This is a genomic window from Bradyrhizobium sp. C9 (assembly GCF_002532045.1).
In the GTDB taxonomy this organism is placed as follows: Bacteria; Pseudomonadota; Alphaproteobacteria; order Rhizobiales; family Xanthobacteraceae; genus Bradyrhizobium.
Window position 1 is genome coordinate 57,672 of sequence record NZ_NWTG01000002.1, and the last position, 227,906, is coordinate 285,577.

Annotated in this window: 210 protein-coding genes and 1 tRNA gene (2 of these 211 cut by a window edge); 99 read left to right on the forward strand and 112 right to left on the reverse strand. The window is 65.1% G+C overall.

The genetic code is table 11. From position 1 onward, the window contains the following. Positions 1-515, reverse strand: partial view of an ABC transporter substrate-binding protein gene (locus CO675_RS05165; RefSeq protein ID WP_097670984.1) — the 5' portion only. Its footprint begins 529 nt before the window's first position; 515 of the gene's 1,044 nt are visible here — the first part of the coding sequence; it begins with the start codon at positions 513-515; its stop codon lies off the left edge, out of view. Between the two features lie 145 nt (positions 516-660). Here CO675_RS05165 and CO675_RS05170 point away from each other — a divergent pair, with 145 nt between their 5' ends. Continuing rightward, positions 661-1,467, forward strand: a complete 807-nt coding sequence (locus tag CO675_RS05170; protein ID WP_097670985.1) for a creatininase family protein — start codon at positions 661-663, stop codon at positions 1,465-1,467. Positions 1,468-1,616: 149 nt separating this feature from the next. Beyond that, the gene (locus CO675_RS05175) at positions 1,617-1,880 is read left to right on the forward strand and encodes a hypothetical protein (protein WP_097671396.1); all 264 of its coding nucleotides are present in this window, start codon (positions 1,617-1,619) and stop codon (positions 1,878-1,880) included. A gap of 118 nt (positions 1,881-1,998) precedes the next feature. Here CO675_RS05175 and CO675_RS05180 read toward each other — a convergent pair whose 3' ends face one another. After that, a complete protein-coding gene (locus CO675_RS05180; RefSeq protein WP_097670986.1) occupies positions 1,999-2,268 on the reverse strand; it encodes a metal-sensing transcriptional repressor in 270 nt (89 codons plus the stop codon). A 337-nt stretch (positions 2,269-2,605) separates the two neighbouring features. Here CO675_RS05180 and CO675_RS05185 point away from each other — a divergent pair, with 337 nt between their 5' ends. From CO675_RS05185 to CO675_RS05210, 6 genes are all read left to right on the forward strand, one after another. Continuing rightward, on the forward strand, positions 2,606-2,899 hold the full coding sequence (locus tag CO675_RS05185) for a hypothetical protein (RefSeq protein WP_097670987.1): 294 nt from the start codon (positions 2,606-2,608) through the stop codon (positions 2,897-2,899). 186 nt (positions 2,900-3,085) lie between these two features. Next, positions 3,086-3,379, forward strand: a complete 294-nt coding sequence (locus tag CO675_RS05190) for a hypothetical protein (RefSeq protein ID WP_097670988.1) — start codon at positions 3,086-3,088, stop codon at positions 3,377-3,379. A gap of 13 nt (positions 3,380-3,392) precedes the next feature. After that, positions 3,393-5,078, forward strand: a complete 1,686-nt coding sequence (locus CO675_RS05195) for an NRAMP family divalent metal transporter (RefSeq protein WP_245452642.1) — start codon at positions 3,393-3,395, stop codon at positions 5,076-5,078. Further along, complete coding sequence (locus CO675_RS05200) at positions 5,075-5,314, forward strand: hypothetical protein (protein WP_097670989.1); 240 nt, start codon at positions 5,075-5,077, stop codon at positions 5,312-5,314. Before CO675_RS05195 ends, CO675_RS05200 begins: the two co-directional genes overlap by 4 nt. 307 nt (positions 5,315-5,621) lie before the next feature. Beyond that, a complete protein-coding gene (locus CO675_RS05205) occupies positions 5,622-7,619 on the forward strand; it encodes a carbohydrate porin (protein WP_097670990.1) in 1,998 nt (665 codons plus the stop codon). A gap of 209 nt (positions 7,620-7,828) precedes the next feature. After that, positions 7,829-9,295: an FAD-dependent monooxygenase gene (locus tag CO675_RS05210; protein WP_097670991.1), complete on the forward strand. Its 1,467-nt coding sequence runs from the start codon at positions 7,829-7,831 to the stop codon at positions 9,293-9,295. 10 nt (positions 9,296-9,305) lie between these two features. On the opposite strand, the gene CO675_RS05215 is transcribed toward CO675_RS05210, so the two are convergent. The 3 genes from CO675_RS05215 to CO675_RS05225 all read right to left on the reverse strand — a co-directional run bounded on the left by CO675_RS05215 (position 9,306) and on the right by CO675_RS05225 (position 13,385). Continuing rightward, positions 9,306-10,931 carry an FMN-binding glutamate synthase family protein gene (locus tag CO675_RS05215; RefSeq protein ID WP_097670992.1) on the reverse strand — a complete coding sequence of 542 codons (1,626 nt, stop codon included), beginning with the start codon at positions 10,929-10,931 and terminating at the stop codon, positions 9,306-9,308. A gap of 583 nt (positions 10,932-11,514) precedes the next feature. Next, entirely contained in the window at positions 11,515-12,384 is an 870-nt protein-coding gene (locus tag CO675_RS05220; protein WP_097670993.1) for a patatin-like phospholipase family protein, read from the reverse strand. Between the two features lie 227 nt (positions 12,385-12,611). Beyond that, on the reverse strand, positions 12,612-13,385 hold the full coding sequence (locus CO675_RS05225; RefSeq protein WP_097670994.1) for a ferredoxin--NADP reductase: 774 nt from the start codon (positions 13,383-13,385) through the stop codon (positions 12,612-12,614). Positions 13,386-13,682: 297 nt separating this feature from the next. Here CO675_RS05225 and CO675_RS05230 point away from each other — a divergent pair, with 297 nt between their 5' ends. Then, positions 13,683-14,618: an ATP-grasp domain-containing protein gene (locus CO675_RS05230; protein WP_097670995.1), complete on the forward strand. Its 936-nt coding sequence runs from the start codon at positions 13,683-13,685 to the stop codon at positions 14,616-14,618. A 33-nt stretch (positions 14,619-14,651) separates the two neighbouring features. Here CO675_RS05230 and CO675_RS05235 read toward each other — a convergent pair whose 3' ends face one another. Both CO675_RS05235 and CO675_RS05240 read right to left on the reverse strand, forming a co-directional pair. Next, positions 14,652-14,852: a hypothetical protein gene (locus CO675_RS05235; protein WP_097670996.1), complete on the reverse strand. Its 201-nt coding sequence runs from the start codon at positions 14,850-14,852 to the stop codon at positions 14,652-14,654. Positions 14,853-14,877: 25 nt separating this feature from the next. Further along, positions 14,878-15,198: a response regulator gene (locus CO675_RS05240; RefSeq protein WP_097671398.1), complete on the reverse strand. Its 321-nt coding sequence runs from the start codon at positions 15,196-15,198 to the stop codon at positions 14,878-14,880. Between the two features lie 235 nt (positions 15,199-15,433). On the opposite strand from CO675_RS05240, the gene CO675_RS40385 reads away from it, so the two are divergent. From CO675_RS40385 to CO675_RS05250, 3 genes are all read left to right on the forward strand, one after another. Then, positions 15,434-15,703, forward strand: a complete 270-nt coding sequence (locus CO675_RS40385; RefSeq protein ID WP_158231187.1) for a hypothetical protein — start codon at positions 15,434-15,436, stop codon at positions 15,701-15,703. Between the two features lie 119 nt (positions 15,704-15,822). Continuing rightward, positions 15,823-15,969 (forward strand): hypothetical protein, encoded by a 147-nt coding sequence (locus tag CO675_RS40390; RefSeq protein ID WP_158231188.1) that lies wholly within the window; start codon positions 15,823-15,825, stop codon positions 15,967-15,969. Between the two features lie 71 nt (positions 15,970-16,040). Next, a complete protein-coding gene (locus CO675_RS05250; RefSeq protein WP_097670997.1) occupies positions 16,041-16,268 on the forward strand; it encodes a hypothetical protein in 228 nt (75 codons plus the stop codon). A 243-nt stretch (positions 16,269-16,511) separates the two neighbouring features. Here CO675_RS05250 and CO675_RS05255 read toward each other — a convergent pair whose 3' ends face one another. Continuing rightward, on the reverse strand, positions 16,512-17,468 hold the full coding sequence (locus tag CO675_RS05255; protein WP_097670998.1) for an amino acid ABC transporter substrate-binding protein: 957 nt from the start codon (positions 17,466-17,468) through the stop codon (positions 16,512-16,514). A 12-nt stretch (positions 17,469-17,480) separates the two neighbouring features. Beyond that, positions 17,481-18,770 (reverse strand): dicarboxylate/amino acid:cation symporter, encoded by a 1,290-nt coding sequence (locus CO675_RS05260; RefSeq protein WP_097670999.1) that lies wholly within the window; start codon positions 18,768-18,770, stop codon positions 17,481-17,483. 217 nt (positions 18,771-18,987) lie between these two features. Between CO675_RS05260 and CO675_RS05265 the strand changes: the two genes are divergently transcribed. Next, positions 18,988-19,989, forward strand: coding sequence for an NADP-dependent oxidoreductase (locus CO675_RS05265; protein ID WP_097671000.1), 1,002 nt, complete (start codon positions 18,988-18,990; stop codon positions 19,987-19,989). Between the two features lie 256 nt (positions 19,990-20,245). Here the strand turns inward: CO675_RS05265 and CO675_RS05270 are convergent, their stop codons facing one another. Both CO675_RS05270 and CO675_RS05275 read right to left on the reverse strand, forming a co-directional pair. Then, positions 20,246-23,416 (reverse strand): efflux RND transporter permease subunit, encoded by a 3,171-nt coding sequence (locus CO675_RS05270; RefSeq protein ID WP_097671001.1) that lies wholly within the window; start codon positions 23,414-23,416, stop codon positions 20,246-20,248. A gap of 10 nt (positions 23,417-23,426) precedes the next feature. Beyond that, positions 23,427-24,584, reverse strand: coding sequence for an efflux RND transporter periplasmic adaptor subunit (locus CO675_RS05275; protein ID WP_245452643.1), 1,158 nt, complete (start codon positions 24,582-24,584; stop codon positions 23,427-23,429). A gap of 249 nt (positions 24,585-24,833) precedes the next feature. Between CO675_RS05275 and CO675_RS05280 the strand changes: the two genes are divergently transcribed. From CO675_RS05280 to CO675_RS05300, 5 genes are all read left to right on the forward strand, one after another. Next, on the forward strand, positions 24,834-25,595 hold the full coding sequence (locus tag CO675_RS05280) for a cysteine rich repeat-containing protein (RefSeq protein ID WP_097671003.1): 762 nt from the start codon (positions 24,834-24,836) through the stop codon (positions 25,593-25,595). Between the two features lie 40 nt (positions 25,596-25,635). Beyond that, complete coding sequence (locus CO675_RS05285; protein WP_097671004.1) at positions 25,636-25,860, forward strand: cysteine rich repeat-containing protein; 225 nt, start codon at positions 25,636-25,638, stop codon at positions 25,858-25,860. A 109-nt stretch (positions 25,861-25,969) separates the two neighbouring features. Beyond that, positions 25,970-26,182 carry a hypothetical protein gene (locus CO675_RS05290; protein ID WP_097671005.1) on the forward strand — a complete coding sequence of 71 codons (213 nt, stop codon included), beginning with the start codon at positions 25,970-25,972 and terminating at the stop codon, positions 26,180-26,182. 115 nt (positions 26,183-26,297) lie between these two features. Further along, the gene (locus CO675_RS05295; RefSeq protein WP_097671006.1) at positions 26,298-27,428 is read left to right on the forward strand and encodes an FAD-dependent monooxygenase; all 1,131 of its coding nucleotides are present in this window, start codon (positions 26,298-26,300) and stop codon (positions 27,426-27,428) included. Then, positions 27,425-29,035, forward strand: coding sequence for a benzoate-CoA ligase family protein (locus CO675_RS05300; protein ID WP_097671007.1), 1,611 nt, complete (start codon positions 27,425-27,427; stop codon positions 29,033-29,035). The genes CO675_RS05295 and CO675_RS05300 overlap by 4 nt, the downstream gene beginning before the upstream one ends. A 187-nt stretch (positions 29,036-29,222) precedes the next feature. Here CO675_RS05300 and CO675_RS05305 read toward each other — a convergent pair whose 3' ends face one another. Genes CO675_RS05305 through maiA form a run of 3 tightly spaced genes read right to left on the reverse strand, consistent with a single transcriptional unit; the run spans position 29,223 to position 31,541 of the window. After that, positions 29,223-30,407, reverse strand: coding sequence for a 3-hydroxybenzoate 6-monooxygenase (locus CO675_RS05305; protein WP_097671008.1), 1,185 nt, complete (start codon positions 30,405-30,407; stop codon positions 29,223-29,225). Beyond that, positions 30,407-30,919, reverse strand: coding sequence for a MarR family winged helix-turn-helix transcriptional regulator (locus tag CO675_RS05310; protein WP_097671009.1), 513 nt, complete (start codon positions 30,917-30,919; stop codon positions 30,407-30,409). The genes CO675_RS05305 and CO675_RS05310 overlap by 1 nt, the downstream gene beginning before the upstream one ends. Further along, positions 30,909-31,541: a maleylacetoacetate isomerase gene (maiA, locus tag CO675_RS05315; protein ID WP_097671010.1), complete on the reverse strand. Its 633-nt coding sequence runs from the start codon at positions 31,539-31,541 to the stop codon at positions 30,909-30,911. The genes CO675_RS05310 and maiA overlap by 11 nt, the downstream gene beginning before the upstream one ends. Before the next feature lie 149 nt (positions 31,542-31,690). Between maiA and gtdA the strand changes: the two genes are divergently transcribed. Continuing rightward, a complete protein-coding gene (gene gtdA, locus CO675_RS05320; RefSeq protein WP_097671011.1) occupies positions 31,691-32,731 on the forward strand; it encodes a gentisate 1,2-dioxygenase in 1,041 nt (346 codons plus the stop codon). A gap of 173 nt (positions 32,732-32,904) precedes the next feature. Here gtdA and CO675_RS05325 read toward each other — a convergent pair whose 3' ends face one another. From CO675_RS05325 to CO675_RS05340, 4 genes are all read right to left on the reverse strand, one after another. Next, entirely contained in the window at positions 32,905-33,732 is an 828-nt protein-coding gene (locus CO675_RS05325) for an ABC transporter permease (RefSeq protein ID WP_198964494.1), read from the reverse strand. Beyond that, the gene (locus CO675_RS05330; RefSeq protein WP_097671014.1) at positions 33,725-34,498 is read right to left on the reverse strand and encodes an ABC transporter ATP-binding protein; all 774 of its coding nucleotides are present in this window, start codon (positions 34,496-34,498) and stop codon (positions 33,725-33,727) included. The genes CO675_RS05325 and CO675_RS05330 overlap by 8 nt, the downstream gene beginning before the upstream one ends. Positions 34,499-34,684: 186 nt before the next feature. Next, the gene (locus CO675_RS05335) at positions 34,685-35,689 is read right to left on the reverse strand and encodes an ABC transporter substrate-binding protein (RefSeq protein ID WP_097671015.1); all 1,005 of its coding nucleotides are present in this window, start codon (positions 35,687-35,689) and stop codon (positions 34,685-34,687) included. A gap of 12 nt (positions 35,690-35,701) precedes the next feature. Next, positions 35,702-37,063 (reverse strand): FAD-dependent oxidoreductase, encoded by a 1,362-nt coding sequence (locus CO675_RS05340; protein ID WP_097671399.1) that lies wholly within the window; start codon positions 37,061-37,063, stop codon positions 35,702-35,704. 118 nt (positions 37,064-37,181) lie between these two features. On the opposite strand from CO675_RS05340, the gene CO675_RS05345 reads away from it, so the two are divergent. Further along, positions 37,182-38,066, forward strand: coding sequence for a LysR family transcriptional regulator (locus tag CO675_RS05345; RefSeq protein ID WP_097671016.1), 885 nt, complete (start codon positions 37,182-37,184; stop codon positions 38,064-38,066). Between the two features lie 61 nt (positions 38,067-38,127). Beyond that, entirely contained in the window at positions 38,128-38,391 is a 264-nt protein-coding gene (locus CO675_RS05350) for a hypothetical protein (RefSeq protein ID WP_245452644.1), read from the forward strand. Between the two features lie 15 nt (positions 38,392-38,406). Here the strand turns inward: CO675_RS05350 and CO675_RS05355 are convergent, their stop codons facing one another. Then, positions 38,407-39,207, reverse strand: a complete 801-nt coding sequence (locus tag CO675_RS05355; protein WP_097671018.1) for an enoyl-CoA hydratase-related protein — start codon at positions 39,205-39,207, stop codon at positions 38,407-38,409. A gap of 178 nt (positions 39,208-39,385) precedes the next feature. Here CO675_RS05355 and CO675_RS05360 point away from each other — a divergent pair, with 178 nt between their 5' ends. Continuing rightward, positions 39,386-40,360: a ketopantoate reductase family protein gene (locus CO675_RS05360; protein WP_097671019.1), complete on the forward strand. Its 975-nt coding sequence runs from the start codon at positions 39,386-39,388 to the stop codon at positions 40,358-40,360. A gap of 36 nt (positions 40,361-40,396) precedes the next feature. Beyond that, positions 40,397-41,179: an SDR family oxidoreductase gene (locus CO675_RS05365; protein WP_097671020.1), complete on the forward strand. Its 783-nt coding sequence runs from the start codon at positions 40,397-40,399 to the stop codon at positions 41,177-41,179. On the opposite strand, the gene CO675_RS05370 is transcribed toward CO675_RS05365, so the two are convergent. Together CO675_RS05370 and CO675_RS05375 are read right to left on the reverse strand one after the other, a co-directional pair. Further along, positions 41,171-41,902, reverse strand: coding sequence for an aspartate/glutamate racemase family protein (locus CO675_RS05370; RefSeq protein ID WP_097671021.1), 732 nt, complete (start codon positions 41,900-41,902; stop codon positions 41,171-41,173). The two genes, CO675_RS05365 and CO675_RS05370, sit on opposite strands and share 9 nt — an antisense overlap. 73 nt (positions 41,903-41,975) lie before the next feature. Beyond that, positions 41,976-42,656: an alpha/beta hydrolase family protein gene (locus CO675_RS05375; RefSeq protein ID WP_097671022.1), complete on the reverse strand. Its 681-nt coding sequence runs from the start codon at positions 42,654-42,656 to the stop codon at positions 41,976-41,978. Between the two features lie 260 nt (positions 42,657-42,916). Here CO675_RS05375 and CO675_RS05380 point away from each other — a divergent pair, with 260 nt between their 5' ends. Continuing rightward, on the forward strand, positions 42,917-44,752 hold the full coding sequence (locus CO675_RS05380; RefSeq protein WP_097671023.1) for a c-type cytochrome: 1,836 nt from the start codon (positions 42,917-42,919) through the stop codon (positions 44,750-44,752). A gap of 15 nt (positions 44,753-44,767) precedes the next feature. On the opposite strand, the gene CO675_RS05385 is transcribed toward CO675_RS05380, so the two are convergent. The 3 genes from CO675_RS05385 to CO675_RS05395 all read right to left on the reverse strand — a co-directional run bounded on the left by CO675_RS05385 (position 44,768) and on the right by CO675_RS05395 (position 49,076). Next, the gene (locus CO675_RS05385) at positions 44,768-46,237 is read right to left on the reverse strand and encodes an FAD-binding oxidoreductase (protein WP_097671024.1); all 1,470 of its coding nucleotides are present in this window, start codon (positions 46,235-46,237) and stop codon (positions 44,768-44,770) included. A gap of 9 nt (positions 46,238-46,246) precedes the next feature. Then, positions 46,247-47,335 (reverse strand): FAD-dependent oxidoreductase, encoded by a 1,089-nt coding sequence (locus CO675_RS05390; protein WP_097671025.1) that lies wholly within the window; start codon positions 47,333-47,335, stop codon positions 46,247-46,249. Positions 47,336-47,531: 196 nt separating this feature from the next. Continuing rightward, complete coding sequence (locus CO675_RS05395; protein WP_097671026.1) at positions 47,532-49,076, reverse strand: aspartate ammonia-lyase; 1,545 nt, start codon at positions 49,074-49,076, stop codon at positions 47,532-47,534. A 341-nt stretch (positions 49,077-49,417) separates the two neighbouring features. Here CO675_RS05395 and CO675_RS05400 point away from each other — a divergent pair, with 341 nt between their 5' ends. After that, positions 49,418-50,110, forward strand: coding sequence for a hypothetical protein (locus CO675_RS05400; RefSeq protein WP_198964528.1), 693 nt, complete (start codon positions 49,418-49,420; stop codon positions 50,108-50,110). Positions 50,111-50,344: 234 nt separating this feature from the next. Here CO675_RS05400 and CO675_RS05405 read toward each other — a convergent pair whose 3' ends face one another. The 3 genes from CO675_RS05405 to CO675_RS05415 form a co-directional block, all read right to left on the reverse strand. Then, entirely contained in the window at positions 50,345-51,118 is a 774-nt protein-coding gene (locus CO675_RS05405; protein ID WP_097671028.1) for a tetratricopeptide repeat protein, read from the reverse strand. Between the two features lie 280 nt (positions 51,119-51,398). Further along, positions 51,399-51,475 (reverse strand) — tRNA-Arg (locus CO675_RS05410). Positions 51,476-51,570: 95 nt separating this feature from the next. Further along, complete coding sequence (locus CO675_RS05415; protein ID WP_097671029.1) at positions 51,571-53,076, reverse strand: flavin-containing monooxygenase; 1,506 nt, start codon at positions 53,074-53,076, stop codon at positions 51,571-51,573. Between the two features lie 84 nt (positions 53,077-53,160). On the opposite strand from CO675_RS05415, the gene CO675_RS05420 reads away from it, so the two are divergent. The 3 genes from CO675_RS05420 (at position 53,161) to CO675_RS05430 (ending at position 55,977) form a co-directional block, all read left to right on the forward strand. After that, positions 53,161-53,811 carry a TetR/AcrR family transcriptional regulator gene (locus tag CO675_RS05420; RefSeq protein ID WP_097671030.1) on the forward strand — a complete coding sequence of 217 codons (651 nt, stop codon included), beginning with the start codon at positions 53,161-53,163 and terminating at the stop codon, positions 53,809-53,811. A gap of 223 nt (positions 53,812-54,034) precedes the next feature. Continuing rightward, positions 54,035-55,105 (forward strand): helix-turn-helix transcriptional regulator, encoded by a 1,071-nt coding sequence (locus CO675_RS05425; RefSeq protein WP_143278885.1) that lies wholly within the window; start codon positions 54,035-54,037, stop codon positions 55,103-55,105. Between the two features lie 215 nt (positions 55,106-55,320). Then, entirely contained in the window at positions 55,321-55,977 is a 657-nt protein-coding gene (locus tag CO675_RS05430; protein WP_097671400.1) for a hypothetical protein, read from the forward strand. A gap of 109 nt (positions 55,978-56,086) precedes the next feature. Here CO675_RS05430 and CO675_RS05435 read toward each other — a convergent pair whose 3' ends face one another. The 3 genes from CO675_RS05435 to CO675_RS05445 are packed head-to-tail and all read right to left on the reverse strand — an operon-like array spanning position 56,087 to position 57,802. After that, complete coding sequence (locus CO675_RS05435) at positions 56,087-56,509, reverse strand: CAP domain-containing protein (protein ID WP_097671032.1); 423 nt, start codon at positions 56,507-56,509, stop codon at positions 56,087-56,089. Between the two features lie 22 nt (positions 56,510-56,531). Then, positions 56,532-56,738 carry a hypothetical protein gene (locus CO675_RS05440; protein ID WP_097671033.1) on the reverse strand — a complete coding sequence of 69 codons (207 nt, stop codon included), beginning with the start codon at positions 56,736-56,738 and terminating at the stop codon, positions 56,532-56,534. Between the two features lie 56 nt (positions 56,739-56,794). After that, positions 56,795-57,802 carry a 2-dehydropantoate 2-reductase gene (locus CO675_RS05445; RefSeq protein WP_097671034.1) on the reverse strand — a complete coding sequence of 336 codons (1,008 nt, stop codon included), beginning with the start codon at positions 57,800-57,802 and terminating at the stop codon, positions 56,795-56,797. A gap of 163 nt (positions 57,803-57,965) precedes the next feature. Here CO675_RS05445 and CO675_RS05450 point away from each other — a divergent pair, with 163 nt between their 5' ends. Both CO675_RS05450 and CO675_RS05455 read left to right on the forward strand, forming a co-directional pair. Next, positions 57,966-58,568, forward strand: a complete 603-nt coding sequence (locus CO675_RS05450) for a YidB family protein (protein ID WP_097671401.1) — start codon at positions 57,966-57,968, stop codon at positions 58,566-58,568. Positions 58,569-58,600: 32 nt separating this feature from the next. Next, complete coding sequence (locus CO675_RS05455) at positions 58,601-58,879, forward strand: GlsB/YeaQ/YmgE family stress response membrane protein (RefSeq protein ID WP_021080200.1); 279 nt, start codon at positions 58,601-58,603, stop codon at positions 58,877-58,879. An 86-nt stretch (positions 58,880-58,965) separates the two neighbouring features. On the opposite strand, the gene CO675_RS05460 is transcribed toward CO675_RS05455, so the two are convergent. Together CO675_RS05460 and CO675_RS05465 are read right to left on the reverse strand one after the other, a co-directional pair. Then, the gene (locus CO675_RS05460) at positions 58,966-59,748 is read right to left on the reverse strand and encodes an SDR family NAD(P)-dependent oxidoreductase (protein ID WP_028336226.1); all 783 of its coding nucleotides are present in this window, start codon (positions 59,746-59,748) and stop codon (positions 58,966-58,968) included. Between the two features lie 104 nt (positions 59,749-59,852). Beyond that, positions 59,853-60,614 carry an N-acyl homoserine lactonase family protein gene (locus CO675_RS05465; RefSeq protein WP_198964496.1) on the reverse strand — a complete coding sequence of 254 codons (762 nt, stop codon included), beginning with the start codon at positions 60,612-60,614 and terminating at the stop codon, positions 59,853-59,855. Positions 60,615-60,806: 192 nt separating this feature from the next. Here CO675_RS05465 and CO675_RS05470 point away from each other — a divergent pair, with 192 nt between their 5' ends. The 7 genes from CO675_RS05470 (at position 60,807) to CO675_RS05500 (ending at position 69,021) form a co-directional block, all read left to right on the forward strand. After that, positions 60,807-62,435 carry an AMP-binding protein gene (locus CO675_RS05470; protein WP_245452645.1) on the forward strand — a complete coding sequence of 543 codons (1,629 nt, stop codon included), beginning with the start codon at positions 60,807-60,809 and terminating at the stop codon, positions 62,433-62,435. Positions 62,436-62,450: 15 nt separating this feature from the next. Next, positions 62,451-63,668, forward strand: a complete 1,218-nt coding sequence (locus tag CO675_RS05475; RefSeq protein WP_097671035.1) for an ABC transporter substrate-binding protein — start codon at positions 62,451-62,453, stop codon at positions 63,666-63,668. Positions 63,669-63,726: 58 nt separating this feature from the next. Next, positions 63,727-64,860 (forward strand): NADH:flavin oxidoreductase/NADH oxidase, encoded by a 1,134-nt coding sequence (locus CO675_RS05480; RefSeq protein WP_097671036.1) that lies wholly within the window; start codon positions 63,727-63,729, stop codon positions 64,858-64,860. 2 nt (positions 64,861-64,862) lie between these two features. Beyond that, positions 64,863-65,714 carry an IclR family transcriptional regulator gene (locus tag CO675_RS05485; RefSeq protein ID WP_097671037.1) on the forward strand — a complete coding sequence of 284 codons (852 nt, stop codon included), beginning with the start codon at positions 64,863-64,865 and terminating at the stop codon, positions 65,712-65,714. A gap of 230 nt (positions 65,715-65,944) precedes the next feature. Continuing rightward, positions 65,945-67,012, forward strand: coding sequence for an acyl-CoA dehydrogenase family protein (locus CO675_RS05490; RefSeq protein WP_097671038.1), 1,068 nt, complete (start codon positions 65,945-65,947; stop codon positions 67,010-67,012). Between the two features lie 30 nt (positions 67,013-67,042). Then, on the forward strand, positions 67,043-68,203 hold the full coding sequence (locus CO675_RS05495; protein WP_097671039.1) for an acyl-CoA dehydrogenase family protein: 1,161 nt from the start codon (positions 67,043-67,045) through the stop codon (positions 68,201-68,203). Between the two features lie 17 nt (positions 68,204-68,220). Beyond that, positions 68,221-69,021 (forward strand): enoyl-CoA hydratase/isomerase family protein, encoded by an 801-nt coding sequence (locus tag CO675_RS05500; RefSeq protein WP_024582673.1) that lies wholly within the window; start codon positions 68,221-68,223, stop codon positions 69,019-69,021. A gap of 265 nt (positions 69,022-69,286) precedes the next feature. On the opposite strand, the gene CO675_RS05505 is transcribed toward CO675_RS05500, so the two are convergent. The 5 genes from CO675_RS05505 to CO675_RS41725 form a co-directional block, all read right to left on the reverse strand. Then, a complete protein-coding gene (locus tag CO675_RS05505) occupies positions 69,287-71,398 on the reverse strand; it encodes an acetate--CoA ligase family protein (RefSeq protein ID WP_097671040.1) in 2,112 nt (703 codons plus the stop codon). Positions 71,399-71,593: 195 nt separating this feature from the next. Further along, positions 71,594-72,349: a VOC family protein gene (locus tag CO675_RS05510; protein ID WP_097671403.1), complete on the reverse strand. Its 756-nt coding sequence runs from the start codon at positions 72,347-72,349 to the stop codon at positions 71,594-71,596. Positions 72,350-72,352: 3 nt separating this feature from the next. Next, positions 72,353-73,147 (reverse strand): enoyl-CoA hydratase, encoded by a 795-nt coding sequence (locus CO675_RS05515; RefSeq protein WP_095731620.1) that lies wholly within the window; start codon positions 73,145-73,147, stop codon positions 72,353-72,355. Positions 73,148-73,184: 37 nt separating this feature from the next. After that, on the reverse strand, positions 73,185-74,390 hold the full coding sequence (locus tag CO675_RS05520) for an ABC transporter substrate-binding protein (RefSeq protein WP_097671041.1): 1,206 nt from the start codon (positions 74,388-74,390) through the stop codon (positions 73,185-73,187). A 158-nt stretch (positions 74,391-74,548) separates the two neighbouring features. After that, positions 74,549-82,078, reverse strand: coding sequence for an Ig-like domain-containing protein (locus CO675_RS41725; protein ID WP_283808098.1), 7,530 nt, complete (start codon positions 82,076-82,078; stop codon positions 74,549-74,551). A gap of 477 nt (positions 82,079-82,555) precedes the next feature. On the opposite strand from CO675_RS41725, the gene CO675_RS05540 reads away from it, so the two are divergent. Then, positions 82,556-83,299: a thermonuclease family protein gene (locus CO675_RS05540; RefSeq protein ID WP_097671405.1), complete on the forward strand. Its 744-nt coding sequence runs from the start codon at positions 82,556-82,558 to the stop codon at positions 83,297-83,299. A gap of 54 nt (positions 83,300-83,353) precedes the next feature. Further along, a complete protein-coding gene (locus CO675_RS05545) occupies positions 83,354-84,847 on the forward strand; it encodes a M48 family metalloprotease (RefSeq protein ID WP_143278887.1) in 1,494 nt (497 codons plus the stop codon). A gap of 191 nt (positions 84,848-85,038) precedes the next feature. Here CO675_RS05545 and CO675_RS05550 read toward each other — a convergent pair whose 3' ends face one another. Then, a complete protein-coding gene (locus CO675_RS05550) occupies positions 85,039-85,440 on the reverse strand; it encodes a c-type cytochrome (RefSeq protein WP_097671042.1) in 402 nt (133 codons plus the stop codon). 219 nt (positions 85,441-85,659) lie between these two features. Here CO675_RS05550 and CO675_RS05555 point away from each other — a divergent pair, with 219 nt between their 5' ends. Further along, entirely contained in the window at positions 85,660-86,469 is an 810-nt protein-coding gene (locus tag CO675_RS05555) for a transporter (protein ID WP_097671043.1), read from the forward strand. A 49-nt stretch (positions 86,470-86,518) separates the two neighbouring features. Here the strand turns inward: CO675_RS05555 and CO675_RS05560 are convergent, their stop codons facing one another. After that, positions 86,519-87,811 carry an MFS transporter gene (locus CO675_RS05560; RefSeq protein WP_097671044.1) on the reverse strand — a complete coding sequence of 431 codons (1,293 nt, stop codon included), beginning with the start codon at positions 87,809-87,811 and terminating at the stop codon, positions 86,519-86,521. Between the two features lie 243 nt (positions 87,812-88,054). Here CO675_RS05560 and cyoA point away from each other — a divergent pair, with 243 nt between their 5' ends. The 7 genes from cyoA (at position 88,055) to CO675_RS05595 (ending at position 95,137) form a co-directional block, all read left to right on the forward strand. Then, a complete protein-coding gene (gene cyoA / locus CO675_RS05565; RefSeq protein WP_198964497.1) occupies positions 88,055-89,221 on the forward strand; it encodes a ubiquinol oxidase subunit II in 1,167 nt (388 codons plus the stop codon). Between the two features lie 10 nt (positions 89,222-89,231). After that, complete coding sequence (gene cyoB, locus CO675_RS05570) at positions 89,232-91,235, forward strand: cytochrome o ubiquinol oxidase subunit I (RefSeq protein ID WP_097671046.1); 2,004 nt, start codon at positions 89,232-89,234, stop codon at positions 91,233-91,235. Then, complete coding sequence (cyoC, locus tag CO675_RS05575) at positions 91,232-91,861, forward strand: cytochrome o ubiquinol oxidase subunit III (protein ID WP_097671047.1); 630 nt, start codon at positions 91,232-91,234, stop codon at positions 91,859-91,861. Before cyoB ends, cyoC begins: the two co-directional genes overlap by 4 nt. Then, on the forward strand, positions 91,858-92,250 hold the full coding sequence (gene cyoD / locus CO675_RS05580; RefSeq protein WP_097671048.1) for a cytochrome o ubiquinol oxidase subunit IV: 393 nt from the start codon (positions 91,858-91,860) through the stop codon (positions 92,248-92,250). The genes cyoC and cyoD overlap by 4 nt, the downstream gene beginning before the upstream one ends. 218 nt (positions 92,251-92,468) lie before the next feature. Beyond that, the gene (locus tag CO675_RS05585; protein WP_097671049.1) at positions 92,469-93,257 is read left to right on the forward strand and encodes an SURF1 family protein; all 789 of its coding nucleotides are present in this window, start codon (positions 92,469-92,471) and stop codon (positions 93,255-93,257) included. Continuing rightward, the gene (locus CO675_RS05590) at positions 93,229-94,611 is read left to right on the forward strand and encodes an ATP-binding protein (RefSeq protein ID WP_097671050.1); all 1,383 of its coding nucleotides are present in this window, start codon (positions 93,229-93,231) and stop codon (positions 94,609-94,611) included. The genes CO675_RS05585 and CO675_RS05590 overlap by 29 nt, the downstream gene beginning before the upstream one ends. Beyond that, the gene (locus CO675_RS05595) at positions 94,601-95,137 is read left to right on the forward strand and encodes a response regulator transcription factor (protein WP_097671051.1); all 537 of its coding nucleotides are present in this window, start codon (positions 94,601-94,603) and stop codon (positions 95,135-95,137) included. The genes CO675_RS05590 and CO675_RS05595 overlap by 11 nt, the downstream gene beginning before the upstream one ends. Positions 95,138-95,207: 70 nt before the next feature. On the opposite strand, the gene CO675_RS05600 is transcribed toward CO675_RS05595, so the two are convergent. The 6 genes from CO675_RS05600 to CO675_RS05625 form a co-directional block, all read right to left on the reverse strand. Then, positions 95,208-96,428, reverse strand: a complete 1,221-nt coding sequence (locus tag CO675_RS05600; protein WP_097671052.1) for an MFS transporter — start codon at positions 96,426-96,428, stop codon at positions 95,208-95,210. A 228-nt stretch (positions 96,429-96,656) separates the two neighbouring features. Continuing rightward, positions 96,657-97,451, reverse strand: a complete 795-nt coding sequence (locus CO675_RS05605; RefSeq protein ID WP_198964498.1) for a CarD family transcriptional regulator — start codon at positions 97,449-97,451, stop codon at positions 96,657-96,659. A gap of 429 nt (positions 97,452-97,880) precedes the next feature. Then, complete coding sequence (fdxA, locus tag CO675_RS05610) at positions 97,881-98,219, reverse strand: ferredoxin FdxA (RefSeq protein ID WP_092120017.1); 339 nt, start codon at positions 98,217-98,219, stop codon at positions 97,881-97,883. A 218-nt stretch (positions 98,220-98,437) separates the two neighbouring features. Beyond that, positions 98,438-98,722 (reverse strand): RNA-binding S4 domain-containing protein, encoded by a 285-nt coding sequence (locus tag CO675_RS05615; RefSeq protein WP_097671054.1) that lies wholly within the window; start codon positions 98,720-98,722, stop codon positions 98,438-98,440. Between the two features lie 32 nt (positions 98,723-98,754). After that, positions 98,755-102,288: a helicase-related protein gene (locus CO675_RS05620; RefSeq protein ID WP_097671055.1), complete on the reverse strand. Its 3,534-nt coding sequence runs from the start codon at positions 102,286-102,288 to the stop codon at positions 98,755-98,757. A 733-nt stretch (positions 102,289-103,021) separates the two neighbouring features. Further along, a complete protein-coding gene (locus CO675_RS05625; RefSeq protein WP_097671056.1) occupies positions 103,022-103,852 on the reverse strand; it encodes a DUF3108 domain-containing protein in 831 nt (276 codons plus the stop codon). 352 nt (positions 103,853-104,204) lie between these two features. Here CO675_RS05625 and rpmB point away from each other — a divergent pair, with 352 nt between their 5' ends. From rpmB to CO675_RS05640, 4 genes are all read left to right on the forward strand, one after another. Further along, positions 104,205-104,513, forward strand: a complete 309-nt coding sequence (rpmB, locus tag CO675_RS05630) for a 50S ribosomal protein L28 (protein WP_097671057.1) — start codon at positions 104,205-104,207, stop codon at positions 104,511-104,513. A gap of 405 nt (positions 104,514-104,918) precedes the next feature. Then, the gene (locus CO675_RS40395) at positions 104,919-105,071 is read left to right on the forward strand and encodes a hypothetical protein (protein WP_158231189.1); all 153 of its coding nucleotides are present in this window, start codon (positions 104,919-104,921) and stop codon (positions 105,069-105,071) included. A gap of 291 nt (positions 105,072-105,362) precedes the next feature. Further along, the gene (locus CO675_RS05635; RefSeq protein ID WP_097671058.1) at positions 105,363-105,590 is read left to right on the forward strand and encodes a hypothetical protein; all 228 of its coding nucleotides are present in this window, start codon (positions 105,363-105,365) and stop codon (positions 105,588-105,590) included. A gap of 364 nt (positions 105,591-105,954) precedes the next feature. Then, entirely contained in the window at positions 105,955-107,172 is a 1,218-nt protein-coding gene (locus tag CO675_RS05640) for an ABC transporter substrate-binding protein (protein WP_097671059.1), read from the forward strand. Between the two features lie 201 nt (positions 107,173-107,373). On the opposite strand, the gene CO675_RS05645 is transcribed toward CO675_RS05640, so the two are convergent. The 4 genes from CO675_RS05645 to CO675_RS05660 form a co-directional block, all read right to left on the reverse strand. Further along, positions 107,374-108,336 (reverse strand): alpha/beta hydrolase, encoded by a 963-nt coding sequence (locus CO675_RS05645; RefSeq protein ID WP_097671060.1) that lies wholly within the window; start codon positions 108,334-108,336, stop codon positions 107,374-107,376. Positions 108,337-108,371: 35 nt separating this feature from the next. Next, positions 108,372-110,147 (reverse strand): NAD(P)-binding domain-containing protein, encoded by a 1,776-nt coding sequence (locus CO675_RS05650; protein WP_097671061.1) that lies wholly within the window; start codon positions 110,145-110,147, stop codon positions 108,372-108,374. Positions 110,148-110,222: 75 nt separating this feature from the next. Continuing rightward, positions 110,223-113,693: an acyl-[ACP]--phospholipid O-acyltransferase gene (locus CO675_RS05655; RefSeq protein WP_097671062.1), complete on the reverse strand. Its 3,471-nt coding sequence runs from the start codon at positions 113,691-113,693 to the stop codon at positions 110,223-110,225. Between the two features lie 286 nt (positions 113,694-113,979). Then, on the reverse strand, positions 113,980-114,237 hold the full coding sequence (locus tag CO675_RS05660) for a hypothetical protein (protein ID WP_097671063.1): 258 nt from the start codon (positions 114,235-114,237) through the stop codon (positions 113,980-113,982). Between the two features lie 52 nt (positions 114,238-114,289). On the opposite strand from CO675_RS05660, the gene CO675_RS05665 reads away from it, so the two are divergent. Continuing rightward, the gene (locus CO675_RS05665; protein WP_198964529.1) at positions 114,290-114,910 is read left to right on the forward strand and encodes a TetR/AcrR family transcriptional regulator; all 621 of its coding nucleotides are present in this window, start codon (positions 114,290-114,292) and stop codon (positions 114,908-114,910) included. Positions 114,911-114,929: 19 nt separating this feature from the next. Here the strand turns inward: CO675_RS05665 and CO675_RS05670 are convergent, their stop codons facing one another. Beyond that, the gene (locus CO675_RS05670; RefSeq protein ID WP_097671064.1) at positions 114,930-115,928 is read right to left on the reverse strand and encodes a winged helix-turn-helix domain-containing protein; all 999 of its coding nucleotides are present in this window, start codon (positions 115,926-115,928) and stop codon (positions 114,930-114,932) included. Positions 115,929-116,079: 151 nt separating this feature from the next. On the opposite strand from CO675_RS05670, the gene CO675_RS05675 reads away from it, so the two are divergent. Next, complete coding sequence (locus CO675_RS05675; protein ID WP_097671065.1) at positions 116,080-117,258, forward strand: ABC transporter substrate-binding protein; 1,179 nt, start codon at positions 116,080-116,082, stop codon at positions 117,256-117,258. A gap of 37 nt (positions 117,259-117,295) precedes the next feature. On the opposite strand, the gene CO675_RS05680 is transcribed toward CO675_RS05675, so the two are convergent. After that, the gene (locus CO675_RS05680; protein ID WP_097671066.1) at positions 117,296-117,715 is read right to left on the reverse strand and encodes a hypothetical protein; all 420 of its coding nucleotides are present in this window, start codon (positions 117,713-117,715) and stop codon (positions 117,296-117,298) included. Positions 117,716-117,936: 221 nt separating this feature from the next. On the opposite strand from CO675_RS05680, the gene CO675_RS05685 reads away from it, so the two are divergent. Further along, positions 117,937-120,204: a T6SS phospholipase effector Tle1-like catalytic domain-containing protein gene (locus CO675_RS05685; RefSeq protein WP_097671067.1), complete on the forward strand. Its 2,268-nt coding sequence runs from the start codon at positions 117,937-117,939 to the stop codon at positions 120,202-120,204. A 90-nt stretch (positions 120,205-120,294) separates the two neighbouring features. Here the strand turns inward: CO675_RS05685 and CO675_RS05690 are convergent, their stop codons facing one another. Together CO675_RS05690 and CO675_RS05695 are read right to left on the reverse strand one after the other, a co-directional pair. Continuing rightward, positions 120,295-121,395 carry an LLM class flavin-dependent oxidoreductase gene (locus CO675_RS05690; RefSeq protein WP_097671068.1) on the reverse strand — a complete coding sequence of 367 codons (1,101 nt, stop codon included), beginning with the start codon at positions 121,393-121,395 and terminating at the stop codon, positions 120,295-120,297. Positions 121,396-121,501: 106 nt separating this feature from the next. Beyond that, positions 121,502-122,140, reverse strand: coding sequence for a TetR/AcrR family transcriptional regulator (locus CO675_RS05695; protein WP_097671069.1), 639 nt, complete (start codon positions 122,138-122,140; stop codon positions 121,502-121,504). A 55-nt stretch (positions 122,141-122,195) separates the two neighbouring features. Between CO675_RS05695 and CO675_RS05700 the strand changes: the two genes are divergently transcribed. Then, positions 122,196-123,707, forward strand: coding sequence for an FAD-dependent monooxygenase (locus CO675_RS05700; RefSeq protein WP_198964499.1), 1,512 nt, complete (start codon positions 122,196-122,198; stop codon positions 123,705-123,707). 21 nt (positions 123,708-123,728) lie between these two features. Here CO675_RS05700 and CO675_RS05705 read toward each other — a convergent pair whose 3' ends face one another. The 5 genes from CO675_RS05705 to cobS form a co-directional block, all read right to left on the reverse strand. Next, positions 123,729-124,841: an NADH:flavin oxidoreductase/NADH oxidase gene (locus CO675_RS05705; RefSeq protein ID WP_097671071.1), complete on the reverse strand. Its 1,113-nt coding sequence runs from the start codon at positions 124,839-124,841 to the stop codon at positions 123,729-123,731. 305 nt (positions 124,842-125,146) lie between these two features. After that, positions 125,147-126,253 (reverse strand): esterase-like activity of phytase family protein, encoded by a 1,107-nt coding sequence (locus CO675_RS05710; RefSeq protein ID WP_198964500.1) that lies wholly within the window; start codon positions 126,251-126,253, stop codon positions 125,147-125,149. 3 nt (positions 126,254-126,256) lie between these two features. Next, a complete protein-coding gene (gene cobT, locus CO675_RS05715) occupies positions 126,257-128,155 on the reverse strand; it encodes a cobaltochelatase subunit CobT (protein ID WP_097671073.1) in 1,899 nt (632 codons plus the stop codon). Then, positions 128,152-128,562, reverse strand: coding sequence for a GNAT family N-acetyltransferase (locus CO675_RS05720; RefSeq protein WP_095731654.1), 411 nt, complete (start codon positions 128,560-128,562; stop codon positions 128,152-128,154). Before CO675_RS05720 ends, cobT begins: the two co-directional genes overlap by 4 nt. 3 nt (positions 128,563-128,565) lie before the next feature. Continuing rightward, the gene (gene cobS, locus CO675_RS05725) at positions 128,566-129,564 is read right to left on the reverse strand and encodes a cobaltochelatase subunit CobS (RefSeq protein WP_050405952.1); all 999 of its coding nucleotides are present in this window, start codon (positions 129,562-129,564) and stop codon (positions 128,566-128,568) included. Positions 129,565-129,855: 291 nt separating this feature from the next. Here cobS and CO675_RS05730 point away from each other — a divergent pair, with 291 nt between their 5' ends. Beyond that, the gene (locus CO675_RS05730) at positions 129,856-130,518 is read left to right on the forward strand and encodes a DedA family protein (RefSeq protein WP_097671074.1); all 663 of its coding nucleotides are present in this window, start codon (positions 129,856-129,858) and stop codon (positions 130,516-130,518) included. Here CO675_RS05730 and CO675_RS05735 read toward each other — a convergent pair whose 3' ends face one another. Beyond that, on the reverse strand, positions 130,519-131,742 hold the full coding sequence (locus tag CO675_RS05735) for a citrate/2-methylcitrate synthase (protein WP_097671075.1): 1,224 nt from the start codon (positions 131,740-131,742) through the stop codon (positions 130,519-130,521). A gap of 76 nt (positions 131,743-131,818) precedes the next feature. Here CO675_RS05735 and CO675_RS05740 point away from each other — a divergent pair, with 76 nt between their 5' ends. Then, entirely contained in the window at positions 131,819-132,913 is a 1,095-nt protein-coding gene (locus CO675_RS05740) for a citrate synthase/methylcitrate synthase (protein ID WP_097671076.1), read from the forward strand. 65 nt (positions 132,914-132,978) lie between these two features. Here the strand turns inward: CO675_RS05740 and CO675_RS05745 are convergent, their stop codons facing one another. Continuing rightward, positions 132,979-133,614, reverse strand: a complete 636-nt coding sequence (locus tag CO675_RS05745; protein ID WP_092120102.1) for a J domain-containing protein — start codon at positions 133,612-133,614, stop codon at positions 132,979-132,981. 109 nt (positions 133,615-133,723) lie between these two features. On the opposite strand from CO675_RS05745, the gene CO675_RS05750 reads away from it, so the two are divergent. Both CO675_RS05750 and CO675_RS05755 read left to right on the forward strand, forming a co-directional pair. Continuing rightward, on the forward strand, positions 133,724-133,999 hold the full coding sequence (locus tag CO675_RS05750) for a BolA family protein (protein ID WP_097671077.1): 276 nt from the start codon (positions 133,724-133,726) through the stop codon (positions 133,997-133,999). A 125-nt stretch (positions 134,000-134,124) separates the two neighbouring features. Continuing rightward, positions 134,125-134,574, forward strand: coding sequence for a hypothetical protein (locus tag CO675_RS05755; RefSeq protein ID WP_097671078.1), 450 nt, complete (start codon positions 134,125-134,127; stop codon positions 134,572-134,574). Positions 134,575-134,781: 207 nt separating this feature from the next. On the opposite strand, the gene CO675_RS05760 is transcribed toward CO675_RS05755, so the two are convergent. Genes CO675_RS05760 through CO675_RS05770 form a run of 3 tightly spaced genes read right to left on the reverse strand, consistent with a single transcriptional unit; the run spans position 134,782 to position 137,880 of the window. Continuing rightward, complete coding sequence (locus tag CO675_RS05760) at positions 134,782-136,092, reverse strand: HlyC/CorC family transporter (protein ID WP_097671079.1); 1,311 nt, start codon at positions 136,090-136,092, stop codon at positions 134,782-134,784. 16 nt (positions 136,093-136,108) lie between these two features. Then, positions 136,109-137,251 (reverse strand): 3-dehydroquinate synthase, encoded by a 1,143-nt coding sequence (gene aroB / locus CO675_RS05765; protein WP_097671080.1) that lies wholly within the window; start codon positions 137,249-137,251, stop codon positions 136,109-136,111. Further along, a complete protein-coding gene (locus CO675_RS05770; RefSeq protein WP_097671081.1) occupies positions 137,248-137,880 on the reverse strand; it encodes a shikimate kinase in 633 nt (210 codons plus the stop codon). The genes aroB and CO675_RS05770 overlap by 4 nt, the downstream gene beginning before the upstream one ends. A 145-nt stretch (positions 137,881-138,025) precedes the next feature. Here CO675_RS05770 and CO675_RS05775 point away from each other — a divergent pair, with 145 nt between their 5' ends. The 5 genes from CO675_RS05775 to CO675_RS05795 all read left to right on the forward strand — a co-directional run bounded on the left by CO675_RS05775 (position 138,026) and on the right by CO675_RS05795 (position 142,718). Next, positions 138,026-138,172, forward strand: a complete 147-nt coding sequence (locus CO675_RS05775) for a hypothetical protein (RefSeq protein WP_050405944.1) — start codon at positions 138,026-138,028, stop codon at positions 138,170-138,172. A gap of 16 nt (positions 138,173-138,188) precedes the next feature. After that, positions 138,189-139,169, forward strand: a complete 981-nt coding sequence (gene xerD / locus CO675_RS05780; RefSeq protein WP_097671082.1) for a site-specific tyrosine recombinase XerD — start codon at positions 138,189-138,191, stop codon at positions 139,167-139,169. Positions 139,170-139,371: 202 nt separating this feature from the next. Next, positions 139,372-140,334, forward strand: a complete 963-nt coding sequence (locus tag CO675_RS05785; protein ID WP_097671083.1) for an acetyl-CoA carboxylase carboxyltransferase subunit alpha — start codon at positions 139,372-139,374, stop codon at positions 140,332-140,334. Positions 140,335-140,563: 229 nt separating this feature from the next. Further along, positions 140,564-142,033, forward strand: coding sequence for a L,D-transpeptidase family protein (locus CO675_RS05790; RefSeq protein WP_097671084.1), 1,470 nt, complete (start codon positions 140,564-140,566; stop codon positions 142,031-142,033). Positions 142,034-142,322: 289 nt separating this feature from the next. Beyond that, a complete protein-coding gene (locus CO675_RS05795) occupies positions 142,323-142,718 on the forward strand; it encodes a nuclear transport factor 2 family protein (protein ID WP_097671085.1) in 396 nt (131 codons plus the stop codon). Positions 142,719-142,753: 35 nt separating this feature from the next. On the opposite strand, the gene CO675_RS05800 is transcribed toward CO675_RS05795, so the two are convergent. The 10 genes from CO675_RS05800 to CO675_RS05840 all read right to left on the reverse strand — a co-directional run bounded on the left by CO675_RS05800 (position 142,754) and on the right by CO675_RS05840 (position 152,529). Beyond that, on the reverse strand, positions 142,754-142,984 hold the full coding sequence (locus tag CO675_RS05800; RefSeq protein ID WP_097671086.1) for a hypothetical protein: 231 nt from the start codon (positions 142,982-142,984) through the stop codon (positions 142,754-142,756). Between the two features lie 250 nt (positions 142,985-143,234). Next, positions 143,235-143,408: a hypothetical protein gene (locus CO675_RS40885; RefSeq protein ID WP_198964501.1), complete on the reverse strand. Its 174-nt coding sequence runs from the start codon at positions 143,406-143,408 to the stop codon at positions 143,235-143,237. 265 nt (positions 143,409-143,673) lie between these two features. Further along, a complete protein-coding gene (locus tag CO675_RS05805) occupies positions 143,674-144,375 on the reverse strand; it encodes a branched-chain amino acid ABC transporter ATP-binding protein (RefSeq protein ID WP_097671087.1) in 702 nt (233 codons plus the stop codon). Further along, a complete protein-coding gene (locus CO675_RS05810) occupies positions 144,368-145,102 on the reverse strand; it encodes an ABC transporter ATP-binding protein (RefSeq protein WP_097671088.1) in 735 nt (244 codons plus the stop codon). Before CO675_RS05810 ends, CO675_RS05805 begins: the two co-directional genes overlap by 8 nt. Continuing rightward, a complete protein-coding gene (locus CO675_RS05815; protein ID WP_245452647.1) occupies positions 145,089-146,189 on the reverse strand; it encodes a branched-chain amino acid ABC transporter permease in 1,101 nt (366 codons plus the stop codon). The genes CO675_RS05810 and CO675_RS05815 overlap by 14 nt, the downstream gene beginning before the upstream one ends. Before the next feature lie 7 nt (positions 146,190-146,196). Beyond that, positions 146,197-147,417 carry a substrate-binding protein gene (locus tag CO675_RS05820; protein WP_097671090.1) on the reverse strand — a complete coding sequence of 407 codons (1,221 nt, stop codon included), beginning with the start codon at positions 147,415-147,417 and terminating at the stop codon, positions 146,197-146,199. 5 nt (positions 147,418-147,422) lie between these two features. Continuing rightward, on the reverse strand, positions 147,423-148,280 hold the full coding sequence (locus tag CO675_RS05825) for a branched-chain amino acid ABC transporter permease (RefSeq protein ID WP_097671091.1): 858 nt from the start codon (positions 148,278-148,280) through the stop codon (positions 147,423-147,425). A gap of 42 nt (positions 148,281-148,322) precedes the next feature. Continuing rightward, positions 148,323-149,837, reverse strand: coding sequence for an amidase (locus CO675_RS05830; RefSeq protein ID WP_097671092.1), 1,515 nt, complete (start codon positions 149,835-149,837; stop codon positions 148,323-148,325). Positions 149,838-150,111: 274 nt separating this feature from the next. Then, positions 150,112-151,275 carry a substrate-binding domain-containing protein gene (locus CO675_RS05835; protein ID WP_097671093.1) on the reverse strand — a complete coding sequence of 388 codons (1,164 nt, stop codon included), beginning with the start codon at positions 151,273-151,275 and terminating at the stop codon, positions 150,112-150,114. 72 nt (positions 151,276-151,347) lie between these two features. Continuing rightward, positions 151,348-152,529, reverse strand: coding sequence for a substrate-binding domain-containing protein (locus CO675_RS05840; protein WP_097671094.1), 1,182 nt, complete (start codon positions 152,527-152,529; stop codon positions 151,348-151,350). Positions 152,530-152,707: 178 nt separating this feature from the next. Here CO675_RS05840 and CO675_RS05845 point away from each other — a divergent pair, with 178 nt between their 5' ends. From CO675_RS05845 to CO675_RS05855, 3 genes are all read left to right on the forward strand, one after another. After that, the gene (locus CO675_RS05845; protein WP_016847408.1) at positions 152,708-153,151 is read left to right on the forward strand and encodes a MarR family winged helix-turn-helix transcriptional regulator; all 444 of its coding nucleotides are present in this window, start codon (positions 152,708-152,710) and stop codon (positions 153,149-153,151) included. A gap of 167 nt (positions 153,152-153,318) precedes the next feature. After that, positions 153,319-153,759, forward strand: coding sequence for a VOC family protein (locus CO675_RS05850; protein ID WP_097671095.1), 441 nt, complete (start codon positions 153,319-153,321; stop codon positions 153,757-153,759). A gap of 301 nt (positions 153,760-154,060) precedes the next feature. Then, entirely contained in the window at positions 154,061-154,651 is a 591-nt protein-coding gene (locus CO675_RS05855; protein WP_097671096.1) for a hypothetical protein, read from the forward strand. A 61-nt stretch (positions 154,652-154,712) separates the two neighbouring features. Here the strand turns inward: CO675_RS05855 and CO675_RS05860 are convergent, their stop codons facing one another. Further along, positions 154,713-155,315, reverse strand: coding sequence for a hypothetical protein (locus CO675_RS05860; RefSeq protein WP_097671097.1), 603 nt, complete (start codon positions 155,313-155,315; stop codon positions 154,713-154,715). Between the two features lie 394 nt (positions 155,316-155,709). On the opposite strand from CO675_RS05860, the gene CO675_RS05865 reads away from it, so the two are divergent. Beyond that, positions 155,710-155,979 carry a cupin domain-containing protein gene (locus tag CO675_RS05865; protein WP_245452648.1) on the forward strand — a complete coding sequence of 90 codons (270 nt, stop codon included), beginning with the start codon at positions 155,710-155,712 and terminating at the stop codon, positions 155,977-155,979. Positions 155,980-156,052: 73 nt separating this feature from the next. Here the strand turns inward: CO675_RS05865 and secA are convergent, their stop codons facing one another. Further along, positions 156,053-158,917, reverse strand: a complete 2,865-nt coding sequence (gene secA, locus CO675_RS05870) for a preprotein translocase subunit SecA (protein ID WP_097671098.1) — start codon at positions 158,915-158,917, stop codon at positions 156,053-156,055. A gap of 380 nt (positions 158,918-159,297) precedes the next feature. Between secA and CO675_RS05875 the strand changes: the two genes are divergently transcribed. Continuing rightward, on the forward strand, positions 159,298-160,236 hold the full coding sequence (locus CO675_RS05875) for a peptidylprolyl isomerase (protein WP_097671099.1): 939 nt from the start codon (positions 159,298-159,300) through the stop codon (positions 160,234-160,236). A gap of 317 nt (positions 160,237-160,553) precedes the next feature. After that, positions 160,554-161,795 carry a bifunctional glutamate N-acetyltransferase/amino-acid acetyltransferase ArgJ gene (argJ, locus tag CO675_RS05880; protein WP_097671100.1) on the forward strand — a complete coding sequence of 414 codons (1,242 nt, stop codon included), beginning with the start codon at positions 160,554-160,556 and terminating at the stop codon, positions 161,793-161,795. 174 nt (positions 161,796-161,969) lie between these two features. Here argJ and CO675_RS05885 read toward each other — a convergent pair whose 3' ends face one another. Next, a complete protein-coding gene (locus CO675_RS05885) occupies positions 161,970-163,319 on the reverse strand; it encodes a TadE/TadG family type IV pilus assembly protein (RefSeq protein WP_097671101.1) in 1,350 nt (449 codons plus the stop codon). A 178-nt stretch (positions 163,320-163,497) separates the two neighbouring features. Here CO675_RS05885 and CO675_RS05890 point away from each other — a divergent pair, with 178 nt between their 5' ends. Then, entirely contained in the window at positions 163,498-163,908 is a 411-nt protein-coding gene (locus CO675_RS05890; RefSeq protein WP_076864004.1) for a (deoxy)nucleoside triphosphate pyrophosphohydrolase, read from the forward strand. A 501-nt stretch (positions 163,909-164,409) separates the two neighbouring features. Here the strand turns inward: CO675_RS05890 and CO675_RS05895 are convergent. After that, positions 164,410-165,252, reverse strand: a complete 843-nt coding sequence (locus CO675_RS05895) for a methyltransferase domain-containing protein (protein WP_097671102.1) — start codon at positions 165,250-165,252, stop codon at positions 164,410-164,412. A 78-nt stretch (positions 165,253-165,330) separates the two neighbouring features. On the opposite strand from CO675_RS05895, the gene CO675_RS05900 reads away from it, so the two are divergent. Genes CO675_RS05900 through CO675_RS05920 form a run of 5 tightly spaced genes read left to right on the forward strand, consistent with a single transcriptional unit; the run spans position 165,331 to position 168,213 of the window. Further along, complete coding sequence (locus tag CO675_RS05900) at positions 165,331-166,140, forward strand: ComF family protein (RefSeq protein WP_097671103.1); 810 nt, start codon at positions 165,331-165,333, stop codon at positions 166,138-166,140. A gap of 30 nt (positions 166,141-166,170) precedes the next feature. Beyond that, positions 166,171-166,443 (forward strand): glutaredoxin 3, encoded by a 273-nt coding sequence (grxC, locus tag CO675_RS05905; protein WP_097671104.1) that lies wholly within the window; start codon positions 166,171-166,173, stop codon positions 166,441-166,443. Next, entirely contained in the window at positions 166,443-167,321 is an 879-nt protein-coding gene (locus tag CO675_RS05910; RefSeq protein WP_092120177.1) for a carbon-nitrogen hydrolase family protein, read from the forward strand. The genes grxC and CO675_RS05910 overlap by 1 nt, the downstream gene beginning before the upstream one ends. After that, complete coding sequence (locus CO675_RS05915) at positions 167,318-167,788, forward strand: DUF1178 family protein (RefSeq protein WP_097671105.1); 471 nt, start codon at positions 167,318-167,320, stop codon at positions 167,786-167,788. The genes CO675_RS05910 and CO675_RS05915 overlap by 4 nt, the downstream gene beginning before the upstream one ends. Continuing rightward, positions 167,785-168,213, forward strand: a complete 429-nt coding sequence (locus CO675_RS05920; protein WP_097671106.1) for an EamA family transporter — start codon at positions 167,785-167,787, stop codon at positions 168,211-168,213. The genes CO675_RS05915 and CO675_RS05920 overlap by 4 nt, the downstream gene beginning before the upstream one ends. A 14-nt stretch (positions 168,214-168,227) precedes the next feature. On the opposite strand, the gene CO675_RS05925 is transcribed toward CO675_RS05920, so the two are convergent. From CO675_RS05925 to CO675_RS05935, 3 genes are all read right to left on the reverse strand, one after another. Next, complete coding sequence (locus CO675_RS05925) at positions 168,228-169,127, reverse strand: DMT family transporter (RefSeq protein WP_097671107.1); 900 nt, start codon at positions 169,125-169,127, stop codon at positions 168,228-168,230. 247 nt (positions 169,128-169,374) lie between these two features. Continuing rightward, entirely contained in the window at positions 169,375-170,133 is a 759-nt protein-coding gene (ubiG, locus tag CO675_RS05930) for a bifunctional 2-polyprenyl-6-hydroxyphenol methylase/3-demethylubiquinol 3-O-methyltransferase UbiG (protein WP_097671108.1), read from the reverse strand. 14 nt (positions 170,134-170,147) lie between these two features. After that, positions 170,148-170,615 (reverse strand): PH domain-containing protein, encoded by a 468-nt coding sequence (locus CO675_RS05935; RefSeq protein ID WP_097671109.1) that lies wholly within the window; start codon positions 170,613-170,615, stop codon positions 170,148-170,150. Between the two features lie 199 nt (positions 170,616-170,814). Here CO675_RS05935 and CO675_RS05940 point away from each other — a divergent pair, with 199 nt between their 5' ends. The 3 genes from CO675_RS05940 (at position 170,815) to prfA (ending at position 175,972) form a co-directional block, all read left to right on the forward strand. Continuing rightward, the gene (locus CO675_RS05940; RefSeq protein WP_097671110.1) at positions 170,815-172,071 is read left to right on the forward strand and encodes an aspartate kinase; all 1,257 of its coding nucleotides are present in this window, start codon (positions 170,815-170,817) and stop codon (positions 172,069-172,071) included. Positions 172,072-172,566: 495 nt separating this feature from the next. Further along, complete coding sequence (gene ptsP, locus CO675_RS05945; RefSeq protein WP_097671111.1) at positions 172,567-174,834, forward strand: phosphoenolpyruvate--protein phosphotransferase; 2,268 nt, start codon at positions 172,567-172,569, stop codon at positions 174,832-174,834. 58 nt (positions 174,835-174,892) lie between these two features. After that, positions 174,893-175,972 carry a peptide chain release factor 1 gene (gene prfA / locus CO675_RS05950; protein WP_097671112.1) on the forward strand — a complete coding sequence of 360 codons (1,080 nt, stop codon included), beginning with the start codon at positions 174,893-174,895 and terminating at the stop codon, positions 175,970-175,972. Positions 175,973-175,993: 21 nt separating this feature from the next. Here prfA and CO675_RS05955 read toward each other — a convergent pair whose 3' ends face one another. After that, positions 175,994-176,461 (reverse strand): MarR family winged helix-turn-helix transcriptional regulator, encoded by a 468-nt coding sequence (locus CO675_RS05955; protein ID WP_097671113.1) that lies wholly within the window; start codon positions 176,459-176,461, stop codon positions 175,994-175,996. A gap of 141 nt (positions 176,462-176,602) precedes the next feature. Beyond that, positions 176,603-177,091 carry a hypothetical protein gene (locus CO675_RS05960; protein ID WP_097671114.1) on the reverse strand — a complete coding sequence of 163 codons (489 nt, stop codon included), beginning with the start codon at positions 177,089-177,091 and terminating at the stop codon, positions 176,603-176,605. A gap of 244 nt (positions 177,092-177,335) precedes the next feature. Here CO675_RS05960 and CO675_RS05965 point away from each other — a divergent pair, with 244 nt between their 5' ends. From CO675_RS05965 to CO675_RS05980, 4 genes are all read left to right on the forward strand, one after another. Continuing rightward, positions 177,336-178,691, forward strand: a complete 1,356-nt coding sequence (locus tag CO675_RS05965; protein ID WP_097671115.1) for a substrate-binding protein — start codon at positions 177,336-177,338, stop codon at positions 178,689-178,691. Between the two features lie 112 nt (positions 178,692-178,803). Further along, on the forward strand, positions 178,804-179,679 hold the full coding sequence (locus tag CO675_RS05970; protein WP_097671116.1) for a branched-chain amino acid ABC transporter permease: 876 nt from the start codon (positions 178,804-178,806) through the stop codon (positions 179,677-179,679). 13 nt (positions 179,680-179,692) lie between these two features. Further along, entirely contained in the window at positions 179,693-181,546 is a 1,854-nt protein-coding gene (locus tag CO675_RS05975; protein ID WP_097671117.1) for a branched-chain amino acid ABC transporter ATP-binding protein/permease, read from the forward strand. Next, positions 181,543-182,241: an ABC transporter ATP-binding protein gene (locus CO675_RS05980; RefSeq protein WP_097671118.1), complete on the forward strand. Its 699-nt coding sequence runs from the start codon at positions 181,543-181,545 to the stop codon at positions 182,239-182,241. Before CO675_RS05975 ends, CO675_RS05980 begins: the two co-directional genes overlap by 4 nt. A gap of 9 nt (positions 182,242-182,250) precedes the next feature. Here the strand turns inward: CO675_RS05980 and CO675_RS05985 are convergent, their stop codons facing one another. After that, positions 182,251-182,676 (reverse strand): HIT family protein, encoded by a 426-nt coding sequence (locus CO675_RS05985; protein WP_097671408.1) that lies wholly within the window; start codon positions 182,674-182,676, stop codon positions 182,251-182,253. Between the two features lie 104 nt (positions 182,677-182,780). Here CO675_RS05985 and prmC point away from each other — a divergent pair, with 104 nt between their 5' ends. Then, a complete protein-coding gene (prmC, locus tag CO675_RS05990; protein ID WP_097671119.1) occupies positions 182,781-183,671 on the forward strand; it encodes a peptide chain release factor N(5)-glutamine methyltransferase in 891 nt (296 codons plus the stop codon). Positions 183,672-184,147: 476 nt separating this feature from the next. Next, entirely contained in the window at positions 184,148-184,936 is a 789-nt protein-coding gene (locus CO675_RS05995) for a DUF4167 domain-containing protein (RefSeq protein ID WP_097671120.1), read from the forward strand. A 188-nt stretch (positions 184,937-185,124) separates the two neighbouring features. Here the strand turns inward: CO675_RS05995 and CO675_RS06000 are convergent, their stop codons facing one another. Next, positions 185,125-185,874: a class I SAM-dependent methyltransferase gene (locus tag CO675_RS06000; RefSeq protein WP_097671121.1), complete on the reverse strand. Its 750-nt coding sequence runs from the start codon at positions 185,872-185,874 to the stop codon at positions 185,125-185,127. A gap of 208 nt (positions 185,875-186,082) precedes the next feature. On the opposite strand from CO675_RS06000, the gene gloB reads away from it, so the two are divergent. Then, complete coding sequence (gloB, locus tag CO675_RS06005; protein ID WP_097671122.1) at positions 186,083-186,850, forward strand: hydroxyacylglutathione hydrolase; 768 nt, start codon at positions 186,083-186,085, stop codon at positions 186,848-186,850. Continuing rightward, positions 186,850-187,284 (forward strand): cupin domain-containing protein, encoded by a 435-nt coding sequence (locus CO675_RS06010; protein WP_097671123.1) that lies wholly within the window; start codon positions 186,850-186,852, stop codon positions 187,282-187,284. The genes gloB and CO675_RS06010 overlap by 1 nt, the downstream gene beginning before the upstream one ends. Positions 187,285-187,372: 88 nt before the next feature. Here CO675_RS06010 and yddG read toward each other — a convergent pair whose 3' ends face one another. The 3 genes from yddG to CO675_RS06025 all read right to left on the reverse strand — a co-directional run bounded on the left by yddG (position 187,373) and on the right by CO675_RS06025 (position 190,455). Further along, entirely contained in the window at positions 187,373-188,245 is an 873-nt protein-coding gene (gene yddG / locus CO675_RS06015; protein WP_097671124.1) for an aromatic amino acid exporter YddG, read from the reverse strand. A gap of 137 nt (positions 188,246-188,382) precedes the next feature. Then, a complete protein-coding gene (gene phbB, locus CO675_RS06020) occupies positions 188,383-189,108 on the reverse strand; it encodes an acetoacetyl-CoA reductase (RefSeq protein ID WP_050425845.1) in 726 nt (241 codons plus the stop codon). A gap of 168 nt (positions 189,109-189,276) precedes the next feature. Further along, the gene (locus CO675_RS06025; RefSeq protein WP_097671125.1) at positions 189,277-190,455 is read right to left on the reverse strand and encodes an acetyl-CoA C-acetyltransferase; all 1,179 of its coding nucleotides are present in this window, start codon (positions 190,453-190,455) and stop codon (positions 189,277-189,279) included. A 312-nt stretch (positions 190,456-190,767) separates the two neighbouring features. On the opposite strand from CO675_RS06025, the gene phaR reads away from it, so the two are divergent. After that, the gene (gene phaR, locus CO675_RS06030; protein WP_097671126.1) at positions 190,768-191,358 is read left to right on the forward strand and encodes a polyhydroxyalkanoate synthesis repressor PhaR; all 591 of its coding nucleotides are present in this window, start codon (positions 190,768-190,770) and stop codon (positions 191,356-191,358) included. Positions 191,359-191,621: 263 nt separating this feature from the next. Here the strand turns inward: phaR and CO675_RS06035 are convergent, their stop codons facing one another. From CO675_RS06035 to CO675_RS06060, 6 genes are all read right to left on the reverse strand, one after another. Continuing rightward, positions 191,622-192,008: a RidA family protein gene (locus CO675_RS06035; protein ID WP_097671127.1), complete on the reverse strand. Its 387-nt coding sequence runs from the start codon at positions 192,006-192,008 to the stop codon at positions 191,622-191,624. A gap of 98 nt (positions 192,009-192,106) precedes the next feature. Next, positions 192,107-194,440, reverse strand: coding sequence for an acetamidase/formamidase family protein (locus tag CO675_RS06040; protein WP_097671128.1), 2,334 nt, complete (start codon positions 194,438-194,440; stop codon positions 192,107-192,109). Positions 194,441-194,522: 82 nt separating this feature from the next. Continuing rightward, positions 194,523-195,764, reverse strand: coding sequence for an acetamidase/formamidase family protein (locus tag CO675_RS06045; RefSeq protein WP_097671129.1), 1,242 nt, complete (start codon positions 195,762-195,764; stop codon positions 194,523-194,525). Positions 195,765-195,804: 40 nt separating this feature from the next. After that, a complete protein-coding gene (locus tag CO675_RS06050; RefSeq protein WP_097671130.1) occupies positions 195,805-197,415 on the reverse strand; it encodes an amino acid ABC transporter permease/ATP-binding protein in 1,611 nt (536 codons plus the stop codon). A 31-nt stretch (positions 197,416-197,446) separates the two neighbouring features. Further along, a complete protein-coding gene (locus tag CO675_RS06055; RefSeq protein WP_198964502.1) occupies positions 197,447-198,340 on the reverse strand; it encodes an ABC transporter substrate-binding protein in 894 nt (297 codons plus the stop codon). A gap of 205 nt (positions 198,341-198,545) precedes the next feature. Next, the gene (locus CO675_RS06060) at positions 198,546-200,237 is read right to left on the reverse strand and encodes a putative bifunctional diguanylate cyclase/phosphodiesterase (RefSeq protein WP_097671132.1); all 1,692 of its coding nucleotides are present in this window, start codon (positions 200,235-200,237) and stop codon (positions 198,546-198,548) included. 219 nt (positions 200,238-200,456) lie between these two features. On the opposite strand from CO675_RS06060, the gene CO675_RS06065 reads away from it, so the two are divergent. After that, on the forward strand, positions 200,457-200,753 hold the full coding sequence (locus tag CO675_RS06065; protein WP_097671133.1) for a hypothetical protein: 297 nt from the start codon (positions 200,457-200,459) through the stop codon (positions 200,751-200,753). A 16-nt stretch (positions 200,754-200,769) separates the two neighbouring features. Here the strand turns inward: CO675_RS06065 and CO675_RS06070 are convergent, their stop codons facing one another. From CO675_RS06070 to mtgA, 4 genes are all read right to left on the reverse strand, one after another. Next, on the reverse strand, positions 200,770-201,240 hold the full coding sequence (locus tag CO675_RS06070) for a YybH family protein (RefSeq protein WP_097671134.1): 471 nt from the start codon (positions 201,238-201,240) through the stop codon (positions 200,770-200,772). 19 nt (positions 201,241-201,259) lie between these two features. Beyond that, positions 201,260-201,892 (reverse strand): hypothetical protein, encoded by a 633-nt coding sequence (locus tag CO675_RS06075; RefSeq protein WP_097671135.1) that lies wholly within the window; start codon positions 201,890-201,892, stop codon positions 201,260-201,262. Positions 201,893-202,034: 142 nt separating this feature from the next. Beyond that, on the reverse strand, positions 202,035-202,220 hold the full coding sequence (gene rpmF / locus CO675_RS06080) for a 50S ribosomal protein L32 (protein ID WP_021077536.1): 186 nt from the start codon (positions 202,218-202,220) through the stop codon (positions 202,035-202,037). Positions 202,221-202,377: 157 nt separating this feature from the next. Beyond that, positions 202,378-203,121 (reverse strand): monofunctional biosynthetic peptidoglycan transglycosylase, encoded by a 744-nt coding sequence (gene mtgA, locus CO675_RS06085; RefSeq protein ID WP_198964503.1) that lies wholly within the window; start codon positions 203,119-203,121, stop codon positions 202,378-202,380. A 128-nt stretch (positions 203,122-203,249) separates the two neighbouring features. Here mtgA and CO675_RS06090 point away from each other — a divergent pair, with 128 nt between their 5' ends. Next, the gene (locus CO675_RS06090) at positions 203,250-204,170 is read left to right on the forward strand and encodes a polyprenyl synthetase family protein (RefSeq protein ID WP_097671137.1); all 921 of its coding nucleotides are present in this window, start codon (positions 203,250-203,252) and stop codon (positions 204,168-204,170) included. 16 nt (positions 204,171-204,186) lie between these two features. Beyond that, positions 204,187-204,867 (forward strand): DUF1345 domain-containing protein, encoded by a 681-nt coding sequence (locus tag CO675_RS06095; protein WP_097671138.1) that lies wholly within the window; start codon positions 204,187-204,189, stop codon positions 204,865-204,867. A gap of 10 nt (positions 204,868-204,877) precedes the next feature. Here CO675_RS06095 and CO675_RS06100 read toward each other — a convergent pair whose 3' ends face one another. After that, positions 204,878-206,767 carry a caspase family protein gene (locus CO675_RS06100; protein WP_097671139.1) on the reverse strand — a complete coding sequence of 630 codons (1,890 nt, stop codon included), beginning with the start codon at positions 206,765-206,767 and terminating at the stop codon, positions 204,878-204,880. A gap of 202 nt (positions 206,768-206,969) precedes the next feature. Between CO675_RS06100 and CO675_RS06105 the strand changes: the two genes are divergently transcribed. After that, positions 206,970-207,386 (forward strand): hypothetical protein, encoded by a 417-nt coding sequence (locus tag CO675_RS06105; protein ID WP_245452649.1) that lies wholly within the window; start codon positions 206,970-206,972, stop codon positions 207,384-207,386. A 6-nt stretch (positions 207,387-207,392) separates the two neighbouring features. Here CO675_RS06105 and CO675_RS06110 read toward each other — a convergent pair whose 3' ends face one another. After that, positions 207,393-207,827, reverse strand: coding sequence for a GFA family protein (locus CO675_RS06110; RefSeq protein WP_245452650.1), 435 nt, complete (start codon positions 207,825-207,827; stop codon positions 207,393-207,395). A 98-nt stretch (positions 207,828-207,925) separates the two neighbouring features. Here CO675_RS06110 and CO675_RS06115 point away from each other — a divergent pair, with 98 nt between their 5' ends. Together CO675_RS06115 and CO675_RS06120 are read left to right on the forward strand one after the other, a co-directional pair. Further along, on the forward strand, positions 207,926-208,300 hold the full coding sequence (locus CO675_RS06115) for a nuclear transport factor 2 family protein (protein WP_097671141.1): 375 nt from the start codon (positions 207,926-207,928) through the stop codon (positions 208,298-208,300). A gap of 108 nt (positions 208,301-208,408) precedes the next feature. Beyond that, positions 208,409-210,016 carry a Na+/H+ antiporter gene (locus CO675_RS06120; RefSeq protein ID WP_198964504.1) on the forward strand — a complete coding sequence of 536 codons (1,608 nt, stop codon included), beginning with the start codon at positions 208,409-208,411 and terminating at the stop codon, positions 210,014-210,016. Between the two features lie 53 nt (positions 210,017-210,069). On the opposite strand, the gene CO675_RS06125 is transcribed toward CO675_RS06120, so the two are convergent. From CO675_RS06125 to ispG, 7 genes are all read right to left on the reverse strand, one after another. Continuing rightward, positions 210,070-211,410, reverse strand: a complete 1,341-nt coding sequence (locus CO675_RS06125) for a Rieske 2Fe-2S domain-containing protein (protein WP_097671143.1) — start codon at positions 211,408-211,410, stop codon at positions 210,070-210,072. Positions 211,411-211,591: 181 nt separating this feature from the next. Beyond that, positions 211,592-212,191 (reverse strand): DsrE family protein, encoded by a 600-nt coding sequence (locus tag CO675_RS06130; RefSeq protein WP_097671144.1) that lies wholly within the window; start codon positions 212,189-212,191, stop codon positions 211,592-211,594. Positions 212,192-212,229: 38 nt separating this feature from the next. Beyond that, positions 212,230-212,853 carry a hypothetical protein gene (locus CO675_RS06135; protein ID WP_198964505.1) on the reverse strand — a complete coding sequence of 208 codons (624 nt, stop codon included), beginning with the start codon at positions 212,851-212,853 and terminating at the stop codon, positions 212,230-212,232. Next, complete coding sequence (locus CO675_RS06140; RefSeq protein ID WP_097671145.1) at positions 212,850-213,890, reverse strand: TAXI family TRAP transporter solute-binding subunit; 1,041 nt, start codon at positions 213,888-213,890, stop codon at positions 212,850-212,852. Before CO675_RS06140 ends, CO675_RS06135 begins: the two co-directional genes overlap by 4 nt. Positions 213,891-213,995: 105 nt before the next feature. Further along, positions 213,996-214,595 (reverse strand): hypothetical protein, encoded by a 600-nt coding sequence (locus CO675_RS06145; RefSeq protein ID WP_097671146.1) that lies wholly within the window; start codon positions 214,593-214,595, stop codon positions 213,996-213,998. 134 nt (positions 214,596-214,729) lie between these two features. Continuing rightward, a complete protein-coding gene (locus tag CO675_RS06150) occupies positions 214,730-215,623 on the reverse strand; it encodes a TauD/TfdA dioxygenase family protein (RefSeq protein WP_097671411.1) in 894 nt (297 codons plus the stop codon). 287 nt (positions 215,624-215,910) lie between these two features. Next, positions 215,911-217,200: a flavodoxin-dependent (E)-4-hydroxy-3-methylbut-2-enyl-diphosphate synthase gene (gene ispG / locus CO675_RS06155; protein ID WP_097671147.1), complete on the reverse strand. Its 1,290-nt coding sequence runs from the start codon at positions 217,198-217,200 to the stop codon at positions 215,911-215,913. A gap of 258 nt (positions 217,201-217,458) precedes the next feature. On the opposite strand from ispG, the gene CO675_RS06160 reads away from it, so the two are divergent. Next, positions 217,459-218,334 (forward strand): sulfurtransferase, encoded by an 876-nt coding sequence (locus CO675_RS06160; protein ID WP_097671148.1) that lies wholly within the window; start codon positions 217,459-217,461, stop codon positions 218,332-218,334. A 193-nt stretch (positions 218,335-218,527) separates the two neighbouring features. Here the strand turns inward: CO675_RS06160 and CO675_RS06165 are convergent, their stop codons facing one another. Together CO675_RS06165 and CO675_RS06170 are read right to left on the reverse strand one after the other, a co-directional pair. Next, complete coding sequence (locus tag CO675_RS06165) at positions 218,528-219,484, reverse strand: DMT family transporter (RefSeq protein WP_198964506.1); 957 nt, start codon at positions 219,482-219,484, stop codon at positions 218,528-218,530. 229 nt (positions 219,485-219,713) lie between these two features. Further along, entirely contained in the window at positions 219,714-220,202 is a 489-nt protein-coding gene (locus CO675_RS06170; protein ID WP_097671149.1) for a Fur family transcriptional regulator, read from the reverse strand. A 165-nt stretch (positions 220,203-220,367) separates the two neighbouring features. Here CO675_RS06170 and CO675_RS06175 point away from each other — a divergent pair, with 165 nt between their 5' ends. The 4 genes from CO675_RS06175 (at position 220,368) to CO675_RS06190 (ending at position 225,164) form a co-directional block, all read left to right on the forward strand. Beyond that, the gene (locus CO675_RS06175; protein ID WP_097671150.1) at positions 220,368-220,847 is read left to right on the forward strand and encodes a MarR family winged helix-turn-helix transcriptional regulator; all 480 of its coding nucleotides are present in this window, start codon (positions 220,368-220,370) and stop codon (positions 220,845-220,847) included. Then, complete coding sequence (locus tag CO675_RS06180) at positions 220,840-222,015, forward strand: HlyD family secretion protein (protein ID WP_097671151.1); 1,176 nt, start codon at positions 220,840-220,842, stop codon at positions 222,013-222,015. Before CO675_RS06175 ends, CO675_RS06180 begins: the two co-directional genes overlap by 8 nt. A gap of 6 nt (positions 222,016-222,021) precedes the next feature. Beyond that, complete coding sequence (locus tag CO675_RS06185) at positions 222,022-223,578, forward strand: MDR family MFS transporter (RefSeq protein ID WP_097671152.1); 1,557 nt, start codon at positions 222,022-222,024, stop codon at positions 223,576-223,578. 275 nt (positions 223,579-223,853) lie between these two features. Next, positions 223,854-225,164 (forward strand): ABC transporter substrate-binding protein, encoded by a 1,311-nt coding sequence (locus tag CO675_RS06190; protein WP_050404758.1) that lies wholly within the window; start codon positions 223,854-223,856, stop codon positions 225,162-225,164. A gap of 206 nt (positions 225,165-225,370) precedes the next feature. Here CO675_RS06190 and CO675_RS06195 read toward each other — a convergent pair whose 3' ends face one another. The 4 genes in view from CO675_RS06195 to CO675_RS06210 are tightly spaced (at most 21 nt apart) and all read right to left on the reverse strand, a layout consistent with a single transcriptional unit that may run on beyond the window. Continuing rightward, on the reverse strand, positions 225,371-226,540 hold the full coding sequence (locus CO675_RS06195; protein ID WP_097671153.1) for a Gfo/Idh/MocA family protein: 1,170 nt from the start codon (positions 226,538-226,540) through the stop codon (positions 225,371-225,373). 16 nt (positions 226,541-226,556) lie between these two features. Next, positions 226,557-227,408, reverse strand: a complete 852-nt coding sequence (locus tag CO675_RS06200; RefSeq protein ID WP_097671154.1) for a shikimate dehydrogenase — start codon at positions 227,406-227,408, stop codon at positions 226,557-226,559. A 21-nt stretch (positions 227,409-227,429) separates the two neighbouring features. Further along, positions 227,430-227,894 (reverse strand): SRPBCC domain-containing protein, encoded by a 465-nt coding sequence (locus CO675_RS06205; RefSeq protein WP_097671155.1) that lies wholly within the window; start codon positions 227,892-227,894, stop codon positions 227,430-227,432. A gap of 10 nt (positions 227,895-227,904) precedes the next feature. Next, positions 227,905-227,906 carry a 2-nt sliver of an ArsR/SmtB family transcription factor gene (locus tag CO675_RS06210; RefSeq protein ID WP_097671156.1) on the reverse strand. 322 nt of this gene lie beyond the right edge of the window, so a 2-nt sliver of its 324-nt coding sequence is all that appears in the window; its start codon lies off the right edge, out of view; the stop codon is cut by the window's right edge — 2 of its three bases fall inside, at positions 227,905-227,906.

Genomic DNA, 227,906 nt, shown 5'->3' on the forward strand with positions numbered 1-227,906 from the left:
GGCTTCACCTTGTTCTCGTCGAAACCGTATTCGGACTTCAGCCACTGAAAGTAGCTGGTGATGCCTTCCTTCGAGATCAAAAGCGTCAGCGGTTTCAGATCCTCGATCTTGCCGACCTTGACCTCGGGATGGGTCAGGAAGACCTGCGGGTCCTTCTGGAACATCGCAGCGACGGCGACCAGCGGCACGTTGTTGGTGACAGCGTCGAAGGTCTGCAGCGAGTTCGCGCTCATGAAGAAATCGAGCTTGCCCGCGATCAGGAGCATGCGGTTGTTCTCGTTGGGACCGCCGGGCACGATTGTGACGTCGAGGCCGTATTTCTTGTAGGTGCCGTCGGCGAGCGCCTGGAAGAACCCGCCATGCTCGCCCTCGGCGACCCAATTGGTGCCGAACGAGACCTTGTCCAAAGTCTTGTCCGAGCTCTGCGCCCGCGCCGGGAGCAGGCCTGCGGAAACGCCGAGGGTGACGGCCAGAACGGCCGTGGTTAACGCTCGCGGCAAAAAGGCCGGGATCATGGTTGGACTCCGTCGATCATTATGGCCCATGATGGAAGGCGGGAAGACGCGCACCGCGCCCGGAGACGCGAACGCCTCACCGATGTTAAACAAACTAGCCTGCAAATCCATCCCATGAAACGCTTGTATTGAAACGACCGGCTTGATGACTTCTCAGCTTCCGCCCCGTGACTGGACCGCCATCCACTGGCCCGACCTCGCCAGGGACGCGGCCGCGCGCTGGATCGCGGTGCTGCCATTGGCCGCGACCGAGCAGCACGGGCCGCATCTGCCGCTCGGAACCGACGTCATGATCGGCGAGGCGTATCTGGCGCGGGTGCGCGAGCTGCTGCCGGCCGCCATCCCGGCGACATTCCTGCCTCTGCAGCCGGTCGGCATCTCCACCGAGCACATCGATTTTCCGGGCACGCTGACCCTGCCGACCAAGGTGGCGCTGAATAGCTGGATGGCGCTCGGCGAGAGCGTGGCGCGCGCCGGCATCAGGAAGCTCGTGATGGTGACCAGCCATGGCGGCAATTCCGCCGCGATGCAGCTCGTGGCGCAGGACCTGCGCGCGCAGCACAAGATGCTGGTGGTGACCACCAGCTGGTCGCGTTTCGGCACCCCGGACGGGCTGTTCGATGCCGACGAATTGCGCCACGGCATCCATGGCGGCGCGGTCGAGACCTCGATCATGCTGGCGAAGTATCCGCAACATGTGCGCAGGGATGCGATCGCGGACTTCAAGCCGGCGAGCGTGCAGATCGAGAAGGACCACCGCTTGCTGTCGACCCAGCGGCCGGCACCGTTCGCCTGGCAGGCGCAGGACCTCAATCCGAGCGGTGCGATCGGCGATGCGACCCAGGCCTCGGCCGAGAAAGGCGAGCAGCTGATCGAGCACGGCGCGCGTGCGTTCTGCGAGCTGCTGGCCGACGTCGACAGGTTCGATCCGGGCGTCTTCGGGGGCAACTGACTCGGGAATTCCTTCGTCCAGGCCGAGGTGACGAAACAATCCACGAAACCATATTTCCGGCGCGGCCATTCGAACCGGAACCGAAAAGCCTCCGTCCAACGGGCATGCGGACCATACCGGCGCCGCGCTCAAACAGGATGGAGTATCCCATGTCGATCAAGACCAAGTGTGCCGCCCTCGCCCTCACCGCGCTCGCCGTGACCGGCACCATCGCGTCCACCACGTCGCAGGCCAATGCCAAGCCGTATGGCTGGGGCTGGGGCGTCGGCGCGGGCCTCGTCGGCGCCGCCATCGTCGGCAGCGCGATCGCGGCCAGTGACGGCTATTACGACGGCGGCTATCGGCGCTGCGTCTGGGTGCGCCAGTTCGACGCCTACGGCAACTACATCGGCCGCGTGCGTTCCTGCTACTGATCGACGGGTCTCTTTAGAGGTTGCGGATCCTGCGTTCGGCACGGGTCCTCATCCACCCCGTGTCGCGCACGACCCGTCCGGTGATCCCCCCGGGCGGGTCAATTCGTGAACGCGGCGATCACAGATATTTTGCGATCAGCCGGAAGTCTCGCAGCATGTTGCGGCCCTTCGGGCCCGATGCCTTCAGCGTCTCCTCCAGGCTGTGGCCGATGTGATCGTGGATCAGCGCCTTCTTGGCGCTCTCGATCGCGCTCTCGACTGCCTGCAATTGCTGGGCGATCTGCGCACAGGGGCGGCCCTGCTCGATCATCTCGACAATGGTCTCGAGATGGCCGTTGGCGCGCTTCAGGCGCCGGGCAATTGCTGCGTGCGGATGGTCGTCTGACATTCGGTTCTCCTATCCTCCGGGGAGGATAATCGCGATCCTCCCCGGAGGATAGCAGAATCGGCTTGACAGGCCATTGTGGCAGGCGTAGTGCCCGATTGCCGGAACATGCGTTCCGCACCGGGGTCTGACCCCGGAGATCAACCCGACCACGAGCCAACACAGAAGGCACATGGGCAGTAGCAACTCAGGCGACAGTAGACCGACAACGGGACACTTGAAGCCGCAACACAGCAAGACTGATCGCGCAGATTTCGCCTGCGTGGATGGGTGGTCACGCCTCGCGTAACCGCCTGCTCCTCACCGGCCTGCCGCGCGACAGCGGAAGTGGAGGTGAGCGATGTTCGAAAAGCTCGCAAAATTCCGGCCGTTCGAGCCGCGGCAGATCCCGCCGCGGGCGGCCACCTATTCCAATGACAACCTGCCGGGTTTTCGCCGCCCGGTGGACCGCCGGCGTCCAACCCCGGCCTGTCATTGGATCCTGATCGACGGCCGGCTGGAGTGCCGGTGGGTCGTCGAAACCACCCTCGAGCCGTCAACGAATGACCTCGATCGAAAGCGGCGCGCGGACCGGTATTCCGGCCCGCGCGCAATACCTGCGCATTCCACCGCAAAGATGACCGCAAGCGCCTGAAGGACCGACATGGACGAAGGACCTAGTCGTCCCGTTGCGCGCCATCGCGGCGCGGCAACGGGACTCCCTCCGGGGAACGACATGACTTCTGGAATTGCCGCTGCTCACGGCAGCGGAGGCTGCGCGCGCGCATAGAGCTGCTCCGCGTCCCTCGTGCCGTGCCCAACAGGCGGCGAGGAGACGACGATGAGCAAGACAAATGACATCTTCGGGCAAGCCCGTCGGCCGACCGCCGCCGATGCCGTCAGGCGTCCCGCACCGACCAACGACCCGCTCGTCCCGGTGATGCGAAGCGTCGTCGGTCTCGTCAACGAGAGCGCTGGCCTCGTCCGCCATGTCGCCGCGCTCGGCATCGCCCTGATGCTGGACGCCGGCCGCGATCCGCCGCGGCGCCAGCTGGGTTCAGACCCCGTCCCGGCGCCCCGCGCCGGCAACATCATCCGCTTTCCAACTCCCAAAACGACCAAACCACGCAAATGAGAAGGAATGAGTCATGACCGTCGTCAATGACTTGAACGTGCACGCCTCCGATCGTGAAGCCACCGCCGGCTCCGTCCGCACCGCAGTGCTGGACCGCGCGCATCTCGGTGACATCCATGGCGCGCTCGGCAGCATCGCGCGCGACGATACCGCACCGCGCGCGACATGGCTCGCCCGGCTGAAAACCTTGCTGGCGATCGTCGGCCCCGGCCTGATCGTGATGGTCGGCGACAACGACGCCGGCGCGTTCGGCACCTATACCCAGGCCGGGCAGAATTACGGCACCACGCTGCTGTGGACGCTGCTGCTTTTGATCCCCGTGCTCTACGTCAACCAGGAGATGGTGGTGCGGCTTGGCGCCGTCACCGGCGTCGGCCATGCGCGGCTGATCTTCGAGCGCTTCGGCAAGTTCTGGGGCGCCTTCAGCGTCATCGACCTCCTGGTGCTGAACGCGCTGACCATCGTCACCGAATTCATCGGTATCACCTTCGCGCTACATTTTCTCGGCGTCTCGCAATTCTGGGGCGTGCTGGCCTCGGCTGTTATCGTGATGCTGGCGGTGTCGACCGGAGACTTCCGCCGCTTCGAACGCTTCGGCATCGTGCTGGTTGCAGGCAGCCTGCTGCTGGTACCCGTGATCCTGATGGTGCATCCGCCGGTCGGGCAGATCGCAGCCGATTTCTTCGTGCCGAAGATGCCCGAGGGCGCCAAGCTCAGCGAGGTGATGCTCTTGATCGTCGCCATCGTCGGCACCACGGTGGCGCCGTGGCAGTTGTTCTTCCAGCAGAGCTACATCGTCGACAAGCGGATCACGCCGCGCTTCATCCGCTACGAGCGGATGGATCTGTGCATCGGCATCGTGCTGGTCGTGGTCGGCGCCGTGGCGATGATCTCGTTCTGCGCCGAAGTGTTCGCCGGAAAGCCCGAATTCGGCAACTACGCCGACGCGCTGGGGACCGCGGTCGGGCTCGAGAAATATGCCGGCCGGCTGCCGGCGGTGCTGTTTGCCCTCGCACTGCTGGATGCCTGCATCATCGGCGCGGCCGCGGTCTCGCTCTCGACGGCCTATGCGATCGGTGACGTGTTCGCGGTCAAGCACTCGCTGCACCGCAAGCCGTGGGACGCGAAAGGCTTCTACGGCGTCTATTGCGGACTGATCGTGCTCGCCGCCGTGCTGGTGCTGACGCCGGGCACGCCACTCGGACTGCTCACCAACGCGGTGCAGACGTTGGCCGGCGTGCTGCTACCGAGCGCGACCGTGTTCCTGCTGCTGCTCTGCAACGACCGCCACATCCTCGGGCCCTGGATCAATTCGACCCGGCTGAACCTGTTCACGGGCGCGGTGGTCGCCGGCCTCGTGATGCTGTCGGTAATCCTGACTGCCGCGGTGCTGTTCCCGGATCTCAGCGAGCAATGGATCATCGGCATCCTGGTCGGCGGCAGCCTGCTCGCGCTCGCGGTCACCGCGCTGGTCAAGCTGTACGAGATGTCGTCGCGCCGCAACGCCTCGTTCCGCTTCAAGAACAGGCCGCCGCTGTTCAACCGCGACACCTGGCGGATGCCGCCGCTCGACCGGTTGCCGCCGGCGCGTCTCAGCCCGCTGAGCCGGATCTGGATGCTGGTGCTGCGCGGCTATCTCTTCGTCGCCGCCGGCCTCGTGCTGCTGCGGATCGTCCAGCTCGCCACGGTGGGGGCGTGACGACACTCGGCCGCGGCCGACGTTGGGGCGCGATCGTGTTGTTCAGGCTGGCGGGCGCCATCCTGCGCGGCGCGACCGCGCTTTATCAGCGGCGTGTGATTTCAGGCGCCGACCTGCGGACGGCGCTGTCGGTGGCGCGATGTGTCGAACGAACCGGCGCAAGGGTCGTGCTCGGCAGGCCATCGCAGCCGGCATTCATCGAGACAGGGGACGACGACAATGGTGGCCTCGATTGAACGGTCGGATCCCGACCGATTTGCCACAGATGCACGGGCGATCGCAGCGGATCAGGCCTACGGCCTCGCGGTGTTACGCGACTGTCATAGTGGCGTGCAAATCGGAGAGGTAACCGGCGCGCCTCAGTTGCTATTGCGAATTACTTGCAACAAGCCGCAGAGGATGCTAGGTGCTGATCTGGCTTTGGATGGGACGACACGGATCGGACCGGGGACGGCGGGCGATGAATTCAAATCTCGGGTGGCAAGTGGCCGCCAAATCTGTAATGCCGAGCGAAACCGCCAACCGCTCGCGGAAAGCCGCGTCATGACTTGCGTCCGTCTTTCCCGGGTTCGGATCGCCGCCGGCGCAGCGCTCGGCGCGGCGGCATTCGGCGCGCCGGCATCCGCGGCCGATATGGCCGTCAAGTCACCGGCCATGAATGCGGCGGTCTACAACTGGACCGGCTTTTACGTCGGCGGCCATGTCGGCTATGGCGACGGCAGCCTCGGTCCCGATACCAATCCACTTCCCCTGCAGGGCGTCTTCTTTCCCCACAGCGTTACGGGAGGGATCGGCGGCTTCCAGGTCGGATACAATCACCAGTTCGCCAACCGCTTCGTGCTCGGCGTCGAGGCCGACGCGACATTCGTGGGCCCGGTCGATCTGCCGCGGCGCAGGCTCGCGCCCTTCGATAGTTCGATCGACTATGTCGGCACCGTGCGCGGCCGCGCCGGTTACAGCTTTGGCAGCTGGATGCCGTACGTCACCGGCGGCTTCGCCTGGGGCCGCAGCCAGGTCAGGATCAACGATGCCGCCGGCAACGTGATCTCCGAGCCCGGCCAGTATCAGACCGGCTGGACTGTCGGCGCCGGCGCCGAATTTGCGCTCAGCGGCAATTGGACGGCCAAGCTCGAATACGACTACGTCGACCTGTCGCGCCGTACGCTCGGCCTCGACGATTTCGGCATGCCCGGCGTTGCCATCGACCCGCGACTGCATCTGCTGAAATTCGGCCTGAACTACCAGCTTGGCGATTCGCCCTGGTCGGCGACGCCGACGCGGTCCGTGCTGCCGGACTCCAGCGACTGGAGCGTGCATGGGCAGACCACCCTGATCGGCCAGGGCTATCCATCGTTCCGCGCGCCCTATGGCGGGACCAACAGCCTTCCGGGCGCAGGGCAAGCGCAACAAACCTGGACCACGACGGCGTTTCTCGGCGTGCGGCTCTGGGAAGGCGGCGAGTTCTATTTCAATCCGGAGACAGCGCAGGGCTTCGGCCTCAACGGCACGCTCGGCCTTGCCGGATTCCCGAACGGCGAGGCGCAGAAGGCCGGCGCCGAATATCCGCGGATTCGGCCGCAGCGCTACTATTTCAAGCAGACCTTCGGCCTCGGCGGCGAGCAGGAAGACGTCCCTGATGGCCCGAACCAGATCGCGGGCAAGCGCGACATCGACCGCGTGACGGTCGTCGTCGGCCGCTTTGCGGTGGGCGATTTTTTCGACGGCAATTCCTACGCCAAGGATCCGCGCGCCGACTTCATGAACTGGGCGATGTGGTCGTCCGCCGCCTATGACTTCCCGGCTGACCTGCCCGGGTACACCCGCGGCGCGGTGGTCGAACTCAACCGCAAGGACTGGGCAGTGCGCGCCGGCGTGTTCCAGGTGCCCAATGCGCCGAACAGCGACGTGCTGGTCTCCAACGCCAACAATGGCGGCGCCGTGGTGGAATTCGAAGGCCGCTATTCGATCTTCGACCAGCCCGGCAGGATGCGCGTCGGCGTGTTCGGCAATCGCGGCTTCACCGGCAATTATCGCCAGGCGCTCGCGATCGAGGATGCCAATCCGGGACTCGACATCAACGACGTGATGGCCGGTATCCGCAAGGACAACACCAAGTACGGCTTCTACCTGAACGGCGAGCAGCAGATCGCAACCGATGTCGGCCTGTTCGGCCGTCTCAGCTGGAACGACGGCCGGAACGAGATCCTGTCGTTCACCGACGTCGACCGCAGCGTCTCGGGCGGTCTGTCGATCAAGGGCAGCTATTGGGGTCGGGCGAACGACACGATCGGCATCGGCGGTGCGGTCAACGGGCTGTCATCGGCGCATCGCGACTACCTCGCCGCCGGCGGCCTCGGTCTCTTGATCGGCGACGGCGCGCTGAACTACAGCCCGGAGCGGATTCTGGAGACCTACTACGCCTACCAGGTGAACAAGAACCTGACGCTGACCGCGGACTATCAGTTCATAACCAACCCCGCCTACAACGCCGACCGCGGCCCGGTGCACATCTTCTCCGGCCGCATCCACGGCGAGTTTTGAGTCCCAACGTCGTCCCGGCTCCCGTGCGCAATTGCGCACCAGGCCGGGACGACATTGAATTTGCCGCGCCGTTCTTCGCAATGTGAGCTGGATTGGTTCGAGCAGCAAAACGCCCTCTCCCCACTTAAATATATGTAGACCCCCCGGGCTTGCCGCAAGCCCGGGGTCATCCCGTAGAACGCGCGCCCAATCGAACGGAGGAGTGCGGGATGCGGGAACATGCTGTGGTGATTGCCGGCGGAGGGCCGACCGGGCTGATGCTGGCGTGCGAGCTGGCGCTGGCCGGCATCGATGTTGCGATTGTCGAGCGGCGCGAGGGGGCGGACCTGATCGGCGCGCGCGCGGGCGGGCTGCACGCACGCACCATCGAGGTGCTCGATCAGCGCGGCATCGGCGACCGCTTCGTCGCGCTGGGGGCGCGCCATCCGGCGGTGCTGTTCCATTCGCATCTGGTTCCGCTCGGGATCAGCGACTTCCCGACCCGACGCAATTTCACGCTGGGGCTGCGGCAGAACCATATCGAGCGCGTGCTCGGCGAATGGGCCGAACAGCTGGCGGTGCGGATCGATCGCGGGCGCGACGTCACCGGCTTCACGCAGGACGACGATGGCGTCGATGTCGCGCTATCGGATGGCGAGGTGCTCCGGGCCAAGTATCTGGTCGGCTGCGACGGCGGCCGCAGCCTCGTCCGCAAGGCGGCCGGCATCGAATTCGCCGGATGGGATCCGACCAGGAGCTGGCTGATCGCCGAGACCGAGATGTCGGACCAACCGGAATGGGGCTTTCGCCAGGACGACGCCGGCATCTATGCCATCGGCAAGGTGGAGGACGGCGAGCGGGTGCGGCTCGTGCTGACCGAGCGGCAGCTCGGTACCGACCGGGAGCCGACCCTGCGCGACGTCAGCGAACGGCTGGTTACCGTCTACGGCACCGATTTCGGCATCCACAGTCCGGTCTGGATATCGCGCTTCACCGACATGACCCGGCAGGCCGTGACCTACCGCAAGCAGCGCGTGCTGCTGGCCGGCGATGCCGCCCATGTGCATCCGCCGATGGGCGGACAGGGCCTCAATATCGGCGTGCAGGACGCGGTGAACCTGGGCTGGAAGCTCGCCCAGGTGGTCAAGCTGACATCGCCGGACAGCCTGCTCGACAGCTATCAGACCGAACGCCATCCGGTGGCGGCCCGCGTGCTGCGCAACACCATGGCGTATGTCGCGCTCAACGGTGCCGATGCGCGCAGCAAGGCGCTGCACGAGGTCGTCTCCGAATTGCTGCGCATGGACGAGCCGCGCCGAAAATTCGCCGCGATGATGTCGGGCCTCGACCTGCACTACGATCTCGGCGACGGCCATCCGCTGCTCGGACGCCGCATGCCCGATCTCGAACTGGTGACGACCAACGGGGCGCTGCGGGCCTTCGCGCTGCTGCACCAGGCACGGCCGGTGCTGCTCAATCTCGATGAACCCGGCAGCATCGACATCGCGGGATGGAGAGATCGGATTCGGCTGGTCGATGCCGATTATGCCGGCGCGTGGGAGCTTCCCGCGCTCGGGACGGTTGCGCCGCCCGCCGCGATGCTGGTCCGGCCCGACGGCTACGTGGCGTGGGTCGGAGACCGGAGTCAGCCGGGCCTCGCCGAGGCGCTGACCAGATGGTTCGGCGCCCCAGCGTAGCTGGGCGTCCCTATCCCGCCGGCTGGAACGAATCCGCGCGCGCCATCGCCCAGGCTTCGCGGAAGCGGGGATCCTGGGTGCCTTCGAGGAGTTCGCCCGGGCGCAGTGTCGGATAGAGCTGCGCGAAGGTGCGGACGTCGGTGGTCGAAGACCGCTGCGAGAAGTGGATCGGGCGCAGGTCCTTGGTGTGCTCGAGGCCGGCGGCGGCGAGCAGCTCGGTCAGCGCGTGCAGGGTCGAGTGGTGGTAGTTGTAGACGCGCTCGATCTTGCCCGGCACGTAGAGCGCGCGGTTGCGGATCGGGTCCTGCGAGGTGACGCCGGTCGGGCAGCGGTCGGTGTGGCAGCTCAGGGACTGGATGCAGCCGAGCGCGAACATGAAGCCGCGCGCCGAATTGCACCAGTCGGCTCCGATCGCCATCGCGCGCGCCATGTCGAAGGCGGTCGCGATCTTGCCGGCGGCGCCGATCTTGATGCGATCGCGCGCGCCGATGCCGATCAGCGCGTTGTGCACGAAATTGACGCCCTCGCGCATCGGCATGCCCAGATGATCCATGAACTCGAGCGGCGCCGCACCGGTGCCGCCCTCATTGCCGTCGACCACGATGAAGTCGGGGTAGAGCCCGCTCTCCTTCATCGCCTTGCAGATCGCCAGGAACTCCCAGGGATGGCCGATGCACATCTTGAAGCCGGCCGGCTTGCCGCCGGACAGTTTGCGCATTTGCGCCACGAATTCCATCATCTGCAGCGGCGTCGAGAATGCCTTGTGATAGGCCGGCGAGATGCAGTCCTCGCCCATCGGCACGCCCCGGATCTTGGAGATCTCCTCGGAGACCTTCGCGGCCGGCAGCACGCCGCCATGGCCGGGCTTGGCGCCCTGGCTGATCTTGAGCTCGACCATCTTGATCTGATCGTCGCCCGCGACGCTTGCGAACAGCTCCGGATTGAAGGTGCCGTCGCGGTTGCGGCAGCCGAAATAGCCGGAGCCGATCTCCCAGATGATGTCGCCGCCCATCTCTCGGTGATAGGGGCTGACGCCACCCTCGCCGGTGTCGTGGGCGAAGCCGCCCTTCTTGGCGCCCGCATTGAGCGCCCGCACCGCGTTCGGGCTGAGCGCGCCGAAGCTCATCGCCGAGATGTTGAAGACCGAGGCCGAATACGGCCTGGTGCAGTCGGGACCGCCGATGGTGATGCGGAATTTCTCCTCGGCGCGCGGCTTCGGCGCCACCGAATGATGCATCCACTCATAGCCCTCGCGATAGACGTCCTCCTGGGTGCCGAATGGCCGCTTGTCGAGCACCATCTTGGCGCGCTGATAGACCAACGCGCGGGTGTCGCGCGAGAACGGCATGCCGTCCTTCTCGCTCTCGAAGAAGTACTGCCGCATCTCCGGGCGGATTTCCTCGAGCAGGAAGCGCATATGCGCCGAAATCGGGTAGTTGCGCAGCACCGCATGGTTCTTCTGGGTCAGATCGCGGATGCCGAGCAACGTCAGCGCGCCGAAGATCGCGAGCGGGATGACCACGATCTTGAAGACCTTGTGGTCGAAAATCCCGACCAGCAGCAGGAGCGCGGTGACGACGGCGCAGATCGTCAGCACGATGAAGCGCGGCGAGAACGGAAGCATTATCGTATCCATGGAATCCTCCGGCCTGCCTTCAATGCCCTGTCGGGGGTAAGCCTAATCCAACTCGCGGAACAAGTGCACTACGGTTATACGGCCGAGCAGTCACAGATGTGACAACCGCCCGGATGGGCGGGTGCGGCTGCCGGGCAAACTGAAACGAGACCGCCTTTTGCAGTGCAACGAAGGGGAGCGGATGCGACAAGCTGCCGTCGCAGGGGCGCGCTGCCAAAAATATCGAAAACAACCCCATGCACAGTAGCCGGCGGGCTGCCAGCGTTCGAAACGACAACTTGACTCGTCGGGCAACTCAGCGGCATTCTTCCATTATTCCGAAATCGTGCGGACGCCCGCGGCTATCGCATATGGGAAAGCCCTGCTGCGTCGCCTCCCTGCGGCCATCCGTCGAGACGCCCGCCATCGAGTCCGCGGCCCCTCCACACGTCGCCCTGCGAAAGCAGGGACCCATAACCACCGATGGTCATTGTTGGGCGATGCTGGAACGACGAGTCCCATTCACAACACCCGCCGCGGATTATGGGTCCCTGCTTTCGCAGGGACGACAGATGGAGGGAGTCTTGTCCCCACGCACACCCGCCTAATGGGCGTGCGGCTGCAATTCGTGGGGGATGTGCCCCGGCTTCAGGCCGTCGCTGGCGAGCCACGCATTGGTGGTGTCGAGGGCGCGGGCGATGTGATCTGCGGTCCGGGAGAAATCGTAGGGTGAGCCGACCAGCGGGCAGAGCGGCGGCACCACGAAATACTCGACGTCGGGACCGATGTTCTCGAGCTCGTTGACGAGCTGCCGCGCGATCAGGAGCGTCAGTGCATGCAGCGCATTGGCGAGCGCGCCGACCGGCGGCGCCTGGTTGGCGCAGGCATGGCCGGTCGGCAGCACGATCAGGCGTTTTGCCCCATGCTTCACGGCAACGCGGACCGGTGTGTTGCTGGAGATCGCGCCGTCGGCGAGATAACGATCGCGGTAGTGCACCGGCGTGAACGCGCCGGGGATCGCGGTCGATGCGACGATCGCCTCGGCCGCGGAGCCTTCCGACAGCACCACGCTGTCGCCGCTGATGATGTCGGTCGTGACGATGTGGATCGGCAGCCGCGCGTCCTCGAGATTGCGGAACGGGATGTAGTCGTCGATCAGCCTGCGAACGCCGTCATGCGAGATCAGGAAGTCGCGCCGCCACAGGAAGCCCACCAGCGTCCGCCAGCTCACCGGAAACACGTCCTGCCGGTTCAGGCCGCGCCAGATCTCGGCCAGCCGCGCCACGCCCGAGACCGTCGGGTCGCCGGCATAGAACGCGCCGTTCAAGGCGCCGACGCTGGAGCCGACCACCATGTCGGCGGCGACGCCATGCGCGGCCAGCGCCTGCAGCATCCCGACCTGGATCGCGCCAAAGCTGCCGCCGCCGGCGAACACAAAGGCGGTCTTCGGGGCATCCGGATCGGTGATGGACAAGGTGCGGCTCCTCGGGTCGCCGCGTTCGGGAAACGGCGCGCGGCGTTCGCGGGATTTATAGCAGTGGGGGAATGGTACAGGCCACTCATACGGTCGTCGTCCCGGCGAAGGCCGGGACCCATAACCACAAATGCGAAAGGCTGGAGCCCGATGGGGCCCCAGCCTTCGTCCAATCAGCAACGGTGGTTATGGGTCCCGGGTCGCGCTTCGCTTGCCCGGGACGACAACTAGCGCTCGACGAACGCCTTCTCGATCACGAAGTGACCGGGCGTGTTGCCGCTGCCTTCCTTGAAGCCGCGGGTCTCGAACAGCTGCTTCAGCTCGTCCAGCATCGCCGGGCTGCCGCACATCATGATGCGGTCGGTCTCGATGTCGAGCGGGCCCTGATGCAGGTCGGTGAACAGCTGGTTGGAGGTGATCAGGTCGGTGATGCGGCCGCGGTTGCGGAACGGCTCGCGCGTCACGGTTGGATAGTAGGAGAGCTTCTCGGACAGCAGCGGCCCGAACAATTCGTCGTCGCGCAGCTTGGCCACCAGCTCCTCGCCATAGGCGAGCTCGGAGACCTGGCGGCAGCCATGCACCAGCAGGATCTGGTCGTAGCGATCGTAGACCTCGGGGTCCTTGATCAGGCTCGCGAACGGCGCAAGACCGGTACCGGTCGACAGCAGCATCAGCCGCTTGCCGGGGATCAGGTTGTCGGTGATCAGCGTGCCGGTGGCCTTGCGGCCGACCAGGATGGTGTCACCCTCGCGGATCTTCTGCAGCTTAGAGGTGAGCGGGCCGTCCTGCACCTTGATCGAGAAGAACTCGAGCTCTTCCTCGTGGTTGGCGCTCGCCATCGAATAGGCGCGCAGTAGCGGCCGGCCCTCGACCTCGAGGCCGATCATGGCAAACTGGCCATTCTGGAAGCGGAAACCGGAATCGCGGGTCGCCCGGAAGCTGAAAAGCGTATCGGTCCAGTGCTGAACAGAAAGAACTTTCTCTCGATAGAACGCGCTCATGGGTTTTCGTTTTCTCGACTGATCAGATTTAGAATGGTTTGATTTCTAGACTGCTCGCGACGGCGCTGAAGTGGCCGAAATCATTGAAGATCTCGCGTGTCCATTGCGCCAATGCATGAGATAGTCAAGATCAACTGGCGTGCAATTGCGATCTCAGAATGGCAGTCGTCCGATTTCGCGCAGAGGTTCAGCCACGACATCGTTAACACGTGGCGCTGCAGGTAATTTACTTGCTGAGATCGCCGCCGATCTGGCAATTAATTGCTACGAAAGCCGCGGTGAAGGGAAAATGATCTCGTGGTCCTGATCAGCCAGCGAATCTTCCTGGAAACCATCAAAAAATATTGTTTGGCGCGCTCGATTGCCGTCGAGGTGCGGTCCGGCGGCTGGCTGGTCATCATGACCAAAGGCGGCACGCGGCGACTTGCGATCGGCTACGACATCGGGCTGAACAGCGCGGTCGCGCATCAGGTCGCCAACGACAAATCGGCCTGCGCCGAAGTGCTGGCATCGGCCGGCATATCGGCCATTCCGCACAGGCTGTTTCTCGGCAGCAAGCTCAGCAAGCACATCCCCGGATCGGACTCGCTGGATGCGATGTTGCTTCTGCTCGCGCAGCATCCGCACGGCCTCGTCGTCAAACCCAACGAGGGGACCTCGGGCGAGCTGGTCTTCCGCGTCACGACGCGAACGCAACTGGAGACCGCGGTCGCGCGCATCCTCGCCGCGCATCCCAGCCTTGCGATCTCGCCTTACGTCGAGATCAAGGACGAGGTGCGATTCATAGTGCTCGACGACTGCGCGCTGCTCGCCTACGTCAAATTGCGCCCAACGGCCGTTGGCGATGGCGTCCATTCGCTGCGTGAACTCGCGCACAAGACTGCACCTGCCGACCTGCTTAAAACCATCACCGACGACTTCTCGCCTGCCGTGCTCGACTCCATTCCGCCCAAAGGTGAATTACGTATTATCAACTGGCGGCATAACCTTGATTCCGGCGCCGAGCCAGTGCTGCTCAAGCACAAGGAAATGCCGCACTTCGGCGGCGCGCTCGCGATCAACGCCGCACAGGCTCTACGCATCCGCTTCGCCTCGATCGATGTAGTGCAGGTCGACGGCAGTTGGCACATCCTCGAGGTCAACTCCGGGGTAAAGATGGAAGCGCTCGGCAAGCGCGCCCCCGACCTCGTCGAAATGATTTACTCCACCGCGCTCGACAAAGTGTTCGCGTAATTGGCGCAGCACGCGCTCCCCTCGCGCCCCCGATCATTCTCGCGGGTGTTCTTTCTCAAAGGCGGCGACGATCAGTTCCGATTGCTCGACCTGTGCCGTAAGATGGTCGATCTCGGCTTGCGTCTCCGGAAACACGTCAGCGCCTGCCGTATTTCCGGATTGCAACTCGGCGAGCAGTTCACGATTCTTCGTGATCTGCTCGCGGTGCCAATCGATTTCGGGATCGTCTTGCATAGGCCAGGTCTCAATCGGCTAGGGACTACGACGCCAGCTCGCGCAGCAGAGTGGATGGATAAACCGGCTTGGCAAAGAATTTGACGCCGTCTGGCAGATCGCTGGGCGGCGCCAGGCCCGAGATCACGAGCACGCGCACGCCCGGGTCGCAATCCAGCGCCCATTGTGCGAGTTCGATGCCGTTCATTCTGCCAGTGAGCTTGATGTCGGTGACCAGCAGTGACGGGTGACGCATCTTGATGGCAAGCGCAGCCGTCTCGCCGTCTTCGCATTGGATGACGTCGAAATGCCCTTCCTTCAACAACAGCGCAATCATGTCGCGCTGGATCGTGTCGTCCTCGACCACAATTGCGGTCTGGTGAATTGACCTCGTGTAGCCCATGGCAACCTCCAAACGGTCAACCCCAGTGTTCAATGACTGGGGACGCTTAAAGTTCTGGTTCCAGACTCGATAACGGCGGGTTCCGGCGGGCGTTTGCAAGTTCCGAGCGGAACAACATTCGAGGTTGCCGCGTCATTGATGAGAGACGAGCCGGATGGTTCGGGCCTGGGAAAGGAAGTCGTGCCGGGAGGCAAAGCTGATGAAGAACGCTGTACGCTCCGATCAGGATTTTTCTGACCCCTACAAGGCCGACGCGGCGGCTGGCGCGCCCAGCTATCTGCCTTCTCGACGACGGGTCGAAGACCCGGTGCCGGATGCCAATGGCATGCGGCATCAGGCGATAGAGCGAGAGACGACGACCGGCTCGCTTGGCGATCCCTTTGGCGCTCGCCTGCCGCACGACATCGTTTCCGAGATGGAAGCAGAGCTCAAGCAGCAGGTCGATCGGCTTGTCGCGGAGCGACACTAGCTGGCGATGAAGCGACGAGCTCGCAGACTTCAACAGCGCAATCTCGCCTGCCGATGATGCTCCCGAGATCGCGGCGCGGAAACTCGAAGCAAGATCCCCGCCAGATCGATGGAGTTTTGATGGGAGCGATCCTTGGACGCGCGATTTTCCAGGTCATGGTCGTTCTGGCGGCGGTCGGCATCGTTGCCCTCGCTTCCATGGCGGTCCACGGCGGCTACGCGCGTGCGGCGGTGCAGCTTGCAGCGAAATTCGCTCCGTCACTTTGATCGATTCAGCGGCTTGCCCCTCCCGCCCAAGGGAGTACGCTGACGCGTATTAGTCGATCCGGATACAGATTATGCGCAAACTCCTTTTGAACTTCCTCGCCGTCACGGCGTTCGCCGCTGCCTTCAATCCACCGCCCGCCAGCGCCGTATTCTGGCGCGGCGTGACGGCCCCGACGAATATCGACATCCACGGCTATCCGATCATCAAGGAGCCGCCGCCGAGCACATGCCAGCTGATCCATGTGAACGGTTTCTGGGTCCGGCAATGCCTGGATTTGTCGCATCGTTATTGGCGATGAACGACGGCGCGCCGCTTCCGACCTCCTCCCCGCTCGGCAGCGGCTATCGCATATGAAGTACGGGAGTGCATCCGCGGGCTCACTTCGCCTCTCCCGCTTGCGGGGGAGGCGGACACGCATCGCAAGATGCGTGGCGGGTGGGGGTGTTTCCATAGTGGGATACCCGATGCGGAGACACCCCCACCCCGCCCTCCCCCGCAAGCGGGAGAGGGAGCCCAACGCCACAGCCCACACCACGCGAGGCTAGTTCGCGCCGCCCGCCGAATCGTCGAGCGCCTTGAAGGCGTCTTCGAGCTGCGGTGAGAGCGCGACGTTGAGCTTCTCGCCGGTCGGCAGGCGGGCGACGAACCACTTGTTATAGAGCGGGACGATGTCGCGGTTCGAGGCGAGCTTGCGGAAGGCGCGCTCGACCACGTCCTTCATCTGCGGCTCGCCCTTGCGGTACATGATGCCGTAGGGATCGTAGGACAGATAGTCGCCGGTGACGCGGAATTTGTCCTGCGACTTGTGCCGCGCGATCAGGCCGTAGAGCAGGATGTCGTCGGTCGCGAACGCATCCGCTTTGCCGTCCACCAGCATCTGGTAGGACTGCTCGTGGTCGCCGGCGGTCACGATGTTGAGGCCGAGCTGTTGCTTGGCGTCGACATTGTGCATCGCCTGCTCGTTGGTGGTGCCCTTGGTCACCACCACCGTCTTGCCCTTCAGGTCGGCGACCTGGTTGACGGCGGACGCCTTCGGCACCATCAGCTTGGTGCCGGCCACGAACATCAGCGGCGAGAATGCGACCAGCTTGCCGCGCTCGGAGTTCGCCGTGGTCGATCCGCATTCGAGATCGATCTTCTTGTCGACGACCGCCGGGATGCGGTCGTCGGAGGTCACCTTGACGTAATCGATCTTGAGGTTGGCGTCGTCGACCTCGGCCCCGATCTCGTCGACGATCGCATCGCACAGCTCGAGGCTGTAGCCGATCGGCCGGTTGGAGTGGTCGAGGAACGAGAACGGCGGCGAACTCTCGCGATAGCCGATCCGCACCGCGTGCGTGGCCTTGATGTTGGCGAGCGTGGGGCTGAGCCCCTCGCCCGCCGGCTGTGCGGAGGCAGGTCCCGAGAGCAGGCTTGCCGCCAGCAGACATGCTGACAGCAGGCATGTCGGCAGGAGGGGCGCCTCAGCCCGTATCGGCCTCCAGCGGGCGCGATGCATGCATCCCTCCCGTCAATGGCCGGCCATCACGGCGCCCGGCACCGCATCCTGCGGCACCGCGTCGTCGGGTCCGAGCTCGTGCTCGGCCTTCAGCTCGCCCTCCCACTTCGCGACCACGGAGGTGGCCAGCGAGTTGCCGATCACGTTGGTGGCGCTGCGGCCCATGTCGAGGAAGGTGTCGATGCCCATGATCATCAGCAGGCCGGCCTCGGGAATGCCGAACTGCGACAGCGTCGAGGCGATCACGACCAGCGACGCGCGCGGCACGCCGGCGACGCCCTTCGAGGTGATCATCAAGGTGGCCAGCATAGCGAGCTGCGTGCCGAGCGACATCTCGATGTGGTAGGTCTGCGCGATGAAGATGCTCGCGAAGGTGCAGTACATCATCGTGCCGTCGAGGTTGAAGGAATAGCCGAGCGGCAGCACGAAGGCCGAGATCCGCGAGGAGGCGCCGAACCTGTTCAGTCCCTCCAGCGTCTTCGGGTAGGCCGCCTCCGAGGAGGCGGTCGAGAACGCGATCATCAGCGGCTCGCGGATCAGCCGCAGCAAATGGCTGTAGCGCGGCCCGATCACGATGAAGCCGACCGCGACCAGAATGCCCCACAGGATCAGCAGCGACAGATAGAAGCCGCCCATGAAGACGATCAGCTTCCAGAGCACGCCGAGGCCGTTCTTCGAGACCGTCGCCATGATCGCCGCCCACACCGCGATCGGCGCAAACAGCATCACGTAACCGGTAACCTTGAGCATGATGTGGGCGAGATCGTCGATCAGGCTCATGATCGGCTTCGACCGCTCAGGCATGGCGCCGAGCGCCACCGCGAAGAACACCGCGAACACCACGATCTGCAGGATCTCGTTCTGCGCCATCGCATCCGCGATCGAGGTCGGGATCAGATGGGTCAGGAATTTCTCGATCGAGAAGGCCGAAACCGGCAGGCCGGTGGACTGCGCCTTGTCAGGCAGCGTGCCGGGGAAATTGGCGCCCGGCTGCAACAAATTGACCATCACGAGGCCGAGCAGCAGCGAAACGAACGAGGCAGAGACGAACCAGCCCATGGTCTTGGCGAAGATGCGCCCGAGCTTGGCGCCGCTTCCCATATGGGCGATGCCGCCGACGAGGGTCGCGAACACCAGGGGTGCGATGATCATCTTGATCAGGCGCAGGAACAGCATAGCGATCAGGTTGACGTCGGCTGCGATCTCGGCGCGGCTGTCAGGAAAGTAGTTGAAGACGATCGTTCCCATTGCGATGCCAAGGACCATCGCAAGCAGGATGTATTGCGTAAACCTGTTCGACATTCTCTTACCCCCGTAAGTTCCCGGCGAAGGGCAAGTGTGGCAGATTTACGCAGCTACGCAACACGCTTCGCGCCGAGCGGGACTTTGCCGATCTGTTCCCGTTGTGGAATGCCAGCGCGCGGACTAGCGTTCATGCAGCGCACAATCTGTGCAATGAGCTGCGCGCGTCGCAGTCAAACTGCATGCGAAACGACCAACGTGAGGGGAGACACCGCCAATGAACGACACCGTCAATCGCCAGATCCTGCTTGTTGAAAAGCCGACCGGCAAGCTCGGCCCCGAGCATTTTCGCCTGACCAAGGGCACGGTCCCCGCGCCGAAGGACGGCGAGGCGCTGGTGCGGACGCGCTACATCTCGCTCGACGCCGCCAACCGCGCCTGGATGCACGGCGCCACCTACCGCGCCGCAGTGGAGGCCAACACCGTGATGGCAGGCGGCAGCATCGCCGAAGTGGTGTCGTCGAACGACCCCGGCCTGAAGCCGGGCGATATCGTGTTCGGCGACACCGGCTGGCAGGACTACGCCGCCGTGCCCGCCAAGCACCTGGCCAAGATGCCGAAGCTCGAGCCGATGACCCATCTGCTCAGCGTCTACGGCGTGGCCGGCCTGACCGCCTATTTCGGCCTGCTCCATGTCGGCAAGCCGAAGGAGGGCGAGACCGTGGTGGTGTCGGCGGCCGCCGGCTCGGTCGGCTCGATCGTCGGCCAGATCGCCAAGATCAAGGGCTGCCGCGTGGTCGGCATCGCCGGCGGCAAGGACAAGTGCCACTGGCTGACCTCCGAGCTCGGCTTCGACGCCGCGGTCGACTACAAGGACGGCGCCACCTACAAGGCGCTGCGCGCAGCGGCGCCCAAGGGCATCGACGTCTATTTCGACAATGTCGGCGGCGACATCCTCGAAGCCTGTTTGGCGCAGATGAACAACCGCGGCCGGATCGCCTGTTGCGGCGCGATCTCGCAATATGACGGCGTGCCCTCCGCGCACGGGCCGCGCGGCGTGCCCGGCCTGATCGTGGTGAAGCGGCTCATCATGCAGGGCTTCATCGTGATGGACTACATGGACCAACGCGACGCCGCCCTCGCCGACCTGCAATCCTGGGTCTCCTCGGGCAAGCTCAAGGTCCAGGAAGACGTCATCGACGGCATCGAGAACACCCCGCAGGCGCTGATCGGCCTGCTCGCCGGCGAGAACCGCGGCAAGCGCATGGTGAAGGTGTAGCGGGAAGCGCTCTCAAACCCGTCATCCCCGCGCAAAGGCTTCGCCTTTTGCGCGGGGGTGACGGTGTGAGGGTTGTAGTGAGTGGCCTCGCCATGCCGTCGTCCTGGCGAAAGCCAGGACCCATAACCACCGAGTTCGATTGAGAGCGCGATAGTGGCCCCAGCGTCACACAACAACAAGCGGTTGGGGTAATGGATCCTGGCTTTCGCCAGGACGACCGTGAATACGGAGAGAGATTCGATTGCGCGGCACGGCCCTAATGCACCGTGCCCGGCGCCTGCGGGGCGGCTTGCGGCGCGGCCGTCTTGCCCTTCTTCGCCTTGCGCCAGTTCTCGAAACTCTGCACCACGACGAAGAACGCCGGCACGAACAGCACCGCAAGGCAGGTCGAGGCGATCATGCCGGAGAACACGGTGATGCCGATCGACTTGCGGGCGTTGGCGCCGGCGCCGGTCGCGATCACCAGCGGCAGCACGCCGAGGATGAAGGCGAACGACGTCATCAGGATCGGCCGGAATCGGGCGCGGGCCGCATCGATCGCCGATTCCAGCACCGGCTTGCCGTCGCGGATGTGATGCTCGAGCGCGACCTCCACGATCAGGATCGCGTTCTTGGCCGACAGCGCGATCAGGAGGATGGTGCCGATCTGGGTATAGAGATTGTTCTCGATCCGAAGCGACGTCAGCACCAGCATGGGCCCGAGCAGCGACAGCGGCACCGCCAGGATCACCGAGATCGGCGCGTACCAGCTCTCATATTGTCCGGCGAGCACGAGATAGACCAGCAGCAGCGCCAGCGCGAAAACATAGTAGATCTGACTGCCGACCTCCTTCTCCTGGTACGACATCGCCGTCCATTCATAGCCGGTCCCGGGCGGCAGCGTCTTGGCGGCGATCTCCTCCATCAGCGTCATCGACTGGCCGGAGCTGTAGCCCTGCGACGGCAGGCCGATGATGGTCGCGGACGGATAGAGGTTATAGAGGCTGATCAGCGACGGCCCGACCGACGGGGTGATGTTCGCCACGGTGCCGAGCGGGACCATGTCGCCATTGCTGTTGCGCACCATCATGTTCTGGATGTCGCGCAGGGTCAGGCGGTATTGCGCATCGGCCTGGGTGTAGACCTGGAAGGTGCGGCCGAACTTGGTGAACTGGTTGACGTAGCTCGCGCCGAGATAGGACGACAACGTCGAGAAGATCTGGTCGGTGGTGACGTGCAGCGTCTCGGTCTTGACGCGGTCGACCTGGACGTCGAACTGCGGCACCATCGAGCGGAACGACGACTGCACCCGTTGCAGCGCAGTTTGGGTCTGCGCATTGCCGACGACGGCGCCGGTCACCGCCTGCAGCTTGCCGTAATCGGCGTTGCCGTCACGGAGCTGCACCTGCATGGCAAAGCCGGCGGCATTGCCGATGCCCTGGATCGGCGGCGGCGGGATCACCAGGATCCGCGCCTCCGGAATCACCGCAAGCTTGTCGTTGAGGCCATAGACCAGCGAGCGCAGATCCTCGCCGGGGCCGCGCGAGCCCCAATCCTTCAGGATCACATAGGCGACGCCGGCATTGGCGAGGCTCGACGAGTTGTCGAGCGCGGAGATGCCGGCGATCGTGACCACCTGCTCGACGCCAGGTGTCTTGCGGGCGATCTCGGTGACCTGATCGAGCACCCGCTGGGTGCGATCGATCGCGGCGCCGTCGGGCAGCTGCACCGCGGCCAGCAGGTAGCCCTGGTCCTCGATCGGAATGAAGCCGGTCGGCACCCGCGACAGCCCGTAGCCGGCAATTCCGATCAGGACCAGCGCGACCAGGACCGAGGCCTTGGCGTGGCCGGCAATGCCGCCGATGATCCGGGTGTAGCCCCGCTCCACCCGGTCATAGACCGCATTGAAGCCGCGGTAGAAGAAATTGCGCTGCTCTGGCGGCACCGGCGGGCGCAGCCATAGCGCGCATTGCGTCGGCTTCAAGGTCGCGGCATTGACGGCGCTGAGCAGCGCGGTCGCCGCAATCACCAGGGCGAATTGCGCATACATCCGGCCGGTCAGCCCCGGCAGGAAGGCCGCCGGCAGGAACACCGAGATCAGCACCAGCGTGATGCCGACGATCGGCGCGAACAATTCGTCCATCGCCTTGATCGCGGCATCGTGCCCGGACATGCCGCGCTCGATATTGTGCGCGGCGCCTTCGACCACCACGATGGCGTCGTCGACCACGATGCCGATCGCCAGCACGATCGCAAACAGCGTCGAGAGATTGATGGTGAAGCCGAGCGCGGCCATCGCCGCGAACGCGCCGATGATGGTGACCGGCACCGTGGTCGCGGGCACCAGCATCGCCCGCCAGTCCTGCAGGAACACCAGGATCACGACCAGCACCAGCAGGCCGGCCTCGATCAGCGTCCGATAGACCTCGTCGATCGAGGCCTGGACGAACTTGGTGGTGTCGAACGGCGTGTCGTATTTGATGTCCTGCGGGAACTGCTTGGCGAGCTGCGCCACCTTCTTCTGCACTTCCTTCTCGACCTGCAGCGCGTTGGCGCCCGGCGAGAGGAACACGCCGATGCCGGTGGCCGGCTTCTGGTTGAGCGAGAACACCTGGCTGTAGGTCTGCGCGCCGAGCTCGACCGAACCGAGATCGCGGACGCGGATGACGTCGCCGACATTGCCGGTCTTGACGATGATGTTCTCGAACTGGCTCGCATCGTCGAGCCGGCCGTTGACGTTCAGCGTGTACTGGAACGCCTGCCCCTGCGGCGCGGGCGGCGCGCCGACCTGGCCCGCGGTGACCTGCTGGCTCTGCTGCTGGATCGCCTGGATGACGTCCTGCGGCATCAGCCCGCGCGCCTGCAGCTTGTTCGGATCGAGCCACACCCGCATCGAATACTGCCCGGCGCCGAACACCGTGACGTTGCCGACACCGGGCAGACGCGACAGCTCGTCGCGAATGTTGATGGTGGCATAATTCGACAGGAACAGGCTGTCGTAGGTCTTGTTCGGCGAAGTCAGGGTCACGAACAGCAGGATCGAGGTAGACTTTTTCTGCACCGTGACGCCCTGGTTCTGCACCGCGGTCGGCAGCTGCGACAGTGCCGAGGAGACGCGGTTCTGCACCAGCACCTGCGCGAAGTTCAGGTCAGTGCCGATCTTGAAGGTCACCGTCAGCGTGTAGGTGCCGTCGGCGCCGCTGTAGGACTGCATGTAGAGCATGTCCTCGACGCCGTTGACCTGCTGCTCGATCGGCAGCGCCACGGTGTCGATCACGGTTTTTGCCGACGCTCCGGGATAGCGCGTCGTCACCTGGACGGTCGGCGGCACCACATCGGGATATTGCGCGACCGCAAGATTGAACAGCGCGACGCCGCCGATCAGGATCATCAGGATCGCGATGACGTTGGAAAGCACCGGCCGCTCGATGAAGAATTTCGAGATCATGGCGCGCCCCTCACTTGGTCGGTGCCGGCGTCGCGTCGCCCTTCTGCATCTGCGGATCGACCTTCTGCCCCGGGATCGCGCGCAACAATCCGGCGGTCACGACGCGGTCGTCGGCCTTCAGCCCGCTCTCGATGACGCGCAGCCCCTCGTCGAGCGGGCCGGTCGTCACCTTGCGCTGCTCGACCACATTGTCGGCATTGACGACCAGCACGTAGCGGCCGGCCTGGTCGCTGCCGATCGCGACGTCGGGCACCAGCAGCGCGTTCTCCTGCTTGGTGAAGGGCACGCGAACGCGGACATAGAACCCCGGCAGCAGCACGCGATCCGGATTGGGTATCAAGCCACGGACGGGAAGCGTTCCGGTCGACTGATTGACGGTCGGCGCGACGTAATCGAGCTTGCCCTTGTGCGGATAGCCGGCTTCGGTCTGCAGGCCGACCTCGACCGGCAACTGCCTGATGTCGTTGACCGTCATGCCGAGGCGGCGCGCCTCGTCCCGCACCCGCTGCACGTCCTGTTCGTTGACGTTGAAATTCACGTAGATCGGATCGAGCTGCACGATGGTGGCAAGCTGGGTGGGCGAGGCCACGCCGACCAGTTCGCCGACCGAGACCAGATGGTTGCTGACGATGCCGTCGAACGGCGCGGCCACATTGGTGTAGCCGTAATTGACCGCGGCGATCTTGGTGTTGACCTGGGCCTGCTGCAGATTGGCCTGGGCGTTGTCCCGCGTCGAGGTCGAGTTTTCCAGCGTCGCCTGCGAGACCGCCTGGCGCTGCACCAGATCCTGCTGCCGCTTGTAATCGGACTCGGCCTGCTTCACCGTTGCCTGTGCGCCGACCTCCGCAGCCTGTGCCTGCTCCAGCTTCAGCTTGTAGGTCTCCGGCTCGATCGTGAAAAGGGAGGCCCCCTCCTTCACGAAAGTGCCGTCCTGGTAGTTGATCGCCTGCAGAAAGCCCTGCACGCGCGCGACCAGATCGACGGTCTTGATCGGCGCGGTGTTTCCGGTTGCGTCCAGATAGCGCGTGATCGCGCGCTGCACCGGCGGCGCGACTTCGACCTTGGGCGGCGGCGGCGCAACAAAACTGTTTTGCTCGCAGGCACTTAAACTGACAAGGGCGGCTATGGCGAAGGCGATGCGCAGAAGCGGCGCATTTCGCAGCCGCACAAAATCGCTCTGACTGAAATGTGCCGACGCGCGCGCATGCCTCATTTCCGAGCCTCAATTCAAATGACTTAATTCAAAGATATCGAAGCGAGCAAAAAATTCAGCCGGCCCCTTCCATAGCAACAATCCGCTTGCAGCGGAACTCGAAAGCGAAAATGATGCCGCTCGCGAAGGTTGTTAGAGCAAAACTATTTCAGACTCAGTTCAGTTGAGCCGGAGGCTGCCGGCGCGACCAGAGGATTTATTCAAATGATCAACGCGTTGACACGTGCAACGAGGCTCTCCGCATGGCTCGCGCTTGCGGCATTGATGAGCACCGCGCCGGCCTTGTCGCAGGCGCCGAGCCAGGCGCAGCGCGACGCCATCAAGTCGCAATGCCGCAACGATTACATCGCGCACTGCTCCAGCGTGCCGCCCGGCGGCGAAGCGTCACTGCAATGCCTGCAGAAGAACATGGCAAGCCTTGCGCCCGGCTGCGCCAGCGCCGTGAAGGCGGTGGAAGCTCCAAGCGCTGCGCCCGCAGCAGCCAAGTCCGACGCGGCTCCGGCGGCGACGGCGGCCAAGCCCGCGGAGACGGCGACGCCGAAGGCCGCGGCAGGAAAGCCAAGCAACGCGCAGATCTCCGCGATCCGCAGCGCGTGCCGCTCGGATTATCCCAAGGTCTGCGCCGGCGTGCCGACCGGCGGTGCGCCGGCACTGCAGTGCCTGGAGAAGAACAAGGACAAGCTCTCGCCGGCCTGCGAGAAGGCCGTGGCCGGCGGTGGCGCCGCGCCGGCGGCGGGTGCCGCGACTGCGGCAGCACCGGCCGCGGCTCCGGCGGTGATCGTGTTGCGGCCGCTGCGGCCGCGTGAAGAGCTGTTCGTGCTGCGTTCGGCCTGCGGGGGCGACGTCCGCTCGATCTGCGGCGGCGTGCAGCCGGGCGGCGGCCGGATCGTGCAATGCCTGGCGACCAATGCCGGCTCGCTCTCGCCGGCGTGCCGCGACGTGCTCGCGCCGTTCGCGGCGCGGTGATCCTGTTGTCACGCGACTGATCGGAAAAAGGGAGCGATCGATGCTGCGTCTTGTCCTGACCGTCGCGCTGCTTTGCGGCACAACCGCCGTCGTCTACGCCCAGGAGCTCACGTCTGCGCAACGCGACGCCTGCATGGGGGATTACCAGAAGTTCTGCAAGAGCGTGACGCCGGGCGGCGGGCGCATCATCGCCTGCCTTGCCAAGCAGAGCGACAAGCTGACGCCGGCCTGCAAGAAGGTGCTGGCGGAGGCGGAGAAGAAATAGCCGCGCAGGCGGTGAGACGACGGGTGTCCGGCGATTTGCCGGGCACGGAGCCGCAGCACCTTGTTGTCACAAACAGGCCAACCAACCTCACTCCGGGAGAGGGAATAACATGCGCTCATTATTGCTGATCGCTGCGGCCCTGCTGTCCTTTGCCGCGACCATGACCTTCGAGTCCTCCGATGCCAACGCCGTCGTGTGCGGGCGCGGCCCCTATCGTGCCGGATGCGCGAGCACGCGCGGCGCGGTCGTCGTCCGCAAGCCCGTGGTTGCCGGCTGCCGCTGGGTATGGGTCGGCGGGGTCAAGGTCCGCCGCTGCTACTGAGCCGCTCGCCGCCGGGCTTCTAGCCGCCGCGCGCATTTTCCCTCTGGCGTTCCTGCCGGAGGGCGATTAGGCTGGACCCGAATTGTAAGTACACTGTCAATCTGGGAGGCAGACGTTGCGGATCGCCGTGATCGGCGGAGGGCCCGGCGGGCTCTATTTCGCCTATCTCTGGAAGAAGCGTCATCCTGACGCCGAGATCGATCTGTTCGAGCAGAACGCAGCCGGCGCCACCTGGGGCTTCGGCGTGGTGTTCTCCGAGCAGGCGCTGGAGTTTCTGCGCGCCGACGACCCTGAGACGGTCGACGCCATCACCCCAAGGATGGAGAGCTGGAAGAACATCACGCTCAATCTGCGCGGCGAGAGCGTCGAGATCGACGGCGTCGGGTTCTCCTCGATCGGCCGGCTGGCGCTGCTGACGATCCTGCAGCAGCGCGTGCGCAGCACGGGCGTCACGCCGCGCTTCGACACCGTGGTGCAATCGGTCGACCAGCTCAGGGATTACGACCTGATCGTCGCTGCCGACGGGCTGAACTCGATGGTTCGCCGTGGTGATGAGGCCGCGTTCGGCGCGTCAGTCACGCATTCGACCAACAAGTTCGCCTGGTACGGCACCACCAAACCCTTCGCGACGCTGTCGCAGACCTTTGTCGCAACCGACCGCGGCAGCTTCAACGCCCATCACTATCGCTACGCGAAGGACATGAGCACCTTCCTGGTCGAGTGCGACGCGGCAACCTGGGAAGCCTACGGCTTCGCCGACAAGACGATCGAGGAGTCGCAGGCGATCTGCGAAGACGCGTTCGCCGCGACCCTGGACGGTCACAGACTGATCTCGAACAAATCGGTGTGGCGCAATTTCCCGTGGATCTGGAACGAGCGCTGGTCGCACGGCAACATGGTGCTGATCGGTGACGCGCTGCATTCCGCGCATTTCTCGATCGGCTCCGGCACGCGGCTGGCAATCGAGGATGCGATCGCGCTGACCAAGGCGCTCGAGGCCGAGGGCGGCATCGCCGCTGCGCTTGCCCGCTACGAGAGCGAGCGCAAGCCGATCGTGAAGAAGCTCGTCACCGCGGCGCGGACCAGCGCCGACTGGTACGAGCATTTCCCGGCGCATATGAAGCACGACCTGATGGATTTCGCCTACAGCTACATCACCCGCTCCGGCCGGATCGACGACGCGCGGTTGCGCGCGATGTCGCCCGCCTTCATGGCCCGTTACGAAGCAGCAAAAGGACGCTCATGACCGGGATCGCCGACCAGGTTCCGCTGGACAGTCCCGGTTCGCGCGAGATCGGCTTCGCGCTTCCCGAGCGCTACAATGCGAGCCGCATCCTGTTCGACAATCTCGGCAACGGGAATGCCGAACGCCTGGCGCTGACCGGTCCGGCCGGCACGCGAACCTATCGCGAGCTCTGTGCCGATGCCGCCCGCTGGGGCCACGCTTTGGTGTCACTTGGACTGCAGCGCGGCGACCGCGTCTTGCTGTTCCTCGACGACACACCGGCCTATCCGGCGGCGTTCTTCGGCGCGGTGCGCGCCGGCTTCGTGCCGCTGCTCATCAACACGCTGACGACGCCGGAGCTGCTGCAATTCTATCTGTCCGACGCCGGTGCGCAGGTCGCCGTCACCGATGCCGAGTTCTGCTCGCGCTTCAACGCCGAGGCCTGCAAGGACACGCCGCTGCGCACGCTGGTCGTGGTCAATGGCACGGGCGCCGGGCATGCCGTCGCGGAGACGCGTAACGCCGGCGGCTGGCTGCATACGTTTCCCACCGAGCTTGACGCGGCCGACACCCATCGCAACGAGATGGCGTTCTGGATGTATTCGTCGGGCTCGACCGGCCGCCCCAAGGGCATCGTGCATCTGCAGCACGACATGGCCTATAGCGAGCTCGCGTTCGCCCGCAACGTGCTGAAGCTTCAGCCCGGCGACATCTGCTTCTCGGTGCCGAAGATCTTCTTCGCCTACGGCTTCGGCAATTCGATCACGTTTCCCTTCTCGGTCGGCGCCGCGACGCTGCTGCTGCCGGGCCAGCCCAAGCCGGCCGCGATCTTCGCGGCGATCGCCCAGTATCGCCCGACCGTGTTCTTCGGCCTGCCGACGCTCTACATCACCCTGACCAAGGCCGAAGGCGCCGAGCAAGCCGATTTCTCCTCGCTGCGGATGGCGGTCTCGGCCGCCGAGGTGCTGTCGGCCGACGTGTTCAACGGCTGGAAGCGGCTCACCGGGCTCGAGATCATCGAAGGGCTCGGCTCGACCGAGGTGCTGCACGTCTATCTCAGCAACCGCACGGAGCAGAAGAAGCTCGGCGCCGCGGGCCTGCGCGTGCCCGGCTACGAGATCATGCTGCGCGACAGCGCCGGCCGCGAGGTCGGCGACAATGAGGAAGGCATTTTGTGGGTGCGCGGCGATTCCGCGACGCCGCTGTACTGGAACAGGCCGGACAAGACCGCCGAGACCGTGCGCGAGGACGGCTGGATCTACACCGGCGATCGCTTCGTGCGCGACAGCGACGGCTTCCACTTCTTCCGCGGCCGCGCCGACGATCTCGTCAAGATCTCCGGCCAGTGGGTCTATCCGTTGGAGGTCGAGCTGTGCCTCGCCGATCATCCCGACGTCCGCGAATGCGCCGTCTACGCCGCCGAATTGCCCGACCGACGCATGACGCTGCGGGCGGTGGTGGTGATGAACAGGGCCGGCTTCGACACCGATGAGGCGGCGCGGCGGTTGCAGGATTACGTCAAGACGAAGCTTTTGCCCTACAAATATCCGCGCGAGGTCAAGTTCATCGACGAGTTGCCGAAGACCGGAACGGGGAAGATCGACCGGCAGGCGGTGATGCGGATGTAGAGCGCACCGTCGCCACAAATTCGATGTCGTCCCGGCGGAGGCCGGGACCCATAACCACAAGTGTTTGTGGTGCGAAGGCTGGGGCTCCAGCCTGCCATGACAACGCCCTTCGGTGGCTATGGGTCCCGGCCTTCGCCGGGACGACAGAGAACGCGGCGATCGCGTCGCGTACGTCGACCACCGGCAGCTACGCCCCCAGCCCCGTCCCGCCATAGAGCCACGCGATATCGTCGCACCACTCGGCTTGCGACTTCGCGCTCATGATCGCGTTGCGGATGCGGGCGTGCTCGCCGGCGGGGTGGTAGACGTGCTCGCCGATCGCGCGTGACATCAATTGCACCCGCGCGGTGCGCGGGAACCGCTGGCTGCGATACGCGTCGAGCGCCGTCGCCTGGTCGTCGTGACTGGCCAGCATGTGCGACAGGCACACCGCGTCCTCCATCGCCTGGCAGGCGCCCTGCGCAAAATATTGCAGCATCGGATGCGCGGCGTCGCCGAGCAGCACGACGCGGCCATCGATCCAGCGCTCGGTGGGGTCGCGATCGCACAGCACCCAGAGCTTCCAGTTGGTGCCGTGCCGGATGATGTTCTGCGCTCGCTCATGGACGTGGGTGAAGCCCTTCATCACCTCCGCTTCAGAGACCGGCTTGCCCGCAACCGGCTCCGGCGCATCGTTGTGATAGGTGACGACGAGGTTGAACACCTTCCAGCCCGACAGCGGATAATGCACGATGTGGCATTTCGGGCCGGCCCACAGCGTCGCCGCGTTCCAGCGCAGATCCTCCGGCATCTGCTCGGTCGGGATCACGGAGCGATACGTGGTGTGACCGGAGACGCGCGGCGGGCCATCCGCCGTCACCTGCTTGCGGATGTTGGACCACAACCCGTCGGCGCCGATCAAAAGACGCCCGGCGATGCGCTCGCCATTGGCAAGCTTTGCGGTCACCGACGAGCCATCCTGCTCGTAGCCTGTCACCTCGCTGGACACGCGCAGCTCGATCAGCTCGTGGTTCTGGCAGGCGCGCAGGAACACGCCATGCAGGTCGCCGCGATGCACGACGGCATAGGGATTGCCGAACCGCCTGCGAAAGGCGTCGCCGAGATCGATATGGGTGATCTCATCGGCGGTCAGCGCATCCATCAGCCGCAGCTGGTCGATATAAACAGCCATGTTGCGCGCCGCTTCGCCGACGCCGAGATAGTCGAAGGCGTGGAACGCGTTCGGCCCGAGCTGGATGCCGGCGCCGATCTCGCCGAGCGCTGAGGCCTTCTCCAGCAGGATGGAGCGGATGCCCTTTTGCGCGAGGCCGAGCGCTATGGCGAGACCGCCGATGCCGCCGCCCGCGATCAGGACCGGCTTGCCCTCCGCCATCAGCCCGACCTCCCGAGATGTTCGAGCGCATCCTCGGCGCGCAATGGCACCCGCGACGCCTCGTTGTTGAGGTCGACGAGTTGGGTCAGGAGCGAGAGCAGCGTCTTGCGATCGGCCGGCTTCAGCGGCTGCAGCATCCGCGCCTGCGCCTTGTCGACCGAAGGCATGATGTCGTTGAGCACGGAAGCACCGGCCTTGGTGAGGTAAAGCAGCTTGACTCGCTTGTCCTCGGGCGCCGGTTTGCGCACGATGAATTCCTTGGTCTCGAGCCGCTCGATCACGTTGCCGAGCGTGGAGCGGTCGAATGCGATCACCGCCGAGAGCCTTGTGGCGTCGATGCCGGGATGGGTCGAGATCGTGACCAGCGCGGCGTACTGCACCGGCGTCAGGTCAAACGCCTTGCATTCCTCGATGAACAGCGCGACCGCGATCTGCTGCATCCGCCGGAACAGATAGCCGGGCGCGGTATAGACCGCGTCCATGGTGACGGGCGTTGGCTTGCTATTCGGCATCGGGCTGCTTGTCCGGGGCGGCGTCGGCGAACGCCTTGACTTGTTTCGCGGCCGCTTCGGCCTTGAGCAGGCGCGGATAGCGTGACAGGTCGACACCGAAGCGCCGCGCATTGGCGAGCTGCGGCACCAGGCAGAGATCGGCGAGCGTCGGCGCATCGCCGAAGCAGAACGGCCCGGCCTCCTCAGCGATCAGGGTTTCGCAGGCGGCCAGGCCTTCGCGATTGGCCCAGGCCGCCCATTCCGTCACCTGCTCCTCGGGCAGGCCGAGCTTGCGCAGCCGCGCCAGCACTTTCAAATTCTGCACCGGGTGGGTGTCGCAGGCGATCGCCTGCGCGAACGCGCGCACCTTGGCGCGCCGCAGCGGATCCTGCGGCAACAGCGGCGGATTGGGATTGGTCTCGTCGAGCCATTCGATGATCGCGAGCGACTGGGTGAGGATCGCGCCGGCGTCGCTCTCCAGCGTCGGCACCAGCCCCTGCGGATTGATCGCGAGATAGGCCGGCGCGCATTGCTCGCCCTTGCGCAGATGATGCGGCAGATGCTCCGGCGTCAGCCCCTTCAGATTGAGAGCGATCCGGACCCGGTAGGACGCGCTGCTCCGGAAATAGCCATGCAGCTTCATCGGAACCTCCCTTGCATTTTTCTGGCTGCTCACGCGAAGCGGTATCCGCTTCGCCCGAAAACACTATGGCTTGTTTGATTGACGCTAGCCATATTGTGAGTATACTGTCAATTAATTGAACCGACAAGAATGATGATGGGAGGCTTGCCATGGAAGCTGTGCAGAAGACCCCCGAGCGCGAGGCGTTCTACAAGAAGATCGACGGCCAGAACCTCTCGGCGCTGTGGAACGTGATGAACGATCTGATCACGCCGGAGCCGAAGAGCGCCTGCCGCCCGCATCTGTGGAAGTTCGACCAAATCCGCGACTACATGAACGAGGCTGGCAAACTGATCACGGCCAAGGAAGCCGAGCGCCGCGTGCTGGTGCTGGAAAATCCCGGACTGCGCGGCCAATCCAAGATCACGACCTCGCTGTTTGCCGGCGTGCAGATGGTGGTGCCGGGCGACATCGCCCCCGCCCATCGCCATGCCCAGTCCGCGCTGCGTTTCGTGCTCGAAGGCAAGGGCGCCTTCACTGCGGTTGACGGCGAGCGCACCGCGATGTCGCCGGGCGATTTCGTCATCACGCCGTCGATGACCTGGCACGACCATTCCAACGAAACCAATGAGCCGATGTTCTGGCTCGATGGGCTCGACATCCCGATGGTGCAGTTCTTCGACTGCTCGTTTGCCGAAGGCGCCAAGGAGGATCAGCAGTCGATCTCCAAGCCATCGGGCGCCAGCTTCGCGCGCTACGGCCACAATCTGCTGCCGATCGACCAGAAGCGGACCTCGAAGACCTCGCCGATCTTCAACTACCCCTATGAATACACCCGCGAGGCGCTGGAGAAGGCCAAGGCCAGCGACGAGTGGGACGCCTGCCATGGGCTGAAGCTGAAATTCTCCAATCCCGAGACCGGCGATTTCGCGATGCCGACCATCGGCACCTTCATCCAGCTGCTGCCGAAGGGCTTCAAGACCGCGCGCTATCGTTCAACCGACGCCACCGTGTTCGCGGCGATCGAGGGCCGTGGCCGCACGCGCGTCGGCGACCAGACCTTCGAGTGGGGACCGCGCGATTTGTTCGTGGTGCCGAGCTGGCATTGGGTCACCCACGAGGCCGACGCCGACTCCGTGCTGTTCTCGTTCTCGGATCGTCCCGTGCAGCAGAAGCTTGACTTGTTCCGCGAAGATCGCGGCAACGCGTAACAGGCACAGCAAAGTGTAGTGCTGTCGTCCCGGCGAAGGCCGGGATCCATTGCCGCCATTCTCGATTGGTTGAACGCGCTGGGGCTCCAGCCTCCTCTAACAACGACACCCTGTGGTCATGGGTCCCGGCCTTCGCCGGGACGACACCTTGGGTGCGGCGAACAGCGCGGCTTTCACCGCCAGTGCAGCAGCCGCGTCTCGAGCAGGTTAATCAGCTTCCCGACCACGAGCCCGAACAGCGACAGGATCACGACGCCGGCGAGCAGCTGATCGGTCTGCATCAGATTGCCGGCTTGCAGCACGAAGGCGCCGATGCCGTATTGGGCGCCGATCATCTCGGCGCTGACAACGAGCAGCAGCGCAACCGACGAAGTGATACGGAAGCCGGCGAGGACCGAGGGCAGCGCGCCCGGCCAGATCACGCGGCGTACGATGGCGTGGAACGGCACGTTGAAGCTTTGCGCCATCCGGATCAGGTTGCGCGGCACCGCATCGACGCCGCTATAGACCGAGATCGCGGTCGAGAAGAACACGCCGAGCGCAATGGTCGCGATCTTCGGCTCCTCGCCGATCCCGAGCCACAGGATGAGCAGCGGCAGCAGCGCGATCTTCGGAATCGGAAACAGCGCCGAGATGAAGGTGATGCCGACGCCGCGCGCCATGGTGGACAGCCCGATCGCGAAGCCGACAATGACGCCGGCAACGGTGCCGATGATCCAGCCGGTGCCGATCCGCATGATCGACCACGAGAGGTGCTGCCACAGCGCCCCCGACATCGCGAGCTTGTAGATCGCAACCACGATCGCCGACGGTGCCGGCAGGAACAGCGCATTGACCCACCCTGCGCTGCCGGCAAGCTGCCAGACCGTGATGACAAGCGCGAGCGCGATCCAGCCGGCAGAGCGGCTGCCGCCCGGGGTGAAGCCCGCACCCCGAAACGCGACCGGCCGCGGCGCTTCCGCCGATTGGTCCTCCGTCTGCTGCGGGGAGCGGTCAAGCATGCTGGACCTCGCGCTCGGCATCGATCGCTTCCTTCCGGATCAGCGACCACAACTCTCCCTGCAGCGCTGCCATGGGCGCGCGCGCGTCCGCCGCGCCGCGCTCGGCGCGCGTCATCGGGATGGTCACGATCTCCCTGATGCGGCCCGGGCGACGCGACAGCACCACGACGCGGTCGGCGAGCCGCACCGCTTCCTCGAGGTTATGCGTGACATAGACCGCGCCCATCGCACCGTCGGCGAGCAGGCCGACGAAATCCTCCATCAAGAGCTCGCGGGTCTGCGAATCCAGCGCCGACAGCGGCTCGTCCATCAACAGGATCGCCGGGCGAACCGCGAGCGCCCGCGCGATGCCGACGCGCTGGCGCATGCCGCCGGACAACTGCTTCGGGTAAGCCGCGCGGAAATCCGTCAAGCCCGTGCGGCGCAGCGCGTCGTCGATCACGGCGCGGCGCTCGCCGGCGCTCAAGGCGGTGTGCAGCAGCGGAAACGCCACGTTCTCCTCGACCGTGTTCCACGGCAGCAACGCAAAATCCTGGAACACGAAGGTCAGCGGATTGAGGCTGCCGGCCGGCGGCGCGCCGCGCAATTCGGCGGCGCCGCTGCTCGGCCGCAGCAGGCCGCCAAGGATCGACAGCAGCGTGCTCTTGCCGCAGCCGGACGGACCGACGATCGCAACGATCTCGCCGGCGCGAACCGTGAAGGAGACATCGTCGAGCACGTCGAGCGCGCCGAAGCGATGGCTGATATGGTCGGCGATCAGGTCCATGGCGTTACAGCCTCACTGCCAAACCGTCATCCTGAGGAGCGCGAAGCGCGTCTCGAAGGATGTACGGCCCGGATGCAGCCGGGCCGTCGACCCTTCGCGACGCGCGCAGGTGCGCGCTCCTCCAGCGACAAAGGCGAAGCCTTTGCGCGGGGGTGACGATGATCGAGTTGTGCGCGCCGCCCGACATCAATCCGCCTTCACATAATCCTTGGCGATGATTGCGCCGGCGTCAAAGCCCTTGTCGACGAAACCCTGCCCTTGCAGCCATTTGATCTGGTTGTCGACGTTCTTCACGTCGAGCTTGCCGTCGGGATCGATATAGGCGCAGTTGCCGACCACCTGCGCGACCGGCAGGTTGGTGTACTTGGCGATGATCTCGAGCAGCGGTTTTGTCTTGTCGTTGATCGGTGCCACGCCATCCTTGATCGCGGTCAGGATCACGTCGTGATATTCGTGGTCGGCGCGGGTCAGCGCGGTGAGCAGCTTCGTCACCAGCTGTGCATTGGTCAGCGTCTTCGGCGAGGCGAAGATCGCCCCGAGCTGCCACGGCGTCTCGTCGCCGACCCAGCCCAACAGCTTCGCGCCGTTGGCATCGATCAGCGTCCGCGCGGTCGAGACCGGCAGCAGCGCGGCGTCGACGGTTTCGCCCTTCAGCGCCGCGGCGGCGTTCGACAGCGATTGCAGCGGCACGATCTTCACGTCGGACAGCTTGAAGCCGTATTTGTCAGCGAGCAGGCCGAGCGAATAATGGAAGCTGGAGCCGACCTGGGTCACCGCGACGCGCTTGCCGGCAAGATCCTTGGGGGTCTTGAGGCCGGCCGCATAGGCGTTGTTGCTGGCGAAATAGCCGATCAGGGGATAGCCGGCCTTCTCGCGGCTCATGCCGCCGATCACCTTCAGCGTGCCCTTGCCGGCGAGATTGTAGAGGCCTGCGGTGACGGCGGTGACGCCGAAATCGACGTCGCCTGAGGCGGTCGCGACCGCGATCGGCTGCGCCGCGTCGAAGAACTTCAGCTCGACATCGAGGCCGGCGTCGCGGAAATAGCCCTTGTCCTGCGCGATGAACACCGGCGCCGAAGACGACAGCCGCAACACGCCGATCTTGGCCTTCAAGAGATCATCGGCCCGCGCGATGCCGCTCGCAGCCCACACCAGCAGACCCGCGAGTGCGAGCCGCGCCCAACCCTTCATTGCCGTCTCCACTCATAATCCTTCGGGCACGGCCTGATCGCGGCCGATGAACGCGCCCTGTTTGCCAAGCTGTTGTTGCAACTTTTCGACGGAAATGTCGCGCGGAATCGTATTGCCCGACAGCGCCAGCGCCGCCGCGGTTCCCGCCGCCTCGCCCATCACGAAACAGGCACCGGAGACGCGCGCCGCCGATTGTCCCTCATGGGTCATCGAGGCGCAGCGGCCGGCGACCAGGAGATTGTCGACGCCGTCGGGCACCAGCATGCGGTACGGCAATTCGTTGTAGCCGCGGCTCTCCGGGATCGGCGGAAACTCGAAGATCACGTCGCCCGGCACATGCGATTCCTTCGGCCAGCCATTGACGCCGATCGAATCCTCGAACGAGGCGCAGCCCAGCACGTCCTCGCCGGACAGCACGTAGCCGCCGATCACGCGCCGCGTCTCGCGGATGCCGAGCTGCGGCGGCAGATCGACGATGTAGGAATTCTCGAAGCCGGGCACCGTGCGCAGGAACTTGAAGGCCTCGACTGCCTGACGGCGGCCCTCGATCTCGCCGCGCGTCATGTCATCGGGATCGATACCTGAGATGGCGCCGCCGTCGCTTCGTGTCACCTGCGTGAAATTCACCCGCCATTCGATCTGCGATTTCTGCGGCCGCACGATCGCCGACTTGCGCGGGAATTGATGCGTGCCGGCGGCCTCGGCCTGTGCCATCCGCTCCGGGATCGTCCGCCACGCATCGCCGGCTTTCGCCGGATCGATGCCGTTGAGGCGGAACATCATCGAGGGGTAGAGCATGCCGCCCTGGTTGTCGCCGACCTCATAGGGCGCGCCGGCCCATACCGCGAGATCGCCGTCGCCGGAGCAGTCGATGAAGATGCCGGCGCGCACGGCCTGCCGGCCGGCCTTGGTCTCCACCATCAGCGCGCGGATGTGCGCACCATCCATCACGACGCCGGCGCCGAGCGCGTGGAACAGGATATCGACCTTGTGATGCGTCAGCAGATCGTCGGCCGCGATCTTGTAGGCCGCGGTGTCGTAGGCCTGCGCAAGGATCTTGCCGAGGATCAGATGCGGCGGGTTCAAGCCGCCGAGCCGGTCGATCCGCGCCAAGAGGTCGGAGGCGATGCCCTGCACCACCCGGTGCATCTCGCCGAAGATGTTGGCGTGCAGCCCGCAGAAGTTCGTGACGCCCGCCGCGGTGCCCATGCCGCCGAGAAAGCCGTAGCGCTCGATCAGCAGCGTCCGCCGTCCGGCGCGCGCCGCGCCGACCGCCGCCGCGATGCCGGCCGGACCGCCGCCGAGCACCACCACGTCATACTCGCCATAGAGGGGGACCTGCCGCGCAGGCTCTTCGATCGTGCTCATCAGCATCATTTCCGCCCTGAACAAAGTTGATTGGGCCAACTATGAATTGATGCGGATTGCAGTACAATCTACCAAATTATGTAATCAGCTTTCTCGAATCGAGAAAGGCTGTTGGGAAGCGCGGATGGATACGCTGGTCAACCTCGAAGCCTTCCTCGCCACCGCCGACGCCGGCGGCTTCTCCGCCGCGGCGCGCAAGCTCAACGTCGCGACGTCGGTCGTCGCCAAGCGCGTCACCCAGCTCGAGGAGCGGATCGGCACCGCGCTGTTCCACCGCTCGACCCGCCAGTTGCGACTGACCGAGGCCGGGCAGCGATATGTCCATCGCGCCCGCGGCGTGGTTGCCGATGTCGGCGATCTCTTGTCGCGGATGGGCGAGAAGCAGCGCGATCTCACCGATCATCTGCGCGTCAAGGCGCCGACCTCGCTGACGGTGGCGCGGCTTGCCGATGCCTTCACGGCGTTCCAGAAACAGAACAGAAGCGTAAAGCTCGAGATCGTGATGATCGACCGCCCGGTCGATCCGGTGACCGAAGGTTTCGACATCGCGATCGGCGCCTTCCCGCATTCCTTCGGCGGTGTCGTCGACGAGCCGCTGTGCCGGCTGCCGCGGCTGTTGTGCGCGTCGTCAACCTATCTGAAGAAGCACGGCACGCCGAAGCATCCACGCGACCTGGTCGATCATCGCTGCCTCAGCTTCCTGCCGACCGGACCGGAATGGCCGTTCGAGGGGCCGCGCGGCCGCATCAATATCCAGGTCCGCCCGATTCTCTCGTCGAACGAGGGCCGCGTGCTGACCCAAAGCGCGATCGCCGGCAACGGCATCGCGCTGCTGTCGCATTATCTGGTCGCCGACGCGTTGCGCGATGGCGCGTTGCAGCCGATCCTCGCCGAGTTTCCGATCCCGGAACTGTGGGTGAAGGCCGCCGTTCCCGAGCGCCGCATCAATGCCGCCGCGGTGCAAGCGCTGCTGAAGACATTGAAAAAGTCGCTGGCGCAATCGCTTTGACGCGTCGGCAGTCTTGCCCCCTGCACGCCGACCTGAGACAACGACGCAAAGGATCGCCCGCTTGAAACTCCTGGTGCCAGTGTCGCTTGGTCTCATCATTGTCGCGACGCCCGCCGCGGCGATCGAGACCTGCCGGTTCATCGAGGCCAAGGCGGAGCGCGAGGCCTGCTACCGCCGCCAGGAGCAGGAGCTGGCGGCCAAGCGCAAGCCCGAGCCGCCGATCACCCAGTCGAGCGAATCGAAGACGTTCGATCAGCTGCAGCAGATGCGCCGCGACGACGAAGAGGTCTATCGCAGCATGCGTGGCATCTGCCGCGGCTGTTGAGCTGAGCGGCCGGGCTTACGCCCCGCCGCCGCCCCAGCGGCCCGCGCGCTTCTCGGCAAAGGAGGCAAGCCCTTCGGCTGCCTCGGCGGTCTGCCGCTTGACCGAATGCAGGTGGACGAGGCGCTTGTAGGCCGCGTCGTCCACCGCCATGCCGCCGAACGAGCTTTCCATCGCGAGCTTCTTGGTCTCCGCCATCGCATCCGGGGCATTGCCGAGCAGCTGCTCCACGACCTTGGCGCCCGCACTTTCGAGATCGGCCAATGGCACCACCTCGTGAACGAGGCCGATGCGCCGCGCGTCCTGGGCGCCGAACCGTTCGCCGGTCAGTGCGTAACGGCGCACCTGGCGCACGCCGATGGCGTCGCAGAGCTGCGGGATGATGATCGCAGCCGTCAGGCCCCAGCGCACCTCGGTGATCGAGAACAGCGCATTGTCGGCCGCGATCACGATATCGCAGGCCGCGATCACGCCGGTGCCGCCGCCGAAGCAGCCGCCCTGCACCAGCGCGACGGTCGGGACCGGCAGCGTGTTGAGGCGCTGCACCGCCTCGAAGGTGGCGCGCGACGCGGCCTCGTTCTCCTCAGATGATTTCGGCCGCACGCCGTTGATCCATTTCAGGTCGGCGCCGGCCTGGAAATGCTTGCCGTTGCCGTTCAGCACCACGACGCGCACCGGCTTGGTCGAGAGGTCGTCGATCGCGGCCAGCACGCCGGCGATCAGCGCGCCGTCATAGGCATTGTTGACCTCGGGCCGGTTCAGCGTGACGGTTGCGACCCCGCGCGCATCGAGGCTCCACAGGACTGGGCTGGCCGACATGACGTTCTCCCTGGTTCGGCATTGCTCTTGGCTTGTACTAACCTTGCACTATGGCGAGCGGCGATGGCTTGATCCATCACTTTCGGGCGCGCGCGACCGCGTCGCATGCATGGCGGGTTGCGCGATGGCCCGCGCTTGTGGAAACTGACGCGGCACGTTGCAAGGACTGGTTCCACCCATGCGCATTTGCATTTTCGGCGCAGGCGCCGTCGGCAGCCACTTTGCGGTCCGGCTGTCACGCGCGGGCCACGATGTGTCCTGCGTGATGCGGGGGCCGCATCTCGACGCGGTCAAAGCCAACGGCTTGACGTTGACGGTTGGCGACACCAGCGTGACCGCTCAGGTGAAGGCGTCGGCCGATCCTGCCGATCTGGGGCCGCAGGACGTCGTCATCAGCACGCTGAAGGCGACCGGCATCGCCGCGCTCGCAACCGGGCTGCCGCCGCTGCTTGGACGCGATACCGCGATCGTGTTCGCGCAAAACGGCATTCCCTGGTGGTACGATCTCGGCCTGCCGCCGCAGCATCCCGCGCTTCCCGATCTCGGCTTCCTCGATCCCGGCGGGCGCTTGCGCGGCGCGATCCCGAAACAGCGGATCATCGGCGGCGTGATCTTCTCCTCCAATGAGGTGATTGCGCCCGGGGTAGTGGCGAACCTGACGCCGGATCGCAACCGCCTCCTGATCGGCGAATGCGACGACCGCCGGAGCGAGCGCATCGCCATCTTTCGTGCGGCGCTCAATGACGCAGCGATCGAATCGCCCGAGGTCAAGGAGATCCGCGAGACGATCTGGTCGAAACTGCTGACAAACATGTCGATGTCGGTGCTCTGCCTGTTGACCGGGCGGACCGCGCGCGGCGTTCGCGACGATCCTGACGTGCAGGACGTGATCCCGCGCCTGCTCGACGAGGCCAATGCGGTGGCGACGCACTACATTGCCGCGGTCAAGCGCGTCGCCCGCTCGGGGCCGGCGCCGGACCACAAGCCGTCTATCCTGCAGGACTACGAGCTCGGCCGCGCCATGGAGATCGATGTGCTGGTGCGCGCCCCGGCGGCGTTTGCCCGCGCGGCTGGGATTCCGACCCCGATGCTCGACCTGATGGCCGCGCTCGCGATCCAGAAGGCGCGTGACAAGGGGCTCTATCAGGGCTGACAATCCGAGCACGACATCAAGCGGGAACATCGAACCATGCAAGTCAAGAACAAGGTCTGCGTCGTCACCGGCGGCGCAAGCGGAATCGGTGAAGCGGTGGCGCGGGCCTATGCAGAGGCCGGCGCGCGCGGCGTCGTGGTCGCCGATCTCAAGACCTCGCGCGACCGGCTCGCCAGCGTCGCCGGCGACATCGACGGGCTCGCGGTCACCGCCGATGTCGGGCTCGAGGAGGACGTCAAGGCGCTGATCGCCGCGGCCGAGGACAAATATGGCCCGGTCGACGTGTTCTTCTCCAATGCCGGGCTGTCGCGCAAGGGACAGGAGGCAGCCTCCGATGCCGACTGGGACGTGAGCTGGCGGGTGCATGTGATGAGCCACGTGTTCGCGGCGCGCGCACTGGTGCCCGGCATGCTCGCGCGCGGCTCCGGGTATCTGCTTAACACCGCATCCGCCGCGGGGCTGCTGGCCTCGCTGAACTCGATGCCTTACGGCGTGACCAAGAATGCCGCGGTCGCGCTCGCAGAACATCTCGCCATCCAGTATGGCGATCGAGGCATTCGCGTCTCCGTGCTGTGCCCGCAATCGGTGCAGACCGGGATGACCACGCCGGGCCCGAGCGCGGCGCGCGTCGACGGCGTGCTGCAGCCCGGCGAAGTGGCGCGGATGGTGATCGAGGCGATGGCCGAGGAACGCTTCCTGATTCTCTCGCATCCCCAGGTGCAGGAATACATGCAGCGCAAAGCCACCAACCGCGAGCGCTGGCTGTCCGGCATGCGCCGTCTGCGCGATCGGATCTACGGCGGTGCGGCTTCAGGCTGACGGCGGCGCGAACTTCCCTAAGAGTCCGGAATAGGCCTTGGCCGCAGGCGAAGCATAGGCACCGCGGCGCGACGTCGTCAGCTTGAGGCCGGCGAGCGCTTCCGCCTGCTTCACGGCGGCTGCGACGCCGTCGACCACAGGCACGCCGAATTGTACCGACAGCTCGTGCGCGAGATCGGCCATGCCGGCGCAGCCGAGCACGATGGCCTCAGCGCCCTTCTCCAATGCGCGGGCGATCTCCGCCTCCAGCTTCGGCCTGGCGCCCGAGCCCGGCTTCTCGAGATCGAGCACCGCGACATCGCAGGCGGTGACCGTGGCGCGGTCGGCAAAGCCGTAGCGGCGGACCAGTTCCTCGAGCGGCACGATCGACCGCGGCAGCGTGGTGACGATGCCGATGCGCTTGGCGATCTGTCCGGCCGTGACCAGCGCCGCTTCGCAGATGCCGACCACCGGATAGCGCGCCGCCGACCGCGCGGCATCGAGCCCGGTGTCGTCGAAGCAGGCGACGATGCCGGCATCGGCGTCGGGTGTCTTCAGCAGCGCGTCGATCAGCCCGGGAACGGCAAACGCCTCGTCGTAGAAGCCCTCGATCGAGGCGGGTCCCATCGACGACGTGACGGCCATGATCTCGGTGCCATCAGCAGCAACCGCCCGGGCGGCGGTCGCGATCGTCGCGGTCATGGACGCGGTGGTGTTGGGATTGACGATCAGGATCTTGGTCATGGATGGAGATTAGTAGCCCGGATGCAGCAAAGCGCAATCCGGGACGGCGTCACAGGCGGAACGCCATGCCTGCTTACGAATGCTTCGCGACCCAGGCCGCGAAGCCATCGAGCACCTCGGCCATCACCTCGCTGTCGTTGCGGCCGGAGCGTTTGAGGACATGGAAGGAGTGATCCGCCTCCTGCACCAGATGCAGCGTCGCCCGCGCGCCGAGCCCCTTCACCACGGGCTCGAGCAGGTCGAGCTCGGCCAGCGCATCGCGCGTGCCCTGCAGGAACAGCAAGGGGACCTTGACCTCGGTGAGATGTTTGGCCCGCTCGCTCGACGGCTTGCCGGCGGGATGCAGGGGAAAGCCGAGGAACACCAGCCCGCGCACGCCTTCGAGCGGGGCTTTGGCCTGCGCCTGCGAGGTCATGCGTCCGCCGAACGATTTGCCGCCGGCGAACAGCGGCAGTTCGCCGCAACGCCGCGCGGCCTCCGCCACCGCGGCACGCACCGTCGCCTGCGCGACGGCGGGCGGATCGGGCCGCTTGCTGCCCTTCTCCATATAGGGAAACTGATAGCGCAAGGTCGCGATGCCGCGCTCGGCGAGGCCGACCGCAATCGTCTCCATCGAAGCATGGGTCATGCCGGCGCCGGCGCCATGCGCGAACACATAGGCCGCACGCGCCTGCGCCGGGCGCAGCAGCAGTGCGGACACCGAGGTGTCGCCCGAGGCCATGATCGACAGCGGTTGAGCGCCTGACGCGTTCAAGATGACATCTCGAAGAATTGTTGCTCCGTCATTCCTAGCTGCAGGCAGCCATGCGCGCAAATGCCGCCGAGGAGAACCCGCCGCAAGTGAACTGGCTCACATCCAACCAACGTTTCCCTTGCAACATTTCCGTTGTTAGACCGAGAGCCGCCACTGTAGGATGGCACAAAGCGTATCACACGCTTAACGCGAACCTGTTTCGGCGATTTTTAATATCTCATCAATATGACGCGCGGGTACCGCGAATTGGGGAATGGGGCATGCCTCGCAAGACGATCTTCTTCATCGGGCTGCTGATTGTCGCCGGCGTCCTCTACCTCAAGGACGATATCGAGACGGTCGTGAGCGGCTTCCGCGTCAAGGTCGTCGACTACCAGCCGCCGGCAAAGACCGTGTGGCTGGATCAGAACGTCAGCGCCGAACGGCTGCGCTGGTTCTACCACGCCGACCAGGGCACGCGGACTTTCGGCATTCCCCTCGAGTGGTTCATGGCGCTGGAACAGCCGACGGTCTGGCCGCTGCTCACTGCGGCACCGCGGCTCAGCGAGACCAATTATCTCAGCCGCTTCGGCTTTATTCCCGACACCGTGATTCCGGGTAGCCCCGATGCGCTGCCGATCGGCTTTGCGCGGGGTGGTCCGATGGCGGACGCCAACGGCGCACCGTGGCGCAACCCGCACAGCAAGGCCGATATGAACGGGGTCGGGCTGACCTGCTCCGCCTGCCATACCGGAAGCTTCAGCTATCGCGGCACCGAGGTCGTGATCGACGGCGGGCCCGCCAACACCAATCTGTTCGAGTTCCAGAAGAGCGTCGGCGTCTCGCTGCTGCTGACCCGGTTCTGGCCGGGCCGCTTCGCGCGCTTCGCCGACGAGATCCTCGGCAAGGATGCCGGCCTCGACGAGCGCATGGCGCTGCGCGGCCAGCTCGATCTCGTGCTGAAGCAATACGCCAACATCAATGCATTGGAGACCAAGGTCGCCGCCAACAGCGTCGAGGAAGGCTATGCGCGGCTCGACGCGCTGAACCGGATCGGCAACCAGGTGTTCTCGATCGACCTGAACAATCCGAACAACTACGCCGCACATTCGGCACCGGTGCATTTCCCGCGGATCTGGAACGCGCCGTGGTTCAGCTGGGTGCAGTATGACGGCTCGATCATGCAGCCGATGGTGCGCAATGCCGGTGAAGCGCTCGGCGTCAGCGCCGAACTCAATCTGCTCGACGAGTCCAGGGGCCTGTTCAAATCGAGCGCGCGGATCGACGTGCTGCACGAGATGGAGCGGATGATCGCCGGCGAGCCGCCCAGCGAGGACAAGGGCTTTGGCGGCCTGGCCTCGCCGAAATGGCCGGAGAATATCCTGGGGCAGATCAACATGGATCTCGCGAAGAAGGGCGGCGAGCTCTACAAGACGCACTGCCAGGGCTGCCATGGCCCGGCGATCGACAGCAAGGCGCTGCCCGCCAGCGAAGCCTTTGCGCTGTTCAAGGACAAGAAGCGCTGGATCAAGAACGACGCCGGCCAGCCGCTGCTCGACGTCGAGATGATTCCGATCAGCCATATCGGCACCGACAGCGCGCAGGCCGAAGGCCTCGCACACCGCACGGTCGAGACGCCGGCCAATCTGAACATCAAGGACGGCGGTTTCGGCCCCGCGCTCGGCGAACTGGTCGAGAAGACCGTCGACTATTGGTACGACCAGAACAAGACCCCGCCGGAGGACCGCAAGCGCATCAACGGCTACCGGCCGAACGAGATCCAGGCGCCGCTCGCCTACAAGGTCCGGCCGCTCAACGGCATCTGGGCGACCCCGCCCTATCTGCACAACGGCTCGGTGCCGTCCATCTACGCGCTGTTGTCGCCGGTGAAGGATCGTCCCGCGACCTTCTATCTCGGCAACCGGGAGTATGATCCCAAGGATCTCGGCTATGTCTGGAAGGACAACATCAAGAACGCCTTCGTGCTCGACACCGCCAAGCGCGGCAACAGCAATTCCGGACACGAATTCTCGAACGAGAAGCGCCTCGGCGTGATCGGCCCGGAGCTGAAGGAAGACGAGCGCCGCGCCCTGATCGAGTTCATCAAGACGCTGTGAGCTTCGGCCTGCTCCTCATGCCGTCGGCACGCCGAGCGGCACGCTCTGGGCGTGGTGGAACAGATCGTCGGGATCATATTGCTGCTTCACCGCGACCAGGCGGGCGAGGTTGTCGCCCCAATAGGCTGACGCATAGTCGTCGAGGTCGAGATCGCAATAATTGACGTAGGACGCGCCCGGCATGAAAGGACGCATCGCCGCATAGACCCTTGCGACGTCAGCGAGATGCGCCGCGGTGTCCGCGGATCGGCTCCAGCTCGAGAAATACTGGATACAGTACTGCGTGCCGGCGCGGCGCGGGAATGCAGTGGCGTCGGCGGCAGCATCGGCGATCCGACCGCCATAGGAATCGCAGAGCAGCACGATGCCGCCCGGCGCGATCGGCGCGACCGCCGTCATCATGGCTTCGATGCCGTCGGAGGCGAGCGGCGTCAGCACATAGTCCGACTTCGCCTTCATCAGCACCGACTCGTAGGCGAGCGGTCCGGCAAAGTGCTTGACCGCATCGAGGAAGGCGAGCGATTGCACCGACAGCGCCGATGACGGCGGTCGCACCGCCGTCAATCGCCGGAGTTCGCTGCGCAGTTCGCTCTCGCTGCCGACCGACTGGCCAATGCAGCGCATCGTGATCAAGCCCTGGCCGGCCGGGCCGACCTTCATGATCGAGGTGATGTTCGACGGCGCACTCGGCGCCCAGTCCTGCCAGGCGGCGAATAATTGCGCGGCGTCGGCCTGCGACAGCTTCCAGGAGACACCGAACACCCACACCGTCTTCAAGGGAAACACCTCGATCTTGAACTCGGTCGCGATGCCGAAACTGCCACCGCCGCCGCCGCGGCAGGCCCACCAGAGGTCCGGCTCCGATGTCGCATTGGCCTGCAGCACACGCGCCTGGGCGTCGACGACATTCGCCTGCAGCAGGCCGTCGCAGGTCAGTCCATGCGAGCGCGCGAGCAGGCCGTGGCCGCCGCCGGTGAGATGGCCGGAGATGCCGACGGTTGGGCAACTGCCTGCCTGCAGCGCGAGGCCCTGGGCGGCCAACGCGGAATAAAGCGCGTAAAGCGATGCGCCGGAGCCCGCCGTGACGAGGTTCGAGGCCTTGTCGACCACAATCTGCTGCAATCCGCGCACGTCGATCGCAACCCCGGACGATTGCGACAGGCCTTCATAGGAATGTCCGCCGCAGCGAACTGCGAAGCTCAATCCGTTGCTGCGCACCCAGTCGACCATCACGGCAACCGCGTGCTCGGTCTTGCAAACCGCACGCAGCGCCGGCGCCAATTGCTTGCGCTTGCTCGCGGCGGGCAGGTAATCCGCATAGTGCGCGTCCTGCGGCCGCAGGAACTGAACGTCGGTCGCCGGCAGGTTCGGCAATGGCGGCAACGGTACCACGGCCTCCGCCGACGGCGCGGCGATCTCGGCGTCGGCGGCGGCAACCGGCGCATCGGAGGGCAAGAACTCGCCGATGCGAAGCGGATGTTCCATGGCAAGCCCTCAGACCTCGGGAATTGCCGGGTTGACGATCGGCGCGTGGACGGGGTTGTGGATATGGATGTCGGGCAGCGGCCTCGCCGGTGCCTTGCCGAACAGCGAGGCGATGTGATCGACGAGGCCCTGGCACACCGCCTTGTCCGGGGTCTCGTTGTTGACGCCGGGCTCGAAGGTGCCGCCGATCACGACATGATCGCTGCGCGGGAACAAGTAGCCGTTCTGGCCGTAGAGATATTGCAGCGCCGGCTGCGGCCGCAGCAGCGCAAGCTGTCCCTTGATCGGCATCATTTTGGTGTCGCTCCACAGCGTCATCGATCCGAGCCCGGTGCAGTTGACGATGATCGGCTGCGGCACGCTGGCCAGGATATCCGAACGGTTGACGAACCGCTTCGAAACGAAGCTGACGCCGCGCTGGTCGAGATCGGCCTTCAGCCTGGCGAGCAGGACCGGCGGCTCAATCAGCAGGGTCTGGTAGACGAAGCCGGGCTTGGTGTGGTGCGCGAACGGCATGCGCTGCAGCGGCTGCCGCGGCGGGATCAGGCCCGGCGCGAGTTGCAGCACGATGTCGAGATTGTGCGCGCGCGTCGCGGTGTAGTTCGGCCGCTCGAACACGCCGAACCCCTGCCCGATCCGATCCTTGAACGCACGATAAGCGCTCTTGACGATGTCGGTGAGCTCGCGCTCCTTGCCGGCGAATTCCACCACCGAGACGGCCCACTGGCCGCCGGCTTTGGCGGAGGTGGTCTCGAGCGGCGCGCGATCGGAATAGACCGTGACCTTGAGCCCGAGATCGAGCAGCAATGTCGCGGCGGTCAGACCCATCACGCCGGCGCCGAGCACGGCGGCTTCGGTGACCCCACGGCTTGCGGCCAGATGATCCCTGACGATGTCACGGACCTTCGCGGCGCAGCCGAAACTCAGCGTGATGCCGGCGCCGCCATGGCCGTAATTGTGCACGATGAAGCTTTGCGCGATGGTTTCGGCATCGAGCCGGTACGATCCGTTGCGATAAGGCCGCACGCCGGCAATGCAGGCGCCGGGCTGATCGGGATCGAAGGCGAAATCTGGCGTCGGCAGGTTGGGCGTGGCCATGGCAAACCTCGCAATCCCTATGCCGCGAGCGCGGTAAATCGATTATCTAAAGTTGCCTCATCGTATCATACATCTCCAATGGACGTGTGACCGGCTTCACAAAGCGCCATCACGGACGCGCCGGCATGCGGCCGGCAGGTCCGTCCTGCGAAGATCAAAATGGATGTTCGTCGAGCGGGATCCGTAGCGCCTGCGCTCAACTTTCCTTCAACTTCGGCACCGGCTGACGACGCGCCGGGCGGGTCATGGCTTCGAGCTCGAGCAGCTGGTTGAGCTGCTCCTCGGTCAGCAGCTTCTCCTCCAGCACGATGTCGGCGACCGAGCGGTTCTCCTTCAGCGCGCGGCGCGCCACGCGCGATGAGGCCTCATAGCCGAGCGCCGGCGCCAGCGCCGTGATCAGGCCGATCGACCCCTGCACCAGGCTGCGGCAACGCTCGCGGTCGGCCTCGATGCCGTCGACGCAGCGCTTGGTCAGCGTATCGATCGCAGCCGTCAGCATGCGCAGCGAGCTCAGCACGCAATAGCCGATGGTCGGCTCGAAGGCATTGAGCTGGAGCTGGCCGCCTTCGGCGCACATCGTCACCGTGAGATCGTGCCCGATCACGAGGAAGGCGACCTGGTTGACCACCTCCGGAATCACCGGATTGACCTTGCCGGGCATGATCGACGAGCCGGCCTGCACCGCAGGCAGCCTGATCTCGCCGATGCCGGTACGCGGCCCCGACGACAGCAGGCGGAGGTCGTTGCAGATCTTCGATACCTTGACCGCGACGCGCTTCAGCACGCCGGAGAACAGCACGAAGGCGCCGAGGTCGGAGGTCGCCTCGATCAGGTTCGAAGCGAGCACCATGGGTTGGCCGGACAGCCGCGACAGCTCCTCGACCGCAAGGGCCGCATAGCGCGGATCGGCATTGATGCCGGTCCCGATCGCGGTGGCGCCGAGATTGACTTCGCGGAACAGGCTCGAAATCTCGTTCAATCGTGCGACGTCTTCCTTCACGGTGGCGTGGAAGGCGTCGAACTCCTGGCCGAGTGTCATCGGCACCGCATCCTGCAGCTGGGTGCGCCCCATTTTCAGGACATCGGCAAACTCCACCGCCTTGCCCTTGAAGGCATAGGCAAGGTCATCGAGCGCGCGCACCAGCGGCTGGGTGGCAAAGATCACCGCGAGCCGCAGCGCGGTCGGATAGGCGTCGTTGGTCGACTGCGCCATGTTGACGTCGTCGTTCGGATGCAGCGTGTGATAGTCGCCGGGCTTCTTGCCCATCAGCTTGAGCGCGACGTTGGCGATCACCTCGTTGGCGTTCATGTTGGTCGAGGTCCCGGCGCCGCCCTGGATCGCATCGACGACGAAGGACTCGGCATAGACCTTGTCGGTCGCGACCTGGATGCAGGCCCTGTCGATCGCATCGGCCTTTTCCGGCGCGAGATAGCCGAGGCGCTTGTTGGCGCGGGCGGCGGCCTGCTTCACCAGCGCCAGCGCGCGGACGAATTCCGGGAAATGCCCGACCGGCACGCCGGTGATCGGAAAGTTCACCACCGCGCGCTTGGTGTGGATGCCCCACAGCGCGTTGGCCGGCACATCGTCCTCGCCGAGCAGATCGTGCTCGGTGCGAGACTGCGCCTGCTCGATCGGTACGGTGCGGACGGTCGCGATCGCGAGTTGGCTGACACCGCCGCCGTCGCCGGAGGCTGGCGCGACGCCTGCAATGTTGGCGGTCTCAATCTTCGATTCGGCCATCGGTCCCTCCGTTACCTGCTGCAAATCTCGTCGTCAGCGACGCCGGCATGATGCGCCCGACAGGCATCGAAAGCCAATGCCTATCGGCAAAGTCTTGCACACCGGCGAACGGAACGACGCATCAAAACGGGATCAGGCGGCGCGCGACACGCGAAATTGAGGGGTTACCTTATCCGTCATGATAACAACAACTTATAGCTCGATGCCGCAGCTCGCCCAGCGCGCGATGCGGCTGCTTTCTCCGCCCCGTCATCGCGTGCTAGATCAGCATCGACTGGCGCAAGGGCGCTGCCGACACTGAACGAACCGAGGACCAAACCGTGTCCAACAACAACGAAGCGATGACCATCAAATTCCGTTGCCCAGCGGAGCTCGAGGGCAAGATTCCAGCGCCGGTGCCCGCGTCATTGGGCCTTCCCGGATGGCTCAAGGCGATGCCGACGCAAGCATTCAATGCGATGAGCAATCGCGAGGAGGATACCGTCAAGCGCTGCCCGCCATTCGTCGATGCGATGACATCGGGTTTCCTGATGCCGCTGGTCTGCGATCTCAAGATCGAGAATGGCGAGATCACATGGGACAACGACCTTCCGTCCGGCGGCGTGCTCGAATTCCCGCGCTCGCCGGTTGGATTCCACGACGAAAGCCAGGTGATCGGCTCGCCGCTGTTCGAGCAGGACCGCTTCCTCATCAAGTTCGTCAATCTGTGGACCATCGAGGCGCCAGCGGGCTACTCGCTGTTCTTCACGCACCCGGTCAACCGGTTCGACCTGCCGTTCACCACGCTGACCGGCATGGTCGATTGCGATCAGTTTCACGACAGCTGGATTCATTTCCCGGCGCGCTGGCACGACACCAATTTCAACGGCGTACTGCCCAAGGGCACGCCGGTTGCGCAATGCTTCCCGGTGAAGCGCGAGAACTGGGCCGCGCAGACCTCTCCGATGACGCCGGATGAAACATCACGCGCGCAGGAACTGTCCAACAGGATGGCCCGCGAGCCCGGACTCTATCGCCGCCAGTTTCGAACGTAGAGTGGAGCGTACGAGACGCGTTGCGGCGCGCCTCCTTCCACTCGTCGTCCCTGCGAAAGCAGGGACCCATACTCCGCGGCCCGAATTATGAACGGGACTCGTCGTTCCGCGATCGCACAACAACAACTAGCCGTGGTTATGGGTTCCTGCTTTCGCAGGGACGACACCGAGTATGTTGCGCCGCTTGTGAGTCATGCACCCGCATTTTCGCAACATGATTTGCCCGAGCTTTGCCTAGCTCAGAAACTTCGCAGCCGCGCTGGGACGGAAGAAGAAGCGGCCGTGCGATGCCATTGCCAGCGCGGACGTGGTGCGGCCGAGCATTTGCGGCCGGCCGCGCAACGCCAGACGCAGATTGGCTTCGCCGGCGGCGCGGTCGCCCATTTCCAGAAGACAGGCGGAGAAGCTGGTCCGCGTCAGGGGATCGTCGGGGCGCTGCGCCAGCACCTGACGATAGAGATCCGCCGCCGCCGCGTATTCGCCGTCGAGCAGCAGCACGCGCGCGAGCGCGGCCAGAATATCGGGATGGCCCGGCGCCGCGGTGCGCAGCTTCTCCAGAATCTCGCGCGCGCGGCCGCGCTCATTGCGATGGGGCAGGATCTGCGCGAGCAGGAGCTGCAGCTTGACGCTACCGGGCGCGAAAACCAGCGCGCTCTCAATGACGGTAACCGCCTCGTCGAAGCGGCCGGCCGCGGCCAATTGCCCGGCCAGCTCCTGAAATGCGGGAAGGAACGGCGGCCGTCGCGCGGCGGTTCGCCGCAACACATCGATCGCCTCGCTGCGACGACCGGCGCCGGCGAGCGCCGCGCCGAGCAGGGTCTCGAGGCCGGGATCCTCGACGCGGCGCGTGGCGCGTTCGAGTGGCGCGATCGCCTCCTCATTGCGCCTCTGGGCCATCAGCGCTCGCGCCAGGATCGCGGCCGCGCCGACATCCGTCCGGTTTGCCTTCAACACCTCCGCTGCGAGCCGCTCGGCCTCGACGACCTGCCCCATCTGCAACGCGACCATGGCGCGGTGCAGAGCCGGGGATGGGCTTGGCCCGCGATGGGAGGGAGGCGGAGGTTTCGGCATGCGGCCCGTCGTGAGATGATCTGGTCAGCCGTTATCACTGCCGCCGACAGAGCTCCAGCGAAAGTCGCAGCCTGACAGCACACGCTTGCGACATTGCAGTGCTGCGCCGACCGCAACTGCGCTGCCATGGTCCGCAATCCCGGAATCAGCTGCTGATTGGCGCAAGGAAGCTCCGAACATGCAGGATGCCGATCTGCGGAGCGGGCCAGGCGGAAAATGGCGATCCCGGGAAGACTCGAACTTCCGACCTACGGTTTAGGAAACCGTCGCTCTATCCGGCTGAGCTACGGGACCGCACCGCCCGCAAGCCGAAGCATGCGGGCGCTGCCCTCCCATAGCAGAGGTGCCGAATGATCGCCAGCCCGCGCCACGGCGGGGCGCGTGTCGCGTTACGCCACCTGCCGGGCGGGATTCGCGTTGGCATTCGCCGCGCCGGCCCGGTGCGCCGGCAGAAACTCGATCGCCTCATCCTTCAGCGAGCCGAAACGCAGTGTCATGATATCGAGCGCATAATTCTGGTAGAGCCGCCACGGCCGGCGCGAGCCCTGTTTGGGGAACCTGGCGGCGGCGCGCTGGATATAGCCCGAGGAGAATTGCACCCAGGGCAGTTCGGTCACGGTCGGATCGTTCCGCCGCGGCGTGACTTGCGCGTAGCCGTTCGCCTTCATGTGGTTGAGCATCCGGCAGACATATTCGCAGGTCAGGTCGCATTTCAGCGTCCAGGATGCGTTGGTGTAGCCGAACGCCGCGGCGAGGTTCGGTACGCCCGAATACATCAGCCCCTTGTAGTTCATGGTCTTCGACAGATCGACCGGCGCGCCGTCGACCTTGATCTCGAGCCCGCCGAGCACCTGCAGATCGAGCCCGGTCGCGGTCACCACGACGTCGGCGTCGAGCACGTTGCCGCTCTTGAGCTTGATGCCCCCACGCGTGAAGGTTTCGATCTGGTCGGTGACGACGGACGATCCGCCGCTGCGCAGCGATTGAAACAGATCGCCGTTCGGCACCAGGCAAAGCCGCTGGTCCCACGGATTGTAGCTCGGCGTGAAATGCGTGGCGACGTCGTAGTCGGGGCCGAGCGCATGGCGCACGCCGCCGAGGATCAGCTTCTTCACGCGCTCCGGATCGCGCTTGCAGAGCCGGTAGAAATACATGCCGAACAGCACGTTCTTCCAGCGCGTCAGGCCGTAAGCGAGTTTGGCCGGCAGCCGCGCGCGCAGCCAATTGGCGACCTTGTCCTCGTCGGGCCGCGCCACGACATAGGTCGGCGAACGCTGCAGCATCGTGACATGGGCGGCGGTCTTGGCCATTTCCGGCACCAGCGTCACCGCGGTCGCGCCGCTGCCGATCACCACCACCTTCTTGCCGGCATAGTCGATGTCGTCGGTCCATTGCTGCGGATGGACGACGCGGCCGGCGAAATCGGCGATGCCGGGGAAGTCCGGCGTGTAGCCGTGCTCATATTTGTAGTAGCCGCTGCACATGAACAGGAAGTTGCAGGTGAGACGCTCGATCGCCTGCTCCGGCCCGCGCTCGACCTCGACGGTCCATTGCGAGTCGGCCGACGACCAGTCGGCGCGCACGACGCGGTGGTTGAAGCGGATCTTCTTGTCGATGCCGTACATGCGCGCGGTCTCGCGCACATAATTCAGGATCGACGGACCGTCGGCGATCGCCTTCGGCTCGGTCCAGGGCCGGAACGAATAGCCCAGCGTGTACATGTCGGAGTCGGAGCGGATGCCGGGATAGCGGAACAGGTCCCAGGTCCCGCCGATGCAATCGCGGCCTTCGAGAATGGCGTAGCTGCGATCCGGGCAATTGGTCTGCAGATGATAGCCGGCACCGATGCCCGACAGCCCGGCACCCACGATCAACACGTCGAAATGAGCAGACATGCCCTGACCTCCCGTGGCAGAATTGACAATTCGTATTGTCAGATAACTTGACATCTGACAATGGCTCGTGTCAATACACTTTTCATGGCAAGCAGCCGGAAAGCCCGCCTCTATGGCGGTATGGACGCCGAGGAACGCCGCGCCGAGCGGCGGCTGAAGCTGATCAATGCTGCGATCGAGGTCTATGGCGAGGTCGGCTATCGGGTCGCCACCGTGAAGGCGATCTGCGAGGCGGCCGAGCTCACCGAACGCTATTTCTACGAATCCTTTGCCAACAGCGAAGCCCTGCTGATCGCGGCCTACAACCATGTCGTCGGCCACCTCCACGAGGAGATGACGGCTGCCGCCGCGGCCGCCGGCAACGATGCCGAAATGAGGCTGCGCGCCGCGCTGACACTGTATTTCACGCGGCTGAAGGAGCATCCGAAGCCCGCGCGGGTCTTCCTGCTGGAGATTTCCGGCATCAGTCCGGCGGTCGATGCGGTCAAGCTCGACGCCCTGCGCGTCTTCAGCGACATCCTGGTGCCGCCGACATCAGATCCCAAGCACGGCGACAAAGCCGCGGCTGCCACGCTGCTCTCGATCGGCATGGTCGGCGCAGTCATCTCGATCGCGCTGCGCTGGGTCTCGAAGCAGTATCCGCAAGCCATCGAGGACGTCGTCGCGATCGCCGCCAGCTTCTGCCGCGTGGCGCTGACCGAGGCCGATCGCCGCCGGGATCTGCATTTGCTGTAGCGGCGGGCCCGCGCCACTCGCCGATTTTCGATCATGTTTCGCCAAGGTTTGCAGGCCCGGCCCTCGGCCGCACCGCTGATTTAACTTGCATATCTGGGGCTCAAGGCCTTTTTATGCACGGTACCGGGCGCAATCAGGCTCGACCTGTTTCGTCTTGTGAAACAAACAAAAACCTGCATCAGGCGGAGCTGAGCCTTTGGTCGACGTGCACAGGCTGGACGATGTGACCGCGCGCCTTGGCGACGTGGTGCTCGATCCCGCGACCTGGCCGTCCTTCATGGACGAGGTCTGCGCGGCCGTCGGCGCGACCGGGGCTGCGATGCTTCAGAGCGATATCCGCACCGAAGACATTCCGCGCACGCAATCGATCACCGACTATTTCACCAAGACCTACTTCCCGCAGAATTTTCACCTCACCGACATTCGCGCGGCACGCGGCGTGCCGTTGATGCTCGCCGGCACCAACGTCATCACCGACGCCGACCTGTTCGGCGGCGAAACCGAGATGCTGCGCGATCCACTCTACGCCACGCTTGGACAGTTCGGGCTGAAGTGGTTCGCCGGGATCGGCTTCCGCGCTGGCCCGGCATTGTGGGCACTGAGCATCCAGCGCTCGCCGAAGGAAGGCATGTTCGACGCCGACGAGGTCAAGGCGCTCTCGAGAATATCGGGACGGCTGACCGAAGCCGCGACGCTGTCCACCGTCGTCGGCCGCTCCGCGATCTCGGGCATCACAAGCGCGCTCGACCTGATCCAGGTCGCGGCGATTGCCGTCGGCCGCTTCGGCGCCATCATCGGCATGAACGGCCAGGCGGAACGTTGCCTCGGCCATGACCTCGCGATCCGCAACAACCGCCTCACCCTGCTCGACCGGCAGGCCAACGCCGACCTGACCAGGCTGATCGATCTGCTGGCCCACAGCTCGGACCTGCATCCGCTTCCGACATCGCCGATCGTGGTGCGCAGGATCGACAAGCGGCCGATCGTGATCCAGATGCAGCCGGTGCCTCCCGCCGCGCGCTCGCCGTTCCTGGGCGCGCGCGCGATCCTGTTGATCCGCGATCTCGAGGGCAACGCCGCCTTCGATCAGGCCCTGCTGGCGGCGGCGTTCGAGCTGACGCCGGCGCAGGCGCGCCTCGCCACGCGACTTGCGCGCGGCGATTCGGTCGAGGCGGCTGCGCAGGAAGCCGGCATTGCTCTTGCGACCGCGCGCAATCAGCTGAAGACGATCTTCCAGAAGACCGGCACGCATCGGCAGGCGGAACTCGTCGCATTGCTGCACAGGGTGAAATGAACGATTCAAGACGAATTGTTCCAATTTCCGGTGCGGCAGTACGGCTAGAATTCTTGAAATATTGCAATCGCGTACAGCGATTATTTGATCGCTCCAAACGGCCGATCTGCGACTTAAATGATCAGGGAAATCGCCCGGTTCCAGGTGACAAGCGTCACTAAAATGGCGACAATCTGCTCACTCTGTGTCGTTCGGATTTGATTGCAATGTCCGTGATGCCGTCACGATCATCGACGTTGGCTGTTGCCGTTTTGGTTGCCGCGTTCGCGCTGGCGCCGATGGGCGCGCATGCGCAATGGTGGCGCAGCGCGCCGAAGGACTTTGAGGATTGTGCCGACCTCGCCGAGAAGGCGAAGTCCAAAGAAGACAAGACCGCGCAACTCGCCGACTGCAATGCCAAGTTCGCCGGACGCCGCAAGCCCGGCGGCGGCTACACCTATTACGACTTCATGCAGGATCGCAGCTTCGACATCGCCGGCCCCAATCCGACGCCGGATGAGCAGAAGAAGATCGACCAGGAATATACCGGCTATCTCGAGAAGGAGCGCCGCTCGAGCATCGTCGCGGCGTTCAATGCCAAGCAGCTCGAGCGGCAGGAAAAGCAGCAGATGCGGCCGCCGCAGCTTCAGCAGGCGTCGCTGCACAGCGAGCCAGTGCACAGCGAGCCGGCGAAGGCCCCGGTCCCGGCCGTGCGCCCGGTCAAGCCGCGGGTGGGTGCCGCCCCTCTCCCCAGGGTGCGACCGCAGGCGGCGAATTGTGTGAAGGGCACCTTCTCCTGCGACTGGCCACGGCTCTCCGACGGGCTGAACGATCTGAAGAAGCTGTTCACGCCGGCATCGCCGCCGCCGACCAAGCTCGCGAAGCGAAACTGATCTTAGAGCACCTCGGTTCTGATTGAATCAGACCGAAGTGCTCTAGATTCTTATTTTGACGCGTTTTCTTCACGCGAACCGGCGTCCACTTCGCTCGAAAACGCTATGGTCAATCGGTAATCACCATCGCCCAGAACCTGCGGTACGGTGACTTCGGATTGTCGACGAAGGCCACGCCGACGCGCTTCGCGCCCGGCATCAAGAGATTCTCGCGATGCCCCGCCGAGTTCTCCCACTGCTTCAGCATCTCGGCGAAGGCGATGAAGCCGGCGCCGATATTTTCGGCGGCGCGCTGCTTCTTCAGCGGCGCGATGCGGGTGAAGAAGCTGCCGCCCGCGGAGTGGCTGACCGATCCGGTCGCCGACATCGCCTGCGCCTGCTTCAGCGCCATCGCATTCAGCTTCGCGTCGAGCTTCACCGCAGGCATATGATTGGCGCGCCGGTAGGCACTGATCGAACCGGCATAGTCGGCGGCGCTTGCGGCCGTCGCGATGCCGAGCACGAAGGTGAGCGCGAGGAACAGCAGTTTCATCTGAGGTCTTCTCTGTAGTGGATCAGTTCGCGCGACCGCGCTTGTGGTGTCGGTGCGCGGTCGGCTTGCGCGCAGGCCCAGCCGATCGGCTCGATGCCGCGGCCGCCGCGCGCTGCTCCTGCAAACGCGCATCATAGCCCGGCGAAGGTGTCACGGTCGGCGGCGCAGCGCGGACCGGGACGATGCCAAGCGCAACAAGCGTGAGCAGCATGATGCAGGATCGTTTCATGATGTCACCTCCTCGGTTATCCGAACGCCGTGCCAGACGGTCGCCGGCGCTCGCGGTCAAAGGCCATCGCGGATCTGCTCCGGCGTCAGCCCCGGCGAACCCTTGCCGTCGGCCTCCGCCTTCCGGATCAGCGCGATGATACGTCTCGACAGCGGAACCTCGAGTCCACGGCGATCCGCGATCGCGGTGATCACGCCTTGCAGATAGTCGATCTCGGTGCGGCGACCACGCTGCAGATCCTCCCACATCGAGGAGCGCGCTTCGGGATCGATCTTCATAGTGCGGCCGAGCAGCATGTCGAACAGCGCGTCAGGCAATCGCAACAATGCCGGCATCCAGCTCGAAGGCAGCGGGGTCGGCGACATCGGCACGATCCCTTCGGCGCGGATCGCGGCCAGACCCTCGGCCATCTGGTCGGCGAACAGTTGTCGCCAGCCGCGCTGCGCGAGCTGCTGCCGCAGCGGAATGTTGGACAGCGCATTGAGCGCGTTGTTGAGATTGACGATCAGCTTGCCCCACTGCACGCCGTCGATGTTGGAGGTCGCCTTCATCGCAAGGCCCGGAACCGAGAGCCGTTCCGCCGTGCCGGCATCGTCTTGCGCGACCACGATGTCGCCCGAGGTCGAGCGATGGAAGCGGCCATCGCCGAGCGCGACCACGTTGAACGGCACCATGCCACCGAGCACCTTGCGGCCCGGCAGGCGATCGCGCAGCAGCGGCACATTGCCGACGCCATTTTGCAGGCTGATCACCGCGGCGTCAGTCGCGGCGTGGTGTGCGATCAATTCGGCGATCTCGGCCGTATCGGCGCTCTTCACCGTCACCAGCACCGTCTCGACGTCGCGCAGGATCGACGGATCGTCGGACAGAGTGAGCCGGTCCGCGGATACCACCCGCTCCGAACCGTCGAAACTGCTGACCCGCAAGCCGTTGCCTGCGATCTCCTGGATCAGCCGCGGCCGCGCCAGCAGCGCGACGCGGCGGCCGGACGCAGCCAGCATGCCGCCGACGAAGCAACCGATGCTTCCGGCGCCCGCGATGCCGATCGGCCGGTCCGCGTTCATCTGGCTAAACGTCCGTTCATGATGGCTCGATAGCAGACCTCGATAGCAGACCTGGGGTTGTCTGCCTATTTCCACGCGCCGCCGCCGCGGTGGCCCGCCTTGTAACCGTCATGGCCCGAAGCTATGTTTCCGGCTCGGGGCACGGTTGCGGCAGGAGACGATCATGGGTTTACTCGACGTACTCAACGGCATGCAGAACGGCCCCCGCGGTCCAAGCGCGCCAAGCACCCCATCCGACAGCTCGAGCGGCGGCGGAATGTCGCCGATGACGATGGCCATCCTGGCGTTGCTCGCCTGGAAGGCGGTCAAGCATTTCTCCGGCGGCCAGCCGAGCACAACCGCACCTCAGCCGACGCCGGCGCAAGCGCCGTCCCTCCCCGGCAACGTCACCGCGAGCCTGCCCGGCGGCGCCGGTGGCGGCGGGCTCGGTGATCTGCTCAAGGGCGGCCTCGGTGGCCTGCTCGCGGGCGGCGCAGCCGGCACCGTGCTCAGCGGCGGCCTCGGCGATCTGCTCAACCAGTTGCAGCAGAAGGGCCATGGCGACGCGGCCAATTCCTGGGTCAGCAATGGCCCCAACAAGCAGATCGCGCCCGGCGATCTCGCCAACGCGCTCGGCGCCGACCAGATCGACTCGCTGGCGTCGCAGAGCGGCATGTCGCGCGACCAATTGCTGCAGGGCCTGAGCCAGTATCTGCCCGACGCGATCAACCATCTGACACCAGACGGCCGGCTGCCGAGCGGCGACGAGTTGAGCGGCCGGCTTTAGCGGCGGCGTTGATTCCATCTGAGGAGACAGTCATGGGCGGCATCATCTGGGTCATCATCGTCGGCTTTGTCGCGGGGATCATCGCGCGATTCCTGTCACCGGGACCGAATAATCCGAGCGGCTTCATTCTCACCACCGTGCTCGGCATCGCCGGCGCGTTTCTCGCGACCTTCATCGGCCAGGCCATCGGCCACTATGGTCCTGAACAGGGTGCGGGCTTCATCACCGCCACGATCGGCGCGCTGGTGGTGCTGTTCATCTGGAACCGGCTGGTCGCAGCGCGCGTGATCCCCGACATCGGCAACAAGTAACGGCGAACGCTCGTTCAAAATCAAAATGCCCGAGCTTAGCCCGGGCATTTTCGTTTCTGCAAACACTGACGACGTGGATGGCTGCGTCACTGAATGAGATGCATGCCGGCGTCCATGCGGACGAATTCGCCGGTCATGTTGCTCGACGCCGGGCTTGCCAGGAAGCAGACGAGATTGGCGATGTCTTCGGCCGTTGACGCGACCTTGAGCGGCACGCGCGCGACCACGGCATCACGCACCTGCTTGGCGCCCGCCTCGCCGCGGCCCTTGGTGAACCAGGGCGTATCGATATAGCCCGGACACACCGTGTTGACCCGGATCAAGGGCGCCAGCGCGCGCGCCAGCGACTGCGTCATGGTATTGAGCGCGCCCTTGCTCGCCGCATAGGCGACCGACGACCCGCCACCGGAAATGCCGGCGACCGAGGAGACGTTGACCACGGCCGAGGGACGGCCGGAAGCCTTTGCGCCGGCCTCGAGCAGCGCGCGCGCGGCACGGACCATCTGGAACGGACCGATGGTGTTGACGGCATAAATGCGCTGGAAATCTTCTGCGGTCAGGCCGTCGAGATCATGATGCGGGACATGCTTGGTGGTGCCGGCATTATTGACCAGCACGTCGAGGCGGCCCCAGCCCTGCGCGGCCGCTGCGATCTTCTTGCAATCCTCATCGCGCGAGACGTCGCCCTGCACCACCAGCACCTCGGCGCCCTGCTTGCGGCAGGCTTCCGCGGTCGCCTCCGCTTCCGCCTTGCTGTTGGAATAGTTGATGATGAGGCGCGCGCCCTGCGTGGCGAGGATTTGCGCGGTGGCGGCACCGAGGCCCGATGCCGATCCCGTCACGATCGCGCACAAACCATCCTTGGACATCTGCATTTTCCTTGTTGTTGTGAGCCAGATGAACTCCGGCGGCGACATACCATATCGCGCGGGATGCCATCTGCAAGCCGCGCCAAAGCCTCAGGCGCGGGTCCTCACGTATATGCGTTCAGGCCCTTCTGCAGGCTGGCCCACTGTGCCTCGTCATGCCCGCAAATGATCTTGACGCCGGATGCCTCGAGCCTGGCGATCTCGTCGAGCGAGTTCAGGAACTGGTCGACATTGAGGCTGTTGCGCGGTGAGGTCCGCTGATCGAGATTGGCGCGCACGCTGAGCGAGTCGGACGCCAGGAGATATTCGCCGCTCTGATCCAGCTTGACGAGCGCGCCGGTCGTCCCCTTAGAATGTCCCGGCAGCGGGACCAGCGTCAATTTGCCGTCGCCGAACACGTCCATCTGCCGGTCGAAGATTTCCATCTTCAGCGGATGATCCCAGTCCGCCTTGATGTATCCGCGATCGAACGCGTTGTCGGCATTCGCGGCCTCGATCTCGAGCGCATGGACGAAGATCGTCGCCTTCTTGAAGAAGGCGTTGCAGCCGCAATGATCGGTGTGCAGGTGAGAGCAGATCACCACGTCGATGTCGTCGGGACCAAGGCCAACGGCCTTCAGGCTCGTCAGCACATGATCGTCGGCCGGCATGATCGGCTGCATGTATTTGGCCAGCGTGCCGAGCCGCCCTTCGGGATCGGTCGCGACATCGGGATGGCATCCGGTGTCGAACAGCACATTGCCTTGCGTGTGCCGCAACAGCACGCAGGCGACCGGCAGATCGATCATCTCGCCGCGCTCAGCATCAGGCAGATAGGTCCGCCTCGACATCCGCAGACGTCCGCCCGACAGCATATGCATCTTCATCTCGTTACCTCCCGATTGACTTCAAACTACATATGAGTTTCTTAAAAACTCATAATCAATTTGACAGCACATTACTCGCCCTTATAGCTTCCGCGCAACGCCGCGATCGCGGCAACGCGCTCAACGAAGCAGCTCTCCTGGACCGGCATCGTTGACATCGACCTGCGGCCGCCAGAGGGAAGCTTCGCCACGATGTACACCGTGTTCAGCGTGTTCGCTGCGACTGCAGATGCGGCAGCGCGCAAACCCTTCCTCTGCATTCCCGCGCGCCCCGACCGCGGCTATTTTCCCGATGGCGTCGAACTGTCCTATGACGAGATTGCGCGGCAGGTCTGCGCATTGCGCGAACACTACCGCGCTGCCGGCTTCGGGCATGGACACCGCGCCTGTCTGTTGCTGGAGAACCGGCCCGATTTCATCGTGCATTGGCTTGCGCTCAATGGTCTCGGCGTCTCGATCGTTCCGATCAACCCGGCCTATCGCGCGGCGGAGATCGCGTATCTCATCGCGCACGCCGAGCCCGACCTGATCGTCACGCTGCCCGACCAGAAGGAGTTGCAGAAGGCGCTGACCGGCACAGCACCCGTGCTCGAGGTGTCCGGCGACGATCTCGGCGCGAGCGTGACGCAGATTCCGCAAGCCCTGAGGCCGCCGCCGCGCGCCGGCGAGCCGGGAAGCCAGACCGAGGCCGCGCTGCTTTACACGTCAGGCACGACGGCGCGTCCGAAGGGCTGCATCCTGACCAACGAATACGTGGTCTCGACCGGCCGCTGGTACGTCAGCCACGGCGGCGAAGCGACGTATCACGCCGGAACGGAGCGCCTCTACAGCCCGCTGCCGCTGTTCCACATGGCCGGCCTGACGCTGACCCCGATCGCGATGATGCTGACCGGCGGCTGCCTGATCCTGCCGGAGCGTTTCAATGCGAAATCGGCCTGGCGCGACATCGTCTCCTGCCACGCAACCGTGCTGCACTATCTCGGCGTGATCGTCGCCGCCCTGCTGGCCCAGCCGGAGACGCCGGACGAGAAGGCCCATGCGCTGCGCTTCTCGATGGGCGTCGGCGCCAACCCCGAGCAGCGCGCGCGAGCCCGCGAGCGTTTCGGCATCCCCTTCGTCGAGGGCTGGGGCATGACGGAGACCGGACGCAGCCCCTTCAACACGGTCGAGCCGCGCCATCTCGAGACCAACACCATCGGCCGCAGCGTGCCCGGCCTCGAGATGACGATCCTCGATGCCGACGACAACGTGGTGGCGCCGGGCACGGTTGGCGAACTCTGCGTGCGCCATTCGGCAGCGACGCCGCGGCGCGGCTTCTTCTCCGGCTATCTGAAAGACCCCGAGGCCACCGAACAAGCCTGGCGCGGCGGCTGGTTTCACACCGGCGACAGCGCCTGGCAGCACGATGACGGCGCATTCGTGTTCGTCGACCGCCTGAAGCACTTGGTGCGGCGCGCCGGCGAAAACATTTCGGCGGCGGAGATCGAGTCCGTTCTGACAACATCCGGCCTGGTCAAACAGGCGGCGGTCGTTGCCGCGCGCGATCCGATCCGCGACGAGGAGGTTGCGGCCTTCATCGCGATCAACGACGGCGCCGCCGCGTCGCGCGAGCTCGCGCAACAGATCTTCCATTTCTGCCGCGAGCGCCTCGCGCCGTTCAAGCTGCCGGCATGGATCGCGTTCGTCGGCGAACTGCCGCTGACCTCGACCAACAAGATCCAGAAGCACACGCTGCTCGGCCCGGACAAAGACCCGCTGTCGCATCCCGGGATGATCGACCTGCGGCAAGAAAAGACCAACGCCATAAGGCAATCGAACTAGAGGAAACCAGGGACAATGACATCGAGTTACGGATGGCTCGCCGCGAGCGCTGCATTGCTGACCGCCACCTTCGCAGCCGCGCCATCCCACGCGCAGATCTCCGACGACATGGTGAAGATCGGCGTGCTGACCGATCAGGCCGGCCTCTATGCCGACGCCGCCGGCCCCGGCGCGGTCGAAGCGGTCCGGATGGCGATCGCGGATTTCGGCGGCAAGGTTTTGGGCAAGCCTATCGCGATGGTCGATGCCGACCATCAGAACAAGGCCGACATCGGTGCCGGCATCGCGCGGCGCTGGTACGAGCAGGAGAATGTCGACGTCATCGTTGATTTCGCCAATTCCGCCGTCGCCTTCGCCGTGCTCGAACTCACCAAGCAGAAGAACAAGGCGATGCTGGTGTCGTCGGCCGGCTCCTCCGATCTGACCGGGAAGGGCTGCTCGGTCAATTCGGTGCAGTGGACCTACAACACCTACGCACTCGCCAACAGCACGGTTCGGGCGCTGGCCAAGGAAGGCGCCAAGAGCTGGTACTTCGTCACGGTCGACTACGCTTTCGGCCACGCGTTGCGTAACGACGCGGCCAAGACCGTGGAGAAGGTCGGCGGCAGCATCGTCGGCGATGTGCGGCACCCGCTCAACAGCATGGATTTCTCGTCCTATCTGCTGCAGGCCCAAAGCTCGAAGGCGGACGTGATCGCCTTCGCCAATACCGGCGGTGATCTCGCCAACTCGATCCGGCAGGCGCAGGAGTTCGGTCTGGCGCAGCAGCAGAAGCTCGCGGCCTTCCTGATGCAGACCAGCGACATCCACGCGATCGGTCTGCAGGCCGCCCAGGGGCTGCAGCTCGCGACCGCCTTCTATTGGGATCTCGACGACAAGACCCGCGATTTCGCCGCGCGGTTCATGGCCAAGACCAACAAGCGGCCGACCATGGTGCAGGCCGGGCTCTACTCGGCTGTGATGAACTATCTCAAGGCAGTCGAGAAGTCCGGCACCGACGATGGCCCCAAGGTGATTGCGCAGATGAAGGACATGCCGATCGACGACTTCTTTGCCCGCAACGCCTTCCTGCGCGAAGACGGCCAGCTGATCCACGACATGTATCTCGTGCAGGTGAAATCGCCGGCCGAATCCAAGGGCGCCTGGGACTACGAGAAGCTGGTTCAGGTCATCCCGGGCAAGGAGGCCTTTGCGACGCCAGAGGAGAGCGCATGCCCGCTGCTGAAGAAATGAGGCTCTTACAAATTCGCAAGACCACAGACAAGAAACCACAAGCAAGGCTGGATATCGCATGACCGAACTGCCGCTGCTCTTCACCCCGCTACAACTGCGCGATCTCGAACTGAAGAACCGGATCATGGTCTCGCCGATGGCGACCTATTCGGCGCAGGACGGGCGCGCGACCGATTGGCACACCGCCCATATCGGCAGGCTCGCCGCCGGCGGCGCCGGCCTCATGTTCGTCGAGCAGAGCTCGGTGAACATCCAGGGACGCATCACCCATGGCTGCCTCGGCATCTGGGATGATGCGCACATCGCGGATCATGCCGCGCTCGCCGCGCTGATCCACAGCTTCAACGCCAAGGCTGCGATCCAGATCGCGCATGGTGGCCGCAAGGGCTCATCGCAGCGGCCGTGGGAGGGCGGCAATCCGCTCGGTGAGGCCGACATCAAGGCCCGCAACGAAGGCCCGTGGCCGATCGCGGCCTCGAGCGGCATCCCGTTCGACGACGGCTGGCCCGCTCCGCAGATGCTGACGTCAGAGCAGATCGATGCCCTGGTCGACGACTACCGCCAGGCGTTTCGCCGGGCCAGGGCCGCCGGTTACGACGTCATCGAGCTGCACTGCGCACACGGCTACCTGATGCACTCGTTCCTGTCGCCGCTGGCCAACAACCGCAACGACGAGTATGGCGGATCGCGCGAAAATCGCATGCGTCTGCCGCTGCGGATCGCTGCGATCATGCGCGAGGAGTGGCCCGACCACCTGCCGACCTTCGTGCGCATCTCGTCGGTCGACGGCGTCGACATCGGCTGGGGAATCGAAGACTCCATCGCGTTCGCGACCGAGCTGAAGGCGATCGGGATCGACATGGTCGACTGCTCGTCCGGCGGCATGAAGCTGCCGCGCGGCAATTCGCTGGTATCGCGCACCCCGGGCTTCCAGGTGCCGTTCGCCGAGCGCATCCAGAAGGAAGCCGGCATGCCGACGGTTGCGGTCGGGCTGATCCGCGAGCCGGACTACGCCGAAGCCATCTTGCGGGACGGCAAGGCGACGCTTATTGCACTCGGCCGCGAACTGCTGTGGAATCCGAACTGGCCCGCCCAGACGGCGCTCGCGCTCGGATGCGATCCCGAGTGGACGAGCTGGCCGGAGCAATATAGCTGGTGGCTGAAGCGGCGGGTGGCACAGCAGGGACGATAGGGATGCCGGTGGCGAAGAAGGATTTGGCGACTTCCGGTCCTGCGGCCGGCGCGCGGTCTTTCGACGGCCCCGATTTCCTCGGCGATACCTCGCGCGACCTGCCGAAGATGGACAATGCGGTCAAGTCGGCGCGGCGCGTGTTCGACGTGCTCGAATTCTTCGAGGAGCACCAGCGCGCCGCCTCCGCCATCGAGGTCGCGGCCGCCCTCAAATTCCCGCAATCCAGCACCTCGGCGCTGATGCGGACAATGACCGCGTTCGGCTATCTGCATTACGACACCAGCCGCCGCACCTATATCCCGACGCCGCGGATCTCGATGCTGGGACACTGGCTGAGCCCGGCGCTGTTCACGCGGGGGCGCCTGATCAATCTGATGAACGAGCTCTCCGAGAGAACCGGCGAGACCATCATGCTCGCGGTGCGCAACGGGCTCAGCGCGCAGTATGTCCATATCATTCAGGCCAGGTTGCCGATGCGGCTGTATGTCAAGGCCGGCACGCTGCGGCCGCTGGCGCGATCCGCATCCGGCTACGCGCTGCTGTCGGCCTATCCGGACAAGGAGGTCCGCCGCCTGGTGCGCCTGATCAACGCCAACGAGCCGCGATCCGATCGGCAGGTCGACATCAAGGCGCTGCTGCTGGAGCTGAAGAAGGTCCGCACCAAAGGGCATGCCTTCTCGCTCGGCCTGGTCACGCCGGGCGCGGGCGCCGTTGCCATGAACCTGCCGCCGATTGCGGAATCCAACGAGCCGCTGGTGCTGTGCGTGGCCGGACTGAACGACGCGCTGGTGACCCAGGAGACCGAGTTCGCCGACCTGATGCGGAAGGCGATCGAGTTTCATCTGGCGGACTGAACGCATGTTGCCGGCCAATTTGCTGCCGCGCGTGGCATACAAACCGAGGCGGTCGAAAGTTCACTATGCGGAATTCATGCGCCCGCTCCGGCTTCATGCCATCCGCGCAAGTGGCCCTGCGAGCAACGCTTGTCACGGCTATGGCTTTTCCGCATCATTGAGCGCAAGACAACATCGCAAGCAGGGCCAGCCGAACGGCGAGCCCCAAGCCAATCAACACGAGGAACGCTGTGGCGGAGAGTGAGAACATCGTCGCCGAGACCGCGGAAAAGATTTTCGCCGATCTCGCGGATGCCCAAACCATCAATCACGACAAGCAGGGCGCATGGAAGGCGCCGCTGTGGCAGGCGTTGACCGAAGCCGGCCTGCCGCTGTCCTGGGTGCCCGACGATCTCGGCGGTTCCGGCGCCAGCCTCGCGGAAGGTTTCAGCGTCCTCAACGTCGCCGGACGGCATGCGATCGCTGTTCCGCTGGCCGAAACAATGCTGGCCGGCTGGCTGCTCACGCAAGCCAGGATCGCCTCCCCGGAAGGCGAGATGACAGTTGTCCCGGCGAGCCCGAAGGACCGCGTCACGGTGAACGAAGACGGCTCGCTCTCCGGCCGCGCCCGCGGCGTGCCGTTCGCGAAAGACGCGAAGCATTTCGCGGTGCTGGCAAGCGGCAGTGGCGGCATCTCGATCGCGCTGGTCGATGCCGCGAAGTGCCGGATCGAATCCGGCATCGGGCTCGGCGGCGACCACAACGACACCGTCACGCTCGACAAGGTGCAGCCGGTCACGACCAAATCGGCGCCGAAGGGTTTTGACCAGACCACGCTGATGCTGATGGGCGGCGTGGTGCGGTCGCTCCAGATCGCAGGCTCCCTGGAATCGATGCTCGACATCTCCGTGCGCTATTCCAACGAGCGCGTCGCGTTCGAGAAGAAGATCTCCAAATTCCAGGCGGTGCAGCACAACCTCGCCCGTCTCGCCGGCGAGTCCGCCGCGGCGCTGGCCGCCGCGACCTCGGCGGCCGACACCATCGCCAACGCCAAGTCGTTCGACAATGACGCGGTGTTCCTCGAAGCAGCCGCGGCGAAAATCCGTTGCTCGGAAGCCGCCGAGAAAGGCAGCGGCATCGCCCATCAGGTGCATGGCGCGATCGGCTTCACCAACGAGCACATCCTGCACCGCTATTCGCTGCGCGCATTGGCGTGGCGCGACGATTTCGGCTCGGAGAGCTACTGGGCAGTCGAGCTCGGCAAGCTCGTCGCGAATCGTGGCGCCGACGAATTGTGGCCGCTGGTGGCTTCGCGCTGAGATCAGGCAGAAAGATCAGGACTGGACATCATGACTGCAGCCCTTCGTTTCGATCCGATCCGCCTGCCGGAAAAGTGCGAGCAGCTCCGCAAGGAGGTGCGCGCCTTCCTCGCCGAGGAAATCGCCGCCGGCACCTTCGATCCCTACGCGCCGAACCGCGAGGACAATGACGCGCCGGAATTCTCCCGCCGCGTCGGCGCCAAGGGTTGGCTCGGCATGACCTGGCCGAAGAAATACGGCGGCCAGGAGCGCTCGTTCCTCGAACGCTACGTCGTGACCGAGGAGATGCGGGTGGCGAACGCGCCGACCCGGCGCTTCTTCGTCGCCGACCGCCAGAGCGGGCCGGTGCTTCTGAAATACGCGCCCGAGCACATCAAGATGGACATCCTGCCGCGGATCTGCCGCGGCGAGGTCTGCTTTGCCATCGGCATGAGCGAGCCGAATTCCGGCTCCGACCTGTTCGCGGCCAAGACCCGCGCCACCAAGACCGACGGCGGCTATCTGATCAACGGCACCAAGATCTGGACCTCGTCGGCGCATATCGCCGACTACATGATCGCGATCTTCCGCACCTCGCCGCCGACCAAGGAAAACCGCCGCCACGGCCTGACCCAGTTCCTGGTCAAGATGAAGCAGCCCGGCATCCAGGTAAATCCGATCGGCCAGATCACCGGCCAGTTCGAGTTCAACGAGGTGGTGTTCACCGACTACTTCGTGCCCGACGATCACGTGCTGGGCGAGGTCGACGGCGCCTGGAAGCAGGCGACCTCCGAACTCGCCTATGAACGCTCCGGCCCCGAGCGCTTCCTCGAAACCTATTACGTGCTCACCGAGCTGGTGCGCGCGGTCGGCAAGAACCCGGACACCCGCAGCGCCGAGGGCATCGGACGCCTGGTGGCGCAAGTCCACACCATGCGCCGCATGTCGGTGTCGGTCGCGGGCATGCTGCAGGCCGGCAAGGAGCCGGTGGTGGAGGCCTCCATCGTCAAGGACATCGGCACGGTCTGGGAGCAGCAACTGCCGCATCGGGTGCGCGATCTCGCGGCGTTCGTCGAGGAGACCGCGACCAACCGCGAGACGCTGGAAAAGCAGCTCGATTTCGCCATCAAGACCGCGCCCAAGCTGACGATCCAGGGCGGCACCACCGAGGTGCTGCGCGGCATCATCGCGCGCGGGCTCGGCTTGCGCTAATTCAACGAGGACAGATCATGACCAAGTACACTGATATCGGCGTCGAAACCCACGGGCATGTCGGCCTGATCGAAATCCGAAAGCCGCCGCTGAACTTCTTCGACGTCGCGCTGATCAACCAGATCGCCGACGCGCTGGAGGAGTTCGACAACAACATTGAGATCCGCGCCTCGGTGCTCGCGGCCCAGGGCAAGGCGTTCTGCGCCGGCGCCAATTTCGGCGACCCGGCCCGGCAGGAGCAGGAGGAGCGCGCCAAGAGCGATCCGGCCTCGAACCTGCCGATCAACCATCTCTACGTTCAGGCGGTGCGCATCTTCCGTAACAAGAAGCCGATCGTCGCGGCGATCCATGGTGCTGCGATCGGCGGCGGCCTTGGCCTTGCGGTCTCGGCCGACTTCCGCGTCGCCTGCCCTGAGGCACGCTTCGCGGCGAACTTCACCAAGCTCGGCTTCCATCCGGGTTTCGGTCTCACCACGACGCTGCCGGAGCTGATCGGTAAGAACAACGCCGAGCTGATGTTCTACACCAGCCGCCGCGTCACCGGAGAGGAGGCCTATCGCTGGGGCCTCGCCAACGTGCTGGTGCCGCAGGACCAGGTGCGCGCCGAAGCGATGAAGCTCGCGCAGGAGATCGCCGAATGCTCGCCGCTCGGCCTGGTCTCGACCCGCGCCACCATGCGCGCCGGCCTCGCCGACCGCGTGCTCGCCGCGACCAACCATGAGCTGGAAGAGCAGACCAAGCTGCGCGCGACCGAGGACTTCAAGGAAGGCGTCAAGGCCACCGCCGAGCGCCGCGTCGCCAACTTCAAGGGGCGGTAAGCTCTCTTCCCTTCTGCCCTTGTGGGAGAAGGTGGCGCGATGCAGCGAAGCGAAATCGCGCCGGACGAGGGGTCTGCATCCGCGGAGACAGACCCCTTCACTTGCACCGCTCTCTCAACACGGTCGTCCCGGCGAAAGCCGGGACCCATGACCACCGAACTGAGTTGAAAGAGAAGCCGACGCCGCTTGTGCCTCTTTCGTCGGCCGCGGCATATGGGTCCTGGCCCCCGTGCGCAATTGCGCACTAGGCCGGGACGACACCGAGTTATTTCGGCACCACCAGCGCATCGACGATCGTCACGCCCTGCCCCTCCGGATGCACCAGCACCGGATTGACCTCGATCTCGGCGATCTCGCCTGCATGCTGCGCTGCCAGCACTGAGATCTGCGAGATCAGCTGCGCCAGCGCGGCGACATCCGCTTTCGGCGCGCCGCGGAAGCCGTGCAGCAGCGGCGCCGCCTTCAGCGTATCCAGCATCGTGGTCGCCTCCTGCGGGCTCGCCGGCGCCGGACGATAGACCACGTCTTTGAACAGCTCGGTGGTGATGCCGCCGAGCCCCACCATCACCATCGGGCCAAAGGTCGCATCCGTCATGGTGCCGACGATGATCTCGACGCCCTTCCTGGCCATCGGCCCGACCAGCACGCCTTGGATTTTTGCTTCAGGCCACGCCTTCTGCACGCCCTCCAGCATGTCGCGATAGGCGGTGAACGCCGCGCCCTTGGCGGCGATGTTGACGCGGACGCCGCCGACCTCACTCTTGTGCGCGATCGCAGGCGACTGGATCTTCATGACAAGCGGAAATCCGGTCTGATCGATCGCGGCGTCGAGCCCGTCGCGATCGGTGACCAGCACCTCATCCGGCAGCGCGATGCCGGCGGCGCGCAGCAGCGCCTTGCTGTCATGTTCGGAAAGCGTCTTCGACCTGAGATGCGCGGAAAGATCGTGCGCCCGAGAAGTCGATGCCACCATCTCGGAAGCGGGCCTGAAGGCGGCATAATCCGCCAGCCGCCGCATCGCGACGCCGACATGAGTCAGCCCCGAGAGCACCACCACGCCCGATGTCGCGAGTTCCTGCCGCGCGAAGTGCGACGGCAGCGTGTAGGAATAGAACACCACCGGCTTGTTCTGCGCCGCGATCAGAGGCTTCAGTTCGGCCTCCTTGAACGGCATCCGCGTCTCGCTCGACAGCGACAGCACGACCAGCGTCGCGTCCACTTCATCTGACGCGTCGAACAGCTCGATGCTCTTCTGCAGGCCGCCGGAGGAGACACCCTGCGCGGTGACGTCGACCGGATTGCCGGCTGCGCCATAGGACGGCATCCATTGCTTGATCTGACTCTGGATCGCGACTGAGAGCTCTGGCACGCGCAGGCCCTGCATCGACACCGTGTCGGCGCCCCAGATGCCGGCGCCGCCGGACACCGTCAGCACCGCGACACGGTCGCCCTTCGGCAGCGGATTGGTGGTCAGGACTGCAGCAATGGTCACGGCCTCGTCGAGGTCGTTGGAGACGATGAAGCCATATTTGGCGAACACCGCGTCATAAGCCGCCGACCAGCCCGCCATGCTGGCGGTGTGCGAGGCCGCCGCGCGCTCGCCGGCGCCGGAGCGGCCGACCTTGGTGACGATGATGGGCTTCCTGAGCTCTGCCGCCCGCTTCGCCGCGGCCAAAAACTTGTCGACGTCGCGGATACCCTCGATGAACAGCAGGATCACGTCGGTCGAGGGATCCTGCACCAGGTAGTCGAGGAACTCGCCGGCGCCGAGATCGCTCTCATTGCCGGCGCTGACGACGTAGCTGAGCGCGACGCCGAGCGCCTTGGCGCGATGATAGATCGCAAAGCCGATGCCGCCGCTCTGCGCGACAATGCCGATCCGCCGCCTGGTCGCGACAAGTGTCGGCGCATGCGGCTTGACGTCGACGGTCGGGCTGAAGGTCGCGGCGACCTTCTGCACCTGGCTGTAGAAGCCTTCCGCATTCGGACCGCTGATCCGCATCCCGGTCCGCTTCGCCAGCGCTACGATCGCGTCCTGCATCGCTGCGCTGTCGCCGCCCTCCTCGGCGAAGCCGGACGAGATGATGACCGCGTTCTTGACGCTGGCGGAAGCGCATTGCTCCAGCGCCGGCACGACCGCACGCGCGGGAATGACGATGACGGCGAGATCGATCGGCGCGCCGATCTCGGCGATCGAATTGAAACATTTCAGCCCGTCGATCTCGTCATAGTTCGGATTGATCGGATAGAGCGCGCCCGGATAGCCGTTCTTGCGCAGCATCGCGAGCAGCCGCCCGGGGATCTTCTCATGATCGCGCGAGGCGCCGATCAGCGCGATGCTCTTTGGGGCGAAGAAGGAATCAAGCGGATGCGGCATGGGGGCGCTGTCCAATTATTCTTGTTGCGAGCCACGATATTGAATCGGTCCAGCGAGCTCAACCGCCCTTCCCGTCATACTGAGGAGCGCGGAACGCGCGTCTCGAAGGATGCACGGCCCGGTCGGTGGCCGTGCATCCTTCGAGGCTCGCTCCGCTCGCACCTCAGGATGACGGAATTGACACTGTGTAGCCCGTTACGCCGTAAGCTTGAACGTCACGCCGCAAAGCTGGAACTCGTCGCCATCAACCGCACAGCCCCTGGCTTTCGCGGCCTCCAGCACCTTCGCCTTGCTGGCGACCTTGAACGTCAAGCCTCTCATGATCTCGCTGTCGCCCTTGACGAAGCGGAAGGTCGCGTTCGGCAGCTTCACCACGGCGTCATCAGCGGGAATGCCGACGATCTTGCCCCAATGCGCCGCCAATGCCTGCGGCTCGGAGCTCTGCATCTCGACCTCGGTCAGCGCCAGGGTCGTGTCCTTGCGGATCGACTTCTGCCAGTCCGGGCCGGCCGGTGGATAGGGCCCCAGCACATCGTCGCTGCCGTCGGTGTGGTTGAACTCGATGAAGGCGGCGCGGCAGTCGCGCGGGTGCAGTTGCACGCCGTGATACGGCGCGTGCGTGATCACGTTGGCGGTCCGCACGCCGATCGCATTGGCCTTGGCGCCCCGCGCGTCGGGATCCTCACAGCAGAAGATCGCCATGTAGCCCCCGCGGCCGCCGGTCTTCTCGATGAAACGGCCGGCCGCCGTGCCCGACCCCGGCTGAAACGGCGCCACAACTTCCAGCAGAATGGTATCGACCGGCAGCAGCGCGTTCTCGAGGCCGTATTTGGCGACATTGCCGTCGCGGTAACAGACATTGAGGCCCATGATCGCGGAAATGTCCGCGATCACGGGCGCAAGCTGCGGCGCCACCAGGCAGATCTGCCGCAGCCGCATGTACTCGGCCATCACTCACTGCCCCTGGAAGGTGGGCTTGCGCTTCTCGACGAAAGCCTTGGCCGCTTCCTTGTGGTCGGTGGTCTCGCCGGCGCGGGTGTGATGGATCGCCTCGCCGTCGAAGCAGGCCTCCAGCGTCATGGTCTCGGCATTGTTGATGTTGCGCTTGATGTAGCCGAGCGCCACCGACGGGCCCTGCGCCAGCGACCGCGCCAGCTCCAGCGTCTCGGCCTCGACATCGGCATCGGGCACCACCTTGGAGACCATGCCGAGGTTGTAGGCTTCCTGCGCCGACAGCACCGGCGACATCATGTAGAGCTCGCGCGCCTTGGCGCTGCCGAGCATCTTGGTCAGGAAATACGTTCCGCCGTAGTCGCCGGAGAAGCCGACCTTGGCGAAGGCCGTAGTGATCTTGCAGGAGGCGCTGGCGACGCGCAGATCGCAGGACAGCGCGATCGAGAGGCCGGCGCCGGCCGCCGCACCGTCGAGCTGCGCCACCACCGGCTTCGGCATCGTGTGCAGGATGCGCGAGACTTCCATGCCGCGGCGCAGGTTCGCCATCTTGGCCTCGAACGGCAGCGGCGCGCGGCCTTCGGCCATCGACTTGACGTCGCCGCCGACGCAGAAGGTGCCGCCGGCGCCGCGGATCAGCACCGCACGCACCTCGGTATCGTCCTGCGCCCGCCGCGCCGCCTCGACGAGGCCGCGCGTCATGTCGGGATTGAGCGCATTGCGCCGATCCGGACGGTTCATGGTGATGGTGAGCAGGCCCTTGTCGAGGGATTGGAGAACCATCTGATTGTCGCTCATGGCGTTTTGCCTTTCGTTGTTGTTGGTTGTCGTGGCGTCACTTCTTCACCAGCGGGCAGCGCGACTCCGACAGCGGCTGGAACGCCTGGTCGCCCGGCACGGTCGCAAGCAGCTTGTAGTCGTCCCAGCGGCCCTTCGACTCCGAGGGCTTCTTGACCTCGAACAGATACATGTCGTGCACCATGCGTCCGTCCTCACGGATCTTGCCGTTCTTGGCGAACATGTCGTTGATCGGGGTCTCCTTCATCACCTTCATGACGGTGGCTGCATCGGTGGTGCCCGCGGCTTTCACCGCCTGCAGATAATGCATCACGGAGGAGTAGACGCCGGCCTGGGCGGAGGTCGGCACCCGCTTGGTGCGCTCCATGAAGCGTTTTGAGAACGCGCGGGTGTCGTCATTGAGGTCCCAGTAGAACGCTTCCGCGAGCAGCAGCCCCTGCGCGGTCTCGAGCCCGACGCTGTCGATGTCGGTCACGAAAGCCAAGAGCGGCGAGATCTTCTGGCCGCCCTTGGTGATGCCGAACTCGGCGCCCTGCTTGATCGTGTTGATGGTGTCGCCGCCGGCATTGGCGAGCCCGATCACCTTGGCCTTCGAGGCCTGCGCCTGCAGCAGGAAGGAGGAGAAGTCCGAGGTGTTGATCGGGTGCCGCACGCTGCCGAGCACCTTGCCGCCCGACTTCACCACGACATTGCTGGTGTCCTTTTCGAGGTCCTGGCCGAATGCGTAATCCGCGGTCAGGAAGAACCAGGTGTCGAGGCCGGATTTCACCGCGGCAAGGCCGGTCACGTTGGCCTGCGCGAAAGTGTCGAACACGTAGTGCACGGTATAGGGGCCGCAGGCCTCGTTGGAGAGGCGGATCGACCCCGGGCCGTTGAACATGATGATCTTGCCGCGCGCCTTGGCGATCTCGCCGGCAGCCAGCGCGGTCGCAGACGCCGCGACGTCGAAGATCATCTCGACGCCCTGGTTGTCGATCATGTCGCGGGCGATGTTGGCGGCAAGGTCGGCTTTGTTGAGATGGTCGCCGACCACGATCTCGACCTTGCGGCCGAGCACCGTGCCGCCGAAATCCTCCACCGCCATCTTGGCGGCGGTTTCGCTGCCCGATCCGGTGATATCAGCATAGAGGCTCGACATATCGAGGATGCCGCCGAGCTTCAGCGGGGGTTTGTCCTGCGCCAGCGACGCATTCGCCGAGATCGCAAACACACAGGCCAACGCGCCGGCCAAAACCCGTCTCATTCAAATCCTCCCTTGAAGAACAGACCTCGTTCCATCAGGTCCGTGTCGAGGGCCGGATCATGCCGCATGGCCCGCACTGCAGCAAGCCGCAGCGACAGCAATCTGTTTTCCGCTAAGCGGAATGACGCGCCGCGCCGGCCCGCCTCAGCGCGATACGATCAGAGATGAAAGTCGGCGACGGTCTGATAGGGCGTTCCTGCCGGCAGCCCGAGGAACAGGTACTGCATGCCATATTGTCCGGCAAACGCCGACGCCACGGTGTCCATGATGACGTGACCACCCAGATCCAGATGCAGTTCCGGGCGGGTGATCGACCCGAGCGTGTAGGCAGGCGCGATGGTTTCGTTGACGTGCAGCGCGTCGAAAGCGGCAGACACCGCCGACAGCGAGGCCGCATTGTCGGCCAGGTCGACGACGCTGGCGCCATTGGCGGCGAAGCCGGTCACGGAGAGCGACGCGGCACGATTCGTCGACGACACGATGTGGTCGAACACCAGCTTCGAGGGATCGCCGAGCAGCGCCGTCGCCGCGGCATCGTAGATCGCGCTGCCGCCGTCGTTCAGCGTCAGCAGCGGCGTGCCGCTGACGACGTGAACCGCCTCGTTGAAGCCGACCGTCAGTTGCACCAGCGAGCCCGTCGCCGCAACGCCTCCGGACGGGGTTGCCGTGATTCCGGTGAGATGAGGCGCAACGGTGTCGAGGGTAAAGGTCAGGCTCGACGATGCGCTGACATTGCCGGCGGCGTCGACCTCCTGCACAGTCACGGTGTGCACCCCATCGGTTGTGAAGACCGGCGCCATCGCCGAGAAGCTCGACGCGCCGTCGGCCTTGAAGCGCAGCGTGTCGGCGGCATCCGACCTGGTGTAGTCGATCAGCGGGTTGCTGGTGATGTGGTCGGCACCCGAGAAGCCGGTGTCCTGGTGCAGCGAAAGCAGCGGCGCCGCCGGCGGCTTGGTGTCGCCGGTGAAGTTGACCGCGTTGCTCGCACCACCGGCATTGCCGGCGATGTCGGTGTAACTCGACACGGTGACAGACAGATCGGCCGACAGATGGTCAGTGACATCGGCCGTGAAGACCGCGGTGTAGATGTCATGACCGGCGCCGTTGACGCCGACATGGACGAGGCTGCCGAGCAGTCCGCCATGGACGGCGATATCGCCGAGGCCGAAGCCCGCGACCGCCTCCGAGAAGGTAAACGTCATCAACGCCGCGTCGCCCGCGTGCAGCACGGTATGGTCGGCTGCGACCGACACCGTCGGCGAATGCGTGTCGCCGCCGATCGTGGCGGTATTGCTCGCCGCGCCGGCATTGCCGGCGTCATCGGTATAGCTCAAACCCGTGATCCGGATCGAACCCGCCAGCACATCGTTGATATCGGGCGCAAAGGTCGCGGTGTAGACGTCCTGGCCTGACACGTTGAGCCCGACATGGACCAGATTGGTCAGCACGCCGCCGGCGACGACGGTATCGCCGAGCGTGAAGCCTGTGACATGCTCGGAGAAGGTGAAGGTGACAACCGAGTTCTGGCCAGCCAGCAGCGTGCTCGGGCTCGCTGCGACCGACACCGTCGGCGCCTTGGTGTCGCCGGCGAAACTGATGGAGTTGCTTGCCGCACCGGCATTGCCGGCGACGTCGGTATAGCTCCATGCCGTGACCTGCACCGAGCCTGCCTCGGCGTTGCTCTCGTCCGGCGTGAAGATTGCGGTGTAGACGTCCTGACCCGACGCGTTGACGCCGACATGGACCAGATGGCCCAGCGCCCCGCCCTGGACGGCGACGTCACCGAGCGCGAAGCTCGCAATCTGTTCGGAGAAGGTGAACGTCACCACCGCGGTCTGCCCTGCCAGCAGCGCGTTGCGGTCAGCCGCGATCGACACCGTCGGCGCCAGCGTATCGCCGCCGATCGTCGCGGTGTTGCTCGCCGCACCGGCATTGCCGGCCAGATCGCCGTAGCTGGACGCATTGACTTTCACCGAGCCGGTCTCGGTGTCGCTGACATCAGGCGTGAACGTCGCGGTGTAGACATCGTGACCGGAACTGTTGAGCCCGACATGCACGAGATGGCTCAGCGCGCCGCCATGGACGGTGGTGCCGCCGAGGGTGAAGTTCGCGACGGCCTCCGAGAAGGTGAAGGTCGCAACCGAGAGGTCGCCGGCCAGCACTGCGTCCGGATTGAGCGTGACGGAGACGGTCGGCGCCAGCGTGTCGCCGGCGAAGGTCACCGTATTGCTGGCCGCGCCGGCATTGCCGGCCGTATCGCTATAACCGGACGCGTTGACCTGCACCGAGCCTGCTTCGGCGTTGCTGACATCCGGCGTGAAGGTCGCGGTGTAGATATCCTGGCCGGCGCTGTTGACGCCGACATGGACAAGGTTGCCCAGCGCGCCGCCGCTGACGCTGACATCGTCCAGCGCAAAGCTCGCGACGGCCTCGGAGAATGTGAAGGTGACAGTTGACGTCTGACCTGCGAGCAGCGTGCCGTGGTCGGCCGAAACCGCCACTGTCGGCGCCTTGGTGTCGCCGCTGAAGTTGATCGTGTTGCTCGACGAGCCGGAATTGCCGGCGACGTCGGTATAGCTCGACACGTTGACCTGCACCGAACCCGTTTCAGTATTGCTGACATCGGGTGTGAAGGTAGCGGTATAGACGTCATGGCCGGCCCCATCGATGCCGACATGAGTGAGGTTGCCCAGCGTACCGCCGCTGACGGCGACATCGCCCAGCCCGAAGCCGGCGACGGCCTCCGAGAAGGTGAAGGTGACGAGCGCGTGATCGCCGGCGGTGAGCGTGCTGTGGTCGGTGGCGACCTGCACCGTCGGCGCCTTGGTGTCGCCTGTGAATGTAATCGCGCTGCTTGGCCCGCCGGGATTGCCGGCGATGTCGGTATAGCTCGACGCGTTGACCAACACCGAGCCCGCCTCGGTGTTGGTCACATCGGGTGTGAATGTCGCCGTGTAGACGTCCTGGTGCGCGCCGTTGAGGCCGACATGGACGAGGTTGCTCAGCGCACCGCCGCTTACGGTGGTATCGGTCAGCACGAAGCCTGCGACGGCCTCGGAGAAGGTGAAGGTGACGGTCGAGGTCTGTCCGGCAAGCAGCGAGGTCGGGGCCGCCGCAACCGACACGGTCGGCGCGACCGCGTCGATCACCAGATGCAGATCGGTCGCCGCATGGGTGACGTCGGCATCCTGGCCGCCGGGATCCTTGATGGTGCCGCCGTTGAGTGACAGGCTCTGCACCTGCAGATCTGACGTGCTGTCGCCGGCCTGCACGGTGTAGCTGAACACCAGCGCCAGCGAGCCGCTGCCGCTGACATAGCTCGCGACCTTGCCGTCACTGAGCAGCAGCTCCGGTACACCGGTCACGCTCACCGTGTTGCTGAAAATCACTGATATGGTGACGACCTTGCCGGTGTTCAGCGTCGTGAGATGACCTGTGGTGTCAGCCGTGATCGATGCGATGCTCGCCTGAGACCTGAGCTCGAGATGCGGCGAGGCCGAGCCGTCGGAGCCGAGGCTCAACGAGTTGGCGGTGGCGCCCGCGCCAAAGCTCAGATGCAGCGAGGCGAGCGTCACCCCGCCACTGCTCTTCACCACGAGCACGCCGTTCGCATAGGACAGCGTGGCCGTTGCGTCATAGGCGATGTTGCCGAAGTCGATCGTATCGCCGCCGGAAAAGCCTGAGATTGAGGTGCCGAACGACGCCCCGGAGAATGCCGCGGCATCGAGCACGAGCTTCTCGGTGCTGCCGTCGGTGAAGGCGATCGCGCCGGTGCCCGCCGCGCCGCTCGCCGCGACCTCGAGGGTGGAGCCCTTGATGACGGTGCCGCCCGAATAGGTGTTGTGCGCCGACAGCACCAGCCGGCCGCCGCCGGTCACCTCGACATCGCCCGGGCTCGCGCCATCGGAGATGACGCCGCTCTGGGTGACGGTCTCGCCGGCTGCGATATTGAAGACCGGATCGCCCGAGACCGTGATGTTGCGGGTGTGCGTGAAGCCGTCGGTGAAGCTGATGCCGGTGCCGTCGCCCAGCGTCAGCGTGTTGGTGAGCGCGCCGAGATTGACGTTGGCGGAGATCGATACCCTTGTGCCGGCGCCGCTGAGTGCGGTGTTGCCCGTATAGCTGTTGTTGCCGCCGAGAATGACGGTGCCGCCACCGCTGATGACGAGGCCGCCGACGCCGGCATTGGCGCCGGTGCCGCCATTGCCGCTCTGGTCCGCGATGTCGTTGGCGACCGTCAGCGTCTGACCGCTGGCTGGCGTGAAACTGAGGTTGCTGTTGCCCTGGATGAAGATGCCGGACCCGATGCCCGAGCCGCTGGCCTGTCCGATGCCATTGGTGCCGCCGGCGACGGCATTGAAGCCCGAATCGTTTGACAGCGAACCGCTCTTGATGGTCAACGAGCCGCCCTGCTGAACAAAGACGGCGCCACCCGCGCCAAGCCCGCCGCCACCACCCGGCGCGCCGTTGCCGTTGGTGCCGCCATTGCCGGCGCCGAAGCCGCCCATCGCGCCGATGCCGCCGCCGCCGCCGAAGCCGCCATTGCCGCCGTAGCCACCGCCGCCGCCAAAGCCGCCATTGCCGCCATAGCCGCCGCCACCGCCGTAACCGCCATGGCCGCCAGCAGCCCCGTTGCCGCCGCCGACTCCGCCGCCCGGCCCGTAGGGAGCGCGGGCGCTGTCGCTGATCCAACCCGCGGCGCCGCCGCCGCCGCCATTGGCGCCGCCTGCTCCGCCATACCAGTAAAGCTCGGTCCCACCACCGATCGAGATCAGGTAACCGTCGCTGCCTTTGCCGCCTCCGGCGGCGTTGGGGATGATGCCTGGTGAACCGCTTCTAAAGAGATCGCTGTCGGCGCCCTGCGCGCCAAGGCCGATCCCGCCGCCGCCGCTGCTTCCGCCGCGTCCGCCCATCCCGCCGCCACCGCCGAGGCCGTAGTTGTAGGCCATACTGCCAGTGCCGCCGGCACCGCCGTTGCCGCCGATCGCGGCGCTGTTGTGGAAGGTGACGTTATCGATCGTAGCGCTGCCGTTCGAGGAGACGAACAGCGCGCCGCCGAGCCCGGCCCCGCCGCCACCGCCGCCGCGGATCACACCGCCGCCCGCCGCCACCGTGTTCTGGATGTTCAGGTTCTCGAGATTGACGTTACCGGCATAGACGAAGAAACCGCGCTGCGCGCTGAGACCGTCGATCGTATAGGTGCCGCCGTGACCGTCGCTGCCGTTGATCGTAACGCTCGACCCGCTCAGCAGATTGAGCGCGTACAGTTCCGACGTCAGGCTGAAGTTGGCGGTGACATTGATCGTGTAGTTGGCATTCGACGCAGCGTTCTGCCCGCCGGAATCCATCTGCAGAATCGCCGCGTTGAGCTCGGTGACGTTGGAGACGTTGAACACGCGCGTCGAGACGATCTGGACGATCGTTCCGCCGTTGGCATCCTGAGAGAGCTGAAAGCGAGTGCCGCCGTCGAGCCCGGTCACGGTTAGCGTATCGGTCGTGGTACCGTTCGAGATCGAGAGCGTGTTGCCGGAGAGGCTGACGGTGTTGAGCGAGGGATTCTGGGTGTTGTACGCCAACCCAGTCAGGTCGATCTTCTGGCCGGGATTGAAGTTCGAGATGCTGTTGGTGAACGCGTTGCCGGTCAGCGCGGCGTTGTCGATCTTCAGCGTGCCGCCGAGGCCTGTCGTGAACGAGATGTTGCCGGTGCCGGCGGCGCCGTAGGTCGTGAGCCAGGCGGTGCCCGCGTAGATCGTCGTGCTGCCGTAGGTGTTGGCATGGCTGAGCACGAGCGTGCCGCCGCCATCGACACCGAGATTGCCGCCGCCGCTGATCAGGGCGGTGTCCGTGACGGTCGCGCCGGTCCCGACCGAAACAACCGAATTGCCGCCGACCACCATCGCGTCGTCAAACGTTCCGCTCGTCGTCAGCCCGAGGTGCCCGCCACTCAGGTTGAGCGTCCCGGTCAGCGCTGCGAGCTGACCCATGCCGACTTGCAATGTGCCGGCGCCCGACAGCGTGAACGTGCCGGAGCCACTGATCGAGCCAGTGTCGGCGATCGTGCCGGACGAAATATCGAAGGTGCCGCCATTGGCGGTGACCTGAATGTCGTGCGTGAAGGTGTAGCCGCCGGTCGTGGTCAGCATGCCGCCGTTGAGGATCAGCGCGCCGGCCGAGCCGCCGATGTTGTTGTCGGCCGTAATCGAGAGGGTGTTGCCACTGTCGATCTGCGTGCCGCCGACATAGCTGCTCGCACCTGTCAGCGTCAGCGTGCCGCCGCCGGAGACGATAAGCTTTCCCGTCGTGCCGCTGCCACTGATGCCGCGTTCGTCGGCGATCGAATCGGCGATCGTCAGCGTGGTGACGGTTTGCAGGCCCTGGAAGACCGTGGAAACGGTGTGCGTCGGGGTGACGACCATCGTGCCCTGGATGAAGATGTCGCCATAGGCCGAGCCGTTGCCCGCGCCATTGGCGCCGGTGCCGCCGGTCTCGGTCGCGCCCGACAAAGTGCCGCCGATGACGGTCAGCTTGCCGCCCTGCTGAACGAAGATGTTGCCGCCCGCGCCTAACCCGCCGCCACCGCCGCCGGCGAGCGAGCCGTCGCCCGCGCCGAATCCGCCGCTGCCCAGCGTGCCGTTCGAACCGCCGCCGCCACCGCCGAAGCCGCCATTGCCGCCGATATGCGCATATCCGCTGCCGTTGCCGGAGCCGCCGCCACCGCCGGCGAAACCACCATTGCCGCCACCATAGATGCCGCCGCCGCCACCGCCACCCATGCCGCCGGCGCCGCCATAACCGATGACGTTGCCCGACGGGCCGCCGCCAACCGAGTTGCCGCCGCCGATGCCGCCGCCGCCGATGCCGCCGCCGCCGCCACCGACACCGCCACCCCCACCGCCGCCGCTCGCGCCACCACTGGCATGCGCGCCGTAGCCGATGCCGCCATAATTGTCAGCGCCCTGGCCGCCGCCCGCCGCGCCTTCGATCGTCGCCGGCGTGCCGCCCGCGTTTTGCGCGCCGGTCGAGGGATGCTGGGTGTCAGAGCCGGCTTCGCTGTAACCGTTTCCGCCAATGCCGTGATAGCCGTAATAGTCCTGACCGCCGAAGCCGCCGCCACCACCGCCGCCACCATTGCCGCTGCCGCCGTCGGCACCGATGCCGCCGCCACCGCCGCCACCGCTGGCCGGATCGACCGCGCCGCCGTTACCGCCCTTGGCGGTGTTGCTGCCGAAATTGACGTTGTTGAGCGTGACGTCGGCGTTCTGCCCGACGAACAGGCCGCCGCCGAGGCCCGCACCGCCGCCGCCACCACCAACCCCGCCATTGCCGCCGCTTGCCACTGCATTGATGATGGTGAGGTTCTTGAACGTCACCGTGCCGGCGACGACGACGAAGCCTTGGTAACCGCGCGCGTCGATGACGTCGCTGAAGTCCTGGCCGCCGAGCTGATTGTTGTAGTCGGAGTTGCCGTCGAAGGTGAGCGTCGAGCCGTTCATCAGGTTGATGACCGGCAAATCGTCCAGCAGCTGCAGCGTGCGCGCACCGGACGACAGCGAGAAGTTGATGACGTAATCGGTGTTAGCTGCGGCGAGTCCGCCGCCGACGCTGATCGCCGAAATCGCGTTGTAGAGCTGGGTGTAATCGTGGACAGGATCGCTGGTCGTCAGCGTCAGAACAACGGGATTCGACACAAGGACCTCGGCAATATGCGTGAGCGACCGCGATTCGGCCGCTGTTTCAAAAAGTTTCTGATAGTTAGCTTGCGCCGCAAGTCATTGGCAATAATAACGAATTCTCATTCCGCGCACGGAGTTGCGATGGTCAATCGGTAAGGTTGACGGGCGTTGCGGATCGCGCTGCGCGCAATCCGACGGCCATCGTCGCCACGGCAAGGGACATAGACGACGTGCTCGTCCCATCGCGCGCACGCATTGATGTGAAACCGGCAACACGTCGCTGCGCGCATTGAGAAGCGCCGCAGAGAAATTGTTCGCCGAATCAATGTGCCCCGTCGATGCGGCCTCGCTTCGCCTGTGGCTCCGAGGCGATCTTTCCGTCAGACTGTCACTGTCGGCGACCGCGCTCCGAACGGAGCATGCCGGAGTGACGAGTGCGACATGACACCTCCACGCGCTAGAGCATTGCAACGCCGCCCGCGGGCGATGACGATGACAGCGTGCGCGCTTGCGATCGTCGCCTGCATCGGACGCGCCGAAGCGGCCGGATGCAATTTCGAGATTCAGGGCGAAGGTCGCGTCGCCGCTGTGGTCGATGCCCGCAGCCTGCGGCTCGACGACGGCCGTGAGGTCAAGCTCGCCGGCATCGAGGTGGCGGACCGGGCGAAGGCCACCGCGGCGCTGTCGGCGCTACTTGTCGGCCACGAGGTAACGCTGCGCGGGCCGGACGACACGCCGGATCGCTACGGCCGCCAGCCGGCCTACGCATTCCTCGAGGGCCACGAGCTCCCCGCCCAGAGCGAGCTGCTGCGCCAGGGCCTCGCGCTGGTGTCGTCCGAGATCGCCGACAAGGACTGTGTCAGCACGCTGATGGCGGCGGAGGCCGAGGCACGGGCCGCCCGATCGGGAACCTGGGCCGAGTCCACGGTCATAAAAAACGCCGAAAGTCCGGACGATATTTTGGCCGGGATCGGGCGCTTTGCGGTGGTCGAGGGCCGGGTTTTGTCGGTGCGCCAGGCAGGGGCGACGACCTATCTGAATTTCGGCCGAAACTGGACACGGGACTTTGCTCTGACTATTTCAAGGCGCATAGTCCCTGCGTTCGAGGCGGCCGGGCTTGCGCCCAAGTCTCTGGAAAATCGTAGGATTCGTGTCCGAGGCTGGGTGGAAGCACGACGTGGGCCGCGAATCGAATTGCTCCGGGTGGGGCAGATTGAAGTGCTCGGCGGGAACTAGGGGGCCCCACAGGCCACGGCCCGGCCAGCTACGGACAATTTGTGGGTTTTTGACGTGATTGAACGCGCTGGACGGCGTGAAGATGGAACTGGCCGCCGGCTTTCGGCTGCGCCGGCGCTCGTCTGCGCGGCCCTAACGCTGTCGGCCTGCGGCAATGTCGGGCGATTCGAACAAGTCGCGCCGACCGCGGCGGCAGCGCCGGTGAAGCCGAACCGGGTGGTACAGCAGACGCCGAACAGCGAGCGCGAGCACGAGCGCATCCTGTCGTCCTATGGCGGCGCCTATGACGACCCGAGGCTCGAGGCCCTGATCGGCAAGACCGTCGACCGGCTGGTCGCCGCGTCCGAGCGGCCCGACCAGGCCTACAAAGTCACGATCCTCAATTCCGGCGCGGTGAACGCCTTCGCGCTGCCGACCGGTCAGCTCTATGTCACGCGCGGCCTCATTGCGCTCGCCAGCGACACTTCCGAGCTTTCCTCGGTGCTGAGCCACGAAATGGCGCATGTGCTGGCCAAGCATGCCGCAATGCGCGAGGACCAGGCGCGCCAGGCGGCGGTGGTGACGCGCGTCGTCACCGACATGAGCACCGACCCCGATCTCACGGCGCTGGCGCTCGCCAAGACCAAGCTGACGATGGCGAGCTTCTCGCGGCAGCAGGAATTCGAGGCCGACGGCATCGGCGTCGGAATCGCGGCGCGCGCGCATTTCGATCCCTACGGTGCGGCACGCTTCCTGACCGCGATGGAGCGCAATGCCGCGCTCAAGATCGGCAAGACCGCGCTCGATCCGCGGGCGCAGGATTTCACCTCGTCGCATCCGGCAACGCCGGAGCGCATCTCCAACGCGCAGACCACTGCGCGGCAATACTCATCGCCCGAGAGCAACGAGCGCGACCGCGAAACCTATCTCGCCGCGATCGACAACATCGTCTATGGCGAAGATCCCAGCGAAGGCTTCGTGCGCGGCCGCCGCTTCCTGCATCCCAAGCTCGGCTTCACCTTTACCGCGCCGGAGAATTTCACGCTCGACAACACCGCGCAGGCGGTGATCGGCGTGCGCGAGGGCGGCAGCCAGGCGATGCGCTTCGACGTGGTGCGGGTGCCGGCCGAGCAGTCGCTCGGCGACTATCTGAATTCCGGCTGGATGGAGGGCGTCGAGAAATCCTCGACCGAGGACCTCAACATCAACGGCTTTCCGGCGGCATCGGCCACCGCCCATGGCGACCAGTGGCAGTTCAAGGTCTATGCGCTGCGCTTCGGCAGCGACGTCTACCGCTTCATCTTCGCCGCCAAGCAGAAATCCACCGAGAGCGAGCGCAACGCGCGCGAGACCGTCAATTCGTTCCGCCGCCTGACGCTTGACGAGATCCAGGCCGCGCGGCCGCTGCGCATCAAGGTCATCAACGTGCAGCCCGGCGACACCGTGGAATCGCTGTCGCATCGCATGGCCGGCGTCGATCACCCGGCCGAGCGCTTCCGCGTGCTCAACGGCCTCGACGCCCACGCCCAGGTGAAGCCGCGCGACCGCGTCAAGATCGTGGTGGATTGAGGCTGCGAAGCGTCGCGCTCGCGTCTCGCTACCACCGTCGTCCCGGCGAAGGCCGGGACCCATAACCACTGTCATTCATTGTTGGAAGAAGCTGGGGCCACAGCGCGCTCGAACAACGCAGCCCTGCGGTTATGGGTCTCGGCCTTCGCCGGGACGACGGGTGGAGAGTTTGGTGCGATTGCAGTTAGCCCCTACTTCGCCTTCTCCTTGAGGAAGGCGATGATGTCGGCGCGATCCTTCGGATCCTGGACCTCGTAGAACATCTTGGTGCCGGGAACCATCGCGTCCGGACCGGTGAGCCATTTGTCGAGATTGGCCTCCGTCCACACGATCTTCGAGTTCTTCAACGCCGGCGAGTAATTGTAGCCCGCGACCGAGCCGGCAAGGCGGCCCACGACCCCCTTGTGCATCGGACCGACGTCGTTCTTCTCGATCGAATGGCAATCGCCGCAGCCCTGGTACAGCGTGGCCCCGCGTGACGCATCGCCCGCCGCACGGGCGCTGTTCAGCGCGAGCAGGATCGCGATGGCCGCCATCGCGGCGATCTTGGCGTGCCGCGGCGCCAGCGCGCCTGCGATCGAACGAATGGTCATTCCGGGGGTCTCCTGTTTGCCACCACAACAGGAGCAGCCGGGCCGCCATTCTATTCCCCGAAATTTCGCCCGGCCGCTGGACACCGGCCGCATCGATCGCCGAGAATGGCGCTTGTTGTCGAAGTTTTTTTGCCGCCGACGAGGAATATCCGCGTCATCAGCCGATCACTATCCTAGCTGCCACCTCCGCAGCGGCGCCGGGTTTTTGGAGCATCCCCAGTGTTTCACAATCGGTTCGGCGCCGTCGCTCGACTTGCCGAACTCGGGTGCGTGCTTGCTGCGTTCACCCTCGCAGCAGCCACCGCCGCGCGCGCGGACGGTTGTCCCAAGCCGAGCGACGAAATTGCGACCGACCGGCCCGACGTCACCAATTCGAGTATCGTCGTGCCGGTCGGGAGCCTGCAAAGCGAGAACGGCATCAACCTCACCGGCCGCGACAGTGGCCGCAGCATCGACGGCAGCAACAGCCGCTGGCGGCTCGGCATCGCGCCCTGCCTCGAGGTCCTGATCGATCTGCCGAGCTATACCGGCACGATGAAATCGCCGGGTGCGTCGGGCTTTTCCGACGTCGCGCCGGGGATCAAATGGCAAATCAGCCCGGTGCCAGGAAAGATCGACCTCTCGATCACCGCGGGCGTCGCGCTGCCGACCGGCGCGACCGCCATCGCCGGACGCGGCGCGCAGCCCTACATCCAACTGCCATGGTCATGGGAGCTGCATGACGGCTGGGGCGTCAGCGGCATGTTCACGGAATTCTTCCGCCCCGCCGAGCTCACCAGCCAGCACATGTCGGAGGCGACCTTCGTGATCGAGAAGAAATTGACCGAGCGGATCAGCGTTTTCACCGAATATGTCGGCGACTATCCCGACGGCGCGCGGCCGATCCAGCTGATCAACTCGGGCGGCATGTACCGGATCACGCCGACCCAGCAGCTCGATCTCCACGTCGCGTTCGGGCTCAACCGCAACTCGCCGAACTACATCGTCGGTCTCGGCTATTCGTTCCGCGTCGACGGGCTGTTCCGGTAAGCGAAGCTCTGTAGCCCGGATTCGCTTCGCTGCATCCGGGCTACAGGATCTAATTGACTTCGGCCTCGCGCAATCCGCTCAGCCACAGCGCGAGCAACGTCCACACCGCGCCCGACAACAGATACGCGCCGGCCGAGATCAGGCCGAAATGCGTCGCCAGCAGCAGCGCGGCGAGCGGCGCAAAGCCGGCGCCGAACAGCCAGGCGAAATCCGAGGTCAGCGCCGAGGCGGTGTAGCGATAGGTCCGCGCGAAATTCGAGGCGATTGCGCCGGACGACTGGCCGAACGACAGCCCAAGCAGCACGAAGCCAAGCACCATGTAGATCGTCTCGCCAAGCGCCCCGGCGTCGAGCAGCTGCGGGGCAAAGCCGCTATAGACCGCGATCGCGACCGCAGACCCCAGCAGCAGCGGCTTGCGGCCGACGCGGTCGGCGATCATGCCGGAGGCGATGATCGCGACGACCCCGACCATGGCGCCGATCATCTCGATGATCAGGAAGCGCACCGGGCTTTCCTTGGTGAACAGGAACACCCAGGACAGCGGAAACACCGTGACCATGTGGAACAGCGCAAAGCTCACCAGCGGCGCGAAGGCGCCGAGCAGGATGTTGCGGCCTTCCTGCGCCACCGTCTCGCCGACCCGCGCCGGCTCGAGGTCGCGGCTTTCGAACAGCTCGGAATATTCGTCCGTCGCCACCATGCGCAGCCGCGCGAACAGCGCCACCACGTTGATGGCGAAGGCGACGAAGAACGGATAGCGCCAGCCCCAATCGAAGAAATCATCCGCCGAGAGGTTGCCGGCGAAGAACGCGAACAGTGCGCTCGCCACGATCAGCCCGAGCGGCGCGCCGAGCTGCGGCACCATCGCATACCAGCCGCGGCGATTGACCGGCGAATTCATCGCGAGCAGCGAGGCGAGGCCGTCCCAGGCGCCGCCCCAGGCGATGCCCTGCAGCACGCGCGCGGCGGCCAGCAGCCAGATCGCCGCCGCGCCGATCGTGTCGTAGCCGGGCAGGAACGCGAGCGCGACCGTGGCGGTGCCGAGCAGGAACAGCGCGATGACCAGCTTGGCGCCCTTGCCGTGACGGCGGTCGACCGCCATGAAGATGACGGTGCCGAGCGGCCGCGCGGCGAAGGCCAGCGCGAAGATGCCGAATGAATAGAGTGTGCCGGTCAGCTCGTTGACGAACGGGAACACCAGCTTCGGGAAAACGATCACCGAGGCGATCGCGTACACGAAGAAGTCGAAGAACTCCGACGTGCGCCCGATGATGACGCCGATGGCGATTTCACCAGGTTTCGCCTGCCCGTGACCTGATGCCGTCGGGGTGCCGTGAGCCATTGCTGGGGCCTGTGCCATCGCCGGAGAACCGTCCTTTGGAGCATGATCCGGAAAAGTGGAAACCGGTTTTCCGAACCGATCATGCTCAAACCACATGAGGCCGCGGGCAGCTTCGCCACGCGGTCCACCTCACCTTCTGACGGCCTATCCCGCAGTGCAACATTGGACAAATTGTCCAATGTCAACTTTGCTGCATCGCAGCTACCCCTTGGCGGAACTCATAAAATTCAAGTGGGGTGAGCCGTGCGCGCCTTGAAATTATTGGCCTTATTGCCGTTCGCGGCGCTCCTTGGCGGGTGCGATTTCGTCGTCCTGGCCCCTGCCGGCGACGTCGCCGTGCAGCAGCGCGACCTCGTCGTGATCTCCACCATCCTGATGCTGATCATCGTGCTTCCGGTGATGGCGCTGACCGTGTTCTTCGCCTGGCGCTACCGCCAGTCCAACACCGCGGCTCCCTACGAGCCCGAGTGGGATCACTCCACCCAGCTCGAGCTCGTGATCTGGTCGGCGCCGCTTCTGATCATCATCTGCCTCGGCGCGCTGACCTGGATGGGCACGCATCTGCTCGATCCCTACCGCTCGCTCGGCCGCATCGCCGCCGACAAGCCGATCCAGAGCAAGGACGCCCCGCTCAATGTCGAGGTGGTCGCGCTCGACTGGAAGTGGCTGTTCATCTACCCGGACTACGGCGTCGCCGCCGTCAACGAGCTCGCTGCACCCATCGACCGCCCGATCCGCTTCCGCATCACGGCGTCTTCTGTGATGAACTCGTTCTACATCCCCGCGCTGGCCGGCCAGATCTACGCCATGCCCGGCATGGAGACCAAGCTGCACGCGGTCGCCAACAAGGAGGGCACCTATCGCGGCTTCTCCGCCAATTACAGCGGCGCCGGCTTCTCCGGCATGCACTTCGAGTTCAAGAGCCTCTCGGGCGCCGATTTCGACAAGTGGATCGGCACTGCCAGGGCCAGCGGCAACATGCTCGGCCGCACCGACTATCTGCAGCTCGAGCGTCCGAGCCAGAACGATCCGGTGCGGCTCTATCGCTCGGTCGACCGCGATCTCTACAAGGCGATCCTCAACATGTGCGTCGAGCCCGGCAAGATGTGCATGAGCGAGATGATGGCGATCGACGCCAAGGGCGGCCTCGGCCGCGAAGGCCTCAACAACACGCTGCCGCTCACCTACGACAAATACGCCCGCCGCGGCGCGCCGCTGGGCACTGAGCCGACCTTCGTCGCCGGCATCTGCTCGATGGACGAGATCAAGGACGCGCCGTCACGTGACGTTCTCGCGCCGCTCGACCTGACGCCGCTGCGTGGCGTCGGGCTGCAGCGCCCGCCGTTCTCTCCCGCCCATCCGTCATCGACATCCTTGCTGCTCGGCCAGCGTCCGAAATCAGACTCCTGAGGAGCGCCGCATGAATCCCGATCTCATCAAGATGATCTTCGGCCGCCTCAATCTGGACGCGCTGCCGCTGCACGAGCCGATCCTGGTCGGCACTTTCGCGGTGGTCGCGACCGGCGGGCTCGCGCTGTTCGCGATCGTCACCTACTTCCGGCTCTGGACCTATCTGTGGCGCGAGTGGTTCACCACCGTCGACCACAAGCGCATCGGCATCATGTACATGATCCTCGGCATCGTGATGCTGCTGCGCGGCTTCGCGGACGCGCTGATGATGCGCCTGCAGCAGGCGATCGCCTTCAACGGTTCCGACGGCTATCTCCCGGCCCATCACTACGACCAGGTCTTCACCGCCCACGGCGTGATCATGATCTTCTTCGTGGCGATGCCGCTGGTCACCGGCCTGATGAACTACGTGGTGCCGCTGCAGATCGGCGCCCGCGACGTCTCCTTCCCCTTCCTCAACAATTTCAGCTTCTGGATGACGGTTGGCGGCGCCGTGCTGGTGATGATGTCGCTGTTCGTCGGCGAATTCGCCCGCACCGGCTGGCTCGCCTACCCGCCGCTGTCCAACATCGGCTACAGTCCAGACGTCGGCGTCGACTATTACATATGGGGACTACAGGTGGCCGGCGTCGGCACGACGCTATCGGGCATCAATTTGGTCTGCACCATCGTCAAGCTGCGCGCGCCGGGCATGACGATGATGAAGATGCCGGTGTTCACCTGGACCTCGCTCTGCACCAACGTCCTGATCGTCGCCTCCTTCCCGGTCCTGACCGCGGTGCTGGCGCTGCTGTCGCTCGACCGTTACGTCGGCACCAACTTCTTCACGAACGACTTCGGCGGCAACCCGATGATGTACGTGAACCTGATCTGGATCTGGGGCCACCCCGAGGTCTACATCCTGGTGCTGCCGGCGTTCGGCATCTTCTCGGAGGTGACCGCGACGTTCTCGGGCAAGCGGCTGTTCGGCTACACCTCGATGGTCTACGCCACCGTCGTCATCACCATCCTGTCCTACCTGGTCTGGCTGCATCACTTCTTCACGATGGGTTCCGGCGCCAGCGTCAACTCGTTCTTCGGCATCACCACCATGATCATCTCGATCCCGACGGGCGCGAAGATGTTCAACTGGCTGTTCACGATGTATCGCGGCCGCATCCGCTTCGAGCTGCCGATGATGTGGACGGTGGCGTTCATGCTGACCTTCGTGATCGGCGGCATGACCGGCGTCTTGCTCGCGGTGCCACCGGCCGATTTCGTGCTGCACAACAGCCTGTTCCTGATCGCGCATTTCCACAACGTGATCATCGGCGGCGTGCTGTTCGGCCTGTTCGCCGGCATCAACTACTGGTTCCCGAAGGCGTTCGGCTTCAAGCTCGATCCGTTCTGGGGCAAGCTGTCGTTCTGGTTCTGGGTCTCGGGCTTCTACTTCGCCTTCATGCCGCTCTACGTGCTCGGGCTGATGGGCGTGACCCGCCGGCTCCGCGTGTTCGACGATCCCAGCTTGCAGATCTGGTTCGTCATCGCGGCCTTCGGCGCCTTCCTGATCCTGCTCGGCATCGGCGCGATGCTGGTGCAGTTCGCGGTGAGCATCCTGCGCCGCGAGCAGCTGAAGGACACCACCGGCGATCCCTGGGATGCTCGCACCCTGGAATGGGCGACCTCCTCGCCGCCGCCGGACTACAACTTCGCCTTCACGCCCGTTGTCTATGACAACGACGCCTGGTGGGACATGAAGCGCCGCGGCTACAGGCGGCCGCTGACCGGCTTCAAGCCGATCCACATGCCCTCCAACACCGGCACCGGAATCATCCTCGCCGGCTTCGCGACGGTGATGGGATTCGCCCTGATCTGGTACATCTGGTGGCTTGCCGCCGTCAGCTTCGTTGCGCTGCTCGCGGTCGCGATCGGCCATACCTTCAACTATCACCGCGACTTCCACATCCCGGCGGATGAGGTGGTGCGGACCGAAGATACGCGGACGCGCGTTCTCGCCGCGGGAGCCCAGACATGAGCGTAGCAACGATTTCCACTCAGGACTCCGAGCCGGTCTTCCACGTCATCGACGAGCACGCGCATCCGGAAGGCGCCAGCACCATGCTGGGCTTCTGGATCTACCTGATGAGCGACTGCCTCATCTTCGCGATGCTGTTCGCGACCTATGGCGTGCTCGGCGGCAACTACGCCGCCGGCCCGGCGCCGAAGGACCTGTTCGACCTCAAGCTGGTCGCGCTCAACACCACGATGCTGCTGCTCTCCTCGATCACCTATGGCTTCGCCATGCTGACGATGGAGAAGTCGAAGATCGGCCAGACGCAGCTCTGGCTCGCGATCACCGGGCTGTTCGGCCTCGCCTTCCTCGGCATCGAGCTCACCGAATTCGCCCACATGATCCATGAGGGCGCCACGCCGCAGCGCAGCGCCTTCCTGTCGTCGTTCTTCACGCTGGTCGGCACCCACGGCCTGCACGTCACCTTCGGCCTGGTCTGGCTGGTGACGCTGATGGTGCAGACCGCGCGCTTCGGCCTCACCGAAGCCAACCGGCGCCGGCTGATGTGCCTCTCGATGTTCTGGCACTTCCTCGACGTGGTCTGGATCGGCGTCTTCACCTTCGTCTACCTCCTGGGAATGCTGCGATGACAACAGAAGCCCGCACTCTCGAAGCCAATGCCGGCGGTCACGGCCATGATGACCACGGCGGCGCTGCCCACGGTTCGCTGAAGAGCTATCTGATCGGTTTCGGCCTCTCCGTCGTCCTCACCGCGGTGCCGTTCTGGCTGGTGATGACCGGGACGATCGCCGACAAGCAGGTCACCGCGCTGATCGTGCTGGTGCTCGCCGCGGTGCAGATCGTCGTGCACATGATCTACTTCCTGCACATGAATACCCGGTCCGAGAACGGCTGGACCATGATGGCGATGATCTTCACCGTGATCATGGTGGTGATCGCGCTGACCGGATCGCTCTGGGTCATGCATCATCTCAACGTCAACATGATGCCGATCCACGACATGAGCCAGATGCCGTGACGATGCAGGGCGCCCCAGCCCCCTCTTCACCTCTCCCGCTTGCGGGGGAGGTCGACGCGCGCCCAGCGCGTGGCGGGTGGGGGCTCCCTCCACACAATGATCCTTCCGATTCGCGGCGATACCCCCACCCCGGCCCTCCCCCGCAAGCGGGAGAGGGAGTGCAATCCCGACGCGGCCGCAACTTTGCTCTCCGTCGCTATGTACTGCTCACGCTCGGCATGCTGGGCGTGGTGCTGCTGAGCGCGCTCGGTATCTGGCAGGTCGAACGCAGGACCTGGAAGCTGACGCTGATCGAGCGGGTCGAGCAGCGCATGCATGCGGCGCCGACGGCGCCGCCGCCTCCCTCGTCATGGCCCGCGGTCACGGCCGCGAGCGACGAATATCGCCGCGTCACCCTGCGCGGCACCTTCCGCCATGCCGATGAGACGCTGGTGCAGGCGGTCACGACAGACGGTCCCGGTTTCTGGGTGCTGACCCCGCTGCAAATGGCTGACGGAACCACGGTGCTGGTCAATCGCGGCTTCGTGCCGCCTGATCGGCGTGATCCGGCGACGCGGCGCGACGGCGAGCCGATAGGCGCGGTCAGCGTGACCGGGCTGTTGCGGATGTCGGAGCCGCAGGGCGGCTTCCTGCGCAACAATGACCCCGCGGCAGGCCGCTGGTATTCCCGCGACGTCGCCGCGATCGCGGCCACGCACGGGTTGTCGCAGGTAGCCCCCTTCTTCGTCGATGCGGATGCGACGCCAAATCCGGGCGGCGCTCCCGTCGGCGGGCTGACGATCGTGCGGTTTCCGAACAACCACCTGATTTACGCGCTGACATGGTTCGCACTGGCCTTTATGCTGGCGGGCGCGCTCCTGCGCGTCATCGGCGGCAGGGGCCGCGCCGGCGCCTCCGATCCAAAGTGGAGTTCAAGGCGCGCCGCCGTGCGCCGCCTGATCGGCGCAGCCCGCAATCTGTCTCGCGACACAGGCTCAGATGCTCGAGCGCACCTCGAATCTGCATGACGAAAGCACCGCGACCGGGACGGCCGTGATGCAATCCGCCGTGAGCGCGGCCGACGGCATGCCGCTCGACCTCTCAGCGCCCGCCGACCTCGCGACCAATCGCAAGAACATGGCCCTGCTGGTCCAGTTGCGCTGGATCGCCGTGATCGGTCAGATCGCCACCATCGGCTTCGTGCAGTTCTGGATGGGCGTCACGCTGCCGCTGCTGCCGATGGCGGCGGTGATCGCCGGCTTGGTGGCGCTCAACCTCGTCAGCCTGCTATGGCTGCGCTACCGCGCCGACATCAACAACCGCGAGCTGCTGGTCGCGCTGGCGCTCGACGTCGCGGCGCTGACGGTCCTGCTCTATCTCGCCGGCGGCGCCACCAATCCCTTCACGTCGCTCTATCTGCTGCAGGTGACGCTTGGCGCGGTGTTGCTCGATGCCCCCTCGACCTGGTCGCTGGTGGCGCTGGTCTGCATGAACTTCGCCTGGCTGACCAGCTACTACCGGCCGCTGGAGCTGCCGCAGGGCTTTGCCGAGGCCTTCAATCTCTACATCGCGGGCACCTTCATCGGCCTCGTGCTCGACGCCGTGCTGCTCGTGGTGTTCATGACGCGGATCAACCGCAATCTGCGCGACCGCGACCTTCGGCTGGCGGCGCTGCGCCAGCACGCGGCCGAGCAGGACCACATCGTGCAGATGGGCCTGCTGGCCTCCGGCGCCGCGCATGAGCTCGGCACGCCGCTCGCCTCGCTCTCGGTCATCCTGGGCGACTGGCGCCGGATGCCGGCGTTCGCTTCCGATCCTGAAATGTCGCAAGACCTCGGCGAGATGGAGATTTCCGTGCAGCGCTGCAAGTCGATCGTCACCGGCATCCTGCTGTCGGCCGGCGAAGCCCGCGGCGAAGGCTCATCGCCGACCACGGTCGCGGCGTTCCTGACCGCGCTGGTGGAGGAATGGCGGACGACGCGGCCGTCGGCGACGCTGTATTTCCGCAACGCCTTCGGCACAGATCTTGCGATCGTCTCCGACATCGCGCTCAAGCAGGCAATCTTCAACGTGCTCGACAATGCCGCCGAGGTCTCGCGCGACTGGATCGAGCTGATGGCCGAGCGCAATGCCGACAAGCTTGTGCTGTCGGTAACCGATCGCGGCCCGGGCTTCTCGCGCGAGATGCTGACGAATGTCGGCAAGCCGTATCAATCCACCAAGGGCAGCTCCGGCAGCGGCCTCGGCCTGTTCCTGGTCGTCAACGTGGTGCGCAAGCTCGGCGGCGTGGTGACGGCGCGCAACCGGCCGGATATCGGCGCCGCGGTCAAGCTCGAGCTGCCGCTCTCGACGCTTGCGATCGGAGATCCTCTTGACGGATGAACGCCAGCTCCTGATCGTCGAGGACGATGCGGGCTTTGCCCGCACGCTGAAGCGCTCGTTCGAGCGCCGCGGTTACGACGTCGCGGTATCAGGCTCGCTCGACGAGGTCCGCGAGTTGCTCGAGCAGCAGTCGCCAGGCTATGCCGTCGTCGACCTGAAGCTCGCCGGCGGCGCATCGGGCCTTGCCTGCGTCGAAGCGCTGCACGCCCATGATCCCGAGATGCTGATCGTCGTGCTGACGGGATTCGCCAGCATCGCGACCGCGGTGGAGGCGATCAAGCTCGGCGCCTGCCACTATCTGGCCAAGCCGTCGAACACCGACGACATCGAGGCCGCGTTCCAAAAGGCCGCCGGCAACGCCGCCATCGAGGTCGGCGCGCGGCCGACCTCGATCAAGACGCTGGAATGGGAGCGCATCCACCAGACCCTGATGGAGACAGATTTCAACATCTCCGAGGCCGCGCGGAGGCTCGGCATGCACCGCCGGACGCTCGCGCGCAAGCTCGAGAAGCAGCGGGTGAAGTAGCGCACTCTCGCCGCTGAAGCGGCCCCGATTTCACTTCGTTGCATCCGGGCTACGAACGGCCGCCGGGGCATCAAGCAGCGCTCATCCTCGGCGCGCGCCGCGGCAGCAGCAGTGGCGTCAGCAGCATCAGCACACCGCTGAGCGCGACCGCCATGCGGACGCCTGCGAGGCCCGCCAACACGCCCCACAGTGCCGTCAGCACCGCGGTCATCGCCAGGCTCGAGATCGACCAGGCCGCCAGCACCCGCGCGGTGCGCTCCATCTCGATCTGGCCGAGGCGGTAGGCCGCCAGCACCGGATTGAAGACGCCGGCGCAGGTGACGAGGCCGAGCTGAAGACAGAACACCACCGCGATGCCGGCCGTGCCGCCCGGTATGAAGGCAAGGCCGAGCGACCAGCACGCGCGCAACGCACCAGCGGCGAGCAGGATGTTGTGCTGCCCGAACCGCGTCGCCAGCACCGGCGCCAACCGCGCGCCGATCAGGCCGCCGACGCAGGGCGCTCCGAAGGCGAGGCCGTATTGCCACGGCGCGAATGCGAGATCGCGGAGCATGAGTAGCGCCAGTGGCGGCGCCGTTGCCATGATCAGGCCGTTGACCAGTACGGTATTGAGGAACAGCGACCGCAATACCGGATGCGCGAGGATGTATCGCCATCCCGCGAGCAGATCGACGATGCTGTAGGGCGGTGCTACGCGCCGTACGGGCTCCGGCTCCTTCCCGCCGATCGAACCTATCCCGGCCGCCGACAATAGAAAGCTGACGGCATCGGCGATCACGGTGACGACCGGACCGAGCAGGCCGATCGCGACGCCACCGAGCGGCGGGCCGATCGCGGTCGCGATCCACATGGTGGATTCGAGCCGGGCATTGGCGAGCACCAGATCCTCGTGCCTGACCAGGCTCTTCAGGCAGGCACCGCTCGCCGCGCGGAACGCGATGTCTGCGGCCGCTGCGATCACCGACACGACGGCGAGCTGAATAAAGCTGAGTTGGCCGAGGGCGAACGCGATCGGGACGCTCATCATCGCGGCAAAGCGGATCAAGTCCATCGCGATCATCACCGGCCGCTTGCGGCGGAATTCAACCCACGGACCAAGCGGCACCGCCAGCGCGGCGCCAGCCAGCATCCCGACCGCAGCTAGCGCAGAGACCGCCTCCGGCCCGACATGCAGCACGAGGATTGCGATCAGCGGGAAGGCATCGAAGGCCAGCCGTGTGCCGAGTGACGAGACCGCGAACGCGGCCCACAGCCTGTCGAACCCGCGCCCCAGCGATCGTCCCGCAAGCATGCCGCGCCCCTTGCCGGCCGCGATCTGATGGCGCCGGAGCGCGGTAAAAGGTCATGAGTCGCGGCGATCCGCCAAGCGGCAATTGCGCAAGGCTGCGTGGCGCGCGCGGAGCCCAGTTCCAGCGCCACGCCCCCTTACGGTGGACCTCCGCGCGAGGGGAGGTCTGAGTCAGAAAGCAAAAAGCCCGGTCTTGCGACCGGGCTTTTGTTTTCAATCCGTCGAACCCTTTCAGGCGGCTTCGTCTTCGACGGCGGTATCGTCGCCATCGGTATCGGCATCCTCACCGTCGGCATCGCCCTCGCCTTCACCCTCGGCTTCCGCCTTGGCGCCGCGGCGCGGGCTCTTGGCGAGCTGGCCTTCGATCTCCTTGATCGCCTCGGTCTCGGTCGAGTGCTGCACGACCGCGATTTCGCGCGACAGACGGTCGAGCGCCGCTTCATAGAGCTGACGTTCGGAGTAGGACTGCTCGGGCTGCGATTCCGAACGATAGAGATCGCGGACCACCTCGGCGATCGCGACGATGTCGCCCGAGTTGATCTTCGCTTCGTATTCCTGGGCGCGGCGCGACCACATGGTGCGCTTGACGCGGGCGCGGCCCTTCAGCGTCTCCAGCGCTTTCTTGACCAGCGCCGGCTCCGACAGCTTGCGCATGCCGACATTGGCGACCTTCGCCGTCGGCACCCGCAGCGTCATCTTGTCCTTCATGAAATTGATCACGAACAGCTCGAGCTTGGCGCCCGCGATCTCCTGCTCCTCGATCGCCAGGATCTGGCCGACGCCGTGAGCGGGATAGACGACGAATTCGTTGGCCTTGAAGCCCTGGCGCTGGGTCACGACCTTCTTCGGCTCCTCGACGCGCGGCGCAGCGGCCGGCTTGGCGGCAACCTTCGGAGCAGCGGCGGGGGCGGCAGCCTTCGGGGCAGCCGGCTTCGGCGCGACAGCAGCAGTCTTGGGGGCGACCTTCGCAGCAGCGGGCTTCGCAGCTGCCGCTTTCGCGGCAGTCTTGGCAGTCTTTTCTGGCATCACGCTTCTTTTGTTCTTTGAGGACTTTGCAGCCGCCGCCTTCTTGGCCCCCTTCACGGGCGCCTTGGCACGGCCCTTGGTTGCGCTGCGAGCAACGACAGCGGCTTTCTTCGTCGTCTTTGAAGCACTCTTTTTACGCGTTTTCTGTGACACAGCCTGCGCGCGGAAACTGCCACGCCCCTGTTCGATGTTTGCGGGAACCTCGACGCCACAAGGTACGCATGGCAGGGGGTTCTTGGCCTGTAATGGTGCAGATATAGCACATTTTCCGCAAAAATCAATGGTTTACGCCCGATTCCGGGCATAACAGGGCATCCTTAGGTCATATGTCCGTCATTAGGGTTAAATCGGCGGCCGAACGGAGACCGCCACGGGTCCAGTCTCGCCCCTATCGGGGTAGTCCGACGGTTATTGGCAAACGCCAGCGAATCAGTCGCCGCTGCCCGGATTCGGAGAAAAATATTTCTCGAACTTGCCTTCCTTGCCTTCCCACTCCTTGGCGTCCTCGGGCGAGTCCTTCTTCTGGGTGATATTCGGCCAGCTCTTGGCATACTCGGTGTTCACCTCGAGCCACTTCTCCAGCCCCGGCTCGGTATCCGGCTTGATGGCGTCAGCCGGGCATTCCGGCTCGCACACGCCGCAATCGATGCATTCGTCAGGATGGATGACCAGCATGTTCTCGCCCTCGTAGAAGCAATCGACGGGGCAGACCTCGACGCAGTCGGTATATTTGCACTTGATGCAGGCTTCAGTGACGACGTAGGTCATCCAAAACTCCGGAACGATCGATTTTTCTGGGGTTGCGTAGCGCAGGAATACCGGGGCCGCAAGGGAAGCGGGCTCTGAAAAACGCCAGTATTCTCACGCCCCTGCCACCGATTTTATTGGGAGCATGATCCCCGGGCAAACGCTATCCGTTTGTCGTGAGGAAAACCGGCCTCCACTTTTCCGGATCATGCTCAATTGAGATAGCAAGCGCTAGATAACTACTCCTTGCCGGCCTGCAAATTGCCGGCCTGCAAATCCTCATACAGCACGCGCGCCGCAGTGGCATCGCCGCGCCGCTCGGCGAAGCCCGTCACCTTCAGCACGCGGACGCTGTTGTCGAGCGCGACGGTGACGACGTCGCCCGCCTTCACGGCATGGCCCGGCGATTTCTCGCGTGTGCCGTTGATGCGGACATGACCTGATGCGACGAGTTCAGCCGCGCTGGTGCGGGCCTTCACCACCCGTGCGTGCCACAGCCATTTGTCGAGGCGCTGCCGATCCAAGCTTCAGACCAAGAACTAGACCAAGGGTTGGATTATTCCTTCCGGCCGGCGAGCTGCTCTTTCAGGGCAGCGAGCTTGGCGAATGGCGAGTTCGGATCGATCGGACGGTCGCGCTCGCGCGGCGCGCTCGACGCGTAGGGCCGATGCGACGGGCCGCCTTCGCGCTTATCACGGCCGCCCTTGCCGAAATCGCGGCCGCCGCGGTCACGATCACCGCCCTTGCGGTCGCCACCGCCCTTGCGATCGCCACCGCCGAACTTGTTGTCGCGGCGACGCTCATTGTCGCGATCGCGGCCCTTGCCCTCGAAGCCCTTGCTCTCGAAGCGCTCGCGGCGCTGGCCCCTGTCCTCGCGAGGCGCGCCATCGGCCGGCGCGGCAGCGGCCGGCGCAGAACCGTCAGCGGGCGCGCCTGGACGCGGCACGCGGAAATCCTGGTGGCGGCGCGGACGGCGATGATGCTCGCGCTTCTCGCCCTCGCCGCCGCCTTCCGTGGCCTGCGCGCCCTCGGCAGGCTTGTTCTGATGACGGCCGCGGTTGCGGTCGTGGCCGCGATGATGCGGACGGCGCTCGTCGGAGCGGCCGCCGGGCCGCCAGACTTCGACCATTTGCGGCTCGGCCGGCGTCTCCGCGGCAGCAGGCGCAGCGTCAGCGCTCGCGGTCTCCGCAGGTGCCTCGGCGCCGGGCTCTGACGGTGCCTCAGCAGCCCCAGGCGGCGTCTCCGCAGCGGCGTCCATGGCAGGCGCGGGCTCGGCTGCAACTTCGGCAGCGGGCGCTTCAGGCGCGGGTTCTTCGGCGACAGCAACAGGCTCTGCGGCAACCTCGGCCACGGGCTCGGGCTGGGCCTCGATGACAGCCGGCGCCGCCTCGCTCGAAACCACCTCGGTGAAGCCGACATCGGGCAGCAGCGCGGCGGACGGCGCGGGATCGCCGGATACCGGCTGGTCGACGGCGGCTTCGGCCTCGGGCACAGCGACAGCCTCCGGCGCATCAGCCACCACCTCGGCAGCTGCATCGACCGGCGCATCCACGGCGGCATCAGACGTCGCCTCCGCAGCGACCGTCTCGGTGGTCTCCACCGGCGCAACCTCGACAGCCTTCGGCGGCAGCGGCGGACGGCGGTCCATGCGGTAGCCGAGCGCGCGCAGGATCGAGGCGAAGTCCTCACCGGCGGAGCCGGTCAGCGAGGTCATCGCCTGCGTGACGACAAAGCCGCGGCCATCGAACGCACCGGCGGGCTTCTCGCCCGGCGAAGTCTCGCGCCAGGCCAGCGCCGGACGGATCAGATCGGCGAGCCGCTCGAGAATATCGACGCGCACCGCGCGCTCGCCGCACTGGCGATAGCCGAGCACGCGATAACCGTCGCGCGGCAGGGCCTTGTCGACCGGGAACGAGGTGCGGCCGCTGGAGGCGAGATGCTGCACATTCGACAGCGCGCCCATGTCGACATTGCTCTGCTTCTCGGCCCAGAGCAGCGAGGCCAGCGAGCGTGCCGCGGGCTTCAAGAGCTGCGGGAAATAGATGTGGTAGGCGCCGAAGCGCACGCCGTATTTGCGCAGCGCTGCGCGCGAGGGCTGATCGAGATCCTTCATCTCGGCCGCGATCTTGCTGCGCTCGAGCACGCCGAGCGCCTCGACGAGCTGGAAGGCGATGCCGCGGGCGATGCCCTGGATATCCTCGGCCTTGGACAGTTCGAACAGCGGCCCGAGCAGCTTTTCGATATGCGTCTTGAGCCAGAGATCGAGCCGGGTCTGCACGGCCTCGCGCGAGGCGCCGGTCAGCCGTTCGTCGGAAATGATGCGCAGCCGCGGATGCAGCGCGTCGTCGGCCGCCACCAGCTTGGCCACCGCATCGCCGGTCCAGCGGATGGTGCCGTCGGAGGTCAGCACGAACTGCTCGTCGGGGGCGGCGCCCAGTTTCTCGGCACGCGTATCGATCTCGCGCGCCAGCACCTGCTGGGCGGCGGCTTGCAGCGCCTTGGCGTCGCTGCCGGCCTCGGCCGCATCAGGTGCGAAGGTGAAACCATCGAGCCGGCCGATCACGTGGCCTTCCACGATCACTTCACCGGTCTTGCCAATTTCCGTATTCAAAACTGAGTTCTCCCGCAGGCGGCGCATCAATACACTGGTCCGCCTGTCAACGAAACGCTCCGTGAGCCGTTCATGCAGCGCATCGGATAATTTATTTTCGAGATCGCGCGTGATCCCCTGCCAGTGGTCCGGGTCGTAAAGCCAGTCGGGCCGGTTGGCAACGAAGGTCCAGGTCCGGATTTGCGCGATCCGGCCCGATAGCGTGTCGATATCGCCGTCGGTCCGGTTGGCCTGGTCGACCTGGGCGGCAAACCATGCGTCAGGGATACGCCCCTTTTGCATCAGGAAGCCATACAGCGTGGTCACGAGTTCGGCATGGGCGGCCGGCGACAGCTTTCGGTAGTCCGGAACCTGGCAGGCCTCCCACAGCCGCTCCACGGCCTTGGCCCCATGCGCCCATTCGCGCACCTCGGCGTCGCGTGCGACATGTTCGAGCACCCGCAGGTCCTCGGCCACCGGGGCCCGCGTCAGTGCCTCATGATTGGGCGTCAGCGCCAACGACACCTGCAACGCGCCGAGCGAGGCGAAATCGAGCTTGGCGTTGCGCCATTGCAGCATCTTGACGCTGTCGAAGGTGTGGTTCTGCAGCGCATTGACGAGCTCCGGCTCGAACGGCGCGCAGCGGCCCGTCGTGCCGAAGGTGCCGTTGCGCGTGGCGCGGCCCGCGCGGCCCGCGATCTGCGCGAATTCGGCCGGCGTCAGCCGGCGGAACTGATAGCCGTCATATTTGCGGTCGGAGGCGAAGGCGACATGGTCGACATCGAGATTGAGCCCCATGCCGACCGCGTCGGTGGCGACGAGATAATCGACGTCGCCGTTCTGGAACATCTCGACCTGCGCATTGCGCGTGCGCGGGCTAAGCGAGCCCAGCACCACGGCAGCGCCGCCATGCTGGCGGCGGATCAATTCGGCGATCGCATAGACCTCATCGGCGGAGAACGCGACGATTGCTGTTCTACGTGGCTGTCGCGTGATCTTGCGGTCGCCGGCGAATTCGAGCTGCGACAGCCGTGGCCGCGTGACGATCGAGGCACCGGGCAACAGCCGCTCGATGATCGGCCGCATTGTCGCTGCGCCGAGCAGCAGCGTCTCGTCGCGGCCGCGGCGGTTGAGGATGCGATCGGTGAAGACATGCCCGCGTTCGAGATCGGCGGCGATCTGGATCTCGTCGACCGCGAGGAACGAGACATCGAGATCGCGCGGCATCGCCTCGACGGTCGAGACCCAGAAGCGCGGCGCCTTCGGCTTGATCTTCTCCTCGCCGGTGATCAGCGCGACATTGTCGACGCCGGCGCGGGCCGCGACCTTGTTGTAGACCTCGCGCGCGAGCAGCCGCAGCGGCAGCCCGATCAGGCCGGACGAATGCGCCAGCATGCGCTCGATCGCCAGATGCGTCTTGCCGGTATTGGTCGGCCCCAGCACCGCAGTGACGCCTGCGCCGGGCACGCGGTCATTTCCGAACGAAGTTGAGAAAGCCATATTTTGCAGGTGTTTCTTTTATTGAAGGCGAAATCCCTGACCCGTCATCCTGAGGCGCGAGCGAAGCGAGCCTCGAAGGATGCACGGCCAAGATCTATCGGCGCGCGTTGACCGGACTTTCCTCTCGCGGACAGAGCGGGGCTGTCGCCCTTCGAGACGGCCGCTCCGCGGCCTCCTCAGGGTGACGGTGAGGGATTGACGCCTTGGTCTTCACTCCTTCACGCGTCCTTTCGCAAAATCTGTCTCACAATGTGACGCTTTCTGCGCCGCCCTTAAGCTTCGGAACGAGTCTAGAACGAATCGCGGCCGAATCGGTGACTCCATTCCAGACCTGAAACGTTCACCGCAACATCTCGGGCAAGCTGACGACCGCGGCACTAGATCAAGTTTGAATGGGCTCCACAAGCACAGGATATGCGGACTGAATTCCTTAAATTCCAGGGGTGGCCGAGTCGAATCAGAAGCGGGCAAGAGTCAACTGGATTCCGGTGACGTTTGTTGCATTCCCGGGCCTTCGCGCAGCGCCTCAAGAGTACCCTCTCCCCTTGTGGGAGAGGGTGGATTCGATGCGGAAGCATCGAAGCCGGGTGAGGGGTCTGTCTCCGCGGAGAGAACCCCTCAACCGTCGCGGACTGCGCATAGCCGATGCGCAGCATCGGCGTCCTTTAAGAACGGCGGCAGGTGGGCCGCCTATGGCCACCTTCTCCCACAAGGGGAGAAGGGAAGAGATCCCCTATTGCGTCTTCGCCACGCGCGGCGGCGCGGCTGTGGTGACGAACGAGGTGGCTTCCAGCATCGCCTGGCCGAGCGGGGTCGGGATCGTCATGCGGAACGGCACCAGAAGGCGGGTGCCCGCGATCGGCACGAAGGCGATCTCGATGTTGCGCTGGGCGGCGAGATATTTGATGACCGGGCGATCCGGGATGTAGCCCGAGATCGGCACGAAATAGAGCGCGCAGACCAGTGCCGGGCCGTGATAGCCGCGCTCGGCCTTCACGATCTCCACGCGTTTGAAATCGAGCTTGAGGTCGTAGCGCATGCGGCCGTCGAACACGCCGGCACCGGTGCGGCAGACGTCCGGGCTCATCAGCTCGGCATTGCCGGGCGCGCGCAGGAACGAGCCGGTCATCGGATCGAACACGTTCTTCTTCTGCGCGTCGGTCACCGGCAGGCGGTCGGCATCGACCGGCGGCTCCGGCTCGATGGTGGATTCCTTGATGCCGCCACCCGCCAGCACCATCCGGATCGTCTCGGATTTCTTCGAGGTGGTCGTGGTCGCGGTGTAGGAGGAGGCGACCAGCGCGCCGTTGACGACGCGGCCCTGCGAGGCGCCCCCGCCGCTGCCGCCGGAAAACGCCTTCAAGAGGCCCGCGGTGCCGCCCTGGGCCGAGGCCGAGAAGGTGTCATCGCCGATTTCGATGGTCCAGGTGCCCTTGCCGACCGGGATACCGGCCAAGGTCGCCTCATACTGGGCGTCGAGCCGACCCTGCGCGCTCGCGCGCTCGGCGCAAAACAGCAAGAGGACACCAGCGCACAGGCCGATGAGCCGGCCGAGCGGGGGCAAAAGGGCAATGGCGGTGGTCACTTAACCTACCTGACGGTCCTGCTATCGGCGCTCTGTTCGCTGTCCATTTGGTCCTTCAATTCGGCCGGACAACGCGCGCATCTGTTATGGAACCAAGACTTGCAGCCGAATACGCCCTTTATATGGTTGCCATATCCGCCGTTAAGTGGCTGGTTGCGCTTATGAACCGCCATTTCCCGGTACGGTTATGTGGCGATATAATCTTGACGCTCGGGTATTCTGCCCCTATACACCCGCGGTTCCTGGAAAATGGACGCGAATTCAAAACCCCCGCGCGGGCCGCGTGATCGCACGTGCCGCCGGAAGCGGGGATGCAATAAGGATTTTGGTAATGTCCCGGCGCTGCGAACTGACGGCCAAGGGCCCCCAGACGGGCCACAAGGTGAGCCACTCCAACATCAAGACCAAGCGGCGCTTCCTGCCGAACTTGGCCAACGTGACCTTTATCTCCGATGCGCTCGGCCGCAACGTGCGCCTGCGCGTCTCGACCAACGCGCTGAAGAGCGTCGACCACAATGGCGGCCTCGACGCCTACCTGCTCAAGGCCAAGGCCGATTTGCTGTCGCCCCGCGCGCTGGATCTGAAGCGCGCCATCGAGAAGAAGGTCGGCAAGCCGGCGCCGGTGAAGAAGGCGAGCTGAGCGAGACGCGAGCCACGCGAAAGCGCGGAGAGAGTTTTGAACGGCCGGGTCGATGACCCGGCCGTTTTTGTTTGGCCAACAAACTGGCCACCGAGATGATCGCACTGTTGCTTGCGTCGCACATTGATGTCGTGAGCGCTGGACCAATTTCGGAACGCGACACGCGAGCCCTCGCGCTAAGCGACGCATCAGTGCATTTCTTTCGACTTGGCGTCGGAGCATCGAATTGAAATCCAGACCGCGATCGATGCGCGATGCGAAGTGGAATCTTCTTTGCGCAATGACCTACGAAGTAAAATCGTCCACCGCCCCGCGTGAAGAGAGATGGATTGCCTTGTCGTTCCGCCAAGGCTCCCGCCATGGCTAAGGCTACGGCACGACAAGCCTCGCGATGACGGCGTCGCCATGGTTGCGACACGTCCGCTGACACCTGTTGCCAATGACAGCGATGTCATCGCTTCCATCACGCGCGCATCGCACGAATCTCTGCTTGGTGCGCCGTTCGCGCGTGAAGAAAGCTTTAACGCACGCGCCACGCACGACGAAGAAAGCCTCTAAATCACGGCAAAAACGGCGTGTCGCAGCGGCATTAATCACAACCTCACGCGATCGATCACGAGCGCATGAGGCGCATGCAAAACGCCACGATCTCTTCCCACTCATGGTGTGCAAACAAGCCGTCCGACACGATTGCGATTCGACGCAGGCCAAGCCCGCGCGGATCGAACACCGTGAGGGACATCACGGCCGGCACAACTGATTGTGAGGCATGTGCGCCGCACTCTTGGGAAGAAGCCTGGCCGTTCTTACATCACGTCCAAAGAACGACCCCGATAAAGGAATTGGTCAATGCAAGTTCGCGCAGCCGATACGCGCGGAAGACTGGTGCCTGCGCTCGCAACCGCCGCCGTGGCGGTGCTGGCCACGGCAGTCCTCGTCATCCTCGAATTCACCCCGCCCCGCGATGTGCAGGCTGCGGCCGAGCCCGGCATGATCACCTCCGCCGCCGCGAGCCGCGCCGGCGCCACCGTGCTGCCGACCGATCCGGTCACGACCGGCAGCGTGCGCTACCGCTGAGGTTAGGAGTTCTCCCTCGCCCCGCTCTTGCGGGGAGAGGGTTGGGGTGAGGGGCTCTCTCCGCCAGCAAGACTCGCGGACGTTCCTGTACCCCCTCACCCGGATCGCATTGCGCTACACTCCATGCGATCCGACCTCTCCCCGCAGGCGGGGCGAGGTAAGAAATGCCTCGCACGCGGGGAGATTTTGAGAATCATTCCACATCGCGGCAGGCCACCGCACACGCGCTGATTACGCCAACCTCGGCATTGCACCCCGCCGCATTTTCGCATCCCTGCCCCGGCGTCTCGTCGCAAGCCTGCCTCCGTCGACCTGCGTAAGCTCTCCGTCGCGAACAACAAGAAAACGCACAGGGAGGCTCACGATGACATCGAAGGCCATTTGCAAGGCCATCACGGTAGCACTCGCGCTTGCGCTCGCGACACAGGCACACGCCGCCGAGAAGAAATACGGCACTGGCGCCAGCGACACCGAGATCAAGCTCGGTCAGACCTCGCCATTCTCCGGCGCGGCGTCGGCCTACAGCGTGATCGCGAAGACGCAGGCCGCCTACTTCAAGATGATCAACGACCAGGGCGGCGTGAACGGGCGCAAGATCAATCTGATCACGCTCGACGACGGCTACTCGCCGCCGAAGACGGTGGAGCAGACCCGCAAGCTGGTCGAGCAGGAGGAGGTCGCCGCGATCCTCAATCCGCTGGGCACGCCGACCGGACTTGCCGTGCGAAAATATCTCAACGACAAGAAAGTGCCGCAGCTGTTCGTCGGCGCCGGCGCCACGCTGTGGGGCGGCTATCAGCATTATCCATGGTCGATCGGCTTCCAGCCGTCATACCAGGCCGAGACCGCGGTCTACGCCAAATATGTGCTGACCAACAAGCCGGACGCGAAGATCGCGCTGTTCTACCAGAACGACGACGCCGGCAAGGATTACGGCAACGGCTTCAAGAAGGGGCTGGGTGTGGAGAACACCGCCAAGATGGTGGTGGCGGAGACGACCTATGAATCGACGGACCCTACGGTCGACAGCCAGATCGTGAAGCTGAAAGCCTCCGGCGCCAACGTGCTGTTCATGCACGCGATCCCCAAGCAGGCGGCGCAGGCGATCAAGAAGATCGGCGAGATCGGCTGGAAGCCCGACATGTTCTTCCTCGCGGCGACCTCCACCTCGGTGTCCTCGGTGCTGAAGCCCGCCGGCTTCGAATACTCCAAGGACATCATCTCGTCCTACTCGCTGAAGGATCCGAACGATCCGCAGTGGAAGGCGGACCCGGACGTGATCGCCTGGCAGGACTTCATGAAGAAGTATTTTCCGGAGGGCAATCTGCAGGACCAGTTGATCGTCTACGGCTACGTGGTGGCGGAGGCGACCGTGCAGGTGCTGAAGCAATGCGGCGACGACCTCACCCATGAGAATATCATGAAGCAGGCCGCCAACCTCGACATCGCGCTGCCGATACTCCTGCCCGGCATCAAGGTGAAGACCTCGCCGACCGACTATTTCCCGGTCGAAGCGATGCGGCTGCAGAAGTTCAACGGCGAGACCTGGCAGCTGTTCGGCGACACCATCGGGAATGATTGAGGGGGAGTTGTTGAACGCGAAATGTACCCAGCGTCGTCCCGGCGAAGGCCGGGACCCATTACCCCGAATGTTCGTGTGGGGCGAAGCTGGGGCCGCAGCCCGCTGCAACAACAGGCTGCAGTGGTTATGGGTCCCGGCCTTCGCCGGGACGACGAGGAGGTTGGACTTCCTCCTCCAACAACGACCGGGACGACGCGGAGGTTACATCCCCTTCTCCAACAACACCCGAAAATCCGCCCGCGCCCGCTGCGCCTCGGCACGCGCGGCCTCCGATGCATCGCCCATGCCGAAGTAGCCGTGAATCAGGCCCTCGCCGGTATGATACGCAACCTGCACACCGGCCGCCTGCAACGCCTTGGCATAGGCATGGCCCTCGTCGCGCAGCGGATCGAACCAGGCTGTCGTGACGACCGCCGGCGCGACACCGGCGAGCGACTTCGCGCGCAGCGGCGAGACGCGCCAGTCAGAACCCTGCGCGGGATCCGCGAGATAGTGTCCCGCGAACCATTGCATCGTCGCGCGCGTCAGGAAGTAACCCTCGGCATTCTCGGCGCGCGACGGAAATTTCGCGTTCTCGCCTGCATCGGCAAAATTGCCGACCACGTCGGTGACGGGATAGACCAGCAATTGCGCGGCGAGCCTGATGCCGGCGTCGCGGCAGGCCAGCGCCGTGGCGGCGGCGAGATTGCCGCCCGCGGAATCGCCGGCGACGCCGACGCGAGAGAGATCTCCGCCGAATTCACTGAGCCGTGCAACCACATCGCGGATCGCGGCGAATGCATCCTCGAACGCGCCGGGAAAGCGCGTCTCCGGCGGGCGGCGGTAATCGACCGAGATCACCACGGCGCCGGTCTCGATCACGAGGTTGCGGGCTTGGCGGTCATGGGTCTCGAGATCGCCGGCAACCCAGCCGCCGCCGTGGAAGAAGATCACGGTCGGCGCCGTGCCGCTGCCGTTGCGATAGAGCCGCGCGCCGAGCTTGCCGGCGGCGCCCGCGACCTCGATATCGCGCGCCACGTCGACCGGCGCCGGCGGCACCTCCCTGCGGGCCTCGGCCAGTGCCCGCAGCGAATCGCGACAGCTCTGCGGCGTCATGGTTGCGGGATCGCGCAGCGGCAGCTGCGGGATGATCTTCTCAATGACGGGATCGAGCGGAAGCGGCATGGGAGTCCTTCTTGGTCAGTGCTTGCAATTCAAGTTCAGGTCAGATGCTTCGACAGCGTGCCGGCCTCGATCGCTGATATCTGCAGCGCGATGAAGCGGCTGTAGATGCGGGCCTGCGAAAACGCGCCCCCGGTGAACCAGAGGCCGGGCTGGGGCGTGCGCGTCCACATGTTGCGCAGTTCCTGCGTCGCATCGTCAAAGCCCCAGACGCGGCCGACCCGCGCTGCGACCTCCTCGCCGAACAGCCTGCCGACCAGGTGGTCAGGACCCTTGTAGCCGGTGGCGAGCACGAACAGTTCGGCGTTCAGCGCCGTGCCGTTCTTCAGCGCGAGGCCGGCGGCGGTGAAGCCGGCGACGTCCGCTGCCTGGATCAGGCGGATCTTGCCGTCGGCGATCAATTCGGAACAGCCGACGTTGAAGTAATAGCCGCCGCCGCGGGAGCGGAACTTCAGCGGCCAGCCGGTGCCGTCCTCGCCGAATTCGAGCCGGAAGCCGGCGCGCTCCAGCCGCGACAGCAGGGGCGCATCGAGCCGCTTCACCTCGTCGGTGACGATCTTGTGCGCGATCTTCATGACCGGCAGCGGCACGCCGGAATTGAGGATGTCGCGCACCTCGATCGACGGGCCGTCACCAAGATAGGTCTTGTCGTAGAGCTGCGCCGGCTCGACATTGACCACCATGGTCGGGCTGCGCTGAACCATGGTGACGTCGGCGCCGGCGGCGTGCAGCTCCTGGCAGATGTCATGCGCGCTGGTGCCGGTGCCGAACACGACCACCGACCGCCCCGCCCATTCGCGTCCTGCCGCGAACGCGCTGGAATGCAGCACCCGTCCCTCGAAGCGCTCGATGCCGGGGATGACAGGAATGTTCGGCGTACCGCTGACACTGGTCGCGAGCACGATGTGCTTCGGGTGCAGCGTGCGCGGACCATCGCTACGCTGCAGCGTCACCGTCCAGCGTTGCGTCGTGTCGTCATAGCGCGCGCCTTCGAACGCGGTCTCGGTCCAGAAGTCGAGCTCCATGATGTCGACATAGCTCTCCAGCCAGTTCGCAATCTTGTCCTTCGGGATGTAGTCCGGAAAGCTCAGCGGGAACGCCAGGTAGCGGAACAGATTGACCGGCGTCTTGTTGTGCAGCTTGAGGCCGCGATAGCGCAGCCGCCAATTGTCGCCGACGCGCTGTTCGCGATCGACGATCAGGGCGTCGAGCCCGATCCGCTTGCACTCGACGGCGGCCGCGATGCCGGCATGGCCGCCACCGACGATCAAGACATCAGGCTCGCGGTCGGCATAGGCGCGCGAGGCCTGCCGCTGCTCCAGCCAGTCGGGTGCGGCGAAATCGCGCGCGTGGGATTGCCCGACAGCGTGCTGCGTGTGCGCATCGCAGATGCGGTCGAAATCGAGCATCGTCGAGAACGTCCACGCCGCGGAATTTCCGCCCCTCCCACGCAACAGACGGACAGCACCGGTGCCGGGACCATTCGACGTGTCGAAGCTGAAGACCGCCTCGATCACCTCTTGTCCGGCCATCACGGCGCGCCGCGGTATCAAGGCACGGTCATCGAGACGAAATCCGCGCGCGTTCGCCGCGGCGGCACGCGCGAGCAGTTCGGCAACGACGCGCTGCCGGCCGCTGAAGGTCGCAAAATGCCAGGAAATGCCGAAGATGTTGCGCCAGTGGCTCTCGGGCGCGAACAGCGCGGCAAGAGCGTCCATGGAGCGGCTGGCGAGCGCCGCATCCAGCGCGCTGATCCAGCGCTCGGCTATGAGTTCAGGCGCGTCCTCGGTAGCCGGGTTCAGTTTGTCCAGCATGATCGTGCTTTCTCGGGAGCAGTTGCCGACTATCTGACAACATGCTCCCGAAAAGCACAACCATCATGCCAAGGCTCATGCAACGTGTTGCTGCAGCGAATCCGGCTCGCTCCCGGGCTCGTCGCCGACAGGCTCGGCCTGCGCCGCGGGCGCGGCCGCGAGTTCCGCTGCTATTTCTTTGGCAAGCGCGGTGGCGCCGACATAGTCGGTCTTGCCGGTGCCGAGCAGCGGCACCTTGTCGACGACGCGGATGTCGGCGGGCACCGCGAGTTCGGACGCGCCGACGCTCTTGGCCTGACGCTGCATGGCGGCGCGGTCGGCATCCTTCTGCGTCGTGAGCAGCACGATGCGTTCGCCCTTGCGCGCGTCGGGCAGCGTCACCGCAACCGACATCGCTTGCGGCCACAGCGCCGATGCCATCGTCTCCACCGCGGAGAGCGAGACCATCTCGCCTGCGATTTTAGCAAAGCGCTTGGCGCGGCCTTTGATTGCGATAAAGCCCTGCGCATCGACCGTGACGATGTCGCCGGTGTCATGCCAGCCATCAGGCAGCGGCTCGAGCACGCCGGGATTCTCGGCACGGAGATAGCCGATCATCACGTTCGGACCCTTCACCGACAGCCGGCCGCCTTCCTCGATGCCGGGGACCGGATCGAGGCGGTATTCCATCAGCGGCGAGATCCGGCCGACGGTGCCCTGGCGGTTCGCCATCGGCGTGTTCATCGCCAGCACCGGCGCGGTCTCGGTGACGCCGTAGCCCTCGAGAATACGGATGCCGTAGTGTTCCATGTAGATCTGCCGCGTGCGCTCCTTCACCGCTTCCGCGCCGGCAATGACGAGCCGCAGCGTACGGAAATCATAGGCATGTGCCGAGCGGGCGTAGCCGGTGAGGAAGGTGTCGGTGCCGAACAGGATGGTGGCGCCGGTCTGGTAGATCAGCTCGGGCACGATCCGGTAGTGCAGCGGCGACGGATACATGAAGATCGGAATGCCGCCGAGCAGCGGCATCATCATGCCGCCGGTCAAACCGAACGAATGGAACACCGGCAGGACATTGAACACCTTGTCGTTGGCATTGGCATCGACCCGCGCCAGCGCCTGCGCCGCATTGGCGAGGATGTTGCGGTGGGACAGCACGACACCCTTCGGGGTGCCTTCCGAACCCGAGGTGAACAGGATGACCGCGGGATCGTTCGCCTTGCGGGCGACGCGCGGCGCGATGCCGGTGCGGAAGCCTGCGATCTTGTCGCCGAGGCCGATGTCGGCCCTGATATCCTCGAGATAGACGACGCGCGCCTGGCCGGCCATCGCGACGATCAGCTTGTCGAGCTTGCCTTTCTCGATGAAGGCCTGCGAGGTCAGCACGGTCTTCACCTGCGCCGCCTTCATCGCGGCCAGCACGTTGACTGGACCCGCCGAGAAGTTGAGCATCGCCGGCACGCGGCCGATGGTCTGCAGCGCCATGAACACGACGGCGACGCCGGCCGAGTTCGGCAACAGCACGCCGATGTTCTCGCCGACGGCAGTGCCCTGCTCCAGCTTGCGGCTCAACACCTGCGCGCCGACGATCAGCTTGCGATAGGTCAGCTTGGTGCCGAGCGCGTCCTCGATGATCGGCTTGCCGGTGTCGCGGTCGCGATAGGCATGGCCGAGGCCCTCGAACAGCGTCTGGTCGAGCATCGCGTTCTGGACCATGGCGTTGATCATGACGTCCTGCAGCGCGGCGCCGGCGGCGTTGCGGCGCGACTTGCCCTTCAGCGACTGGTCGATCGGCAGTTTCACCGGCGGCAGGATCGAGATCGTCACCTTGGGGAACCAGGACCGCTTGATCTCGCCGTTCTTGAGATAGCTGAGATGCGAGCGCTGCGCGCCCTCGATGCGGACCGGAACGACGACCGCGTCTGCCTTGTCGGCGATCATCGCGGTGCCGTCATAGACCTTCATCAGCGAACCCGAGACCGTGATGCGCCCTTCCGGGAAGATCACGACCGGCTCGCCGGCGGCAACCAGCTTGATCAGGTCGCGCGCGGCCAGCGGCTTGCTCGGGTCCATCGTGTAGTGCTTGATCATCTTCAGGAACGGCTTGGCCCACCACGCCTTGGCGATGCCGGTGTCGACCGCGAAGCTCGCATCGATCGGCAGCATGGCGTGCAGCAGCGGGCCGTCGACCAGGCTGACATGGTTCGGCGCAATCAGCATCCGGGTGCCTGCGGGCGGCAGGTTCTCCATGCCGCGCACCTCGAGGCGGAACAGCGCCCGGAACAGCAGCGCGCCGAAATCGCGCACGCCTTCCTTGCCCCACTTGGTCAGCACGAACCAGACGGTGCCGAAGCTCGCGATCGCAAGGCCGAAGAAGATCCAGGCGATCGGCAGGCCGGCAGCTTGCAAGGTGCCGACGAACACCGCGCCGGCAACCATGAAACCTGCCTGCAGGATGTTGCCGGCGGCGATGATGCGGGCGCGCTCGGACGGCGCGGTCCATGCCTGCACGGCTGCAAACGACGGCACCACGAACAGGCCGCCGCCGAACGCGAACAGGAAGAAGTCGGCCAGCATGCGGAAACCACCGAGCGAGGTCGCGAACGCCGCCGCGGTGACGTCCTTGCCGAGCGAGGTGGTGGCGATCGCCCAGGCGAGGTCGAGGCCGATCACGCCCATCACGATGGCGCCGATCGGCACCAGCGCGAGATTCGGACGAACATGGCTCAGCTGCGCGGCGAACAACGAACCGGAGGCGATGCCGATCGCGAACACGGCAAGGCACAGCGTGACCACGCCTTCGGTGCCGCCGACGCCTTCCTTGATCAGCGCGGGCAGCAGCGACAGCACGATCGCGCCGACCATCCAGAACCAGGACACGATCACCATGCCGTCCCACAGCCGCTGCTCGGCATAGAGCGACTTCAACAGCCGCACCGTCGAGGTCCATGGATTCTTGGTGATCGGCAGATCGGGCGCGGACGGCTGCGTCACCGGGATGCGCGAGGCAAACCCCCACGACAGCACCGACAGACCGACCACAGCGGCACAGATCCAGCCCATATGGCTGGCGCCGGCGACGAACATGCCGCCCGCAATGGTACCGATCAGGATCGCCATGAAGGTTGCGCCCTCGACCAGCGCGTTGCCGGTCGCGAGTTCGGATACCAACAGCTGGTCGGGCAGCACGGCATATTTCACCGGGCCGAACAGCGCGGCGACGATGCCGAACAGCGCCAGCGCGATGAACAGCAGCGGGATCGAATGGGTGAAGAAGCCGGCGGCGGCAAAGGCCGCCGCGAATATCTCGAAGAACTTCAGCCGGCGCGCGACGATGGATTTGACGAAGCGGTCGGCGAGTTCGCCACCGAGTGCCGACAGCACGAAGAACGGCGCGATGAACACCGCGCCCGCGAGCTGGACCAGCGCCGGCCCCTGCTCGTTGGCGATGCCGTACAGCAGCATGATGACCAGCGCATTCTTCAACACGTTGTCGTTCAACGCCGAGCAGAACTGCGACCAGAACAGCGGCGCGAAGCGGCGGGACGTCATCAATTCCTTGATCATGACCGGTTCCTTGGGTTAGCGCGCAGGGCGCTGGCAGGTCTGCGAGTTCGAATGGCAGAGAATGATGGGCGTGGTGAAAATGACAGAGATCCCGCAGCCTTTAGTCTTTTCCGCAACGTATCGGTTCGAACCGGCGCAGATCGGCCCGCGCCGGGCGCCGCGACCATGCCCGGCAGAAATGTACGAGACCTTATCCAGGGTTGTGATCGATCGACTTCGAAACGGGCTCGCGAGGGACATGGTGAGCGCCTTGTTGAGGTTTCGGCGACAATTGCGGAGTGGCGCGTCAGGTCAGATCATTCAAGCCGCCGAACGGCGACCAGCGGCAGCGGCGTGACTTGCGTCGGCTGCCAGGCTGGCCCGCCGGGCGCGGCGCGCGCCGGCCGGCGCGCCGCTGCTCGAGGACACCTGCGACGTCGCAGGCGCGGGCGATCCGCTCGATCGGGGCGGTCGCCAGGGCGAAGATGGCGTGGCCAAAGCCCTTCACGAGCTCGATCGCGTCATCGACAAAGGTGGTGGTCAATTGAAGTGCTAGGGTCTGCATGTGAGTGGCCTCCTATGCCAACTTGAGCAACGCTCAAATTAGTAGCCTAAAAATGAACATTGTTCAAGAAGAATCGCGACGCGACCGGAAAAAACTTCAGCGGCGAGTTCTGCTGATCGAGATCGCGCGCCGGTATGTTGCAACTAAAGGCTTGAGATCATTGAAGGTTCGCGATGTCGCCGAGGCCGCCGGTTGCTCGATCGGCAGCGTTTATAATGAGTTCGGCGACTTCGACGGCCTGATCCTGACCGTGAACCGGGAGACCGTTCAGGCCCTGACCGCCCGGCTCAAGGCGGTCCCGGCCGACGACCCCCTGCGCCAGCTGCACGGGCTGGCGGACGCCTATCTCGGCTTCGCCACCGAGCACGCCAATCTGCTGCGCTCGCTGTTCGAGCACCGGATGGAGGACGACCGGCCGTTTCCGGAAGATATCCTGGCGATGGTGATGGATGCCTTCGCGCTGATGCACGCGCCGCTGGTGCGGCTATTGCCGGGTCGCGATCCCGATGACGTCGCGCTGCTGTCGCGAATGATGTTCTCCGCCGTCCACGGCATCATTTCGCTCGGCCTCGAGGAGCGCATGGTCGCGGTGCCGCCGGAGATGTTGCGCGAGCGGCTCGCAGAGTTCGTCGACACGCATCTTGCGGGATTGGGCGTCACGCGCAGCGCCTAATCAGGGCCGCGGCGCGCGATCATGGTTGGATACGTGCAACGTGGCCCGGGTGGGCAAACGTCCAGAGCGGGTCAAGAAACACCACGCCAGTGCCTCCCTCGCGAAAGACGAGCTTGAACTCGATCCGTCCGTCCGCGGTCGCTGATGCGGAATGCAGGCCGGAATTGCCGTCATATCGCAGGATATCGTCCAGAACATATCCGGTGAAGCCGCCGGAAAAGCCGGGTCCCGGCGTACGGCTGTGCGGCATCGCCGGTCCGTTCACGAGATAGCCGGTCGCGGCACCGTCGCGATCGACATTGGTGACGATCATCATGAATTGGCGGTGCGAGTTGATCCATCCTTCGTCGCTCACCCACACGCCGAGAAAGCGGCGGATATTGTCCGGCACGTCGTTTGCCGGCGCGCGAACACGAAAGGCAGGAAGCGGCAGCTGCTTCTCCGCGGCAAGCGCCGTGATCCGCTCGACATCCCGATCCGGCACGATGCCGTGATCCTGCGGTGCAAGCCAGCTCGCCAGTTCGGCCAGCGGACGCTGTATGCCATTGGCAATCGGCGGCACCGATGCGAGCGCCGCGAAGGCGATCACCGACAGGCCGGCGACCAGCAACCATCGGGGAAGCGCGGCCAGGCGTAATGCAGCGACACGTGGCGCAGACGTCCTGCGCGAGACCCTGCTCGATCCACGATCGTGCGAGAGCGGCATCGGCTCGGCGTCGAGCCGGTATCCGCGGCGAGACACCGTCTTGATGATGCGGTGGTCGTCATCCCGCAGCTTCAGGCGCAACTCGCGAATGCATTGGACCAGCGAGTCATCCGAAACGACGACGTTGCCCCAGACCGCCTGGTGCAAATCCTGCTTGGACACCAGCCGTCCGGCATTGCCGGCGAGATGGCGGAGAACCGCGAATGATTTCGGCCTGAGATCGAGGTCGACGCCATCCGCCCGCGCGACGCCGCGGGCGAGATCGAGCACAAAGGAATCAAATATCAAAACGGATTCAGTCGTCGGGTCCATAGAGGTCACTCCATGCCCACAGACGGCATCAATCGGAGAAATTTAGCAGGAAATTCGTCGTTCTGTCACTTCTTGATCAGGACTTTCCCGCGGCGAAGCCGATAGTCGCGAGCCTGCCCGGCATCATTTCCGGACCCGCAGGAGGCTGGCCATGTCGCGAACGCCATTTGCCGTATTGGTCGGCGCCGTTCTGGCGCTTTCGGCGGTGCAACCGGGACCAGCCCAAGCGCAGGACACCGTGAAGGTCGGGCTGGTGATGCCATTGACCGGCGTTCTGGGACCGGTCGGCAAGCAGGCGGTCGCGGGAGCGCGGCTCTACATGGCGCAGCACGGCGATATGGTCGCCGGTCGCAAGATCGAATTGATCGTCCGGGACGACGCCAGCGTGCCCGACAATGCCAAGCGCATCGCGCAGGAGCTGATCGTCAACGACAAGGCCGCGATCCTCGGCGGCGGGCTGACGCCGAGCGTGCTCGCGCTCGCACCGCTGGTCACCGAGAGCAAGACGGCAACCGTCGTCATGGTATCGGGCACCTCGATCGTGACCGAGCGGTCGCCCTACTTCGTACGCACCAGCTGGACGCACGCGCAGCAGGCCAGCGTGCTGGCGGACTGGGCGGCGAGAAACGGATCGAAGCGGGCCACCATCATTGCGTCCGACTGGGCGCCCGGGCGTGAGGCTGCCGGCGTATTTTCGGCGAGTTTCACCGCGGCGGGCGGAGCGATCGTCGAAGCGCTGAAGGTGCCGCTGGCCAATCCCGACTTCGCGCCGTTCCTGCAGCGTGCACGGGACGGCAATCCCGATACCCTGTTCATTTTCGTTCCGACAAGCCAGGCCGGCATCCTGGCCAAGCAGTTTGTCGAGCGTGGTCTGGACAAGAGCGGGATCAAGCTGATCGGCCCCGGCGACATCGCCGACGACGAGGACCTGCCGGGGATGAGCGATGCGATGATCGGCACGATCACCGCGGGGTTCTACTCCGCCGCCCATCCATCCGACCTGAACCGCGACTATGTCGCAGCGTTCCGCAAGGCCAATGCCAACGTCCGCCCGAACTTCATCAGCGTCAGCGCCTATGACGGCATGCATCTGATCTACCAGGCGCTGAAGGCGACCGGAGGCAAGACCGACGGCGATGCGTTGATCGAGGCCATGAAGGGCATGGCCTGGGAAAGCCCGCGCGGCCCGATGTCGATCGACCCGAAGACGCGCGACGTCGTCCACGACATCTACATTCGCAGGGTCGAGAGGGTCGGCGGCGAGCTCTACAGCGTCGAGCACGAGACCTTCAAGGCCGTCAAGGACCCCGCCAAGATCGCGAACAAATAAGCCAGGCGGCGCGCAGCCGGCCGGGCCGGGCGGCGCTTCAGACCCGGGTGCGCGCGATCGTGCCGGCGACGATCTGCATGGCGACGCCGAGCACCCAGCCCGCCATGATCGCCGCGGTCCAGGCGATGTCCGGCTCGCTGCGCAGCACAACGACACCAACCGAGAAGAACGCGACCATGGTCGCGAGGAAGGTGCCGATCGCGCTCAGCAGCTCCGCAGCGTCGATCTTGCGCGTAGAGCTCCCGTCCTTCGGATGGAAGAGCTTTGGCGGCGTATCGATGCCGAGATAGAATCCAATCGCTCCGCCCAGCATCATGATCAGCAGGAACGCCTGCGAGGTCAGCGCCGACACGCTCGAGCCGACATGGATCGCGACGAACAGACCGCTGGCAGCTCCCGCGAGGGCGAGACCGAAGCGCTCCAGGACATGGGCAAGTTTTCTGACGCGGCTGCGCATTGCTGTGCCTCATCAATGAATTGCACCGCTGTCAGGCTAGGCCTTTTCGCAGCAGCGCGAAAGCCGTCTCGTCTCACATGGCCGCGACCTCGTGACGCTTTTGTGCGTCAGTTCACATCTGTCGTGGCACAGAATGACTAAATATCGATCCAAGGTAGCAATCGAATCCGCTACCACTACGCTGCGCCATCCGCTTCGTCCATTTCAGCGAGCGTCTTTCAATGCCGAGCTCCAAGATCATTATCCTGTCCGACGGCACCGGCAACGCCGCCTCCAGCGTGTGGCGCACCAATGTCTGGCGGATATTCCAGTCGCTGGATCTGCAGGATAACGCGCAGGCCGCCAAGTATGATGACGGCGTCGGCACCTCGTCGTTCGTTCCGCTGGCGCTGCTCGGCGGCGCCTTCGGCTACGGTCTCAAGCGCAATATCCTGGATGCCTACAAATTCATCTGCCGCAACTACGACCACGAGAACGATTCGCAGATCTACCTGTTCGGATTCAGCCGCGGCGCGTTCACCGTGCGCACGCTCGCAGCACTGATCCTCGATCAGGGCCTGATCGTCGCAGACACCGAAGCCGAACTGCACGACGGCGCGGTGAAGGCCTATCGTGCGTACCGCGCCGCGGGCTACCACTCGATCTGGCGTATCGAGGTGCTGTTCCGCGCGCTGCGCGACTACGTGTTCGTGCCGGTGCTGGACCGCCTTCAGCGCAACAGGCCTTATGCCGAGATCGTACGGAAGCCGGTGCCTGCGATCGAGTTCATCGGCATCTGGGACACCGTCGCGGCCTATGGCCTGCCGATCGACGAGATGACACGCGGCATCTCGAACTGGGTGTGGCCGCTTGAGCTGCCGAACCGGATTCTCAGTCCGAAGGTCAAGTGGGCACGGCACGCTCTGGCGCTCGACGACGAGCGCACGACGTTTCATCCGGTGCTCTGGACGGAGCAAGAGCCGGGACAGCCCGCACCGGCCATGCCGGCAACGATCGACAGCGAACGCCTCGTCCAGGTGTGGTTCGTCGGCATGCATGCCAATGTCGGCGGCGGCTACCCGGACGATGCCGTCGCCTTCGTGCCGCTGGCCTGGCTGGTCGACGAAGCCGTCAAGCGCGGGCTCGTCTTCAAGAGTGCGCCGATCGCCGACCCCGATGCGATCAAGGCGATCAGGTCTTCCGAGGACAAAGACGGCCGCCTCTACGATTCGCGGGCCGGCCTTGGCGCCTATTACCGATATGGCCCCCGCAAGGTCGCCGACCTCTGCAAAGATCCCTATGCCGGCGTCAGCGTGCCGATGCCGAAGGTCCACGAAAGCGTGTTCGAGCGGATCGACAGCGGCGCCAATGCCTATGCCCCGATCGGGCTTCCGCCAGACTATGTGGTGGTCTCGCGCAGCGGCCAGGTCACACCGCTGGGCTCCACGACGTTTGAAACGCCTGTCGGTGCGCCGGCGCGCTATGCCGCGCAGGAGAAGCTGTGGAATTTCGTCTGGATGCGGCGGATCGCCTACTTCGCCACGCTCGCGGCGTCGCTGCATCTGGCGGCGTTCTGGCTATTCCATAACCAGCACAAGGAGCACGAATTCAGCTCCTGGTTCAGGATGATCTCGGAGCTGGTGCGCTTCATCGAATCGTTCCTGCCCGCTTCGCTTCATTGGTGGACCGACTGGTATGCCGGCAACCCGGAATGGTTCGCCGGCGGCATCATCGGCGTTTTCGTGCTGATGGCTGTGGGCAATTTGCTCAGCGCAACGATCAGCGACAGGATGCGAATCATCTGGCGTGACCGCGCGAACCCGACGCCGCTCTCCGGGTTCATGCACAATGCGATCTATCGATTGCGCACCAGCACGATCTATCAGTGGATCCTCAATGTCGGGAAGCGGCATGTCGTTCCGTTTGCACTGACAGCCTTGCTGGTCTGGTTCAGCGCGACATTGCTCAGCCATTTCCTGTTCAATGCCGCGGACTCGATGGGCGCCTTCTGCAAGGGGAGCACAGCCGACAAGCTCGTCGCCGTCGACAAGGGTATCCCGCAGGATGCGGCCGATTTCGACACCAGCGCGATCTGTGCGCCGACCGGGCTCAAGGTCCGCACCGGCTTCAGTTACGAGATCGCGATCACCATGTCGGAGCCATGGGAAGACGCCGGACGCGCGGTCACGCCGATCGGATACCGGACCTCGACGATCGAGCCCTCGATGCGCTGGCGCGGATACGCCACGATCTTCCTGCGGCGCATCCTGTTCCGGCCATGGTTCAGGCTGATCGCACGGGTTGGCGAGACCGGCGTCGACGAGTATTTCCTCGATCCGCTGCCAGCGCCGAACACCGATCCGCAGGTCTACAAGGCGAGGTTCACCGCCGATCGCAGCGGCGAGGTCTTCCTCTACGTCAACCAGGCCGTTATCGGCCTGCCCTGGATCTACAAATGGTTCTACGGCGATCACAGGGGCAAGGCGAAGGTCACGGTGAAGCTGCTGTGATGCGGCGCAGTTCGCGTCAGGCCATTGCGGTTAGGCGATAAAAAAAACGCGAGGCAGCGTCGCTGCCCCGCGCCTTTCCCTACCCTCAACCTACGCCGCGCGGCCGACCGAGGCATCGAGATGCTTCAGCTTCGGCAAGACCTCCTGCTTCAGCAGCCGCAGCGAATTGTGCCAGGCCTCGGGCTTGTGCTTGTAGTCGAAGCCGAACACCAGCAGCACGCCGAAGCCGCCGACCTCCTGATAGATCTTCTCGATCTTCTCGGTGACGGTCGCGGGCGAGCCGACGATCCAGTTGTTGCGGGCGCAATACTCGACCGTGACGTCGCTATCCGGCACGTCGGGCGACGCCTTCAAATAATCCTTGAAACCAAAGTGGCCGAGCAGCGGCAGGAAATACTCGCCCATCATCCGGCCCATCATGTCGCCGGTCGAGAGCTTCCATGCCTCCGCATCGGTGTCGGCAACGAACACCTCGCGTACCATCCGCCAATCCTTGCGGCTCGGCTTGCGGCCGGTCTTGGCGGCGCCGGCTTCCACCGAGTCCCAATGGCTGCCGACATAGGCTGGGTTGAGGTTGAGGCTCATCGGGATGAAGCCGCGCTCGCCGGCAAGCTTCAGCGTGTCCGAATTCTTCGACAGGCCGGCGACACCGATCGGCGGATGCGGCGCTTGCTGTGGCTTGATGTGCGGCTTGAGGAAGTCGAACATCGTATCCGGCTTGGTCACCGTCCAGAACTTGCCCTTGTGGGTCCACGGAGCCGGCTCGGTCCACATCTTCAGGATGATCTCGAGCGCCTCGCGGGTCATGTCGCGGTTCTGGCCCGACATGCCGTCGACATTGAACATCGCCCAGTCGCTCGGCAGGCCTGAGGCCGCGACGCCGAAATTCAATCGGCCGTTCGAGAGGTGATCGAGCATCGCAACGCGGTTCGCGAGTTCGGCCGGATGATGATACGGCAGCAGGAAGCCGCCAGGCCCGATGCGGATGTTCTTGGTCTGCAGCAGCGCCTGCGCGATCAACAGATCCGGCGACGGATGCGGCTCCCAGGGCGCCGTGTGGTGCTCGCCGATCCAGGCTTCCTGATAGCCGAGCTCGTCCAGCCAGCGCAGCACCTGCAGGTCCCAATCGTGGCCCTCTTTCAGTCCGCACTCCGGCGGATGCGACGGCATCGCGAAGTATCCGAGTTCCATGGGTTTCCTCTCTTTGTTCGATGCGTGTCTTCCGCACACGCGCCGGAGAGTACCTGCCCCGGCTGCGGCAGAACAATGGCTTTGTCGCATGCGGCCCCGGCGGGAATTACGCGTAGGGCGTCCCCTTCAGCATGATCGCGATGCCCGAAAGGCTACGTTCCATGATCTGCAGGAAAGTCTCGCGTGTCGAGGCCGCCGATCGGCGCGCCTTGTGCTCGCGAAGCCCCTCTGCATAGGCGACGGTCACGGCCGTCACCACCATCGATGCGGCGAGCCGGGCGTCGGCATCGGCGAGCGGCCGCTTGATGGCGCCCGCCAGCACGGTTGCAAGATCATCGATCAATTCGTCACGCATCTCGCGTGCCCGTGCCGAAAGCGCCGGGCTCTCGGCGACGGTGCGCCAGAATTTTGCGGTTGCATCGGTGAATTTCGCGAACGGATGCGCCCGATCGGCCAGGCGCTGCACCAGCCTGCGCAGCGTGATCAGCGGCGCTTCGCCGGACGGCCGCTCGGCAAAGGCGGCCTTCAGAATCTGGCGGCTTTCCTCCTCACGGTCGAAGAACAGATCCTCCTTGCGCGGAAAGTAGTTGAACACCGTCATCCGGGAGACCTCGGCGGCCTCGGCAATCTCGGCCACCGAGACATTGTCGAAGCCGCGCGCCACGAACAGCTCGGTGGCGACGTCCGAGATCGCCTGGCGTGTCGCCTCCTTCTTTCGCTCCCGCAATCCGTCCCGGTTTGACATGGAAGAATTTGTACCATACTAAATATTATACTGAGTACAAATTTATGGTGACGGCGTGACGCGTGAACGAACGGATGTGGTTGTGGTCGGCGCCGGACCGACCGGATTGCTGCTGGCGATCGAACTGACCCTGGGCGGCGCCGACGTGGTCGTGATCGAGCGGCTGGCGAAGCCCGACCAGACCATCAAGGCCGGCGCGATCGGCGCCCTCGCCGGCGAGGCGCTGGAGCGGCGCGGCCTCACTGATGCGATGGATGCCGTCGAACGCACCATGGCGGAGGGGATGTCCAGGCTCATGAAGAGTGCGGATGCGCCGACCGAACTGCCGTTCAAGAAATTCGGCGGTCACTTCTCTGGGATCTTCGGGATCGACCAGACGCGTCAGCGCGAGCCGCACCGGCGGTTGCGCGGCGTGAACCAGCAAGCCCTGGAGACAATGCTCGGCGAGCGCGCCCACGCACTCGGCATCGCGGTCCGGCGCGGCTGCGAACTGATCGATTTCGAGGATACCGGAGACGGCATCCTGACCAGGGCTAGGGATGCCTCCGGTGATGTCGAGCTGCACTCCGCCTATCTCGTCGGCTGCGACGGCGGCCGCAGCGCGGTACGCAAGCGCGCGGGCTTCGATTTTCCCGGCACCGAACCGACGCTCACTGGACACCAGGCCATCGTCGACCTGGATTATCCGGATCGTCTGCTGCCGGTCGGCTGGCGGCGGACGCCGGTCGGCATGATGGCCTATGGACCGATTCCCGGCCGGGTGTTCATGGCCGAGTTCGACGGCCCGCCGGCTGATCGCAGCGCGCCCGTGACGCGCGAGGAGATCGAGACAACGTTGCGCCGGATCAGCGGCGTCGACGTTCGCGTTACCGCCGTCAAGACCGCCACCCGCTTCACCGACAACGCGCGGCAGGCCGACAGCTATCGCAGGGGCCGCGTGCTGCTGGCGGGCGACGCCGCGCATGTGCACTCGCCGTTCGGCGGGCAAGGCCTCAATCTCGGCCTGCTCGATGCGGTCAATCTCGGCTGGAAGCTCGCGGCGGTCGTGTGCGATCGCATGCCGGAGAGCCTGCTCGACAGCTACACGGCAGAGCGGCACCCGATCGCGGCCAAGGTGCTCGCCAACACCCGCGCCCAGGTCGCGCTGATGCGGCCGGATGTCATGACGGACGCCCTGCGCGACATTGTCGCCGACCTGATGAGCGGCGATGAGGGCACGCGTTACTTCGGCGAAATGATCAGCGGCATCAAGATCCGCTACGACCTCGGCAGCGATCATCCCATGGTCGGCCGGCTCTCCGGCAACTTCCCGTTCGGCGACAACGGTGCGGAAACAACGCTGTTCGATCAGATGGAGGACGGCAGGGCCGTGCTAATCGATGCAACGGATGGAGCTGCGTCAGCGATCGCAGCTCGCTGGGACATGTTCGTCCGATGCGTACCAAGGCGCGCCGGCCCGTCGCTGCTGGTCCGTCCCGATGCCTGCATCGCCTGGGCGGCCGACGGCGAAGACCTGGCGGGCCTTGACGCCGCGCTCAGGCGCTGGTTCGGACCCGCCATGCATTGACCTCGCAGGCGAGACGCTGCGTCAGCGTGTTCCGAACGTGGTCTTGCCGAACAGCGCCTTCTGCGTCGAGGGCTGCGAGCGCCAGTATTGCGGTGGCGCGCTGACCTCGCCGCCGAGCTCGGCGGCGGCGTGCCAACCCCAGCGCGGATCGTAGAGCATGCCGCGGGCGAGCGCGATCATGTCGGCCTTGCCCGAAGTCACGATCTCCTCGGCCTGCTTCGCTTCAGTGATCAGGCCGACCGCCATCGTGGTGATGCCGGTCGCCTCCTTCACCGCCTGTGCTGCCGGCACCTGGTAGCCCGGACCGAGCGGAATCTTCTGCAGCGGCGACACGCCGCCGGAGGAGACGTCCATCCAGTCGACGCCGCGCGTCTTCAGCTCCTTGGCAAATTCGATGGTCTGCGCGAGGTCCCAGGCACCCTCGACCCAGTGGGTCGCCGACACCCGCATGCCGATCGGCTTGTGATCCGGGAATACCGCGCGCACCGCGTCGAACACTTCCAGCGGGAAGCGCATGCGGTTTTCGAGCGAGCCGCCATAGCGGTCGGTCCGCTTGTTGGCGATCGGCGACAGGAACTGGTGCAGCAGATAACCATGCGCGCCGTGCAGTTCGAGCGCATCGATGCCGAGCCGGTCGGCGCGCTTCGCTGACGCGACAAAGGCCTCGCGAATGCGCCTCAGGCCGGCGTCGTCGAGCGCCAGCGGCGCGGCCTCGCTTTCCTTATGCGGGACAGCCGACGGTCCAACCGTCTGCCAGCCGCCTTCGGCGATCGGGATCAGCTGCCCGCCCTCCCACGGACGCTGGCTCGACGCCTTGCGGCCGGCATGGGCAAGTTGCATGGCGACCGCAGCCTTCGAATGCTTGCGCACCGAGGCGAGGATCGGCTTCAGCGCCGCCTCATTGGCATCGCTGTAGAGGCCGAGGCAGCCTGGCGTGATCCGCCCGATATCCTCGACATGGGTGGCCTCGATGCAGAACATCGCGGCGCCCGACAGCGCCAGCATGTTGATGTGGGTGAAGTGCCAGTCATTGGCGGAGCCGTCGTCGGCCGAGTACTGGCACATCGGCGAGACCATGATCCGGTTGGAGAGCTTGAGGCTGCGCAGTTCGATCGGGGAAAACAGGGTGCTCATGCGAGGGATATCCGGGATCGGGGAAACGGCCAGCACAAGATAGAAGCGGCCGCCGCGATCACCAACCGTCGTCGTCGCCGAATGGGCCGGGGCAGACCAGCAATGCGATAGCGCCGTTCCGTTCACCCTCCCCTGGAGGGGGAGGGTCGTATCGCATCGCGCGCAGCGAGATGCGATACGGGGTGGGGTGACAGTCCCTCCACCCGATAACTGTCCGTGTTGAGAGATCACCCCACCCCGGCTCACATTTCGCTGCGCTCCATGTGAGCCGACCCTCCCCCTCCAGGGGAGGGTGAAGAGAAGCCTCAGTCCACCAGCGTGAATTGCAGCAGCAGATTGCGCTGGATCAGGGAGAAATTGTCGTCGGAAACCATCGTCAGCACGGTCTCGCCCTCATCAGTGACGTGGGCATCGATGCCTTCCATGTTGTCGATCTCGTTGCCGAGGTCGGCATCGAAGATCGCCGGACCATCGACGACGGCGCCGGGCGCGATGTCGGACAAAGCGAGGCGACGGATGCGAATGCCGGCGCCGCCGAGCCAGGAGAATTTCCGCTCCAGGATCAACAGATCGCCCGACGGCAGCAGCACCGCGTCGCTGATGTCGTAATTCTCGGTGCGGCGGACGCTGAACTGGCCGGGCGTCTTGCCGCCGACCAGGAAGGCGACCAGGTTGCCGCCGGCATCGAGCCCGCGTTCGGAAAGCGCAATCAGCGTGCCGGCCAGCGGCGGGCTCGCCGGTGCGGCTTTCGGCATGATCTTGGGCACGAAGACGAGCGCCTCGAGCCCCTTGTTGATGGGCAGCTTGCGCGCCGCCGGCGGCAGCGGCACCACCTCGCCGCGCGCGCGGGTGAAGCCCTTGGCGAAATCGTAGCGCAGCACCTGATTGACCCGCTCGAGCCCGACATAGGCCATGGAGCCGTCGAGCGCGAGCGATTCCGAATCATACCAGCCGCGGGTGGCTGTGATCGGTTTGCCGCGGGCGTCGAGCAGCGGCGCCGCCTCGACATCGTCGAGCCCGGCCATCTCCCGGCCACGATAGACGATGCGGCCGGTGAACCAGGTGCCCTGGTCGCTGACCGCGATGAAGCGTTCGCCCTTGGCATCGAGCCGCAGCGCGGAGAGGCCGCCGAACCCGGCGAATGACGAGGTCAGGATCAGGCCACTGCGATATTCCAGCGCGCCGAACCGCACCCGCGCACGATCGCGGATATCGAACGACGGCAGCGGCCGCGCGTTGACCTCGACAGCTGCGGGTTCATCGACGCGATGGCGGCCCGGCCTACCGGGCGGTCCTGGGATCAGCGCCGGCTGGCTCGCGCCCTGTGCTTGGGCAAGGCTCGGCAATGCCGCGGCCGACAGCCCCGCCGCCATCCCTCGCAGGACATGGCGACGGCTAACTGATGAGCGCATGTCTCACGAGTGGAGACGGCGCCGCGTACCCGGGGCGGGCGCCGAGCCGTGGGTCTCGCTGAACAGCTCGGCGAGCTTTTCGGTGATGGCGCCGCCGAGCTCTTCGGCATCCACGATGGTGACGGCGCGGCGATAATAGCGCGTCACGTCGTGACCGATGCCGATCGCGATCAGCTCGACCGGCGAGCGGGTCTCGATCTCCTCGATGATGTGGCGCAGATGCCGCTCGAGATAGTTGCCGGGATTGACCGACAGCGTGGAGTCGTCGACCGGCGCGCCGTCGGAGATCATCATCAGGATCCGGCGCTGCTCGGGACGCGCCAGCAGACGCTTGTGCGCCCAGTCCAGCGCCTCGCCGTCGATGTTCTCCTTGAGCAGGCCTTCGCGCATCATCAGGCCGAGATTTTTCCGCGCGCGACGCCACGGTGCGTCGGCCGACTTGTAGATGATGTGCCTGAGATCGTTGAGGCGGCCGGGATTGGCCGGCTTGCCGGCCGCAAGCCACGCCTCGCGCGACTGCCCGCCCTTCCAGGCGCGGGTGGTGAAGCCCAGGATCTCGACCTTGACGCCGCAACGCTCCAGCGTGCGCGCCAGGATGTCGGCGCAGGTAGCGGCGACCGTGATCGGACGGCCGCGCATCGAGCCGGAGTTGTCGAGCAGCAGCGTCACCACGGTGTCGCGGAAGGTCGCCTCCTTCTCATGCATGAAGGACAGCGGATGATAGGGATCGGTGACGACGCGCGACAGCCGCGCCGGATCCAGGATGCCTTCCTCGAGATCGAAATCCCAGGCGCGGTTCTGCTGCGCCATCAGGCGGCGCTGCAGGCGGTTGGCGAGCCGCGCCACGATGCCCTGCAGATGCGCGAGCTGCTTGTCGAGATAGGAGCGCAGCCGCTCGAGCTCGTCGTGATCGCAGAGATCTTCGGCGGCGATCACCTCGTCGAATTTCGGCGCGAACGCATGATATTCCGGCCCGCGCGGCTCGTTCTGGCCGCGGGAATTCGGCCGCGTCGCCTCGCCCGGCGTCTCGTCGTCACCGAGCTCGCCGTCGTCGAACGTGTCCGACGTGGAAGCCTGCGCGCTCTCCATCGCGCTTTCGCTCATCTCTTCAGCTGACGTCTGGGCCTGGTCGGCGCTCATCTCCTGCGCGGCGTCGGAATCGGGCGAGCCCTCGGCGCCGGACTGATCGTTCTCGCCGTCCTGGTTCTCGTCCTGGTCATCGTCGTCGTCGGAATCCATGTTGCGGTCGTCGCCGAGATCGAGCGCCGACAGCAGATCGTGGACCATGTCGCCGAACCTGGCCTGATCCTCGGTGAAACGGCTGAGCTGATCGAGCCGCGAGCCGATCTTGTCCTCCAGCGTCGGACGCCAGAGATCGACCATCTTCTTGGCGGCCGCGGGCGGCGCCATGCCGGTCAGCCGTTCGCGCACCAGCATCGCCAGCGCGTCCGACAGCGGCGCATCGGCGCGGTCGGTGATCTCGTCATACTTGCCGCGGTGGAAATGATCGTCGAGCATTGCGGTGAGGTTCTTCGCAACGCCGGCCATCCGCCGCGAGCCGATCGCCTCGACGCGCGCCTGCTCGACCGCCTCGAACACGCCGCGCGCCTGCGGATTGCCCGGCATCAGCTTGCGATGCACCTTGGGATCGTGACAGGCGATCTTGAGCGCGATCGAATCGGCGTGGCCGCGCACGATCGCCGCATCGCGCTTGGTCATCTTGCGCGCCGGCTCGGGCAACCGCGCCTTGCCGGGCGCAAGCCCAGGCCGCTCGGCGGCGAAAGAGACCTCGAGCTCCGGCTTCTTGGCGATCGCCTTCAGGCACGCCGACACCGAGCGCTTGAACGGCTCGGTCGGCGCTTCCTTCGAACCCGGACGGAATTTGATATTGGAGGTTGTCATAGCGATTTCGTAAACCAGTGGCGCGTGACGCCGCCGGGATACCCCTCAATCGAACCGAACTCTTTATATCCATTGGCGCGGTAGAAGCCCGGCGCCTGGAAGCTCATCGTATCCAGATAGGATTGCGTGGCTCCGAAGCGCCGCGCCTCGTCTTCGATCGCCTTGATCAGCTTCGCGCCAAAGCCTTTGTTGCGAAACTTCTGCTCCATCCAGAACAGCTGGATAAACAACACCGCGGTCCAGACCTCGCCGACGATGCCGCCGACGATCTCGTCGCCTTGCCGCAGCGAGATGGCGAAGCGCTTGTACTTCTGCTTCCCCATCTTCTCGTTGTTGTAGCGGAGCAATCCGCCGAGCACCGCCTTTTTCGTCTGTGTGACTGTGCGCTCGACGGAGATTTTCGGCATGGACTAGCTGAGCGCCACGTTGACCGACGATTCCGGCAACTCGACGTTGAAGCAGCGCTGGTAGAACTCGGCGACCAGCGGTCGCTCCAGCTCGTCACACTTGTTGAGGAAGGTGACGCGGAACGCGAAGCCGATGTCGTTGAAGATGTCGGCGTTCTCGGCCCAGGTGATCACCGTGCGCGGGCTCATCACCGTCGACAGGTCGCCATTGGCGAACGCGTTGCGGGTGAGATCCGCCAGTCGCACCATCTTGTTGACGATGTCGCGGCCTTCCTGGGTGCGATAGTGCTTCGCCTTCGCCAGCACGATCTCGACTTCCTCGTCATGCGCGAGGTAGTTCAGCGTGGTGACGATCGACCAGCGGTCCATCTGGCCCTGGTTGATCTGCTGGGTGCCGTGATAGAGGCCCGAGGTGTCACCGAGGCCGACCGTGTTCGCGGTCGAGAACAGGCGGAACGCCGGATGCGGCTTGATCACCTTGTTCTGGTCGAGCAGCGTCAGGCGGCCGGAGACTTCCAGCACGCGCTGGATCACGAACATCACGTCCGGACGGCCGGCGTCGTATTCGTCGAACACCAGCGCGATGTTGTGCTGCAGCGCCCAGGGCAGGATGCCGTCGCGGAATTCCGTGACCTGCTTGCCTTCCTTGACCACGATGGCGTCCTTGCCGACGAGATCGATACGGCTGATATGGCTGTCGAGGTTGACGCGCACGCAGGGCCAGTTGAGGCGGGCGGCAACCTGCTCGATGTGAGTCGACTTGCCGGTGCCGTGATAGCCGGTGACCATCACGCGGCGGTTCTTGGCAAAGCCGGCGAGGATCGCGAGCGTGGTGGCGCGGTCGAAGCGATAGTCGCTGTCGACTTCCGGCACATGCGGATCGACTTCGGAATAAGCGGGAACTTCCAGATCGCTATCGATCCCGAAGACCTGCCGAACCGAAACCTTCATGTCGGGCAAACCGACGGGTTCTTGCGCTTTGGTCTGGACGGCCGTCGTCATTCATCCTCCGAGGTCCCGGGCATTCCCGAAACCAGATTTAGGTCATTTGGCTGCGGATGGGGTGCTACGCACAAGCCTAGCAGAGAGCATCGGCCGGCAGAAGCCCACGGGCAAATCAAAGTTCCGTTGTTGTATCATAAAGATAGGCGCAAAACTCGGTTTTTGGAAGGCTGCTCTGCAAATCCCGCCGTACTTTCGCCGCAGCGCCACGGCGGCTTGTCCGCAGGCACTTTTCAGCCCGGCGGGGAGTTGTTAGCTCTCGGACCTGTTTCATCGCCACCCAGGAATTCAGTGACTTCATTCCTTGACCCTTTGATCGCGTTCGTTTCGGCCCATGCCTGGCTCGCCTATTTGACGCTGTTTCTGGCCGCCCTGCTGGAAGCCGTCCCGGTGGTCGGCTCGCTGGTGCCGGGCTCGACCATCATCCTGGCACTGAGCGCGCTGGTCCCGGGCGGCGAATTGAAGCTCGTGCCGGTGCTCGCCGCCGCGGCCGCCGGCGCGATGCTCGGCGACGGCACGGCCTATCTGATCGGCTACCGCAGCCAGCGCGAGATCCTGTCGGCCTGGCCGCTCTCCAACTACCCGCGCGTGGTCGCGCAGAGCGAGACATTCTTCAACCGCTGGGGCGTGCTCGCGGTGTTCTTCGCCCGTTTCGTGCCGCCGATTCGCGCCTTCGTGCCGATCACCGCCGGCGCGCTCGACATGCCGCCGGTGCGCTTCTACGCGGTCAACATCCCCGCGATCCTGGTCTGGGCGCCGGCCCATGTGCTGCCCGGCGTGCTCGCGGTCACCGCGCTGCACGACTACGCCGGCCTGCCGCATCATCAACATGTCGGCAAGCATCTGTGGATGTTCGCGGTCGCGGGCGGCGCGGTCATCCTGACGCTCGCGATCTGGACCATCCGTCGGCGGCACGGCGGCGGCCTGATCGAACCGGCCAGGCCGGCAAAATAGCTAGATACTATTGGTCGCACCGGCCCGTCCGGGCGCCGGACCGACATAGCGCGCGCGAGGTCTGATCAGCTTGCCGAGCTGAAGCTGCTCGCTGGCATGCGCGATCCAGCCGACGCTACGCGCCATCGCAAACAGAGCGAGCTCGCTGCCTGCGGGCATCCGCAGTGCATGCACCAGCACCGCCAGCGCGTAGTCGATGTTGACGAATTCGCCGGTCGCCTCCGCGATCCGCTCCGGCACTTCCCTGGTGAATTTGCGCGGCGCGCCTGCGCGCGTCAGCGCCTCGAGCAGCGAGATCGCGCGCGGATCGCCCTTCTTGTAGACGCCGTGCCCGAAGCCGGCGAAGCGCTCGCCGAGCGCAACCCGCTCGCGGACAACAGGCGCAACATCGTTGTCGATCATGGTCTTGACCAGGCGCGAAGCGAGTACCCCGGCGCCGCCATGCATCGGCCCCTTCAGCGCGACGAGACCCGCGATCACGGCGTCGTACAGATTGAGGCCGGTCGATGCCGCGCAGCGCGCGGTGAAGGTGGAGGCGTTCAATTCATGATCGGCGAGCAGCACCAGCGCGCGGCGGATCAGGTCGGGCGCGTGCTTGTTGTCAGGCGTCCAGACCCGCGCCACCTGCTCATGCAGCGGCTCGGCCGATGGCACTGTGTTCAGCATGGTCGCGACCAGCAGCCGCAGGATGCGCCCGCCGACCATCGCGCGGCCATCGGGCGCGCGGGTGAAGGCGCCGGGATCGGCGCTCGCCGCCAGCGCCAGCACGGCGACCGTGCGGTCGATCGGCTGGGCGCGCCGCGCGGCCTCGGCGATCGCGCGCATTTCATCGGACACATGCGGGCAATTGTCCGATGCGAACGGATCTACGCCGGTGACATCCCACAGCAGCGTCGCAGTGTGCTCCAGCGTGTCGCGCTGGGCGAGATCGACACAGTTCACGCCGCGATAGATCGGGCCCTGCTCGGTGATGGTTGCGATCGCCGAATCCATTACCGGGAGGTCGGCATCGAAATTGCGAAACCCGCGCGGCTCCGGCGACGGCACGCGGCGCTCCTTCAAGCCCCTGATGTCCTCCGCGCGGTAGCGATGGCTGCGCGAATCCGGCGACGGCTCGGAGCGGATCAGGCCGCGGCTGACATAGGCGTAGAGCGTCGCCGGCGAGATCGCGAGCTCGGCGGCGGCCTCGCGGGCGGAGAGGTAAAGCTCGGCGGATTTTTTCATATTGATTTATATAATCAAGATTGATCAACTCGTCTACAGACCCGACCTTGAAGGCGTGAAGCAAGGAGATCGGGCCATGAACATGATTCTCACCAAGAGCCAGATCGGTCTGGACGGCGTCCCCGCCGCCGAGACCGTGTTGAGCCATGTCGACGGCGAGCGCGGCGAACTGATCATCGCCGGCGAGCACGTCGCCAACCTCGCAGGCAAGTCGAGCTTCGAGGGCGTTACGGCTCGGCTGTGGAACGGCGCCACCGGCAAGTCGCTGAACGAAGCCAATGTCCGCGCCAGCCTCGGCGCCGCCCGCGAGCGCGCCTTTGCGCGCCTGCCGGACCTGCTGCCGGCGACGCGCGGCATGTCTGTTGTCGACGGCTTCCGCGCCGCGATCGCCGGCTTGCGCGGCGAGAACGGGCTGGAGCACGAGGCGACCATCGTCGGCGCCTTCCCGGTGATCGCAGGCGCCCTGGTCCAGCACGCCAAGGGACATGTCCCGATTGCGCCGGACCCGAATGCCAGCCACGCCGCCGACACGCTGCGCATGCTGCGGGGGCGCAAGGCCGAGCCGCGCGAGGTTGCGGCGCTCGATGCCTATTTCGTCACCGTCTGCGATCACGGCATGAATGCGTCGACCTTCACCACGCGGGTGATCGCCTCGACCCAGGCCGATCTGTTCGCGGCGATCACCGGCGGCTATTGCGCGCTGACCGGTCCGCTGCATGGCGGTGCACCGGAGCCGGTGCTCGAGATGTTGGATGCGATCGGCACGCGCGAGCGCATCAAGCCCTGGGTCGACGGCGCGCTGGCGCACGGCGAACGGCTGATGGGGTTCGGCCATCGGGTCTATCGCGTGCGCGACCCGCGCGCGGACGTGCTGAAGGTCGCGATCGAGCGCCTGGAGGCCAGCGGTGCCGACCTGCCGTTCGCCGGCGAGGTCGAGGCCTATATCCGCGCAGCACTGCGCAAGAAGAATCCGGAGCGGCCGCTGGAGACCAACGTCGAGTTCTTCACCGCGATCCTGCTCGATGGGCTGGAGATCCCGCGGCAGGCGTTCACGCCGATCTTCGCGGTGGCCCGCGCCGCCGGCTGGACCGCGCACGCGCTTGAGCAGCGGCGCACCGGCCGGCTGATCCGGCCGAGTTCGTCGTATGTCGGGGCAGTGCCGAAGGACTGAGAGTTAGCCGGCGAAATTGACAGCGGAGCCACAAACTCCGCTGTCGTCCCTGCGGAGGCGAGAGCTCAGGCCTCGCGCACCACGGTCTTCAGATAATTATATGCCTTGATGATCTCGATCAGGCGATCCTCGGTGGAGCGGTCGCCGCCATTGGCGTCGGGGTGGTGCTGCTTCACCAGCGCCTTGTACTTCGACTTGACGTCTTCGAGCGTCGCGCCGGCGCCGAGCCCCATCACCAGCAGCGCCTTGCGCTCGGCGTTCATGACCTTGCGGGTCTCGGGCTTGGGCTCCGCGCCACCCGGCCCGGGACGCCAGCGGCCGCGGCCGTTGAGCTCGGAGAACACGTGGAACGGATCGGAGGCGGCGTCGAGACCGCTCTCCTTCTTGCCGTTGTTGGCGCCCATCTTCCAGGTCGGACGGTGTCCGGTCAGCGCGTCCTTCTGGTAGCGCGCGACGTCGTCGGGATTCATGCCCTGGAAGAAATTGTACGACTGGTTGTACTCACGGACGTGATCGAGACAGAAGTGCCAATACTCGCGAGAATTCTCGCGGCCCTTCGGGGCGCGGTGCGCACCCTTGTTCTGGCAACCCGCCCACTCGCAGGCAACGGCCTGCTCACCGGCTTGCGCCTGGCGCTTCGCACTCACCTTGGTTGGCTTGATGCGAATGGAGTCGAAGAATTTTGATGAATCGATCGGCATGTTCTCTTTGACTACGCAATGCACAAATCTTCAAGTCTTGACATTGCGCAGACCTCGTTTCCCGCTTGCACCATTGACGAAAAGCCGTCGCGGACCTAACTCCGCCGCCATGAGCACCAAAGACGCTATCATAAACAAGTTGCGTGAAGCTTTCTCGCCCGAAAGCCTCGACGTGGTCGATGAGTCACATCTGCATGAGGGCCACGCCGGCCACAGGCCAGGCGGCGAGACGCATTTCAGGGTATATATTGTGTCTCCGGCCTTCGAAGGGAAGAGCCGGATCGAACGCCATCGCATGATAAATGCGACGCTGGCGCAGGAACTCGCCGGCTCGGTGCATGCGCTGGCGATCCACGCCCACGGCCCCGGGGAAAAGCCGCGCTAGCGCGCGCTTGGCTCAAGACGAAGCAGTGGTTTTCCGATATGAGAATAGAGCTATCCGGCGATGGACCTGCGCCCGGTGTGAGCAGGTGAATGGATCGTATCGCCACGCTTGATATGGGGCCATTGATGATCGCTTCTTGGCCACGTTTCCGGTCGATTGTCGCCGCCGCCGGCCTGCTCCTGATCTGCGCGATGCGCCCGGCCGCGGCGCTGGATATGCCGAGCCCGTTCGTCCAGGAGGTGCTGATCAAGAGCATCCTGGTCTCGCTCAACGACGCGGTGGCCGCCAACGATTTCACCGTGTTCCACGCCAAGATCTCAAAGCCGTTCCGCGACCAGTTTTCGCCGGACAAGCTGAAGACGATCTTCAAGGATCTGGTCGACAAGCACGCGGTGTTCGACGCCGTGGTGGCCAAGCCGATCGTGCTCGATGAGGACGCCAAGATCGACGACAAGGGCGTGTTGCGGCTGAAGGGCCATTTCGACACCACGCCCAAGCAGGTGAAGTATCAGCTCGGCTTCATCCCCTCCGACGGCGCGTGGAAGCTGTCGGGCATCACGATCGATATCGAGTAACACCGGTACATCCACCAGACCCGTCATCCCCGCGCAGAGGCTTCGCCGTTGTCGCTGGAGGTACGAGCTCTTGCGAGCCTCGAAGGATGCACGGCGACGAGCGGGGCCGTCGACCCTTCGAGACGCCGCTGCGCGGCTCCTCCAGCGACAACGGCAAAGCCGTTGCGCGGGGGTGACGGGGATCGGCTTGCGTTCGCCGGACCAGAATTAAAACGCCGTCCCTGCCCGCTTCGGCTTCTTCTCGTCGAGCTCGGCCGCTTCGCGCGGGACCGCGACGATGCGCAGCGCGGTGATGCGGTTGCGCTCGCGGCGGAGCACGCGGAAACGGAAACCGTGGAAGGTGAAGCTCTGGCCGCGTTCGGGTATGGAGCGCGCCTCGTGGATCACGAGGCCGGCGACCGTGGTGGCCTCCTCGTCGGGCAGGCGCCAGTCCATCGCGCGGTTGAGGTCGCGGATCGGCACCGAGCCGTCGACCACGACCGAGCCGTCCGGCTGGGCGCGCACGCCGGCGACCACGACATCGTGCTCGTCGGAGATGTCCCCGACGATCTCCTCCAGGATGTCCTCCAGCGTCACCATGCCTTCGACCTCGCCATACTCGTCGACCACCAGGGCGAAGTGGGTCTTGCGGCGGCGGAACGCCTTCAGCTGCTCGGAGACCGGGCGCATCTCCGGCACGAACCAGGGCGGCAGCGCGATCGCGGAAGCATCGATCGCGGACATGTCGCCCTCATTGGCGCGCATCGCGCGCAGCAGATCCTTGGCGTGGAGCACGCCGACGATGTTCTCCGGCTTCTCGCGCCACAGCGGGATGCGGGTGTATTCGCTGGCCAGCACCTCGCGGACCAATTCCTCGGGCGGCAGGTCGGCGTTGACCATGGTCATCTCGGTGCGGTGGACCATCACGTCGGAAACCTGCAGCTCGCTGAGGTCCAGCAACCCGCCGAGCATGTCGCGATCCTGCTTCTCGACCTTGCCCTCGTGATGCAGCAGGTCGACCGCGCCGCGCAGGCGTTCGGTCGGCGACAGGATGGCTTGATGCGCGCCGATCTTGATGCCAAGCAGCCGCATCAGGGCGCGGACGATCCCTTCGATGATGGTGAGAAGCGGCCCGAGCACGAACACCGTCAACCGCATCGGCCGGGCCACCAGCAGCGACACCCGGTCCGGCGCGTTGATGGCGACGGTCTTGGGCAGCACTTCCGCGAAGATCACCACCAGCACCGTCATCACGCCGGTTGCGTAGAGCACGCCGACATCGCCGAACCAGGCGGTGAAGATGCCGGTGGCGAGCGCGGAGGCGCCGATATTGGCGATATTGTTGCCGAGCAGCAGCGCGCCGATCATCCGCTCGCGCATCGCCATCAGACTCGAAACCACCGTGGCCTCGCTGTTGCCCTGCTTGGACAGCCGCAACATGCTGGCGCGCGAGGCGCCAGTCAGGGCCGTCTCACTCGCCGAGAAGAAGGCGGAGACGAGCAGACAGAGCAGCACGATCGAGAAGGTTAACCAGCCCACTGAGTTGATCCGTGGTTTAGGCCTTCAGCTTGGCTTGCAGGAAGTCGCGCACCGGCGGTGGCTCGACATTGTTGGCAATCACGGCGCGGCCGACCGCCTCCAGCAGGATGAAGGTGAGCTTGCCGCGCTTGACCTTCTTGTCCTGCGCCATCAGCGCCAACAGAGCGTCGGCATCGGCAAGCCCTTCCTGGGTGAAGCCTGCGATATCCTGCAGGCGCGTCGGCAATCCTACCGCGGAAAGATGACGCGCGATGCGGGCAGCGTCGTCCGATGAAATCATGCCGAGCTGCGCGGAAAACTCCGCCGCGAGCACCATGCCGACCGAGACGCCCTCGCCGTGGAACAGGCGGTCGGAGAAGCCGGTCGCGGCTTCCAGCGCATGGCCGAAGGTGTGGCCGAGATTGAGCAGCGCGCGCTCGCCGGTCTCGCGCTCGTCGCGGGAGACGATGGCGGCCTTGGCGCGGCAGGAGGTCGCGATCGCGTGCTCGCGCCCCGCGCCGCCCGAGACGATGTCGGCGTGGTTCTTTTCGAGCCAGGCGAAGAACGCCTCGTCACCGAGGATGCCGTATTTGGCGACCTCGGCGTAGCCGGCGCGGAACTGGCGCGGCGACAGGGTGTCGAGCACCGAGGTGTCGGCAATCACAAGCACCGGCTGGTGGAAGGCGCCGATCAGGTTCTTGCCCTGCGGCGAGTTGATGCCGGTCTTGCCGCCAACGGAGGAATCGACCTGCGCCAGCAGCGAGGTCGGCACCTGCACGAAATCGACGCCGCGGCGCAGGATCGCGGCCGCGAAGCCGGCGAGATCGCCGACCACGCCGCCGCCGAGCGCGATCACCAGATCGTTGCGCTCGATCTTGGCCGCGATCAGCGCCTCGCTGACCTGCGTCAGGGTGGCGTAGCTCTTCGAGCCCTCGCCCTCCTCGGCGACGATCCGGGAGGTCGGCACGCCTGCGGCCGCCAGCGACGCTTCGGCCGGCTCCAGCCAGTGTTTTGCGACGGTGCGGTCGGTGACGATGGCGGTGCGCACACCGGGCCGCAGCGCCGCGACACGTTCGCCGAGCGAGGCCAGCACGTCGCGGCCGATGACGATGTCATAGGCGCGGTCGCCGAGCGCGACGTCGACGGTAACGGAGGCGGAGTGTTTCAAGGGCGCAGTCATGGGGTCGCGTTCAATCCATCAGGTGGTGGCTCGCCGGCCGGACGCACGCCGCATAGATGCGCATGCAGGGCCTCGAGGCATTCGTCGACGATGCGGTCGTGCGGCACGTCGCGCGAGGCGATCGTCAGATCGGCGTTCTGGTAGACCGGCTCGCGCTCGCTGAGCAGCCGGTTGACGGTCGCCTCGGGGTCGGCGGTCTGCAGCAGCGGGCGATCGGCGCGGCGGCGGACCCGGCGCATGATGATATCACTGTCGGCCTTGAGCCAGATCGAGATCGCCTTGTCGCGGATCCGGTTGCGGGTCTCCTCGCGCATGAAGGCGCCGCCACCGGTCGCCAGCACGACCGGGCCGCTGTCGAGGATGCGGGCGATCACCCGCGCCTCGCCGTCGCGGAAATAGGCCTCGCCCTTGGTCTCGAAGATCTCCGGAATTGTCATCGCCGCCGCGGTCTCGATCTCGGTGTCGGCATCGGTGAACGCCAGCTTGAGCCGCGCCGCCATCCGCCGGCCGATGGTCGACTTGCCCGCCCCCATCATGCCGACCAGCACGATCGACCGCGCCCCCAGCGCGGCCGTGATATCGGCCTCCAGGGTCGGGTGGTTGGGTGCCGGGACGGCTGCGTCGGACATCAAAAAGCTCGGATATTGGGACGATTTGTTCAGAATTCGAGCCACCTATACTACCCCCGGCGATACCGTTACCAGCGACTCTTGCAACCGCGCGGGGAACATGTTGGATGATTTCATTGGTTAATTCGCCGCCTGAGTCGTCTCCATGCCCAGCCTGTTCCGCTTCCTGACGGTCGTCGCCGTGATTTTCGGGATCGGCTACGGCATCGTCTTCGCGCTGGCGAATTTCGTGCACCCGAAACCGCGGGAAATGAGCGTGACCATCCCGCCGGATAAGTTCCTCAAGAAATAGACGCTATGATTCTGGCATGCCCGCTGCTGCCAAAGCTCCTGTGAAGACCAAAACCAAATCCTCCGACGCCAAGCTGACCGCGTTGTTCCTCGACATGCTCGCCGCGGAACAGGGCGCAGGCGTCAACACGCTCGACGCCTACCGGCGCGACCTCACCGACTTCTCCGACTACCTCGCTCATGCCGGCGCCGACTTCACCAGCGCCGACACCGAGGCGCTGCGCGGCTACCTCGCCGACCTCGACACGCGCGGCTTCAAGTCGACCAGCGTGGCGCGGCGGCTGTCGGCGATGCGGCATCTCTACCGCTTCCTGCTCAACGAGCGGATCCGCGGCGACGATCCGGCCGCGATCCTGTCCGGCCCGAAGCGCGGTCGCGGCCTGCCCAAGGTGCTGTCGATCGCCGATGTCGACCGCATGCTGACCCGCGCCAAGGAGCTGACCCAGACCGACGTCTCGCCGGCGCAGCGGCTGCGCGCGCTGCGGCTGTACTGCCTGCTCGAGGTGCTCTACGCCACCGGCCTGCGCGTCTCGGAGCTGGTGTCGCTGCCGGTCTCCGCGGCGCGGCGCGACGCGCGGATGATCGTGGTGCGCGGCAAGGGCAACAAGGAGCGGCTGGTACCGCTCAACGATGCCTCGCGCCAGGCGATGGCGGACTATCTCGCCGCGCTGGAAGTGATGCAGCCGAAGGCGAAGAAAACAGCGCCGTCGAAATGGCTGTTTCCGTCCTCCGGCGAGAGCGGCCATCTGACCCGGCAGCATTTCGCCCGCGACCTGAAGGAGCTCGCAAGCGCCTCCGGCCTCGCGCCGCGGCTGGTGTCGCCGCACGTGCTGCGCCACGCCTTCGCCAGCCACCTGCTGCACAATGGCGCGGACCTGCGCATCGTGCAGACCCTGCTCGGCCATACCGATATCTCCACCACCCAGATCTACACCCATGTGGTCGAGGAGCGGCTGAAGAGCCTGGTCCGCGACCTGCATCCGCTGGCGGAGAAGTAAGTCCGGCGCCCGCCAGACATCGATACCTTCACCTGATCCGCCTTGACTTCCGCGTCGTCTCCGCAGAAAGAGCGTCACCTGCCTGCGATCCCGAAGCGTGCATTCCGCCCGAATGCGCGTTAACCGATTGAAGTTACGAAGCTTCTCTTGTCACCGCCGAAACCGCTTCGCCCCTCGCATTGTTCCTCCCTATATTGAGTTGATGCCCGACCCGATGCGCAGCTATCTCGACTTCGAAAAACCCGTCGCCGAGCTTGAATCCAAGATCGACGAGTTGCGTGCGCTTGCCGCGAGCGGCAGCGACATCGGCGACGAAGTCGCACGGATCGAGGACAAGGCGGCGCAGGCGCTGACCGACCTCTATGCCAATCTGACGCCGTGGCAGAAGACGCTGGTGGCGCGGCATCCACAGCGGCCGCACTTCACCGATTTCATCGGCGGCCTGATCACCGAATTCACCCCGATGGCCGGCGACCGCAAATTCGCCGACGACGAGGCCCTGATCGGCGGCTTCGGTCGTTTCCGCGGCGAGAGCATCTGCGTGGTCGGCCAGGAGAAGGGCGCCACCACGGACAGCCGGATCAAGCACAATTTCGGTATGGCGCGTCCCGAAGGCTACCGCAAGGCGGTGCGCCTGATGGAGATGGCCGACCGCTTCGGCGTTCCGGTGCTGTCGATCGTCGATTCCGCCGGCGCCTATCCCGGCATCGGTGCCGAGGAGCGCGGCCAGGCTGAGGCGATCGCGCGCTCAATCGACTCCTGCCTGTCGCTCGGCGTGCCCAATGTCGCGATCGTCACCGGCGAAGGCATGTCGGGCGGCGCCATCGCCATCACCACCGCCAACCGCGTCCTGATGATGGAGCACGCGATCTACAGCGTGATCTCGCCGGAGGCGGCGTCCTCGATCCTGTGGCGCGACGGCACCAAGGCGCAGGAAGCCGCCAACAGCATGAAGATCACCGCTCAGGACATGCTGCGCTTCGGCGTGATCGACCAGATCCTGAAAGAACCCTCCGGCGGTGCCCATCGCGACCCTGCGGCGATGATCGCGACCACGGGCGATGCCATCGCCCAGGCGTTCAACGACCTACGAAATCTTGATCCGGACGCGATTCGCAAACAGCGGCGCCAGAAGTTCCTGGATATCGGCCGCAAGCTGGGTTGACCCACCCAAACCGCTCAATTTTTCGACCAAATCGGCCGATTTTGCCGTAATTGGGCCCCGAGCCGGGTCTTTAACGTTCCTTGAACCATGCCTGCTACCGTGAAGGCTGTCAGCCTCGGTTCAGGTTGCGAGCAGGGGTGATCGAAGGCTAATATTTTACATAATGGCTTCAGGGCATATTCGCCGTGTTGGGGTCGCGAAAATCGCCCGGTGGGTGTGGAGCTCGGACTTGACTCATCGCACGCTCGTACGCGCGCTTCTGACTTCGGCGGTCCTCGCCGCGGGTGTGATGCTCGCCGGCTGCGACAGCGACCAGATCTCGCTCGCGCAGAATGCCAAGGCCAACCAGCCGGTCCCGCCAAAGCTCGTCGCTGCCATGGCCGAGAAGGACATGGACCTGCAGTCGCCGATCCTGGTGCGGCTGTTCAAGCAGGAGGCCGAGCTCGAGGTCTGGAAGCAGACCCGCTCCGGCCAGTTCGCGCTGCTCAAGACCTATCCGATCTGCCGCTGGTCGGGCGATCTCGGCCCGAAGGTCCGCGAGGGTGACCGCCAGGCCCCCGAGGGTTTCTATTCGATCAACCCGAGCCAGATGAATCCGCAATCGGCCTACTATTTGTCGTTCAACACCGGCTATCCCAACGCGTTCGACAAGTCACTCGGCCGCACCGGTTCGGAGCTGATGGTGCACGGCGACTGCTCCTCGCGCGGCTGCTACGCGATGACCGACGAGCAGATCGCGGAAATCTATTCGCTCGGCCGCGAGTCGTTCTTCGGCGGCCAGAAGGCCTTTCAGTTTCAGGCCTATCCGTTCCGGATGACGCCGGTGAACATGGCCAAGCACCGCAACAACCCGAACATGCCTTTCTGGAAGATGATCAAGGAAGGCAACGATCATTTCGAGGTGACGAAGCAGGAGCCGAAGGTCGACTTCTGCGAGAAGAAGTACGTCTTCGACGCGGTGAAGGCGCCGGACGCTGTGCGCGATCCGGTGTTCAATGCATCGGCGAAGTGCCCGGCCTATGTGATCCCCGAGGAGATCGCGAGCGCCGTGCGCGAAAAGGAGCAGCGCGACGACGCGGAGATGGCCAAATTGGCCGCGAAGGGCACGCCCGTGGCGCGCCTCAACACCGGCATCGACGGCGGCATGAACGCGATCTTCGCCTCGAAGATTCCTGAAGGAAACACCGGCCTGTCCGAAGGTGGCGACAGCCAGGCGCTGGCATCGATGTCGCTGGCGCGCGCCCCCGGCACGATCCCCGGCACGGTCAATCCGCCGCGGCCCAATCTCGCAGTCCAGCGAGAAGAGCCTGTCGTGGCGACAACGTCGTCGACAACGCCGCCGGCCAGCACGCGTGTCGCTTCGGCGAACGCGTCCGACAAGTCCGAAGGCTTCTTCTCGAGCTTTGCCCGCAAGGTCGGCATCGGTGACGCCACCGCCGACGCCGGCAAGCCGGTCGCGTCGCCGCCAGTCGCTGCCGCACCGGCCAAGCCGAAGGTCGCCGAGGCCAAGCCGCAATCGGTGGTTCGCGTCGCCCCGAAGGCCGAGCCGAAGCAGGCCGCCAAGCCCGCGCCGAAGCCGCAGGCGACCAGCACCGCCGCAGCAGCCGCGCCGGCCGCGACAACGTCGACCCAACTGGCCGGCTCCGCGCCGGTCGTGCAGACCAACTCGTTCGACACCCGCTTCTCCGCGGTGAAGTGAACGCAGTGCGGCTGCGCACAGACAGGTCGCTGCCGCGAGCCGCAATACTGCTGTAGCGCAAACTATCTCCAACCGTCGTCCTGGCGAAAGCCAGGACCCATAACCACAGAATTGTGCTGGTGAGGAAAGCCGTGGCCCCAGCGTCGCGCAACAATTGGTATTTGGGGTAATGGGTCCTGGCTTTCGCCAGGACGACGATGAGGATCGTAGCGCCCTCACCATCACATTCCCCTTGCCATTCACGCGCAGACGATCGTGAAATGCGTGCGGGCACAGCCGGGAGATTGCGATGGACGATCACACCATACGCACGGCGCTGGAGCGCCATTGGGAAGCATCGGACGCCAGCGATTTCGAGCGCGAGCACGAGATCTATCGCGAGGATGCGGTGCTTGATTATCCGCAATCGGGCGAGCGGATCCGTGGCCGGCGCAACATTCAGCAGAGCCGCACGGTGCAGCCGAACAAGAAGCGTTTCACGATCCGGCGCATGATCGGCGGCGGCGACCTCTGGATCACCGAGTACATCCTCACCTATGACGACATCCCGTCCTACACGGTGAGCATCATGGAATTCCGCGACGGTCAGGTCATCCACGAGACGCAGTATTTCGCCGATGGATTTAAGCCGTCGCCATCGCGCGCACATCTTGTCGAGCAAGTCGGCGGCACGCCGTCGCGTTGATCAACAAGAATTGCGCCGCCCCGACTAGTGGACGGTTACATGCCGTGGCTCTCGAAGACCTTCTTGCAGCTTGAGCTCAGGCTGGCTCGCTTCATCTGAAGGCAGCTCTGCACGGCGCCGTCATTGCCGAGGTCCTTGCGGCAGAAGCGCTGTGCGTCGCGCGAGCACGCGGATTGTTCGGACTTGGTGCCGGCATGCTGCGCCAGCGCGGCACCGCTGCTCATCACGGCAGCAGCACAAAGGGCTATGATCGAAAGATAACGCATTGGTGAATTCCTCCCGCGGCCCAACGGCGGCCGGAGCTCTTCGTTCCTGGGGAACCGGGGGTTCCCCTGCTTCGGCTAAGGATCCCTGAGCCCCTTGCCGGGGTCTTCGAGATGCCCGGCGCACGCGAGACCGCGGCGGCCGCAGCCCCGAGGGACATTGGCCGCTCCGGACGAAAAGCTGGCCGCCTGCCTTCGCAACGGGCGATAGTCAGCCACCTGGGAGCCCGATAATGAGTTGGCTCGCCGCGTTCTATTTTTGATTGATGGCGAACGACGGTGCGTCGCCAGCCGGTGCGCGATCATTGGCGATCGCTTCAACTGTCTCGACGATGCGCCGTCGTGCGGCACGGTCCCGGATCGCACGAAAGGCCCGCAGGAGCCGGAATGCATCCGCCGCATCTTCTGCCTGCCGTTCCTTCGTCAAGACTATCCCCGCTCGATCAGTCCGATCCAACAAGCGCAAAAACCGGCTGCGGCTCCACGACACAGTTGGAAGCCCGCAAGGCATTCAGCACTCTCTTGCCGGGTCCGCGTTGACCCTCGTCAAAAGAGCGAAGCCTTGGTGACGGCTTTGATCATGGGCGGGGACACCCAGAGCTGAGCTGGGAATGGGATGGCCCGACCGCTGCACCGCAGACGTCTTTGCCAGTCGGAACCGATCCCGCCGCGAACAGCCGCTTGGCCCGCGGTTACGGCGCCAGATACCGCAGCAGTTCCGGATCGCTCCGCACCTCGCCGGCTGCGCCCTGCAGCGCGACGCGGCCGCGGTCCAGCACATAGGCGTAGTCGGCGACGCGCAGGGCGAGGTCGAGATGCTGCTCGACGATCACGACCGAGATGTCCTTGGCAAGCTCGATCAGCCGCTCGGTGATCTCCTCGATCACGCCGATCCAGACGCCTTCGGTCGGCTCGTCCAGCAGCAGCAGCTTCGGATTGCCGAGCATGGCGCGGCCGATCGCCAGCATCTTGCGCTCGCCGCCGGACAGCGTGCCGGCCGGCTGGTCGAGACGCTGGCCGAGCTTGGGGAAGATCGCCAGCACGCGGTCGACCGCGCTCGTATCGGAGTTGGTCAGCGAGCCGACCGCGAGGTTGTCGCGCACTGAAAGCCGGGCGAACACCGAATGCTCCTGTGGCACATAGCCGATGCCGGAGCGCACGCGCTCCTCGGTGCGGCGGCGGGTGATGTCGCGGCCGTCGAAGAACAACTCTCCCGTCGTGCTCGCGAGCTCGCCGACGATGGTCTTCATCAGCGTGGTCTTGCCGGCGCCGTTGCGGCCGAGCACGGCGACGCCGCCGCGCCAGGGAATGCCGATGTTGACATCGAACAGGACCTGGCTGCGGCCGTAGCCGGCATCGATATGCCGGATATCGAGGAAGGATTGATCAGGCACGGCGAAGATAAATCTCCTGGACGCTCTTGTTGGCCTGGATTTCCGCGACCGTCCCCGACGCCAGCACCTTGCCCTGGTCGAGCACGGTGAGGCGGTCGCAGATGTCGCGGATGAAATCGAGATCGTGCTCCACGATGACGAGCGAGCAATGCTGCTTGATCGGCTGCAGCAGCTCGCCGGTGACGCGACGCTCCTCGAGGCTCATGCCGCCGGTCGGCTCGTCCAGCAGCAGCAGCCGCGGCTTGCCGGCGAGCGCCATCGCGATCTCGAGCCATTGCTGCTGGCCGTGCGACAGCGCGGCCGCGGCATCATGCGCGCGATCGGCGAGCCGGAACTGGGTCAGCATCGTCATCACCTGATCGTGCAGCCTGTTGCGGGTGCGCGACAGCACGAGATCGAACAGCGAGGAATGCGCCTGCAGCGCCAGCAGGATGTTGTCGTACAGCGTCAGCGTCGGCAGCACCGAGGTGATCTGGAATTTCAGGCTCATGCCGGCGCGGGCGCGCTCGGTCGGCGTGAACGCGGTGATGTCGGTGTTGACGAACGAGACCTTGCCCGTGGTCGGCACTTCGGCGCCGGCGACGCATTTCATCAGCGTGCTCTTGCCCGAGCCGTTGGGCCCGATCAGGCCGTGAAACTCGTTCTCGCCAACGGTCAATCCTGCGCCATCGAGCGCGGTGAGCTTGCCGTACACCTTGCTGATGCCTGACGCTTCAAGGAGCGGCATTGCCGGTCTCCTTTGGCTTTGGCGCTTTGCCGAAGCTGCCGACCCGCTCGCGCTCGCCGAGCACGAAGGAGACCAGCCCGAGCGGACGAAACATGATCACGAGCAGCAGCAATACGCCGAGGATGATCGGCCAGACGTCGCGGTAATTGTCCGACAGCCAGAAGCTGACGCCCTCGATGATCACGGTGCCGATCACCGCGCCGATCAGGGTGCCGGAGCCGCCGAACAACACGTAGAGTACCACCTGGGTCGAGAACACGACGCCCAGCATGTTGGGCCAGACGAAACCTTCGTGGAAGGCATAGAGGCTGCCGGCGAGGCCGGCGATGGTGCCGCCGACCGCAAAGATGATCGCCTTCAGATGCTGCGCCTTGTAGCCGAAGAAGGCGATGCGCTGCTCGTTCTCGCGCAGGCCCGCAAGCGCGAGGCCGAATTGCGAGCGGACCAGGAAGCGGCAGAGCAGATAGACGACGACGAGGATGCCGAGCACCATGTAGTAGTAGACTGGCCCCTCCTCGAACTCGTAGCTGCCGAGCGTGAGCGGCGGGATCGACGGGATGCCGTTCTGGCCGCCGAGATAGTACCAGCCGCGCGCCAGCCGGTCCGCCGCGTAGGAGCCGGTCAGGGTGCCGAGCGAGACGAAGATCACGCTCGAGGGATAGCGCCCGAGCAGCAGGAAGCCGCCGAGCAGCAGCGATGCGGTGAGGCCGATCAGGGTGCCCGCCGGCAGGATCAAGAGGATCGAGGTAACGTTGAGGTCGCGCGCGAGCAACGCCACGCCGTAGCCGGCGGCGCCGAAGAACAGCGCCTGGCCGAAGCTCATGATGCCGGCATAGCCCCACACCAGGTCGAACGACAGCGCGAACAGCGCGAGGATCACCACACGGGTGGCGAACACCGTGAGATAATCCTGCAGCACCCATGGCAGGACCAGTGCGATCAAGAGCACCAGCCCTTCCACGATCGGCAGGACCTTCCATCCTGCCGATGCCTGTCCCGCCGGCGCGCGCGCGGCTGGTAGCCCCTCACCTGTCACGACATCCGGTTCCTCACCGATGCGTGCGACGGCCTGCTCTGCTCCACCCATGGATTGCTCAGCATTCCTTGGGATCGACGAGACCGGCGCTGCGCGCCACGATCTCATAGTTCCCGCCTTTGGCAACAGCGGTGTACATCTTCATCTTGCAGTGCCGCTTGCCGGGCACCATTTCGGCCGGTCCGCCGGGCCCTTCGGCGATCTTGGCGTGATCGAGCGCGGCCGCAACCGACTCGCGATCGACCTTACCGGCTTCCTTGACCGCGGCTTCCCACAGCTTGAGGCCGCGATAGGTTCCGGTGGCGGCGCTGCCGGCCGCGAACAGGAAGTTGCCCGGGAAATCCTTCTCATAGGCCGCCTGGATCTTGGCGTTGAACGGATCCTCCTTGGTCAGCACCTTGAAGTAGTCGAGGCAGCTCGCCAGCCCTTCGATCTCGCTGGCCTGATTGATGTTGAGCGTGTTCTCGTCATAGTAGACGCAGGCGAGCCGCCCGCCGTTCTTGAGGAAGCCGGCTTCATAGAGCTGCTTGAAGAACGGCCCGACACCCGGCGGGATCACGGTGTTGAAGACGACGTCGACCTTGTTGGAGACGATGCGATTGACGGTCGACGAGAAGTCGACCTGGTCGAGCGGGTAGTATTCCTCGAACACGACCTCGCCGCCGTTGGCCTCGATCACCTTGCGGGCGTAGACGTTGAGCGTGTGCGGCCAGACATAATTGGCGCTCGGCAGCGCGAACTTCTTGCCGCCGTTCTTGATCAGCCAGGGAATGAACTCGTCGCATTGCTGCGCCGGCGTCGGCCCGGTGCAGAACAGATAGGGCGTGCACTCCTTGCCCTCGTAGAGCTGCGGATAGATGTACAGCGTCTTGCCGCGCGCCACGATCGGATCCTTGATCGCGTTGCGCATCGACGAGGTGATGCCGCCCAGCACCATGTCGACCTTGTCGCGCTGGATCAGCTTGCGGACGTTGCCGACCGCGACCGATTCGTTCGAGGCGGTGTCCTCGATATAGAGCTCGAGCGGCCGGCCGAGCAGGCCGCCGCCGGCGTTGATCTCCTTGATCACCATCTTGGCGACGTTGGCGTCGGCATTGCCGGCATAGGCGATCGGGCCGGTCAGGTCGGTTGCGATGCCGACCTTGATCGGGCCTTCGGCGGCGTTGGCCCAATCCGGCCTCACCACCCAGCTGCCGACCCCGGTCGCGAGCGCACCGGTCGCAAAGGCGAAATTGCTCATGAAGCGGCGGCGCGTAAGATTCATGCGTTCAATCGACATGGTGATTAGACCCCTTTCCCAGCAATGAGGCCTTGCGGCCGGAATTTGATGAAGGCGATGGCGAGCACGAAGACGAGAACGTCGGCGACGACGGGAGACATGACCCATGGCAGCGCCGCGCTGAGCGTGCCGATCACACCGGCGCCGGCGACCGGACCGATGAAGGAGCCGACCCCGCCGACCATCACGGCGACGAAGCCCTGGATCAGGAAGCGGATGCCGAGATCAGCGAACAGAGAGAACACCGGCACGATCAACGCGCCGGCAAGGCCGGCCAGCGCCGCGCCGAACGCAAAGGTCGCGCCGTAGATCAACGGCGTCGAGATGCCCGACGCGCGCGCCAGCGCCGGGTTCTCCAGGGTGGCGCGGACCCGAAGCCCAAAGCTGGTGCGCGCCAGCAGCAGATAGCAGCCGCCCATCACCACGAGCGTGATCACGATGATGGTGAAGCGCCAAGCCGAGATGTGGACCGAGCCGAGGTCGATCGAACCGCCGATCGGCTCCGGCACCGTGAGATAGAAGCCGCCGATCAGGCCGCGGACGCTTTCGCGAATGATCAACCCGAGCGCATAGGTGCCGAGCATCGCCACGATCGGCGCCGCATAGAAGCGGCGGATGATCAGCGCCTCCAGCACGAAGCCGATCGCGCCGACCACGAAGGGCGCCGCGACCATGCCGGCCCAGACCGGCGCGCCATGGGCGTAAGCCAGATAGGTGACATAGGCCCCGAGCAGGACGAACTCGCCCTGCGCGAAGTTGAAGATGCCCATCATGCTGGCGATGATGCCGAGCCCGAGCACGACCAGCACGATGATCGCGCCGAAGCTCACGATTTCGAACACCGCGGCAAAGGTGCTAGCCATGGTGTTCGATCCGTCGACCTTGCGTCTGCGACAAGCGGCGCCTCACATCTTCTTCCAGTCGCCGGCCTGCTCGAAGGCATGCGCGGCACGGTAGATGGTGGTTTCCTCGAACATCCGGCCGACCAGCATCAGGCCGACCGGCAGGCCGTCGACCATGCCGCAGGGCAGCGACATCGCCGGATGATGGGTGATGTCGAACGGCGCGGTGTTGGAGATCATCTCCAGCGCGCGGGCGACATACTCCTCGCGGCTGGCATTGGCCTCGGGCAACTTCGTCGCCTTCATCGGCGTGGTCGGCATCAGCAGCAGATCGTAGTCCTTGAAAGCCTTGTCGTAGGCTGCTGTCAGCCGGCGCGAGATGTTGAGCGCCTTGCCGTAGAAGCGCGGACCGAAATTGTTGTTGATGTAGGTGCCGAGCAGCATGAACAGCTTCGTGGTCTCGGACAGCGAATCCGCCTGACGGCGCCAGCCGCGATGGAAATCCATCAGCGAGGTCGAATAAAGGTCGCCGCGGCTGAGGCCGTAGCCGTCGCCGAACATCATGGTCTGGGTCAGACCTTCGGTGCCGATCGGGGTCCAGATCGCGCCGCCGAGCATGTGCATCGGGATCGACACCGTCTCGACGCTGGCGCCGAGATCCTTGAAGCGCTTGGCCGCCTCACGCACGCTTTCGTTCACCGCGGCCTCGGCGGTCGGCTGCTCAAAGCCTTCCTTGACGATGCCGATCTTCATACCCTTGACGCCCTTGCCGAGCGCCTTGGTGTAGTCCTCGACCTTCGGCGCCTTGATCCGCGGATCATAGCCGTCGTCGCCGGCCAGCACTTCCAGCAGCAGCGCGTTGTCTTCCACGGTCGCGGTCATCGGGCCGGTGTGGTCGACGTAGATCTCGATCGGCATGATGCCGGTATAGGGCACGAGACCCCAGGTCGGCTTCATGCCGTAGGTTCCGCAGAACGAGGACGGCATACGGATCGAGCCACCCTGGTCGCCGCCGATCGCCATGTCGACCTCGCCGAGCGCGACCACGACGCCGGAGCCCGACGACGAGCCGCCGGCCGAATAACCCATCTTGTGCGGATTGTGCACCGGCCCATAGGAGCCGGTGTGGCTGCCGCCGGACAGGCAGAAGTGTTCGCAGTGCGTCTTGCCGGCGATCTCGGCGCCGGCATCGAGCATGCGCGTGACGATGGTGGCGTCGAAGTCGGGCATATAGCCTTCGAGCGTCGACGAGCCGTTGGTCATCGGCACACCGGCCAGCATGATGTTGTCCTTCAGCGCCACCGTCTTGCCCTTGAGCTTGCCGGAGGCGGCGCCCTTCACGGTCGACTTGCGGTACCAGGCGTTGTGCTTGTTGTCTTCCGGTGCCGGACGATAGCCGGGCGTGCGCGGATATTTCACTTCGGGCAGCTCGTCCGGCATCTGGGCGACGAGATTGTAGGCATCGACCGAACCCTGCATCAGGCCGCGGAACGAGGCCACGTCCTCATCGGTCAGGGACAGGCCGCACTGCTCGGCGACGGCACGAAGTTGCGTTGGCGTGGGAAGGACGACGGTCACGGCGCTCTCCTGAAGCTTTTGATCTTTGGATTGATCCCTCGACGCAGGGCCGCGGGCAGCGCGTTGACCCGCGCGAACCGCTCACCCCGTCGCTGTATTGAAAACGGAAATATTTTCCTTTTCAAGTATTATTTCGCAAAGCTCCCTCTCCCGCTTGCGGGGGAGGGTCGGGGTGGGGGTGTCTCCACGAATCGTATCTTGGAAAGAGCCCCACCCGGATTGCATCTGCGATGCAATCCGACCTCCCCCGCAAGCGGGAGAGGTGAAGGAAGAATCAGATCGCCTTGATTACCCTGAAGTCGAGGCCGTCGGCTTCGGCCAGATACATCGGCATCCTGGCGTGGCCGCTGCGCACGGTGACCGGACCGCGCGGGCCGCGATAGACGAGGTTGTCGGCTGCCGCGAGCAGCGGGCGCAGGTCCAGCGTGCCGGCGCGGTTGGCGGCAGCCTCGAGCAGACAGAAGCCTTCATAGGCGGACTCGCCGCACGATCCGACCGGCGGCGCGAACGCCCCGAACATCGCGCGATAGCGGTCCCTGAAATCGTCGCCGGCCTGCGAGCCGACGGAGGGGAAATAGCCGGAGGCGCAGAACAGGTTCTCGGTCTTGTCGGCGCCGATGCCGAGCAGCGCGGTTTCGTCGAAACAGCCGGCAAAGCGCAACGTGGTGGCGGCGAGCCCGGCATCGGCGAAGGCGCGGTTGAAGGTCACGCCGTCGGTGCCGATCAGCGAGATCAGCACGACATCGGGCTTGGCCGCGCGGATCCGCTCCAGTTGCGTCTCGTGATCGTCCTCGCCGACCGGCACGAACTCCTCGCCGACCACGAGGCCGCCGGTCTCCTTGATGTAGCGCTTCACCGCGCGGTGTGACTGCCATGGCCAGACATAGTCGCTACCGATCAGGTACCAGCGCCTGGCGCGCTTCACCTCGGCCAGCCAGTGGATCGACGGCCGGTTCTGCCAACGCGGTGTCTCGCCGATCGCAATCACGCCCGGCGTCCGCTCGCCGCCCTCATAGACCGGCGTGTAGATGTAGGGGATCTTGCTGCGGGTGATGAGGTGACGCAGCGCGACACGCACCGCGCTGGTGTGCATGCCCATGATGAGATCGACCTCGTCGGAGGCGATCGCCTGCTCGGCGCGGTCGACGACCTCGTCGAGCGGTCCACCGGCGTCGTAGACCTGGAACTCGATCTCGCGGCCGAGGATGCCGCCGCGCCGGTTGATCTCGGCGACGGCGAGCTGCGCGGTCGAGGTCGTGGCCGGCCCCCACATCCCGGGCGAACCGGAACAACAGACGAAGCCGCCGATCCGCAGCCGGTTGCGCGCGCCGCGCGGACCGAACCCGCCGCGATCCATCGGCGCAAGCAGGCGATCGGAGGCCGCCGACGCCAGGTTCCTGAACAACAGGGATGGCGGGAACGGGAGGTCTCTTGCCATGACGTTGGGCGTCGAATGCACACCTGCTCCTGTCCGGCACCGGCACGCCGCTCACGGCAACGGTGCCACACGCTAGATCGTCTTGATCACATTGAAGTCGAGACCGTCGGCCTCGGCAAGATAGATCGGCATTTCGGCGCGGCCGTCGCGAATGGTGACGGTGCCGCGGGCGCCGCTGTAGACGAGATTTCGCGCCGCAGCGAACAAGGGACCCGTCGAGAGCGAACGGGCGCGGTTGGCCGCCGCTTCGAGGAAGCGCATCCCCTCGTAATTGGACTGCCCGACCGAGCCGATCGGCGGCGCGTGCGCCCCGAACATCGCGCGGTAGCTGATCTGGAACTCGTCATTGGCGCGCGAGTCGACGCAGCCGAAATAGCCGGAGGCGCAGAACAGGTTCTCGGTCGCGTCCGGCCCGATGCCGAGCAGCACGGTCTCGTCCATCGCGCCCGCATAGCGCAGCGTGGTGGCGGCGAGCCCGGCTTCCGCGAAGGCGCGGTTGAAGGTGATACTGTCGGTGCCGATCAGGGTGATCAGCACGACGTCGGGCCTTGCTGCGCGGATCCGCGCCAGATGCGGCTCGTGATCGTCCTCGCCGAGCGGGACGAATTCCTCGCCGACCACCTGGCCGCCGGCCTCCTTGATGTAACGCTTCACCGCGCGATGCGATTGCCAGGGCCAGACATAGTCGCTGCCGATCAGGTACCAGCGCTGCGCCTTCTTGACCTCGGTGAGCCAGTGGATCGCCGGGCGGCTTTCGGCGCGCGGCGTCTCGCCGATCGCCATCACCCCTGGCGTCCGCTCGCCGCCCTCATAGACCGGCGTGTAGACATAGGGGATGCGGCCGGCCGTGACCTTGCGCAGTGCGAGGCGGACCGCGGAGATATGCGAGCCCATGATCACGTCGATCTCGTCGAACGCGATCGCCCGCTCGGCACGGCGCACCACCTCCTCGATCGGACCGCCGGCGTCGTACATCGACAGTTCGACCTCGCGGCCGCGGATGCCGCCGCGCCGGTTGATCTCGGCGACCGCGAGCATGACGCTGTTGGCCGAGATCGGCCCCCAGATCCCGGGCGCGCCGGAGAAGGTGATGAAATTGCCGATTCTGAGCTTGCTGTCGGTGCCGCCACGGCGCGAGGAGCCCGGCTTGACGGTCAAAGCGAGATCGGCCGCGCAGGACGACGGATTTCGAAACAGGTGCGGCGGCGCGACGGGCATGCCGCCATACGCCTGGAAGGAGACCGTCGAAAGCACGCCAACTCCTGTCTGGGAAGCAGTACGCAACGCAGCCAGCGGGCGGTCGCGGCATCCGCCCCTTGGTTGGGGGAATATCCTAGGGGAAAATATTGAATATTCAACAATTGAAGTGCATATAGAAATGGCATGAGTTGCCGGACATTCATTCACCGGGTCAGGAACCAGGTCTCACGCCGTGGCTAAACCGCCGAAAGAAAATTCCCCGATCACCGAACACCTCGCCTACCTGCTCGCGCAAGCCAACCGGGAGATCAACCGGCAGTTGGAGACGCGGCTGGCCAAGGAAGGCGTGCCGGTCGAGCAGTGGCGCATCCTCAAAGTGCTGTCCGACGGCAACGGCCACTCGATGGGCGAGCTTGCCGACGCGGTGCTGCTCAACCATCCGACGCTGACCAAGATGATCGACCGCATGGTGTCGGATGCCCTCGTCTATCGCGTGCAGGATCCGAAGGATCGCCGCAAGGTGCTGATGTTCGTCTCCGACCGCGGCAAGGCGCTGTGCCGCCGGCTGAACTCGCTGGCGGTGAGCCAGGAAGAGCACATCGTCGAGAGCTATGGCGACAAGTCGACCACCGAGCTCAAGCGGCTGCTGGAAAGCCTGATCGGCAGCGCCAACTGAGGCCGCGCCGGCCGGTGCGGCGCCGCCATCGAGCCACAAAAAAAGACCGGCGGGGAATGTCGGGCCCGGGGCGTTGGGTGCGTCCTGTGAGCGCGCCGGCGGCGCAGCCTTTGCGCCCGCGCGCTTGAGGTCCACCCGATCCACCAGATAGCGAGGACAACCCCGTCATGACTTCGATCACGCCGTTCCTCTGGCTCGACAACAATGTCCGCGATGCAGTCGCCTTCTACAAATCGGTGTTCCCGAACGCCGAGATCGAGACCGTCAGCGACTTCATGGCGAGTTTTGAGCTCGAGGGGCAGCGGTTCTACGCGCTCAATGGCGGGCCGCAGCACAAGTTCAACGAGGCGGTGTCGTTCTTCCTCAGCGTCGAGACCCAGGAGCAGGTGGATTACTTCTGGGAGAAGCTCACCGACGGCGGCCAGGAATCGCGCTGCGGCTGGCTCAAGGACCGCTTCGGCCTGTCCTGGCAGGTGATCCCGACGGCGCTGAGCCGCTACCTCGGCGATCCCGACCGCAAGGCGGCCGATCGCGCGATGCAGGCGATGCTGAAGATGCAGAAGATCGTCATCGCCGATCTCGACAAGGCCTTCGCCGGTTCACAATGATGCGGCTTTGACGGGCGGGCCAATAGCCCGCCGCGTCGTCTGCGGCAACTGGGCGCACCGGGTTTTCTCCGGTGAAAGCAGGCCCGCGTTTTGCGGTGCGGACGTACCGGACAACACCAACGCTGCCGGCATGCAATGGACCACATCGAGCGCGCTCCTGTACCATCGCGCGCTCGAGCGATTCCTACAACGCAATGCCCTTGGGCGGATTGCAGATGCTTGGGAAATCGATGGCGAAGAGGGAGGTCGCCTTGGACCGTTTCCTGGCGTATCTATTCTGCAAACCAGCACCAGGAATCGGATGGACAAGATAGTTACGGCACACGATATCTTCCCGCATATACGAATCGTGTTGGGTATGGTCGTCGGGCTGGGGGTTACACGTCTTTTGTCCGGGGTGGCCCGCATCGTCCAACACCCCAAACAATACCGCGTTTATTCCGTGCATCTCGCCTGGGTCCTCGTGGCGCTCTTGATGCTCGTTCACTTTTGGTGGTGGGAATTCGGTCTTTTCAAGATCGAGCATTGGACCTTCGGGACGTACCTGTTCCTGATCGGGTACGCGATTGTCTTGTTCCTGATCTGCGCGATGCTCTTTCCGGACTCGATGGATGGCTATCGCAATTACGAAGAGTATTTCTATTCACGACGAATGTGGTTCTTCGGCCTGCTGGCCCTCACTTACATTCTCGATGTCGTCGATACTCTCTTGAAGGGAGAAGCCCACTTCGCTCAATTTGGCCATGAGTATGTTTTTCGAACGCCGGTTCTCATCGTCCTGTCCGTGGTTGCCGTTCTGACCGGCAATCGAAGGTTTCACGCCATTTTCGTTCTTGGCACCCTCGTGTACCAAACGACATGGATTTTGCGTCTCTTCAATACGATCGGCTAGCCAATCGACAGTCGCGAGATGATGCCGGGCCTTTGTCGTCACGCAAAGAGATGCGTATTTTTCAAGGCTTGGCGCCAATCTTGATATGGATTGCGTCGACGCTTTCCTGACTATCGGGCACCTGCTTCGCGAAGGCGGTCAATCCCTCATTCCGCATGGCGTGCAGAAGGATGGCGGCCGGCTTACCAGCATCACCCCAATCCGACTGTCGCGATTCGGCGATCTGCACTTCGACCCCTTTGAGCACGACAATGCCGGCTGCGGGCTGTCCCGGCGGGATATATCCAGAGCCCTGTGCAACTGCTTGTCTCTTCCAGCCGGCGGCATCGAGCGCTTGGGCGACATCTTCCATCAATGCAACCGCTTCGGGGTCAAGCTCGACCGAGAAGTCAAACGGAGTGCCGCGAAACTCCTTGAGGGTATTGGCAACGCGCTGTTGCGACGCAGGGCCGAACGTCCTCGGACTATCGGCCCACCATTCGAGGCCACAGCCGACCAGGACGAGAACGGCAAATGTAATCGCCAACCCTCGCTCCCAGGCGCCTTTCGAAATCCCGAGGACCAGAAGTGCGACTTCGCCGCTCAATCCGACCAGAAGCAGGATTTCCCCGATTTGCCTCAGCCAACTGAACAGGACCAGGGAAAAGGCGGGAGTATGTAACATCAGGCATTCCAAGTCGCAGAGGCCGGCAGGCGATTCGAGGCGTCACTTGTAGCCGCGCGAATCCGGCATACAAACATCTGAAGCTCAACGACATAGAATCAGCCGACGCCAAGTCATGCAACTCTTGAATGCGTGGGACGATCTCCGAGATCGTCATCACTCATCGCTCTCGGTTGAACTGCCAAGTGTCTGGATCGTCCCGGCCGTCCGCCCACGGGATCCTCTTCCTTACGGGGCCCTCGCGGGCCGAAGAAACGCGGCGCGCACACCCTCCGTGGAGCGGGTACTGTTGCGCTGCGCTGATTGCGATCGAAGTTTCACCGGTGAAGGTGGTTGCGGTGCGAGATGTACCGAGCCACGCCAACAGAAGCGTGGCAACCTGACCGGGATGAACATGGAGATCGTCACGAGCATTAGCGAATTGAAGCCTGGCGACACTTCAACACTTCACATTCATCATGGCGATGAATCCTACTACTTCCTCGAAGGCGGGACCGTCGAATTGCCGGACGGAAGGCAGGTGCCTATTCCGACCGGCACCATTGGCTTGAATGTACGGGATACACCACACGGCGCTTATAAGGTCGTCGGTGACAAGACGATCAAGCTCTTGACCGTCCATATCGTCGACAAGGGCAAGCCGCTTTACGACACCCCGAAATAGTTAAATGGCCATCGGCAGGCGTGACGGGCCGCGCGCGCCTGCCGATCTGCGCCTGCCCCGTTGAAGTCGCCTACTACGCGTACCGCCCGTGGCAGTGCTTGTACTTCTTGCCTGAACCGCAGGGGCAGTCCTCGTTGCGGCCGACCTTGCCCCAGCTTGCCGGGTCGTTCGGATTGCGGTCGGCTGCGGACATGGCCGGCGCCAGCGAGGCCTGGGCGTAAGTGGCCTCGGTCAGGCGGGCCTGGGCGAACTCGTCCTCACCGGTGTTCGGATCGAGCTTGTGCGCTTCCATCGGCGGCAGCTGCATCGGCGGCTCTTCCGGCGGCACGATCTCCACCCGCATCAGCTGGGCGGTGACCGCCTCGCGCAGATGCGCGCTCATTTCCTGGAAGAGATTGAAGGCTTCGGTCTTGTACTCCTGCAACGGATCGCGCTGGCCGTAGCCGCGCAGGCCGATCACCTGGCGCAGATGGTCGAGCATGATCAGGTGCTCGCGCCAGAGATGGTCGAGCGTCTGCAACAGGATGGTCTTCTCGACGTAACGCATCACGTCGGGGCCCCATTGCGCGACCTTGGCCGCCATCCGCTCGTCAACGTGGTTCTCGATGCGCGTCAGCAGCTCCTCGTCGGCAATGCCCTCTTCCTTGGCCCATTCGTCGACCGGCAGATCGACATCGAGCACGCGCTTCAGCTCTTCCTTGAGGCCCGCAGTGTCCCATTGCTCGGCATAGGCGTGCTCGGGAATGTGCTTGGCGACCACGTCCTCGACGAAGGCGTGGCGCATGTCGGTCACGGTCTCGACGACGCTGTCGTCCTTCATCAGGTCGACGCGCTGGTCGAAGATCACCTTGCGCTGGTCGTTCTGGACGTTGTCGAATTTCAAGAGGTTCTTGCGGATGTCGAAGTTGCGCGCCTCGACCTTCTGCTGGGCCTTCTCGAGCGCCTTGTTGATCCAGGGATGGATGATGGCTTCGCCTTCCTGCAGGCCGAGCCGCTGCAGCATGCTGTCGAGCCGATCCGAGCCGAAGATGCGCATCAGATCGTCTTCCAGCGACAGGAAGAATTTCGAGCGGCCGGGGTCGCCCTGACGGCCGGAACGGCCGCGCAGCTGGTTGTCGATGCGGCGGGATTCGTGGCGCTCGGAGCCGATGATGTAGAGGCCGCCCGGCTTCTTCACGGTCTTGGCGGGCTTGTTGCCCTTGGCGGGCTCGACCTCGAAATCCTCTTCCGCCTTCAGCACGATCTCGCGGAAGCGCTCGATGTCGGCCTTGATCTGCTCGATCTTCTTGGCCTTCTCGGCCTCGTCGGTGATGGTTGCGGTCTCCTGCTGGATCCGCATCTCGAGCGAGCCGCCGAGCTTGATGTCGGTACCGCGGCCGGCCATGTTGGTCGCGATCGTGATCGCGCCCGGCACGCCGGCTTCCGCGACGATATAGGCTTCCTGCTCGTGGAAGCGCGCGTTCAGCACTGCGAACAGCTTTGCCGGCTTGCCCGCGCGGGCAGCGGCATAGAGCTTCTCCATGCCGGATTCGGAGGTGAAATCGATCTGCTTGTAGCCGTGCTTCTTGAGGAACTCGGCCAGCACTTCCGACTTCTCGATCGACGCCGTGCCGACCAGCACCGGCTGCAGCCGCTTGTTGGCGCGCTCGATCTCGGCGAGGATCGCGCCGTACTTCTCGTTCTGGGTGCGATAGACCTCGTCGTCCTCGTCGAGACGCGCCACCGGCAGGTTGGTCGGGATCTCGACGACCTCGAGCTTGTAGATGTCGAACAGTTCGTCGGCTTCGGTCAGCGCCGTGCCGGTCATGCCGGACAGCTTCTGGTACATCCGGAAATAGTTCTGGAAGGTGATCGAGGCCAGCGTCTGGTTCTCGGGCTGGACCGTGACGTGCTCCTTGGCTTCCAGCGCCTGGTGCAAGCCTTCCGAATAGCGGCGGCCCTGCATCATGCGTCCGGTGAACTCGTCGATGATCACGACCTCGTCGTCGCGGACGATGTAGTCCTTGTCGCGCGTGAACAGCGTATGCGCGCGCAGCGCCTGGTTGACGTGATGCACGACGGAGACGTTCTCGACGTCGTACAGCGAATCGCCCTTGAGCTGGCCGGCGTCGCGCAGCAGGTTCTCCAGCTTCTCCATGCCGCCTTCGGTCAGTGTCACCGTGCGCTGCTTCTCGTCGACCTCGTAGTCGTCCTTCTTGACGAGCTTCGGCATGAAGGTGTCGATGGTGTTGTAGAAATCCGAACGGTCGTCGAGCGGGCCGGAAATGATCAGCGGCGTGCGCGCTTCGTCGATCAGGATCGAGTCCACCTCGTCGACGATCGCATAGAAGTGCTCGCGCTGGACCATGTCCTCCAGGCGGTACTTCATGTTGTCGCGCAGATAGTCGAAGCCGTATTCGTTGTTGGTCCCGTAGGTGATGTCGCAGGCATAGGCGGCCTTGCGCTCGGCGTCGTCGAGGCCGTGCACGATCACGCCGGTGGTCAGCCCCAGGAACGAATAGATCTGACCCATCCAGCCGGAGTCGCGGCGGGCGAGGTAGTCGTTGACGGTGACGACATGGACGCCCTTGCCGGCGAGCGCGTTGAGGTAGACCGCGAGCGTCGCAACCAGCGTCTTGCCTTCGCCGGTCTTCATCTCGGCGATGTCGCCCTCGTGCAGCACCATGCCGCCGATCAGCTGGACGTCGAAATGGCGCTGACCGAGCGTCCGCTTGGCCGCCTCGCGCACCGTGGCGAAGGCCGGAACCAGGATGTCGTCGAGCGTCTTGCCGCCGGCGAGCTGCTGCTTGAACTCGGCGGTGCGGGCCTTGAGCTGGTCGTCCGTCAGTTTGACGAGCTCACCTTCCAGGGCGTTGATGGCGCTGACGCGGGACTGATACCCCTTGACCCGACGGTCGTTGGAGGAGCCGAAAAACTTGCGGGCGAGCGCGCCGATCATGCGAAATTCCTGTTCTTCGGTCTCGAGTTCGGTCTTGGTTCAGTGTTGAATTTCAAGTCTTGGAATACAGCCTGAGATGGTCCGCCGGATTGCCTATCAACTCACCGTGACGCGCTACGGTTCGAGCCCCGGCCCGGAGCTCCTCCGCCAATTGAGTGGGAAACAGGCCATCCTGGGTTCAACGGCGAAAAACGCAGCAAAATAAGCGCTCTCACCGCTGACACGGTCGGCCAGAGATATGGCCCGGTCGGGGGGTTGTCAACGCCGCCAAGATGTCAAGGAATTCATCATTTTGACAAGACTTTCGCGTTGCCAATGTAACACGATTGGGCGAGTGTCCGCCCCGCTCGAGCTTCCCCCCTTTAGACCAAGGATTTTGCATGACCACCTCGCCTCCGGAAACCAAAACCGGCCTGCGCCTCGGCCTCGCCACCCTGGCCGCCACGGGCTGTCTTGTCGCAGTGCTGGCTGCCGGCCTCCCGGTCCGCGCCGCGGAGTCCGACCCGGTGCTGGCGAAGGTGAACGGTTCCGAGATCCATGCCAGCGACGTCGCGCTCGCCGAGGAGGAACTCGGCCCGAGCCTGCAGCAGATGGACCCCTCGACCCGCAAGGACAACGTGCTGTCCTTCCTGATCGACATGAAGATCGTGTCCAAGGCCGCCGAGGACAAGAAGATCGAGAACAATGACGACTTCAAGAAGCGGCTCGCCTTCACCCGCAACCGCCTGTTGATGGACAGCCTGCTTGCCAGCGAGGGCAAGGCCGCGACCACCGACGACGCCATGAAGAAGGTCTATGAAGAGGCCTCCAAGCAGATCACCGGCGAGCAGGAGGTGCGCGCCCGCCACATCCTGGTCGAGACCGAGGACGAGGCCAAGGCGATCAAGGCCGAGCTCGACAAGGGCGCCGACTTCGCCGAGCTCGCCAAGAAGAAGTCCAAGGATCCCGGCGCCTCGGACGGCGGCGACCTCGGCTTCTTCACCAAGGAGCAGATGGTGCCGGAATTCTCCGCGGTCGCCTTCACGCTCGAGCCGGGCAAGATCTCCGATCCGGTCAAGTCGCAGTTCGGCTGGCACATCATCAAGGTCGAGGAAAAGCGCAACCGCAAGGCGCCCGACTTCGAGCAGGTGAAGGCCCAGATCGAGACCTATGTGACCCGCAAGGCCCAGGCCGACTATGTCGCCAAGCTGCGCGAGGCCGCCAAGGTCGAGCGGATGGACAAGCCGGCCGAGACGGCCAAGGACGCGACCGCGCCGGCCGATGCCGCCAAGGACGCGCCGAAGCCCGCCGACAACAAGATGGCGCCGGCGAAGAAGTAAGCTTCGCCAACGTTGTTACAGTTGCGATGGCCGGGCATGTCCCGGCCATTTGCTTTTTTGAGGCGCGTTCGTAGCCCGGATGCAGCGAAGCGAAATCTGGGGCAAGCACCATCCAGCTTCACAACGTCGTCCTGGCGAAAGCCATACTCCGCAGCAGTGGTTGTCTTGCCGCGGCGGCAGTTTCTTGAACAATTGATGACGGTGGTTATGGGTCCTGGCTTTCGCCAGGACGACACCGTGATTGCTGCACCACCCTCTCCCGCTTCTCACGGCGAGATGTTATGCAGCGCTTCCCTCCCCGTAGCCGGAAGCCTCTCATGTCCACCGCCGTCTCCCCCCTCGCCCCGCCCGACGTTCCCGAGATGCCCGTGATCGCGGGTGTGCGGCTTGCGACCGCTGCCGCCGGCATCCGCTACAAGGGGCGCACCGACGTGCTGCTCGCGCTGCTGGACAAGGGCACCACGGTGGCCGGCGTGTTCACCAAGTCGAAATGCCCGTCGGCGCCGGTCGAATGGTGCCGCGCCAAGCTGAAGGGCGGGGCCGCGCGCGCGCTGGTGGTCAATTCCGGCAACGCCAACGCCTTCACCGGCAAGACCGGCAAGGCGTCCACCGCCTTGACCGCGCAGATCGCGGCGAAGGCGGTCGGCTGCTCGACGTCGGATGTGTTCCTTGCCTCCACCGGAGTGATCGGTGAGCCGCTCGACGCCACCAAGTTCGACGGCGTGCTGGCGCAGCTCGCGGAGACCGCGACCCCCGATCTGTGGATGGACGCGGCCAAGGCGATCATGACCACCGATACCTTCCCGAAGGTCGCCACCGCGACCGTCAAGCTCGGCAAGGCCAAGGTGACGATCAACGGCATGGCCAAGGGCGCCGGCATGATCATGCCCGACATGGCGACCATGCTGTCCTTCGTCTTCACCGACGCGCCGCTGTCGGCTGGCGTGCTGCAATCGCTGCTCAAGGCCGGCGTCGAGGACACCTTCAATGCGCTGACCATCGACGGCGACACCTCGACCTCGGACACGCTGCTGGCGTTTGCGACCGGCGCTGCGGCAGCGTATGGCGCGCCGAAGATCTCGCGCGCCAGCGACCCGCGCCTGAAGGCCTTCACCAAGGCGTTCCAGCAGATCCTCGCCAATCTGTCCGAACAGGTGGCGCGCGACGGCGAGGGCGCCCGCAAGCTGGTCGAGGTCGTGGTCGAGGGCGCGACGACAAAACCGTCGGCGCGCAAGATCGCGATGTCGATCGCCAATTCGCCGCTGGTGAAGACCGCGATCGCCGGCGAGGACGCCAATTGGGGCCGCGTGGTGATGGCGGTCGGCAAGGCCGGCGAGCCCGCCAACCGCGACAAGCTCTCGATCTCCTTCAACGGCATCCGCGTCGCCAAGAGCGGCGCGCGCGATCCGTCCTACAATGAGAAAGAAGTGTCGGAGGCGATGAAAGCGCCGAAGATCCAGATCAAGGTCGCGCTCGGCCTCGGCAAGGCGAAGGACCGCGTGCTGACCTGCGACCTCACCAAGGAATACGTCGCGATCAACGGCGATTACAGGTCGTAGGGTTCTGCCTCATTCCAGGAAAAACAAGTCGTTCCGTCATCCTGAGGTGCGCGCACTTGCGCGCCTCGAAGGATGCACGGCCCGAATATCCCGACGCTGCGAAAGTTGGGCCGTCGACCCCTTAGGCTCGCTCCGCTCGCACCTCAGGGTGACGGGAGAGACGAGACTTGCGGCCTAGCTGCTGATCCGCGCGTCGGCGACCGCCTTCTTGAACAGCGCGTTCATCGCGTCCGCGATGCCCTGGGTCGGGCTGACCTCGAAATAGAAGCCCGGCGAGGCGCAGGCCTGCATGTTCTGCGCGATCTGGCTGTTCGGTGACGGGCCGAACGGACCCTGATTGAACGGGTCGATCCAGTTCATGTACCAGTTGTTGGTCGGCAGTTGCAGATAGGTGGTGTAGAGCACCGCGATCTTGATGTTGCGCTTCTTGATCGCATCGCAGAGCGCCGGATTGATCGGCGACTGGCAACGATTGCTGCCGGCGAGCGGCTTCAGGCAGCTTGTATTCGGCTCGTCGGCGACCCCGTCGGATACGAAGAACAGATATTTGAGCGGCGCCGACGATGTGCCCGCGCCCGGGTTTGCAATCGCATTGTTGATCTGGGGAAAGATCGCGGTGAACTGGCTGTCCTTGTCCGCGGTGTAGGAATCGTTGTTGCCGTAGACACCCATCAGATCGATGTTGCCGGCCGCCGACTTTGCACTCGACAGGCTCGACGACAGCGAAAACAGGCTTCGCAAGCCATAGGTCGCCGAGGACGCGCCGAAGTCATAGATCGCCATGCGGAACTGGCTCGAATAGGTCTGGGTCGCCGCTGCGGTGTCCATCAATTGCTGGGTTGCGCTGCGAAGCACGTCGATCCGCGTCGTGACGCCAAGCGATTTCGCCAGATTGTAGTAGTTGTTCGGGTCGTTGTAGTCGTGGCAGGCGAAGGCGCATTGGTCATTCGGCTTGAAGCTGTTGCCGGTGGTGGCCGTGACCAGCTTGGCGACATCAGTCGGCGTGGCGCCGACGCCCATCGACGGCGAATTATCCAGCAGCAGATAGAAATCGATGTAGAGCGGCATGTTCGCGGTCGATGTCGAAGTGCCCGACACCGACACCTTGCTGCGGCCCAGCACGCCGAGGAACATGGTCGGGACATCTGCGGAGAATTGGACCGTCGAGGTGATGGTGCCGCCGCTCTTGGTCATGGTCGGCGTCACGTTGGTCAGTGTGAAGCCGTTCTGGTTGAAGATGTTGCCGTTGAAGATCTTCTTCGCGTCGGCCTCGCCGACCGAAATCTCGCCATCCGAGGTCATGGCGCCGGCCGCGAGGAAGCCGGGCGAAGCCTTGGCGACCGATCCGACGCTCGCCGCGTCGGCGGCGGAGATCAGCTTGCTGCGGATCTGGTTGGCGCGGGAATAGTCGACCGCGCATCCGACCGCGACCATGAGCGGCAGCAGGGCCAAACCAAAGATCATCGCGATGTTGCCGGAGCGATCGCGGCGGAAACGGCTGACGGTCCGGAGCAAGGTGTGCATGGGTTTATATCGGCAGAGAAAATGATGCGCTGATAAATCAGGACCTTCACCCTGCCCGCGGCGCATTAAGGCCGGCTTATCGCGAATGCAGAAAAAGCGCGCAGGCACAAATCGTTTGGCCGACGGCGCGTTGCTGGTTAATGAAAGCTTGCAAGACAACAAGGACCATTCGTGCCGCATGGCTGACATCAAGCTGACCCTCGTCGTCGCCTGCGCGCTGGTCGATGCCGACAAGCGCGTGCTGCTGGCGCAGCGCCCCGAAGGCAAGGCATTGGCGGGGCTGTGGGAATTCCCCGGCGGCAAGATCGAGCCCGGCGAGCGGCCGGAGCAGACCCTGATCCGCGAGTTGCACGAGGAGATCGGCATCACCGTGAGCGAGCCGTGCCTCGCACCGCTGACCTTCGCCAGCCATGCCTACGAGACCTTCCATTTGCTGATGCCGCTCTACATCTGCCGCCGCTGGGAGGGCATGGCGGTGGCGCGCGAGGGCCAGAACCTCGCCTGGGTCCGCGCCAACAAGCTGCGCGACTACCCGATGCCGCCGGCGGACATCCCGCTGCTGCCGCATCTGATGGACCTGCTGCTGTGATCCGCTTCGCCTCTCCCGCTCGCGGGGGGAAGCGCGGCTACCCAAAATATCGAAAACAACCCCATGCACAGTAGCCGGCGGTATCGCCGGCGTTCGATCGGGCTGCTTGACACGTCGGGCAACTCACCGGCATAATTCCATTATTCCGAAATCGCGCGAGCAACCGTCGCCCACCTTGTGAGAGAGGTTGGATCGCATCGACAACTGCGATCCGAGAGAAAGGTAAGCGACGGCGGCATCCCCGCTGCTGCCGCGTCTGCTGTGATTTCGCTGGCGCGCGATGAGCGAACGACCGTGAGGGACGCACTATGGACGGGCTCCCTCCCCCCTTGCGGGGGAGGGCTGGGGAGAGGGGTGCCACACGGCGCGCTCCCTCAGCATGCTTCTCGAAGACGGGCGCAGAATTGCGAAAGCGATGATCACACGAGTATCTCGCCCGGGGCTACCCCTCTCCCCAACCCTCTCCCGCAAGGGGAGAGGGAGCCCTGGCACCGTGCGCGCCTAACGCTTCGCCCCCTTCACCGCGGCCTCAAGGCTCGCCTTCGCCGAGCCCGGCTTGAGCGGCTTCGGCTGGCTCTCATGCGGCGCCCAGCCGGACAGCCAGACGATGTCGAAGGTGGCCCGGATGCGGCCGTCGGGATCGGCGAAGCGCTCGTCATAGATCTGCGCCATCCGCAGCATGGTGGCGCGGCGGGTCGGGGTATGGCGGCGATCGCGCAGCACATTGGTCGCGCCCATGCGCCGGAGATCGGCCATCAGCGCGAACGCGCTGGCGTAGCGCACCACGACGCGGTCGACATCGGTGACCGGCAGCGCAAAGCCGGCCCGCTGCAACAGTGCGCCGATGTCGCGCAGATCGGCGAACGGCGCAACGCGTGGCGACACCCCGCCCTCGCACTCCGCCTCCGCCGCGGCAAAGCTCTGCCTGAGCTCGGTCAGCGTGTCGCCGCCCAGCATCGCGGCAAGCAGCAGCCCGTCGCCCTTGAGCGCGCGGCGGATCTGCGCCAGCACGCCCGGCAGATCGTTGACGAACTGGAAGGCGAGCGCGGAGACCACCAGATCGAGCGACTCCGGCGCTAGGCCGAGTGCTTCCGTTTCGCTGAAGCCGATCGGCCCGACCGAGGCGACACGCCCGCGCAAGGCGTCGGCAAGCCCGTCACCCGGCGTCCAGACGTCGGCCGCGGTCGAAAAGCTGCGCGACACCGCCAGCAAGCGGTCGGACATGTCTTCGGTGGCGCGCTCGAGCAGGAACGTCGCCGCCCCCTCGCGCTGCGCGCGCGCCAGCCGCGCGCCGAGCAGTGCGCGGTCGAACAGGATCGGGGCCGTGGCCGGGGTCGTTGCCATTCGCGCTGGTTACGCCGGACCGCCGCCGCAGGCAATGCGCCTTGAGCCCGTGCGGCTCAAACGTTAGCCTCGTCAGCCATGGACGCCGAGGCATCACCGACACGCTCCATTTCCGGTCACATCCAGCGCGCGCTCGGCGCGGTCGGGGGCGCGTGGCTGCATACCGCGCGGCTCATGCTCGACATCGCGCTGCCGACGCTGTGCGTGTCGTGCCGCGAGCCGGTTCATGGCGAGGGCGTCTGCGCCGCCTGCTGGGCCAAATTGTCGTTCATCGCGCCGCCGTTCTGCCCCCGGCTCGGGATTCCCTTTGTCTATGATCCAGGTCCCGAGCTGCTGTCGATGGAGGCGATCGCCAATCCACCGTCCTACCAGCGCGCCCGCGCCGCGGTGCGCTATGACGACGTCGCGCGCACCCTGGTGCACGCATTGAAATACCAGGATCGCACCGACTTGGCGCCGACAATGGGCCGCTGGATGGCGCGCGCGGGGAAGGAATTGCTACAGGGTGCCGACATGCTGGTGCCGGTTCCCCTGCATTGGCGGCGCGGCTGGAGCCGGCGCTACAACCAGTCCGGCGCGCTCGCCAAGGTGATCGCGCGCCAGAGCGGCGTCAAAATGGTGTCCGAGGCGCTGCGGCGCACCCGCGCCACCGAGCAGCAGATCGGGCTGTCGCGCAAGGACCGCGCCAGCAATGTGCAGGGCGCATTCGGGGTCGCCGATGAACGCAAGGCTGACATCCAGGGCCGCCGCGTGGTCCTGGTCGACGACGTCCTGACCTCGGGCGCCACAGTGGATGCCTGCGCGCGGGCGCTGTTGCGCGCCAAGGCCGCGCAGGTCGACGTGCTGGTGTTTGCCCGGGTTGTCGATACCCACCGCGCTCCCATATAATCTGTAACTTCTGGTTCAATCGAGCACACCATGACCGCTGCCATCGAAATCTATACCCGCCCGGGCTGCGGTTATTGCACCGCGGCCAAATCGCTTCTGACGCGCAAGAACGCCGCGTTCACCGAACTCAGCGTCGCCAGCAACCCGGCGTACCGCGACGAGATGTATGATCGCGCCGGCGCGGGCTCGACTTTCCCGCAGATCTTCATCGACAAGACCCATGTCGGCGGCTGCGACGAGCTCTACGCGCTCGACCGCGAGGGCAAGCTCGACGGCCTGCTCAGCAACGGAGGCGGCGCCTGATGAGCACGGACAACATTTTCACCGCCGCCATGGTGCAGATGCGCACCGGATTGCTGCCCGAGCCGAGCCTCGAGCAAGGCACGCGGCTGATCCGCGAAGCGGCGGCACAGGGCGCCAAATACGTGCTGACCCCCGAGGTCAGCAACATGATGCAGCTGAATCGCAAGGCGCTGTTCGAGCACCTGGCCAGCGAAGAGGACGACAAGTCGCTGCAGGCCTATCGCGCACTGGCCGCCGAACTGAAGATCCATCTGCATATCGGCTCGCTGGCGCTGCGCTATTCGCCGGAGAAGGCGGTCAACCGCTCGTTCCTGATCGGGCCCGAGGGCAATGTGCTCGCGAGCTACGACAAGATCCATATGTTCGACATCGACCTGCCGGGCGGCGAGAGCTATCGCGAATCGGCCAACTACCAGCCCGGCGAGACCGCCGTGATCTCCGACCTGCCCTGGGGCCGGATTGGCCTCACGATCTGCTACGACGTGCGCTTCCCGGCGCTCTATCGCGCCCTCGCCGAAGCCGGCGCGTCGTTCCTCACGGTGCCATCCGCCTTCACCCGCAAGACCGGCGAAGCGCACTGGCACACGCTGCTGCGCGCCCGCGCCATCGAGACCGGCTGCTTCGTGTTCGCAGCGGCGCAAGCCGGCCTGCATGAGAACAAGCGCGAGACCTTCGGGCATTCGCTGATCATCGACCCCTGGGGCGAAATCCTCGCCGAGGGCGGCGTCGAGCCCGGCGTGTTCCTGGCCGAGATCGATCCCTCCAAGGTCGAGACCGCGCGCAAGACGATCCCTTCACTTCAGCACGGCAGGCGTTTCGGCATTGCCGACCCCAAGGCCGGCCCGGAGCATCTGCACCTCGTCCGGGGTTCGGCATGATCCGCTACACGCTGCGCTGCGAGCGCGGCCATCAGTTCGAGAGCTGGTTCCAGAGCTCCGCGGCCTATGAATCGCAGGAGCGGCGTCACCTGATCGATTGCCCGTCCTGCGGCTCCGACAAGATCGAGCGTGCGATCATGGCGCCGCAAATCGTCAGCAAGAAGGGCCGCGAACCGGCCCAGCCGGCGCCGGTCGCGCCCGTCGAGGCACCGCCCGCCGAATCGACGTCGCTGATGATGGCGCAGGAGCGCGAGCTGCGCAGCAAGCTGAAGGAATTGCGCGACCACATCGTGAAGAACGCCGACAATGTCGGCGACCGCTTCCCGAACGAGGCGCGCAAGATGCATTACGGCGATATCGAGCATCGGCCGATCTACGGCGAGGCCTCGCCCGAGGAGGCGCGCGCGCTGATCGACGAAGGCGTCGAGGTCTCGCCGCTGCCGACGCTGCCGGAAGACCGGAATTGACCGCGACCTGGCAGGTCTGGGCGTTTCTCTCCGCCGTCTTCGCCGCGCTGACTGCGATCTTCGCCAAGGTCGGCGTCGAGGGCATCAACTCCGATCTCGCCACCCTGATCCGCACCGTGGTCGTGCTGATCACGCTGTCGGCGATCCTGTTCGCGACCGGGCAATTCACCCATGCCGGGCCGATCTCGGGCAAGAGCTGGCTGTTCCTGCTGCTGTCCGGGCTCGGCACCGGCGCGTCGTGGATCTGCTATTTCCGCGCGCTCAAGCTCGGCCCCGCCACACTTGTCGCACCGATCGACAAGCTCAGCGTGGTGCTGGTGGCGCTGTTCGGCGCCGTGTTCCTCGGCGAGCGCCCGTCACCCTATGGCTGGATCGGGATCGCGCTGATCTCGGCGGGGGCCGTGCTGATCGCGGTGAAGGGTTAGATCATTTTCGCGCACTACGCGGCGATCAGCAGCGCGACGCCGATCACAATCAGGACGATGCCGATCACCTCACGCAGCGAGAACGGCTGCTTGAGCGAGAAATACGCCACGCCCTGCGCGAACAGCACCTCGATCAGCGCCAGCGTGCGCACATTGGCGGCGGCCGTGAGCGCGAACGCCAGGAACCAGAACTGCGAGGAGAACGCGCCCATGAAGCCCGCGAACATCGAGGGCCGCCACAGGCCGAGGATCTTCCGCAGCACATCGGGTGCGCGCAGCAACAGATAGACCGACAGGATCAGCGTCTGGACGAACAGGCTCCACATCAGCGTGTAGGAGGCAGCCGTCACAAACGAGACGCCGGGCACGGCAATGATCGCGCCGCGAAAGCTCACCGCCGAGATCGCAAACACGGCGGCGGCACCAAGGCCGAGCACGGTCGGCCGCAGATCGGCAAAACTCTTCTGCCCGCCAGGCCTGAGCGCGGTGACGACGACGCCGACGGTCGCGATCACGATCGCGATCACCTTGGGCGTCGTCAGATGGTCGCCGAGGAAGATGAAGCCGAAGATCGCGGTCTGGATCGCCTCGGTCTTCATATAGGCCGTGGTCACCACGAAGGAGCGGTCGTTCATCGCCAGCAGCATGAAGCCGGTGCCGACGATCTGGCTAAGCGCGCCGGACAACAGCCACGGCCAGAAAGAGGCCGCCGGCCACGGCACGCGATCGCCGGTCAGCAGCACCGCCAGCGCGAAGAACACCACCGCGAACGGCAGTCCGAACAGGAAGCGGATATTGGTCGCGCCCCAGGTCCCGAGCGGCCCGGTCAGATGCCGCTGCATCGCATTGCGCGTCACCTGCCCGAACGCAGCGACGATGGTGAAGGGGATCCAGAGCGAGGCGATCGTGAACATGCGGGATGAGGAAAGTGTGCCGGGGCGGGAGTACGCGCACAACGTGCCGATTGCGGTCGAGGCGGTCAACCGGGACGGTGCATGACAGGATTGCGTCTCTACTCCCTCGCCCCGCTCTTGCGGGGAGAGGGTTGGGGTGAGGGGCTGCTTCCGCAAATTCGACGGTCGACGCGCGCGGAGAGTCCCCCTCACCCGGATTGCTTCGCAATCCGACCTCTCCCCGCAAGCGGGGCGAGGTAACAGGAACTCACGCCTCCTCCGCCACCACCATGTAGTTCACGTCCATGTCGGGCGAGACGCTCCATTTGTCGGCGAGTGGGTTGTAGACCACGCCGGCCTGTTCGGTGACGGTGAGGTTGACGTCGCCGAGATAGCGCTCGAGCTCGGCGGGGGTGACGAACTTGCTCCACTCATGGGTGCCGCGCGGCAGCCAGCGCAGCACGTATTCGGCGCCGACGATCGCCAGCGCAAAGCTCTTCCAGTTGCGGTTCAAGGTCGAGACCACCATCAGCCCGCCCGGCTTGAGCATGGCGGCGCAGCGCTTGATGAAGGCGCCGACGTCGACGACGTGCTCGACCACCTCCATCGCCAGCACGATGTCGAAGCGCTCGCGTGCGTCCATCTCCTCCACCGTGGTGCAGCGGTAGTCGATCGACAAATGCCCCTTGTCGGCATGCAGCTTCGCCGCCGCGATGTTGGTGGCGGACGGATCGATCCCGATCACCTGGGCCCCTAACCGGGTGAACGGCTCGCACAGCAGCCCGGCGCCGCAGCCGATGTCGAGCAGGCGCAGGCCGGACAGGCAGCTCAGGCTCTTGGCGTTGCGCTCGAACTTGCGGCAGGCGGCATCGCGGATATAGGTCAGGCGCAGCGGATTGATCTTGTGCAGCGGCGCCATCTTGCCGTGCGGATCCCACCATTCGTCCGACAGTCTTGAAAACTTCGCGATTTCGGCCGGATCGACCGAACTGGCGGAAGCATTGGACAGAGTTGTTTGCGTGGCCATGATTGCGCGCGCCCCTATCGCGCGGTGATCGAATTGCGAAACGACAGCGGCGAGGCGATGGTCTTGATGGTTTCGATGCCCTCGCCGACGCCGCGGATGGTGACGTCGCCATAATTGAGCAGACGCCCCATGATGCTCTGGTTGACGTCGACGCTCTCGACCTTGTCGAGGCTCATCTCGAAGGTGCGCCGCTTGATGAAGCCGGTTTTGTGCACGACGCGGAAATTGGTCACGTCAGTCTCGGTAGTCCAGCGATGGAACCAGGCTGCGCCGGTCCAGTACAGCGCCGCGACCGCGACCACGGCGGCGGCCGCAAGGCAGGCCAGCACCAGGGCGTCAACCATCGTCATCCGTGACAGGATCAGCAGCGCCAGCACCACGATCCAGGCCGCGATCGCCGGCAGATAGAACATCCAGTGCGCATTGGTGGAATACAGCACCTTCTCGCCGGGCTGAAGGATTTCGTCGATATAGCGTCCCATCCAATCCCGCCTTCGCGTTACCCGCACGCCACAGCCCGCCCGCAACCGGTCAAAACACCCCCGGTGGACCTTCGGGGACCCCTACCAACCGGCTTGCCCCCGGGCGCGGCGCTATGTATACGCGCCTTTCGGTGCCCGCGCTTGCGGTTTTCGGCGTGGGTTAACCTACTTATCCTCTTAAAGGAATAGACGCGTCGTCATGGGCCGCCTCGTGATGAAATTCGGCGGTACGTCCGTCGCCAATATCGATCGTATCCGCAACGTCGCCCAGCACGTGAAGCGCGAGGTCGACGCCGGCCACGAGGTCGCCGTCGTCGTGTCCGCGATGTCCGGCAAGACCAACGAGCTGGTGGGCTGGTGCACCGAGGCCTCGCCGATGCACGACGCGCGCGAATATGACGCGGTGGTCGCCTCCGGCGAACAGGTCACCTCGGGCCTGCTCGCGATCGTGCTGCAGGGCATCGGCATCCAGGCGCGCTCCTGGCAGGGCTGGCAGATCCCGATCAAGACCTCGGACGCGCACGCTTCGGCGCGAATCCTCGACATCGACGGCAGCGAGATCATCGGCCGTTTCAAGGAGCGCAAGGAAGTCGCAGTGATCGCCGGCTTCCAGGGCATCAACCCGCAGACCGGCCGTATCACGACGCTCGGCCGCGGCGGCTCGGACACCTCGGCGGTGGCGATCGCGGCTGCACTGAAGGCCGACCGCTGCGACATCTACACCGATGTCGACGGCGTCTACACCACCGACCCGCGCGTGGTGCCGAAGGCGCGCCGGCTCGACAAGATCGCGTTCGAGGACATGCTGGAGCTGGCCTCGCAGGGCGCCAAGGTGCTGCAGGTCCGCTCGGTGGAACTCGGCATGGTGCACAACATGCCGATCTTCGTGCGCTCCAGCTTCGACAAGCCAGAGGATATCGACCCGCACGCCAACCAACCGCCGGGCACGCTGATCTGCAGCGAGGAGGAAATCATGGAAATGCACGTCGTCACCGGCATCGCCTTCTCCAAGGACGAAGCCCAGATTTCCGTGCGCCAGATCGAGGACAAGCCCGGCGTCGCCGCGGCGATCTTCGGGCCGCTCGCGGACGCCAACATCAATGTCGACATGATCGTGCAGAACGTGTCGGAGGACGGCAAGACCACCGACCTCACCTTCACCGTGCCGGCCACCGACTACAACCGCGCCAAGGACACCATTACCTCCGCCAAGGCCAAGATCGGCTATGTCAGGCTCGACACCGCGACCGACGTCGCCAAGGTCTCGGTGATCGGCAGCGGCATGCGCAGCCATGCCGGCGTCGCCGCGAAGGCGTTCAAGGCGCTGTCCGAGCGCAACATCAACATCCGCGCCATCACCACCTCCGAGATCAAGTTCTCGGTCCTGATCGACGCCGCCTACACCGAACTCGCGGTGCGCACGCTGCACACGCTGTACGGGCTGGATCAGGCGTAGGGCATTGAGGAACCCTCTCCCCTTGTGGGAGAGGTGGTTTCGATGCGTTTAGCATCGAAACCGGGCGAGAGGTCTGCCTCCGCGGATTGAGACCCCTCACCCGTCGCGGACTGCGCGTAGCCGATGCGCAGCATCGGCGTTTCCAAGAACGGCGACCGCGGGCCGCCTGTGGCCACCTTCTCCACAAGGGAAGAAGGAGGAGGGCCCCGGTACCCACATCCCGGAGTTAGAATTTCTCTTAGCGGGCGCAGCATAGGGCTGGCGCAGACGTTATTTGCTACTGGCAGGCGTTTTGCTTGGCAAAGCGAGCCTCGATTGGCTATACGGCCAGTCAGGTGGGCTGTCGCAAACTGTGGCACAGTTTGTGCGATCCCGAATCGGCGGGAACTGGCGCGAGCGGCGACGCCGAATGACTAAAATTGTTGTTTTTGACGAGTTTTGCGCCAACGGCCGGCCGGCCCGGTGCGCCGGCCTCGTGGGGAGGGACTGAAGCACATGCGGAGCGCGTCGGGAGGCCCCCGCGTCCTGTTGAGACGGCTCCGCGAAACCATGGCGGAGCAAGTCTCCGCCCAGGAACGCCTCGACAAGATCGTGGTGCTGATCGCGGCCAACATGGTGGCCGAGGTCTGCTCCTGCTACGTGCTGCGCATCGACAACACCCTCGAACTCTACGCCACCGAAGGTCTGAACCGCGACGCCGTGCACCGCACCGTGCTGAGCGCGCATGAGGGCCTGGTCGGCCTCGTCGCCAGCGAGGCGACGCCGCTCAATCTCTCCGACGCGCAAAGCCACCCCGCCTTCGCCTACCGCCCGGAGACCGGCGAAGAGATCTACCACTCGTTCCTCGGCGTGCCGATCCTGCGCGCCGGCAACACGCTCGGCGTGCTCGTGGTGCAGAACCGCGCCAAGCGCACCTATGTCGAGGAAGAGGTCGAGGCGCTGCAGACCACCGCCATGGTGCTCGCGGAGATGATCGCCTCGGGCGAGCTGGCCGCGCTGGCGCAGCCGGGCGCCGAGCCCGCCGCCCGGCACTCGCTGCACAAGACCGGCGCGGTGCTCTCCGACGGCATCGCGCTCGGCCATGTCGTGCTGCACGAGCCGCGCGTCGTCATCACCAACTACATCGCCGAAGACCTGCCGAAGGAGATCAAGCGGCTCGACACGGCGCTGGCCAATCTGCGCGCCGATCTCGACCGCATGCTGGAGCGCGGCGACGTCGCCGAAGGCGGCGAGCATCGCGAGGTGCTGGAAGCCTACCGCATGTTCGCCAACGACCAGGGCTGGTCGCACAAGCTGCATGAGGCGGTCGCCACCGGCCTCACCGCGGAAGCCGCCGTCGAACGCGTGCAGTCCGACACCCGCGCCCGCATGCTGCGCTCGACCGATCCCTATCTGCGTGACCGCCTGCACGATCTCGAGGATCTCGGCCATCGCCTGATGCGCCAACTGGTCGGCCAGGACCATGCGCCGACCCGCGAGCAGCTGCCAGACAATGCCATCCTGATCGCCCGCGCGATGGGCCCTGCGGCGCTGCTCGACTATGACCGCAAGCGGCTGCGCGGCCTGGTGCTGGAGGAAGGCACCGCGAACTCCCACGTCTCGATCGTGGCGCGCGCGCTCGGCATTCCCGCGGTCGGCGAGGTGCCGAACGCGCCCGGCATTGCCGATCCGGGCGATGCCATCATCGTCGACGGCATTTCCGGCGAGATCTATGTCCGCCCGTCCGCCGAGATCGAATCCGCCTATGCCGAGCGCGTCCGGTTCCGGGCACGGCGCCAGGCGCAATATTCGGCGCTGCGCGACAAGCCTTGCGTGACCAAGGACGGCCAGCCGATCGAGCTCCTGATCAATGCCGGCCTGACCATCGACCTGCCGCACATCGAGGACACCGGCAGCGCCGGCATCGGCCTGTTCCGCACCGAATTGCAGTTCATGGTGAGCCCGAGCCTGCCGCGTTCGAGCGACCAGCTCGCGCTCTATCGCACGGTACTCGATGCCGCGGGCGCAAAACCCGTCACCTTCCGCACGCTCGACATCGGCGGCGACAAGGCGCTGCCCTATATGGAGACCGTGGTCGAGGAAAATCCCGCGCTGGGCTGGCGCGCGATCCGGCTTGGCCTCGACCGCCCGGGCCTGCTGCGCGGCCAGATCCGCGCGTTGCTGCGCGCCGGCGGCGGCCGCGCCCTCAAGATCATGTTCCCGATGATCTCCGACATCACCGAGTTCGACCAGGCCAAGGCGATCGTCGAACGCGAGCTGACTTACCTGCGCCAGCACGGCCATTCGCTGCCGGAGCGGATCGATATCGGCACCATGGTCGAGGTGCCGGCCCTGCTCTACCAGCTCGACGAGCTCTTGAAGAAGGTCGACTTCGTCTCGGTCGGCTCCAACGACCTGTTCCAGTTCCTGTTCGCGGTCGACCGCGGCAATGCCAAGGTCTCGGAACGCTTCGACATCCTGTCGGCGCCGATCCTGCGCGCGCTGCGCGACATCGTGCGCAAGGCCAAGACCGCGAAGAAGGCCGCCTCGCTGTGCGGCGAGATGGCGTCGAAGCCGATCGGCGCGCTGGCGCTGATCGCGCTCGGCTACCGTTCGCTGTCATTGTCGGCAACCGCGCACGGCCCGGTCAAGGCGCTGATCCTCGACCTCGACGCCAAGAAGGCCGAGGCGATGATCAACCCGCTGCTGGACGCGCCGGTCGGCAGCGTCTCGATCCGCGAGGCGCTGACGAAGTTTGCGGAAACCGAGGGGCTGGCCTTGTAGCGACGCTGCCGTCGCCTCCGCCACCCCTTCGCGCTTTCAGCAAATTCGAGACACTGCCATGCTACCCGAAGCCAAACTCGACGTCCTGCTCGCCCATCACGCCTCGCTCGAGGCCGAGCTGCTCGGCGAGGTCAAGTCCGATCGTTATGTTGCGATCACCCGCGAGCTCGCCGAGCTCAATCCGCTGATCGATGCGGTGAAGACCTATCGTTCAGCGCGCAGCGAGCTCGCCGACACCGAGGCGTTGCTGGCGGATGCCGGGACCGATCCCGAGATGCGCAGCATGGCGGAAGCCGAGCTGGAAACGCTGCAGGCGCGGATCGGCGATCTCGAGCAGAAGATCCGCGTCGCGCTGCTGCCGAAAGACGCGATGGACGACCGCAACGTGGTGCTGGAAATCCGCGCCGGCACCGGCGGCGACGAGGCCTCGCTGTTCGCCGGCGACCTGTTCCGGATGTATGAGCGCTTCGCGGCCTTGCAGGGCTGGAAGGTCGAGGTGATCTCGGCCAGCGAAGGCACCGTCGGCGGCTTCAAGGAAATCATCGCCGAGGTGCAGGGCCGCGGCGCCTTCGCCAAGCTGAAATTCGAATCCGGCGTGCACCGCGTGCAGCGCGTGCCCGACACCGAGACGCAGGGCCGCATCCACACCTCGGCCGCCACGGTCGCCGTGCTGCCCGAGGTCGAGGACGTCGACGTCGACATCAAGGACACGGATCTGCGGATCGAGACCATGCGCGCCGGCGGTGCCGGCGGCCAGCACGTCAACAAGACCGAGTCCGCTATCCGCATCACCCATCTGCCGACCGGCATCGTGGTGATGATGCAGGACAGCCGCTCGCAACACAAAAACCGGGCGTCGGCGATGAACATCCTGCGCTCGCGCATCTATGACGCCGAGCGCCAGCGGGTCGAGGCCGCACGCTCCGCCGACCGCAAGGAGAAGGTCGGCTCCGGCGACCGCTCGGAGCGCATCCGCACCTACAATTTCCCGCAAGGGAGAGTGACCGACCACCGCATCAACCTGACGCTCTACAAGCTGCCGCAGGTGATCGCAGGCGAGGCGCTCGGCGAACTGATCGATGCGCTGACCACCGAGCACCAGGCCGCGCAGCTCGCGGCCCAGGGCGCGGCGGCATGACGAGCGCCGCCGGCGCTCCACTCACGGCTTGCCGGGTTGCGGAGACGATCTCAGCAAACGGCGCAGTGCCGGGCTCGCGGCGCGACGCAGCTCCTCGACATTCTTCTTCGAGATGACCTGAAGCTTCTGCTCGCCCTTCGCCGTCAGCTTGAGCTGAACCCGCCGGCCATCCTCCGGATCGGTCACCCGGCTGACCAGCCCGACCTTCACCATGCGGTTCATCAGTTCGACGGCGGAGTGATGCCTTATCAGCAGGAATCGGGCGATATCACCGACGCTGGGCGGGCCGGGCTCGACAAAGCCCTTGATCCCGAGCAGCGCCTGATGCTGCTGCGGCGTCAATCCGGCCTGGCGGGCCCCCTCCTCGCTGAACGCGAGGAACGTCCGCAGCTCATAGCGAAACTGCGCCAGCGCCCGATAATCGACCGTCGTGGCAGCCGCGTTGCGTTTCGCGGCCCCGGCTGGGGCTCGCTGTCTTGGTGGAGGCATTCCGTCGTCCCGCTCTGGCTCGCTCCGCTCGATGGCAGGAGCCGGCCGACGCTACCAAGCCCGCGCCGGACGGACCATCCTACCGGCGGGCTTTGCACTCATGTTTTCAACGGTTTGACGATCAAGCGGCCCGGGATGGCGTCACGGCTGCGGCCAGTGGTCGTAGCTCGAACTCAATATCTTCAGCAGCACGATCTGGAAGGCGACCGGAATCCGCGGGCTGCGGCGGCGGATCGACTTCTCCAGCGCCTCGGTGATCTCGCTCTTGGTGAGATCGCCGGCCGAGGCGCGCTCGACCAGACTGCCCCAGACTGCGGACAGCGATTTGCCGGTATGGTGCGGCGCCGGGATCGAGATCCCGCGCGACGCCGCCCAATCGATGATCTCGCGCATGGTCTGCCGCCCGCAATTTCGCGCGGTCGCAAGATGGCGCGCCGTGAGCAGGCGCAGCAGGTCGTCGGATGGCGTCCAGCCGAGCTTCGGCGGCACCTCGTCGGTCAGCTCGACCGACAGCTCCTTCAGCACGTTCATCGCGCGAATGCTCAGGCCGCTCGATGGCTCGGCGCGGCCATCCTCGGTCCCGGCGTGCTCTGCGGTATTTCCGGCGCGATTTGAAGGCTCCTGGATCATCGCCCCCTCACTTACAGGACCCGCACCCGGGCGGTAAACCCTCGATATATCGTAGGCCGACATTAATTCTATCGTAGACCGATATGATTCGACGAAAGGTGACATTGACTAAATATCCCGGTGGGGAATTGTAGCTGCGACAGGCTGCTGCATCGCAGCCGGCGCATCCAGCCGCCGATCGATCCGATCCGGCGACGAGTGAACATGCGCGCCAACAATCAATATAATCGGAGGATATCGAGCGATGAGCACCAAGGATTTTCGCCCGGGCAGCACATTGAACGTCTCGCGTCGCACCCTGCTGCAGGCGGGCGCAGGCCTGATCGGCGGCACCGTGCTGCCGGCCTCGATCGCGTCCCGGGCATTCGCCGAGGATCATCCGGCGATCGGCACCTTTCCCGCCGGCACGTCCGGCTCCTCGGCCTTCATCGGCATCTCGGTGCCGCGCACCGGCACCTACGCGGTGCAGGGCGAGGATGAACTGAAGGGCTATCAGCTCGCGATCGAGCACATCAACAGCGGCCACGAGCTGATCAAGAAGATCTCGCCGAAGACCTCGAAGGGCGTGCTCGGCAAGGAGCTGAAGTTCGGCGTGGCGGATTCCGCGGCGAAGCCGAACGAGGCGGTGCAGGCGCAGCAGCGCTTCATCTCGGAGAACAAGGCGGTGATGATCACCGGCGGCACGTCGAGTGCGGTCGCGGTCGCGCTGAACAAGCTGGCGCAGCGCGAGAAGGTGATCTTCGTCTGCGGCATCTCCGGCTCCAACGACACAACCGGCAAGGATTGCGTGCGTTACGGCTTCCGCCAGAACTTCTTCGGCCAGACCGCCGCAGCCGCGATCGCGCCGGTGCTGATCAAGCAGTTCGGCAAGGACAAGAAGGCCGCGTATCTGACGCCCGACTACACCTACGGCCACACCGTCACCAAATCGATGCAGGACTTCCTCGCCCAGGCGGGCTGGACCACGGTCACCAACCAGGTGTCGCCGCTCGGCGCGCCGGATTACTCGTCATACCTGCTCAATGTCGCGAATTCCGGCGCCGACGTGCTGATCAACGTCAACTGGGGTCATGACGCCGTGCTGTCGACGCAGCAGGCCAAGCAGTTCGGCGTGCTCGACAAGATGAAGCTCGTGGTGCCCTACCAGGTGCCCTTCATCGCCCGCGAGACCGGCGGCCTGATGCAGGGCGTCTACGCCGCGACCGACTACTGGTGGACGATCGAGGACAAGTATCCGCTGGCCAAGCTGTTCAACGAGACCTTCGAGAAGAAGTTCGGCTACAAGCCCGAATGGGGCGCCGAGAACGCCTATGTCAGCTTCGCGCACTGGGCCCGCATGGTCGAGGAAGCCGGCAGCTTCTATCCGCCCGACGTCATCAAGGCCTATGAGAAGGGCGAGACCATCCCCTCGCTGGTCGGCGACGTGCATTATCGCCCCGAGGATCACCAGTGCGTCCGCCCCGTCATCATCGTCCGCGGCAAGATGGAAAAGGAGATGAAGAACAAGGAGGACTATTACGAGGTGGTCGAGATCGTCGCCGGCGACGGCCTGATGCAGAAGCCGGATGCGTTCGGCTGCCATCTCGGCGACTACACCTGATTAGCGTGGGACTCGGCGCCGTGGGCGGGGCGACCCGACCTGCGGCGCCGCTTTGTGTCGGAACATATCCTCCATTGGCTCGGCCAAGTTAACGGCCAACTGAACGCACGCCATGATCAACTGGCCGAATTTCATCTCGCAACTCTTCAACGGGCTGGCGCTCGGCGCGCTGCTCGCGCTGATCAGCTCCGGGCTGACGATCATCTACGGCACGCTCGGGGTGCTCAATCTCGCCCACGGCGCCATGTTCATGATCGGCGGCTACGCCGGATATGTGGCCTATTCCTACACCGGATCGTTCATTCTCGCTGTGATCGCCGGATCGCTGTTCGTGATGCTGCTCGGCGTTGCGATGGAGCGGATCATCATCCGCCATTTCTACCATCGCCCGCACGAGGACCAGCTGCTGGTCACGTTCGGGCTCGGCATCTGCTTCGTCGAGATCGTGCGGCTGATCTTCACCAGCCAGTCGCAGGTGGTTCCGCCGCCGGCGCTGCTGCAGGGCATCACCTCGCTCGGCTTCCTGTTCTATCCGACGTACCGGCTCGCGGTGGTCGGCATCGTCGCGGTCGCGCTCGGCGGGCTGTTCCTGATCCTCTACCGCACCCGGCTCGGGATGATCGTGCGCGCCGGCATCGAGGATTCGGTGATGGTCGATTCGCTCGGCATCAACGTCTACCGCGTGTTCATGATCGTGTTCGGCATCGGTGCGATGGCCGCGGGCTTCGCCGGCATCATCAATGCGCCGGTGGTGTCGCTGACCCCCGGTGTCGGCGACGACATTCTGGTGGAAACCTTCGTGGTGGTGGTGATCGGCGGCGTCGGCTCGTTTCCCGGCGCGATCCTCGGCGGACTGATCGCCGGCGAGATCATCAGCATCACCTCGATGTTCAACCCCGGTTACGCCTACGTCATGCTGTTCGCGGCGATGACGCTCGTGCTCGTGCTCCGACCGCACGGCCTGCTCGGCACGCAGGGCCGCGAATGACGACGGATCTTCAATGCTGAAACAGCGTCCATATTTGATCGAATTCCTGACGGCCGCGGGCCTGGTCGTCGCGCCCTTCGTGCTGCCGTGGCTCGGCTTCGCACCCAACACGGTGAACCGGATCCTGGTCTGGGGCCTGTTCGGCCTCGGCTTCGACATCCTGTTCGGCTTCACCGGCTTGCTGTCGTTCGGCCAGTCGGCGTTTTACGGCACCGGCGGTTTCGTCGCCGCCTGGCTGCTGACCCGCGCCGGCTTCCCGAACGTCGTGCTCGCGCTCGTCGTCGGCATGATCGCCGCCGCCGCCGCAGGCTACCTGATCGGCCTGATCGCGCTGCGACGCACCGGCATCTACTTCGCCATGATCACGGTGGCGATCGCCGAGGTGTTCTTCTTCGTCGAGTTCAATCCGCTGTCGGACTTCACCGGCGGCGAGAACGGGCTGCCGGGCGTGCCGACCCCGAGCTTCAATCTCGGCTTCACCACGCTGCACTTCACCACCGGCTGGTCGCTCTACCAGTTCCTGGCGCTGTGCTACTTCATCGGCGTCGTGATCGCGCTGCGGATCGTGCGCTCGCCGGTCGGCGCAGTGTTCAGCGCGATCCGCGACAATCCGCTGCGGGCGACCGCGGTCGGCCACAACATCCACGGCTACAAGCTGACCGCCTTCGTGATCGCCGCCGCCTATGCCGGCTTTGCCGGCGGGCTGCTCGGCGTGTTGCAGGCCTTCATGCCGCCCGACGCATTCACCTTCGACACGTCGGGCCAGCTCGTGATGCAGACCGCGATCGGCGGTCGCGGCACGCTGTTCGGGCCTTTGGTCGGCGCCGCGGTGTGGCTGTCGCTGCAGGACTTCCTGCAGGCCGCGCTCGGGCTCGGCGCGGCCTGGAAGCTCGTGCTCGGCCTCGTGTTCGTGCTGCTGGTGTGCTTCCTGCGCCGCGGCATCATCGGCGGCCTCGCCGATCTTTATGGCCTACTGACCGGACAGCGCGGCGCCCGCGAGCCCGGCGAGAGTGAGCCGGAGGCGGTCGCCGGCGCAAGCGCCCCGCATGCCACGGCCGCGGCGCCGACGCCTGTGCGGGCCCGCCCCGCGGGCAACCCGACCGGACCGATCCTCCAGGCCAAGGGCCTGACCAAGCGCTATGGCGGCCTGCTCGCCAACAGCGACATCGACTTCACAGTCAATCACGGCGAGCTGCGCGGCATCATCGGCCCGAACGGCGCCGGCAAGTCGACCTTCTTCAAGATGCTGACCTGCGAGGTGCACCCGACCTCGGGGACCATCATGTTCGAGGGCCGCGACATCACCGGCATGAACGTCACCGACGTCTGCCAGCTCGGCCTGACCAAGAGCTACCAGGTCAACCAGCTGTTCGCCGGGCTGACGGTGCGCGAGAACCTGGTGATCGCCGCGCTGTCGGGGCTGCGCGGCAAGTTCAAGCTCGACCTGTTCCGCAGCATCGACAGCATTCCCGGATTGTCCGAGCGCGTGCAGCACACGCTCGAGCTGGTCAACCTGACCTCGCGGCCTGATACGCCAGTCTCCGAGCTCGCCTATGGCGAGAAGCGGCGGCTGGAGATCGGGCTGGCGCTGGCAACATCGCCGAGCCTGTTGCTGCTCGACGAGCCGCTGGCCGGCATGAGCCCGCGCGAGCGCGTCGAGACGGTGAAGCTGCTCAAGTCGATCAGCCAGGGCCGCACCATGATCATCATCGACCACGACATGGATGCGCTGTTTGAGCTCGCCGAGCGCGTCACCGTGCTGCAGGAGGGGCGCGTGCTGGTCGAGGGAACGCCGGAAGAGATCAAGAACAACTCGACCGTCCAGGAAGCCTATCTTGGCGGCGTGCATGGAGTGCTCGCCGCATGAGCCTGCTCGAGGTCAACGGACTGAACAGCTATTACGGCGACTCGCACATCCTGTTCGACGTCTCGATCCGGGTCGAGCGCAACGAGGTGGTGGCGCTGCTCGGCCGCAACGGTGCCGGCAAGAGCACGACGCTGAAGAGCCTGATGGGCGTCGTCACCCCGCGCCGCGGCTCGGTGATGTTCGACGGCGCCGAGATCGCAGGCAAGAAGAGCCACAAGATCGCGCAGGCCGGCATGCAGCTGGTCCACGAGGAGCGCCGCATCTTCGGCAGCCTGAGCGTCGAGGAGAACCTCGTGATTGCCGGCCTGACCGCCTCGCAGCGCTGGCCGCTCGACCGCATCTACGAGATGTTCCCGCGGCTCAGGGAACGGCGCGGCAACCGCGGCACGGACCTGTCCGGCGGCGAGCAGCAGATGCTGGCGATCGCACGCGCTCTGGTGCGCGATCCCAAGATCATCCTGCTCGACGAGCCGTTCGAGGGACTGGCGCCGGTGATCGTGCGCGACCTGATGAAGGCGTGCCGCGACCTGGCCGAGGCCGGACAGACCATCGTGCTCGTGGAGCAGAACCTCGCCGCGACGCTCGCGCTGGCGCAGCGCATCTACATCATCAACAACGGCCACATCGTCCATGAAGGACCGGCGCAGGAGATCAAGGCGCAGCCCGACGTCCTGCAGCGCTATCTGGGGGTCTAGCCGCGCAATTCAGCCAGCAAGCGCCGCGATCATGTGCTTGGCATGATCGGCGAGTACGTCCATCTCCTCTTTGCGGGTCTGCGCCGGCAGCAGCGCGACGCCGGCCTTCACTGGCATCACATGCATGTGCAGGTGAAACACCACCTGACCGCTGGCGGGCTCGCTGAACTGCTGGATGATGATGCCGTCGGCGGAAAACGCCTTCATCGCCGCGATCGCGATGCGCTTGGCCGTGCGCGCCACCGCGGCAAGGTCGTCTTCGGCGATGTCGAGGATGCCACGCGCAGGCGCTTTCGGAATCACCAGCGTATGCCCCGGCGAGCGCGGCATAATGTCGAGGAACGCAAAAGTCCGGTCGGTTTCATCAACCTTGAAGCTCGGTACCTCGCCGCGCAGGATTTTTGCGAAGATATTCTGGTCGTCATAGCCCGTCATGGTCGCGCGTTCCGGATCGATCATTCGAGGCTCGACCGTGCGCGCCGGTCGCCGAAGGCGCAAGCGATATCGACGCCGCATCGACCATCGGCTAACAACGCGCGATGAGTGCATCAGCTGACAATGGCAGCCAGACCGTCGAGGGTATCCGGCGCGGCCTCGCCGCACGCCTCAAGGCGGCAGGCCACGACGCCGCCGAGCTCGACGCGCGGCTGCTGGTCGGCGCCGCGCTGGGACTCGATCTGACCGGCATGGTGACCGGCGCCAGGCGCATCCTGACGAAGGACGAGACGGATCGCCTCGAAGACCTGGCGCAGCGCCGCCTCGCCGGCGAACCGGTGGCGCGCATTCTCGGCATCAAGGAGTTTTGGGGACTGCCGCTGCATCTCTCCGCGGCGACGCTGGTGCCGCGCCCCGACACCGAGACCGTGGTCGAGCGCGCGCTCGAACTGCTGCGCGCCGACGGCGCGGCCGATCGCGCGCTGCGGATCGCCGATCTCGGCACCGGCTCCGGCGCCATCCTGCTGGCGCTGCTCTCGGAACTGCCGAACGCGCATGGCTTCGCCACCGACATCTCGGCCGAGGCGCTGCAGACGGCGAGCCGGAACGCCGCCGAACTCGGGCTTGGCGCACGCGCGACATGGATCGCGTGCGATTATGGCAGCGCCCTGACCGGTGCGTTCGACCTGATCGTGTCCAATCCGCCCTACATCCCCTCGGCCGACATCGCCGATCTCGACATCGAGGTGCGCGCGCATGATCCGCGCGCGGCGCTCGACGGCGGGGCCGACGGGCTCGACGCCTACCGCGCGCTGATTTCGCAATCTGCGCGTCTTTTGACCTCGGGTGGATTTCTGGTTGTGGAAGTCGGACAGGGCCAGAGCGGCGACGTTGAAGCGCTGATGACGGCTTCCGGGTTATCCCCAACGGGGCCGCCCAAGGCCGATCTCGGGGGTATTCCGAGGGCCGTTTCTGCCCGCCGGGTGCCCCGATAAAGTCCTATTGGAACGCAAAAAAACCTCTTGGAATATCCCCCGGGAACGACTACGTTCCGGCCACAACATCGGTGCTGGCCCCGTAACCGTTACGGGTGATGACCAGGGTTCAGCAGAGCCCGCCGATCGAAAGGTTCCAGGAACGCAGGTCTCATTGAGCGCAATAGCCGAAGCTGTGCTGCTCTCGACCGCCAAGCGAACGAAAGCCTGTTATTGCGCTTGAACACCTACGCACGAGAACTGGGCCTGTCTCAACGGGCAGAATGATTTGGTCGCTGGCGCGATTGGCCGGCGGCGGTTGGGGAACGCGTCTTTGCTGAACGCGACTTTGCTGAACGTGATGGTCGGCAACATCGAAACCACTTCGAACGGCAGTGCGATTCCGTGTGCCTTGGCGCGCGCCGAATCGAACGCCAGACTGCAATAGCTTCAACACCGGACTGCAATAACTTCAGGGCTGGAATAAAAGGCGACAGATGAGAAACGGTCAGAACAACAAGCGGATGCGCAACCGGAATAACAACAACAATAACAACAACAATAACCGGCGCGGCCAGAATCCCCTGACACGGGTGTACGAATCGAACGGACCCGACATCAAGATCCGCGGCACGGCCTCCCACGTGGCCGAGAAATACGTCCAGCTTGCGCGCGATGCACGCTCCTCCGGCGATCCGGTGGCAGCCGAGAACTACTACCAGCACGCCGAGCACTACTACCGGATCATCGCGGCCGCGCAGGAGCAGTTCCGGCAGAATCAGCAGCAGCCGCGCCCCGACGCCGAGGTGACGCAGACCGAAGACAGCGACGACGACAGCGACGGCTATTCGAGCTTCGGCCAGGAGCCGGGCTTCGTGCCGCAGCAGCAACAGCCGTTCATGCGCGACAACGGCCAGCAGCCCTACCAGCGCGAACAGCATCAACCGCGCGAGCACCGCGAGCGGGACCAGCAGCCGCGCGAGCAGCAGCCACGTGAGCATCGCGAGCGCGAGCATCGTCCGCAGCCGCAGTATCAGCCGCAACCGCAGGTCCAGCCGCAGCCGGTGCTGGCTGACGCCGGCGGCGTCGATCGCCTGCCCTCGTTCATCACCGGCGGCGCGCAGCCGCAGGTCAACGGCGGCGCCTATGAAGCCAATAATGGCGGCGCAGAACGTGGCGAACGCAGCGAGCGCTTTCCGCGCCGTCGCCGCCGTCCGCACGGCCCGCGCCCCGACATGGCGGCGCAGCCGGCGCCGAGCGACGACTTCAATCCGGGCAACGAGTAACGCAACTGTCGGCCACCCTCCCCTGGAGGGGGAGGGTCGTTGCGCATGAAGCGCAGCGGAATGCGTAACGGGGTGGGGTGATCTCTCCAGTCGGGCTCTGCCCGTGTTGAGAGATCACCCCACCCCGTCTCACATTCGCTACGCTCATGTGAGCCGACCCTCCCCCTCCAGGGGAGGGTGAGTTTTCATTATTCCGCGTGACTCGATTTGCGCGTCGCCGTCGAGGACGGCACCAGCACCGGCCGCAATGACGGGATCAACTGCGTGCGTTCGCGGCGCGCCGGGATCGCGCGATAGACCTGCTTGCTCGCTTCCACGATATGCACGCCGGCGAACGGCATCGACAGCGCCGCGCCGAGACGCTCCCACGCCATCGCCGAGCGCAGGAACCAGCTGCCCTGCACCGGCGGCATGAACAGCGCCTCGCCCCATGACGCCGGCGTGAACCAGGTCTGCCGCAGCAGCTGGGTGATCTGTGCCCGCGAATAGGGCCGGCCGTGGCCGAACGGCGTGGCGTCGGTGCGCGTCCAGACGCCGCGCCGGTTCGGAATGATCGCGATCAGCCGCCCCGACGGCGACAGCACCCGCCACACCTCGCGCAGCAGCCGCTCGGGATCGTCGGACATCTCCAGCGCATGCACCACGAGCACGCGGTCGACCGCGGCATCCGGCAGCGGCATCGAGAATTCGTCGATCAGGGTCGCCAGCGCCGGCCGGCCGGTCGGCCATTTCAACACGCCCTGGGCGGCCGGCATGAAGGCGATGCAGCGCTCGGAGGTATCACGGAACAAGCCGAGATAGGGTGTCGGATAGCCGAGCCCGAGCACGCGCTGGCCTTCCGCGTTCGGCCATCGCGCACGGATGCCGCGGTTGATCAGCTGCCGCGCCACGATGCCGAGGCGCTGCGAATAGAAGTCGCGGAGGTCGATGACGTCCATGATCCCAGCCTAACATGCCCCTTGCAGCCGGGGAGCGTCGAAATTTGCGTTGCCGCCGGAGCGTTAACGCCATATTTCACCCCTATATTGGGCGCGGTAAAAGCATGATCCGGAAGCAGCGACACCGGTTTTCCCTCGCGACAAACGCGTAGCGTTTGCGCGGAGATCATGCTCTGACGTGTCCGTCCCGTTTGTTCGTGGAGATATCATGACCGCCGAAATTCGCACCTTCAGCTGCCTCACCGACAATTTCGGGTACCTGATCCACGATCCCGCCACCAAGGCGACGGCCTCGATCGACGCGCCGGAGGCCGGCCCGATCATCAAGGCGCTGGAGCGTGAAGGCTGGACGCTGACCGACATCCTGATCACCCATCACCATGGCGACCATGTCGGCGGCGTCGCCGAGCTGAAGCAGAAATACGGCTGCCGCGTCGTCGCGCCGCACGACAAGTCGGCCAAGATCGCCAATGTCGACCTGCGCGCCGCCAATGCCGACGTCATCAAGGTCGGCAGCCTCCTGGCCCGTGTGGTCGAAACTCCCGGCCACACGCTCGACCACATCTCCTATGTGTTCGATGGCGAGAAGGCGGTGTTCGCCGCCGACACGCTGTTCTCGATCGGATGTGGCCGGGTGTTCGAGGGCACCTATCCCATGATGTGGGATTCGCTTTTGAAGCTGCGTTCGCTGCCGGACGATTTCCGGCTCTATTGCGGCCATGAATACACCGCATCGAATGTGAAGTTCGCGCTCACGATCGAGCCTGACAATCCGGCGCTGCAGGCCCGCGCCGAGGAGGTCACAAAACTGCGCGCCGAGAACAAGCCGACGATTCCCGTGCTGCTGGGCGACGAGAAGAAGGCCAACGTGTTCCTGCGCGCCGACGAGCCTGTTGTCGCGGCCAAGCTGCATATGAAGGGTGCCGACCCGGCGCTGGTGTTCGGCGAGCTCCGCGAACGCAAGAACAAGTCGTGATGGTCGGACTTTCGGCCGCCGACATCATCGCGCGGCTTGCGCTCAAGCCGCACCCCGAAGGCGGGCACTATCGCGAGACGTTTCGCGACGAGCGCTGCGACGCCGGTGGGCGCGCGCATTCGACCGCGATCTATTTCCTGCTCGCGCGCGGCGAGCGCTCGCGCTGGCACCGCATCGACGCGGTGGAGATGTGGCACTATTACGCCGGCGCGCCGCTGACCTTGAAGATCGCGCAGGACGGTGGCCTACCGCATGCCATCACGCTCGGACCTGACGTCATCAGCGGCGAACAGCCTCAGGCGATCGTGCCGGCGGGCGCCTGGCAGGCCGCGGAAAGCAGCGGCGACTGGACGCTGGTCGGCTGCACCGTCGCGCCCGGCTTCGAGTTTTCGAAGTTCGAATTGGCGCCGAAGGGTTGGGAGCCGGCTTCGTAAGAGCTCTCGTAGGATGGGTAGAGCGCAGCGAACCCATCAACTCCTGTCCGCACGGCGAGATGATGGGTTTCGCTTCGCTCTACCCATCCTACGCTTTCTTCCTTAGCACCATGTCCTTCGCCGCGATCAGCCCGCCGCCGGCAATCAGGATCGCGGCGATCGCGATGTTGGCGCTGGGCTTGGCAAACCCTGCTGCAATCAGGAACGCGGTCGAGAGCAGCGGCGTCGCGTAGGAGGCGGCGCCCAGTACGCGGATGTCGCCGCGCTTCATGCCGATGTCCCAGGCGAAGAACGCAGCGCCCACCGGACCGATGCCGAGCGCGATCACCGCCAGCCATTGCAGCGGTGTCGCGGGCCACACCGTGGTTTCCACCAGCATGTGCACCAGCGCGGCAAGCACGGCGGTCGCAAGGCAGAAGCCCGCCACCGCATCGGTCGGCACCGCCTTGAGCCGGCGCGACATCACCGAATAGGCGGCCCAGACGAAGGCTGCGACGAAGGCCGCCGCGAAGCCTGGAATTTGCGCGCTTGTGAAGGCGCCGGTGTTGCCGGCGAACAATAACACGGTGCCGGCAAGGCCAAGCAGCGCGCCGATGATGTGATGGATCGCCAGCCGCTCGCCCGGCAAAAGCGACGAGAACAGCACGATCAACAGCGGCCAGAGATAGTTGAGCAGGCCGGCCTCGGCCGGCGGCGCAAAGCGCAGCGCCAGGAAATACAGCGCGTGATAGCCGAACAGCCCGCCGACGCCGACGAGCCAGGCAATCGGCGACTGCTTCAGTGCGCCGAACGCCGCGGGACGGAACAGGAAGCTCGCGAATGCGACCGCGGCGCCGATCGCAAACGTCATGGCGGCGAGCTGGAATGCCGGGATAGCCCCGGTCGCAACCGTCATGACCGACAGCAGCGACCACATCAGGATGGCGGTCAATCCGACAAGGGTGGCAGTTCGGGTCGTCATCTGAATTCAATCCGTCGTGGCCGCGCCGGCCACGTCCTGATTTCGCGCCTCGCGGTTGTAACGACGAAAATGCCCGGCACAAGGCCGGGCATGACGACTTGATTGATGGCGCCTGCGACGCGACGACGCTTCTTGCGTCAGGCGTGATACTGGCCGCCGTTCACGGTCAGCGTCGAGCCGGTGATGAAGCCGGCGTCGTCGGCTGCGAGGAAGACCACGGCCCGCGCGATCTCCTCGGGTTCACCGAGCCGGTTGACCGGAATCTGCGGGATCACGTTCTTCTCGAGCACGTCCTTCGGTACCGCCTGCACCATCTCGGTGTTGATGTAGCCCGGACAGATCACGTTGACGGTGATGCCGCCCTTGGCGTTCTCCAGCGCTAAGGCCTTGGTGAAGCCGATGTCACCGGCCTTTGCCGCCGAGTAGTTGACCTGACCGAACTGACCCTTCTGGCCGTTGATCGAGGAGATCGAGATGACGCGGCCGAACTTGCGGGCGCGCATGCCCTCGATCACCTGGCGCGTCATGTTGAACAGCGAGCCGAGGTTGGTGTTGATCACGGCATTCCACTGCTCCAGCGTCATCTTGTGGAAGGCGGTGTCCTTGGTGATGCCGGCATTGTTGACGAGCACGTCGACCGGGCCGAGATCGGCCTCGACCTGCTTCACGCCGGCCGCGCAGGCGTCGAACGACGAGACGTCCCACTTGTAGACCGGGATGCCGCTCTCCGCCTTGAACTTCTCCGCCGCCGCGTCATTGCCGGCGTAGCTTGCCGCCACCTTGTAGCCCGCCGCTTTCAGCGCCTTGCTGATTGCAGCTCCAATGCCCCGCGTTCCGCCCGTCACCAATGCAACACGTGCCATGTCCGTCTCCTCCTTGGCCGTCTTTTATAACCGGATCACTCCGGTCCTCGCACTCACAACCCCTCGAAACAAAAATGCCCGGCGCAAAGCCGGGCATCTTTTCTATCAGCTCGCGCCGTGGTTGACAGATGATCTTTTCATCACCTAACCGACCTCGCTGCCTCTTGTTCAGTCGCGTGCAACGCACATCGCGATGCCCATGCCGCCGCCGATGCACAGCGTCGCGAGGCCCTTCTTGGCATCGCGCTTCTGCATCTCGTGCAGCAGCGTCACAAGGACGCGGGCGCCCGACGCGCCGACCGGATGGCCGATCGCGATCGCGCCGCCATTGACGTTGACCTTGGCCGGATCCCAGCCGAGGTCCTTGTTGACGGCGCAGGCCTGCGCAGCGAACGCCTCGTTGGCCTCGATCAGGTCGAGATCGGCGATGTTCCAGCCGGCCCGCTTCAGCGCGGCGCGCGAGGCGGGGATCGGTCCGGTGCCCATGATCTTGGGGTCGACGCCGGCCTGGCCCCACGAGACGATGCGGGCGAGCACCTTCTTGCCCTGCTTGGCGGCTTCCTTGGCGGTCATCAGCACGACGGCGGCGGCGCCGTCATTGATGCCCGAGGCGTTGCCGGCGGTCACGGTGCCGTCCTTCTCGAAGGCGGCGCGGAGCTTGGCCATCGCATCGAGGGTGGCGCCATGACGCGGATACTCGTCGGTGTCGACCACGATGTCGCCCTTGCGGGACTTGATGGTGACCGGGACGATCTCGTCCTTGAACCTGCCGGCCTTCTGCGCCGCCTCGGCCTTGTTCTGCGACCCGACCGCGAACTCGTCCTGCTGGGAGCGGGTGATCTGGTACTGCTTGGCGACGTTCTCGGCGGTGTTGCCCATGTGGTAGCCGTTGAAGGCATCCCACAGGCCGTCCTTGATCATGGTGTCGATCAGCTCGAGGCCGCCCATCTTGACGCCGCCGCGCAGATATTGCGCGTGCGGGGCCATGCTCATGGATTCCTGGCCGCCCGCGACCACGATCGACGAGTCGCCGTTGAGCAGCGCCTGGTAGCCGAGCGCCACCGTGCGCAGGCCCGAGCCGCAGAGCTGGTTGACGCCCCAGGCCGGGCTTTCCACCGGGATGCCGGCCGCGATCGAGGCCTGGCGGGCCGGGTTCTGGCCCTGCGCCGCCGTGAGGATCTGGCCCATGATGACTTCGGAGACCTGACCACCCTCGACGCCGGCACGCTCCAGCGCCGCCTTGATGGCGATCGCGCCGAGGTCGTGGGCCGGCGTGGTGGCGAACGCGCCGTTGAAGCTACCGACGGGGGTGCGGGCGGCGCTGACGATGACGACATCGTCTGACATGGACATCTCCTATGGGTTGTCGCTGGGTTTCTCGACGGCGGGCGGCCGGTTGGCGGACCTGTCTCTTAACGACTATCCTGTAAACCTCATTGAGCCATGTCAATCGCGCTGACGCGCAAATCGCGCCGCGACGCACTCAAAATGGCGCTCTTGGCACATTCCTGAGCAAATCCTATGCTTTGGAATTAACCGCACAGCACAAAACGGTAGCCGAAGCGCTTTGAAAATGCTTACCTTTGCTGCGATGCGTTGCATTTAGCCCAGCGGCGATGCTGCCGGGTTCCAGGTCCTTCGGTGTTGAAGTGTGAGCCCATGGCAAAATCTGAACAACCGACCACGATCAAGAAATACGCGAACCGGCGGCTCTATAATACCGGTACGAGCACCTACGTGACGCTCGAGGATCTCGCGGCGATGGTGAAGGAAGGCGAGGATTTCCTCGTCTATGACGCCAAGACCGGCGACGACATCACCCGCTCCGTGCTCGCGCAAATCATCTTCGAGCAGGAAAACAAGGCCGGACAGAACCTGCTGCCGACCACCTTCCTGCGCCAGCTGATCCGCTTCTATGGCGACAGCATGCAGATGGTGGTGCCGAAATATCTCGAGCAGTCGATCGATACGCTGACCCGGGAACAGGAGAGATTCCGCAAGCAGATCGCGGGCGCCCTGAGCGGGACGCCGTTTGCTCCCCTGGAAGAACAGGTCCGCCGCAACATGGAGCTGTTCCAGCAGACCTTCTCGATGTTCAAGCCGTTCGTGCCGCAGCGCGGCGGCACCGAAGCCGAGAAGGCGCCGGAGCCCGCGGCCGACGACGGCAACATCGACGACCTTCGCCGCCAGATGAAGGACATGCAGGAACGCCTCGAGCGCATGTCGCAGCCGGCGAAGAAGGACGAGTAGGTCTCGTCCTCCGGCCGCCGTTGCTTGCTAAAATTCCGTCGACGGCGGCGCTCGCCGACGTCGGGCGGCCGCCGTCCGATCGCGCATGCTGCCACGCAAAGAAGCCGTAGCCCGCATGCTTACCTCCCCTTGAAAAGGGGAGGTCGCTTTGCTCGCCAGAGCAAAGCGGGTGGGGATCTGCTCTCTCCGCATACAGTTTCGCTTGCGGCTGCCCCCCCATCCCGACCTTCCCCCTTTTAGGGGGAAGGAGAAGAAAGCGGGCGCTATGCAGGGCGGCGGCAGACGAGATCGATTTCGATCAGCGCATCATAGGCCAGACCCGTGACGCCGACGCAGGTGCGCGCCGGCAGGCGGTCGGGCGGGAAGTAGCTGCGATAGGTCTCGTTCATCGCCGCGTAGTCTTCCTTGAAGCGCGTCAGATAGATGCGCGACATCACGATATGCTCGAGGCCGAGATCGAGCCCCGTCAGCACCACGCGCAGGTTCTCCATCACCGCGCGGGTCTGCGCCACGATCCCCTCGGGCAATACGCCGGGTGCGGCCGGCGTATCCGGCATCTGGCCGGTGACGAACACGAAGCCGTCGGACTCGACCGCGTGGCTGAACGGCGCGACCGGCTTCGGGCCGCCGGATATCATGTGAAACTGCAACGACGTCTCCTCGCCTGCTGTTTGATCATCATCTGCGCGCAAACGCGTTCCGCGCTTGTCGCGAGGGAAAACCGGTTCCCACTTTTCCGGATCATGCTCTAGTTTTGCGGCGCGTGATCGAACACCCGCTTGCTCAGAATGGCATGGACGCCCCAATTACCGTCCACCACCTGGGTCACGCCGAAATCCACCGCCACCGACATCAGCGCGATCGCCTCGTCCTCGGTGAGGCCTTTGATGTTCATCAGGAAGCGCCGCATCTTGCGGAACGCATCCTTCATCGCGAGATCGAGCGAGGAAGTCGCGTAGACCTCGCTCTGCCCCTTGGCGCCGAATTCGGCGAGGTAGTTGGGATGACTGAAGCCCATCAGCACCCAGTCGGCTTCGGTCTCGATCAGCGGATAGGTCAGATCGGCGAACGGCTGATTGGTCAATTCGTTCTTCTTGTGCAGGATGACCTGGAAGGTGCCGGTCATCGAGCATTCGATGGCGGTGCCGCCGAGCTCGCCGTCGCCCTGTGCGGCATGGGGATCGCCGACCGACAGCAGCGCGCCCGGCACCGACACCGGCAGATAGATCGTCGCGCCCTTGCCGAGCCGCCAATTGTCGAGATTGCCGCCGAAATAGGCCGGCGGGACGGAATCGACGAGCTCGGCCTCGCGCGGTGCCAGCGCGATGACTCCGAAATGCGGACGCAGCGGAATGCGGATGCCGTCGAGCACGTCGTGGCGACGCCGTACCGATGACGGCGGGATCGGAATGCCCGGATAGTCGTAAGTCTTGTGCAGCGTTCCGAACGGATCGGTCTGCGGCTCCCAGCGATATGAATACAGCGCACGCGCATACGGCGCATCGGCGTCGTCGACGATCTCGTAGATCGTCACCGCCTCGTGGGCGTTCTGCTCGGCGAGGAACTCCTTGTAGTGATAGCCCCACCAGGCCGCGACGCTGCTGCCGAACACGCGGCCCTCGAACTCCGGACTGCGGCTCGCGCGCGGCACGATGTCGAGGATGCGGATCTCCAGCACGTCGCCCGGCTCCGCGTCCTTGACGGCCACCGGCCCGGTGCAGATGTGCACGCCGAATCCCTCGCCGGCGCCGCGGCCATAGATCGAGGCATCGAGCGGGCCGGCGCCGCGGCGATCGACATTCTTCCGATCGCGCGTCCAGTGGAACACGCTCTCAGCGCCTGGATCACCCTTGATCATGCGCTCGGGATCGTCGGAGGCGTGCTGGGTCAGCGTCTCGATGGTGATGGTGTCACCGGAGCCGATCTCGATCTGCGGTGGCAACGAATGACTGAAATAACCCCAATGCACGCGCGCGGCATCGGCGGCGAGATGGTGATGACGCGGCGCGTCCGCGCTCTCCGGATCATGCGCGTTGAATGGCGCGGCCGTCTTGCGCACCAATGCCGCGCGCCCGCTGCACAGTTGCGCCAGCGCCTGTTGAGGCCAGCCGCGCTGCTCGGTGGCCGCGGATGCGGTCTGCCGCTCGGCTTCATGCTGGCGGAATTCGCGCGGCGACAGACCGAAGCGCTGGCGGAACGCGCGGCTAAAATGGGCGGAATCGTTGAAGCCGACACTGAACGCGATCTCGGAAATCGAACGATGCGCCTCGGCGGGATTCGACAGATCGGCCGAGGTGCGCTGCAGCCGCCGTTCGCGCAAATAATGCGTGAAACTGGTGCCGGCCCCCTCGAACAGCTTTTGCAGATAGCGTTCGGAAATGCCCTCGGCGCTGGCGATCTTCACCGGCGTCAGATCGGGATCATCGAGGCTACGTTCGACGGTCTGGCACAGCCGATGCAGCGTCGCCGCCTTGGACGCGCCGCCGCCGCGATCGCTGGCCGTCTCGCTGTGCTGAGGCATGAAGGTCGGCAGCAGATCGGCGAGACTGCGCGCCAGCGCGGTCCATTCGACATCGGACAGCGCGTCGAGATCTTGTGCAGCGACTTCCATCATCTGCGCGAACACGCTGCCGAAGCCACCGGGCTGCAGCACCCGCACCGCGCCGCCCTGCGACGTGGCGCGGTGGCGATGGGCCGGCTCTGACGTCACCGACAGCACCACCGCACGCATCTCGCGCTGGAACGACACGCTCCAGTCCCCGTCGCGCGGCAACAGCAGAAGGTGCCGCGCCGCGACGATCTGATAACCGGCCGCCGTCTTCAGCGCCACCCCGTCTTCCAGCGGCAGCAGCGCCAGCGGATGATCGGCCGCAGCATCAATGCGCGGCGACACCGATTGCGGCCCTGCGGAAAGGCGGGCCAGGGTCACGCCCTGAAAGCTGCGCCGCATCGCGATGGCATGGCCGGCATGGGTGCTGGTGGCGGCCGTCGGCTGCAGGCCGACCGACGCCAGGACGTCGCGCCACGCCTCGGGGCGGTCGCCTTCGGAGTAGGATTCACTCGTGAACGGACGCAACCTCATGCATCGGCCTTTGTGGCCGAAGCGAAGCAATCTCCGTGCCATCCCGAAGGGTGACACGTCCTGCTCAGTGACCCCTGCGTGATCAGTCACACCGGAACACGTTCTTGCGGATGGTCCCGTGCACGCCCCAATTGGCATCGACGACCTGCGTCACGCCGAAATCCGCTCCCACCGACATCAGCGAGATCGCCTCGTCCTCGCTGAGCTTGTGCACCGTCATCAGGAAGCGCCGCATCTTGCGAAAAGCGTCGCGCATGGCGCGGTCGAGGCTGGAGTGATTGGCGATTTCGAGCTGCGCATTGGCGCCGAGCTCGGCGAGATAGTTCGGGTAGGTGAAGCCGTAGACCGACCAGGCGTCGGAGGTTTCCAGCATCGGATGCGTCAGGCCTTCGAGCTGGGTGCCGCCGAGATCGCGATGCTTGTGCAGGATGAATTCGAAATCGCCGGTCAGCGAGGTCTCGATCGCCGTGCCGCCGAGTTCGCTGTCGCCCTGCGCGGCATGCGGATCACCGACCGAGAAGAGCGCGCCGGGCACTGCGACCGGATAGAACATCTTGGCACCCTTGCCGACGCGCCAGTCGTCGATATTGCCGCCGGTGTAACCCGGCGGGATCGAGGAGACGAAATCCTGCTCCGACGGCGCGAGGCCCATGGTGCCGAAATGCAGCCGGGCCGGCACCCGGACCTTGCTCAGGACATTCTCGCGCCTGGCGACGGTGGCGTGATCGACGCCCACGCCGGGATAGTCGATGGTCGGGTGCACGATGCCGTCGGGATCGGTCTGCGGCGTCCAGACATAATTGTAGACCGCCCTGGCGAAGGGCTCGCCCGATGTGTCGAGCTCGAAGATCGTCACCACCTCGCGCGGCTTCGGCTCCTCGATCAGGTCGTGATAGTGAAAGCCCCAATTGGCCGCGACGTTGGAGCCGAAGCATTTGCCGGCATGGCAGGCCTTGCAGGCCGGCCGCGGACGTACGTCGAGAATGCGCACCTCCAGCACGTCGCCCGGCTCGGCGCCTTCGATCGCCACCGGTCCGGTGAGCAGATGCACGCCGACGCCTTCGCCGGAGCCACGGATGAACGGCCCTTCGGTCGGCCCCGAACCACGCCGCGCCACGGCCTTGTGCTCGCGCGTCCATTTGAACACGCTCTCGGCGCCTGGATCGCCCTCGATCATCCGCTCGTAATCGTCATTGGCGTGATGCGTCAGCGTCTCGATGGTGGCGCGGTCGCCGGACTTCAGCGTCAACGCCGGCGCCACGACCTTGCTGAAATAGCCCCAATGCACCGTCTTGGCAGATACCGGCAACAGATGATGTTTCACACAGAGGCCCTCACGCGGATGGAATCGAAACAGTTTCTAGTCATGCGACCTCGGTCTCCATGGCATTGAGAAAGCGCTGCGCGACCGGATTGCGCGGATTGCTCAGCACCTCGTCAGCCGGGCCCTCTTCGACGATCGCGCCATCCGCCAGCAGCACCACGCGATCGGCGACTTCACTGGCGAAGCGCAGTTGATGGGTTGAGATGATCATGGTGAGGCCGTCCTCCACCGCGAGGCGGCGGATCACTTCGAGGACCTCGTTGACGAGCTCGGGATCGAGCGCGGAGGTCGGTTCATCCAGCAGCAGCACGCTGGGATTCGGCGCGATCGCGCGGGCGATGGCGACGCGCTGCTGCTGGCCGCCGGAGAGATGCCGCGGCAGCGCATCGGCGCGGTGACTGAGGCCGACGCGGCCGAGCAGCTCGGTCGCGCGTCGATCCGCATCGATGCGCGACACGCCATGCACCCAACGCAGCGGCCCGGCGATATTCTCCTTCGCGGTGAGATGGCCGAACAGGTTGAACTGCTGAAACACCATGCCGACGCCAACCTCGGCGCGCGCCTGCGCCAGCAGCCGCGGCGACAGCGGCTTGCCGTGATCGCTGAAGCCGAGCCGGCGGCCGCCGACCTTGATGCTGCCTTCGTTCCAGAGTTCGAGATTGTTGATACAGCGGAGCAGCGTGCTCTTGCCGGAGCCGGACGGCCCGAGCAGCGCGATCACCTCGCCGATCCGCACCGTGAGATCGACGCCGTCGAGCACCATTTGCTTGTCATAGCTCTTGCGCAGCGCCGCGACATCGACCGCCACATTGTTGCGCTTCAGGATCTCGCTGCGCTTGGCGCGATCGGCGCGCTCGGACGGCGCCCGCGGCGGCGGCAATTCGGCGACGCCGGCATCGGGCAAAATCTCGGGCGGCGCGCCCTCCACCGCAATCAGGGGATCATCGAGCCCTTGCGCGCGATGCCACGGCATCAGCCGCATCAGCTTGACCTGCTTCGACGCGCGGTCGAGATCGAACAGCCGTTCGAGGAACAGCTGGATGCCGGCGATCGCCGCGGTGAGAACCAGGTAGATCAGGCCGGAGGCGAAGAAGATCGAGAAGAAATCGAACGTTGCCGACGCCATCTGGGTCGAACGCAACGTCAGCTCCTGCACGGCGATCACCGACGCCAGCGACGAATTCTTCAGCGCGCTGACGGTCTCGTTGCCGAAGGCGGGGATCATCGAGCGGATCGCCTGCGGCGCGATGATCCGGCGCATCAGCACGCCGGGCGTCATGCCGAGCGCCTGCCCGGCCAGCACCTGGCCGCGATCGACGCCGAGCACGCCGGAGCGCAGCATCTCGGCGATGAACGGAGCCTCATTGCAGGCCAGCGCGAGGCCGGCGGCGAGAATGGCGGGGAGCTTGATGCCGATCTGCGGCAGGGCGTTATAGGCGAACACCATCTGCAGGATCAGCGGCGTGCCGCGAAAGATCACGGTGTAGACCCGGGCAAAGGACGCCAGCGCCTTGAAGCGGCTGAGCTGCATCCACGCCAGGATCACACCGAGGACCAGGCCGCCGATGAGACCGAGGGCAGTGACCTGCAAGGTCGCCTGAATGCCCTCGATCATGTACGGCATGGTCAGATAGTGGATGAACAGCTCCATCGAGCATGTCGTCCTTCTGCCGGTATCGGGCCTACTTGACCATCAGCAAACCGGGTTCGATCAGGTTCTCCGGATCGAGATTCCACTTCTTCAGCAGCGCGAGCTGATCGCCCGATTTGTAGATCTCGGTCAGCGCCGCCTTCACGGCATCGCGGAAGGCCGGCTTGTCCTTCGGCACGGCGATGCCGACCTTGTAGGGGATCGTCACCGCGATGGCCTTTTCGAGTTTGTCCGGATAGGCCTTCACCGCATTGTCGACGGTGTTGACGTCGTTGACATAGGTGTCGGCGCGTCCGGCGAGGATCGCCTGGATGCAGTTGGCGTTGTTGTCGTAGAGCTGGATGGTCGGCTCGGGCTTGCCTTCCTTCTTGCATTCGCCCACCAGCGCCTGGATCAGCGGAACCTCGACATAGCCGGTGTTCTCGGCCGCGGCCGCGCCGCACATCGAGGTATTGATGCCGGTGATCTTCTTCGGATTGCCCTTGGCGACCAGTACGCCGTCGAACACCTTCGAGTAGGTGATGAAGTCGGCCGCCTTGGCGCGCTCTTCCGTGGCGTAGATGTCGGAGATCACGATGTCGGCCTGACCGCTGGCCAGCGTGGTCAGGAGTGCGGCGAAGGTCACCGCCTTGTAGGTCAGCTTGAAGCCGAGGCATTCGCCGATCTGCTCGCCGAGATCGATATCGAAGCCGACATATTTGCTCGGATCCTTCGGATCGATCGACTCGTAGCCCGGCGTATGCGGATTGATCGCGTTGACGAGGGTCTTGCCCTTCCAGTCCGGATATTTTGCCTGCAGCTCGGCACAGGCGGCCGGCGCGGCTGCCCTGGCGCTGGTCGGCGCAGCGATGCCCGCGGCAAGCAATGCCCCAAGCGCTGCGATATGCATGAGTTTGTACGTGCGCGGAAAAGATAACGTGACCATTCGATCCTCTTTCGACGTTGTCATGGCGCAAGCCACGGTCCAAACCTCGAAGAAGTAAACGGCGGTCTCCGGCGGAAAACTTGTCTGGGGACGCACAATAAATTGGATGAACTGCCGCCAAACCTTGGGCACGACGCGCTCATATTTTGAGCAGCGGCGGTCGCGGGCATGATGACCGATATTGTGAAATGGCCTCGTGGCCGCTTCACCCCGCCGCGGGGACGGCCTTCTCCGCCGGAGCGTTCCACGGCCGGTCCGGCGATGCGAGGCCGATCAGGCGGCCCTGGATGAAGTCACAGCCCCATTCGCGCAGCATCACGGCGGCTTCTTCGTCCTGCACCCATTCGGCGACCGTCTTGATTTCAAGGCGGCGCGCGAGATCGATCAACGTCTGCACGAAGGCGCGATCGTCGGCCGAGCGCACAATGTTCTGCACGAAGGCGCCGTCGATCTTGACGATGTCGACGCCGAGCTTGCGCAGATTGCGGAACGAGGTGTAGCCGGCGCCGAAATCGTCGATCGCGATCCGGCTGCCGAAATTCTTCAGCCGCGTGACGAAGCCGCGGACGTCGTCGATATCCTGGATCGCGACCGTCTCGGTGATCTCGACGATCAGCCGCTCGCCGACGCCGGGATGCGCGCGCATCAGCGATTCGATGGTGGCCCACCAGTCCGGATCCATCGTGGTGTCCGGCGAGATGTTGAGGCTGAGCTGCACGCCGGGTGCCGCGGCAAGCTCGGCGATCGCAAGCTCCAGCACGCGGTGATCGACGAGCCGGATCAGGCCGAGCCGCTCGGCGACCGGCACGATGTCGGGCGCGAGCAGCGCACGGCCGTCGTCCTGCTCCATGCGGACCAGGCACTCGTAGAACGAAGGCTGCCGCGAGCGCGCATCGACCACCGGCTCGAAGCCGATCACGATGCGGCGCTCGTTCAGCGCGGTGACGATCTCGTCGGTGACGCGGATGTTGACGCGGCGCTGCGCGTCGCGCTCGACATTCGGCTTCCACAGCGCGAACGATCCGGCGCGGCGGCTCTTGGCGGCGTCCAGCGTCTCCTGGGCGCGATTGACCGCCTCCTCCGCCGACTTCGCATGGCGCGGGATGGTGACGGCGCCGATCGATGCCGTCACCGACACCGGGCCGGACCGGGTCGGCACCACCTCGTCGCGCACCGCGGCGAGGAAGCGCTCGGCGGCAACGTTGGTGTCGTCGACGGTGCAGTTGCGCAGGATCAGGCCGAACTTGTTGCCGGAGAAGCGGCCGAGCATGTCGCCGCTGCGCAGCCGGGCGCGAATCCGTTTCGCCACCTCGGCGATGACGGCGTCCGCGACGTCGAAACCGAACGCATCGTTGACCCGCGCCAGATGATCGATGCCGATCAGCATGAAGGCGCAGGAGGTGCGGAAGCGCGCGCACTCCTCGATCGACTCGGCGAGCGAGGCGATCAGATGGGTGCGGTTGAGCTCGTTGGTCAGCGGATCGTGCCGCGACAGCTTCAACAACTGCTCGTCGCGGGCATGCCGTTCATTGTTGATGCGGACGACGCCCTGCACGCGCGCCGGCCTGCCGTCGGCGCCGGCGAACCAGCAGCCGGTCTCCTCGATCCAGATCACCGGCGCCGAGGTCACGGCCCGCACGCCATACTCGATCCGGTAGGGAACGCCCTCGCCGCCCCGCGCCGGTCCGGTCTGGCCAAGCGCATCGGACCGAACCGAGCGTATTGGCTCGATCAGCTTTGCGAGCTCGGTGCCGCTGGCCAGCGCTGTGATCGGGATGTCGGGGAAGACCGCCGCCGCATTGTCGCTCCAGGCAATCGCATCGCTCGCCAGGTCCCAGGCGAATGTCGCTTGGCCGAGCGAGGCGAGGATGCTGGCAGCTGGCGGGACAGGGAGCATCGACTATGTCTCGATTTGGGACGGCACCCGGTGATTCTACACACTCTCAAGATAGTGGTTCCGGTGAATCCAACGCTAGGAGAACTTGATAAATAATCTGGAAACCACGTTTTCGACTGCCGCGGAACGAACTGGGGATGGCGGGCATGACCCTTGCCATGAGGGTGTTGCAGAGGGACGCAACGTCCCAAACTATGACGCTCCAACCGGTCGCAGGCGATGCTCGATATCGATCAATCAGAAGTCCAATCAGGGATCCTGGACGGCGAGTTCACCGACACGGCCGCGGCAACCGGCACGGCGCTGGTGCCGCTGGCCGCGACCACCCATTGGGCGCCGAAGATCCCGCTGGCGCATGCCGATCCGTCGTTTGTGGCTCATCTGATCGCGACCGCCGCCCACGAGCCGCAGACGCGCGGACAACGGCGTGGGTCATTGGCTGACGCGCAGAGCGCCTACGGCCCGCATGTCGACGAACGCCGCAGCGTCGCGCGGCGCACCCGGCAAATCATCTAGCCGATCATCTCGGGGATCAGCGGGCCTTGACGGGCCGGTTGCCGTGGCTGTCCTGCGGCACGCCGCGGCGCAGCGACATGTGGGAATGGATGCCGAGCCAGCGCCCGTCGGCCTGACGCGCGAGAATGATCGTCGCCCGCCCCGGACGATCGAAGCGGCTGCCGTCCGCATGGAAGCCGGTGCTCGTCCACGGCGTGATCACCGTCGCCATGCCGCCGTCGGCGCTGATCAGCACTTCCGTATGTTCGAGGTCGAAGGCGAAATCCGCGGTGCGGGGCCAGACATTGTCCCATTGCATCTCGGTCCAGCGCGCGCGGCCGTGGATCAGTTCCTGATAGGTGCCGAACGAGATGATGTCCGAATGCCAGAACGGACGGGCGGCCGCATAATCGACTGCCCTGACGCAGGCGGCGAACCGTTCCAGCCAGTCGAAGATCGATCGAGTGGTCGTCGAATCGGCAATCGGAAGGGCCGTTTCTCCGCTCATGATCGTCCTCGATAACGCTCTAGCGTTGCGGCGCGTCCGGCGATGGCTGGCCGCCGGGCTGCAAATCCGGCGAGGCGACGGTGGGCTTGGGCGTGGACTGATCGAGCAGCACGGATTCCGCAACTGAGGTCGCCGGCGGGACCGGCGCGGCGGGCGCCGGCGTTGCGACAGGTGTCGGCTCGGGGCGCGGCGGCGCAGGCTCCACCGCAGGCGCGGGCCGCGGCGTCTCGACCGCTGCGGGCTGCGGCTTGCTGACCGGCGCTGGCGCCGGCGCAGCGACCATCGCACGGCGGCGGGTGCGCAGCGCAATTCCGGAAATGAAATCGACCAGCGCCAGCAGCGTCAGCAGGCAATAGGTCGAGTTGCCGAATTTCGGCCAGAGCACGAATTCGGCGGCGGCCGCGCCGAACACGATCAGCGACAGCAGATGGTCGGTGAGGTATTTCGCGCCGGGGCGCGCGCCCTTGATGACCTCGAGCAGCAACAACAGCACGCCGGCGGCAAGCAGCATGTCACTGAGCGTGATCTGCCACTGCTCGCCCGACAGCAATGTCAGCCTGATCAGCGGGTCCGTGAAGGACACGCCGGGCATCAGGAAGGCGATGATGTTGTAGACCGCGAGCGGAACGAGCAGCAGCGGAAAACCGACCATCGGGCTTGCGCCTTATTCAGGGAGAACCAGCAATGCGGCGATGCTCATTGGCCTCGCCGCCGACGCGCCCGTGTTGACCGCACTCGTTGGCCGAATTCAGGCGCAGCGCCGCATGGCTGCGGCGCGACAGCCGAAGGTCCGATCAGGACTCTTTCTTGGCCTTCAGGACCTGGCGGCCCTTGTACATGCCGGTCTTCAGGTCGAGGTGGTGCGGACGGCGCAGTTCGCCGGAGTCCTTGTCCTCGACGTAGGTCGGAGTCTTGATCGCATCGGCCGAACGGCGCATGCCACGGCGTGACGGCGAGGTTTTTCTTCTGGGAACGGCCATGACGGTGTCCTCTAGGGTGTTGCGGAGGCATCGTCCGAAATGCGGACGGGCTCAGCGCTTCGAAGCGCAAGCTGCGATGCCGGTAAGGCCGCGCTTATAGAGGAAGGGACCGCGTAAATCTAGGCCCGGAGACAGCAAAATCCGCCCGAAATCCCGCTCAAGAACCGCGATTTTCGCGCCAGCAGCGCGTTACCGAGTTGGCTCGGGCCATGTAGGTGCCGGACAGCCTGCGGACCCCCGGACCCGGGTTCCGGGCACTCCTTTTGACCGGATTCGGCAGAATCGCCGCCAAAAGCGCCGCCTCCCGGGGTGACAGCTCCGCCGCCGACCGGCCAAAGGCATATTGGGCACCGGCCTCGGCGCCAAACTGCCCGGATGGCCCCATTTCCGCGATGTTGAGATAGATTTCCAGGATCCGCTGCTTGGGCAGCACGAAATCGATCCAGAGCGCCAGCGGCAGTTCCAGTCCCTTGCGGATCACGCTGCGGCCGGGCCACAGGAACAGGTTCTTGGCCACCTGTTGGGTGATGGTCGAGCCGCCGCGCGCCGCCTCACCGTCGCTGGCATCGTCGATCACCTCGCGCAGCGCCCCCCAGTCGACTCCCCGGTGCTTGCAGAAATGGGCGTCCTCCGAGCCGACCACCGACCGCGGTAAATAGGGCGACATGGCGCCGAAATCGATCCAATGCCGCGTCACCGGGGCCCCTCGCAGGGTCCGCCATGCCATCAGGGCCGAAACTGGCTGACCGGTGCGGTAGAACGGCGTCACCAGATAGGGCAGCAACAGCAGGGCCAGCAAAAGCAGCAATAAAATCCGGACAATGCGCAAAGCTGGGGTTTCCGGGGAGGACCTTTCCAGGGAGGATTTGGGAGCCTTCAGCCAGAACACGGCCGGCGTCATCAGACGTCAATGGGATAATTCACGGTTTTTCCAGCACTTTTAAGGCGCAATCCGTCGCAGGGCGGGAATTGACGAAGCCGATCCCATCAACGATTGTCCGGCCGAAAATCGATCTGGAGCAATTCTTAATGACGACCGGTACTGCAGAGTTTTCCAAGCGGCTGGACCAGGCCGCGGAGGATACCGAAGCCCTGCTCGCCAAACTGCTGTCCGATGCGGCCGAGAGCGACGAGATCGTGCGCCCGAAGCGGCTGATCGAGGCCATGCGCTACTCGAGCCTCGGCGGCGGCAAGCGGCTGCGGCCGTTCCTTGCGGTCGAGAGCGCCGCGGTGTTCGGCATCCCGCGCGAATCCGCCCTGCTGGTGGGCGCCGCGCTCGAATGCATCCACTGCTACTCGCTGATCCACGACGATCTGCCGGCGATGGACAATTCCGATCTGCGCCGCGGCCGCCCGACCCTGCACAAGGCCTATGACGACGCCACCGCGATCCTCGCCGGCGACGCGCTGCTGACGATTGCCTTCGACATCATCACCCGCGATGCGATCCACAAGGACGCCCAGGTGCGCCTGCTCTTGACCCGCGCGCTGGCGCGCGCCTCCGGCATCGGCGGCATGGCCGGCGGCCAGATCCTCGACCTCGCCGGCGAAGGCCGGTTCGGCGACCGCGAGCCAGTCGACGTCGCGCGCGTGCAGCAGATGAAGACCGGCGCGCTGCTCCGCTTCGGCTGCATCGCCGGCGCGATCCTCGGCCAGGCCTCGCAGAAGGAATACCAGGCGCTCGACGATTACGGCAAAGCGCTCGGCGAAGCCTTCCAGATCGCCGATGATCTGCTCGACGTCGAGGGCGACGCCGCCGCATTGGGCAAGCCCGCAGGCGCCGACGCCGTGCTCGGCAAGACCACCTTCGTCACCCAGCTCGGCATCGACGGCGCCAAGCAGCGCGTGCGCGACCTGCTGGCGCGGGCCGATGCCGCATTGTCGGTGTTCGGCGACCGCGGCGACGTGCTGCGCGCAGCGGCCCGCTTCGTCGCCGAGCGCAAGAACTAGCTGGAAATCGCCCGAAATGAACAAGGAGTTCGACGACCGCCTTGTTCGTTTCCGCAAGCTGCCGATGCCGGTCCGCGTCGTGGTGGGCCGGCCGCGCACCTTCATTTCGATCGTGGTCGGCATCATCGTCGCGCTGTTGATGCCCGGCTCGCTACGCCTCGTCACGCGCCTGCTTGCCGGCTGGGACGCTTTTGCCGCGCTCTATCTCGTGCTCGCCTATGTGATGATGCTGCGCTGTGGCGTCGCCCACATCAAGCGCAGCGCCATATTGCAGGACGACGGCCGTTTCCTGATCCTGCTGGTGACCGCATTCGGCGCGCTGGCGAGCCTCTTGGCCATCGTGTTCGAGCTCGGCGCATCCAAGGGCAGCCCGACCGGGCTGGCGGTGGCAATCGTCACCATCACGCTGTCATGGACGATGGTCCACACCGCATTCGCACTGCACTACGCCCACGAGTTCTACCGCGGCAAGGCGCCCGGCGGATTGCAGTTTCCGAGTGGCGATGAACATACCGACGCCGATTACTGGGATTTCGTCTATTTCTCGTTCGTGATCGGCATGACCGCGCAGGTCTCCGATGTCGGCATCACCGACAAGATCATCCGCCGCACCGCGACCGTGCACGGCATCATCTCGTTCGTGTTCAACACCGCGCTGCTGGCCCTGATGGTGAACATCGCCGCGAGCCTGATCTAGCCGCTGCGCGCTAGTTGCAGACCTCGACATTGCCGACGTTGCCGCCGGGGCCGCCGCCGCCGCGGTACTCGAGATGGCAGCCGCGCCTGACCGGGCGGCACAGATAGGCATCGCACATGATCTGACCGCTGCCGCCGCCTTCCGCCCTTGCACGGCCCTGCGGGCGCGGAATCTCTGCGGACGGGACCTGTGGCTCGCGCTGCGGTCGGAAGGCGCGTTCGCGGTCACGGCGCGACGGACGCTCGTCGCTGTCGCGCTTGGCGACCGGCTTCCGCTCTCGCCGCTTCTCGCATTCATTGTCGTCGTTGAGGAACGAGCCCTCGGCGCACACGATCCTGCTGCAGCGATCGCCGTCAGCCTTGTAGCCATGCTCGCAGACCAGCGGGCAGACGCGGGACTGCTTCAGCTTGACGGCATCGAGGGTGTCGACGCTCGCGGTCTTGATGTCGAGCTTGGTGCCGGCATAGCGGTTGAACAGCGTCAGCGAGCGCTGCGAGGCTGCGTTCCAGTCGCCATCGACGGTTCCGGTCAGGCATCCGACGCGGCGCAACTCGGTCTGCACCGACTTGACCACATCCACCTCGGGTGAGCCGGTGGCCAATGCGGCCACGGTCGTGGTCTTTTCGGGAGCAGCCGGCGGTGCGGCCGCAGCCTGCGTTGCCGCTTGACCGGTCGCCGCCGTGTTCGTCGCGGCACGATCGGCCAGCGCCGCATCCGCCTGCCGCTTCTGCTCGGCGGCCGCGGCCTGCTCCTGTGCGACCTGCTTGGCCCGTTCCGCGGCAAGACGCGCGGCTTCAGCAGCCTTCGCATCCGCCTCGGCCTTGGCCTGCTGCGTCTTTTGCGCGCCTTCGGCGGCGAGCCGGGCGCGCTCCTGCTCGGCCAGATGCGCCTTCTCGGTGGCAGCCACGCGCGCGTCCTCGGCGCTGAACTTCTCCAGCTGCAACCTGGCGAGGTTGGCGTAGTAGCCGCTCGGATATTGGGCGAGGAAGGCGTTCATCGCGCTCTTGTTGCCGATCTGCAGCGCCAGCTCGTAATCGCGCCGGGCCTCCGACTGCGGCGTCGGTGCCGGCGCTGTAGGCGCGGCAGCGGCGGCGGCGGGCGCCGGTTTGGCCGGCGCCGGCACCAGCGGCACGTCCTCGCCGCCGAGCGAGCCATAGACGAACGGCTCCTGGCGGTTGTTGGTGGTCTTCAGCACCTCATCTCGGACATAGCCGAAGGCGCGGCGCACATCGAGACCGGGGGTCGGCAGAAACTTCGACAGCGCGATCGTGAACGGGCTGTTCTTGCCGTCGCCATCAGCCGCTGTGGAGCCGGCCTTCGCCGAATAGGCGATCAGCACGTTCGGGCTGGTCGGCTCGACCTTGGCGAGCCCCTGCCCGATCGCCCGGGTCGCCAGCGTCCGCTTCATGGTCTTGGCGAACGGATTGTCGCGGCAGGCGTCGAGGATCACCAGCCGCAGCTTCCGCGCCGGCTCGATCGCGACCAGGATGCGGTCGAGCGAAAACGCCTCGTCATAGACGTCGGTATCGCGCTCCAGGCGGGCGTCGACCGGGATCAGATAATTGGCGCCGTCGACCTCGATGCCGTGGCCGGCGTAGTAGACCAGCGCGATGTCAGCCTCGCGAGCGAGGTCGGCGAATTCGCGCAGCGCGCGGCGGGTCTCGACGGCCGGGAGGTCCTTGCGGAAGTCGACCACGTCGAAGCCGGCAGTCTTCAACGTCGCGGCCATCACCGAGGCATCGTTGACCGGGTTGGCCAGCGGCGCAGTGTTCCGATAGGCCGAATTGCCAAGCACCAGCGCCACGCGCTTCTCGGCGAAGGCCGGCTGGCAGGCGATCATCAGCAACGCCGCGACGGCGAGCAGCAACCGATTCAAGCTCAAGAACCCAGACCCGTTCATGGCGACACTCTGGCCGTTTTAGCACGCAGGTCCGTTTACCAGAAGCAAGCGGGGCGCTTTGTGAGGCGCCTCACGATCGGCGACGGCGTGGACCATGCCATCCTGACTGTTAGTCGACGAAACGGACCGGTGGTTCGGATTTGGCGGGTCGCGAGATTTCGTGCACGATCAAGCCAACAAGAACAGAACCACGGAGGACATGATGCAGGGCACAAGCGCGGCGGTTCCAACCGCCGGAGCCGGCAAGGTCCGCAACAAGGCCAGAAACCTCCTCGCCCTCGCACTGCTGGCCGGCTGCGCCGCGGGCTGCGGCCTGGTCGACGCCGTGTTCGACGGCTTCAAGCACGCCAAAGCCGTCGAGAACGACCTCTTTGCGATGGTCGGGGTCAAACCGGCGGTCAGCTTCAACTGGCACAATGGCCGGCTCACGTCGGTGACTGTCACCTTCCCGAACCTGCTCCAGGACAAGCCATTGCAGGAACTTGCCGACGCAGCGCGCACCGCAGTCGGCAAGGAATTCAAGCAGCGCGCCGACAACGTCGTGCTCGCGTTCGCGCTGGGACCGTCCGAGACACCGGTGGTGCAAGCGGACCCAACCCAGGGCAAGAACTTGCCTTGAGCGGATTTATTCCCCGCCTTGCGTGACGTGCTCCTGATATTGCGGCAGGTCGTCCAGTATCTCGTACCACGGAGCCTTGGAGCCGACGAAGATATGCGCGGTCGGCCGGATCGTCGGCGCATCGCGCAGCGTGCCCATCGTGACATGGACATAGGCGCCATCGCGGACGCGCGAATACAGCAGCGACCCGCAGCGGCCGCAATGCGCGTCGTGGGTGAGCTCATCGCCATAGATCAAAAGACCCTCGGCGCCGCGGGTGACAGTAAACTTCTCGCGCACGATGCCTGCGAACGGCTTGAACGCCGAGCCTGTGGTGCGCCGGCAGTTCGAACAGTGACAATTCAGCGCATAGCCGAACGCGTCGGCCACCTCGTAGCGTACATCGCGGCAGAAGCACTCGCCGGTCAGGATAGTTTCATTCGAATTTGCAGATGCGGTCACAACTCGCTCCTCACGCGGAATTTTATCGCCGGCCATGGCGCAATCCGGCCGTTCATGGCTAAATCCTAGCAGTCAAATCCTGCCGGGAGGACTAACCAGTGAGTCAAGAACGATCCAGCGTCGAAAGCGTTGTGCAAACCTATTTCGACGGCCTCTACGAGAGCAATGCCGACAAGCTCGCGACCGCCTTTCATCCCAGTGCCGACCTGCGCTGGGTGGACAAGGGCGAGCTGAAGGTCCTCAGCGTGCCGGACTGGCTCGCCTTGGTGCGCAAGCGGCCGTCGGCGAAGGCCGAAGGCAAGCCGCGCGAGGACTTCATCGTCACCATCGACCGCTCCGACGACAACACCGCCTTCATCAAGGTGCGTTGCCAGCTGCCGCCGCGCTATTTCACCGACTACCTGGTCGCAATGAGACTGGCCGACGGCTGGCAGATCGTCTCGAAGTCCTACCGCTACGATCAGCGGGACTGACCAGGCGCCCCACCGCACCCCTGCGACGGCTTTATGACACGCCCCAGCGGTCCGGCTCCGGCCGGACCGCATTGACTGGCGCTGGTTTCCGGGCGAATTGAGCCCATTATGGAAGCCAAGTTTCAGATCTTTCTCACCTTGCTCGGCGTGCTGGCGGGAACCGCCCTGGTTGCGCGACGGACCGACATCGCGCCGGCGATCCTGCTGCTGCTGGTCGGCATCGTGCTCGCCTTCGTGCCGGGCATGCCGTCGCTGGAACTGCCGCCCGAGCTCGTGCTTCTGGTGGTGCTGCCGCCGCTGATCTATTCGGCGAGCGTCGCGATGAGCTGGCGCGAGTTCAAGGCCAATCTGCGGCCGATCATCCTGCTGTCGGTCGGCTGCGTGATCTTCACCGCCTTCATGGTCGCGGCCGCGACCCACTATCTGATCGGGCTGCCCTGGAGCATCGGCTTCCTGCTAGGGGCGATCGTCGCACCGCCCGACGTGGTCGCGCCGCTCGCGATCGCGCGCAAGCTCGGCATGCCCCGCCGCATCCTTGTGGTGCTCGAGGGCGAAGGGCTCGCCAATGACGCCACCGCGCTGATCCTCTACCGCTTCGCACTCGCCGCCATCACCACCGGGCTGTTCTCGCTGCCGAAGGCGACCGGCACGTTCTTCGTCATCGTTGCCGGCGAGATCGCGTTCGGCACGGCGGTCGGCTGGCTCAGCCTGCGCGCCCGCCGCCGCGCCAGGGATCCGCAGGTCGAGATCACGCTGTCGCTGATCACGCCCTATCTCGCCTACTGGATCCCCGAGCATTTCGGCGGCAGCGGCGTGATCGCAACCGTCGCCTGCGGCCTCTATATGAGCTGGAACGGACCGCTGCTGATCTCGGCCGCGACGCGCCTGCAGGGCATCTTCTTCTGGGACCTGATCATCTATCTGATCGAGGGCCTGCTGTTCCTCCTGACCGGCTTCCAGATGCGCTCGCTGTACGAGAAGTCGAAGGCGTTTCCGCTGTACGACATCCTGACCGCCACCGCGCTGGTCGCCGTCATCGTGATCGTTGCGCGCTTCCTCTGGGTGTTTCCCGGCACCTATCTACCGCGCTTGATCAGCGCCCGCGTGCGCGAGCGCGATCCGCTGCCGTCGTGGCGGGCGGTGTTCGTGGTCGCCTTCACCGGTGTGCGCGGCGCGGTCTCGCTCGCCGCCGCACTTGCGCTGCCACTGACATTGCCCGGCGGCGAGGCCTTCCCGTATCGCGACCTGATCCTGTTCGTCGCCTTCGGCGTGATCTTCGTGACCCTGGTCGGGCTCGGCCTCGGATTGCCGCCGGTAGTGCGCCTGCTCGGCCTCGCCAAGGACGGGCGCAGCGAGCATATCGCCGAGCACGAACAGGAAATCGAGGCGCGGCGCGAGGCGCTGAACGCCGCGCTGAAATCGCTCGACGCCATCACCGACGATCGCGAACTCTCCGACGAGGTGATCAAGCTGTTGCGCTCGCGCCATGAGATCCGCATCAACCAGCTGCCTGATACGCTCGATCCCGACAAGCACGACGTCTCCGCCGCCGGCACCGCGCTGACGCGGGAGCTGATCTCGTCCGAGCGCAAGTTCATCCATATGCTGCTGCGCGACGGCAAGATCACCGACGAGACCAGGCGGCGCATCGAACGCGACCTGGACCTGGAGGAGGCCAGCCTCTCCAACCGGGAGTATCGCAGGATACCGTTGTAGCGCGGTATCCCTCCCCACGTCGTCCCGGCGAAGGCCGGGACGACTACACGAGGTCATTCCGCCGCAGCGTTCTGCCCGGGACCGCCGACGAAGCCCGCGGGATCGCCGAACCGTTCGATCATCACGGCGGTGAGATCCTTGGTCTTGCTGGTGACGCAGGCGCCGGAGCGCACGGTGTAGCGATCCTGGTGCGCCGCGTGCGGCGGCGCCTCGCCCTTTTGCAGCGCGCGGGCCGCCTCCAGCACCAGCTTGCGGAAATGCATGATGCCGAGATCGGTCGGGCCGAGATGCTCGCGGGTACGGTCTGCGATCGGGCCCTGGCTGTCCTGCACCGCGGCGTCCTGCTCGGAGACGCCCTTGATCCCGGTGTAGCTCTTGGTCCGCTGCAATTTGCGATCGATCAGATAGTCGTTCGCCTTGTTGCGCAGCGGCACGTAATTCTCGTCGACCACCGCCATCACGCCGTTGCCATTGGCATAGCCGTCGCGTTCGGCGTCGGTCAGCGGCCGGTCGGGATTCCACGCATAGGTGTAGATCCAGCAATTGGTATCGGTCACCGGCACGAAGGTCTGGCCGAACATGTTCTCGCCCGGCATCGAGCTCGGCGCGTAGCTGTGGAACGGCATCAGGAACTGGGCGATGCGCCAGTAGATGTTGTCGCTGCCGGTGAGCCGTCCGCCCGCGACCGTCAGCCCGGCCTCGTGCGGATTGATCTTGATGACGGGCCGCGGGTCCTCGGCGATCCAGCGCATGTGGTCCGTCGCGACCCGGGTCAGCGGGTTGACGAAATGCTTCTTGATGTCGAGGATCTCGTTCTCCTCCTTCTCGAAGGAGAGATGCGCGAAGGTGAAATGCGCGGTGTCGATCGAACCTTCCACCGCCTGCACCCAATTGCAGTCCTGCCACTTCTTGGTGACGAAGCGGTGCGAGGCCGGCAACAGCGCCATCTCCAGCGCCGGCAATTCGGGCATCTGATCGGCGGGGCCCATATAGGCCCAGATCATCTCGCCCCATTCGCGCACCGGGTAGGACTTGATGCGGATCAGGTCCTTGGCGTTGAGGTCCGGATAGGAGGTCGGCATGTCGACGCAGCGGCCGTCGGTGTCGAACTTCCAGCCGTGATAGACGCAGCGGATGCCGCACTCCTCGTTGCGGCCGAGCCAGAGATTGGCGCCGCGATGCGGGCAATATTGATCGATGACGCCGACCACGCCCCGCGAGTCGCGGAAGGCCAGCAATTCCTCGCCCATGACCACGATCTTCTTCGGGTCGCTGTCCGGCTCCGGCAGTTCTTCCGACAGCAGCACCGGAATCCAGAACCGGCGCAGCAATTCACCCATTCCCGTTCCGGCACCGGATTCGGTGAGGAATTTGTTGTCTTCGGCGCGGAGCATGGCATTTCCCCGGGAGTTGTTCTTGATTTTCCCGGAGCTTGGCGTAGCGGATGCGCGGCGTCAATGCGATTGGCTGCGCGGCCGGCAACCCTGCCCCGCGCGCTGATGGATTTACGCCCATTTTCCGCAGCAGCCGGTCCGCACCCGCTGAAGGCAATTCAAGACAGGCCGGCCTCCCAGCTTACGGCTTCACGTAGGCCCATCCCTTCTCCTGCAGTTCCATCACGCGCACGACGCCCGACTTCACGACTTCTGCCTGCTTGATGATCGGGATCGACTTGTTCTCGGCCTTCTGCATCTTCTCCTGGGTGTTGCCGCAGGCCTTGAACGACACCTCGGGCGAACTGAGGGCCATCTCCTCGATGCGCGCCTTCACCGGCGAGGTATCCTCGCGGAGCATGTGCAGGCCCGGGCCGAACGTGACCACCTCGATCTTCACCTTTTCGCCAAGGCCCTTGTAGTACTCGGCCACGTTCGTTGCGTTGTTGAGCGTGAGGTTCATGGCGGCAGGGTCATTGCTGTTCACCTGCAGGATCAGATGATGCTCCTTCCCTTTCGGCGCCGCCTGATCGTGCATGCGGGCATTTGCAGAGCGCTTGCGCGTTTCGGCGACGGCTCGCGGCGCTTCAGATTTCCGGGCGTCGCTCGCCAGCGCAGTCGCGGACTGCGCGGTCGGCACCCAGTATTTCCCACCTTGCTCGGCCTCCGCCAGGGACGTGGCGGCCAGCACAGCGATGGCACCCATCGCAATGAGCTTCGCAGCAGATTCAAAATTGCACATCAAGCATCTCCATCTCGAAAAACCGCCGAACACACTTCTCAATTGCCGGGCCTTGCGACAGCGAGCGGCCATTTGCAGATCGCGGCCATCCTCGCGCGCATCGCGTCCAGCCCTGCGAGCGAGAATGTTGCGTCATGAGCAGCCCCGGCACCGGGTGAGAGGTGGACAGCAAGGACCGCGTTGTCGGGAAACGATTGCAACAAGCGAACGGCATCGCCTGCGACGGCGACGCCGGAACCAAACGACGGCACGGCTGCCGCGACCTGCGCCGGCTTACCGTCGTTGATGCGATAGGAGATCGCATAGCCGTCGCCCCGGCCCGAGATAGCGGGCCCCGCGAAGGACAATTCGGTCCGCCCGCCGCGACACCGGATCGACAGCTTCATCGACGATTCGACCGAATCGAATGTCGTCGCCGTGGCGATCGGTGAATAATCGACCGGCGACGTCGTCTCGCTGATCGTCCAATTGCCGGCCCTCGACGCGTCGCGACGGGTCGGCGCAGTGGCGTGCGACAGCTTATCGAGGCACTCCAGACGCGCTTCACGTTGCAGCTGGGAACAGGCGCGCAGCTGTGCCATGGGGTCTTCCATCCCTTGCGCAAGGGCAACGCCGTTGACGGCGGCGGCTGCGGTAAGCAGCGGGACGGCGAGCCTGGTCATTGCGATGCCCGTGTCGACTGGCGATCGAGCCAGGCCTGCGCGGCAGGAAAGCGCGTGAGACCGGGCACCGTTGCGCCGAGGTTGATCGACTTCCACTTCGGGTCGAAGCCAGGTCCCTGCAGCCTGTCGATACGCGAGAACAGATGATCGACGAAACGTGCAACACGCTCGAAGCGATTGGTGCTGGCCGGCCAATTGAAGGCGACGAGAGCGGTCGGCACGGCGATCGTGGCGACGCGATCACCCGACTTGATCAGATTTGGGTAATCGGCGGCATCGAGAGTCGCCGGCAGATAATAGTCCTCGAACTTGCTGTCATACGGGACCGGCAGGAACTTGAAGCCCGATTCAAACCGGCCTTTCACAAAGGCATCGACCGGCTTCGAGGTAATGAAGACGACGGCCGCCATTTCGCCTTTCCGCATCTGCTCGAGCGCGACCTGATGCGGAATGAAGGTCTTCTCGACCTCGATGCCGAGACGGCTGAAGATCAGCGGACCTGAATAGGCAGCGGCCGTACCCTGGTTGTTGAAGTTCACCTTCTTGCCGGCGAGGTCGCTCAGACTCTGAATCTCCGGCCGAACGAAGATATGCAGTTCGGATGGAAACAGGTTCAGGACGTAGGCGATCCGTCGCTGGATGTCAGGCACCTGGCTCTTGTATTCCTCGAGTGCGTCGGAATTGATGATCGCAGCGTCGATCCCGCGCAGATACAGCAGCGAGTTCAGATTCTCGACGGCCCCTCGCGTCACCACCGGCAGAACGTGCAGATTGTCGCCGTCATCGGTCACCCGGGCGATCTCCGCGGCCAGGCGGATCGGCGCGCCCTCGAGCAGGCCGCCCGCGAGGCCCACGACCCAGGCATTCATGGCCAGAGCCTCGGGCCTCGGCTGAGACGGCTCGGCCCGGATCAGGCGCGCCTTGTGAGGTTGACCATGTTGCGGCCGCGCATCCGCCGCGGGCGGTTGCGGCACTGATAGCAACGACACCAGGGTCGCAAGCAGGAACGCCAGGCGCAATCCGGTAGACCTTTTCATCGGTCAGCTCCTTTGCACGACTTCACGTCGGCGCGTCCTTGCTGCAAGGATCGTTCGATCAGCGCAGCGCCTCGAATCGCGCCTTTGCCCCTTGATTCAACGGCCTCAGCCTTCGCATCGAGATCGCGCGCCTTGGTCGCATCGCCGCACGTTCCAAACGTTCCCCAGTGCGAGAGGGTCGTCACGCTCCTTTGGCACCGATCTCCGCAAGTCCGCCACGTCCCCTTGCGGCATGCCCTTCAGTGATTTCTTCAGTTTTTCGGCTTCGCTCTGCAGAGCATTTTCGACATGAACCGAATTTTCGCGTTCCTTGGTCAGTAAGCCCTGCAGCAATTCGATATCTTTCCGCGCCGTCGCGAGTTCGCGGGCGAGCGCCTCCGCGCTCTGCGGTTGTTCCGCGGCTGGACCCGTGTCACCCGCGAGGTTCGTCTTTGCTTGTGCAAGGTGCAGGGAATTGCCAGCGATGCCGTTGGACTGCGCCTGCGCGCCGCCGCCGGAACCCGGCGCACCCGAGCGACACATCAGCGCAACAGCCGCGAACGATAGCGGAGCCGCCCGCCGCATCATCCTCGGAGCGAGTGGCGCTTGATCCGATCTGACGCGCGAGCCGGCACGTTCACAAGCTGAGTTCCCGTCAACGCAAATGACGATGCTCTCATGTCCGCGCGCGTCCAGTATCACCCGCCGCATGGTGATATCGCCCATTATGATGCGGCATCATAGGACTCACCGGCTCACGGATACTATGACCCGCAAGGATTACCCCCGTTAACCGCACCGCTTTGGACAGACTGAAGCATCGAGCTCAGCCGTGGCCGGCGCGACGGCCAGCGCTGGCCTCACACCGGCCGCTCGCCTTTCACGGTGACGCGGGTGCCGGAGCGGGTGTGCGGCCAGTAATCCCACATTGCGCGATGCTGGGCGCAGCGATTGTCCCAGAACGCAATCGCGTTCTCGGACCAGCGGAAGCGGCACTGGAACAGCGGGTTCTCCGCATGCTGGTAGAGATAAGCCAGTATGGCGTCGCTCTCGTCACGCGGGATGCCGACGATGAAGCGGGTGAAGCCGCGATTGACGTAGAGCGACCTTTTCCCCGTCACCGGATGGGTGCGGACGATGGGATGTTCGGCCCGGGGATATTCGCGTTTGTCGGCGACGCCGTAATTGGCGTACAGGCCACGATAGGTCTGCTCGCCGTCATGCAGCGCGGTCAGCCCGTCGAGATAGGCCTTCATGCGATCCGACAGCGCCTCATAGGCCGCATACATGTTGGCGAACAGGGTGTCGCCGCCACGCGGTGGGCACTGCTTGATGTAGAGGATCGAGCCCATCGGCGGCTCGAGATCGCAGGACACGTCAGTGTGCCAGCCCTCGCCATTAGCGCGGGGGCTGTCCTTGTCGGCATAGATCTTCATCAGCGCTGGATCGCCCTCATTGGGCGCGGCCGGATGCACGTGCAGCTCGCCGAACTTGCGGCCGAAGGCTAGATGCTGGTCGGGACTGATGTGCTGGTCGCGGAAGAAGATGACGAGATTTTCGGCAAGCGCGCGATGGATCTCGTTCATCTGGCGGTTGGAGCGCGCGTCGTCGCCAACCAGCTTGCCGATATCGACGCCGGAGATTTCCGCGCCGATGATCGGCGTCAGCTTCTCGACGCCGATGGTCTCATAGGGCTCGGATTGGTCGGCGAGGTGGCGGTAGCGCGGACCCTGCTTGCCGGACAGCGAGCTCATGGCGTTCTCCCGATGGTTCTTGATTGGGAGCATCGTAGCCCGGATGGAGCGAAGCGCAATCTGCACCGCAAGCATATCCGTCGTTCCGGACAAGCCAACGGGTCGGCGCGGAGCACCGCCCGATGACAGGCTCCGCGAAGCGGAGCACAGATCCGGGACCCATAACCACAGGGTTGTGTTTTGCGAAGGCTGGTAACTCACATCTCGTGCAATAACCACGTCTCGTGGTTATCGGTCCCGGCCTTCGCCGGGACGACGGTTGAATGTGAGTTAAGCGCGGAGCAGAACTACTCCGCGGCGCCTGCCGTCTCCGGCAGCTTGGCGCCGTTGCCGTAACGCTGGTCGATATAGTCGATCACCAGCGCCTTGAAGTCGGCGGCGATGCCCGGACCACGCAGGGTGCGGAACTTCTTGCCGTCGACGAACACAGGCGCAGCCGGCGCCTCGCCGGTGCCGGGCAGCGAGATGCCGATGTTAGCGTGCTTGGATTCGCCGGGGCCGTTGACGATGCAGCCCATCACCGCGACGTTGAGCTCTTCGACGCCCGGATACCTGGTCTTCCAGGCCGGCATCTCGTCGCGAATGAAATCCTGGATCGAGCGCGCCAGCTCCTGGAACGTGGTCGAGGTGGTGCGGCCGCAGCCCGGGCAGGCGGCAACCAGCGGCACGAAGGTGCGGAAGCCCATGGTCTGCAGCAGTTCCTGCGCGACCTGCACTTCCAGCGTGCGGTCGCCGCCGGGCTCCGGCGTCAGCGAGATGCGGATGGTGTCGCCGATGCCCTGCTGCAGCAGGATGCCGAGCGCGGCCGAGGAGGCCACGATGCCCTTCGAGCCCATGCCGGCCTCGGTGAGGCCGAGGTGGATCGCATAGTCCGAGCGGCGCACGACTTCCTGATAGACCGCGATCAGGTCCTGCACGGCCGAGACCTTGGCCGACAGGATGATCTTGTTCTTGGGCATGCCGAGCTCTTGGGCGCGGGCCGCCGACAGCAATGCCGACTGCACCATCGCCTCGCGGGTCACCGCGCGGGCATCGCGCGGATTGGCCGATGCCGTGTTCTCGTCCATCAGCTTGGTGAGCAGCTCCTGGTCGAGCGAGCCCCAATTGGCGCCGATGCGCACCGGCTTGCCGTTCTTGTTCGCGATCTCGATGATGTCGGCGAATTGGGTGTCGCGCTTGTTCTTGAAGCCGACATTGCCGGGATTGATGCGGTACTTGTCGAGCGCCTCGGCGCAATCAGGATATTCGGCGAGCAGCTTGTGGCCGATATAGTGGAAGTCGCCGATCAATGGCGTGGTGATGCCGCGCTTGCGCAGGCCGTCACGGATATGCGGCACGGCGGCAGCAGCTTCCTCGCGGTCGACGGTGATGCGCACCATCTCGGAGCCGGCGCGGGACAGCGCGGCGACCTGGGCGATGGTGCCGTCGATATCGGCGGTGTCGGTGTTGGTCATCGACTGCACGACGATCGGCGCACCGCCGCCGACGGCAACGTTGCCGACCATGACCTGCGTGGTTCGGTGCCGCGGCGCGGGGCCGGCGATGTCGTCTTGCGGCAAAATCTCGGGCTTGTTCATGGCGTCTCGAATATCAGGTTTTGGTGACATTCACCAAGGGGACGATGGGCCTCGCGCAAGACGGGCCAAACGGTGATGTTTCGGAGTGAATTCAATAGCTTATGACGCCGATTGAGGCCAAACGCAAGCCATGCAGCAGCGTCGTGCATGGACAGCTATATTGGGCCGAATTGGGGTGAATCAAAGGGCAAAGTGACAGCTTTTCATGTGATCCGGAGCATCTTAGCATCCCGTTAAACGCACACCGGGAGGCGCGACATGGCCGGCCATAGCGAGCTGATCACCACGGCGGAACTCGCCGACATCCTGACCCGGCCGGATCTCCGCCTGTTCGACTGCACGACCTATCTGGAGCCGGCCCCGGCCGGCAGCAACATTCCCTATGTCGTCGTCTCGGGCCGTCAGACGTTTGAGGCCGGTCACATCCCGGGCGCGAATTTCCTCGATTTGCAGGCCGAATTCTCCGATCCCCGCACCGAGCTGCGCTTCATGATGCCGCCGACGGCCCAGCTCGAGGCCGCGTTCGGCCGCCACGGCATCTCGGCGAACAGCCGCGTGGTGCTCTATTCGATCGGCAGCGCGATGTGGGCGACGCGGTTCTGGTGGATGCTGCATTCGCTCGGCTTCGACGGCGCCGCGGTGCTCGACGGCGGCATCGACAAATGGACCGCCGAGGGACGCGACATCGAGACCGGGCTTGCCGGCGGCTATCCGCAAGCGACGTTCTCGGCGCGGCCGAAGGACGGCATGTTCGTCGGCAAGCACGACGTGCTCGCCGCGACCACCGAGGGCGACACCGTGATCGTCAATGCGCTCGGCCCGCAATTCTACAAGGGACTGGAGCCGAGCCGTTACGGCCGGCCCGGCCGCATCCCCGGCAGCGTCAGCGTGCCGGCGGCAACCCTGATCGATCCCAAGGCCAAGACGTTCGTGCCGCTTCCGGAGGCCGAAGCGACTTTCGCCGCGCAAGGCATCAGCAAGGACAAGCGCGTCGTCGCCTATTGCGGCGGCGGCATCTCCGCGACCATCGACCTGTTCCAGCTGCATCGGCTCGGCTACGACAACCTCACGCTCTATGACGGCTCGATGGGCGAATGGGCGAAGGATGCAGAGCTGCCGATCGAAGTGGGGTAGTGAGGAGTTCAAAACCCTCCACCGTCGTCCCGGCGGAGGCCTGGCCCCATACGCCACAGCAGTTGGAGTGAATGGGACTCGTCATTCCAGCGACGCCCAACAATAAGCTTTTGTGGTCATGGGTCCGGCCTTCGCCGGACGACAATGAGTATGTGGCCGCGCTGATGCGCCACACATCCGCGATCTCAAAACATCACGCCGGCACATTCGGATCCGGCGTCACCTTCGGGTCGGGCTTGTTGACGAGATAAAGGCCGGCGATCACCAGCAGCGCGGCGACGCCGAACACTGCGGTCAGCGTGTCGTGCATGACGAAATAAGCCGCGACCACGCCGAACAGCGGCGTGACGAAGGTGAAGGCCGACAGCTTGCTGGCCGAATAAGTCTTCACCATCGCAAACCAGATGACAAAAGTGCAGCCCACCACCCAGACCGCCTGATAGGCGAGCAGCGAGATCGACAGCGCGCTCGGCACGTGCTCGATGCGCTCGCCGGCGATCCAGGCCGCCAACGCGAGGATCGGAATCGAGATCGCGACCTGATAGCCGAGCGCCTTTTCCGGCGCGGCCTTGCGCAGCTGCGTGCCCTTGGCGACCAGCGTGGTCGCCGCCCACAGCGCGCCGCCGCCGACCACCATGAGGTCGCCGAGCAGCACCTTGGCGTCGACGTTGGGCTGCGGCACGCCGATCGCGAGCGCAACGCCGGCAAAGCTCAGCGCCAGCCCGCTCCACTGCACGGTCGACAGACGCTCACCGAGGAACTGGTGCGAACCGAGCGCGACGAAGAACGGCGCGGTGTAGAGGAACACCGAGGCGCGCGAGGCCGAGGTGAAGGTGAGGCCGGTGAAGATGAGCACGAACTCGCAGCCGAACATCAGCCCGGCGATCACACCGGGCAGCAGCGTGCCGTCGCGTTCGAAGAATTTGACCCCGCGCAGCCGGCCGACGATCAGCATGACCGGCAGCGCGCCCGAGGAGCGGATCAGCGCCTGCAGCATCGGCGGCACATCGGGCAGCGCGAGCTTCACCGCGAGCTGGTTGAAGCCCCAGCTCACGCACAGCATCAGCATCAACGCGATAGCGCCGGGCGGCAGCCCATGGCCGACGCTGACGGGCCTCGTGACGCTGGCGGAGATCGCTTGGGTCGACATGTTTCCTCGCGGGCCGGCTTGCTGCCGTGTTGTTGTTGGCGCGTTAGGCTCCCTCGCCCCGCTCTTGCGGGGAGAGGGCTGGGGTGAGGGGCCGTCTTTGCAAACTCGAATAGACGAACTTGCGGGGGCTCCCCCTCACCCGAAATTCGCTCACGCGAATTTCGACCTCTCCCCGCAAGCGGGGCGAGGTGACTGGAAAGCTACGCCGATGAGTCAGAACCATCGCGCATCACGTCTTCTGGCAATGCGCACAGGTGCCGGCGATCTCGACCACGGAGAGCTTTGGGATGAAGCCCGAGGCCCGCGCCGCGGCGGTCAGGCTCTGCGCGACCGGGGCGGCGGGGATTTCGCCGACCGAGCCGCAATGGTCGCAGATCAAAAACGCCACCATCGAGGTCTCGTCATGATCGTGCGCGCAGGCAAGGAAAGCGTTGCGGCTCTCGATGCGGTGGACGAGGCCGTTCTCCATCAGGAAATCGAGCGCGCGATACACGGTAATCGGTGCCGGGCGCGGCATCGTCTTGGCCAGTTCGTCGATCACCTCATAGGCACCGAGCGGCCGATGGCTCGACAGCAGCGCCTGCAGCACCTGACGCCGGATCGGAGTGAATTTCTGGCCGCGGCGCGCGCAGACCTGTTCGGCATGCGCCATCGCATCCGCGGCGCAACGGCCGTGATCGTGGTCGGGGGCAGGAAATGTCGGCTTGGTGAGGCTCATTACCCCGATATGTAGCATTTCTGCGCCGGTTCCCATAGCCCGGCCCCGGGCCCCGTCCCCGACCGCCTTGCAGCCATGTGCGCCATGCGGGGCAGCTCCACGTTAACACCTTATGCAGAATTCATAAGCAAGCTTATTATATCTCAAGCTTATGGAGATGGGTCTATGCGCGGTTCCGTGGATACGGACTTCTTGTTTACGCTTGGCGAGTTGTTCCGGCTGATCCGCGTCTATGCCGACAAGGAGGCTGCGCGCTACGGCATCACCCGCGCGCAATGGGCGGTGCTGTCGAAGGTGGAACGCCAGGAAGGCATGAAGCAGACCGAGCTCGCCGAGCTGCTCGAGATGCAGCCGATCACGCTGACGCGGCTGATCGACAAGCTCTGCGACAATGGCTGGATCGAGCGCCGCAGCGACGAGAACGACCGTCGCGTCAACCGCCTCTATCTGAAGAAGGCCGCGCGCCCGCTGCTCGGGAAGCTGGCCGGCCTGCGCTCCGAACTCACCGCGACGGCGCTCGAGGGCATCAGCCCTGCCGACGCGCATCGCCTGCTCACTCAATTGGAATCGATCAAGGAAAACGTTCGCAATGCCATCCAAAGCCCAGCCGGCGAGCCCTCCCGAAAGGAACAACGCTATGGCTGAACCCGTACTCAAGCTGGCGCCTGAGCAGAAGAGCAATCCCGGTGAGCCGACGCCGGCAGGCAAGGCCAGCCGCGCGCCGCGCCGTCGCTTGATGGCAGGCTTGCGCCGCTATCGCCGCGTGCTGCTGCTCGTCGTGCTGCCGATCGTGGCTGTCATCGTCGGCGGCGTGTTCTATCTCAATGGCGGCCGCTATGTCGGCACCGACGACGCCTATGTCGGCGCGCAGAAGGTGCTGATCACGCCGGAGATCTCCGGCAAGATCGACAAGATCGTCGTCAAGGAAGGCCAGCACGTCAGGAAGGGCGACGAGCTGTTCGAGATCGACCCTGTGCCGTTCCGCCTCGCAGTCGACCAGGCCAAGGCGGCGCTCGACCAGACCAGGACCACCTATGATAACCTGGTCGACAACATCAAGATCAACACCAGGATGCTCGAATTCGCCCAGCAGAGCATCGAACTGAAGAAGAAGGACGTCGATCGCAAATCGACGCTCGCCAAGCAGAATTTCGGCTCGCAGCTCGACCTCGACAACGCGGCCAATGCGCAGGTCACCGCCGAGAGTCTGGCGCAATACATCAGGCAGCAGATCTCCAACGCCAAGACGCAGCTGCTCGGCGATGTCGATTTGCCGATCGAGCGCTTCCCGCCCTATGCGCAGGCCAAGGCCAAGCTCGACGACGCCCAGCGCAATCTCGATCACACCGTGCTGCGCGCGCCGATGGACGGCGTGGCGACGCAGGTCGACCAGATCCAGCTCGGCCGCTTCGTCGCCGCGGGCGCGCCGGTGTTCTCGGTGATCGACGTCGACCATCCCTGGGTCGATGCCAATCCGAAGGAAAGCGACTTCACCTATGTCGCGGTCGGCCAGCCGGTGACGCTCGACGTCGACGCGTTCCCGAACCACGAATTCAAGGGCAAGATCGGCTCGCTGTCGCCCGGCACCGGCGCGCAGTTCGCGATCCTGCCGCCGCAGAACGCCACCGGCAACTTCGTCAAGGTGGTGCAGCGGGTGCCGGTGCGGATCTACTTCGACGAGAACGATCCGTTCGTGAAGAAGCTGAAGGCCGGCATGAGTGTCTACGCGACGATCGACACCAACCACCGCCGCACGCTGGCCGGCCTGCTCGGGCTGGGCTCAGCCTCTGCCCATCCGGACCACCAGGACTAAGACGCGATGAATGCACCGTCACCATCCGCCGTGCCCGGCTTGCGCCGGAACATGGTGACGATCTGCGCGATGACCGCGACGATCATGCAGGCGCTCGACACCACGATCGCCAACGTCGCGCTGCCCTACATGCAGGGCTCGCTGTCGGCCTCGCAGGACCAGATCAACTGGGTGCTGACCTCCTACATCGTCGCGGCCGCGATCATGACCGCGCCGGTGGGCTGGATCGCCAACCGCTTCGGCCGCAAGCGCATCTTCATCATCTGCTCGGCCGGCTTCACCATTGCCTCGGTGTTCTGCGGCCTCGCGCAGGACATCAACCAGATGGTGCTGTTCCGCCTGTTGCAGGGTGTGTTCGGCGCGGCGCTGGTGCCGCTGTCGCAGGCGGTGATGCTGGATTCCTACGCACTGCATGAGCGCGCCAAGGCGATGTCGATCTGGGGCATGGGCGTGATGATGGGTCCGATCATGGGCCCCTCGCTCGGTGCCTGGCTGACCGAGACCTATTCCTGGCACTGGGTGTTCTTCGTCAACCTGCCGTTCGGCTTGTTCACGGTGCTCGGCCTGATCGTCTTCATGGACGAGACCAGGCAGGACCGCGCGCTGCGCTTCGACTGGTTCGGCTTCGGCGCGCTCGCGATCGCGATCGGCGCGTTGCAGCTCGCGCTGGACCGCGGCGAGCAGCTCGGCTGGCTGGAATCCAACGAGATCATGATCGAGTTCATCGTGGCGGCGGTCGGCGCTTACTTCTTCTTCGCCCATTCGCTGACCACCGACAAACCGTTCATCCAGTTCGCGATCTTCAAGGACCGCAATTTCCTCGGCGGCGTCGTGTTCATGACGGTAATGGGCCTCGTGCTGTATTCGACCATGGCGCTGTCCTCGCCGTATCTGCAGAACGTGGTCGGCTATCCGATCATCACCGCCGGCCTGTTGCTGGCGACCCGCGGCGCCGGCACTTTCGTCGCGATGATGCTGGTCGGCCGCCTGATGCGCTACATCGAGGCGCGCACGCTGATCATCTCCGGCCTGGGGCTGACTGCGGCGTCGCTGTTCCAGATGACCGGCTGGACCGACATGACGCAGGCGCGCGAGATCATCGTCGTCAGCGTGATCCAGGGTTTTGGCTTCGGCCTCGTCTTCGTGCCGCTGTCGACGGTGGCGTTCCTGACGCTGCCCAACCAGCTACGTACCGACGGCACCTCGATGCTGACGCTGTTCCGCAACGTCGCAAGCTCGGTCGGCATCTCGATCGTGATCGCGCAGCTCACCGAGGGCGGGCGGCGGATCTACGCAAAGATGTCGGAGCAGATCAATCCGTTCAACCACGCGCTGCAGATGCCCGACGTCGCGGGCATGATCAACCTCAACACCGATGCCGGCCGCGCGCTGGCCGACAAGATGGTGGCGGCGCAATCGCAGATCATCGCGTTCTCGCACGACTACCAGCTGGTGATGCTGTTCATCCTGGTGTCGATCCCGCTCGCGCTGATGATCGGCTCGACCAAGGCCACGCTGCGCGCACAGTCGGCGCCGTCGGATCATGCCGCGGTGATGGAGTAGGTTTTTCGCGACCACCACCATCGTCGTCCCGGCGCAGGCCGGGACCCATAACCACAGGGTCGTGTTGTAAGAGGAGTTGCGGCCCCAGCGTCGCGCAACAATTTACATTTGAGGTAATGGGTCCCGGCCTGCGCCGGGACGACGTAGGAAGCCAAGCGCCCCCTCCGAAAGCGCAAGACACTGTCACCGCAATCGCGTTGACTTTCCGGGGCCTCCTCCCAATACTTCGCAAAAACAAATACCCGTCGCAAATGACGGCTTCAGGGGAGGACGCGATGCCGACTTCACGCAGGACGCTGCTGAAGACTTCAGCGGCTGCCGCCGCTGCTTTCAGCTTCGATTGGACGCGCGCGCAGGCGCAGGCCGAGACGGTCCGGATCGGTGTGATCTACGACCTGACCGGCCCGTTTGCCGCCGGCGGCTCGGTCGCCTCCTCGATCGGCACGCAGATCGCGATCGATCTCGTCAACGAGAAGGGCGGCGTCGGCGGCAAGTACAAGATTGCGCCGGTCAATGTCGATTCCCAGAGCAAGCCCGATGTCGCGATCAACGAGGCCAATCGGCTGATCGATCAGGAGAAGGTCGACATCCTCAACGGCGTATTCGCGAGCTCGCACGCGGTGCCGCTCGCCGCCAAGGTCGAGCAGCAGAAGCGGATCCTCTGGATCACGACCGCGGTCTCGACCGCCGTGTTCAAGGACAAGAACCTGCAATACGTGTTCCGCGCCCAGATCCATTCCGACCAGTACGGCCAGGCCTTCGGCGGCTTCCTCGGCGAGCACGCCAAGGCCAGGCTCGGCATGGAGCCGAAGGACGTCAAGGTTGCGCTGATCCATGAGGACGGTCCTTACGGCGTCGGCGTTGCCGCGGCCGACGAAATGTTCGCCAAGGAAGCCGGGCTGCAGGTCGTGCTCAAGGAAGGCTATTCGGCCTCCGCGCCCGATCTCTCGGTGCTGGTGACCAAATTGAAGCGCGCCAAGGCCGACATCATCTCGCATGCCGGCTACAACCCCGACATCACGCTGTTCCTGCGCCAGGCGCGCGAGAGCGGGCTGAAGTTCAAGATGCTGTTCGGCGCCGGCGCCGGCTACAGCCAGCTCGACAAGCTGCGCACGACGTTCGGCGCCGACATCGACAATTTCTGCAACATCGATCCCGTCCCCGCGCAACTGCTCGATCCCGCCAAGCTCGCGCCGGGGGTCGGCGATCTCACCAAGGTGATGGTGGCGCGCTATCGCGAGAAGACCAGCGCCACCGAAGTGCCGCCGCACTGCTCGATGGGCTTCAACCAGACCTGGGTGCTGCTCAACAATGTGCTGCCGGTCGCCAAGGAGAAATACGGCGGCTTCGATCCCGAGGCGATCCGCAAGGCGGCGCTCGACGTCGACATCCCGCCGGGCGGCACTATCCAGGGCTACGGCGTGAAGTTCTATCCGCCGGGCACGCCAATGTCGGGCCAGAACGAGCGCTCGACACCTGTCGTGATGCAGAACGCCGGCGAGCGCATCACCGTGGTGTGGCCGACCAATATCAGGACGCAGGATCCGGTGTTCCCGCTGCCGAAGGGATCGGTGTACGGGGCGTAGGGTGGCGCCGAGATGATCGGGACCGCAGCGGCGGTGCACCCTCTCCCCTTGTGGGAGAGGGTGGCTTCGATGCGACGCATCGAAGCCGGGTGAGGGGTTCTCTCCGCACATGATCTCTCGCGACTGAGATCGCGGCGACAACCCCTCATCCGGCGCGCTGCGCGCGCCACCTTCTCCCACAAGGGGAGAAGGGAAGAGGCACACGGCTAAAGCACCACCCGCCTGCCCTCGTCCGCCGCCCAATAGCCGGCGTAGTTCACCTTCGTCGTCTCATACGCCAGCGCGAGGTCGGCGAGCGGCTGGCGCCCCGTCGCCACACATTCCATGAAGTCCTGGATCTCCTGCAGATAGCCGCGGGTCCATTCCTCCTCGAGACAGACATACTGCCAGCCGGTTTTGCGATCGACCTTCTCGGTGAAGTAGACGGAGGCGAGCCTTTCTTCTGATGTCTGGTAGCTCACGAGATGCGTGTTGGGCGTGATGTTGGCGAACAATGAGCCGCCCGACGTATAGGTCTCGATCAGATTGCGGACGCCGCCCATGATCATGTCGCCGGAAAACACCGTCGCCTTGGTGCCGTCGGAGAAGGTCGCGGTCAGCGTACCCCAATCCTCGACATCGACCGGATTGGCCTTGATGTAGGCGCGCTCCTCGGGCTTGAGCGAAGCCGTCACATTCCCGACATCGCAGGTGACGCTTGCGACGTTGATGGTCTCGCCGCGGGCGCGGGCCTCGACCTGCTTGAGATAGAGCACCGCCGACAGCGGATGGCAGCCCATCCGGATCAGCGATCCGCCGCCGGTCATCGCCCACGCTGCGGCGTGCGCGGCATGCGAGCCGGAATGACTCTCCTCGCCCTTCATGAACAGGATCTTGTCGCCCGTCGCGCGGATGATCTCCGCGGTCTTGGTCACCGCGGGCGCGTAGATCCAGTCCTCGGCATACATGAAGAGTTTTCCGCTGCGCTCGATCGCGGCGCGGGTCGCTTCCATCTCCTCCATCACGCGCTGGTACATCAGCGCCTTCGGGACGTGCCGGCCGATCGGCGCCTTGTCGCCGTCGCGGCCGAAATAGCCGCTGAACGGCTTCTCGCAGATCACATGCTTGCCGGCCTGCATCGCCTCGACGATCATCGCGGCATGCAGGTTGGGCGGCGTGCAGACGTCGATGACGTCAAGCTCGCGGTCGGCGACCAGTTCGGCAAAGCTGCGATAGGCGTTCGGGATTCCGTGCTTGCGCGCGAACTCGACCACATGATCGCCGCGCGCCGCCACCGCCCTCACCTCGACATCGACGCCATAGACGCGCCGGTAGGCGACCATATGCAGTTCCGATACGAAGCCGCAGCCGGCCAGACCGATCCTTATTTTTGTCATTCAATGCTCCCGCCGTTCAGCCGAGCGCAGCGTAGCGTGCAGCCATCACGGCGTCGAACGCATTTGCCATCGCGGCATGCGGCGGGGTTAATCCCGTGAACAGCTTGAATGCATCGGCCGAGGCGTTGATCGCAAGCTCTCGTCCGGTCAGGACGCTTGCGCCTTTGGCTTTTGCTGCTGTCAGGAGCGGCGTCCAGAGTGGCGTGTAGACGGCGTCGGCGACCCACATCGCCGGGTGCAGCAGCGCGTCCGGCACCGGCGTGTCACGGCTCGGCAGCATGCCGACCGGCGTTGCATTGACGAGACCTGTGGCGCCGTCCACCGCGATCGCGACGCTGCCGGCATGGACCGCATGGCGATCCGCCAACTGGGCCGCGAGCCGCGCGGCCTTGGCGGCATCGGCATCGAAGATCCTGATCCCGGCGACACCGATACCGGCCAGCGCGAAGGCGATCGCCTTGCCGACACCGCCGGCACCGATCAATGCGATCGGGCCGCGCGGCGCGCTGGCGAGCAACGGCGCGATCGCACGCGCAAAGCCCGATGCATCGGTGTTGTGCCCGACGAGACGGGTGCCACTGGCGACAATGGTGTTGACCGCGCCGATCGCGCGGGCATCCGGCGTGAGGTCATCGAGCAGATCGACCACCGCCTCCTTGTAGGGAAAAGTGACGTTGACGCCGGCGAAGCCGAGCCGCCTGACGCCCTCGAGCATGGCGCGCAGCTCATCGCGACCGGCGCCATCGACCTCGATGAGTTGGTAGTGACAGTGAACGCCGAGCGCGGCGGCGGCCTGCTCGTGCATTGCAGGCGCCGCCGAATGCGCGATCGGGTACCCGATCAGACCGGCCAGGAAACGGTCGCGCATTGTCCCTCACGTCAGTCGTGCTCAGCTCATGCGGTCGAGCCGAGCATAGCTGTCTTCCATGCCGTGCTCCATGCCGGTCGCGAGCATCGCCGCGCGCGTCTCGGCATCCGGCAAGGTCATCCGCATCGTCATCACGGTGCCGCTGCCGTCGGGCGCAAACCGCGTCTCGACGTGATTATCCGGGGTCGGATCCGGCAGGTGCATGCGCTCGACATGCACGATGCGGCTGTACGGTTCGAGCGCGACATATTCGCCGGTCAAATGAAAGCCGCCGCCCTTGCCGTCGGTCCATTCGTAGCGAATCTTGCCGCCGGGCCTGAGGTCGCTGATGCAGACCGGCATGGTCCAACCTTCCGGACCGAGCAGCCACTTCTGCAAGATCTCCGGCTCTGTATGCGCGCGATACACCGCTTCCGGCGGCGCGGCAAAGCGCCTGGTGACAACGATGTAGCGGTCGCCTTCGGTCTTCAGCGTCAACTTGCTCATGGGATACCCTTC

What these genes read in the sequence shown, in the direction of transcription:
- CO675_RS05170 (WP_097670985.1), top strand. Translation starts at nt 661, where the DNA reads ATGACTTCTCAGCTTCCGCCCCGTGACTGGACCGCCATCCACTGGCCC.
- CO675_RS05175 (WP_097671396.1), top strand. Translation starts at nt 1,617, where the DNA reads ATGTCGATCAAGACCAAGTGTGCCGCCCTCGCCCTCACCGCGCTCGCC.
- CO675_RS05180 (WP_097670986.1), bottom strand. Translation starts at nt 2,268, where the DNA reads ATGTCAGACGACCATCCGCACGCAGCAATTGCCCGGCGCCTGAAGCGC.
- CO675_RS05185 (WP_097670987.1), top strand. Translation starts at nt 2,606, where the DNA reads ATGTTCGAAAAGCTCGCAAAATTCCGGCCGTTCGAGCCGCGGCAGATC.
- CO675_RS05190 (WP_097670988.1), top strand. Translation starts at nt 3,086, where the DNA reads ATGAGCAAGACAAATGACATCTTCGGGCAAGCCCGTCGGCCGACCGCC.
- CO675_RS05195 (WP_245452642.1), top strand. Translation starts at nt 3,393, where the DNA reads ATGACCGTCGTCAATGACTTGAACGTGCACGCCTCCGATCGTGAAGCC.
- CO675_RS05205 (WP_097670990.1), top strand. Translation starts at nt 5,622, where the DNA reads ATGACTTGCGTCCGTCTTTCCCGGGTTCGGATCGCCGCCGGCGCAGCG.
- CO675_RS05210 (WP_097670991.1), top strand. Translation starts at nt 7,829, where the DNA reads ATGCGGGAACATGCTGTGGTGATTGCCGGCGGAGGGCCGACCGGGCTG.
- CO675_RS05215 (WP_097670992.1), bottom strand. Translation starts at nt 10,931, where the DNA reads ATGGATACGATAATGCTTCCGTTCTCGCCGCGCTTCATCGTGCTGACG.
- CO675_RS05225 (WP_097670994.1), bottom strand. Translation starts at nt 13,385, where the DNA reads ATGAGCGCGTTCTATCGAGAGAAAGTTCTTTCTGTTCAGCACTGGACC.
- CO675_RS05235 (WP_097670996.1), bottom strand. Translation starts at nt 14,852, where the DNA reads ATGCAAGACGATCCCGAAATCGATTGGCACCGCGAGCAGATCACGAAG.
- CO675_RS40385 (WP_158231187.1), top strand. Translation starts at nt 15,434, where the DNA reads ATGAAGAACGCTGTACGCTCCGATCAGGATTTTTCTGACCCCTACAAG.
- CO675_RS40390 (WP_158231188.1), top strand. Translation starts at nt 15,823, where the DNA reads ATGGGAGCGATCCTTGGACGCGCGATTTTCCAGGTCATGGTCGTTCTG.
- CO675_RS05250 (WP_097670997.1), top strand. Translation starts at nt 16,041, where the DNA reads ATGCGCAAACTCCTTTTGAACTTCCTCGCCGTCACGGCGTTCGCCGCT.
- CO675_RS05255 (WP_097670998.1), bottom strand. Translation starts at nt 17,468, where the DNA reads ATGCATCGCGCCCGCTGGAGGCCGATACGGGCTGAGGCGCCCCTCCTG.
- CO675_RS05260 (WP_097670999.1), bottom strand. Translation starts at nt 18,770, where the DNA reads ATGTCGAACAGGTTTACGCAATACATCCTGCTTGCGATGGTCCTTGGC.
- CO675_RS05265 (WP_097671000.1), top strand. Translation starts at nt 18,988, where the DNA reads ATGAACGACACCGTCAATCGCCAGATCCTGCTTGTTGAAAAGCCGACC.
- CO675_RS05270 (WP_097671001.1), bottom strand. Translation starts at nt 23,416, where the DNA reads ATGATCTCGAAATTCTTCATCGAGCGGCCGGTGCTTTCCAACGTCATC.
- CO675_RS05280 (WP_097671003.1), top strand. Translation starts at nt 24,834, where the DNA reads ATGATCAACGCGTTGACACGTGCAACGAGGCTCTCCGCATGGCTCGCG.
- CO675_RS05285 (WP_097671004.1), top strand. Translation starts at nt 25,636, where the DNA reads ATGCTGCGTCTTGTCCTGACCGTCGCGCTGCTTTGCGGCACAACCGCC.
- CO675_RS05290 (WP_097671005.1), top strand. Translation starts at nt 25,970, where the DNA reads ATGCGCTCATTATTGCTGATCGCTGCGGCCCTGCTGTCCTTTGCCGCG.
- CO675_RS05300 (WP_097671007.1), top strand. Translation starts at nt 27,425, where the DNA reads ATGACCGGGATCGCCGACCAGGTTCCGCTGGACAGTCCCGGTTCGCGC.
- CO675_RS05305 (WP_097671008.1), bottom strand. Translation starts at nt 30,407, where the DNA reads ATGGCGGAGGGCAAGCCGGTCCTGATCGCGGGCGGCGGCATCGGCGGT.
- CO675_RS05310 (WP_097671009.1), bottom strand. Translation starts at nt 30,919, where the DNA reads ATGCCGAATAGCAAGCCAACGCCCGTCACCATGGACGCGGTCTATACC.
- maiA (WP_097671010.1), bottom strand. Translation starts at nt 31,541, where the DNA reads ATGAAGCTGCATGGCTATTTCCGGAGCAGCGCGTCCTACCGGGTCCGG.
- gtdA (WP_097671011.1), top strand. Translation starts at nt 31,691, where the DNA reads ATGGAAGCTGTGCAGAAGACCCCCGAGCGCGAGGCGTTCTACAAGAAG.
- CO675_RS05325 (WP_198964494.1), bottom strand. Translation starts at nt 33,732, where the DNA reads ATGCTTGACCGCTCCCCGCAGCAGACGGAGGACCAATCGGCGGAAGCG.
- CO675_RS05330 (WP_097671014.1), bottom strand. Translation starts at nt 34,498, where the DNA reads ATGGACCTGATCGCCGACCATATCAGCCATCGCTTCGGCGCGCTCGAC.
- CO675_RS05335 (WP_097671015.1), bottom strand. Translation starts at nt 35,689, where the DNA reads ATGAAGGGTTGGGCGCGGCTCGCACTCGCGGGTCTGCTGGTGTGGGCT.
- CO675_RS05340 (WP_097671399.1), bottom strand. Translation starts at nt 37,063, where the DNA reads ATGCTGATGAGCACGATCGAAGAGCCTGCGCGGCAGGTCCCCCTCTAT.
- CO675_RS05345 (WP_097671016.1), top strand. Translation starts at nt 37,182, where the DNA reads ATGGATACGCTGGTCAACCTCGAAGCCTTCCTCGCCACCGCCGACGCC.
- CO675_RS05355 (WP_097671018.1), bottom strand. Translation starts at nt 39,207, where the DNA reads ATGTCGGCCAGCCCAGTCCTGTGGAGCCTCGATGCGCGCGGGGTCGCA.
- CO675_RS05360 (WP_097671019.1), top strand. Translation starts at nt 39,386, where the DNA reads ATGCGCATTTGCATTTTCGGCGCAGGCGCCGTCGGCAGCCACTTTGCG.
- CO675_RS05365 (WP_097671020.1), top strand. Translation starts at nt 40,397, where the DNA reads ATGCAAGTCAAGAACAAGGTCTGCGTCGTCACCGGCGGCGCAAGCGGA.
- CO675_RS05370 (WP_097671021.1), bottom strand. Translation starts at nt 41,902, where the DNA reads ATGACCAAGATCCTGATCGTCAATCCCAACACCACCGCGTCCATGACC.
- CO675_RS05380 (WP_097671023.1), top strand. Translation starts at nt 42,917, where the DNA reads ATGCCTCGCAAGACGATCTTCTTCATCGGGCTGCTGATTGTCGCCGGC.
- CO675_RS05385 (WP_097671024.1), bottom strand. Translation starts at nt 46,237, where the DNA reads ATGGAACATCCGCTTCGCATCGGCGAGTTCTTGCCCTCCGATGCGCCG.
- CO675_RS05390 (WP_097671025.1), bottom strand. Translation starts at nt 47,335, where the DNA reads ATGGCCACGCCCAACCTGCCGACGCCAGATTTCGCCTTCGATCCCGAT.
- CO675_RS05395 (WP_097671026.1), bottom strand. Translation starts at nt 49,076, where the DNA reads ATGGCCGAATCGAAGATTGAGACCGCCAACATTGCAGGCGTCGCGCCA.
- CO675_RS05400 (WP_198964528.1), top strand. Translation starts at nt 49,418, where the DNA reads ATGACCATCAAATTCCGTTGCCCAGCGGAGCTCGAGGGCAAGATTCCA.
- CO675_RS05405 (WP_097671028.1), bottom strand. Translation starts at nt 51,118, where the DNA reads ATGGTCGCGTTGCAGATGGGGCAGGTCGTCGAGGCCGAGCGGCTCGCA.
- CO675_RS05415 (WP_097671029.1), bottom strand. Translation starts at nt 53,076, where the DNA reads ATGTCTGCTCATTTCGACGTGTTGATCGTGGGTGCCGGGCTGTCGGGC.
- CO675_RS05420 (WP_097671030.1), top strand. Translation starts at nt 53,161, where the DNA reads ATGGCAAGCAGCCGGAAAGCCCGCCTCTATGGCGGTATGGACGCCGAG.
- CO675_RS05430 (WP_097671400.1), top strand. Translation starts at nt 55,321, where the DNA reads ATGCCGTCACGATCATCGACGTTGGCTGTTGCCGTTTTGGTTGCCGCG.
- CO675_RS05435 (WP_097671032.1), bottom strand. Translation starts at nt 56,509, where the DNA reads ATGAAACTGCTGTTCCTCGCGCTCACCTTCGTGCTCGGCATCGCGACG.
- CO675_RS05440 (WP_097671033.1), bottom strand. Translation starts at nt 56,738, where the DNA reads ATGAAACGATCCTGCATCATGCTGCTCACGCTTGTTGCGCTTGGCATC.
- CO675_RS05445 (WP_097671034.1), bottom strand. Translation starts at nt 57,802, where the DNA reads ATGAACGCGGACCGGCCGATCGGCATCGCGGGCGCCGGAAGCATCGGT.
- CO675_RS05450 (WP_097671401.1), top strand. Translation starts at nt 57,966, where the DNA reads ATGGGTTTACTCGACGTACTCAACGGCATGCAGAACGGCCCCCGCGGT.
- CO675_RS05455 (WP_021080200.1), top strand. Translation starts at nt 58,601, where the DNA reads ATGGGCGGCATCATCTGGGTCATCATCGTCGGCTTTGTCGCGGGGATC.
- CO675_RS05460 (WP_028336226.1), bottom strand. Translation starts at nt 59,748, where the DNA reads ATGTCCAAGGATGGTTTGTGCGCGATCGTGACGGGATCGGCATCGGGC.
- CO675_RS05465 (WP_198964496.1), bottom strand. Translation starts at nt 60,614, where the DNA reads ATGAAGATGCATATGCTGTCGGGCGGACGTCTGCGGATGTCGAGGCGG.
- CO675_RS05470 (WP_245452645.1), top strand. Translation starts at nt 60,807, where the DNA reads ATGTACACCGTGTTCAGCGTGTTCGCTGCGACTGCAGATGCGGCAGCG.
- CO675_RS05475 (WP_097671035.1), top strand. Translation starts at nt 62,451, where the DNA reads ATGACATCGAGTTACGGATGGCTCGCCGCGAGCGCTGCATTGCTGACC.
- CO675_RS05480 (WP_097671036.1), top strand. Translation starts at nt 63,727, where the DNA reads ATGACCGAACTGCCGCTGCTCTTCACCCCGCTACAACTGCGCGATCTC.
- CO675_RS05485 (WP_097671037.1), top strand. Translation starts at nt 64,863, where the DNA reads ATGCCGGTGGCGAAGAAGGATTTGGCGACTTCCGGTCCTGCGGCCGGC.
- CO675_RS05495 (WP_097671039.1), top strand. Translation starts at nt 67,043, where the DNA reads ATGACTGCAGCCCTTCGTTTCGATCCGATCCGCCTGCCGGAAAAGTGC.
- CO675_RS05500 (WP_024582673.1), top strand. Translation starts at nt 68,221, where the DNA reads ATGACCAAGTACACTGATATCGGCGTCGAAACCCACGGGCATGTCGGC.
- CO675_RS05505 (WP_097671040.1), bottom strand. Translation starts at nt 71,398, where the DNA reads ATGCCGCATCCGCTTGATTCCTTCTTCGCCCCAAAGAGCATCGCGCTG.
- CO675_RS05510 (WP_097671403.1), bottom strand. Translation starts at nt 72,349, where the DNA reads ATGGCCGAGTACATGCGGCTGCGGCAGATCTGCCTGGTGGCGCCGCAG.
- CO675_RS05515 (WP_095731620.1), bottom strand. Translation starts at nt 73,147, where the DNA reads ATGAGCGACAATCAGATGGTTCTCCAATCCCTCGACAAGGGCCTGCTC.
- CO675_RS05520 (WP_097671041.1), bottom strand. Translation starts at nt 74,390, where the DNA reads ATGAGACGGGTTTTGGCCGGCGCGTTGGCCTGTGTGTTTGCGATCTCG.
- CO675_RS05540 (WP_097671405.1), top strand. Translation starts at nt 82,556, where the DNA reads ATGACAGCGTGCGCGCTTGCGATCGTCGCCTGCATCGGACGCGCCGAA.
- CO675_RS05550 (WP_097671042.1), bottom strand. Translation starts at nt 85,440, where the DNA reads ATGACCATTCGTTCGATCGCAGGCGCGCTGGCGCCGCGGCACGCCAAG.
- CO675_RS05560 (WP_097671044.1), bottom strand. Translation starts at nt 87,811, where the DNA reads ATGGCTCACGGCACCCCGACGGCATCAGGTCACGGGCAGGCGAAACCT.
- cyoB (WP_097671046.1), top strand. Translation starts at nt 89,232, where the DNA reads ATGAATCCCGATCTCATCAAGATGATCTTCGGCCGCCTCAATCTGGAC.
- cyoC (WP_097671047.1), top strand. Translation starts at nt 91,232, where the DNA reads ATGAGCGTAGCAACGATTTCCACTCAGGACTCCGAGCCGGTCTTCCAC.
- cyoD (WP_097671048.1), top strand. Translation starts at nt 91,858, where the DNA reads ATGACAACAGAAGCCCGCACTCTCGAAGCCAATGCCGGCGGTCACGGC.
- CO675_RS05585 (WP_097671049.1), top strand. Translation starts at nt 92,469, where the DNA reads ATGCTGGGCGTGGTGCTGCTGAGCGCGCTCGGTATCTGGCAGGTCGAA.
- CO675_RS05590 (WP_097671050.1), top strand. Translation starts at nt 93,229, where the DNA reads ATGCTCGAGCGCACCTCGAATCTGCATGACGAAAGCACCGCGACCGGG.
- CO675_RS05600 (WP_097671052.1), bottom strand. Translation starts at nt 96,428, where the DNA reads ATGCTTGCGGGACGATCGCTGGGGCGCGGGTTCGACAGGCTGTGGGCC.
- CO675_RS05605 (WP_198964498.1), bottom strand. Translation starts at nt 97,451, where the DNA reads ATGCCAGAAAAGACTGCCAAGACTGCCGCGAAAGCGGCAGCTGCGAAG.
- fdxA (WP_092120017.1), bottom strand. Translation starts at nt 98,219, where the DNA reads ATGACCTACGTCGTCACTGAAGCCTGCATCAAGTGCAAATATACCGAC.
- CO675_RS05620 (WP_097671055.1), bottom strand. Translation starts at nt 102,288, where the DNA reads ATGGCTTTCTCAACTTCGTTCGGAAATGACCGCGTGCCCGGCGCAGGC.
- rpmB (WP_097671057.1), top strand. Translation starts at nt 104,205, where the DNA reads ATGTCCCGGCGCTGCGAACTGACGGCCAAGGGCCCCCAGACGGGCCAC.
- CO675_RS40395 (WP_158231189.1), top strand. Translation starts at nt 104,919, where the DNA reads ATGGTTGCGACACGTCCGCTGACACCTGTTGCCAATGACAGCGATGTC.
- CO675_RS05635 (WP_097671058.1), top strand. Translation starts at nt 105,363, where the DNA reads ATGCAAGTTCGCGCAGCCGATACGCGCGGAAGACTGGTGCCTGCGCTC.
- CO675_RS05640 (WP_097671059.1), top strand. Translation starts at nt 105,955, where the DNA reads ATGACATCGAAGGCCATTTGCAAGGCCATCACGGTAGCACTCGCGCTT.
- CO675_RS05645 (WP_097671060.1), bottom strand. Translation starts at nt 108,336, where the DNA reads ATGCCGCTTCCGCTCGATCCCGTCATTGAGAAGATCATCCCGCAGCTG.
- CO675_RS05650 (WP_097671061.1), bottom strand. Translation starts at nt 110,147, where the DNA reads ATGCTGGACAAACTGAACCCGGCTACCGAGGACGCGCCTGAACTCATA.
- CO675_RS05655 (WP_097671062.1), bottom strand. Translation starts at nt 113,693, where the DNA reads ATGATCAAGGAATTGATGACGTCCCGCCGCTTCGCGCCGCTGTTCTGG.
- CO675_RS05660 (WP_097671063.1), bottom strand. Translation starts at nt 114,237, where the DNA reads ATGCAGACCCTAGCACTTCAATTGACCACCACCTTTGTCGATGACGCG.
- CO675_RS05665 (WP_198964529.1), top strand. Translation starts at nt 114,290, where the DNA reads ATGAACATTGTTCAAGAAGAATCGCGACGCGACCGGAAAAAACTTCAG.
- CO675_RS05670 (WP_097671064.1), bottom strand. Translation starts at nt 115,928, where the DNA reads ATGGACCCGACGACTGAATCCGTTTTGATATTTGATTCCTTTGTGCTC.
- CO675_RS05675 (WP_097671065.1), top strand. Translation starts at nt 116,080, where the DNA reads ATGTCGCGAACGCCATTTGCCGTATTGGTCGGCGCCGTTCTGGCGCTT.
- CO675_RS05680 (WP_097671066.1), bottom strand. Translation starts at nt 117,715, where the DNA reads ATGCGCAGCCGCGTCAGAAAACTTGCCCATGTCCTGGAGCGCTTCGGT.
- CO675_RS05685 (WP_097671067.1), top strand. Translation starts at nt 117,937, where the DNA reads ATGCCGAGCTCCAAGATCATTATCCTGTCCGACGGCACCGGCAACGCC.
- CO675_RS05690 (WP_097671068.1), bottom strand. Translation starts at nt 121,395, where the DNA reads ATGGAACTCGGATACTTCGCGATGCCGTCGCATCCGCCGGAGTGCGGA.
- CO675_RS05695 (WP_097671069.1), bottom strand. Translation starts at nt 122,140, where the DNA reads ATGTCAAACCGGGACGGATTGCGGGAGCGAAAGAAGGAGGCGACACGC.
- CO675_RS05705 (WP_097671071.1), bottom strand. Translation starts at nt 124,841, where the DNA reads ATGAGCACCCTGTTTTCCCCGATCGAACTGCGCAGCCTCAAGCTCTCC.
- CO675_RS05710 (WP_198964500.1), bottom strand. Translation starts at nt 126,253, where the DNA reads ATGCGCTCATCAGTTAGCCGTCGCCATGTCCTGCGAGGGATGGCGGCG.
- cobT (WP_097671073.1), bottom strand. Translation starts at nt 128,155, where the DNA reads ATGACAACCTCCAATATCAAATTCCGTCCGGGTTCGAAGGAAGCGCCG.
- CO675_RS05720 (WP_095731654.1), bottom strand. Translation starts at nt 128,562, where the DNA reads ATGCCGAAAATCTCCGTCGAGCGCACAGTCACACAGACGAAAAAGGCG.
- cobS (WP_050405952.1), bottom strand. Translation starts at nt 129,564, where the DNA reads ATGACGACGGCCGTCCAGACCAAAGCGCAAGAACCCGTCGGTTTGCCC.
- CO675_RS05735 (WP_097671075.1), bottom strand. Translation starts at nt 131,742, where the DNA reads ATGAAAAAATCCGCCGAGCTTTACCTCTCCGCCCGCGAGGCCGCCGCC.
- CO675_RS05740 (WP_097671076.1), top strand. Translation starts at nt 131,819, where the DNA reads ATGAACATGATTCTCACCAAGAGCCAGATCGGTCTGGACGGCGTCCCC.
- CO675_RS05745 (WP_092120102.1), bottom strand. Translation starts at nt 133,614, where the DNA reads ATGCCGATCGATTCATCAAAATTCTTCGACTCCATTCGCATCAAGCCA.
- CO675_RS05750 (WP_097671077.1), top strand. Translation starts at nt 133,724, where the DNA reads ATGAGCACCAAAGACGCTATCATAAACAAGTTGCGTGAAGCTTTCTCG.
- CO675_RS05755 (WP_097671078.1), top strand. Translation starts at nt 134,125, where the DNA reads ATGATCGCTTCTTGGCCACGTTTCCGGTCGATTGTCGCCGCCGCCGGC.
- aroB (WP_097671080.1), bottom strand. Translation starts at nt 137,251, where the DNA reads ATGACTGCGCCCTTGAAACACTCCGCCTCCGTTACCGTCGACGTCGCG.
- CO675_RS05770 (WP_097671081.1), bottom strand. Translation starts at nt 137,880, where the DNA reads ATGTCCGACGCAGCCGTCCCGGCACCCAACCACCCGACCCTGGAGGCC.
- CO675_RS05775 (WP_050405944.1), top strand. Translation starts at nt 138,026, where the DNA reads ATGCCCAGCCTGTTCCGCTTCCTGACGGTCGTCGCCGTGATTTTCGGG.
- xerD (WP_097671082.1), top strand. Translation starts at nt 138,189, where the DNA reads ATGCCCGCTGCTGCCAAAGCTCCTGTGAAGACCAAAACCAAATCCTCC.
- CO675_RS05785 (WP_097671083.1), top strand. Translation starts at nt 139,372, where the DNA reads ATGCCCGACCCGATGCGCAGCTATCTCGACTTCGAAAAACCCGTCGCC.
- CO675_RS05795 (WP_097671085.1), top strand. Translation starts at nt 142,323, where the DNA reads ATGGACGATCACACCATACGCACGGCGCTGGAGCGCCATTGGGAAGCA.
- CO675_RS05800 (WP_097671086.1), bottom strand. Translation starts at nt 142,984, where the DNA reads ATGCGTTATCTTTCGATCATAGCCCTTTGTGCTGCTGCCGTGATGAGC.
- CO675_RS05810 (WP_097671088.1), bottom strand. Translation starts at nt 145,102, where the DNA reads ATGCCGCTCCTTGAAGCGTCAGGCATCAGCAAGGTGTACGGCAAGCTC.
- CO675_RS05815 (WP_245452647.1), bottom strand. Translation starts at nt 146,189, where the DNA reads ATGGGTGGAGCAGAGCAGGCCGTCGCACGCATCGGTGAGGAACCGGAT.
- CO675_RS05820 (WP_097671090.1), bottom strand. Translation starts at nt 147,417, where the DNA reads ATGTCGATTGAACGCATGAATCTTACGCGCCGCCGCTTCATGAGCAAT.
- CO675_RS05825 (WP_097671091.1), bottom strand. Translation starts at nt 148,280, where the DNA reads ATGGCTAGCACCTTTGCCGCGGTGTTCGAAATCGTGAGCTTCGGCGCG.
- CO675_RS05835 (WP_097671093.1), bottom strand. Translation starts at nt 151,275, where the DNA reads ATGGCAAGAGACCTCCCGTTCCCGCCATCCCTGTTGTTCAGGAACCTG.
- CO675_RS05850 (WP_097671095.1), top strand. Translation starts at nt 153,319, where the DNA reads ATGACTTCGATCACGCCGTTCCTCTGGCTCGACAACAATGTCCGCGAT.
- CO675_RS05855 (WP_097671096.1), top strand. Translation starts at nt 154,061, where the DNA reads ATGGACAAGATAGTTACGGCACACGATATCTTCCCGCATATACGAATC.
- CO675_RS05860 (WP_097671097.1), bottom strand. Translation starts at nt 155,315, where the DNA reads ATGTTACATACTCCCGCCTTTTCCCTGGTCCTGTTCAGTTGGCTGAGG.
- CO675_RS05865 (WP_245452648.1), top strand. Translation starts at nt 155,710, where the DNA reads ATGGAGATCGTCACGAGCATTAGCGAATTGAAGCCTGGCGACACTTCA.
- secA (WP_097671098.1), bottom strand. Translation starts at nt 158,917, where the DNA reads ATGATCGGCGCGCTCGCCCGCAAGTTTTTCGGCTCCTCCAACGACCGT.
- CO675_RS05875 (WP_097671099.1), top strand. Translation starts at nt 159,298, where the DNA reads ATGACCACCTCGCCTCCGGAAACCAAAACCGGCCTGCGCCTCGGCCTC.
- argJ (WP_097671100.1), top strand. Translation starts at nt 160,554, where the DNA reads ATGTCCACCGCCGTCTCCCCCCTCGCCCCGCCCGACGTTCCCGAGATG.
- CO675_RS05885 (WP_097671101.1), bottom strand. Translation starts at nt 163,319, where the DNA reads ATGCACACCTTGCTCCGGACCGTCAGCCGTTTCCGCCGCGATCGCTCC.
- CO675_RS05890 (WP_076864004.1), top strand. Translation starts at nt 163,498, where the DNA reads ATGGCTGACATCAAGCTGACCCTCGTCGTCGCCTGCGCGCTGGTCGAT.
- CO675_RS05895 (WP_097671102.1), bottom strand. Translation starts at nt 165,252, where the DNA reads ATGGCAACGACCCCGGCCACGGCCCCGATCCTGTTCGACCGCGCACTG.
- CO675_RS05900 (WP_097671103.1), top strand. Translation starts at nt 165,331, where the DNA reads ATGGACGCCGAGGCATCACCGACACGCTCCATTTCCGGTCACATCCAG.
- grxC (WP_097671104.1), top strand. Translation starts at nt 166,171, where the DNA reads ATGACCGCTGCCATCGAAATCTATACCCGCCCGGGCTGCGGTTATTGC.
- CO675_RS05910 (WP_092120177.1), top strand. Translation starts at nt 166,443, where the DNA reads ATGAGCACGGACAACATTTTCACCGCCGCCATGGTGCAGATGCGCACC.
- CO675_RS05915 (WP_097671105.1), top strand. Translation starts at nt 167,318, where the DNA reads ATGATCCGCTACACGCTGCGCTGCGAGCGCGGCCATCAGTTCGAGAGC.
- CO675_RS05925 (WP_097671107.1), bottom strand. Translation starts at nt 169,127, where the DNA reads ATGTTCACGATCGCCTCGCTCTGGATCCCCTTCACCATCGTCGCTGCG.
- ubiG (WP_097671108.1), bottom strand. Translation starts at nt 170,133, where the DNA reads ATGGCCACGCAAACAACTCTGTCCAATGCTTCCGCCAGTTCGGTCGAT.
- CO675_RS05935 (WP_097671109.1), bottom strand. Translation starts at nt 170,615, where the DNA reads ATGGGACGCTATATCGACGAAATCCTTCAGCCCGGCGAGAAGGTGCTG.
- CO675_RS05940 (WP_097671110.1), top strand. Translation starts at nt 170,815, where the DNA reads ATGGGCCGCCTCGTGATGAAATTCGGCGGTACGTCCGTCGCCAATATC.
- ptsP (WP_097671111.1), top strand. Translation starts at nt 172,567, where the DNA reads ATGCGGAGCGCGTCGGGAGGCCCCCGCGTCCTGTTGAGACGGCTCCGC.
- prfA (WP_097671112.1), top strand. Translation starts at nt 174,893, where the DNA reads ATGCTACCCGAAGCCAAACTCGACGTCCTGCTCGCCCATCACGCCTCG.
- CO675_RS05955 (WP_097671113.1), bottom strand. Translation starts at nt 176,461, where the DNA reads ATGCCTCCACCAAGACAGCGAGCCCCAGCCGGGGCCGCGAAACGCAAC.
- CO675_RS05960 (WP_097671114.1), bottom strand. Translation starts at nt 177,091, where the DNA reads ATGATCCAGGAGCCTTCAAATCGCGCCGGAAATACCGCAGAGCACGCC.
- CO675_RS05965 (WP_097671115.1), top strand. Translation starts at nt 177,336, where the DNA reads ATGAGCACCAAGGATTTTCGCCCGGGCAGCACATTGAACGTCTCGCGT.
- CO675_RS05970 (WP_097671116.1), top strand. Translation starts at nt 178,804, where the DNA reads ATGATCAACTGGCCGAATTTCATCTCGCAACTCTTCAACGGGCTGGCG.
- CO675_RS05975 (WP_097671117.1), top strand. Translation starts at nt 179,693, where the DNA reads ATGCTGAAACAGCGTCCATATTTGATCGAATTCCTGACGGCCGCGGGC.
- CO675_RS05980 (WP_097671118.1), top strand. Translation starts at nt 181,543, where the DNA reads ATGAGCCTGCTCGAGGTCAACGGACTGAACAGCTATTACGGCGACTCG.
- CO675_RS05985 (WP_097671408.1), bottom strand. Translation starts at nt 182,676, where the DNA reads ATGACGGGCTATGACGACCAGAATATCTTCGCAAAAATCCTGCGCGGC.
- prmC (WP_097671119.1), top strand. Translation starts at nt 182,781, where the DNA reads ATGAGTGCATCAGCTGACAATGGCAGCCAGACCGTCGAGGGTATCCGG.
- CO675_RS05995 (WP_097671120.1), top strand. Translation starts at nt 184,148, where the DNA reads ATGAGAAACGGTCAGAACAACAAGCGGATGCGCAACCGGAATAACAAC.
- CO675_RS06000 (WP_097671121.1), bottom strand. Translation starts at nt 185,874, where the DNA reads ATGGACGTCATCGACCTCCGCGACTTCTATTCGCAGCGCCTCGGCATC.
- gloB (WP_097671122.1), top strand. Translation starts at nt 186,083, where the DNA reads ATGACCGCCGAAATTCGCACCTTCAGCTGCCTCACCGACAATTTCGGG.
- CO675_RS06010 (WP_097671123.1), top strand. Translation starts at nt 186,850, where the DNA reads ATGGTCGGACTTTCGGCCGCCGACATCATCGCGCGGCTTGCGCTCAAG.
- yddG (WP_097671124.1), bottom strand. Translation starts at nt 188,245, where the DNA reads ATGACGACCCGAACTGCCACCCTTGTCGGATTGACCGCCATCCTGATG.
- phbB (WP_050425845.1), bottom strand. Translation starts at nt 189,108, where the DNA reads ATGGCACGTGTTGCATTGGTGACGGGCGGAACGCGGGGCATTGGAGCT.
- CO675_RS06025 (WP_097671125.1), bottom strand. Translation starts at nt 190,455, where the DNA reads ATGTCAGACGATGTCGTCATCGTCAGCGCCGCCCGCACCCCCGTCGGT.
- phaR (WP_097671126.1), top strand. Translation starts at nt 190,768, where the DNA reads ATGGCAAAATCTGAACAACCGACCACGATCAAGAAATACGCGAACCGG.
- CO675_RS06040 (WP_097671128.1), bottom strand. Translation starts at nt 194,440, where the DNA reads ATGAGGTTGCGTCCGTTCACGAGTGAATCCTACTCCGAAGGCGACCGC.
- CO675_RS06050 (WP_097671130.1), bottom strand. Translation starts at nt 197,415, where the DNA reads ATGGAGCTGTTCATCCACTATCTGACCATGCCGTACATGATCGAGGGC.
- CO675_RS06055 (WP_198964502.1), bottom strand. Translation starts at nt 198,340, where the DNA reads ATGGTCACGTTATCTTTTCCGCGCACGTACAAACTCATGCATATCGCA.
- CO675_RS06060 (WP_097671132.1), bottom strand. Translation starts at nt 200,237, where the DNA reads ATGCTCCCTGTCCCGCCAGCTGCCAGCATCCTCGCCTCGCTCGGCCAA.
- CO675_RS06065 (WP_097671133.1), top strand. Translation starts at nt 200,457, where the DNA reads ATGCTCGATATCGATCAATCAGAAGTCCAATCAGGGATCCTGGACGGC.
- CO675_RS06070 (WP_097671134.1), bottom strand. Translation starts at nt 201,240, where the DNA reads ATGAGCGGAGAAACGGCCCTTCCGATTGCCGATTCGACGACCACTCGA.
- CO675_RS06075 (WP_097671135.1), bottom strand. Translation starts at nt 201,892, where the DNA reads ATGGTCGGTTTTCCGCTGCTGCTCGTTCCGCTCGCGGTCTACAACATC.
- rpmF (WP_021077536.1), bottom strand. Translation starts at nt 202,220, where the DNA reads ATGGCCGTTCCCAGAAGAAAAACCTCGCCGTCACGCCGTGGCATGCGC.
- mtgA (WP_198964503.1), bottom strand. Translation starts at nt 203,121, where the DNA reads ATGACGCCGGCCGTGTTCTGGCTGAAGGCTCCCAAATCCTCCCTGGAA.
- CO675_RS06090 (WP_097671137.1), top strand. Translation starts at nt 203,250, where the DNA reads ATGACGACCGGTACTGCAGAGTTTTCCAAGCGGCTGGACCAGGCCGCG.
- CO675_RS06095 (WP_097671138.1), top strand. Translation starts at nt 204,187, where the DNA reads ATGAACAAGGAGTTCGACGACCGCCTTGTTCGTTTCCGCAAGCTGCCG.
- CO675_RS06100 (WP_097671139.1), bottom strand. Translation starts at nt 206,767, where the DNA reads ATGAACGGGTCTGGGTTCTTGAGCTTGAATCGGTTGCTGCTCGCCGTC.
- CO675_RS06105 (WP_245452649.1), top strand. Translation starts at nt 206,970, where the DNA reads ATGCAGGGCACAAGCGCGGCGGTTCCAACCGCCGGAGCCGGCAAGGTC.
- CO675_RS06120 (WP_198964504.1), top strand. Translation starts at nt 208,409, where the DNA reads ATGGAAGCCAAGTTTCAGATCTTTCTCACCTTGCTCGGCGTGCTGGCG.
- CO675_RS06125 (WP_097671143.1), bottom strand. Translation starts at nt 211,410, where the DNA reads ATGCTCCGCGCCGAAGACAACAAATTCCTCACCGAATCCGGTGCCGGA.
- CO675_RS06130 (WP_097671144.1), bottom strand. Translation starts at nt 212,191, where the DNA reads ATGTGCAATTTTGAATCTGCTGCGAAGCTCATTGCGATGGGTGCCATC.
- CO675_RS06135 (WP_198964505.1), bottom strand. Translation starts at nt 212,853, where the DNA reads ATGACCAGGCTCGCCGTCCCGCTGCTTACCGCAGCCGCCGCCGTCAAC.
- CO675_RS06140 (WP_097671145.1), bottom strand. Translation starts at nt 213,890, where the DNA reads ATGAAAAGGTCTACCGGATTGCGCCTGGCGTTCCTGCTTGCGACCCTG.
- CO675_RS06145 (WP_097671146.1), bottom strand. Translation starts at nt 214,595, where the DNA reads ATGGGCGATATCACCATGCGGCGGGTGATACTGGACGCGCGCGGACAT.
- CO675_RS06150 (WP_097671411.1), bottom strand. Translation starts at nt 215,623, where the DNA reads ATGAGCTCGCTGTCCGGCAAGCAGGGTCCGCGCTACCGCCACCTCGCC.
- ispG (WP_097671147.1), bottom strand. Translation starts at nt 217,200, where the DNA reads ATGAACAAGCCCGAGATTTTGCCGCAAGACGACATCGCCGGCCCCGCG.
- CO675_RS06160 (WP_097671148.1), top strand. Translation starts at nt 217,459, where the DNA reads ATGGCCGGCCATAGCGAGCTGATCACCACGGCGGAACTCGCCGACATC.
- CO675_RS06165 (WP_198964506.1), bottom strand. Translation starts at nt 219,484, where the DNA reads ATGTCGACCCAAGCGATCTCCGCCAGCGTCACGAGGCCCGTCAGCGTC.
- CO675_RS06170 (WP_097671149.1), bottom strand. Translation starts at nt 220,202, where the DNA reads ATGAGCCTCACCAAGCCGACATTTCCTGCCCCCGACCACGATCACGGC.
- CO675_RS06175 (WP_097671150.1), top strand. Translation starts at nt 220,368, where the DNA reads ATGCGCGGTTCCGTGGATACGGACTTCTTGTTTACGCTTGGCGAGTTG.
- CO675_RS06180 (WP_097671151.1), top strand. Translation starts at nt 220,840, where the DNA reads ATGGCTGAACCCGTACTCAAGCTGGCGCCTGAGCAGAAGAGCAATCCC.
- CO675_RS06185 (WP_097671152.1), top strand. Translation starts at nt 222,022, where the DNA reads ATGAATGCACCGTCACCATCCGCCGTGCCCGGCTTGCGCCGGAACATG.
- CO675_RS06190 (WP_050404758.1), top strand. Translation starts at nt 223,854, where the DNA reads ATGCCGACTTCACGCAGGACGCTGCTGAAGACTTCAGCGGCTGCCGCC.
- CO675_RS06195 (WP_097671153.1), bottom strand. Translation starts at nt 226,540, where the DNA reads ATGACAAAAATAAGGATCGGTCTGGCCGGCTGCGGCTTCGTATCGGAA.
- CO675_RS06200 (WP_097671154.1), bottom strand. Translation starts at nt 227,408, where the DNA reads ATGCGCGACCGTTTCCTGGCCGGTCTGATCGGGTACCCGATCGCGCAT.
- CO675_RS06205 (WP_097671155.1), bottom strand. Translation starts at nt 227,894, where the DNA reads ATGAGCAAGTTGACGCTGAAGACCGAAGGCGACCGCTACATCGTTGTC.